The 203,073-nt window shown below is 42.0% G+C and carries 188 protein-coding genes, 7 tRNA genes, 3 rRNA genes, 7 pseudogenes and 1 riboswitch; of the genes and pseudogenes, 58 read left to right on the forward strand and 147 right to left on the reverse strand.

Going from position 1 to position 203,073, the window contains the following annotated elements; genetic code table 11:
- Positions 1-176, forward strand: a pseudogene (locus tag F972_RS15910) (IS701 family transposase); the annotation flags it as partial.
- Between the two features lie 13 nt (positions 177-189).
- Here the strand turns inward: F972_RS15910 and F972_RS10520 are convergent.
- The 7 genes from F972_RS10520 to F972_RS10550 form a co-directional block, all read right to left on the reverse strand.
- On the reverse strand, positions 190-1,362 hold the full coding sequence (locus F972_RS10520; protein ID WP_004769711.1) for a hypothetical protein: 1,173 nt from the start codon (positions 1,360-1,362) through the stop codon (positions 190-192).
- A 178-nt stretch (positions 1,363-1,540) separates the two neighbouring features.
- Entirely contained in the window at positions 1,541-2,920 is a 1,380-nt protein-coding gene (locus F972_RS10525; RefSeq protein WP_004682926.1) for a hypothetical protein, read from the reverse strand.
- A 329-nt stretch (positions 2,921-3,249) separates the two neighbouring features.
- On the reverse strand, positions 3,250-3,819 hold the full coding sequence (dcd, locus tag F972_RS10530) for a dCTP deaminase (protein WP_004682928.1): 570 nt from the start codon (positions 3,817-3,819) through the stop codon (positions 3,250-3,252).
- 115 nt (positions 3,820-3,934) lie between these two features.
- A complete protein-coding gene (locus F972_RS10535) occupies positions 3,935-4,528 on the reverse strand; it encodes a LysE family translocator (protein WP_004682930.1) in 594 nt (197 codons plus the stop codon).
- A gap of 272 nt (positions 4,529-4,800) precedes the next feature.
- Positions 4,801-5,829: an IS701 family transposase gene (locus tag F972_RS10540; RefSeq protein ID WP_081399043.1), complete on the reverse strand. Its 1,029-nt coding sequence runs from the start codon at positions 5,827-5,829 to the stop codon at positions 4,801-4,803.
- 68 nt (positions 5,830-5,897) lie between these two features.
- Positions 5,898-7,127: an iron-sulfur cluster carrier protein ApbC gene (gene apbC / locus F972_RS10545; protein WP_004769713.1), complete on the reverse strand. Its 1,230-nt coding sequence runs from the start codon at positions 7,125-7,127 to the stop codon at positions 5,898-5,900.
- A 158-nt stretch (positions 7,128-7,285) separates the two neighbouring features.
- Positions 7,286-7,822: a hypothetical protein gene (locus F972_RS10550; protein WP_004769715.1), complete on the reverse strand. Its 537-nt coding sequence runs from the start codon at positions 7,820-7,822 to the stop codon at positions 7,286-7,288.
- A gap of 476 nt (positions 7,823-8,298) precedes the next feature.
- Here F972_RS10550 and metG point away from each other — a divergent pair, with 476 nt between their 5' ends.
- The 3 genes from metG (at position 8,299) to F972_RS10565 (ending at position 12,570) form a co-directional block, all read left to right on the forward strand.
- Positions 8,299-10,356: a methionine--tRNA ligase gene (gene metG, locus F972_RS10555; protein WP_004682934.1), complete on the forward strand. Its 2,058-nt coding sequence runs from the start codon at positions 8,299-8,301 to the stop codon at positions 10,354-10,356.
- 91 nt (positions 10,357-10,447) lie between these two features.
- Positions 10,448-11,320, forward strand: coding sequence for a 1-aminocyclopropane-1-carboxylate deaminase/D-cysteine desulfhydrase (locus F972_RS10560; protein WP_004682936.1), 873 nt, complete (start codon positions 10,448-10,450; stop codon positions 11,318-11,320).
- A gap of 53 nt (positions 11,321-11,373) precedes the next feature.
- Positions 11,374-12,570: a BaiN/RdsA family NAD(P)/FAD-dependent oxidoreductase gene (locus F972_RS10565; protein ID WP_004682937.1), complete on the forward strand. Its 1,197-nt coding sequence runs from the start codon at positions 11,374-11,376 to the stop codon at positions 12,568-12,570.
- A 46-nt stretch (positions 12,571-12,616) separates the two neighbouring features.
- Here F972_RS10565 and F972_RS10570 read toward each other — a convergent pair whose 3' ends face one another.
- The 3 genes from F972_RS10570 to F972_RS10580 all read right to left on the reverse strand — a co-directional run bounded on the left by F972_RS10570 (position 12,617) and on the right by F972_RS10580 (position 15,076).
- Complete coding sequence (locus F972_RS10570; protein WP_004675071.1) at positions 12,617-12,796, reverse strand: hypothetical protein; 180 nt, start codon at positions 12,794-12,796, stop codon at positions 12,617-12,619.
- 222 nt (positions 12,797-13,018) lie between these two features.
- A complete protein-coding gene (locus tag F972_RS10575; RefSeq protein ID WP_004682939.1) occupies positions 13,019-14,647 on the reverse strand; it encodes a mechanosensitive ion channel in 1,629 nt (542 codons plus the stop codon).
- 228 nt (positions 14,648-14,875) lie between these two features.
- Positions 14,876-15,076: a hypothetical protein gene (locus tag F972_RS10580; RefSeq protein WP_004682941.1), complete on the reverse strand. Its 201-nt coding sequence runs from the start codon at positions 15,074-15,076 to the stop codon at positions 14,876-14,878.
- Positions 15,077-15,283: 207 nt separating this feature from the next.
- On the opposite strand from F972_RS10580, the gene F972_RS10585 reads away from it, so the two are divergent.
- Positions 15,284-15,706, forward strand: coding sequence for a hypothetical protein (locus tag F972_RS10585; protein ID WP_004682944.1), 423 nt, complete (start codon positions 15,284-15,286; stop codon positions 15,704-15,706).
- Positions 15,707-15,728: 22 nt separating this feature from the next.
- Here F972_RS10585 and F972_RS10590 read toward each other — a convergent pair whose 3' ends face one another.
- On the reverse strand, positions 15,729-16,490 hold the full coding sequence (locus F972_RS10590) for a ferredoxin--NADP reductase (protein WP_004757289.1): 762 nt from the start codon (positions 16,488-16,490) through the stop codon (positions 15,729-15,731).
- 90 nt (positions 16,491-16,580) lie between these two features.
- Here F972_RS10590 and gigC point away from each other — a divergent pair, with 90 nt between their 5' ends.
- Complete coding sequence (gigC, locus tag F972_RS10595) at positions 16,581-17,465, forward strand: LysR family transcriptional regulator GigC (RefSeq protein WP_004675077.1); 885 nt, start codon at positions 16,581-16,583, stop codon at positions 17,463-17,465.
- 13 nt (positions 17,466-17,478) lie between these two features.
- On the opposite strand, the gene F972_RS10600 is transcribed toward gigC, so the two are convergent.
- From F972_RS10600 to ndhC, 16 genes are all read right to left on the reverse strand, one after another.
- On the reverse strand, positions 17,479-18,156 hold the full coding sequence (locus tag F972_RS10600) for an excalibur calcium-binding domain-containing protein (protein ID WP_004682946.1): 678 nt from the start codon (positions 18,154-18,156) through the stop codon (positions 17,479-17,481).
- A gap of 188 nt (positions 18,157-18,344) precedes the next feature.
- Positions 18,345-18,638 (reverse strand): cold shock domain-containing protein, encoded by a 294-nt coding sequence (locus F972_RS10605; protein WP_004663739.1) that lies wholly within the window; start codon positions 18,636-18,638, stop codon positions 18,345-18,347.
- A gap of 117 nt (positions 18,639-18,755) precedes the next feature.
- The gene (gene upp / locus F972_RS10610) at positions 18,756-19,391 is read right to left on the reverse strand and encodes a uracil phosphoribosyltransferase (protein WP_004663741.1); all 636 of its coding nucleotides are present in this window, start codon (positions 19,389-19,391) and stop codon (positions 18,756-18,758) included.
- A gap of 107 nt (positions 19,392-19,498) precedes the next feature.
- Positions 19,499-20,995, reverse strand: coding sequence for an NADH-quinone oxidoreductase subunit NuoN (nuoN, locus tag F972_RS10615; RefSeq protein WP_004682948.1), 1,497 nt, complete (start codon positions 20,993-20,995; stop codon positions 19,499-19,501).
- Positions 20,996-20,998: 3 nt separating this feature from the next.
- Positions 20,999-22,597 (reverse strand): NADH-quinone oxidoreductase subunit M, encoded by a 1,599-nt coding sequence (gene nuoM, locus F972_RS10620; protein WP_004682949.1) that lies wholly within the window; start codon positions 22,595-22,597, stop codon positions 20,999-21,001.
- Position 22,598: 1 nt separating this feature from the next.
- Positions 22,599-24,494 carry an NADH-quinone oxidoreductase subunit L gene (gene nuoL / locus F972_RS10625; RefSeq protein ID WP_004769718.1) on the reverse strand — a complete coding sequence of 632 codons (1,896 nt, stop codon included), beginning with the start codon at positions 24,492-24,494 and terminating at the stop codon, positions 22,599-22,601.
- Entirely contained in the window at positions 24,491-24,799 is a 309-nt protein-coding gene (nuoK, locus tag F972_RS10630) for an NADH-quinone oxidoreductase subunit NuoK (protein ID WP_004769720.1), read from the reverse strand. Before nuoK ends, nuoL begins: the two co-directional genes overlap by 4 nt.
- The gene (gene nuoJ / locus F972_RS10635) at positions 24,799-25,317 is read right to left on the reverse strand and encodes an NADH-quinone oxidoreductase subunit J (protein WP_171055684.1); all 519 of its coding nucleotides are present in this window, start codon (positions 25,315-25,317) and stop codon (positions 24,799-24,801) included. The genes nuoK and nuoJ overlap by 1 nt, the downstream gene beginning before the upstream one ends.
- Positions 25,317-25,859, reverse strand: coding sequence for an NADH-quinone oxidoreductase subunit NuoI (gene nuoI, locus F972_RS10640; RefSeq protein WP_004769722.1), 543 nt, complete (start codon positions 25,857-25,859; stop codon positions 25,317-25,319). The genes nuoJ and nuoI overlap by 1 nt, the downstream gene beginning before the upstream one ends.
- A gap of 18 nt (positions 25,860-25,877) precedes the next feature.
- Positions 25,878-26,894 (reverse strand): NADH-quinone oxidoreductase subunit NuoH, encoded by a 1,017-nt coding sequence (gene nuoH / locus F972_RS10645; RefSeq protein ID WP_004663752.1) that lies wholly within the window; start codon positions 26,892-26,894, stop codon positions 25,878-25,880.
- Positions 26,895-26,897: 3 nt separating this feature from the next.
- Entirely contained in the window at positions 26,898-29,582 is a 2,685-nt protein-coding gene (gene nuoG / locus F972_RS10650) for an NADH-quinone oxidoreductase subunit NuoG (protein ID WP_004769723.1), read from the reverse strand.
- Between the two features lie 11 nt (positions 29,583-29,593).
- The gene (gene nuoF, locus F972_RS10655) at positions 29,594-30,919 is read right to left on the reverse strand and encodes an NADH-quinone oxidoreductase subunit NuoF (protein WP_004682953.1); all 1,326 of its coding nucleotides are present in this window, start codon (positions 30,917-30,919) and stop codon (positions 29,594-29,596) included.
- Positions 30,916-31,425, reverse strand: a complete 510-nt coding sequence (gene nuoE, locus F972_RS10660; RefSeq protein ID WP_004682954.1) for an NADH-quinone oxidoreductase subunit NuoE — start codon at positions 31,423-31,425, stop codon at positions 30,916-30,918. The genes nuoF and nuoE overlap by 4 nt, the downstream gene beginning before the upstream one ends.
- 12 nt (positions 31,426-31,437) lie before the next feature.
- On the reverse strand, positions 31,438-33,225 hold the full coding sequence (gene nuoC, locus F972_RS10665) for an NADH-quinone oxidoreductase subunit C/D (protein WP_004769727.1): 1,788 nt from the start codon (positions 33,223-33,225) through the stop codon (positions 31,438-31,440).
- An 88-nt stretch (positions 33,226-33,313) separates the two neighbouring features.
- Positions 33,314-33,991 (reverse strand): NuoB/complex I 20 kDa subunit family protein, encoded by a 678-nt coding sequence (locus F972_RS10670; protein ID WP_004638049.1) that lies wholly within the window; start codon positions 33,989-33,991, stop codon positions 33,314-33,316.
- A 6-nt stretch (positions 33,992-33,997) separates the two neighbouring features.
- Entirely contained in the window at positions 33,998-34,549 is a 552-nt protein-coding gene (gene ndhC / locus F972_RS10675; protein ID WP_004638048.1) for an NADH-quinone oxidoreductase subunit A, read from the reverse strand.
- 538 nt (positions 34,550-35,087) lie between these two features.
- Between ndhC and F972_RS16320 the strand changes: the two are divergent.
- Positions 35,088-35,395, forward strand: a pseudogene (locus F972_RS16320) (GGDEF domain-containing protein); the annotation flags it as partial.
- Between the two features lie 92 nt (positions 35,396-35,487).
- Positions 35,488-35,844 (forward strand): hypothetical protein, encoded by a 357-nt coding sequence (locus F972_RS10685; RefSeq protein WP_004682958.1) that lies wholly within the window; start codon positions 35,488-35,490, stop codon positions 35,842-35,844.
- A 90-nt stretch (positions 35,845-35,934) separates the two neighbouring features.
- Here the strand turns inward: F972_RS10685 and bfmS are convergent, their stop codons facing one another.
- Positions 35,935-37,581: a sensor histidine kinase BfmS gene (bfmS, locus tag F972_RS10690; protein WP_004682960.1), complete on the reverse strand. Its 1,647-nt coding sequence runs from the start codon at positions 37,579-37,581 to the stop codon at positions 35,935-35,937.
- A 100-nt stretch (positions 37,582-37,681) separates the two neighbouring features.
- Complete coding sequence (bfmR, locus tag F972_RS10695) at positions 37,682-38,398, reverse strand: response regulator transcription factor BfmR (RefSeq protein ID WP_004675099.1); 717 nt, start codon at positions 38,396-38,398, stop codon at positions 37,682-37,684.
- Between the two features lie 522 nt (positions 38,399-38,920).
- On the opposite strand from bfmR, the gene F972_RS10700 reads away from it, so the two are divergent.
- From F972_RS10700 to F972_RS10710, 4 genes are all read left to right on the forward strand, one after another.
- A complete protein-coding gene (locus F972_RS10700; RefSeq protein ID WP_004682964.1) occupies positions 38,921-41,755 on the forward strand; it encodes a ribonucleoside-diphosphate reductase subunit alpha in 2,835 nt (944 codons plus the stop codon).
- Between the two features lie 71 nt (positions 41,756-41,826).
- A complete protein-coding gene (locus F972_RS15480) occupies positions 41,827-41,955 on the forward strand; it encodes a hypothetical protein (protein WP_004682965.1) in 129 nt (42 codons plus the stop codon).
- A 24-nt stretch (positions 41,956-41,979) separates the two neighbouring features.
- Complete coding sequence (locus F972_RS10705) at positions 41,980-42,444, forward strand: hypothetical protein (protein WP_004682967.1); 465 nt, start codon at positions 41,980-41,982, stop codon at positions 42,442-42,444.
- A 41-nt stretch (positions 42,445-42,485) separates the two neighbouring features.
- Positions 42,486-43,769, forward strand: coding sequence for a ribonucleotide-diphosphate reductase subunit beta (locus F972_RS10710; protein ID WP_004682968.1), 1,284 nt, complete (start codon positions 42,486-42,488; stop codon positions 43,767-43,769).
- A 453-nt stretch (positions 43,770-44,222) separates the two neighbouring features.
- On the opposite strand, the gene F972_RS10715 is transcribed toward F972_RS10710, so the two are convergent.
- From F972_RS10715 to F972_RS10755, 9 genes are all read right to left on the reverse strand, one after another.
- Positions 44,223-44,299, reverse strand: a tRNA-Pro gene (locus F972_RS10715).
- Positions 44,300-44,614: 315 nt separating this feature from the next.
- Positions 44,615-45,775 (reverse strand): tyrosine-type recombinase/integrase, encoded by a 1,161-nt coding sequence (locus tag F972_RS10720; protein ID WP_004769730.1) that lies wholly within the window; start codon positions 45,773-45,775, stop codon positions 44,615-44,617.
- A 98-nt stretch (positions 45,776-45,873) separates the two neighbouring features.
- Positions 45,874-46,614: a 3'-5' exonuclease gene (locus F972_RS10725; protein ID WP_004769732.1), complete on the reverse strand. Its 741-nt coding sequence runs from the start codon at positions 46,612-46,614 to the stop codon at positions 45,874-45,876.
- A gap of 91 nt (positions 46,615-46,705) precedes the next feature.
- Entirely contained in the window at positions 46,706-47,047 is a 342-nt protein-coding gene (locus F972_RS10730) for a hypothetical protein (RefSeq protein WP_004769733.1), read from the reverse strand.
- A 67-nt stretch (positions 47,048-47,114) separates the two neighbouring features.
- A complete protein-coding gene (locus tag F972_RS10735; protein ID WP_004769735.1) occupies positions 47,115-47,312 on the reverse strand; it encodes a hypothetical protein in 198 nt (65 codons plus the stop codon).
- Between the two features lie 23 nt (positions 47,313-47,335).
- Positions 47,336-50,113, reverse strand: a complete 2,778-nt coding sequence (locus F972_RS10740) for a toprim domain-containing protein (RefSeq protein ID WP_004769736.1) — start codon at positions 50,111-50,113, stop codon at positions 47,336-47,338.
- 14 nt (positions 50,114-50,127) lie between these two features.
- Entirely contained in the window at positions 50,128-50,307 is a 180-nt protein-coding gene (locus F972_RS10745; RefSeq protein ID WP_004769737.1) for a hypothetical protein, read from the reverse strand.
- Between the two features lie 5 nt (positions 50,308-50,312).
- Positions 50,313-50,543: a hypothetical protein gene (locus F972_RS10750; RefSeq protein WP_004769739.1), complete on the reverse strand. Its 231-nt coding sequence runs from the start codon at positions 50,541-50,543 to the stop codon at positions 50,313-50,315.
- A 3-nt stretch (positions 50,544-50,546) separates the two neighbouring features.
- Positions 50,547-50,741: a hypothetical protein gene (locus F972_RS10755; RefSeq protein ID WP_004769740.1), complete on the reverse strand. Its 195-nt coding sequence runs from the start codon at positions 50,739-50,741 to the stop codon at positions 50,547-50,549.
- A gap of 83 nt (positions 50,742-50,824) precedes the next feature.
- On the opposite strand from F972_RS10755, the gene F972_RS10760 reads away from it, so the two are divergent.
- Positions 50,825-51,172 carry a hypothetical protein gene (locus tag F972_RS10760; RefSeq protein WP_004769741.1) on the forward strand — a complete coding sequence of 116 codons (348 nt, stop codon included), beginning with the start codon at positions 50,825-50,827 and terminating at the stop codon, positions 51,170-51,172.
- Between the two features lie 48 nt (positions 51,173-51,220).
- On the opposite strand, the gene F972_RS10765 is transcribed toward F972_RS10760, so the two are convergent.
- Genes F972_RS10765 through F972_RS10780 form a run of 4 tightly spaced genes read right to left on the reverse strand, consistent with a single transcriptional unit; the run spans position 51,221 to position 53,041 of the window.
- Complete coding sequence (locus F972_RS10765) at positions 51,221-51,781, reverse strand: hypothetical protein (protein ID WP_004769743.1); 561 nt, start codon at positions 51,779-51,781, stop codon at positions 51,221-51,223.
- Positions 51,782-51,792: 11 nt separating this feature from the next.
- Entirely contained in the window at positions 51,793-52,599 is an 807-nt protein-coding gene (locus F972_RS10770; RefSeq protein WP_004769745.1) for a Rha family transcriptional regulator, read from the reverse strand.
- On the reverse strand, positions 52,596-52,796 hold the full coding sequence (locus tag F972_RS10775; protein ID WP_004769746.1) for a hypothetical protein: 201 nt from the start codon (positions 52,794-52,796) through the stop codon (positions 52,596-52,598). The genes F972_RS10770 and F972_RS10775 overlap by 4 nt, the downstream gene beginning before the upstream one ends.
- A 2-nt stretch (positions 52,797-52,798) precedes the next feature.
- Positions 52,799-53,041, reverse strand: coding sequence for a hypothetical protein (locus tag F972_RS10780; RefSeq protein WP_228127557.1), 243 nt, complete (start codon positions 53,039-53,041; stop codon positions 52,799-52,801).
- Positions 53,042-53,321: 280 nt separating this feature from the next.
- Here F972_RS10780 and F972_RS10785 point away from each other — a divergent pair, with 280 nt between their 5' ends.
- The gene (locus tag F972_RS10785) at positions 53,322-54,047 is read left to right on the forward strand and encodes a hypothetical protein (protein WP_004769748.1); all 726 of its coding nucleotides are present in this window, start codon (positions 53,322-53,324) and stop codon (positions 54,045-54,047) included.
- Positions 54,048-54,204: 157 nt separating this feature from the next.
- On the opposite strand, the gene F972_RS10790 is transcribed toward F972_RS10785, so the two are convergent.
- From F972_RS10790 to F972_RS10915, 26 genes are all read right to left on the reverse strand, one after another.
- On the reverse strand, positions 54,205-54,429 hold the full coding sequence (locus tag F972_RS10790) for a hypothetical protein (RefSeq protein WP_004769749.1): 225 nt from the start codon (positions 54,427-54,429) through the stop codon (positions 54,205-54,207).
- A gap of 210 nt (positions 54,430-54,639) precedes the next feature.
- Positions 54,640-54,921, reverse strand: a complete 282-nt coding sequence (locus F972_RS10795; protein ID WP_081399045.1) for an Ogr/Delta-like zinc finger protein — start codon at positions 54,919-54,921, stop codon at positions 54,640-54,642.
- A gap of 195 nt (positions 54,922-55,116) precedes the next feature.
- Complete coding sequence (locus F972_RS10800; RefSeq protein WP_004769752.1) at positions 55,117-56,394, reverse strand: contractile injection system protein, VgrG/Pvc8 family; 1,278 nt, start codon at positions 56,392-56,394, stop codon at positions 55,117-55,119.
- Positions 56,395-56,820: a phage tail protein gene (locus F972_RS10805; RefSeq protein ID WP_004769753.1), complete on the reverse strand. Its 426-nt coding sequence runs from the start codon at positions 56,818-56,820 to the stop codon at positions 56,395-56,397.
- A 5-nt stretch (positions 56,821-56,825) separates the two neighbouring features.
- On the reverse strand, positions 56,826-59,603 hold the full coding sequence (locus F972_RS10815; protein ID WP_004769754.1) for a phage tail tape measure protein: 2,778 nt from the start codon (positions 59,601-59,603) through the stop codon (positions 56,826-56,828).
- 6 nt (positions 59,604-59,609) lie between these two features.
- Complete coding sequence (locus F972_RS16490) at positions 59,610-59,846, reverse strand: GpE family phage tail protein (RefSeq protein ID WP_322766163.1); 237 nt, start codon at positions 59,844-59,846, stop codon at positions 59,610-59,612.
- Positions 59,732-60,025 carry a phage tail assembly protein gene (locus F972_RS10820; RefSeq protein ID WP_004769755.1) on the reverse strand — a complete coding sequence of 98 codons (294 nt, stop codon included), beginning with the start codon at positions 60,023-60,025 and terminating at the stop codon, positions 59,732-59,734. Before F972_RS10820 ends, F972_RS16490 begins: the two co-directional genes overlap by 115 nt.
- 73 nt (positions 60,026-60,098) lie before the next feature.
- Positions 60,099-60,614, reverse strand: a complete 516-nt coding sequence (locus F972_RS10825; RefSeq protein ID WP_004769756.1) for a phage major tail tube protein — start codon at positions 60,612-60,614, stop codon at positions 60,099-60,101.
- Between the two features lie 26 nt (positions 60,615-60,640).
- Positions 60,641-61,813: a phage tail sheath protein gene (locus tag F972_RS10830; RefSeq protein ID WP_004769757.1), complete on the reverse strand. Its 1,173-nt coding sequence runs from the start codon at positions 61,811-61,813 to the stop codon at positions 60,641-60,643.
- A 93-nt stretch (positions 61,814-61,906) separates the two neighbouring features.
- On the reverse strand, positions 61,907-62,188 hold the full coding sequence (locus tag F972_RS10835) for a hypothetical protein (RefSeq protein WP_004769758.1): 282 nt from the start codon (positions 62,186-62,188) through the stop codon (positions 61,907-61,909).
- 8 nt (positions 62,189-62,196) lie between these two features.
- Positions 62,197-63,573 carry a phage tail-collar fiber domain-containing protein gene (locus F972_RS10840; protein ID WP_004769759.1) on the reverse strand — a complete coding sequence of 459 codons (1,377 nt, stop codon included), beginning with the start codon at positions 63,571-63,573 and terminating at the stop codon, positions 62,197-62,199.
- A 32-nt stretch (positions 63,574-63,605) separates the two neighbouring features.
- The gene (locus F972_RS10845; RefSeq protein ID WP_004769760.1) at positions 63,606-66,908 is read right to left on the reverse strand and encodes a hypothetical protein; all 3,303 of its coding nucleotides are present in this window, start codon (positions 66,906-66,908) and stop codon (positions 63,606-63,608) included.
- Between the two features lie 5 nt (positions 66,909-66,913).
- Complete coding sequence (locus F972_RS10850; RefSeq protein ID WP_004769762.1) at positions 66,914-67,504, reverse strand: phage tail protein I; 591 nt, start codon at positions 67,502-67,504, stop codon at positions 66,914-66,916.
- Positions 67,497-68,414 (reverse strand): baseplate assembly protein, encoded by a 918-nt coding sequence (locus tag F972_RS10855; protein ID WP_004769764.1) that lies wholly within the window; start codon positions 68,412-68,414, stop codon positions 67,497-67,499. Before F972_RS10855 ends, F972_RS10850 begins: the two co-directional genes overlap by 8 nt.
- Entirely contained in the window at positions 68,411-68,755 is a 345-nt protein-coding gene (locus tag F972_RS10860) for a GPW/gp25 family protein (RefSeq protein WP_004769765.1), read from the reverse strand. The genes F972_RS10855 and F972_RS10860 overlap by 4 nt, the downstream gene beginning before the upstream one ends.
- Positions 68,752-69,432, reverse strand: coding sequence for a phage baseplate assembly protein V (locus F972_RS10865; RefSeq protein ID WP_004769766.1), 681 nt, complete (start codon positions 69,430-69,432; stop codon positions 68,752-68,754). Before F972_RS10865 ends, F972_RS10860 begins: the two co-directional genes overlap by 4 nt.
- 68 nt (positions 69,433-69,500) lie before the next feature.
- Positions 69,501-69,947, reverse strand: a complete 447-nt coding sequence (locus tag F972_RS10870) for a phage virion morphogenesis protein (RefSeq protein WP_004769768.1) — start codon at positions 69,945-69,947, stop codon at positions 69,501-69,503.
- Positions 69,947-70,450: a phage tail protein gene (locus F972_RS10875; protein WP_004769772.1), complete on the reverse strand. Its 504-nt coding sequence runs from the start codon at positions 70,448-70,450 to the stop codon at positions 69,947-69,949. The genes F972_RS10870 and F972_RS10875 overlap by 1 nt, the downstream gene beginning before the upstream one ends.
- Positions 70,447-71,280 carry an N-acetylmuramidase domain-containing protein gene (locus F972_RS10880; protein WP_004769773.1) on the reverse strand — a complete coding sequence of 278 codons (834 nt, stop codon included), beginning with the start codon at positions 71,278-71,280 and terminating at the stop codon, positions 70,447-70,449. The genes F972_RS10875 and F972_RS10880 overlap by 4 nt, the downstream gene beginning before the upstream one ends.
- Positions 71,277-71,549, reverse strand: a complete 273-nt coding sequence (locus tag F972_RS10885; RefSeq protein ID WP_004769775.1) for a phage holin family protein — start codon at positions 71,547-71,549, stop codon at positions 71,277-71,279. Before F972_RS10885 ends, F972_RS10880 begins: the two co-directional genes overlap by 4 nt.
- Positions 71,546-71,905: a putative holin gene (locus F972_RS10890; RefSeq protein ID WP_004769776.1), complete on the reverse strand. Its 360-nt coding sequence runs from the start codon at positions 71,903-71,905 to the stop codon at positions 71,546-71,548. The genes F972_RS10885 and F972_RS10890 overlap by 4 nt, the downstream gene beginning before the upstream one ends.
- A 7-nt stretch (positions 71,906-71,912) precedes the next feature.
- On the reverse strand, positions 71,913-72,122 hold the full coding sequence (locus F972_RS10895) for a tail protein X (protein ID WP_004769777.1): 210 nt from the start codon (positions 72,120-72,122) through the stop codon (positions 71,913-71,915).
- Positions 72,119-72,568: a head completion/stabilization protein gene (locus F972_RS10900; RefSeq protein WP_004769778.1), complete on the reverse strand. Its 450-nt coding sequence runs from the start codon at positions 72,566-72,568 to the stop codon at positions 72,119-72,121. Before F972_RS10900 ends, F972_RS10895 begins: the two co-directional genes overlap by 4 nt.
- A 115-nt stretch (positions 72,569-72,683) precedes the next feature.
- On the reverse strand, positions 72,684-73,490 hold the full coding sequence (gpM, locus tag F972_RS10905) for a phage terminase small subunit (RefSeq protein ID WP_004769779.1): 807 nt from the start codon (positions 73,488-73,490) through the stop codon (positions 72,684-72,686).
- 2 nt (positions 73,491-73,492) lie between these two features.
- Positions 73,493-74,497 carry a phage major capsid protein, P2 family gene (locus tag F972_RS10910; protein ID WP_004769780.1) on the reverse strand — a complete coding sequence of 335 codons (1,005 nt, stop codon included), beginning with the start codon at positions 74,495-74,497 and terminating at the stop codon, positions 73,493-73,495.
- Positions 74,498-74,529: 32 nt separating this feature from the next.
- Entirely contained in the window at positions 74,530-75,372 is an 843-nt protein-coding gene (locus F972_RS10915; protein WP_004769781.1) for a GPO family capsid scaffolding protein, read from the reverse strand.
- 187 nt (positions 75,373-75,559) lie between these two features.
- On the opposite strand from F972_RS10915, the gene F972_RS10920 reads away from it, so the two are divergent.
- Positions 75,560-77,329, forward strand: a complete 1,770-nt coding sequence (locus F972_RS10920; RefSeq protein ID WP_004769782.1) for a terminase large subunit domain-containing protein — start codon at positions 75,560-75,562, stop codon at positions 77,327-77,329.
- A complete protein-coding gene (locus F972_RS10925; protein ID WP_004769783.1) occupies positions 77,326-78,390 on the forward strand; it encodes a phage portal protein in 1,065 nt (354 codons plus the stop codon). Before F972_RS10920 ends, F972_RS10925 begins: the two co-directional genes overlap by 4 nt.
- A gap of 125 nt (positions 78,391-78,515) precedes the next feature.
- On the opposite strand, the gene F972_RS10930 is transcribed toward F972_RS10925, so the two are convergent.
- Both F972_RS10930 and F972_RS14780 read right to left on the reverse strand, forming a co-directional pair.
- The gene (locus F972_RS10930) at positions 78,516-78,989 is read right to left on the reverse strand and encodes a hypothetical protein (RefSeq protein ID WP_004769784.1); all 474 of its coding nucleotides are present in this window, start codon (positions 78,987-78,989) and stop codon (positions 78,516-78,518) included.
- Entirely contained in the window at positions 78,958-79,923 is a 966-nt protein-coding gene (locus F972_RS14780; protein ID WP_051063289.1) for a hypothetical protein, read from the reverse strand. The genes F972_RS10930 and F972_RS14780 overlap by 32 nt, the downstream gene beginning before the upstream one ends.
- A 535-nt stretch (positions 79,924-80,458) precedes the next feature.
- Here F972_RS14780 and F972_RS10940 point away from each other — a divergent pair.
- Positions 80,459-80,662, forward strand: coding sequence for a hypothetical protein (locus F972_RS10940; protein WP_004769786.1), 204 nt, complete (start codon positions 80,459-80,461; stop codon positions 80,660-80,662).
- 4 nt (positions 80,663-80,666) lie between these two features.
- Complete coding sequence (locus F972_RS10945) at positions 80,667-81,224, forward strand: hypothetical protein (protein WP_004769787.1); 558 nt, start codon at positions 80,667-80,669, stop codon at positions 81,222-81,224.
- 804 nt (positions 81,225-82,028) lie between these two features.
- Here F972_RS10945 and F972_RS10955 read toward each other — a convergent pair.
- The 14 genes from F972_RS10955 to rpe form a co-directional block, all read right to left on the reverse strand.
- Positions 82,029-82,105 (reverse strand) — tRNA-Pro (locus tag F972_RS10955).
- A 4-nt stretch (positions 82,106-82,109) separates the two neighbouring features.
- A tRNA-His gene (locus tag F972_RS10960) sits at positions 82,110-82,185 on the reverse strand.
- A 38-nt stretch (positions 82,186-82,223) separates the two neighbouring features.
- A tRNA-Arg gene (locus F972_RS10965) sits at positions 82,224-82,300 on the reverse strand.
- 69 nt (positions 82,301-82,369) lie between these two features.
- A tRNA-Pro gene (locus tag F972_RS10970) sits at positions 82,370-82,446 on the reverse strand.
- Positions 82,447-82,576: 130 nt separating this feature from the next.
- A complete protein-coding gene (nadA, locus tag F972_RS10975) occupies positions 82,577-83,641 on the reverse strand; it encodes a quinolinate synthase NadA (protein WP_004682970.1) in 1,065 nt (354 codons plus the stop codon).
- A gap of 143 nt (positions 83,642-83,784) precedes the next feature.
- On the reverse strand, positions 83,785-85,017 hold the full coding sequence (argJ, locus tag F972_RS10980; protein WP_004682971.1) for a bifunctional glutamate N-acetyltransferase/amino-acid acetyltransferase ArgJ: 1,233 nt from the start codon (positions 85,015-85,017) through the stop codon (positions 83,785-83,787).
- Positions 85,018-85,098: 81 nt separating this feature from the next.
- A complete protein-coding gene (locus F972_RS10985; protein WP_004682972.1) occupies positions 85,099-85,587 on the reverse strand; it encodes a methylated-DNA--[protein]-cysteine S-methyltransferase in 489 nt (162 codons plus the stop codon).
- 63 nt (positions 85,588-85,650) lie between these two features.
- Positions 85,651-85,968: a DMT family transporter gene (locus tag F972_RS10990; protein ID WP_004682973.1), complete on the reverse strand. Its 318-nt coding sequence runs from the start codon at positions 85,966-85,968 to the stop codon at positions 85,651-85,653.
- Positions 85,969-86,135: 167 nt separating this feature from the next.
- Entirely contained in the window at positions 86,136-86,681 is a 546-nt protein-coding gene (locus tag F972_RS10995) for a hypothetical protein (protein ID WP_004682975.1), read from the reverse strand.
- A 1-nt stretch (position 86,682) separates the two neighbouring features.
- A complete protein-coding gene (locus F972_RS11000) occupies positions 86,683-87,192 on the reverse strand; it encodes a hypothetical protein (protein ID WP_004682977.1) in 510 nt (169 codons plus the stop codon).
- An 82-nt stretch (positions 87,193-87,274) separates the two neighbouring features.
- On the reverse strand, positions 87,275-88,156 hold the full coding sequence (locus F972_RS11005) for a copper resistance protein B (protein ID WP_004682978.1): 882 nt from the start codon (positions 88,154-88,156) through the stop codon (positions 87,275-87,277).
- Complete coding sequence (locus F972_RS11010; protein WP_004769789.1) at positions 88,143-89,906, reverse strand: copper resistance system multicopper oxidase; 1,764 nt, start codon at positions 89,904-89,906, stop codon at positions 88,143-88,145. Before F972_RS11010 ends, F972_RS11005 begins: the two co-directional genes overlap by 14 nt.
- Before the next feature lie 73 nt (positions 89,907-89,979).
- Entirely contained in the window at positions 89,980-90,405 is a 426-nt protein-coding gene (locus tag F972_RS11015) for a hypothetical protein (protein WP_004769790.1), read from the reverse strand.
- Between the two features lie 339 nt (positions 90,406-90,744).
- On the reverse strand, positions 90,745-91,431 hold the full coding sequence (rpe, locus tag F972_RS11020) for a ribulose-phosphate 3-epimerase (protein WP_004757276.1): 687 nt from the start codon (positions 91,429-91,431) through the stop codon (positions 90,745-90,747).
- 148 nt (positions 91,432-91,579) lie between these two features.
- On the opposite strand from rpe, the pseudogene F972_RS15920 reads away from it, so the two are divergent.
- Positions 91,580-91,666 (forward strand): annotated as a pseudogene (locus tag F972_RS15920) (DUF2218 domain-containing protein); the annotation flags it as partial.
- 26 nt (positions 91,667-91,692) lie between these two features.
- On the opposite strand, the gene fghA reads toward F972_RS15920, so the two are convergent.
- The 7 genes from fghA to F972_RS11055 form a co-directional block, all read right to left on the reverse strand.
- Positions 91,693-92,538 carry an S-formylglutathione hydrolase gene (fghA, locus tag F972_RS11025; RefSeq protein ID WP_004757274.1) on the reverse strand — a complete coding sequence of 282 codons (846 nt, stop codon included), beginning with the start codon at positions 92,536-92,538 and terminating at the stop codon, positions 91,693-91,695.
- Positions 92,507-93,952 carry a C13 family peptidase gene (locus tag F972_RS11030; protein WP_004769791.1) on the reverse strand — a complete coding sequence of 482 codons (1,446 nt, stop codon included), beginning with the start codon at positions 93,950-93,952 and terminating at the stop codon, positions 92,507-92,509. Before F972_RS11030 ends, fghA begins: the two co-directional genes overlap by 32 nt.
- A gap of 208 nt (positions 93,953-94,160) precedes the next feature.
- Entirely contained in the window at positions 94,161-94,964 is an 804-nt protein-coding gene (locus F972_RS11035) for a class I SAM-dependent methyltransferase (RefSeq protein WP_004769793.1), read from the reverse strand.
- Entirely contained in the window at positions 94,964-95,785 is an 822-nt protein-coding gene (locus F972_RS11040) for an undecaprenyl-diphosphate phosphatase (RefSeq protein ID WP_004682990.1), read from the reverse strand. Before F972_RS11040 ends, F972_RS11035 begins: the two co-directional genes overlap by 1 nt.
- Before the next feature lie 18 nt (positions 95,786-95,803).
- Entirely contained in the window at positions 95,804-96,487 is a 684-nt protein-coding gene (gene tsaB / locus F972_RS11045) for a tRNA (adenosine(37)-N6)-threonylcarbamoyltransferase complex dimerization subunit type 1 TsaB (RefSeq protein ID WP_004682992.1), read from the reverse strand.
- Positions 96,488-96,628: 141 nt separating this feature from the next.
- Positions 96,629-97,156 (reverse strand): gamma carbonic anhydrase family protein, encoded by a 528-nt coding sequence (locus F972_RS11050; protein WP_167539036.1) that lies wholly within the window; start codon positions 97,154-97,156, stop codon positions 96,629-96,631.
- A 32-nt stretch (positions 97,157-97,188) separates the two neighbouring features.
- Positions 97,189-97,794, reverse strand: coding sequence for a CoA pyrophosphatase (locus F972_RS11055; protein WP_004675141.1), 606 nt, complete (start codon positions 97,792-97,794; stop codon positions 97,189-97,191).
- A 129-nt stretch (positions 97,795-97,923) separates the two neighbouring features.
- Here F972_RS11055 and F972_RS11060 point away from each other — a divergent pair, with 129 nt between their 5' ends.
- On the forward strand, positions 97,924-98,472 hold the full coding sequence (locus F972_RS11060) for an NUDIX hydrolase (RefSeq protein WP_004682996.1): 549 nt from the start codon (positions 97,924-97,926) through the stop codon (positions 98,470-98,472).
- A gap of 18 nt (positions 98,473-98,490) precedes the next feature.
- Here the strand turns inward: F972_RS11060 and F972_RS11065 are convergent, their stop codons facing one another.
- On the reverse strand, positions 98,491-99,549 hold the full coding sequence (locus tag F972_RS11065) for an RNA-guided endonuclease InsQ/TnpB family protein (protein WP_034428177.1): 1,059 nt from the start codon (positions 99,547-99,549) through the stop codon (positions 98,491-98,493).
- A 390-nt stretch (positions 99,550-99,939) separates the two neighbouring features.
- Entirely contained in the window at positions 99,940-100,551 is a 612-nt protein-coding gene (locus tag F972_RS11070) for a Uma2 family endonuclease (RefSeq protein ID WP_004683000.1), read from the reverse strand.
- 87 nt (positions 100,552-100,638) lie between these two features.
- On the opposite strand from F972_RS11070, the gene pabB reads away from it, so the two are divergent.
- Positions 100,639-101,991, forward strand: a complete 1,353-nt coding sequence (gene pabB / locus F972_RS11075) for an aminodeoxychorismate synthase component I (protein WP_004769796.1) — start codon at positions 100,639-100,641, stop codon at positions 101,989-101,991.
- A gap of 13 nt (positions 101,992-102,004) precedes the next feature.
- On the opposite strand, the gene hisC is transcribed toward pabB, so the two are convergent.
- From hisC to F972_RS11135, 12 genes are all read right to left on the reverse strand, one after another.
- Positions 102,005-103,093 (reverse strand): histidinol-phosphate transaminase, encoded by a 1,089-nt coding sequence (gene hisC / locus F972_RS11080; RefSeq protein WP_004769797.1) that lies wholly within the window; start codon positions 103,091-103,093, stop codon positions 102,005-102,007.
- A gap of 158 nt (positions 103,094-103,251) precedes the next feature.
- Positions 103,252-104,544 (reverse strand): histidinol dehydrogenase, encoded by a 1,293-nt coding sequence (gene hisD / locus F972_RS11085; protein WP_004769800.1) that lies wholly within the window; start codon positions 104,542-104,544, stop codon positions 103,252-103,254.
- 191 nt (positions 104,545-104,735) lie between these two features.
- Entirely contained in the window at positions 104,736-105,419 is a 684-nt protein-coding gene (hisG, locus tag F972_RS11090; protein ID WP_004675158.1) for an ATP phosphoribosyltransferase, read from the reverse strand.
- Positions 105,416-106,675 (reverse strand): UDP-N-acetylglucosamine 1-carboxyvinyltransferase, encoded by a 1,260-nt coding sequence (gene murA / locus F972_RS11095; RefSeq protein WP_004757257.1) that lies wholly within the window; start codon positions 106,673-106,675, stop codon positions 105,416-105,418. Before murA ends, hisG begins: the two co-directional genes overlap by 4 nt.
- 6 nt (positions 106,676-106,681) lie before the next feature.
- On the reverse strand, positions 106,682-106,933 hold the full coding sequence (gene ibaG, locus F972_RS11100; protein ID WP_004757255.1) for a BolA family iron metabolism protein IbaG: 252 nt from the start codon (positions 106,931-106,933) through the stop codon (positions 106,682-106,684).
- Positions 106,934-107,072: 139 nt separating this feature from the next.
- On the reverse strand, positions 107,073-107,414 hold the full coding sequence (hpf, locus tag F972_RS11105; RefSeq protein ID WP_004757253.1) for a ribosome hibernation-promoting factor, HPF/YfiA family: 342 nt from the start codon (positions 107,412-107,414) through the stop codon (positions 107,073-107,075).
- 169 nt (positions 107,415-107,583) lie between these two features.
- Positions 107,584-109,032 carry an RNA polymerase factor sigma-54 gene (locus F972_RS11110; protein WP_004683011.1) on the reverse strand — a complete coding sequence of 483 codons (1,449 nt, stop codon included), beginning with the start codon at positions 109,030-109,032 and terminating at the stop codon, positions 107,584-107,586.
- Between the two features lie 257 nt (positions 109,033-109,289).
- Positions 109,290-109,404, reverse strand: a 5S ribosomal RNA gene (gene rrf / locus F972_RS11115).
- 195 nt (positions 109,405-109,599) lie between these two features.
- Positions 109,600-112,492: ribosomal RNA gene (locus tag F972_RS11120) — 23S ribosomal RNA — on the reverse strand.
- Positions 112,493-112,958: 466 nt separating this feature from the next.
- A tRNA-Ala gene (locus F972_RS11125) sits at positions 112,959-113,034 on the reverse strand.
- Positions 113,035-113,105: 71 nt separating this feature from the next.
- Positions 113,106-113,182 (reverse strand) — tRNA-Ile (locus F972_RS11130).
- 177 nt (positions 113,183-113,359) lie between these two features.
- Positions 113,360-114,896: ribosomal RNA gene (locus tag F972_RS11135) — 16S ribosomal RNA — on the reverse strand.
- Together the 16S, 23S and 5S rRNA genes with 2 tRNA genes alongside form the textbook arrangement of a ribosomal RNA operon.
- A 533-nt stretch (positions 114,897-115,429) precedes the next feature.
- Here F972_RS11135 and F972_RS11140 point away from each other — a divergent pair.
- From F972_RS11140 to F972_RS11155, 4 genes are all read left to right on the forward strand, one after another.
- Complete coding sequence (locus F972_RS11140) at positions 115,430-116,320, forward strand: MlaA family lipoprotein (RefSeq protein ID WP_004683013.1); 891 nt, start codon at positions 115,430-115,432, stop codon at positions 116,318-116,320.
- Between the two features lie 130 nt (positions 116,321-116,450).
- Complete coding sequence (gene gigA / locus F972_RS11145) at positions 116,451-117,419, forward strand: RsbU family protein phosphatase GigA (RefSeq protein WP_004675729.1); 969 nt, start codon at positions 116,451-116,453, stop codon at positions 117,417-117,419.
- Between the two features lie 102 nt (positions 117,420-117,521).
- Entirely contained in the window at positions 117,522-118,043 is a 522-nt protein-coding gene (gene gigB / locus F972_RS11150) for an anti-anti-sigma factor GigB (protein ID WP_004675727.1), read from the forward strand.
- 29 nt (positions 118,044-118,072) lie between these two features.
- Complete coding sequence (locus tag F972_RS11155) at positions 118,073-118,897, forward strand: carbon-nitrogen hydrolase family protein (RefSeq protein WP_004683015.1); 825 nt, start codon at positions 118,073-118,075, stop codon at positions 118,895-118,897.
- A gap of 236 nt (positions 118,898-119,133) precedes the next feature.
- On the opposite strand, the gene F972_RS11165 is transcribed toward F972_RS11155, so the two are convergent.
- Both F972_RS11165 and gspE read right to left on the reverse strand, forming a co-directional pair.
- Entirely contained in the window at positions 119,134-121,323 is a 2,190-nt protein-coding gene (locus F972_RS11165; RefSeq protein ID WP_004757251.1) for a hypothetical protein, read from the reverse strand.
- Positions 121,324-121,349: 26 nt separating this feature from the next.
- Positions 121,350-122,840: a type II secretion system ATPase GspE gene (gspE, locus tag F972_RS11170; protein ID WP_004675720.1), complete on the reverse strand. Its 1,491-nt coding sequence runs from the start codon at positions 122,838-122,840 to the stop codon at positions 121,350-121,352.
- Between the two features lie 93 nt (positions 122,841-122,933).
- On the opposite strand from gspE, the gene F972_RS11175 reads away from it, so the two are divergent.
- Together F972_RS11175 and F972_RS11180 are read left to right on the forward strand one after the other, a co-directional pair.
- A complete protein-coding gene (locus F972_RS11175; protein WP_004769802.1) occupies positions 122,934-123,770 on the forward strand; it encodes a hypothetical protein in 837 nt (278 codons plus the stop codon).
- Between the two features lie 9 nt (positions 123,771-123,779).
- Positions 123,780-124,697 (forward strand): mechanosensitive ion channel family protein, encoded by a 918-nt coding sequence (locus tag F972_RS11180; RefSeq protein ID WP_004769803.1) that lies wholly within the window; start codon positions 123,780-123,782, stop codon positions 124,695-124,697.
- Here F972_RS11180 and F972_RS11185 read toward each other — a convergent pair whose 3' ends face one another.
- Positions 124,698-127,553 (reverse strand): DUF2339 domain-containing protein, encoded by a 2,856-nt coding sequence (locus F972_RS11185; RefSeq protein WP_004683024.1) that lies wholly within the window; start codon positions 127,551-127,553, stop codon positions 124,698-124,700.
- Between the two features lie 188 nt (positions 127,554-127,741).
- Between F972_RS11185 and polA the strand changes: the two genes are divergently transcribed.
- Complete coding sequence (polA, locus tag F972_RS11190; protein WP_004769804.1) at positions 127,742-130,522, forward strand: DNA polymerase I; 2,781 nt, start codon at positions 127,742-127,744, stop codon at positions 130,520-130,522.
- 120 nt (positions 130,523-130,642) lie between these two features.
- The gene (locus F972_RS11195) at positions 130,643-131,773 is read left to right on the forward strand and encodes an acyltransferase family protein (RefSeq protein WP_004683027.1); all 1,131 of its coding nucleotides are present in this window, start codon (positions 130,643-130,645) and stop codon (positions 131,771-131,773) included.
- A gap of 41 nt (positions 131,774-131,814) precedes the next feature.
- Here F972_RS11195 and F972_RS11200 read toward each other — a convergent pair whose 3' ends face one another.
- From F972_RS11200 to ppx, 5 genes are read right to left on the reverse strand one after another with little or no spacing between them, the layout of a single operon-like run.
- On the reverse strand, positions 131,815-132,384 hold the full coding sequence (locus F972_RS11200) for a YggT family protein (protein WP_004683029.1): 570 nt from the start codon (positions 132,382-132,384) through the stop codon (positions 131,815-131,817).
- 16 nt (positions 132,385-132,400) lie between these two features.
- The gene (gene proC, locus F972_RS11205) at positions 132,401-133,240 is read right to left on the reverse strand and encodes a pyrroline-5-carboxylate reductase (protein ID WP_004683030.1); all 840 of its coding nucleotides are present in this window, start codon (positions 133,238-133,240) and stop codon (positions 132,401-132,403) included.
- 3 nt (positions 133,241-133,243) lie between these two features.
- Positions 133,244-134,635, reverse strand: a complete 1,392-nt coding sequence (gene tilS, locus F972_RS11210) for a tRNA lysidine(34) synthetase TilS (RefSeq protein WP_081399046.1) — start codon at positions 134,633-134,635, stop codon at positions 133,244-133,246.
- The gene (locus F972_RS11215; protein ID WP_004683033.1) at positions 134,572-135,396 is read right to left on the reverse strand and encodes an acetyl-CoA carboxylase carboxyltransferase subunit alpha; all 825 of its coding nucleotides are present in this window, start codon (positions 135,394-135,396) and stop codon (positions 134,572-134,574) included. Before F972_RS11215 ends, tilS begins: the two co-directional genes overlap by 64 nt.
- A 28-nt stretch (positions 135,397-135,424) precedes the next feature.
- Positions 135,425-136,945 carry an exopolyphosphatase gene (gene ppx, locus F972_RS11220; protein WP_004683034.1) on the reverse strand — a complete coding sequence of 507 codons (1,521 nt, stop codon included), beginning with the start codon at positions 136,943-136,945 and terminating at the stop codon, positions 135,425-135,427.
- A gap of 273 nt (positions 136,946-137,218) precedes the next feature.
- Between ppx and trxA the strand changes: the two genes are divergently transcribed.
- The 3 genes from trxA to F972_RS11235 all read left to right on the forward strand — a co-directional run bounded on the left by trxA (position 137,219) and on the right by F972_RS11235 (position 139,811).
- A complete protein-coding gene (gene trxA, locus F972_RS11225; RefSeq protein WP_004675702.1) occupies positions 137,219-137,545 on the forward strand; it encodes a thioredoxin in 327 nt (108 codons plus the stop codon).
- Positions 137,546-137,874: 329 nt separating this feature from the next.
- A complete protein-coding gene (gene rho, locus F972_RS11230; RefSeq protein ID WP_004675700.1) occupies positions 137,875-139,143 on the forward strand; it encodes a transcription termination factor Rho in 1,269 nt (422 codons plus the stop codon).
- 395 nt (positions 139,144-139,538) lie between these two features.
- The gene (locus F972_RS11235; protein WP_004683035.1) at positions 139,539-139,811 is read left to right on the forward strand and encodes a hypothetical protein; all 273 of its coding nucleotides are present in this window, start codon (positions 139,539-139,541) and stop codon (positions 139,809-139,811) included.
- A gap of 103 nt (positions 139,812-139,914) precedes the next feature.
- Here the strand turns inward: F972_RS11235 and F972_RS11240 are convergent, their stop codons facing one another.
- Genes F972_RS11240 through pheS form a run of 3 tightly spaced genes read right to left on the reverse strand, consistent with a single transcriptional unit; the run spans position 139,915 to position 143,603 of the window.
- Entirely contained in the window at positions 139,915-140,211 is a 297-nt protein-coding gene (locus F972_RS11240) for an integration host factor subunit alpha (RefSeq protein WP_004664224.1), read from the reverse strand.
- The gene (gene pheT / locus F972_RS11245) at positions 140,208-142,589 is read right to left on the reverse strand and encodes a phenylalanine--tRNA ligase subunit beta (protein WP_004683037.1); all 2,382 of its coding nucleotides are present in this window, start codon (positions 142,587-142,589) and stop codon (positions 140,208-140,210) included. Before pheT ends, F972_RS11240 begins: the two co-directional genes overlap by 4 nt.
- A 33-nt stretch (positions 142,590-142,622) precedes the next feature.
- Positions 142,623-143,603, reverse strand: a complete 981-nt coding sequence (gene pheS / locus F972_RS11250; RefSeq protein WP_004675691.1) for a phenylalanine--tRNA ligase subunit alpha — start codon at positions 143,601-143,603, stop codon at positions 142,623-142,625.
- A gap of 231 nt (positions 143,604-143,834) precedes the next feature.
- Here pheS and F972_RS11255 point away from each other — a divergent pair, with 231 nt between their 5' ends.
- Positions 143,835-144,833 carry a hypothetical protein gene (locus F972_RS11255; RefSeq protein WP_004683038.1) on the forward strand — a complete coding sequence of 333 codons (999 nt, stop codon included), beginning with the start codon at positions 143,835-143,837 and terminating at the stop codon, positions 144,831-144,833.
- 51 nt (positions 144,834-144,884) lie between these two features.
- Here F972_RS11255 and rplT read toward each other — a convergent pair whose 3' ends face one another.
- Both rplT and rpmI read right to left on the reverse strand, forming a co-directional pair.
- The gene (gene rplT / locus F972_RS11260; RefSeq protein ID WP_004675688.1) at positions 144,885-145,244 is read right to left on the reverse strand and encodes a 50S ribosomal protein L20; all 360 of its coding nucleotides are present in this window, start codon (positions 145,242-145,244) and stop codon (positions 144,885-144,887) included.
- A gap of 11 nt (positions 145,245-145,255) precedes the next feature.
- Positions 145,256-145,450, reverse strand: coding sequence for a 50S ribosomal protein L35 (gene rpmI, locus F972_RS11265; protein WP_004637967.1), 195 nt, complete (start codon positions 145,448-145,450; stop codon positions 145,256-145,258).
- A gap of 236 nt (positions 145,451-145,686) precedes the next feature.
- Here rpmI and F972_RS11270 point away from each other — a divergent pair, with 236 nt between their 5' ends.
- A complete protein-coding gene (locus F972_RS11270; RefSeq protein WP_004683041.1) occupies positions 145,687-146,940 on the forward strand; it encodes an MFS transporter in 1,254 nt (417 codons plus the stop codon).
- Positions 146,941-146,974: 34 nt separating this feature from the next.
- Here the strand turns inward: F972_RS11270 and F972_RS11275 are convergent, their stop codons facing one another.
- From F972_RS11275 to F972_RS11285, 3 genes are read right to left on the reverse strand one after another with little or no spacing between them, the layout of a single operon-like run.
- Complete coding sequence (locus tag F972_RS11275; protein ID WP_004683042.1) at positions 146,975-147,400, reverse strand: YqaA family protein; 426 nt, start codon at positions 147,398-147,400, stop codon at positions 146,975-146,977.
- A gap of 5 nt (positions 147,401-147,405) precedes the next feature.
- Positions 147,406-147,816, reverse strand: a complete 411-nt coding sequence (locus tag F972_RS11280) for a hypothetical protein (protein WP_004675682.1) — start codon at positions 147,814-147,816, stop codon at positions 147,406-147,408.
- Between the two features lie 3 nt (positions 147,817-147,819).
- Positions 147,820-148,437, reverse strand: coding sequence for a glutathione S-transferase N-terminal domain-containing protein (locus F972_RS11285; protein WP_004675680.1), 618 nt, complete (start codon positions 148,435-148,437; stop codon positions 147,820-147,822).
- Between the two features lie 290 nt (positions 148,438-148,727).
- Between F972_RS11285 and F972_RS11290 the strand changes: the two genes are divergently transcribed.
- The gene (locus F972_RS11290) at positions 148,728-149,201 is read left to right on the forward strand and encodes an Hsp20 family protein (protein ID WP_004683043.1); all 474 of its coding nucleotides are present in this window, start codon (positions 148,728-148,730) and stop codon (positions 149,199-149,201) included.
- 60 nt (positions 149,202-149,261) lie between these two features.
- Here the strand turns inward: F972_RS11290 and infC are convergent, their stop codons facing one another.
- Together infC and thrS are read right to left on the reverse strand one after the other, a co-directional pair.
- Positions 149,262-149,813: a translation initiation factor IF-3 gene (infC, locus tag F972_RS15490; protein WP_081398901.1), complete on the reverse strand. Its 552-nt coding sequence runs from the start codon at positions 149,811-149,813 to the stop codon at positions 149,262-149,264.
- Positions 149,814-149,818: 5 nt separating this feature from the next.
- Positions 149,819-151,741, reverse strand: a complete 1,923-nt coding sequence (gene thrS / locus F972_RS11300; RefSeq protein WP_004757242.1) for a threonine--tRNA ligase — start codon at positions 151,739-151,741, stop codon at positions 149,819-149,821.
- A 275-nt stretch (positions 151,742-152,016) separates the two neighbouring features.
- On the opposite strand from thrS, the gene F972_RS11305 reads away from it, so the two are divergent.
- Positions 152,017-153,663, forward strand: a complete 1,647-nt coding sequence (locus F972_RS11305) for an acyl-CoA synthetase (RefSeq protein ID WP_004757241.1) — start codon at positions 152,017-152,019, stop codon at positions 153,661-153,663.
- 130 nt (positions 153,664-153,793) lie between these two features.
- On the opposite strand, the pseudogene F972_RS16325 reads toward F972_RS11305, so the two are convergent.
- Together F972_RS16325 and omp38 are read right to left on the reverse strand one after the other, a co-directional pair.
- A pseudogene (locus tag F972_RS16325) lies at positions 153,794-154,245 on the reverse strand (IS3 family transposase); the annotation flags it as partial.
- 108 nt (positions 154,246-154,353) lie between these two features.
- Positions 154,354-155,421: an outer membrane protein Omp38 gene (omp38, locus tag F972_RS11320; RefSeq protein WP_004769807.1), complete on the reverse strand. Its 1,068-nt coding sequence runs from the start codon at positions 155,419-155,421 to the stop codon at positions 154,354-154,356.
- Positions 155,422-155,811: 390 nt separating this feature from the next.
- Here omp38 and F972_RS11325 point away from each other — a divergent pair, with 390 nt between their 5' ends.
- The 3 genes from F972_RS11325 (at position 155,812) to F972_RS11335 (ending at position 158,195) form a co-directional block, all read left to right on the forward strand.
- Positions 155,812-156,327, forward strand: a complete 516-nt coding sequence (locus F972_RS11325) for a GspH/FimT family pseudopilin (RefSeq protein WP_004683055.1) — start codon at positions 155,812-155,814, stop codon at positions 156,325-156,327.
- A gap of 111 nt (positions 156,328-156,438) precedes the next feature.
- Positions 156,439-157,614 (forward strand): thiolase family protein, encoded by a 1,176-nt coding sequence (locus F972_RS11330; RefSeq protein WP_004683057.1) that lies wholly within the window; start codon positions 156,439-156,441, stop codon positions 157,612-157,614.
- Between the two features lie 137 nt (positions 157,615-157,751).
- Entirely contained in the window at positions 157,752-158,195 is a 444-nt protein-coding gene (locus F972_RS11335) for a VOC family protein (RefSeq protein ID WP_004683058.1), read from the forward strand.
- 110 nt (positions 158,196-158,305) lie between these two features.
- On the opposite strand, the gene F972_RS11340 is transcribed toward F972_RS11335, so the two are convergent.
- From F972_RS11340 to F972_RS11350, 3 genes are all read right to left on the reverse strand, one after another.
- The gene (locus tag F972_RS11340; protein WP_004675657.1) at positions 158,306-158,791 is read right to left on the reverse strand and encodes a DUF934 domain-containing protein; all 486 of its coding nucleotides are present in this window, start codon (positions 158,789-158,791) and stop codon (positions 158,306-158,308) included.
- A complete protein-coding gene (locus F972_RS11345) occupies positions 158,784-160,427 on the reverse strand; it encodes a nitrite/sulfite reductase (protein ID WP_004769808.1) in 1,644 nt (547 codons plus the stop codon). The genes F972_RS11340 and F972_RS11345 overlap by 8 nt, the downstream gene beginning before the upstream one ends.
- Positions 160,428-160,849: 422 nt before the next feature.
- Entirely contained in the window at positions 160,850-161,968 is a 1,119-nt protein-coding gene (locus tag F972_RS11350; protein ID WP_004769810.1) for a CaiB/BaiF CoA transferase family protein, read from the reverse strand.
- Positions 161,969-162,460: 492 nt separating this feature from the next.
- Here F972_RS11350 and F972_RS11355 point away from each other — a divergent pair, with 492 nt between their 5' ends.
- Complete coding sequence (locus tag F972_RS11355) at positions 162,461-163,474, forward strand: AraC family transcriptional regulator (RefSeq protein WP_004675650.1); 1,014 nt, start codon at positions 162,461-162,463, stop codon at positions 163,472-163,474.
- Positions 163,475-163,534: 60 nt separating this feature from the next.
- Here the strand turns inward: F972_RS11355 and F972_RS16330 are convergent.
- A pseudogene (locus tag F972_RS16330) lies at positions 163,535-164,078 on the reverse strand (AAA family ATPase).
- A gap of 177 nt (positions 164,079-164,255) precedes the next feature.
- Between F972_RS16330 and F972_RS11365 the strand changes: the two are divergent.
- The 3 genes from F972_RS11365 (at position 164,256) to F972_RS11375 (ending at position 168,140) form a co-directional block, all read left to right on the forward strand.
- On the forward strand, positions 164,256-165,461 hold the full coding sequence (locus tag F972_RS11365) for an acetyl-CoA C-acetyltransferase (protein WP_004683064.1): 1,206 nt from the start codon (positions 164,256-164,258) through the stop codon (positions 165,459-165,461).
- A gap of 146 nt (positions 165,462-165,607) precedes the next feature.
- Complete coding sequence (locus F972_RS11370) at positions 165,608-167,755, forward strand: 3-hydroxyacyl-CoA dehydrogenase NAD-binding domain-containing protein (protein WP_004683066.1); 2,148 nt, start codon at positions 165,608-165,610, stop codon at positions 167,753-167,755.
- 160 nt (positions 167,756-167,915) lie between these two features.
- The gene (locus F972_RS11375) at positions 167,916-168,140 is read left to right on the forward strand and encodes a hypothetical protein (protein ID WP_004683067.1); all 225 of its coding nucleotides are present in this window, start codon (positions 167,916-167,918) and stop codon (positions 168,138-168,140) included.
- A gap of 76 nt (positions 168,141-168,216) precedes the next feature.
- Here the strand turns inward: F972_RS11375 and F972_RS11380 are convergent, their stop codons facing one another.
- Positions 168,217-168,639, reverse strand: a complete 423-nt coding sequence (locus F972_RS11380) for a GNAT family N-acetyltransferase (protein ID WP_004683069.1) — start codon at positions 168,637-168,639, stop codon at positions 168,217-168,219.
- 16 nt (positions 168,640-168,655) lie between these two features.
- Positions 168,656-169,873 carry a class I SAM-dependent methyltransferase gene (locus tag F972_RS11385; RefSeq protein WP_004683071.1) on the reverse strand — a complete coding sequence of 406 codons (1,218 nt, stop codon included), beginning with the start codon at positions 169,871-169,873 and terminating at the stop codon, positions 168,656-168,658.
- A gap of 100 nt (positions 169,874-169,973) precedes the next feature.
- On the opposite strand from F972_RS11385, the gene trhA reads away from it, so the two are divergent.
- The 3 genes from trhA (at position 169,974) to lpxO (ending at position 173,092) form a co-directional block, all read left to right on the forward strand.
- Positions 169,974-170,615 carry a PAQR family membrane homeostasis protein TrhA gene (gene trhA / locus F972_RS11390; protein ID WP_004683073.1) on the forward strand — a complete coding sequence of 214 codons (642 nt, stop codon included), beginning with the start codon at positions 169,974-169,976 and terminating at the stop codon, positions 170,613-170,615.
- Positions 170,616-170,715: 100 nt separating this feature from the next.
- Positions 170,716-172,026 carry an MFS transporter gene (locus F972_RS11395; RefSeq protein ID WP_004769812.1) on the forward strand — a complete coding sequence of 437 codons (1,311 nt, stop codon included), beginning with the start codon at positions 170,716-170,718 and terminating at the stop codon, positions 172,024-172,026.
- Positions 172,027-172,186: 160 nt separating this feature from the next.
- A complete protein-coding gene (lpxO, locus tag F972_RS11400; RefSeq protein ID WP_004683077.1) occupies positions 172,187-173,092 on the forward strand; it encodes a lipid A hydroxylase LpxO in 906 nt (301 codons plus the stop codon).
- Between the two features lie 62 nt (positions 173,093-173,154).
- Here the strand turns inward: lpxO and F972_RS11405 are convergent, their stop codons facing one another.
- Positions 173,155-173,559 (reverse strand): hypothetical protein, encoded by a 405-nt coding sequence (locus F972_RS11405; protein WP_004683078.1) that lies wholly within the window; start codon positions 173,557-173,559, stop codon positions 173,155-173,157.
- A gap of 147 nt (positions 173,560-173,706) precedes the next feature.
- Entirely contained in the window at positions 173,707-176,442 is a 2,736-nt protein-coding gene (gene secA, locus F972_RS11410; RefSeq protein WP_004683081.1) for a preprotein translocase subunit SecA, read from the reverse strand.
- A 367-nt stretch (positions 176,443-176,809) separates the two neighbouring features.
- On the opposite strand from secA, the gene F972_RS11415 reads away from it, so the two are divergent.
- The 3 genes from F972_RS11415 (at position 176,810) to F972_RS11425 (ending at position 178,992) form a co-directional block, all read left to right on the forward strand.
- Entirely contained in the window at positions 176,810-177,445 is a 636-nt protein-coding gene (locus F972_RS11415; protein ID WP_004675621.1) for a peroxiredoxin, read from the forward strand.
- A gap of 148 nt (positions 177,446-177,593) precedes the next feature.
- Positions 177,594-178,403, forward strand: a complete 810-nt coding sequence (locus F972_RS11420) for an MBL fold metallo-hydrolase (protein WP_004675620.1) — start codon at positions 177,594-177,596, stop codon at positions 178,401-178,403.
- A gap of 1 nt (position 178,404) precedes the next feature.
- Positions 178,405-178,992 carry a dual specificity protein phosphatase family protein gene (locus F972_RS11425; protein WP_171055706.1) on the forward strand — a complete coding sequence of 196 codons (588 nt, stop codon included), beginning with the start codon at positions 178,405-178,407 and terminating at the stop codon, positions 178,990-178,992.
- A 153-nt stretch (positions 178,993-179,145) separates the two neighbouring features.
- Here F972_RS11425 and F972_RS11430 read toward each other — a convergent pair whose 3' ends face one another.
- From F972_RS11430 to F972_RS11455, 6 genes are all read right to left on the reverse strand, one after another.
- The gene (locus F972_RS11430; protein WP_004675615.1) at positions 179,146-180,081 is read right to left on the reverse strand and encodes a DUF6929 family protein; all 936 of its coding nucleotides are present in this window, start codon (positions 180,079-180,081) and stop codon (positions 179,146-179,148) included.
- A gap of 88 nt (positions 180,082-180,169) precedes the next feature.
- Positions 180,170-181,294: an SPOR domain-containing protein gene (locus tag F972_RS11435; protein ID WP_004683084.1), complete on the reverse strand. Its 1,125-nt coding sequence runs from the start codon at positions 181,292-181,294 to the stop codon at positions 180,170-180,172.
- Positions 181,285-182,571 carry a bifunctional tetrahydrofolate synthase/dihydrofolate synthase gene (gene folC / locus F972_RS11440; RefSeq protein WP_004683085.1) on the reverse strand — a complete coding sequence of 429 codons (1,287 nt, stop codon included), beginning with the start codon at positions 182,569-182,571 and terminating at the stop codon, positions 181,285-181,287. Before folC ends, F972_RS11435 begins: the two co-directional genes overlap by 10 nt.
- Entirely contained in the window at positions 182,568-183,479 is a 912-nt protein-coding gene (gene accD / locus F972_RS11445) for an acetyl-CoA carboxylase, carboxyltransferase subunit beta (RefSeq protein WP_004683086.1), read from the reverse strand. Before accD ends, folC begins: the two co-directional genes overlap by 4 nt.
- Positions 183,476-184,279, reverse strand: coding sequence for a tryptophan synthase subunit alpha (gene trpA / locus F972_RS11450; RefSeq protein ID WP_004757221.1), 804 nt, complete (start codon positions 184,277-184,279; stop codon positions 183,476-183,478). The genes accD and trpA overlap by 4 nt, the downstream gene beginning before the upstream one ends.
- A 202-nt stretch (positions 184,280-184,481) precedes the next feature.
- Complete coding sequence (locus tag F972_RS11455) at positions 184,482-185,501, reverse strand: AraC family transcriptional regulator (protein WP_004769815.1); 1,020 nt, start codon at positions 185,499-185,501, stop codon at positions 184,482-184,484.
- Positions 185,502-185,616: 115 nt separating this feature from the next.
- On the opposite strand from F972_RS11455, the gene F972_RS11460 reads away from it, so the two are divergent.
- Complete coding sequence (locus F972_RS11460) at positions 185,617-186,492, forward strand: metal-dependent hydrolase (RefSeq protein ID WP_004769816.1); 876 nt, start codon at positions 185,617-185,619, stop codon at positions 186,490-186,492.
- Positions 186,493-186,548: 56 nt separating this feature from the next.
- Here the strand turns inward: F972_RS11460 and F972_RS11465 are convergent, their stop codons facing one another.
- Complete coding sequence (locus F972_RS11465) at positions 186,549-187,544, reverse strand: DUF2804 domain-containing protein (RefSeq protein ID WP_004683097.1); 996 nt, start codon at positions 187,542-187,544, stop codon at positions 186,549-186,551.
- A gap of 207 nt (positions 187,545-187,751) precedes the next feature.
- Here F972_RS11465 and F972_RS11470 point away from each other — a divergent pair, with 207 nt between their 5' ends.
- On the forward strand, positions 187,752-189,527 hold the full coding sequence (locus tag F972_RS11470) for a bifunctional metallophosphatase/5'-nucleotidase (protein ID WP_004757212.1): 1,776 nt from the start codon (positions 187,752-187,754) through the stop codon (positions 189,525-189,527).
- A 63-nt stretch (positions 189,528-189,590) separates the two neighbouring features.
- On the opposite strand, the gene trpB is transcribed toward F972_RS11470, so the two are convergent.
- Together trpB and F972_RS11480 are read right to left on the reverse strand one after the other, a co-directional pair.
- The gene (trpB, locus tag F972_RS11475) at positions 189,591-190,835 is read right to left on the reverse strand and encodes a tryptophan synthase subunit beta (RefSeq protein WP_004757210.1); all 1,245 of its coding nucleotides are present in this window, start codon (positions 190,833-190,835) and stop codon (positions 189,591-189,593) included.
- Complete coding sequence (locus F972_RS11480; RefSeq protein WP_004683104.1) at positions 190,816-191,475, reverse strand: phosphoribosylanthranilate isomerase; 660 nt, start codon at positions 191,473-191,475, stop codon at positions 190,816-190,818. The genes trpB and F972_RS11480 overlap by 20 nt, the downstream gene beginning before the upstream one ends.
- Before the next feature lie 118 nt (positions 191,476-191,593).
- Positions 191,594-191,807, forward strand: a riboswitch (cobalamin riboswitch).
- Positions 191,808-191,843: 36 nt separating this feature from the next.
- On the opposite strand from F972_RS11480, the gene F972_RS11485 reads away from it, so the two are divergent.
- The 3 genes from F972_RS11485 (at position 191,844) to F972_RS11495 (ending at position 195,118) form a co-directional block, all read left to right on the forward strand.
- On the forward strand, positions 191,844-193,688 hold the full coding sequence (locus F972_RS11485; protein WP_004757208.1) for a TonB-dependent receptor plug domain-containing protein: 1,845 nt from the start codon (positions 191,844-191,846) through the stop codon (positions 193,686-193,688).
- A gap of 102 nt (positions 193,689-193,790) precedes the next feature.
- Positions 193,791-194,378 (forward strand): cob(I)yrinic acid a,c-diamide adenosyltransferase, encoded by a 588-nt coding sequence (locus F972_RS11490; RefSeq protein WP_004757206.1) that lies wholly within the window; start codon positions 193,791-193,793, stop codon positions 194,376-194,378.
- A gap of 20 nt (positions 194,379-194,398) precedes the next feature.
- Positions 194,399-195,118 (forward strand): glycerophosphodiester phosphodiesterase, encoded by a 720-nt coding sequence (locus tag F972_RS11495; RefSeq protein ID WP_004757205.1) that lies wholly within the window; start codon positions 194,399-194,401, stop codon positions 195,116-195,118.
- 64 nt (positions 195,119-195,182) lie between these two features.
- Here F972_RS11495 and F972_RS11500 read toward each other — a convergent pair whose 3' ends face one another.
- Positions 195,183-195,710 carry an META domain-containing protein gene (locus F972_RS11500; protein WP_004757203.1) on the reverse strand — a complete coding sequence of 176 codons (528 nt, stop codon included), beginning with the start codon at positions 195,708-195,710 and terminating at the stop codon, positions 195,183-195,185.
- Between the two features lie 212 nt (positions 195,711-195,922).
- Here F972_RS11500 and F972_RS11505 point away from each other — a divergent pair, with 212 nt between their 5' ends.
- The 3 genes from F972_RS11505 to F972_RS11515 all read left to right on the forward strand — a co-directional run bounded on the left by F972_RS11505 (position 195,923) and on the right by F972_RS11515 (position 199,149).
- A complete protein-coding gene (locus F972_RS11505) occupies positions 195,923-197,092 on the forward strand; it encodes an acyl-CoA desaturase (protein ID WP_004683110.1) in 1,170 nt (389 codons plus the stop codon).
- Between the two features lie 136 nt (positions 197,093-197,228).
- The gene (locus F972_RS11510) at positions 197,229-198,671 is read left to right on the forward strand and encodes a protein adenylyltransferase SelO (RefSeq protein ID WP_004757200.1); all 1,443 of its coding nucleotides are present in this window, start codon (positions 197,229-197,231) and stop codon (positions 198,669-198,671) included.
- A gap of 295 nt (positions 198,672-198,966) precedes the next feature.
- Positions 198,967-199,149 carry a hypothetical protein gene (locus F972_RS11515; protein ID WP_010589480.1) on the forward strand — a complete coding sequence of 61 codons (183 nt, stop codon included), beginning with the start codon at positions 198,967-198,969 and terminating at the stop codon, positions 199,147-199,149.
- A gap of 3 nt (positions 199,150-199,152) precedes the next feature.
- Here F972_RS11515 and F972_RS11520 read toward each other — a convergent pair whose 3' ends face one another.
- The gene (locus F972_RS11520) at positions 199,153-199,368 is read right to left on the reverse strand and encodes a hypothetical protein (RefSeq protein ID WP_004683113.1); all 216 of its coding nucleotides are present in this window, start codon (positions 199,366-199,368) and stop codon (positions 199,153-199,155) included.
- 115 nt (positions 199,369-199,483) lie between these two features.
- On the opposite strand from F972_RS11520, the pseudogene F972_RS15500 reads away from it, so the two are divergent.
- A pseudogene (locus F972_RS15500) lies at positions 199,484-200,305 on the forward strand (IS5 family transposase).
- 74 nt (positions 200,306-200,379) lie between these two features.
- Here F972_RS15500 and F972_RS11530 read toward each other — a convergent pair.
- From F972_RS11530 to F972_RS11540, 3 genes and pseudogenes are all read right to left on the reverse strand, one after another.
- The gene (locus F972_RS11530) at positions 200,380-201,066 is read right to left on the reverse strand and encodes a response regulator (RefSeq protein WP_004683115.1); all 687 of its coding nucleotides are present in this window, start codon (positions 201,064-201,066) and stop codon (positions 200,380-200,382) included.
- Positions 201,067-201,112: 46 nt separating this feature from the next.
- A complete protein-coding gene (baeS, locus tag F972_RS11535; RefSeq protein WP_212749516.1) occupies positions 201,113-202,783 on the reverse strand; it encodes a sensor histidine kinase efflux regulator BaeS in 1,671 nt (556 codons plus the stop codon).
- A gap of 98 nt (positions 202,784-202,881) precedes the next feature.
- Positions 202,882-203,073 (reverse strand): annotated as a pseudogene (locus F972_RS11540) (IS701 family transposase); the annotation flags it as partial.

Raw genomic sequence — 203,073 nt, forward strand, 5'->3', positions numbered from 1 at the left:
ATCATATTTTTTCAGCCTTGATGGCCTACGTTGAGATACAAAAGAACCAGTTTGAGGGGATCTTTGAAAATGTATATCATTGGCAGAAGAAATTATTTAGACCAATGATCAAAAACTTCATTGATGACTTTATTCTCGATAAAAATCATCTGCTACCACAGAGAGTCTATAAATAACAGTGCGTAAGTCCTATGTACTTAAACGAATAACTTTATTATTGATCAAACCACTATTTGCCCATGTAATATTTTTGGTGACTACACGGGTTTTACTATCTGTACGAGTACGACTACGTACCATATATTGACAGCCAGTTTGATTAAAGCTTGGACTATCGGTAACACTACCATTATTTCCACAACTACTCGTACCACTTTGAGAAGGGCTAAGTGATGTTTCCCAACCACCATGCAGCAGTGTCCAAGCCGAAACAGCTCCATTTACAGGGGTTATAACATCTGAAGTAGTTGCACCTACAGTAAAGGTCGGCGCACGAGCACTCGTTGCAGCACCACTATTGATACGGGCAGTTGCCGCCAACCCGAGTGTATTGTTATAACTTGAGTAGGCTGAACCTAAACCAGTCGCAGTTTCCGCCCCATCTAGCGTTTGGAACAGTTTAAGATTAGTGCCGTTTAAACTCACTCCATTCATAATCGCCTGTAAACGCAAACGGTTTTCACGTAGTGTAGTTGCCCCACTCGCGCCATTCACATAACGATTCCCATTTGCATCGATACTATTCAGCCCAAATTGATTGTCAGTGGCGGTAAGATTTTCTGTTTTACTCAGGTCACGAACAAATGCGTCTGCCCATGTACCCAGCTTAAGGTCATAGCTATTCGGGTCAGTTCCCAGTAATGTGCCATCACTTGTGAGTAAATTGGTCAATAAAGGTGCTTCAATATTTAAGATACTTAATGAGCTATCAACACCTGCAAAGTTAGGTGTGGTCACAGTGTTCACACTGATTAACCACGGATTATCTGCTGTGCCTATATTGACAGTATTGCCACTAAACTGTTTTGTGGAATCGCCGTCATTTCCTGAAATGGAAAGCCCATATAACCATAAGTCAGCTTTGCCAATTTTAGTTGTTGGATTGTTCGTGTTGTAAGTGTCAATCGTTGAGCTTAATGGTCCCACTGGAATAATTCGGGTATAACCTATACCTGCATTATCATTTGCACCGTTAAACTGCATACTAAAGTCATTGAGCGTAAATGCTATACCCTCACCCGTAACTTCTGTGAGGCTACTATCATCTAAAGGCTGCAAGGCATAAGCAGGCATACAGATTGAAGAAACCACAATCAGGCTTATCGAACGTGCTAGCGTGGTTATTTTATGATTATATTCCATAGTCTTTCTTCCTGCTCCTGCTATCCGTAAAAATCCATTTAACTTAGACATTTTTTATCAAACAAACAGAATTCAAATAGTTTCTTTATCATGCTAGCTTTGCTATAAGCATGCCAGTTACAACCTTTATCAATCATGCCTGCAAGATAATTACACAAACAAAAAACCACAACGGTGTCTAGCAAAATTTTAAGGTACCGTAGCAGTTAGGAGTAAAATTTTGTGTCGCCAATTGCAAATCCGTTAGCGTCATTTGTGGACGTGTTGCATTGATCAGGTTAAGATTTCCCGAAGCAATAGTAGTACCTGTTAAACATTCTGAAGCCAAGTTATTACCACAAAAAATTGGATTATCTGTTAAGTAACTACCCACCTGCCCGAAAGTCTGGTTCAGTGTCGACTTAGGAATATCTACAGACTGAGATGTTTTAATATAACCAATGTCTATCGGATTAGATAATTCCAACCACCAACCTGTTTGTGCAAGCGACTTATTACCTGGCCATTGTAGTTTTTGTGACTGCACTGAAAGAGAAGCCGCTGTACCATTTAAGTTCGCTTTATGGAAAAATCCTAGATTCTCATTAATAGCAACATCTACGTTTAGGTTTTGCAAGGTGCCCGTAAGCTCTCTATCTAACGTTATAAGCCCACCCGCCACTGCAACAATATTACCAGTCAAATCAATATCTCTCACTTTTGCATTGGCCGTCAGTGCCGCACTGGTAATTCGCTTACCCGTAATCACCTGCTCTGGTAGTGTTAAATCAGCTTTTAAAATATTACTTCCAGTCGCCTTGTCACGCAAATTCAATGCATAAGACTCGGTCTCAAAGTCTAATGTTCCAGCACCAAAGAGCAAACAACACACCTTCCCCGTAATCGGATCGTAACCGTCAGACTGATTGAGGGTACCTCTTGCTGCCTCACCAGACACCAAGCTCGTGCCAAAACCATTAACATTTGACTCACCTTTGGTGGCAGCTGTGACCATATAACCACTTAATGAATTAATCCCATTTTTAGTACTAGAGTTTTCCTCACCAAAGGTTAACAAACCTTGAATGGATTCAGCACTGAAATTCACCCCCACAAGCTGTCGAGTCGATGCACTGTCAGGATTCTTGATTGCAAGCTGCATAAATGGGTTGTTCAGAATAGCTGAGGAACCCACACGAGCAGCCCTATCAGCATCGGAATCTGTGTTTGATGTCGATGAATTTCCAAGACCACTTAGACTCACGTTATCAATATCAATATCACAGGCATTTGCACCATTTACACCACCACAACCCAGTTGCAACTTTTTAATATTTGCGTTGAGCTGAAGTTCAGCCTCCATACCAAATTTATAGAAGCCAATATTGCCATTGGTGCTGTTATAGGAATTACCAGTATCGCTAGGGGCAAGGTATTGCAGGGTAAATAATGACTGACCTGTCGTCGCAGACATTTCACTATCCGTAAGACTGTGTAAAGTATCAGAGGCATACGCCGAATTTAAGCATAGGCTACCCAATGTCAGCATTGCCAAATGAAGAGACTTAAACCGTCGCATAACGACCTCCTTGTTTAAAACATCCATCTATGTTTATTTTTATTGCAACTTTTGCCTAATGCCCACCATCTCGCACTGACCATTGTGTGGACACGCACACTTAAATTTCAGGCGTTTTTAGCAGACAATTCTATTCTCCATTATGCCGAATATTTACACAAATGCAAAATATATTAGGTAAACGTTTTATTTTCCGATGAATGAATTATTGTTCTTAAATAATTTCTTTTAAATATATGTCTGAATATTATATTTTTATTCCTTAAATATAAGGTTTGTATTGCAACAACCAAAAAACTTTATGATTGTTGCAAAATGTAATTTACAAATCATGTTTTCGGCAAGGTCACACCCGTTTGCCCCTGATATTTTCCGCCACGGTCTTTATAGGATATTTCACACACTTCATCACTTTCAAAGAACAGCATTTGTGCAACACCTTCGCCTGCATAAATACGTGCTGGCAAATTGGTTGTATTGGAAAACTCAAGCGTCACATGACCTTCCCACTCAGGTTCTAGTGGCGTTACATTCACAATAATGCCACAACGCGCATAAGTCGATTTACCAAGGCAAACTGTCAATACATTGCGTGGGATACGGAAGTATTCAATAGTACGTGCTAGCGCAAAGGAGTTTGGTGGAATAATGCAAACATCAGACTCAATATCAATAAAACTTCTGTCATCAAAGTTTTTTGGATCGACAATGGCAGAGTGAACATTGGTAAAAACTTTAAATTCACGTGCGCAGCGGACATCATAGCCATAGCTGGATACCCCATAGGAAATCAGTTTTTCTCCGTTTGCATCGAAACGAACTTGATTCTCTGCATAAGGTTCAATCATGCCGTGTTTTTCGCTCATTTCACGAATCCAACGATCAGATTTTATTGCCATGACTTTTTATCCAAAGACGAAGTGAATGATTGGCAGGTACTTTAACGCAAAATGACATCAATGGAAATAACAGAACCCTGCTACCTAGATTGTTCAAGGCAGCAGAAAATTAGAATTAGAGATTGATCAGAGCTGAGTAGCTAATTGGAATTGAGAAGCTGACCAAGACAACTGATGCGGTACGTTGTAATTTGGATTGCGACAGCCATTTTACTTTATTGGTGGCGAGCGCTGCACCAACAGAAATCCAGAACAATGCAATCGGGAGAATCAGTGCAACAAATGTACCCATATGCGCCATGTAGATTTGCTGACTGTTCCATGCCACTGCTGGAAAAATAGCTGAGGCAAATAATAACGCTTTAGGATTGAGTAAAGTCGCACACAATAACTCACGCGGGCGAATGGTCGGTTGGTTTAACGCCACTTTCTGATCGGCAGTACGCCATAATTTTACAGCCAGAAAAACAATATAGCCTGCGCTCAATAATTTAAGAAAAGTGGGTAATAAAGGTAGTGTAGTAGAAACTTTGCCGATCAGCATTCCCCATGCACTGATTGCAATGATATAACCAATTGCCTCTGCTGGAATGAGTAATAATGATTTACGCAACCCCACCTGAATACCTGAAGATGCAAGCAGGGTGTTGGTTGGGCCAGGAGTAAGCAAAATGGTGATGACTAAACCAATAAAAAACCATGAAATCATTGAATGACCTCACTAAAAGATGTTTTTACATTAATCCAATTGCTCATCCATAGCAAAATTTTAACTGTAAGCACTTATGACGGCATATTATTTAAGCACATGTTTTATTTATATTTTTATAATTTCAAGTCCACTTTACTCTAAAGTCACTGCATAAAAATTGGTAATTTTAAATAGGTTAAATATAACGTATTGCTTAAATCATGTTTGTAAAACAGCTCTGGTTTATAAAAAAAGACCTCTAAATTTAGAGGTCTAGGACTTACGCACTATTATTTATAGATTCTCTGTGATAGCAGATGATTTTTATCGAGAATAAAGTCATCAATGAAGTTTTTGATAACTGGTCTAAATAATTTCTTCTGCCAACGATATACATTTTCAAAGATCCCCTCAAACTGGTTCTTTTGTATCTCAACGTAGGCCATCAAGGCTGAAAAAATATGATTCAAAATCAGTTTAGATCGTCTTACTTGAAACTTTTCAATATGACAAACCTGTTTAATCACTCGGTGATATTGTTCTATTTTCCAATGACTTGAATGTAATTCATGAAAACCCTCAAAGGACAATAAATCATCTTCATCTTGATGCACAATATAAAACCTCTGCTGTTCTTTTAACTGAGTCTTAAATAATTGTACAAAGCCAAAATCTTTGAGCCAGACCACTTGACCCTGATGGAAATCTGGCAATAAACGCAGTTGAAACCATTGTCCTTTTTCTGGGGAAACCTTACGGTTACAGTCGATACCAAACATAAATCGAATACCATGTTTTCTTATGGTTTTTAGATTTGCAGTCGATGAATACCAACTATCACCTGTAATAAATTGAATCTTTGCACCCCAACTAAGTACTTCACTTAACATATCCATAAAGTAATCATTCTTGGTTTTACCCTCAGATTTGTCATAAATTCGGAAATTAATTGGAATATTTTGACCATTCTGATCTGTCGCATACAAGGTAATGAGATTAATACCCTTGACGGATCGGTGGTGTTTGCCTGACCAAAAATAGCTAACTAAGTCCATATGTTGACTATATGGTTTATCTAAAACAGTATCATCAATACTGACTATAAGTTTATTATTATCAATATGTTGAATTGCTTCTTGATATAGGTCGTGAGGTGTGTAGTCTTCACGCTCTAGAAAGCGATTTACACTATCATGCGAGATATTATAAGTCTCGGCAAGTTGTGTGCAGCTAATAGAGTTCGGTTCTGTCATGAGAAAGCCCATATAAATGGGTAATGTACAAGTTGCTGTAGAAGCATGTTTAGTTCGTCTGATCACAGATACTTTATAAACTATTTTAATACTTTTTTGAATCCGTCAATGCGTAAGTCCTAAGGTCTTTTACTTTAGAAGATTCGTTTGTCATCTCTTTGGCGTTTAGGCAGCTTTTCCATGTGTTGTATTACAGCTTGGGCAATATTGATATAGCTTTGCGCCGCGCTATCCTGTGCAATCACGCTCGGCTTACCGTTATCTGCATGCTCACGAATTTTAGCATCCAGAGGCAAGCGTCCAAGCAATGGAATATGGTATTGCCCAGATAACTGATCGCCACCTCCTGTACCAAAAATCTGCTCTTCATGTCCACAGTTAGAGCAGATATGGGTGGACATATTTTCAATCACACCCAATACAGGGATGTTCACTTTATTAAATAATTCAATGCCTTTTACCGCATCCATGAGCGCAACATTTTGCGGTGTGGTCACAATGACGGCACCTGTGACTGGAATACGCTGTGCCAACGTAAGTTGAATGTCTCCAGTGCCTGGTGGCATATCAATCACCAACACATCCAGATCAGGCCACAAGGTTTGATTAAACAATTGCATGAGTGCGCCTGTTGCTTTTGGTCCTCGCCAAGCCACTGGGGTATTGTTCGCCCCAATCAGGTGCCCAATCGAAAGTACCGCCATGCCGTAAGCATCCAGTGGAACAAAGTGTTCATTTTCAATCAGGGGGGTTCTACCCGCATTACCCAGCATGGTTGGAATACTTGGGCCATAAATGTCTGCATCCAAGACCCCAACTTTTAAACCCAATTGCTGCAAGGCAAGCGCAAGGTTGACCGTAGTGGTGGATTTACCCACCCCACCTTTACCCGACGATACCAGAATCACATTCTGGATACGTGGATGGGCTGCCACATCGCGTTGCTGCGGCGCAGCTTTTTGAATTGGTGGATTATTCGGATCAGTTTCAGCTTTAGCTGAGGCATCCATGACTGGCGGTAAATTGCTATTTTCCGCTTTAGGCTTGGGTGAGCAGCTATGCGCAGCTTCGCCATGTGCTGCATGTTTTTGCTGGATGATATGAAGATTGAGTTCCTGAATCCCACACTTTTCCAAGGCTTCGGCAAGCTCATCGTGAATCTGTTGTAAATGGTCTTTTTCTTGTGGAAAGGTATTGATGGTCAGTTGTAAAACATGCTCTTGTACGTTGACCTGACTAATACGGTCTTTTAAGCGATTCTCTGAATAGGGGAGGATATAGTTTTGTAGAACGGTTTGGATGTCATCTTCCTTGACTTCTTGCGCTGGTGAAAAAACAGATTTTAAGGAAGAAAGCCACGACATTTTGTTTACTCCAAAAACAGATCAACATATCACTGAGTTTGGCTAGTTTAGCAGTATTGCAGAATAGACGCTCACATCTACGAAGATAATTGCTCATTTTTTATAGCGTATTTTCTTCTCTCAATATGAACGTCCATAATTTAGAACTGTGGCAACAATTAACCTTTGAGTTTATTTACAGCATCGGTTGCCGCTTTCTTTAAATCATCCAGCTTAGTACTCGCCTGAGCTTTCAGTTCATCAAGTTTTGCAGCAGCCTCATCTTTTAACTCAGCGGCTTTAGCCTTTGCATCATCAAGTTTATGGCTGGCCTCTTCCTTAAAGTGATCAAACTTCTCTTTTGCTGCTTGTTGAGTATCGGCTAATTTATCTTTTAGTTCATCCGCCTTGCTTGATAAAGCTGCCTTAGTTTCATCATACTTTTCACTTGCATTGCTCTTTAAGTCATCCAGAGTTTGTTCCCCTTTTTGTTTCAATTCAGTCGCTCTGTCTTTTGCCTGCTGCAAGTCAATTTTGGTTTGCTCATGGTCTTTTGATGCAAAGTTTTTAACATCTTCGACAGTTTCCTGACCTTTTTGTTTAATGTCTTTGCCCACCTCACTGACCTTATCTTTTGCCTGCTGGAAGTCTGCCTTGGTCTGTGCCAAGTCTTTCGCGGCAAAATCTTTTAACTGATCAATTTTGTCATTACTCATGGTGTTATTCCTCTTGTTATGTCGTGAAAGCTACAATTTTTTTCTGGCTATACTTATACAACGTTCTGGCAAAGCGTGGCGAAATTGCTGCAAATTGAAACAATTGGAATACAGTAAGCTTCAAATCATTGCTGATGGATAACTTTTTGAATTTTTGGATATAAAAATCCTATCAATGAATCAAGTCAATTTTAGGCTGGAAACTCTTTTTTGAAGATTTCATATAAAACATGCCAATAACGATGCAGAGACTAAATTCCAAGATCGCATTTTTCTCTCCAGCGATTTGATGCCGTGTTTATTTTCATTTAAATAGACGTACTTTGATTGAAGCCAAAGTGAAGTTTTGATGAAGTTTAAAACTAACATAGGCAGTCTAATCCGATTAAAAAGATTTCACCGATTCCCTTGTGCAAGTCTGTCTTAAGTCATGTAAAATCATCCACCTTGTAAATACGAATGAGAGAACAATATCCGTGCGTAAAATTTTAGTCACCAATGCCCTCCCTTATGCCAATGGTCCTATCCATATGGGTCACTTACTCGGTTATATCCAAGCAGATATTTGGGTTCGTGCGATGCGTGCAATGGGTCATGACGTGACTTACGTTTGTGCGGATGATGCTCACGGTACAGCGATCATGTTACGTGCTGAGGCAAATGGCATCAGCCCTGAAGCGCAAATTGCCAATGTTCAGAAAGAACACATTCGTGATTTTGATGGTTTTGGTGTGCATTTCGATCATTATGATTCAACTCATAGCGATGCAAACAAAGCACGTGCATCTGAGATTTATATTAAAAACCGTGAAGCAGGCAATATCGCTGTTCGGCCTGTCACACAATTATTCGATCCTGAAAAAGGCATGTTCTTGTCTGACCGTTTCATTAAAGGCACGTGCCCGAAATGTAAAGCCGAAGATCAATACGGCGATGCTTGCGAAGTCTGCGGTACAACCTATAACGCGACTGAGTTATTAAACCCACGCTCAACTTTGAGTGGTGCGACGCCTGTTGAGAAATCGTCAGATCACTATTTCTTTAAACTTCCGAATTTCTCAGAATACTTACAGAAATGGACGCGTGATCAAGGTCGTTTACCTGTTTCGATTGCCAATAAGCTGGATGAATGGTTCGATGCTGGTTTATCTGATTGGGATATTTCCCGTGATGCACCTTATTTTGGTTTTGAAATTCCAGATGCACCAAACAAATATTTCTATGTTTGGGTAGACGCACCGATTGGTTATATGTCGAGTTTTGAAAACTACATCAAAACTAAACGTCCAGATTTAAGTTTTGATGATTTCTGGAAAAAAGACTCTGACAAAGAAGTCTATCACTTCATTGGTAAAGACATCGTTTACTTCCATGCATTGTTCTGGCCTGCAATGCTTGAAGGTGCGAACTACCGCACGCCATCAGGTTTATTCGTAAATGGCTTCTTAACGGTGAATGGTCAGAAGATGTCAAAGTCTCGTGGTACATTCATTAAAGCTGAGACCTATTTACAGCATTTAAATCCTGAATATTTACGCTATTACTTTGCGTCTAAGCTTTCTGACAAAGTTGAAGATTCAGATTTGAATTTGGATGACTTCGTTCAGAAAGTAAATTCGGACCTGGTTGGTAAAGTAGTGAATATTGCTAGCCGTTGTGCAAAATTCATTAATAGCAATTTCAATAATACTTTATCCAGTACCTGTGCTGAACCTGAGCTGGTTCAAAGCTTTATTGATGCGGGTGATTCGATTGCCAAGGCATACGAGGCACGCGAGTTTTCTGCGGCAGTTCGTGAGATCATGGCACTTGCGGACAAAGCGAATCAATATATTGATGAGAAAAAACCGTGGGCACTTGCAAAACAAGAAGGTCAAGAACAACAAGTTCATGATGTTTGCTCAGTCGGTATTAACTTATTCCGTCAACTTGCGATTTACTTGGCTCCAGTGCTTCCTACACTTGCGGCTCAAGTTCAGGCATTCTTGCAGCTTGAAAGCTTTGATTTTGAATCTCGCAAGCAGATTTTAGTGGCACATGAAATTACTCAATTCCAACCGCTTATGCAGCGTGTGGATCCTAAAGCAGTTGCAGCAATGGTAGATGCGTCTAAAGATTCTTTGGCTGCTGCGGCAGAAGCGCCAAAAGCCGAGAAGAAAAAAGAGAAGAAATCCGAGAAAAAGCCTGAGCCAAAAGTGGGTGAAGCTGAAATTATTGGTATCGAAGATTTTATGAAAATTGATCTTCGTGTGGCAGAAGTTTTAGAAGCAGCAACCGTTGAGGGTTCTGATAAATTACTTCAACTCACTTTAAACGTCGGTGAAGCTGAACCACGCAACGTATTCAGTGGTATTCGTGAGTTTTATCAGCCAGAAGATTTAAAAGGCAAATTAGTGGTGATGGTGGCTAACCTTGCACCGCGTAAAATGCGTTTTGGTATTTCTAACGGCATGGTACTTGCGGCGGGTAATGGTGAAGGTGTTTGGGTGATTTCACCTGAATCTGGGGCTAAAGCGGGTGATAAAGTGTCTTAAGATTTAGATCTGAGATGAGAAAAAACCTCTACTGACATTCTCAATCAAATACATTTACAATGTGGTCAAATTCATTTCTCGTTCGCAAAAAATGTTTGATCACATTGCCTTTCCCATTCCTTATCAAACATTGCAGCTTCCCCAGCCTGTTCAACTGACCATCAAACGCCTTGATCTGATTCATCCCCAGATTTCGGGCAACAAGTTTTTTAAACTGAAATACAACCTCTTGGCAGCACAACAGCAAGGTTTTTCTCAAGTCCTCACTTTTGGTGGTGCATTTTCCAATCATATTGCCGCAACAGCCTTTGCAGCACAGCATTTTGGTTTTCAAAGTATTGGCATGATTCGTGGTGAAGAACTGGCTTCGCAACCATTCAATCCAACGCTACAAACAGCGCAGGATTTAGGGATGCAACTACATTTTCTCAGTCGTTTCGAATATCGTTTACGCCATCAAGCTGAGTATCTACAACAGTTGCAGCAACAATACCCTCAAGCCTTTATTATTCCAGAGGGCGGAAGCAATGCCCTTGCCATTCAAGGGACACAGGAAATCCTCTCCCCTGATGATTTAGAAAATTATGACGTAATTTGTTGTGCTGTGGGTACAGGTGGAACCCTTGCAGGCATTATTGAAAGCAGCTCAGAGCTACAGCATGTTTTAGGCTTTTCTGCATTAAAAGGTGATTTTCTCAAACATGACATTCAACAATGGACTGATAAAAGCAATTGGTCTTTAACTGATGCCTATTGTTGTGGTGGTTATGCCAAAACCACGCTTGAACTGCTGCAATTTATGCAGCAATTTGAACAACAATATGATATCCCCTTGGAACAGGTGTACACCGCTAAAATGATGATGGGACTTCTTGATTTAATCCAGCACAGTCATTTCCCTGCCCACACTCGAATCCTGGTCATTCATACAGGTGGGTTGCAAGGGAAACTCAAAACATACTAAAAGCTGTTTAAATCTTTTATAATTGCCCGCTTTTCGTCTACCGAGTAATACTCATGGTTCATCAGGTTGATGTTATTGTTTTAGGTGCGGGTGCATCAGGCCTGATGTTGGCTGCTGAAGCAGGCAAACGTGGGCGTTCGGTTGTGGTACTGGAAAAGGCCAATAAGATCGGTAAAAAAATTCTGATGTCAGGGGGAGGTAAATGCAACTTTACCAATCTGGATGTTGAGCCCTCCAACTATATTTCCGAAAATCCACATTTCGTGATTTCGGCCCTTAGCCGTTATACCAACTGGGACTTTATTGGCTTGGTCTGTGAATATGGCATTGAATACGAAGAACGCAAGCACGGACAACTGTTTACCCTGAACGGGGCCAAGGAAATTCTGGAAATGTTACTCTCAGAATGTGACAAGGCCAAACAGGTCAAAATTCAAACCCACTGCGAAGTTCAGCAGATAAGATCCCAGACTGATTCAGGTTTTGTCATTGAAACCAGCCAAGGAACTTATCATTGTGAATCACTGGTTGTAGCAACAGGTGGCTTATCCATTCCAACCCTAGGCGGTTCAGGATTTGGCTATGAACTTGCAGAGCAGTTTGGCCATCATGTTTTCCCTACCCGTGCAGGTCTGGTCCCCTTTACCTTTTCAGACCATTTTAAGGAAGTCACGACACGACTAAGCGGCAATGCCCTAGATGCCACCTTAATCAATGACCGCCATCAATTTACCGAGGCCCTGCTATTTACCCATCGTGGTTTAAGTGGCCCAAGCTCATTGCAGCTTTCAAATTACTGGCATGTAGGGGAAAGCTTCAACATTGATTTCTTTCCAGGTCAGGATTTCGTGCAATTTTTTAAGGAAAAGAAAAAAGCACAGCCTAAGGTATTACTGCGTACCCTGTTAAATGAATTCACTGCAAAAAGTATCGTGCTGGAACTACAGCAACTGATTTGGGCGGAGCTAAGTGAGACAGCGATTGGAAATATCAGCGATCTTCAACTTGAACAGATTGCAGCGCAACTGCATGCATTTACAGTGAAGCCATCGGGAACGGAGGGTTATCGTACTGCCGAGGTCACGCTTGGAGGAGTGGATACCAGCGAAGTATCCTCAAAAACAATGGAAAGCAAGAAACAGAAAGGCTTGTATTTTATTGGTGAAGTGCTCGATGTGACAGGTCATCTAGGGGGATATAATTTCCAGTGGGCATGGTCATCTGCCCAAGCCGCAGCCCAGTTTGTCTAGCTGTTTTGCAGTACAGAATAGTGTTTTGCACTACCCTTGAAATATTTTAACTTCGTTCATCTGAAGAGTTTGCTGCCTCTGAGGAAAGTGCCTGCTGAGTATTTTCAATCGGTTTCTCTTTCACTGAACCCGACTTGGCAACCACAAACTTATACGCACTGGCCAAAAAGCCTACAGTGATGCCTGCAATAATAATGGGTGCGAATACACGATTTGGCCTCTTCATTTTATCCTCCTATAGACTTTTTATTTTGGGGCGGTTGATATTTTATAAATGAATTGCGTTGTAGGCTAAAATTTCATCAGACTAGGCATGAAACGTAGGTAATAGCAAATCTATTGGCAAGTTTCATAACGAAGTATGAGGGGATTTTAGCCACTATACAAACAAAACGACCACCCTGCCTAGAGTGGTCGAATTGACCAAAAAAATCAAAGATTATTTTTACTATTCATCCGAATATGGAGGAGTCGGTGGTTTTGGATTCTCTGGATTGATTGGTGTTGGCGCTATCGGATTCACTGGATTGGCTGGCGCAGGAGTTGCTGGACTCACTGGATTGTTTGGCATCATCTCATTTTGACGCAACGGATTTGGCTGTTTTGCCTCAGTTTTTGCTTTATCCAACAGATCACTAAGTAAACGTTCCGCAGGTTGACGACCACCTAGACCAAAAGCCAGAGCAAACGCGACAGCAACTGAACCGAGGGTTAAGCCAAATGCGAGGTTCACAATAGAGTCAGCAATACCCATTGCCCTTAATCCCATCGCAATCACCAAGCCCATAATTAAAATACGAACCAGATTGCCCAACCAGCGTGAGCTATTGTATTCACCACGTTGAATCACATTGGCAACCACATTGGCCAGCCAGAAACCGACAACCAGGATTACTGCACCAAGCAGGATACTGGCACCAAACTGGATAAACATTGCAATCAGCACACTGATCTGTTCCAATCCAAGTCGGTCAGCAGCCTCTGAAACCGCAAACAACATGGTAAAGAACACAATCAAGCAACCGATGATATCTGAAACACGGGTTTTTCCAAGGAAGCGTTGCATATCCAGCTTCATTGGAATTTCATCAACACCCGCTCCTGAAACCAGTTCGGCCACCAAACGTCCAACAAAACGGGAAACTACATACGCCACAATCAAGATCAGACCAGCAGCAATAATTTGTGGAATTGCATACATGATTTGATTGAGCATTGCTGTGGCAGGTTGAGAAATTGCTTCTATACCCAGTGCCTCAAATGCCACAATCAAGGCGGTGATAATAATGATGGCAAAAACAAACGAACCCAGAAATTTGGATACATTGGAGTTCTTAAACAAACCTATTTTTTCTGCCTGTGTCTGTAAGCCAAGGCTGTTACTCAACCCTTCGACAATGCCACGCACAATTTTTGCCAAAATGTAGCCCACAAAAATGATGACGCCCGCAATAAACAGGTTCGGCAAATAAGCAACCGCCTCATTCACCATATTCTGTACAGGAATCAACAGGCCTGTTAGCCCCAGAATAGACAGCACAATCGGCAGGAACAGCAACAAGACCAGCCAGTAGAAAATTTCACCAATATTACTGCTGAGTGAGCCTACACCCACCTCATTGCTGAGCTTCTCGTCCATTTCCGTTCTGGCAAGCACATTGGTTAGTCCTGCCTTGACCAGCCCTGCCAATATCCAGCCAATAAAACCGACTGCAACGGCCGCCAGCAGGTTTGGAATAAAGGCCAGAATCCGACCAACCATATTGCTGAATGGATCACTCACGCCACTGATGTTCAGCACATTCAATGCCCCGACAACGGCAAGGATAATCACAAACCAGAAAACCAGTTTGGAAAGCAGGTTTTCAATATTTGGTTTATGACCAGTGGCAGAAGACAATCTATGATTGGTGTTCAGTTTCTGGAGTAACTTTTTCACGCCAGCAGCAACAATCAATGCAATAATCCAACCTAAAAGTAAGATAACAATTGCCGCTAAAATTGGGTGAAACTGGTCCCAATAATACATTGCATCGAATCCTCCTCTGAGGGAGGGATCAGTAAAATATTCATTCATGTGTTGTTATCCTTATGTTGTGTTTTAAAATTAATCAAACCACCCATGATCGCTCTATAACCAAGAACATAACTTATGGATGTCTCAACCTTAATTTTTGTCTATTTTACAATCAATAAACGGCAGCACTAATACAACAAAAAGTCCGCATAATTTTGCAAAAAAGCTCATTGATTCACACCAATGAGCTTTTTCAATTCAACAGGTTTTGGTCTAAAAATAAATGATCTAGGCATCCAAAAGTACCGACTGCATATGAGACAACATTGCCTGTGCAGTTGGATTCGCTGAATGATCCGCGACCATATAAACAAGAAGTGCAATCAGGAAAATCCCCACAATGACCAATATGTAAATGGGTAATTTCCTTTTCTTTGCAACTTCCTCCTGACTTGCCACATGAGGCTGTGGCTTACTAAAATCATGCATGATAGCTAGCCCTCATAATTTTTATTTCTCAGGCTCTTATCTTAGCAACTGCTTATGTTGCATTGTGTGAAAAAGCTTCGCACTATCGTTGTTTCTGTTGCAAAACTCTACTGTTTCTTCCTTATTTTTTGTTTAAAATATACGCGGTTTAGAAAACACTAAAAATAGGCTATACTACGCGCCCTCAATTCCTAAATGTTCTGCTTTATGTCCTACCAACAGCAAAGTGTCTCACTTGATCTAGATACGGATGTAACCCATCAGTGTTTTCTACATTACACACGAGATGAGCATTTGATTGGACTGATTGAGTTCAACAAACCCAGCTATACCCTGAAATGGGGCGATCTTGAATATTTCCGCCGCCGTACCGAAGAACTTTCAGTGATGCCTTTTCCTGAATGCATCAATGCGATGATTGTGGATATCCGCGATGTTCAGGCTTTTCTGGACAATGAGGTTCCGATTCTGCCGTGGCGTTTGCTTGAGGAAGAATGCCCTGTTCGCCTTGTTGTTCCACAGGAACGTCTGGAACACTATGCAGGACTGTTTGAACCCACATGGCTCACCACCGATGTTGATACCGCGATTCAGGAAATCCGTGAATTTATGGATATGTTCGTACACTAAAACATATCCAGTCCACCCAATATTACCAATAATTCTCCACCGCAATATTCCCCTCACCACGGCGGTTCATGGTCAAGCCACGCTGTTTTAAGGCTTCCTTGGTATCTTCCACCATTTGTGGATTGCCACACAACATTACATGGCTGTTTGCTGGACTCAATTCTGATCCTGCCGCCTTTTCCAGCTCACCATTTGCAATCAGAACTGGTAAACGGTCATGTAAAGCCGCATCTGGATCACGGGTGATAATTGGAATAAATCTAAAGCCTGAATGCCCCTCACCAAATAGCTTGGCGATTTCCTGAATACGGTCAACATAGGCCAGTTCGGATGCGGTACGAACACTGTAGACCAAATTGATTTGTTGATATTTATTCCAGGTCTCAAAGTCTTGCAGCATTGATAAAAATGGTGCCAAACCCGTTCCCGTTGCCAACAGCCATAAATCCTGTGGTAAAGGCTGCTGATAACGTGCCAGCGTTAAATAGCCATAAGATATTTTTTCAAGATACAGCTCATCACCCACCTTTAAATGTTGCAGGTTTGAGGTAAAAGCCCCATCGGGAACGACAATTGAAAAGAATTCCAGCGTTTCATCAAATGGCGAAGACACCACTGAGTAAGCACGCACCACCAGTTCATCACCAACCATTAAACCAATACGGGCAAACTGCCCTGCAGTAAATTTAAAATGCGCTGGTCGGGTCATGGTGAAGCTAAACAGATTGTGGGCCCAGCGATGTACAGATAAAACCTTTTCTACGCTAAATTTTTCAATTGACATGATTTGAACGTGGCACGAAACAGTGAGCTCATGTTAGCATGATCAGATAATTCATGAATACTTTTAAACTCGAACGGTAAGGCTTTTAACATGCGCATGACATTACGCCAATTGGCTGTTTTCGTGGCGGTCGCTCAAGAGGGAACTGTAACCAAGGCGAGTGATGCTGTCCGACTCACCCAAAGTGCGGCAAGCATGGCCCTGGCCGATTTGGAAGATGGTCTTGGCGCACCGTTATTTGACCGCTTGGGCAAGCGCTTGCAGTTAAATGATCTGGGCCGTTTTTTGTTGCCGCAGGCCCTGGAAATTTTAGGTCGTTGCGAATCGTTTGAACAGGCCGCCAAGGGTGAATTACAAAGTATCGATCTCCGTCTAGGTGCAACCCTGACTATAAGCGACTACCTGATGCCTGACCTTATGGCAGATTTTTTACAACGTCATCCACAGGCACATTTACAGTTACAGGTGGGCAATACCCGTCAAATGATTGAGGCGGTAAACCAGTTTCAGCTTGATCTGGCCCTGATTGAGGGCTCATGCCATTTGCCCCAGTTACAGTGCATCCATTGGCGTGATGATGAACTCGCGGTGTGTTGCGCTCCACAACATCCCTTAACCCAGTTAAACCATCCCCTCACTCCAGCAGACTTTAATGATGTGGAATGGATTTTACGTGAAGAGGGTTCAGGCACACGTGAAGTCTTTGACAACGCTATATTAAAAGACCTACCTGATGCCAACATTCGCCTTACCCTAGGTCACAATGAAGCCATCCTGAAAATTGTTGCCAATGGTCTGGGGATAACCTGTGTATCACGGCTTGCGATTGAACCGCTTCAGGAAAAGGGTCAATTGGTCATTCTGGATACACCTTTCTGGGAACTCACCCGTCCCCTGTTTATGCTGGTACATCGTCAGAAGTATCAGGGACCTGGTTTAAAGGCATTCTTGCAGTTTTGTGAAGATCAGGTTTAAGCCTGATCTTTTTTTACCAACGTGAATCATTTTCACATGGTTCACCATCATTATTTCCATCCATTTGTGTATTTGGACAATTTCTTACAAACCAACGTGCCTCTTCAAGTGATCGCATTTGAGAACAGTGAGTTCGCCCATCACATTGAAAATGATTGGGATTGCTACTTACTGCTTGAGTATTTGCTATTTTTAAGGTTTCCTGTATTACAGGTTGATTTGTCAATTCATTACGATGCAAAAAGTCTTGAATAAAACCATACACAAAATAGCCGATTATGCCAAAAATAATGACTGTAATGATTGTCCCAAAAAAACCACCTGATTCACTCTTTCGTTTAGTTTTTCTTCTTGAATGAGATACGATACGTTTGGGTGTTGTGTTATATGAATTTCGTGATGAGGAATTTACACGTTCCGACGTTGTATGCTGCGAGTTTTGTAAGCCCTCTAAAGCACGCTGACAACTTCTTAAAAAGTCATTTTGATTGGTCAATTGGAAATTTTCATGTACCACTTTATTACGCATAGTGGCTATCCAACGTATATTCTTCACCAGCCCAGCTTCAAGCTGATATTCAATACTACTTAATTTTTCATGCAACCCACGCCCAGTAGCACCAAATTTTTGCTCTAGCAATGCTTCCAAAGTCTTACTTTGAGTAACTACAATATCAATATCACTTTGCATAACGGAAACCCCACTCTTTATTAGATTTTTTAATTGTTCCAGTTTTTAGCATCACATTACCCTAAAAAATTCACAACGTAATATATCAAATTTGACATCATCACAAAAAATAATGCTGCGCTGTTGGACAGCGATAAAGCCAAAGCAAGTATTTTTATTTGCTGATGAGCGATTCATCATGCATTCTCCTAACGCCGAAAGTTTGATAACAATTCTGATGTAATCGATTCATTATGAGCCAATATTTTATTTTTTTTAGTTTTTGCAGGATTCGGATCTACTCGTTCAATTTGTACTGCTTTAAATTTTCCATTATTTTCTAGGGCTACAAATTTTACTTTTTCATTTCGTTTCGGCTCACCTTCCGATGCAGGAAAATCTGAAATATGAAAAAAGATTTCGCCTTCAGCAGTTGCAATAAAACCAAACCCTTTGTCTGGATTATATTGTTTAACTTTTCCCTGATAAAATTCTTTTTTCATGACATTCACCTAATTTTGCAAGTAATGTATTTCAGTATATAAAAAAAGAGACTTTAAATCCTCCCCTGAAAACCATACGGTTGGATTAAGTCTCTGTTTTAAGCATATTTTCAAAAATTAATCTTTTTGAACACTACCAAAAATCTTATCACCCGCATCACCAAGACCTGGAACGATATAGCCATCCTCATTCAAACCTTGGTCAATCGATGCCGTATAGATACGCACATCAGGGTGCGCAGCTTCTACTTTTGCAACACCTTCAGGTGCAGCAACCAAAACCATAACACGTATATCTTTACAACCACTTGCTTTAAGCACATCAATTGCCGCAATAAGTGAATTACCCGTTGCCAGCATTGGATCAATAATCATCGCTAAGCGATTCGCAACATCAGGTACTAATTTTTTATAGTAAGTACGAACTTCTAAAGTCGCCTCATCACGCTCTAAACCCAAGACACTCACTTTGGCACTTGGAATCAAGCTCAGTACGCCTTCAAGCATACCAATTCCAGCACGTAGAATCGGTACAATGGTAATCTTCTTACCTGCGATACGTTGAGTCGAAACTTTACCTGCCCAACCATCAATTTCATGATCGACAACAGGAAGGTCCTTAGTTGCTTCATAAGTCAGTAACATCGTGACTTCTTGCGCCAATTCACGGAAGTTCTTTGTGCTGATGTCTGAACGACGGAGCAGACCAAGTTTATGGCGAATCAACGGATGGCGAATTTCCTGAATAGACACGAGTAAGTACCTAACTAATATTAATCTTTGCCTATTATAAAGCGTTTTTTTACTCTTCAATAAAAAAGCCCCCAATTTTTGGAGGCTTTTTTGTACAAATCAAATCATTATTGTTGCTGAGATAACATGAAATGTAATGGAGAAAGAATCTCTGATTTCAATGCCAAATTGATCATTGGGTCTGGATAGATGCCCAGAATTAGTACAAGTAATGCGGCACCGAGTACCATGATACCACCGACCTTGGTTCCCCAATGTGCATCAGCATCAATACGTGGAACATCTGGCGGTGTCATATACATCACCACCATGACACGTAAGTAGTAGTATAAGCCTATACCACTTCCTACAACGACCATTGCAGCTAAGAACCAATGTTGAGTTGTTACAGCAGCCATTATCACAAGGAATTTACCAATAAAACCTGCAGTTAATGGAATCCCTGCTAATGACAACATCATCACGGTCAATGTTGCAGTCAAGATCGGACGACGCCAGAACAAACCACGGTAGTCTGCAAGACTTTGTGCTTCATCAACGTTGTTATATGGACTAGACATTAACGCAACTGCACCAAATGCACCGATTGTTGTAAATACATAAGTAATCACATAAACCGTTACACTGCCTAAACTTGCATACGTCATACTAATCAAAGCAATCAACAAATAACCAAAGTGTGCAATTGATGAATAACCAAGGATGCGTTTTAAGTTAACTTGACGTACTGCAAGTAAGTTACCGACCAAAATTGATAACACAGCAATAACTGTCAAAACAGTCACTATTGGTTCAACTAAGATTGCACCAGAACTTAATAAGTAACGTACAAATAAACCAATCGTTGCAACTTTGGCAGCCGTTGCCAGGAATGTCGCCATAGGTGCTGGTGCACCCGCATACACATCAGGCGTCCATTTATGGAATGGTGCAAGTGAAAGCTTAAATGCAACAGCAAAGATAATGAGACCTAGACCTAATAGCACCATTGGTTGCTTGATCGCAGTCATCAAAGTTTGAACAGAATCATAGAATGACAATGAACCTGTATACGCATAGATATATGCCATACCCATCAACAACATCGCAGATGCAGTTGCTGAGAGTACAAGATACTTAATTCCCGCTTCTAAAGATTGGCTACGTTGATGCGTGTAAGCCAACATACCATACACAGGAATTGACATTAACTCTAAGCTAATGAAGAAAGCAGCGTAATGAGAACTTGCAACCAATAGCATTGCACCTGCTACAGAACAAAGTAACAAGATATAAAGTTCTTCACGATTATCTTTATACGTTTCAATGTAGGCATGTGAAAGTGTGCTACAAGCCAAAGCAGCAATCAAAATCAGGAATTGGTAGAGCATGGTAAATGAATCAACCATAAACATGCCCATCACGTTCGCAGGGACAAAGTGCCCGCTAAACATGGTATATGCAATTAGAATTACAGAAAGGTTTAGACCCACAACTGTCGTTGTTGCAATCAGATTATGATTACGTTTAATCGCAATCAATAACATCACAACAACTGCAGTCAATGCCACAATCATCGCTGGGGCAAGTGGCATAAGCTCAGAAAAAGAAAGTGTGAAGTTCATGGTTTATCGCATCTCCACTTGTTCAAGTTGAGTCGCAGTCTGTTGAACAGTTTCGACAACTTCTTGTACTGGCATATAACTATTGACTAACCACTGCATACTTGAATGTGACATATCCAAGAATGTCTGTGGGTAAAGTCCTAACCAAAGTAAACCAATCACACAGATCATCAAAATGCTCACTTCACGTAATGACAAATCTTTCAGTGGGCTCGTATAGTGTTGCTTTTGTTCAGCATTTGGTTCGCCGAAAAGTGCTTTGTGAATCAGAATCAGACCGTAAAGACCTGCAAATACTAAACTTACTGCAGCAATGATGGTAAAGGCTGGAAAAGCTTTAAATGAACCCATAAGAATCAGGAATTCACCAATAAAGTTACCTAGACCTGGTACACCGACAAGCGCTGCAACAAAGAACATCAGGAAGAATGGCAAGTATTGCAGTTGGCCACGAAGACCACCCATTAAACGTAAATCACGGGTATGTAAACGTTCATAGACCTGACCAGACATAATGAACAATGCAGCAGATGACAAGCCATGTGCCAACATCATGATCATCAGACCTTGGAAAGTCAGAATATTACCTGCATAGATTGCAAGTAAAATGAAACCCATGTGTGAAATAGACGTATACGCAAGCAGACGTTTCATGTCTGTTTGTTGGTAGGCTAAGAATGCACCGTAGAAAATACCAATCAGACCCAAAATGATTGCAATATCAGCAAACTGTGCTGATGCTGCTGGGAAGAATGGAATCACAAAACGAAGCAGACCATACGCTGCGGTTTTAATCAAAATACCCGCCAAGTCCACAGAACCCGCTGTTGGTGCTTGTGCATGCGCATCAGGTAACCAACCGTGTAATGGGAATACTGGTAATTTCACCGCAAAACCAATGAAGAAACACAGCATGAATGCATAGGCAACTTCAGGCGGCAAGTGGTTCGCAACAGCCAATAAATAGTTGTAATCGAAACCAATCATACCTGTCATCATGTATCCATAGACCACCAAGCCTAAGATACCGATCAACATGATCAAGCCAGCAATTTGCGTATACAGGAAGAACTTGGTTGCAGCGTAAACACGTGAACGACCATTCGAACCTGAATGTCCCCATAACGCAATCAAGAAATAGACTGGTACAAGCATCATCTCCCAGAAGAAGAAGAACAAGAATAAGTCAATTGCAAGGAATACACCGATGACCCCACCTAAACTCCAAAGGAGGTTTAAGTGGAAGAAACCAACATTCTTTTGAATTTCACCCCATGAACAACCAACAGCAATCACACCTAGTAATGCAGTCAGTAAAACCATGAGTAAAGATAAGCCATCCACAGCCAAGTGAATACTAATCCCTAAAGTCTGAATCCATGGAAGATGGAATTCAGCTGCCCAGGTTGGAACCTTTCCGCCCAACTCATAGCTATATGTACCAGTTTGCCATAGTGCAATACCCAAACCAAAGGTAATGAGCATACCAATCAAGGCAATCCAGCGTGGCAAATGTTGGTCAAATTTATCAACCAACCAACAAATAAAACCAGCAATGAAAGGAACTAAAATCAGTGCGGGTAAAATTAAATTATTTTCCATTTTATTTCCCCACAACCTGAATCACGATCAAGATCATCAATAATACCACTACACCGAGTGACATACTTGATGCGTATTCACGCAATGAACCTGTTTGACGCGAACTTGTAAAGCTATTCCCACCTTTCACAAGTGCAGGTAGCACTAACCATAAACCATCAATTGGATCACGACCTAAGATTTTCGCAATCAATAAATATGGTTTTACAAAAACGATGTCATACAAAGCATCAAAACCAAATGCGGTACGGCAAATATGTGCTAAACCAGAACCCAAAGATGTTTGAGCAAATGATTTAACCGCACCATACGCAAAGGCAAATAAGAAAATACCAACAACCAAACCAACAAGGGCAACACCACTTGCTAAATGTTCTGCATGTGCAACCGCTTCTTCTAAAGCTTCAGGAACAACAAAGCTTGGAATACTTGCAGCAGTCAATAATTTTGCAACAGGTGCTTGCAAGAAATAACCAACACCTGTTGATAAGGTCGCAAGAATTGCAAGCGGTGCCCAGTAAGTCACGCCATGAATGGCATGTGCATGGGTTTTTTCTTCGCCAAAGAATACCACCCAGATTAAACGGAACGTATAGATAGACGTTAAGAATGCACCCGCTACACCCACCCAATACAACGTATTATAAAGTGGAAGGTTTGCGATCGTAGACTGTGCATATACTGCACCTAAGATGGCATCTTTAGAGAAGAAGCCAACTGTTACGATTGGAAGTGCAGCTAACGCACCACCACCGATGACGAAACACCAGAATACAAATGGAATCTTTTTACGTAATCCACCCATTTTGAAAATGTTTTGTTCGTGATGACATGCAAGAATTACTGCACCCGAAGAAAGGAACAATAACGCTTTGAAGAATGCGTGAGCAAGCATATGGAATAAACCAGCTTGATACGCCTCAGCACCCACCGCCATAAACATATAACCGAGCTGACTCATGGTTGAGTAAGCCAAGATACGTTTGATATCGGTTTGAACCAATGCGGCAAAACCAGCTACAAGTAAGGTTACTGCACCTGTAATCGAGATGAACTGCATTACTTCTGGTGCCATTTGCATCACAGAGAACATACGGCAGCATAAGTACACACCCGCTGTCACCATTGTTGCAGCGTGGATCAATGCAGATACTGGTGTAGGACCCGCCATCGCATCAGCTAACCAAGTTTGTAATGGAATTTGCGCTGATTTACCTGCCGCACCCAAGAACAACATCAATGCTGTCCAAATCGACAATGATGAGCTTTGCGTCATCACAGTGGCTGCATGTTCAACAATGTACTGTGTATTCAACGTACCAAACTGTTGATAGAGCAAGAACAATGCGATGAGTAAGAAAACATCACCCACACGTGTTACGGTGAATGCTTTGATTGCTGCCCAACCATTTGCAGGGTTTGAGTAGTAGAAACCAATCAAGAGGTATGAACACAGACCTACGCCTTCCCAACCTAAGAACAATAACGCCAAGTTATCGCCGAGTACCAACAATAACATGCTAGCAACGAACAGGTTGAAATAAGAGAAGAAACGTGCGTAATCTTCTTCACCACGCATATACCATGATGCAAAGATGTGGATCAGGAAACCAACACCTGTAATCATACCTGTCATCAATAATGACAAACCATCAAGGTGCAAGCTGATGCCTGGCTCAAAACCGCCAACACTGAACCATGTCCATAAGTGTTGAACAAAAACAGTTTGGCCACTGCTGGTAAACGCAAGACCCGCGATTAAAGCAAATAACGCAGATAAACCCACTGAACCGACACCAATAATGGCAGCCACATTTTCAGAGAGTTTGTTACGTCCTGCCGCTAACAGGATAAAACCAATGAGCGGGAATAAAACGGTTAAATATAATGTACTCATCCGCGCATCTCACTAGCAGCATCCACATCCAAGTGATGGAAGCGATGATAAAACTGAAAGACGATCGCAAGACCAATACACGCCTCTGCTGCGGCAAGCGTTAGGATCAAAATGAACATCACTTGTCCATCTGGTTGAGCCCAAACACTACCTGCCAAAACAAATGCCAATGCAGCAGCATTCATCATGACTTCAAGGCTCATTAGCATAAATAATAGGTTGCGTCGCACCATTACACCGTAAAAACCGAGTGCAAAAAGGATGGTTGCAACAATCAAACCATGTTCTAAAGGGATGTGTCCCATTATTCTTTATCCTCTTCTGCACTTGGTTCACGTTTGCCAAGGTGATATGCAGCAACTAAGGCTGCAAGCAATAACATCGCGGCAACTTCTACCAATAATAGATAGTGAGTAAATAATGCTTGACCGACTGCTTTAGGACCTACAATTTCTGTACCTAATGGTGCAGAAATCGTGGTGTATTCTCCACCCAACATCCAAACCAGAACCAAGCCCAATAAGAAACTCATTAATGCAGGATATGCCCATGCATCAGAGGTTAACCATTTACGTTCTTGTTCAATGGTATCTTGTCCAAGGTTCAACATCATGACCACGAAGACGAACAACACCATGATTGCACCAGCATAAACAATAATCTCAAGTGCACCCGCAAAAGGCGCACCTACGATCATGAAAATACCAGCAACAGCAAGTAAAGAAACGATTAAACTTAAAAGAGCATGTACGGGATTCGCATTTGTCACAACACGAATTGTCGATACGATGGCCACAAGTGCCATCAAATAAAATGGCCACATCATGGTAATAAGCTCCGTACATCAACTGGTGCACTTTCTTTTTGTGCTTGACCTTTTTCCTTACCATTTACTGCCATACCAGTGACACGGTAGAAGTTATAGTCAGGATATTTGCCTGGGCCAGAAATCAATAAGTTTTCTTTTTCATAAACCAAGTCTTGGCGTACATATTCAGCAAGTTCAAAATCTGGAGTCATCTGAATTGCAGTTGTAGGACAAGCTTCTTCACACATACCGCAGAAAATGCAGCGTGAAAAGTTGATACGGAAAAATTCTGGATACCAACGTCCATCTTCTTTTTCCGCTTTTTGTAATGAAATACAGCCAACAGGACATGCAACCGCACACAGGTTACATGCCACACAACGCTCTTCACCATCAGGGTCACGCGTTAGCACAATACGACCGCGAAAGCGTGGTGGAACAATTTGTTCCGCTGGTACTTCTGGATATAAAATCGTGTCACGTTTACGAGTGATATGGGTAAACACCATCCACAACGAACGGACAATCGATCCAAATCCAGCTAGAATTTTATACATTTTGTACTCCCTGCTGTCCTAGGCCTGATTCATCAGAATCACAGCACCAGTCACTAACAAGTTGACCAACGCCAATGGCAAACAAACTTTCCAACCAAAATTCATCACTTGGTCATAACGTGGACGCATTAAAGAACCACGCGCCAATACAAACATCATTACAAAGAATGCTGTTTTAATCACGAACCAAAAAACGGGTGGAACAAATGGAATTTCTAAGTTAAATGGTGCAAGCCATCCGCCGAAGAATAACGTTACGATCAGTGCAGAGATTAAAACCACGTTCACATATTCCGCAACGAAGAACATCCCCCACTTCATCCCACCATATTCAACGTGATAACCTTCCGCCAATTCTTGCTCAGCTTCTGGTTGGTCAAATGGATGACGATGCGTCACTGCAACACCAGCAATAACAAAGATAATGAAACCAATGAATTGTGGAATAACAAACCAAACATCACGTTGAGCTTCAACGATTTCACGTAGATTGAATGAGCCTGCAATCGCAACCACACCCATCAATGAGATACCCAAGAACACTTCATAAGAAATAGTTTGAGCAGCAGAACGAAGACCACCGAGTAACGAGTATTTGTTGTTAGACGCCCAACCACCAAATAACACGGCATAAACTGCGATACCTGCCATTGCCATAAAGAACAATAGACCGATACTCATATCCGCAACGCCCAATGTAGGACTTACTGGGATGACCATAAACGAAAGTACCGCAGTTGCCATGGCAACTGCTGGTGCTAAACGAAAAGTCAGCTTGTCGGCAAACTTTGGTGTCCAGTCTTCTTTGAACATGATCTTGAGCATGTCGGCAACGATCTGGAACATACCACCTGGACCAACACGGTTTGGACCATAACGGTCTTGCCATAATGCCAAGAGACGACGCTCAATAAATGACATTAACGCAGCAACCAAAACCACCACCAACAGGATCACAACTGCTTGAATCACTGAATAAGCGATTGGCCAGTTCTCAGCCCAAAGTGGCGTTTGACGTATAATTTCTTGATTCATGAATTACACTCCTACTGCCACAGACACAGGCTCTGCCAATGAAACGGTTGGCGCTAGACCAATTGGATAACCAATATAACCTGTTGGTAAATATTCGATGACCTGTACAGGTAAGCTGATGCTCGTTTCGCCTGCTTTCACGGTAATACGTTGACCATTTTGAACATTTAAGCGCGTCGCATCATGTTCACCCACGGCAAACATCGCTTCAGGAATACGTGATTCCATTGCTGGTGTTTTAATGGTGAATTCACCAGAACCAAAGATATGGTGCATTGGCACAAGACGGAAGCTTTCAGGATTCACAACCACGGCAGTCGGTGCAACATAGCTACGTGCAGGACGTTTTGCTAAGCGATCGAATAAACGCACACCCGAATCACCACCTTTTAAGTGACCACCGACTTCATCTTGGTACTTATTCCACGCTTGTGGCGAGTTCCAACCCGCAGCCCATGCGAAAGGTACTAAAGACGATGCTGTCTGATTACCCACATAACCTTCCATAGAGAATGTTAATGCTGAGTCTAAATCAACAGGTTGCTTCGGTTCGTGTACAGAGATTCCCGCACGCATTGCGGTACGACCTGAGTAACGACGTGGCTCACGTGCAATTTTCAAACCATGAACACGATAGCCTGCATCTGGTGCAACATCTTGAATCGCTTCAAGTACTGGTACATTCTTCACGATGTCATCAATTACATCATCAAGCAATGTCCAATCGACTGCTTTACCTTTAAGACCTGTCTCAACAGCATGTAACCAACGCCATGATTCCTTGATCGCATATTCAGGCTTGTAGTAGCTTGGGTCATACACTTGATAGAAACGTTGCGCACGACCTTCTTGACTCACTACAGTGCCATCACCCTCAGCAAAGCTTGCTGCTGAAAGAACGATATCTGCAAGCTTCACAGTCTCAGTTTCGCTGTGATCCAATACGATCACAGTTTGAGCTTTATCAAGCGCAGCTTTTACTTGAGCGACTGGCAAACGACGAGTTAGGTCATTTTCAACCACAACTACGGCATCATAATCCTGGGCAAAAGCTTGTTCTAAACTTAAACCACCGAATAATGCTAAGCCCATTGAGTTCACTTCAGGAACAGTCAATGATAAACCAGCATTTTCACCTAAGTTTTGTGCAACCTGTGCAGCTGCTTCGATAATCGCAGGATCTTGTAAACTCGTACCAGAAATGATCAAAGGCTTTTTCGCTGCTTTCAAGGTATCTGCAATAGTTTGTGCAAATGCTTTTGCATCATCAGCCAAACCAGTCAGCGCTTCACCTTTAAGCGCAGCAGCAATCGCGAAACCTAAACGAGCAATGTCATTTGGCGATGCAACTACTTCACCCGTCGCTACATCCGCTAAACGTGTTTGCGTTGCAGCAAGAATATAGATTGGAGATTTTGCTTCTTGACCAATACGTTGTACAGGTTCAGCTAACCAGTCTGGTGTACGCGTAGCAGCAGCCATTTCTTTGGCTTTATTTTTCGCTGCTTGGCGAACCGATAAAGCCATACGTGGCGCAGTTTGAGTTAAGTCTTCACCCAAGATCAACACCGCATCGTAACTTTCAATTTCACGCATATTCGGGTTGTAAATACCCTGTGTTTGCATGATTGAAGCAGCCAATTCAACCAGATTTTGCTCTTTTTGAGACAATCCAGTTGAATAGTTGTCTTGTCCAACCAATTGACGTAGCACATAGTTTGATTCCAAGCTTGCGCGTGGTGAACCAATACCTAATACTTTTTTGCCTTTTAGTTGAGCAATGACTTGATCAAGTGCTTGATCCACACTCACGGTTGTAACAGTGTCACCATTACGGAACTGTGGTTGACGTGGACGATCTGCACGATTCACATAACCTGTACCGAAACGACCTTTATCACACAAGAAGTATTGATTGACTGAACCATTGAAACGGTTTTCAACACGACGGATTTCGCCATAACGCTCACCCGGTGAGATGTTACAGCCTGAAGAACAGCCTTGGCATATGCTTGGTGCATATTGCATATCCCACTTACGGTTATAACGTGCTGAATGCGTCTTATCAGTAAATACACCAGTCGGACAGACTTCAGTCAAGTTACCAGAAAATTCAGACTCTAAAGTTCCTGATTCTGGACGACCGAAATAAACACGTGATGCATTGGCATAGACACCAAAGTCTGTACCACCCGCATAATCTTTATAGTAACGCACACAACGATAGCACGCGATACAGCGGTTCATTTCATGTGCAATAAACGAACCCAACTCTTGGTTATGATGGGTACGCTTCGTGAAGCGATAGCGACGACGATCGTGTTGCGTCATTACCGTCATATCTTGTAAATGACAGTGACCACCTTCTTCACAGACTGGACAGTCATGTGGGTGATTGGTCATCAAGAATTCAACGATTGATGCACGAAAATCCGTTGCTTCTTTGTCTTCAATGGAAATAAAGGTATTGTCAGCAGCTGGTGTCATACAAGACATGACTAAGCGCCCACGTGTATCTTCCGCATTATTATATTGCGTAACAGCACATTGACGACAAGAACCAACAGAACCTAAGGATGGGTGCCAACAAAAATACGGGATGTCGATACCAAGGCTGAGACATGCTTGCAGCAAGTTTTCAGAGCCATTGACTTCATACGATTTTCCATCGACATGAATTGTAGCCATAGTCGAATTCCTTAAGCTTGTTCTACGTCAAGAGCAGCAGCATGGGTTTTAACCTTTGCTTCAAACTCATGGCGGAAATATTTTAATGCGCCCATAAGCGGCTCCATCGCACCCGGTGCGTGAGCACAGAAAGTTTTACCGATCCATAATTTACGCGTCAGTTCTTGTAAATGATCGATATCTTCTTTCTTACCTGTACCTGTTTCGAGTGCTTTCAGCGCTTTGACTGCCCAAGGTAAACCATCACGGCACGGTGTACAGAAACCACATGATTCACGTGCAAAGAACTCTTCTAAGTTACGCGTTGCAGAGACCATACATTGGGTTTCATCAACCACCATCAACAAACAGGTTCCTAAACGTGAACCTGCTTTCATGATGCTTTCAGCGTCCATTGGCAAGTCAATATGTTCAGCCGCCAAGAAATCTGTTGATGCGCCACCCGGTAACCATGCTTTCAGTGTTAGACCGTCACGCATACCACCTGCATGGTCTTCAATCACTTCACGCGCAGTTGTACCAAATGGCAATTCCCAAAGACCTGGGAACTTGACCTTGCCTGACGCACCATAAATCTTGGTGCCTGGGTCTTTGGACTTGTGCGCTGACAGGTTGATGTACCATTCAGGACCACGCAGCATAATTGCAGGTAGGTTGTTGTAGGTTTCAACGTTGTTGACAATCGTTGGACGACCCCATGCCCCTGCCACCTGTGGAAATGGTGGCTTGGTACGCGGATTGGCACGACGGCCTTCAAGCGAGTTGATTAATGCAGTTTCTTCACCACAGATATAACGCCCTGCACCCGTGTGAACATACATCTCAAAGTTCCAACCAGTACCGAGGATGTTTTCACCCAAGTAACCTTTGGCACGAACTTGCTCTAATGCTTCATTTAAGTATTGAGCTGCTTCGATGTATTCACCACGAATGAAGATATAACCATGCGTTGCTTCAAGGGTATAACCTGCGATCAACATACCTTCGATCAATTGATGTGGAAGTTTTTCCATCAACAAACGGTCTTTAAAGGTACCTGGTTCCATTTCATCAGCATTACAAATTAAATAGCGTGGACCACCATCATTTGGCGCCATCAACGACCATTTAATTCCAGCTGGGAAACCTGCACCACCACGACCTTTAACCGTCGCAGCTTTAATCACGTCAAGTACATCTTTTGGTGGCATGCTGAGCGCTTTTTTGAAGCCTGCATAACCTTCTAAAGCTTCGTATTCATCAGCATTGCGTACAGCATCTTGCTTACTCAAACGCCAAGTGAGTGGATGAGTTTCTGGATTACCGTCGCCATAAATTGGTTTTGGTTCAGTATTCATACATACTTCTCCAATAACTGTTTAACTGATGACACATCCACTAAACCGTGAGTATCTTCATCAATCATTAACGTTGGGCCTTTATCACAATTGCCTAAACAGCAAATTGGGAGCAAGGTGAAACGACCATCTGGAGTGGTTTGTCCATACTGGATGCCTAACTCGCGCTGAAATGCTTCTGCTAAAGTTTCTGCACCCATCAAGAAGCATGCAATCGAGTCACATAACAAAATCACATGACGACCTACAGGTTGGCGATAAATACGGTTATAGAACGTTGCTACACCCTCTAAATCCGCCACACTGATTGTCAACAATTGCGCAATCGCATTCATTTGAGCGTCATCTACCCAGCCATTACGACGTTGTACGCATTTTAATGCATCCAATGATGCCGCACGTGGATATGGATAGTGATCAATATGATGTTCAATGTCATGGATTTCTTCAGCGGTCAAAATCCCTTCAACATTCACACGAGGTTTTTTATCAGTCAAAATCATCATAATCGTTTACCTCTAGCGATCCACGTCAGCCATAACCACGTCAATGGTCGCCAAATAAATGATCAAGTCAGAAACCAAACTGCCATTAATCACAGAAGGCATTTGCTGTAAATGCGTGAAAGTCGGTGTACGAATACGAGTACGGTAACTCATGGTTGACTTGTCTGAAGTCAAGTAATAAGTACTCGCACCTTTCACTACTTCAGTCATAAATGATGACTCACCTGCAGGCATGACAGGACCCCAAGATACGCTCAAGAAGTGCGTAATCAAGGTTTCAATATCTTGTAATGTCTTATCTTTTGGTGGTGGGACAGCCAATGGATGATCCGCTTTATAAGGACCAGATGGCATGTTGTCCAAGCACTGTTGAATAATTTTCAACGACTCAGTAATTTCACGGAAGTGAACCAAGACACGTGCATATGCATCGCCTTCATATTCCACTGGAATATCAAAGTCGAAGTTTTCATAACCACTGTATGGACGATATTTTCGAACATCAAAGTCAATACCCGTCGCACGTAAACCCGTACCTGTCACACCCCACGCCAACGCAGATTTAGCATCGTATTGCGCAACATTGCGGGTACGACCGATAAATACTGAGTTTTTAAGTGCCGCAGTATAGTACTCGTTCAAACGTTTTGGCATCCACTCTAGCAACTCTTTAACAAGTTTTTGCCAATTGTTTGGAAGGTCATGCGCCGTACCACCGATACGGAACCATGCTGGATGCATACGGTAACCCGTGATCGCTTCAACGATGTCATAGACTTTTTGACGGTCTGCGAACATATAGAATACAGGGGTCATACCACCCGCATCCTGAATCGCTGTACCACAAAATAACAAGTGGTTATTGATACGGAATAATTCGTTTAACATCACACGAATGACTTGCGCACGCTCAGGTACTTTAATACCAGCAAGCTGCTCAACCGCCATCACATAAGGCATGTTTTGCGCACAACCACCTAAGTAGTCAACACGATCGGTATAAGGAATAAATGAATGCCATGTCTGACGTTCAGCCATCTTTTCCACACCACGGTGGTGATAACCAATATCAGGTACACAGTCTTTCACTTCTTCACCGTCCAACTGCAATACCACACGGAATGCACCATGCGCAGATGGATGGTTAGGACCCAAGTTCAAGAACATGAAGTCTTCGTCATCATTGCCGCGTGTTAGACCCCAATCTTCTGGTACAAAACGCAAATGCTCTTGCTCGAAATCTTGCTTGGCTTGATCTTGCATATACGGCGTATATTCTGTCGCACGGGCAGAATATTCTTTACGTAATGGATGACCTTCCCAATAAGTCGGCAATAAGATACGACGAAGCATTGGATGCCCGGCGAAATCAATTCCAAACATATCGTAAGCTTCACGCTCGTACCAGTTGGCATTTGGCCAAATATTGGTTGCCGTTGGAATGCTTAAATCATTTTCATTCAACGCAACTTTGATACGAATATCACTATTACGCTCAAGCGATAATAAGTGATAGAACACTGTGAAGTCAGATGGTGGCAACCCATCACGGTGAACACGCAAACGCTCATCTACCGCAGATAAGTCAAACAACATCACATAAGGACGTTCCACTTTACGGAGGAACATAAGGACTTCTTGCACGCGTGCGCGCTCAACCCAGACTGTTGGAAACTCTTCACAAGTCGTCTGCACGTAAAAGTTCTCACCAAATTTGGTTTTGAGGTCTTCTACGATTGCAAATGCTGGGCGTGAATCGACTTGAGTCGATTCTGGCATAGCAATGTCAGTTTCAGCCATTGGCTTGGCTTCCTATTTAATACAAATTCTGGCAATTCTTTCCGATGACCATATCCATCAGGGATATGTCAAAAACTCATCGTTAAAATTATTTAATTTCATCCATAGAGCGTAAGTTTTTCACCGCAATACGTTCAGCATTTTTACGGTCACGTTCTGGCATCATCTTTGGCTTATACACAGGCTGAAGATCATCACCAATAACCGCTGAAAGTGGACGGCGCTCTAGTTGAATTTGGTCTTGAAGTAACATCAATGCTTGAATCAATGCTTCTGGACGTGGTGGGCAACCTGGGATGTACACATCAACAGGAATAATTTTGTCTACACCTTGAACCACTGAATAGATGTCGTACATACCACCTGAGTTAGCACAAGCACCCATTGAGATCACCCATTTTGGTTCCAACATTTGTTCGTACAAACGCTGAATAACAGGTGCCATTTTAACGAAGCAAGTCCCTGCAACAATCATCAAGTCAGCCTGACGTGGTGAAGCACGAATAACCTCAGCACCAAAACGTGATAAGTCATGTACGCCTGTCAAAGTTGTTGCATATTCAACGTAGCAGCATGATGTACCAAAGTTAAATGGCCATAATGAGTTTTTACGTCCCCAGTTGACTGCGGTATGCAACACATCTTCAAGACGTGTCATCATCACACTTTTATTCACTTCTTCCTCAAGTGGATCAGTGACGATTTGACGATCTTGTAATGGATATTGATCGGCATCCGGATTCGCACGGGTTAAAGTATATTTCATCCCGACTTACTCCTGTTCAAATGATGATGTAGTCGGTGTTTTAGATTTAACACGACCAGAAGACTGTGCTGGAATTTGACCAGTAGGATCGACAACGAGTTCTTCGATATTATTGAATCGAGTAATGTCAGCGATATTCATATTTGGTGAACCAATTTTTGTTTTGATCCCTGCTGCTTTACGACGATCCGAAGGTGCCCAATTCAGTCCACCAGTTGAAAGTTCGTAAATCAAACCAATCAATAAAATCAAAATAAAAATTGCAGCAGCTGCAAAGCCAACCCAACCTACTTCACGCACAGAAGTTGCCCACGCGTAGAGGTAAAGTGCTTCTAAATCAAAAACGACAAAGAAAATTGCAACTAAATAGAATTTGGCTGACAAGCGAATACGGGCACCACCCGCACTCACTACACCTGATTCAAACTGTTCTTGCTTGGCACGTCCCCATGCTTTACCCCCAAGGAGTAAAGGAACGGTCAGCATAAAAACGCAAAGAAATGTAACGCCGATCACGAAGGCAATAATCGCCCAATCGTATGGAGTAATGGCACTCATGCGGGGATAACTCCTGGCAGGCCTATTTTTAACAAAGAATGTATGTATTGGCCTTCAAATACACCAAACACAAAATTAATTCCGCCAATTGTACCTGATTTCTAATTTCTCATGCTAGTTGAAGCGCTTTAGTCTTTCGGATGATTTTGTCCTTAAATTTACAAATATATCCAATAACATGGTTAATTCACCCTCAAAAATCGAATTAACTAATCAAACACCAGAAGTTAATCATTTTTTTCTTTACTCGTGCGCCAAAAACATCCGCCTTTCGCACCCTATGCGCAAAAATATTGCAGCATGAACTAAATCATTGCATTGCGATAAATTTATGATGAAAATTTAAACAAAATTTATATAATAGTGCCACACCACACTTAACTTTTCTGGCTTCATTTAAACCTGCCAACTCGGTTTTGCTAGAGTTACTGAAGCGTCCTCCACAAACATGACGCCCCACCAGCTTTATCGGTGCGATTGTTGGCTAAGCGTACCCGCCTTTGCAGCGTTCAGGCAACGACTTAAAGCGTTTAAACCCCAAACCATTCAGGTACAGCTTAGACCGAATAACCTGCTCGGACGTTTGGGTGGCGAGGAGTTCACCATTTTTATGGCAGACACCAGCCTTGAGGCTGCCTACGCCTGTGCTGAACAGATTCGCCAACACATGAGCCAAACCGCTATTTCAATTGATCAACAACGGCATTTTTCATCCAGCTCAGCATTGGCCTGTGTATTTGCATGCCTAAGAACCATCAAGCGATGAAGCATTTATTCAATCAAGCGGATGATGCATTTTATCAGGCAAAAAGACAGGGCCGAAATTGGGTGGTCATTTCGACATAATATGTTGCAATTCAGCAAAATACTTTAATTATCTTTATACACAGCCGACGCAATAGATGAGTATTCTAAAAGAAGCAAACAAGGAGAAAAATATGCATCTAGAATACACCCACGACTCGGATTATTTCTTTTTTTCACAACTACTGATGCGCCATATAGAAAATTATGTTCGAAAACATCCAGATGCTGACAACGCGATTTTTGATTTAAGAGACATATACGAAGTATTTAGAGAGGATTTTGCGGCGACCACAACCAATCTAGAAAGTATTCTCAATATTGCCGATAGTTACAAGGTAGAAACCCTCAATGGAGATCAGGCACTCATCAAAAGCTATAAAATTGATATTAAGAACAATTCACTGTTGATTGACTTTAATACGGATGCGCTTAATGGTTTACGCTCAGGACAGCCATTGATTGAACCCGACCCATCTGTGCATGAATAAAGAGTAAGTCAATCTATCCAAGTTTTAAGCCATACACTTTACCAAAGCCATAATGGCTTTGGTTTCTTATAAAATCCTAATGCCCGAAATCTAGATTTTATTTTTACCGCTTTGTTTATAACGTTTGGCTGGCCAGGTCATGACAAAACGCGCCCCACCCAAGTTTGGGCTTTGGTCAACCTGAATCTCACCACCAAACCAGTAGGCGATACGACTTACGATCGAAAGGCCTAAACCATAGCCACCCGATGCACGGGTACGGCTATCGTCCAGACGCGCAAACGCCTCAAAAATGCGAGAGCGCTCCTGCTCTGGAATCCCTGGACCATCATCCTCCACACACACATAAGCCTTGCCATCAGCACGCACACCACCACTGATACGCACCTTGTTGTCACAGTAGCGCACTGCATTGCCCACAAGGTTCTGTACCACACGGTGCAGGTAACGGCGCTCGGCATCAACACGCAATGTCAAAGGCGGCGCAATCAGTTCAATTTCTTTCTGGGTTTTGAGTGCCTCAGTCTCCATTACCACCTGATCCAGCACCTCGACCAACACAAGGTCTTCAAAATCAAGCGATGGTGTGCCCTGCTCCAGTTTGGCATAGGTCATGATCTCATCAATCAGGGTATTGAGCGCCTCAATATCCTTGTCAATCATTTCCACCTGCTGAATACGGTAACTGTAGTCGTCCTCTTCCGCCAGCATCTCCATACCAAAGCGGATACGGGCCACAGGCGTTCTCAGCTCATGCGAAACCGCGCGCATCAATTCCCGCTGTGCCTCAATCAGGCGCTGGATATGGTCTGACATATTGTTATAACTTGATGCCAGATTTGCCATTTCATCGGTCCCCTCTATCGGGACACGCAATGACAGGTCGCCTGACTTCATTTTATTCAGGGCATGACGAACCTGACGGATTTTACGTTCAAGCGGTAGAATCAAACCATAAACACCCAAGCTCAATAAAAACAGGCTGAACAGGGTGATACCAGCCGCAAGCTGGAAAGGCATCCAGTTGAACATGGGCACTGGGCCTAGAACCAATACCTGTGCAGGGTGGTTAGGCATGGGAGACACAATCGAGATGGTGGTGCCACGTATACTGGCGCTGTCTTTATAAAGCAGCACGCTCTGGTCCTGACGCAAACGGCCAATCTGCTCAGAGTCGAGGTTAATATCTCGGATATCGGCAATTTCAATGGGATAATAGAAGTGCTTTTTAATTTTTTCCAGATATTCGCGCTCTTGACCTGGATAAAAGATCAGGTAGTCCAGCACAAAAATCGGCAGCGCTTTCATCTGCCGTTCACCTATTTTATCCACCTTAATGTAGAGAAAATGTTTGGGATCGTCTTTCAGCCCAATAATCACATAACCAATACCATTATTGGCATCGTAACGAACCACAGACTTTTGTTCGGCAATCCGCTTTCGCTCGGTACGGGAAAGTTCCACCCGCGCCGCATCAACATAGTAGATCGGAAGCTCCAGCAAATCCGAAGCATCTGAAATCCAGTCCAGCTTTTGCTGTTTTTCTGGTTGGCGAGCCACGCCCTCACTGATGACATAGGAAATACCATCTGTCAGGGATTCACGATATTCCTGCGCCCGTTGGTAGTTGATGATCTGCACCAGCAAATAACAGAATACCGCCACAACAACGACCAAAACCACCAGTCCAGCATAAATACGCAAGAATATGCTGTTTTTCAGTACTCGACTTACCATAAAGAAAATAGCCCGAGTGAATTAATGCGCTGACTCAATATCAAAATGAATATTAGGCGAACACAGTTCGCCCCTACCCAAGTTTCAATGATGAATGGAATTACATACCATGGGTTTCCTTGACGAACAAATAACCCTTGCTACGAACGGTCTTGATACGCTTTGGATTTTCTGGATCATCACCAATTTTTGGACGGATACGGGAGATACGCACATCAATTGAACGGTCCTGACCATCGTATTCAATGCCACGTAAACGCTCAAAGATGTCTTCACGGGAAAGGATACGGCCCGCATTTGAAGCCAACAACCATAACAGGTCATATTCCGCGCTGGTGAAATCAACCAGTTCACCATTCAGGGTCACAGAACGACCACCGTTATCAATCACCAGATCATCAAACTCGATACGTTGCGCCACTTCATCCTCAACCGTCTTGTCGGTACGGCGTAATAACGCACGGATACGTGCAAGCAAGACACGTGGCTGCACAGGCTTGGCAACATAGTCATCTGCACCCATTTCCAGACCTAGCACCTGATCCATATCTTCAGTACGCGCAGTCAGCATCAGGATCGGTTGATGATAATGTGGACGCACTTCACGACAAACGGTTAGACCATCCGCCCCAGGCAACATCACATCCAATACCACTAAATCAGGCTGCTCACTGGTAATACGACGAATGGCACGATTACCATCAGTTTCAACCCCAACTTCCAAACCGTTACGGATTAAATACTCCTGGGTTAAGCGTGCTAAACGTTCGTCATCTTCAACGATCAAAATCTTTGGTAACTTTTCTTCTTGGCTCATTTATTTGCCCCTAATAATTTTACAGATACATTGGTTTATGATTTGCAATATACACACGTTTACATTGTAAACAAGTGGTCGTTCACCAAACTGATACACGTCCACCCAGTTTTGTTATATTTTTATTAATATTATGAATTTTAATGTCTTTTTCAGAATTGCATGCTTGTTATAAACAACATAGATATTGAGTATAAATTTTGTACCAGTATTAAACAATTTGTTTCTTTGCGCTTCCGAAATAATTTAAGTGTCTGTTTTTTGAGTTATCCACAGAGTTATCTATACGTCTTTTTAAAGCCCTTTGCTATGCTATGTGTCTGTGAATACAGCAGTTAAAACACAAAAAAAACTTTAGTAAAATGTCAAGATTGATATGCTGTTAAAAATCCCGTATCTTGTGTTGAAAATAATCTTTAACCACTAAGTATTGTGTTTATCCCTCAAACATCGTGGCATATTTTGTGCACGATTCAAACGGTCTATGAACATAAAAATAGATGATAATGGAGCTATGCTGACATGAGCATCATCACTTCCACACCTGGCCAAATTCAGGTTATTAAGCGCACTGGAGAAATCGCGACATTTAATGCCGAGAAGATTTCTGTTGCGATTGGAAAAGCCTTTTTAGCTGTTGAAGGTCAGCAGGGAGCCGACTCAAGTCGTATCCATGACCGTATTGAGCAACTCACAGAGATGGTGCTGAATACCTTTAATCGCCGTTTACCGTCAGGCGGCACAATTCATATTGAAGAGATTCAGGACCAGGTTGAATTGGCGTTGATGCGCACAGGCGAGCAAAAGGTTGCCCGTGCCTACGTGATTTACCGTGAACAGCGTGCCACCGCCCGTCAGCAGGCAGGTGCGAACCATCATCCTACCCTACAGATTACTGATGCTAATGGTCAGCTCCAGCCATTGGACCTGAGTGCGCTTACAGCCACCATTGAAACTGCAAGTGCGGGTCTTGAAGGGATTGATGTTCAGGCCATTGTCGATGAAACCGTTAAGAACCTCTATAACGGTGTAAAGGAAAGCGACATTGCTACCACCATGATGATGGCAACCCGTACCCGTATTGAACAAGAGCCAAACTATACTTATGTGACTGCACGTTTGTTGTGTAATGAGCTTGTTGGTACTGGATTAGAATTCTTAGGTTTATCAACAGATACCCTGGAAAGCGATGCTTTAGAACCTTTCTTGAAGAAAGGGATCGAGCTTGATCTTTTATCTCCTGATCTTCTTAATTTTGACCTTGCTAAATTGTCAGCAGCGATTCAACCTGAACGCTCAAATCAATTTACCTATCTAGGTCTACAAACTTTATTCGATCGTTACTTCATTCATTCAAATGGCGTACGTTTTGAATTACCACAATTATTCTTTATGCGTGTGTCAATGGGTCTCGCACTCAATGAAGAAAACAAAGAAGACCGTGCAATCGAGTTCTATAACTTATTATCTAGCTTCGATTACATGGCCTCTACGCCAACGCTATTTAACTCTGGTACATTACGCCCACAATTATCCAGCTGTTATTTAACAACAATTGGTGATGACCTATATGACATTTATGGTGCGATGCGTGACAACGCCATGCTGTCTAAATGGGCAGGCGGTTTAGGTAATGACTGGACACCTGTACGTGCTTTGAACTCTTATATCAAGGGCACAAATGGTAAGTCTCAAGGTGTTGTTCCATTCCTTAAAGTAGCGAATGATACCGCTGTTGCGGTCAACCAAGGTGGTAAGCGTAAAGGTGCGGTTTGTGCGTACTTAGAAACCTGGCACTTAGACATTGAAGAATTCCTAGAGTTACGTAAAAACACAGGGGATGACCGCCGTCGTACTCACGACATGAATACAGCGAACTGGGTTCCTGATTTATTCATGCAACGTGTATTTGAAGATGCTGAATGGACATTATTTACACCTTCAGAAACACCTGATCTACACGATCTAACAGGTGCTGAGTTTGCTGAACGTTATACGCATTACGAAGCAGTAGCAAAAGAACAAAACATGTTGCACAAGAAAATCCGTGCAAAAGATTTGTGGCGCAAAATGCTTTCCATGTTATTTGAAACAGGCCATCCGTGGATCACATTCAAAGACGTATGTAACTTACGTTCACCACAACAACATGTTGGCGTGGTGCACTCATCAAACTTGTGTACTGAAATTACATTGAACACAAGCCAAGATGAAATCGCTGTTTGTAACTTGGGTTCGATTAACCTAGTACAACACGTTCAAGGTGGAGTGTTAGATCGTGAGAAATTAGCTCGCACGATTAAAACTGCGGTACGCATGCTCGATAACGTAATCGACATTAACTACTACGCTGTACCACAAGCGAAAAACTCGAATTTAAAGCATCGCCCTGTCGGTATGGGTATCATGGGCTTCCAGGATGCACTTTATGAAATGGGCATCGCCTACGGTTCAGATGCAGCAGTTGACTTTGCCGATGAATCTATGGAAGTGATCAGTTACTACGCAATTCAAACATCAAGCGATCTTGCGCTTGAACGTGGTGCTTACTCAACATTTAAAGGTTCATTGTGGGATCAAGGCATCCTACCAATCGACTCTTTAGAGTTAGTTGCTAAATCACGTCCTGAACGTATGTTCGAAGTTGATCGTACTCAACGTTTGGATTGGGATAGCTTACGTGCCAAAGTTCAAAAAGATGGTATGCGTAACTCAAATGTAATGGCGATTGCACCAACCGCAACCATTTCAAACATTTGTGGTGTGTCTCAGTCGATTGAGCCGACATTCCAAAACTTGTATGTAAAATCTAACCTTTCAGGTGAATTCACAGTAATCAACCCTTACCTTGTTCGTGCATTAAAAGAACGTGGTCTGTGGGATACCGTGATGGTAAATGACCTGAAACACTTTGAAGGTTCAGTACAAAAGATTGCACGTATTCCTGAGGAATTGAAAGCAATCTTCGCAACTGCGTTTGAAGTAGATACACGTTGGATCGTTGATGCTGCATCACGCCGTCAAAAATGGATTGATCAGGCGCAGTCGCTTAATCTTTACATTGCTGGTGCAAATGGTAAGAAACTGGACATTACCTATAAGATGGCATGGTTACGTGGTCTTAAAACGACTTATTACCTCCGTGCTTTGGGTGCGACCTCTGCGGAGAAATCAACAATCAATACAGGTGCATTGAACGCAGTTAAACCAGCATCGGTTGAAGCACCTGTTGTTGCGGCACAGGCAGTGGTTGTAGAGAAAAAACCTGACGTACAAGTTGAAGAGGATTTTGCTACGGCTGCACCTGTACCATTGGCGTGTTCAATCGACAATCCAGATTGTGAAGCTTGTCAGTAATTAGATCCTGGAAAAACCCTTCTTAAATAAAGTAGGGTTTATTTAAGATTTAAAGGAAAGAGGCAAAGATTATGTTGAATATTAGCCATAACTACATGTTAGGCCTAGGTGTTTTAATCTTTGCCTTTATTTTCTTTTATGTACCAATGGTGTATGCATTTTTAGCCATTCGGAAACAGCAGCAAAAGCAAGGTCAATAAAGTGCTTTATTGGGAAGTAGAACTATGCTTCAAACTGATTTAGAACGATATGCTAATGCTCCTGCTGTTTTAGTACAGATTTATGTCGATCGGATAGTACTTCATTATCCATCTTCTACAGAATATCTAACTGAATGTGCACAGTTTTCACATCCACGTTCGTTATTAGGTGATTTTAGTATCGCTGAAACTACATTAACGCAGTTACTCAAACGTGGTGGTGGCGGTTTTAAGTATTTAGCTCCTTATATGTTTATTCAAGCAATGGAGCGAATGGAATTTGGTTTAACACAAGTAGAAATACGAGCATTACAAGAGCTAGGGCTAAGTAGCGGGGCAAGAGCGATTGCCATTTATGATGAAACAGGCAAATTATTAACGCCAAACTCACTTCCTGCAACTATCAATCTCAAACGTTTAGCGATGATGGGATTGATTATTACCCTTTTTGTTTTGCTGTGTTTCTTATGCGCCATTTTCATTTTTTAAAACTGCAATGTAAATAAATTAAGATTATAGTGAGATTAAATATGTCTATCCTAAGTTGGGACGATTTTGAAGATGATACGCAAAAACCGACTGCACCTGAACACAAGTCTGCGTCCCTCGAATCGCAAAAAACGGTTGATACGCAAGTGGTACCTGATGCAGAGCCATCATCACCGCGTATGGCAGCTCCACAATCCGCTGGAACCAGTACCGTGCGATCAACAAATCCAACCGATTCGCTGGCTAGAGCATCTGAAGCCCTAGAACATCTTGACGTTGCGCCAGGTCTGGAAGAACTGGAAATGGGCGCACAGCGTGTACAGGTTGATGACAAGGCCATGATCAACTGCCGTGCGGATTTAAACCAGCTTGTGCCATTCAAATATGAGTGGGCTTGGCAGAAATACTTGGACGGGTGTGCCAACCACTGGATGCCTCAAGAAGTGAACATGAACCACGATATCGCACTTTGGAAGTCTGAAAATGGCTTGACCGAAGATGAGCGTACGATTGTTATGCGTTCTTTAGGTTTCTTCTCAACAGCAGATTCATTGGTTGCGAACAACTTAGTTTTGGCGATTTATCGTCATATTACAAATCCTGAATGCCGCCAATACATTTTGCGTCAAGCATTTGAAGAAGCGATTCACACGCATGCTTACCAATACTGTATCGAATCTTTAGGTATGGACGAAGGTGAAGTCTTCAACATGTATCGTGAGATTCCAAGTGTTGCACGTAAAGCATCATGGGGCTTGAAATATACACAATCATTGACTGATCCTAATTTCCACACAGGCACACCTGAAAACGACCAGCGTTTATTGCGTAACCTGATCGCATTCTACTGCGTGCTTGAAGGCATTTTCTTCTACTGTGGCTTTACCCAGATTTTGAGTATGGGCCGCCGTAACAAGATGAACGGTGTTGCTGAACAGTTCCAGTACATTTTGCGTGATGAGTCAATGCACCTGAACTTTGGTATCGACATGATCAACCAGATTAAGATTGAGAACCCTCACCTTTGGACAAATGAGTTCCAACAGGAAGTGATTCAAATGATTCTTGAGGGTACCATGCTTGAAATCGAGTATGCGCGTGACACTATGCCGCGTGGTGTATTGGGCATGAATGCCAGCATGATGGAAGAATACTTGAAGTTCATCTGTAACCGTCGTTTATCTCAGCTTGGTTTACCAGAGCAGTTTGCTGGCGTGAACAATCCATTTGCGTGGATGTCTGAGATGATGGACTTGCGTAAAGAGAAGAACTTCTTTGAAACGCGGGTAACGGATTATCAGACTGGTGGTGCGTTAAGCTGGTAAGTTTAATCTACACCACGCGACACATAAGTTGTCATTGATAAGAAAACCGCCATTAGTGGCGGTTTTCTTGTTTAATAAACACAAGTGCATTGTAAGCGTCCACTGAACCCCATGCCTATTTTTTAATTTTGGTCGCATTCAAGCAAAATATCACCATCAATTCCTATTGAGTTTTCTGCCATTTTTCTTAGTCTGCTTGAAGCCTCATGGCAATCACCGAATAGCTCATAAACTCAAACTTCACGACACCTCTCCCAACCTTTCCACTACACCAAACTTGTCATGCTCTGCGATGTATAGCTAAATTCTAAAAATATTAGTACATGGAAACATCTGTAAAACCTGATTTCCTATGGTTTTAGGTGTAATGATAAATTACGTATTCAGCTATATTAAAATTCAGACGTAAAAAAACCGCTTTATTAGCGGTATTTTATCTCATCTCTAGGATGATGGTCGGAGCAGTAGGATTCGAACCTACGACCCCCTGGTCCCAAACCAGGTGCACTACCAGGCTGTGCTATGCTCCGAATGTGGGGTGAATGACGGGATTCGAACCCATAAGAATCAATACACTAGCTCTATATAAATTAATAACTTAGCTTACAACCATATAGCAAATGGGTTAAATATGGGAATTGTTGGATCTCAAATTGATAGACAAGTTCCTTTGATTCTCTTTTAAGCCGCTTTTTAGACACAAAACGAATTAATGAGTAAGTCTGGATTTGGATGTAGATTTAAAAAGATGTAATAAAGTAATAAATAAAAAAAGTGCCTTAATATTTAGGCACTTATATGAATAAAAATATTTCTCTCATGGAGTAAGTTCAAAGTAAGTTTAATTACATCGAAATATAACTATTCAGCTTTGTGATGTAGTCTGGCAGATCCTCTGCGATTAACTTTCCGTAATGCTTATAGATCATAGATGTATCACTATGACCAAGTTGTTCTGCTATCCACTCCGGGGGGACTTGGCCAGACGTTAAAAGTTGACTGGCAAATGTATGTCTTCCCTGATTAATGCCTCGTCCGCGCACTTTTGCTTTCTTTAAATGTTTGTTCCAACGATATCTAAGTTCATGGTATTCAAAGTGATTTAAGCGTTCATGATTGATCCAGACAAAGCGTACTTTTTCTATTCGTTTGGTCCTGTTGTCACGCTGCAGTACTTCGATTGTTTTTGGTCTATTATTGCCTGAGCTTTGATACTGTTTTTTGAGAGCCTGTATTGCTGGTTCGAGCAGCTTGATTCGTCTTTTTCTACGCCGATTTTTGGTGACCCTATAGATACCACGGACGTATGATCTGGTTATTTGAATAGTACCGTTCTCCAGATCGATGTCTTCCCATGCTATTGGAATTTGTTCTGACATGGAAAGCCCTGTCCAGAATAAGCATGGTAATAGATTTTGAATATCGAGATCTGTTTCGGTATTCAGAATCATGGCGATTTCAACTTTACTAAATGGATCTGGCTCTGGTGGATCGAGCTGATGAATAACAATATTTTCAAACGGGTTATATGGCATTTGCTTTTCATCTCTCCAGATTGCATGTATCTGTGCAAAACGGGTGATGATTTCACGGACTGTTTTGTTATTCAGTGAATCCTTGAGTACTTCAATCCACTTTTTTAGCATGTTGGTATTGATATCTTTGGGGTGAATTTTCCCAAATTTAGGCACAATATGATTGTTTACATGACCCCGATATGAATCGTATGTGCTTGGTGCAACTTCTTTTATTGTTTGGTCAAGATATTGCTGGGCGTAATAACTGACCTGATTTTTTTTGATGTTTTTTGAGTTTGGAAAGTGCTTGGCCAGATGAAACTGATCCAATTGAATCTCTAATTTGATTAAGCTGGCCAGCTTTTCCGCACGTTCATGATTTTCTGGTGTGAATGGCCAGTCGAGTGTTTCTTTGATGACGGGTTCAGTTGCGATTGGTCGCATCCAGATCCGCATGGATTTTCCACGTATTTCGAGTCCTGCAGACATAAGTAGACCTACATTTAAGTATTTTAAAGTATTGGGGATATTTTATGCGGTTGCACCTCCGAGTGGAGGTGCTTTTGAGGTGATTAAAAGGTGTGGAATTATATAAACGGTAGCTCTTCGGTTTCGCTTATATTATGTCGTTCTTGAAATTCATTTTGCAGTGAAATTCGAAGATATGGTTCATCTGTTCTCTGCAGTAACCAACCTATGTCATAATCATCCATGTCCTTTATCGCCCAACCTTTATATTTTCCATAGAATATGTGGGTTGGGTATCTTGCCTGTTGTGAAAATTCCCACAGATCTTCTAAACTGGTAATGTTCTTTTCACGAATAATTCGTGCTACTAGTAAAAAAGTGGTTTTACAGTCAGTTAATGCTGAATGTGAATTGCGTAGTCCACGTCTTGTCGCTTTGCGATCGGTACTAATGTGGTAAGCCAATGCTGTTAAATTATGCGCTTCCAATGTTGGCCACATATAACGCGCCATTGCCAGTGTACAAATTGCTTTGATGCCATTGGTTTCTGTGCCTGCACGATTGATGGCTGCAATGTCATAGTCAATATTGTGACCAATCAGGTATTTGACATCATCTTTAGGCATTTGGAACTTGGTGAATGATGGGCATTTTACCAAATCTTCATCGACAATATGGTGAACTGCCATTGCACCTAAACCGATGGGTTCGCTGGGTTTGAAGCGTTTTTGGTACTCAATCATGGTCGGTAAAAATTCCTTTCTGCCTGATAACTCCCAAAAACATGCTTCCATTGCAGCTACTTCGATGATATCGCCATGTAATTTGTGGGTTTCCGTGTCGAATATGAAGGCGGTCATTGAGTTACTCCAACTAAATAAACAAATGTAGTGATGAATAGCGATGCTAGAACATTGATGAACATTGCATTTTTAAAGTTAAAGTTCATGCTTATTGTTCCTGGTCTAACTCACAACGACATTTCCCAATACGAAAATATTCAATCGGTCCTGGTGCATTCAATGGCGTAAATTCGCCACGTTCAAAATGATAGGTTTTTCTATTTCCTACAATTTCAAACACATCACCATCAATTGAAATAATGGAACCTACAAAGGCTTTTTGTCTTACCGCTGCACGGCCATCACCAAATGGTTTTACTGTTTCTTCCATACAATTGACTTGTTGGCCAACTTTGAACAAGTCAAAATCAGGCAAAATTAAGCCACCACATTTACAGTGGTATTTTGAAATTTCTGCTTCTGCAGTTTGTACGTTAGAATCGTTTTGCATAATTGCTCTCCGGTGATTGTGTGGCACATACAGAAGTTGCCGCTTCTGTATGTGTGCTGATTTATATTTAGCCTTCGATCTTCGAAAGCTCTTTATCAATAATGCTTTCAATGCCTTTCAGCGTTTGGTGTGAAGCTCCGTAGAGGTACGAATGACACACTTCTTTTTTAATGTTTTCCTGAATTTCAATTTCGTTAAAAATTTCAATTTTTCTTTTGATTGCTTGAAGTACTACTTTGATTTCAATAATGACTTTTTCGTCCATTTGAATCTCCTTGAGTTGTGGGATTAATCCCGTTGTGATGTTGGTTTTTCGAAGACCCAACAACGTTTTGATTTACCATCTATTTTACTTGCCACCATTTTGTTGGCTTCGATAAAACGATAATGAACACTGTGACGAAGCGCATGCTGCAGTTCGTCCATATTTGGCAATTGATAGCGATAATCCGCAGCGACTCGATAAAGTTGGGCAAAATTGATCGCGAAATATAGGTTTGATTTAGCGTGATGATTGACGACCGAATCCCTGGTGGCTATAGGTGTAATTGAATTTTCCATCTCTTCCACGGTGTTCCAGAAGTTTTGTACAATGATTGGATCTGACTTAAGTACCTTGTCTCGTTTCTGTGCCATTTCAAATAATTCAGTACGTACTCTCTTTTGAATGTCTTCAGGAACAAGGCTTTTCGATATACCTTTGGCATCTTTTTCAACTAAAACATGAAGACATAAAGCATCGAATAATGCTAAAAATTGAGCGTGGTTATGAATAACGCGTGAACTTTTGATGTCGTATTTGTCTTGATGTAAAACTTCATCGTACTTTTCCATACCCAAGCGGTAGGCTTCCATGATGGCTTTTTCTTTTTCGACACAAAGTAAAATAAATTGACTGATTTCACTCTGTTCATAACGTTCTAAATTTCGAGATGCGTACAAGCCTTTTTTAGACATTTGTTCTTTGCTGAATTTGTACTGAACAATACGTCCCATGACTGCTTCGGTCGATACGATTTCTGCATTTTGGCTGATGATGAGGGTTCCCATGAATGGCGGTTCGTAGGTTTCATTACCGCCATTTTTTACCCCTTTTGCACCTAATGATCCGTTGAAGTCGTATAAAGTTTTTAGGAAATTCCAGTCAAACTGTTTTACAGTACCTTTGTCACCTTCACGATCTGACTCGAGTAGAACCACTGGAAGGTTAGAAACTTGGCGGAATGTTCGCAATAAACCTGCCATGGATGTTTTGCTTGGATCAGGGTCTATACCTTCATAGCCTGTACGTCCAAATAATTTCCATAAAAAAACCAGTAACGTTGACTTACCTGTACCCGGTTCACCCACCAGTTCCAAAAATGGAAAGGACTTGTGCATGCTTTTGATTTGATATGCAAACAGGCTTCCAAAAAAACCTGTCAGTGCGACCATGCCTCTGACATCATATGCATCTAATAAATCTTTAACCCATGTGTTGTTGTATTCGCTAACTTTACTGTTGATTTCAAGCGGAAATGGCATTCGTGCTTTTAAGCTCAACTTACGTGGAAGTTCGAAATAATCTTCTTTATTGATATTGAAAAGCCGACCGTTTTGTACCGCAAGATCGCCCAACATATAGGTTTGATGGTCTTTGTGATAACCGACATAATTGATTAATTCTACATCCTGAATACCATCGAGCCAGTTATCGAGAAGATGATCAAGTTGAGTACCATTACCCTTATAGACAGCTGGTGTAATCGACATCAGTCGTTTTTTGAACTCTGCTGAAGATGCGAGCTGTCCACCTGTAAAGGTATTCTTTTCAGCTTTTTGTCCCCATGGGCGATCTATTTTAAAGAAATACCAAGATTCATCCGTTTCGTAGCTATTTTGCTTGTATAAGGGTGTCAGTTTACACTTCATCAAACGTGTGGCATTTGAAGAATATTCAAGTGCTGAATCACGACGTTCCGCATTTGCAAAGTCTTTTTCTTCCTGTGCCCAGTCTTCATTGTCGTTGGCTTCTGATTTGGTGTCTTTCATGTACTCGTCGTATTTTTCCATATCGAGCTTGAACCAGTAAGTTTGGTTCTGAAAATCGAATGGAAAAGACTTGGTACCATATCGCTTGTAGATAAGTATGCCTTTATCCACAGCTTTTTCTGCGACAAGCAAAGCCCCGTAATATTTATAGGTTTCTAGGTCGGAAAATTTGAGTCGATCTTGTTTGTAGAGATCGTTCCAGTCCTGTTTTTTACGACCGTATGGGGGTAATGCCACTTCACACTCAAAGCCATCGGCTTTGGCAAGTTCGATATTTTTAATAATACCGTCATGCCCTGCTTTGTCGTTGTCAAAGGCCCAAATCAACTTGGGTAAAGGTTTTTCAGCTTCTGCACACTGACGTGCTAATTTATTTAAAAAAATTGAAGGGTAGTTGTTACTAGTTAAAGCTGACAAACTGGTGATGTTGGATAACCAAAGCGCAATTGTGTCGAATATACCTTCGGTGATCCAAATCTCTTTGGATTCAATATAGTTGGTGTTTGGAGTGAGCCATGCATGACCTTTTGATGACCAAGTCTCTGTATTTTCCATAAAGTATGTTTTATGAAAAACACCTTGGTCATCCAGTACTCGCTCCCACCAACCATAGACACCCTCTAGATCTGTAATGGGAAAGCGCAGTGTGACAGTGGATACTTTAGGATTATATTGAACTCTATTTTCCTGGGAATATAAGCCTTTTAAGGGTTCGAGTGGAAAGCCACGCCCTTCTACTAAATATGCGTTGACTGTACGATTTGGCTCTTCAGGCGTAGGTTCAAAACGTTTTTCCCATTTTTCGAATAAGTCTGGAAACAGGTCACGGACATGGTTTTGATGGCCACATTCCTTTTTACGTGGACAAAATAACACCCAAGGGTTTTCACTATGTATCCATGCTGACGCTTCTTTATGATTACAGTCAGGGCATCTGCCACGATACTTGTTACCTGTTTTGAGCTTGAAGTGATAGTCGTTGATTAGGCGATCTATCACCAGCTCTCTGGTTTCAGGATACATTTCAAACGTCATGTTCTATTCACTGCTTAAAAATGGTGACGGTGGCTTTTAAGTTCTTGGCCTGCAAGTTTTGCAAGTAGTTCCTGTATCCGTTGCTTGGCAAGGTACTCAAGGGTTTCTTCAATACTTTTAAAACCAAGTTTGGTTTGTACTTCCTGTACAAGTTCTTTCTCTTTATCGCTTAATGCGACTTGCTGAATCGTCATGATCTTTAGCTCCGAGAAGAAAGGAGACCTTGTGCGCCTTTGGTTAAGTATTCATCTAGATTAAAATTGTCTATGTCTTCTGCAATGAGTGTTGCTAATGCTTGTTTCATGACTAGCTGACGCAAAATCACACCTGGTGGAAGTCCAGTCAGCTTTGAAACGGCAACGAATAATTGTGATTCGTCATCGGTTAGATTGACATTGAAACGATTGTCACGTTTTTGTTTTAAAGCCATGGGTTATACCTCTTGTTGTTTGTTTTTGCCTTTGAAATAAATTTGGGCAATTACTTTTGAACGACTGGAATCAGTTGCATCCACGATTTTGTCGATGTCTTCAACTTCAGTTTTAGGGAGATAAACAATGCAACCCACACGACCACCAGCAACTTTTTTTGCACGTGATTTATTTGGAGGTGAAATATCTGCACTCATACAGTATCCTTGCGGTTATAGTGATGTGTTATGACTCACTATAACACAAATATTTAACCGTTCAATATATTTAGGTGAAATTTATGTCCGATAATTTTGGCGAGCAGTCAGCCGTCATCGCAGAACGTTTTAAAAATGAGATGTCAAAAAATAAATTTGCTGCGAAAACAACAAGTCGAGAAATAGGCGCGCATGAGAATACGTTGGGCAACTACATTCGTGGAAAAGTACCTGACCAATGGGTTTATTTGGCTAAATTGCATGAAAAAGGGATTGATATTCGTTATGTGATTCTGGGTATAGATCCCGACTATGCAGGACTCACCAGTGAAGAAAGTTTATTATTAAAAGCTTATAGACAGCTTAGTCCTGAAGCTCAAACTGCGCTGTTGGGTTTTACCAAAATTGTTGCTAAAGATTTGGAGAAATAATGGTACAGGACGTAAAAAAGCCCACTTTTTACGGTGGGCTTTTGCATTTTATTCTTCCAGTGAATGCTGGACGATCTTTAATCTTTCCTCTATATCCATGAGTTTGTAAACCAAGTCATTTTGTTTATAAATGACATCCTTGTTCTCACTGCCTATTTCCAGTGAATTTCTCCAGATACGAATTGAACTTAAAGCCATATCCAAATTTAATTCGGCATCATTCTCTATATGTTGCATATCTACCCCATTGGCAATTTGGTTTAATTGAAATTGCCAGACTTTCACGTCCTCATTGTTCCAGATGGGGCTTGTGACCTTATATACACCATTGAATTTAGGATAAACTAAATCATTAAGCGATTGTTTTAAAAGATTTATATCTATAGGTTTGTCTAAATGATCAGTTTTTGATATTTCCTGAATCAAATCATTGATTTGTTCGGGACAAATAGATAAAAAACCGCGCTGCGTGTCATGGTTAAACAAGATTTGTGAACGGACACAATGGTCAATCATGTTAAAAAACTGCTGACAGAGTAATTGGCTTTTTTCGTTGGATGCTTCGACCCGATCTGCAATGGGGACGTAAGGAATTAAATTTTTATTCATCTTGCTTCCCCTTAGTGTCCAACATCGATCATGGTGGGTTGTGTACTTTTAAAAATCCAGCAACGTAATGTCTTACGCTCTAATTTACTTTGCACAGCAACATTGTGTTCTACATACTTGGGATAAGGTTGTTTGCTGTGTGGCAATATTTGGGTGAGGTCGGTTCTGTTTAATACTTCGGGAAACAGGCTTAACACTTGGGTCAAATTAATGGCGATTTGGTCGGTCCGGTTACTGTGGTTGTAATGATGAATACCATGTGTATATAACGTTGACCAAAATTGTTCCAGTGAGTGGCTCATGTTGGTCGGGATTTGGCCACTTTCACCCAGGCTTAGACAACTGAGTGGTAATTGTTCCCGAACAATACGCCCTCCCCTGAACCAGATCACCTCTGCTATGTCATCGTAAATATTGTTGACCGTTAAATTTGGGCTGCCTGACCGTAGTTGTACCACTGAACCGACTTGGATGGTTTGGAGTTGGGTGCTTTGTTTATGCAGTATGTCTGCCATGTGGTTAAAGGCATAGATATAAGCTTCTTTGATCTGTGCTGCTTTTGCACCTGTAAAGCCCATCGCTAGGAAAATAAAACCATCTTTGGTCATTTCGTACATAGGTAACGAACGCCCAGATCGGTCTAAGTAATCACTGAGCGCAAAATTGCGCTCAGTGAATTCTATTGAACAATCTATGCTTTTGATCGCTCGAATAATGTCACTATGACGCTTACCAAATACTTCAGCGACTTTTAGGCTGTCAGTTTTGATCTGGTCGTTTTGGATAAAGACGGCATGTTGTAGTTCGTATGTGGTCATGGCTGTTCCCCTTGTAATTTTTTGGAGATTTGTCCATCCAGTTGTTGAAGATAATGCTCTTTTTGTTGCACTGTTATTGTGTCTGTGTATAGCTGAGCATCGAGAAAGCCTGCAAGCATGTAGTAATGCGGCATGCGGTCACTTTCGGTATCGGTGAAACTTAATAGGCTCTGCATATAATCATTTATCTTTTGCATGATTACTTCCCCAAAAAAAGCATAGAGAAAGTAAGAACAGCCACACATAGAAATGTAAAGCCATCGATAAAGTTTTTGATGCGTTGTTTGCGCTGGAGCTGACGTTTGCGCTGATAGTAAGCAGCTAAGTCATAGACTGGCGTGTGTTCGATGTATTTTTTGTCGAAAGTAGATGCAGATGTACGGACTTGAATTTGTCTTTTCATGGCTTTTACTCTTGGTAAGCGTTTTAAACCTACCGCCATCCTTGTCACAGAATGGTGGCAGACCGAACAGGGGTGACAATACCGTACCAAGAGAAACGGCCAGCGCGAAGCTGCCCTGCCCGATCTACCATAACAAGTATAGCCGATCTGACAATTTAGGCAAAAAAAAGCCGCTTCTGAGCGGATGTTTTCTGCTCTCTTGGTAATGTTTTCAGGTTGTCACGCCCGACACCGATTTTGCGGTGTAAATACATATTGCTCTATAGTGCGCTGTTATGTCAATATAGTGAGGTACTATTTTTTATAAGTTTATGACTTTATGAATAATTTTGAGAATAAAAAAGTATCTATACCGTTGGCTATTGGTATTTTTGTAATCCCAATCATTTTTGCTTGGTTTACGCTAAAAAAAGGTTATAGCAATACTGCCAGACTTGTGAGTTTTGGTTGGTTGTTACTTGGTGTGCTTGTTTTTGTAATGTTGCCTACACCTGATCAGCCACTTGTTCAAAACAAGCCTGAACAAACAGTGACAGAGGTTAAGCCTAAGGATGAAAAAGCTGCTGATGTAGAGCCAAAACCTGAAGAAAATGTACAAGAAAAAGAATTTGAGACGATTAGAGGTTATAACAAAGCGATATTGGCTGTGCGTAATCATAGTAATAATGTTTTAGAAATTGATTTGCCTGCGACTGAAGTTGCTTTTACTGATCTTGATTATATTGATCATACCAGTCGTACCACGCGAGATATTTTAATTAAAATTTTAAAAAATCCTCCAACACAGCAGTTTTCAGCGATTCGTTTCGTGGTGTTTGCAGACTTAACTGACCAATATAACAATAAGAAAAATGAACCGATCTTCCAACTAACCTATGATTATGCGGAAATCAAGAAAATTAATATTGATGCTGATTATGTTGACCATCGTTTATTTTTAAACTTTGCGACGTTTGGTCTGCGTAGTCCTGTGGCACATGAAATGTTTGAAGGTTGGTGTGGTAAGGGTGATAATGCGGAACGATCTGGACGTTTTTGTCAGTAAAAATTAAAATAGAAATTCAACCCGACAAGGCTATGCTTGCAACCTCAAACTGTCGGGTTTTTTATGCGTCAATTTCTACTTCACGAATTTTAATTTCATACATTTGCATGATGTGCCGATGTACTGATCATTCATATATAAAGCCATACTTTTTAATCTATGCATCTGATATCCCATTGAGTTGTTCAAACTCAGCTAACCAGTCCAAGCGGTTAAAACCGCCCTCGCCTTTGTTCGGATAAATGCCTGCAATAAAAAAGCCCTGCTCGGTTTCGGATTTTTTAAAAGTATGAGCAATGATGTTGACGTAATCACAGCGTAAATTCTTTACCTGTTCATAGGCTTCATGTGCGATCGGATGATCTGGGGTGACATTGATCATTTCTTATCTGCCTTAGTCACTTTAATAAAAATAATTAAAGCCAACATAAAACCAACACCAAATATAAAACCTCGAATAAGCCATTCGAAAAATGCAAACCAATTAATTGAATAGTCAAATATCATTTGTAAATCCTATAGGCCATAAACAAATTTAAAAAATAAATAACCGTTGATGAGCGTTCCCAGCTCGAAAGTAAAAAGTAAAAATTCAGCCATCGTTTTGATCTTCCATGTGTTCATCGTTTGCCACTTTCCGTTCTGCATTGATTTGATCGAGTGTTTGGAGTTGGATAATAGGATTGGGCGTAGCACTGGCTGAGATTTGATGTGTAATTTCAAAGTTTCCACCTGCAGAAAAACCACAGCAAAAATTACTACACTGCAAGCCCAAAGCACGTAGTAAAGGATGTTGTTGTCGGCTACTACGGATATACATAGACGATCCGCAGTGTGGGCATTTAAAATTAGGTCTTTTCACGAATCGCCCCATATAGAACAAATATAAGCATCATTATAAATAACAAGGTGAAATATTTGTTCTTTTTATCTATTTTTTTATACTATTTGTTTGGTTTTTATTGCGTAGAAAAATTTCATGCAAAATATGAAATGTAAGTGCTGTTTTAAGCTAATTATTACCAATTTTTGATTTTAAAGGGTCGCATTTTGAATGTGACCCTTTTCATTATTTATTTTCGGATTGTGTTTGTTCTTTTTCTGCTTGCATGGCTTTATATTCTCTCGTTGCGGCAGTAGTTGCTGTTTGTTTGTTTTTATACAAATAGGTTAAACGCTTTGGTGTAGTTTGATCGCCCTGTGTAACTTTCCCTGTGTTTTTCCCGTCTTTATAATACGCCAGAATCCCTGTGTAACTGCCTGAGTCGTCGTCCACCAGTTCAGATAAATCATCTGAATCGGGTAAATAGACTTCGAGTTCAACGTCCGTCACAAAACCACTGTCTGCAGATAATGTATGTACAACACGTGAACCGAGCCAAATAATATCGTCTATTTCTGACTTTAAGCCCATAAACTGTACCTGCATTTCAGGAATGAGGTCAGGTTTACCGTAGGCAAGTTTATAACTGAATGTTGCCGACTTGGATTTAATCCGATTGAACTCTGACTGTGCCACACGTTTAGCGGATTTTTCATCTCGTTGAATATTGCGAAGTTCACGGGTGTTTTCGTCTGACATACCGACTGTAACTTTTTGGCGTTCGGCTTTGTCATTGTCGTAATAAAAAACCGTGACACCACTGACTTCGTCTGCACCGTCCGTGTCTGACCAACGATGTGAGTCGCCCATATTGCGTGTGATAAAGAATGTTGGCAGATCTAAGCCTGAAATGGTTTTACTCTCACCTTTGGGCATAAATAATAAATAGCCGTTTTTTACGGTCGCAATCGCATCATGCTCGTCTGCTATACGGGTGATGAGGTTGGCATCGGATTCGTTTTGGTCAATATGTGCCAGTGTAATCTGCCCCAAGCTGTCATGAATAATGGCTTTGAGGTTTTGTTCACTGGCAATGGTATTGATAATATCTGCGATGGTTTTGTTGTCAAAACTGCGTTCTTTTTTCTTTTTAAACGTGGCTTTGAGGTCTGCCGATGCACCCCGAATGGTGAGTACGTCGGGTACACCTGAGTGCTCTCGCTCTTTGATGGTGTACTTACCTTTATAAACTAAGCCTTCATTACTCCAGCCTATCCATATTTCCATATCCGCACCTTTTGGCGGAATACCTAATGATCCATCATGATCGGAAAGTTCTATCTCTACTGTGTCTGCTTCGATACCTCGGTTGTCGGTAATGGTTAGGCGCATTAAGCGTGTTTGAACCAGACCGCCGATGTCTACTCCATTGACCACGATTTTATAAAAGGCATGAGGATAATTGGCATCGAGTTTTTTGCTGATAAAGTTGATGGCAGTACTCGCCATACCAAGCAATGACATTTAAAGAATACTCCCCACAATTGATCCCAATACGTTGCCAACGAGTACACCTGCGGTTTGGGTTTTCTTTAATGTTAGGCTGAACTCCACCAGTCTTGGTTTACCATTTTTAAAGAAATAGGTTTGTGTTTCATTTAGCGATTCAATCACCCATAAGCCATAAATTTTGCCCGTACCTGAAATAAGCGGAAATGATTTGCCTGTGTCTGCCATTAAACGTAGTGCTGTCAGTGACATGGGCGCGCCAAATTCAGGGACGATGGAACCTTCCAGTGTAATGCTGTCTTCGCCTTTACCAACATACTGATATGCAGGCATGTCACCCACACGATTATTGCTGGCATGATTCCATGTTGTGGTTCGTTGAAGGCTCTGGTAGGTGGCTGTTGGTATAGAAAATACGAACATGCCATAAATCATCATCATTTTTATTATTCCTGGTCTTTAAAACTGCTACGCACTCGTGCCATTTTTTCGCGTTCACGTTTGTTGAGCATGTTTTCGAGCATGCTTTGGATCTGTTGAATGTTTTGGCCATGGGCGACATGCATTTGGATCGTCACGGTGTCCCCTGCTACTTGAATCGCTGAGTTAGATTTAGCTCGGACAGGTTGTGAAGAACGAATATTCGGTCGAGCAATATCAGTTTGCACAATTTTTTGGTGTGTTTGGTCTAGTGCTTTGATGGGTAAGTCAGACGAGTTCAATAACCCCACTGCCATGCCTTGCATCGTAAAATCGCCGATTTCAGCAAAGACACGACTAGGTGAACGAACATCTAAAATACTTTTGGCTTTGTCGATCACACCTGTGACTGCACTAGACAAAGCATCTTTTACAGCCTGAACTTTAGATAAAATCCCATTTTTAAGACCTTCTAAAATCATTGCACCAAAACCAGTAAATTTGGCAGGCAAGTCAATGCCGAACCAACTTAAAACAGCGGCAAAGGCAGAATAAAATAGACCAATGGGCGACCAGTTAATAATGAGTGCACCAATGCCAGCAATGCCACCACTGAATGCAGTTTTGATCTGCGCCCAAATGTTGTTGAAAAAGGCAGGAAGATTGCTGAATGTGGTCACGAGTACACCAACGGTGTTGCCAATTACCGTTCCTACAATATTGAATAGTGTTGCACCAAACTCCACAATTTTCAGAATAACCATGCCAACTACACCAATAATCGTACCGATGACTTGCCCGAAGCTTTTACCGTTTGCTGTAGCGGCTTGTAGTTGTGCATTGGTTGCTTGAAATGGAGTAAATAAACCAGAAATAGCATCTTTAACCCAATTAAATGCACTTACCAAGCCGTTCCAGAGAGGTAACAACGGACTCATTGTAGTTTTCAGACTGCTCCATGCGGAACTTAAGCTGTCGATCAGTGGTGCCAAGCCAATTTTTAAACCGTCCCAAAATCCAACAAAGAATGCTTTAATCGGTCCCCAAAATTTCCAAATAACATATGCAAGTCCAACAACACCAGCAATTATCCAAGAAATTGGATTTGTCAGTAGTGCTATCGCTAAAGTGCGAAGTCCTGCGATGAGCAATGGAAGTGCCTGGCGACTGAGGAACATAAAGGCATTGCCCAATACCCGAACTGCGGTAGAAATCAAAGTGAAACGAGATGGCATACCAATACCGAATTTGCCGAGTACTTTTGTTGCGATCCACATGAACAGTGCAAATTTTGTGATGCCTGCAACCATGCTAAAGATGGTACCAAACAGTAAATTCCCCGTGTAACGTACACTCAGCATAGCGACTTTAAACATGAGGAGTTTCATGGCTAAGTTAGCAATGGTGCGTACTAATTCAGGATTCGCATCTACCCAATCTTTAATTCGATCGATGAATGCACCAAGGCCAGTTACAAAGCCTCTTATGTCAGTACCAATAGCATTAAGTACAGAAATACTTAAATCCTGAATACTGCCACCCAGTTGTTCTATATCACCTGCTAAATTGTCTTTTAAAATTGCGGCCGCTCGTGCTGCTGCACCTTTTGAGTTTTCTAATTCTTTAGTCAATTCTTTAATTTTATTGACGGTTTTCCCTGAGTTCTTATCAAGTAAAGCCGACTGATCAACCAGTACTGCAAATGCTGATACAGCCTCTTGACCAGCAATATCTTTAAAAATGTCTAACCGCTCACCACTACCCATATTTTTGGTAGCTTTATTGACCTCTGCCAAGATGTCCGACATATCTCGTAAGTTGCCATTGTTGTCTTTGGTTTCGATTTTTAGTTTGGCAAATGCTTTTGTGGCTTCTTTGGGTGGCCCTGCAAACCTCGTCATGATACTTCGTAATGATGTCCCAGCCTGTGTATCAAGAATATTGTTATTTCCAAGTAAGCCTGTCATGGCTGTGGCTTGTTCGATACTTGCACCATAGGCTTTAGCAATAGGTGCAACGTATTTCATGGTTTCACCTAAACCATCGACACTCGTCGCAGTAAGGTTCGTACCTTTTAGAAAGACATCATTGACACGCCCAATTTCACTTGCTGCCAAACCAAAACCATTGAGCGTACCAACGGCAATTTGTGCAGCACGTTCCAGTTCAACTTTACCTGCTTCTGCAAGATGTAATGTTCCGCCAAGTGATTTATGAATTTGATCTGCGTTAAAACCACCTGAAGCCAAAGCAAATTGTGCTTGCGCTGCCTCTCCGGGACTAAATGAAGACGCTGCCCCCCACTTTCGTGCATCTGCTGTCAGTTGTTGCATGGCTTTGCTTTGTTTTTCTAAGTCTAGTACGGACTGTACACCTGACATTTGCTTTTCAAAATCTACTGCAGGTTTTAAAAATTGATATAAACCAGCTCCAGCAATGACTGAGTTCATGGCAAGACTTTTAAATTCTTCACGCATTTGTGCGCGATTGGCTTTGAGCGAGTCCGACCATGCTTGGGTTTTATTTCGTACTTTATCTAAAACATTGGCTACACGATCATAGCCATTATGCATGGTGTTTAGTGCACCACTGTGTTGATTAAGGTTTGATGAACCTGTTTGGAGATTTCGTGAATATTGTTTGAATGAACGTCCACCATTGAGGCTTCGTTCTAGGCGATCTATGGAATGAGTAAGCCGATCTATAGATTGATTCGTCGATTGTACATTTTGTTGAAATTGGCGAATCGGTTGAGTCGCTCTATCCACAAATTTGACAATAATACTGAGATCTAACTTACTCATGCCTATTTACTCTGTTTCTATTCTTTTACGTGCACGGTGTTCCCATGCCATGAGTTCTTCCAAACTAAAATCTGCACAATCTGTGGGTGTCCAATGAAAGACAACCGCAAGATTGGCAATAACGTCATCTACGCTGTTGGGGAGCTGTTTGCAGCTTCCAAAAAACTTGCTATGCCTTCTGCAATTTTGAGGGTATCCATCAGTTCCAATGTATAAACCTCTTGCGATGTCATTGCTGGTAATGTGATCCGAGGCAATAAAACTGCCAATGAATCAATCTCAAAACTCAATACATTTTTTAAACTTAGACCTCGACAATGCCCCGTATTCGGTTTGACCAAGTTGATCTCTTTCACATGATCTTCACCACGTTTAAAACCGAAATCTAATGGAACATTTTTAGTATTTGGTTGATTTTGCATTGCAAATTCCTTAAATAAAAAAGTTGATGTAAAAAAACCTTCTGCAGCACTGGACTACAGAAGGGTAGGAAAACTAGATACCAATGTTTTGACGATGTTTTTCATACATATCGACACCATCGACTTTGAATATAATGCCTGGAATATCGATTTCAATCACGGCTTTGCCATCGATTGATAATTTGTAATATGACCAGATCGTTTTCATCGAAAGTTCAGTGTCATCACCGGGTTTTGAATTACCAAAGTCAATTTCTTCATGACGGCCACGCACGACCATTTCGAGTGCCGTAGTTTCTCCAGTGTCGTCACGCTGATAGGATCCAGCGAAACGTAGACCAATTGCTCCAACCGTTGCAGCACCGTATTGCCCGATTACCAATGGGTCGATACCACCTAGTTTCCAGGCAAATTCGATCATGTCATCTGACATGCCTGCATCCCACTTGATACTGCCGTCCATACCACCGCCACGCCAAGCCTCCAACTTACGCCCGAGCTTTGGTAGAGTGACTTCGCCTGTTTGTCCAAGGTAAGAATTACCTTCATTAAATAGGTTCATCATTTTGAGTTTTTTAGGTAAAGCCATGTCGTTTTATCCTTTTTATTGTTCTGTTAGGCGGTCATACGAGAAGCGAAATCAGCCAAATAGCGGTCTGTGATACGCTGACGTAAAGTGAGGTCTTCCAGAGGTGGTACTGGCGTGAAGTCATAATCAAGCAATAAACGACCTGATTTGAGCGACTCTTTAGAATTGACTGAAGGATCGAACCAACATTCACCATCAATGATGTAGCCACCAGTTTTTAAATCACGGAATTTGGCATTGATACCTTCGACAATATCTTTGGCCAATGATGGATGAAGGTCTTTATCCACTGCCCACATGTGCCCTTCTGCCATGGTGTCGGCAAGAATTTGTGCAGTACGTGTGTAATTTTCAAAGGCAAAAAGCGGATCTGCTGAACATGTACGAGAACCCCAGAAACGGAAGCCATCTTTTTGGATCAGCGTGGTGATTTCATTGCCATTGAGATAGCCAGCATCGGTATCCATGGACTGCAATTGCCAAAAAATATCTTGGGAAATACCAGTTACACCGTTGACTGGAACGTTGGAAAGTGTTTTTTGCCAACCTGTGTCATTGTCAATTTTGGCGCGTAAACCTAATGCTCGAGCAGTGGCATCAAATGTCGTGGTTTGCGAAGTGGCTGTGTCCCATCCTAAAAAGTCAGGATAAATCAGCATCGCTTCTCGCGCGCCAATTGCTTCACGATATGCAGCTGCTTCTTCTTTTGTTTCACAACCAAAACAAGACAAGTAGTTAAATGCCCGAAGTTTTTCAGCAATTGAGTTTAAAGCCGTTGCCACTGGTGCAGTATCTAGACCAGGAACACCCAAAATACGAGGACGTACTTTCAGATTTTGTTCTGCTGCCAATAAAGCCTTCATACCTGTATAACGACCATTTTCAACACCACCGATAATTGCTGAGTTTTGTTCAGCTTCTGTGGTTTTTTGGTCTACACGTACAATGACAATAACCGCATTGGTTTGGTCTGCGATGGCTTGTAAAGAACGTGCAAGTGTTCCCTTTTCACCTGCTTTGTCCAAAGCCGTTTTGATATCTGTAGCAAGTACTGGAGTATTGAGCGGTAAAGCTACTGCATCTGCATCTTCTGCAGTTGCAACCAATCCGATCACAGCAGTTGAAACTGTACGGATTGGTCGGGTGCCTTCGTTGAGTTCAAGGACTCGGACACCATGATGGTATGAATCTGTAGCCATATAAAAAGCCTGTAATCTGTTGTTATGTTTTCAGATCACAGGCTTACAAATTGACTATATATTGTCAGTTAAATGCAGTTGTATTAAGGCTTTTTACAACTTAGCTGGTTTAATGAGATTGAGCACATCAGGATTTTGTTCTAAAAACTCAGCTAATTTTTGTTGAGCTGAGATAGGCTCATTAATTTCGGGCTTATTGATGAGTTCCCACTCAAAACCGTTCCAACGTGGCCAAACATCATCTGCCCACGTTTCGGGTGGCGGAACTTCTACACAACCTGCAGGAATAAGATAAATTCCGTCTTCTAAAGGTGATGGATCTGCAGAAGTTTTGCCGACAAATAAGCCTGAATAATTGGTTTGATATACTTTCATAATGTCACCTAGTATTTGATACAACAAAGCCAAGCAATGTTTCGTGGGCGGTTTTCATCCCCAATAACACCTGCAGAATTAGAACTTTCACCGTTATATGCTGAACCGTCGCTAGTCATATAAAAATAGTTGTCCCAATCTGTACCGCCTTTAGACCCCATTTTTCCTTTAGTTGGGCTTGTGCCAAATGGCCAACCATCATAAGCCTCACCAAAACCAAAGTGCTTATGCTTAAGAACTTGTTGAGTTTGCTTACTGCCAATAACACGACCTGTATCTATACCGCGCCCATCGTCTAAGCCACGTGGAAACTCTGCGCGCCCATCAGGAACATTAAATGTGAGTACGCCATCACCTACACCGTAGGTTGTTCCAATAACAGCGAAAAGGTCTGCATAAACTTCACGGGAAATAGCTGCACCATTGGCTTTAATTAATTTGTAGCCAGTAGGAATATTTGCTGTGGCTAAATATAAAATCGTACCAGGTGGACAGTCATTAAATTTTGACTCAACGCCTAAATTTTGACGTGCTAAATCTTTATCAGGAATATCTGAAAGATTTAAATTTTGTGCAAGTGGATAAGGAGCAGTGCCCAATGGTTCATTTTGTACCACAAGGATTTTAGAGCCGTCGGGATATGCTTTACCTAATGTGATGCTTGTTGAAGACGTTGCTTGCCAACCATTTTCACCCACTTTATTTGTAATCCGATCACCATTGATATAGATCGCAATACCGTGGGTATTCACTGTCGTAAAATCGACTATCATTTGATTTGTTGCAAGTGTTTGTTCTTCTTCAATTGTGTTGACAAAAATTTCAGCCGTTGAAGAATCGCCCCACTCAATTTCACCATCTAGGTTCGATGTCTTTTTTAAAACTTGACCTGTCAAACCACCAGGGAAAAAATATGCAGGGGTAAATGTATTGACGACCCAACTATGTGTGGCGATAACCACATTTGGGTCGATTTTTAATTCTATAGTACTGGCATTTGATGTGAAAAAAGGAATACGAATCACAGTACCTGAAAACAAACCATCACTTGCAATAGGTTTTTGGATGTCAGGTAAATTGCCAACAATAAATAAATTACCATTGCTATCAAAAATGCCGACTTCACGGAGTACGAAGCCCCCAACGGATAATGGGATGATGAGCTCAACCGTAAATTTTGAGTCGTTTTCAGGATCTTGAAACACACGGTTGATGGTGGAACGATAACGTTCACGTACCAGTTGAGTCTGATTTTCTGAAATATCGACAGCATTACCAGAGCCATCACCCACGGCAAAATGGGTGAGTTTGATTTGAGAACCTGTTGCTTCAGCTTGAGCAATTAACTGTAAGCCTTTTTTTGTATGAATTGATTTATATTTCATAAATTTATAACTCTAAAAATAAGTTGGTTTGCTTAACAGTTAATTGAGATAACGCCAGCGTCGATATCACAGCTGATTTTACCATTCACATCTGTTACCAGTTGCCCGTTGTTTACAGTGAATCTTGTGCCAATGTTTGGATTTTGATTATCAGCTAAAACAAAGTGCGCTTTACTTTGATTCGTGTAGATGTAGCCATGTTTTAAGACTCGCCCTTCGCCCTTTTTCAAACCTTCAGCAGTTGTGATTTGAACGGGGATGTCATCAAGCGCAACACCGAAAACTTTATCTGTTGCAGATGCTAAATGAACTGAACTGCTAGACTTCGTTACGACAGAACCTTTAGGGATGTATGCAGATGATGTGTTATATGCAATTTCGACTACATCAGTCATTTCGGCATAGTAATCACGTCCGTAACTGTAAAGATCTGCAGTTGCACTGCTTAACTGAGTGTTAATTTCAGCAACGATTTGAGCATTTGTCATTGAACTGTAATTTTTGTTAAACACCACATTATTTGTTGTGCCGTTGATAATTACACCTAGTGTTTTATTGCTTGTTGAACAGTCACCTAAGCGTTTACCCAAACTCGTATAAATTACACCGCCATCAGCATATGACGCTGTTTCAGTTAAGTCTTTACAGCCCCAAGCTTGAGCAGATAAACCAACAGAACCATCTTGTATGATGTACCCGTCGATATAATCTCGGCTATTTGTATAAAGACTGACATCTGTATTCGCTTGATTGTTCTGAATCAACAGAGAATATGCAGATGATGATTTATCAAAACGAATTGTGTTGTTTAAGCCTGTGGCTGTTGTCTTGATCCTTAAACAATAACCAGCAACTTGGTTATCGAACAAAAATGGATCATTACCGTAACCTGAAAATTTCCATTCCGCATGATTGAAACTGTCATAGTTCTGCGTAGTATTAGATTTAAGCCAAAGCTGGCCATACTCCATCACATACGAAGTTCCGCCCCATGAACAACCCACCATTTGCATTTTATCATCAACAAGTGAACCGTCATTCTCGCAACGTACAATCAACTTGCTTGTATTGCTTGAGAATCTGAATCCCTCGAAATACATTTTAGAGGGAGTTAAAAACTTACTGTTGTTGTGACAGTAAAATGGTGTTCCACCATCTGAATGTGCGCCACCACCAATAAAATACGTTTCTTCGCCTGTGCTTGTACCACAGCCAAGCGCCTGCATTGAACCTTTACTTCCTTTTGAGACAAAGAGTACATTTTCAAATCTATGCGTACTGTTTGCACCGTTTGGATTGTCTAAGTGCAATGCATATCGACCATTTACAATGACAAATGTAACGTCTTTGATCAGGCAATCTTTTGCATAACTGTAAAGTGTTTGGTATGTCGTGCGTGAATACGTTGTTCCATTCGCAGACGGTCCAATATCAGCATCGTTAAATGGAAGCTCACACCAAAACATAGTTTTACCATCGCCGATGATGTCAACATGGTTTTTGGCGAGAATCATCGATGGATACCCTGGATATCCTATTACTTCACTAGCAACATCAACTTTGTGAAAACCTTTAGTTTTAATCACATAACGTTTCTTATCTGTTGCATCAGCAATACTATCTAACGCAAGTTGTACAGCATTCTTGCCTTTAAATTGCGCTGTCGCCTCATTGGCATCTGCGGACGTAAAAATTTCAGTTTCAAGCACAGCAGATGGATCTGGAAGAACTATGTTTTCTAAAGTTTTGACTTCAAAAGATGTGTACTCACTCGGAAATAAAGCATCTTCAGCAATTAAAATAGTACCCAGTTGCCCAACTGGTACAGTAAAACGTGCATATTCCGCATTGGCTGGCGTAGTGAATTTTTTGTTAGCAGGAACGATTTCGAGACCACTAATATAAACTTTATCTTTTGTATAAAATGCAAATTGTTGATTGTATGTATTATCTGAACGATAAATTGTGTTTGATTTAATCGGCAAATAATCTGTTGCATAGTGCCCAGTGACACTGCCTACTTGTCCATTTTCAAAATTCACATATTTGTCTTTCTGCGCTGTTGCAAGATTGACAATATTCAAGTCTACAATATGTGCAACTTCTTTAACTTTGTCTTCTAAACCATCGACTTGATTGACTTTTACTTTGAGTTTAGGAATTTCCATTGCATACGGAACATACGTGTTTGCTTGAAAATTTGCACTTTCAGTGACAACAAGACTTGCTAAGTCTGCAACTTTTACAGAAAAACGAATATATGCTGTATTTGCAGGCGTTGTAAATTTCTTACCGACAGCGGTTACTTGACCGCTTAAATATTCAAATTTGTCATTGTAAAAACAAAATTGCTGATCATAAAAAGATGATGTTTGATATTCAGTATTCGCTTTGACTGCGTAGTAACCAGCGATGCAGTATGCTTCACTTGCTGGTTCATCAAGATCACGACCAGTATTCCACTCGATATATCGCCCTAAAATAACATTTGAGGTATCAATAATATTTTGAATTTTGACACTTAAAGAGTTTTTGACAGATTGTTCCAAACCAACAATTTGACTTGGTGTTAATCTAAAGGAACCATTATAAAGAGTATAAGGGACATAACCATATATAGGGGGATACTTTGCTGATTCGCACAGCATAAATGTACTAACCCAATCGTGTTCTAATGTTAAACCTACAAATTTTGTGTTTACTGGGGGGGTAAACTTAAAATCTTTAGCTATTAAACTTTTTTCACCTGAAATAAATATTTTGTATTCATCAAGATATACTATTTGCTGATTATAAAAATTAGGGACTTGATACTCGACACCTGGTGTAACAACGATCAGTTTTGATGCAATAAATTTATCTAAAGCATCATTTAATTGTCCATTTTCAGCATTCCAATACTTACTCGGAAAACCACCTTTAGGGTCATATATATTTACACCGCGCTTAAATAAATCTCTTACTAAATCATCTGTGTAATCAGTAGATTGTTGTAATACACTTACACCTTCATCATCCCAAGATCCATTATCCCAAAGATAATATTTTTGAGTAGCAAAAACATATGCTTGCTGAGGGTCTGTTTCACTAGGATAGTACGCTTGTAACTGAGCTAGTGTCTTGAAAAATTTAACACCTGATTTTGCGGTGGAAATTTGAAGTTTTACATTTTCTAAGTCTTCATTACTGGCTTTTTCTGACTGTAAATATTCAGTTCTATTTAACAAGCTTTGTGCTTGTGCATTCATGATACCGTTTGGTCCAGCAATTGCTTGATCAGTTTTTTCTAACTGATATACATCAGACCACTCATTTTTAGGTGTTAAATTCGTCATATTGTTCAGTAGCCTTTTAAGTCTTGGTGACCATCTAACAACCATGAACCATCTAGATAGAGCCCATTTACAGATAAATATTCGAGGTCATGCCCCACACAGATTGTTGAAGCAAAATATGTAGAGCACTCATTTGTGATTGTGAGAGATTGCCCGACGAGATGTGATCTTAAATTCTTGTTTTTATTAACGACTTTTAAAATATCTTTTAAATCAGTAGCCGTGATTGAATCCTGAGCAGTTTCAACTAATAATTTAAATGTATAAGGTTTCCCGACAGGAACCATATTGAACCATTCTTGAACTTTTACACGAAAGCCCAAAGAACCTAATGCAGTTTCAAGTGAACCAATTGTCCCTTTGTGCATGTGGGATTTCAGGGAACTTGCAACCGTCTGGCGTTTCTGTTCATCCGTCCAATCTTTATTCCAAACATCAACGGACTTTTCCCATGCCAAAAAGGGAAGTACTCCAAGTGGTGCAGCCATTGAATCATTAAAAGTTCGCGTAGGAATTTCTACAGCAGATACGCGAGAGAATGTTTGTTCAAAATTAATTTCGAACTTGGTGGAATTTGGTGGTAAAAGGCTATTCATTGTTTGGGATCTCCTTCAGATAAATATTGAAGGAATCACAAAATGCAACTTGGCCAATTTGCGTTGAGATGTTTGAAGTCGGGCTAATTAAATTTACTTTTGTCACACCAGGGCGATGTAGGGCTTGGTAAATACCTGACAAACTCGGTTCAGATCCGAAGGCATGAACTTGTGCTGCATATTTACGAATTTCAGTAAATGCACTTTGTAGAATTACATTTGCATCTGGACCTTCACCAACTTCAATTTCAGCTTGGATGTTGTATTTTAAAATACTGGCAGAATAAACTTGCACATAATCAGTTAATGGTCTAATGACTTTTTTATTTAAATTTTGATCAACAATAGAAATGAGATCTTCGGGTGCTGAACCGTCTGATTCATTTGAAAGCACATAAATATTACAAATCCCTTTAGGGTAACCTTCTACATCTAAAGGTGCATAAGGATAAATATCCTTTACTCGTGCATCAGCATTGATGCCATGAAAAATATACGAACCCTCACTGCCTGCAGTGGTATAGCTTTCAGGTGACATTTGTACACGACGTCGTAAAGAGACATCTGTTTCAAGTACGGCATCTTCAGTAGAGGTTGCTTCTGAGATCGTTTTTCTTTCAAGGTTACGTTCAGCTGCTTTATGATCTAAATCGTTATTATTTGCATAAGCTAAAAGTACTGCTAAGGCTTGTTCATTTGATGTTTGGCGTACCAACATTTCACGATATGCAAATGCTTCAGCAAGTTTATAAGCTGGATCTGACTCAAGTACAACATAGTCAATACCGAGTTCTTTCATACGCGCATGAAAGTCGTCCAAACCTTCTTTTAGAATTGTTTCATAGTCGATTTGAGCGACAACGTCAGGTGCAGGAAGTTGTGACAGATCGATAGCTGAATTTGATGTCATGGTGTAGCCCCAATACTTACAGGAATATTTAAGTTTTGTGCTTGTCCTGTTTTTGTGAGTGTGAACTCAAGATCGATTACCATTTGACCTGCTGAAAGAGAGTTAATATTGATTTGACTTACATCAATACGGTTTTCCCATTGCAAAATACTCGAGTAAATCGTGCTATAAATTTTCAGATATAAAGCTTCTGAAGTCGGTTTATCAATCAGATTGAAAAGTTGCGTACCATAGCTTCTACGCATAATGCGCGAACCTAATGGAGTAGAAACAATGTCTTGAATAGACTGTTTGATATGTTCTAACTCGCTCAGATTTGAGCCAATTTCACGTGACATCATGGTACGGGTTCTCCCGAAGTTTCTCCACCTGATTTGACACCTGATGTTTTATGCGACTTCAATGAGATCGCACCTGCTGTGACGTCTGCCTCGGTACTGAAGTTTCCTGTTGAATGGCTACTGCCCTGTACAAGTTGACTGCCACCGACTGTATTGTTGCCAGTCATAGCTGTACTGCCATTGACTTGGACATTGCCATTAATAGTGGTATCACCATTAATGGTTGCCCCACCTGATTTGGCATTGACTGTAACGCCACCATCGGCATTGACTGTAACGCCACCTTTTGCGGTTAAAACAGCAGTACCATTGCTGGGTAGAATCACTTCAAGCGCATGAGTATTGGTGTCATAAGAAATCATGCAGCCGTCAGAAAATAGGCGAATATTTTTATTTAAATCTTGTGATAGCACGGGATTATCCGCATTGTTCAAGCCACCAATTGCAATACCTATCTCTAATACACCGCATGGACTTAAAACTATTACTTCTTCACCAATAGATGGTGGGTCAAAGGTTTTGTCATTGCCTGCACGTAAATTGAGATAACGGATTTTGGCAGTGGTAATCTCGCCAATTTGGACGGTCACTGTCAGAAAGGGTTTTGTCGGTTCTACCGTCTTGATTTTTCCTAAACGAATCAGGTTTTCAAGACGTCTTGATAGGTCTGCACTCATGTCTGCAATCGTGTTGCAGTCATTTTTTTATTGCATGTGCTGGCTGTTGTATTAACGCTTTTTACAAATCATTTTGAAATAAATTTAATTACTTCCGTTTCAATCATATCCATTTCTTCTGTCGTAAATCCTAAAAGTTCTCGACTGGTATATTGAACAGTTGGTCCATCTTTTTCGACTTTGTCGCGTAAACCGTATTGATGAACTCGGGCAATAAATGCCACACGACCTGCAAAACCAATCGCGATGCCTTGGGCTGTGCGCTCGAAGCGCATATATTTGGCATTTTTAATCAGATTAAACATTTTATTTTTGATTTTATTTTTCTTGTCCCTGAGGCGAAACTTTCTGGGTACATAGGCCGAACCATCTGGATTTTGTTGTTTTGTGATTCGGCTTTTTTGTGATGATCGTAACTTTCGACCAATCTGCATTTCTAATTTGCGTCGTTCTTGATCACTGAGTTGGTTCAGCATACTACCCAGATGTTCGGTAAGCGCTTCAAGCTCTGCCATTAGAAATATTGTTCCTCAGGTTCTGCTGACTGCCATTCAGCCAAAGTTTGTCCCGTTTTACTGTCGATCATTTTAAACAGTTGCGATGGTAATGCTTTTTCATGCTGAGGCTCGTCAGGGAATGAAACACTTAAAGTGCCATCATCATTGCGTTTGACAATGACTCGTTCTGTGAGTGGTAGTGTCAATGCTAGATCTACGGTACCGTTGTCCAGGACAACCGTTTCAAACTTAAAGGCATCTTTGCTTTTTTCTAAGTTCGCTAATAATTCATGCTGATTGATACGTACCCAGTCCAGCAATGGAATCATGACTGCGTCCAGATCTCCAGCATATTCAGTTAAAATCAAATTGAGATCATAGACATATTCAAATGAAAGCCCGTTGGCTAAAGTACAACGGACGTTGCCTTTTTCGGTAAAAATCAGCATACGTTCAGGATCACGCTGTAATTCTTTAACTGCGTTAAGCATGTGTGTGCGTAGGCTTTCAAGTTTTTTCATGCGACTTTTGAAACTCCATAAATGGGTTCAAGATGAGCACGTTCAGCAAGGAATTTGGCTTCATAACCGAGTTTTTTATAGTTAGGACCGTTGTATAAACGGAAGACTGTGTCCCAATCTTCTTTTTGTAGTGCTGTGAGTAAACCTTTTTTGGTTTCAATGAAGCGGATGAATGCCTCTAATTGTAAAGATTCACTGGTTTGCATTTGCTCAACAAACTCAAATACGGATTTGTAGCCGAGGTCTTGCCAGTTTTCGCCCATGATCTGGAACTGCCCCCATGAACATGACATGAGTGCAGCTTCTTCATGGATATTTTTAGCAAGTGACAAACGGGTATATTCAGCTTCATTGCCCTTGTAGCCACCTGTGGCGGTGTTGACCAGATTTGGATATAAGCGCATTTGCTCGTTGGCAAAGGCTTTGCCTTTGAATTTGACCAAATAGGCATACATTTTATGGCGTTCAAATAGAATCTTGGCTTTGCCATTTTTTAAAAAACCAACGCCACGTGCTTCGGTTGCACCAAAGGCGCGAATATTGAGTTCTGGCACATTGAGTCGCACTGCAGCATTTTTATAGTCTGAACCTTTTAAAAACTTATCAGTACTGCCGCCCATTAAGGCTGTACGGGTTTTATCACCTACTTTGCCATCATCAACTAAACCATGTTTGCGTTGAAATTGAATCACGGCATATTCGGTATTCGCACCAAAGTCGCCATCTGGATTGAGTACTTTTCCATCGGAGCCTTTATATCCAAGCGCAATAAGTTGTTTTTGGATCATCACGACGGCATCTCCTTGAGCGCCAAATTTAATTAAACTCATGATGCACTCCAGATCAGTTTGGCCACATTACCTTTGGCTTTAATAATCAGTACTGCTAAGAGCACTGCAAAAACTGCATCCCACAAGGTCACAGGATCTTTGAAAAATAGAATATGTACGCTTTGCCCGATAAATGAGCCAATCAGAATGGCAGCAAGAATTGAGTATCCTTGGCGGTGGCGTAGGCCTTCAGAATTAAAACAAATGATACGAACACCGCAGATCATGTATGCAATCAGTGCGATGAATTGAAATAATTGTTCCATCATGATGATCCTCCACCACGAAAAATTTTATTGATGATGTCTGTTAAGTTGGACTGATCTACCCACACCATGATTTTTAAAATGATGGGAAGTGAGAAGATAGCTGCAACCATGCCAGCTGTTGCGTCATTACTAATAAATGTTCGAGTTTGAATCTCAGGTGTAAGCAAGTAACCAATGCCCGTTGCTAAAAGCATCGTCATCATGCGTTGCAGGGGTTTTAAATCTTTTTTAGTTGTCGCAAATAGTGCTGCGCCAAAAACTGCCCCCAACAATGCATTGCCGTTGATAAATGGTAAAAGTGAAGCTGCACTTAAAGTGATTGCTGTTGCAGCTGCTGTTGTGGTTGGTTCTGGCATCTTGTTATTAGTCCCATAGGTTTATGGTTTGTTTTGTTTGTTGTGGTGTTTCAATTTCGGGCAATGTGACCTGTGTCCCCATTGGAATAAATGGACCAAATTCAGCAAGTTTGGGATTGGCTGTTAAAACCATTTCGACCACGCCAGAGCTACGACCGTACTCACGCCAACAGATCGCATCGACCGTGTCGTTTTGTAGGGCAGTGATAGTTTTCATATCAACTCCACCACTGTATGGTTTTCACCAAGTAACTGTTGAATTGCCCACTGGCGATTGCGACGGTAATCATCCACCGTACATTCCGCTTGCTCTGCTTTTTTTGCACCTGAATTGGAGCTGTCGTAGTTGCGATAGTTCTCATTGACCTTGGCTGCTACACCATTGGCAATTGCGGAAAGATATAAATAATCGGTATCGGGTTTGCCATCGATGATGGTTTTGGATAAATCGGATAATTTGGCAACGTTGGTTTGCAATGAAATAAGCAAACGATTCAGGTCGATGACTTCTTCAATGATGGTTTGTTTAAGTCTTTCGTTGGTGACAGCTCCGTCAATACGGACAATTTCCCGGATATGATCAAGACTAACACTCGGATAAAATGGGTCACTTTCGATGATGATTTGACTTGGTGTTGTATTGCCATTTGCGACGAATCCCATGCTGTCCCCTGCCGTCTGTTTTTGTTGAATTTAGTGCATGGGTGGGAACAATTCTCTAAGTGTGTATTACGATGTAATGACACCAAAATTGTTCGCCCATGCGGTGCGTGGGCACTTATTCAGTCGTTTTAAAAACCAAGGTTCCTTGGTCATCTACGACTTGTGAACCATCACTATTCAGTAAAGGTTCAGACTGTTTTGGTAAGCGATCTGCAAATTTATCAAGAAACTTCTTAGTTGCTTTCATTTCACCTAAAGCACCAGACTTTTCATCTAATTCAAAAGCAGACGTTAAATATGCTTCTGCAGATTTTGCATGTGCCAGATCCACATCACTTGGTTCATCTTTACTCTGAATTAATTTGACTGTGGCTTTACCCAAAGCTAAATACAGTTTGGCTTTAGCTTGGTTCGGCATATCCAATACTTTTGGATCTAAATCAGCATTTAGAATCAATTGTTCAACTTGCTCTAAGACTGAAACATCAACTGCAGCATCGGTTTTCAGTTGCTTTAAAAATGCTTCAGCAATGGTTTCAACCACATAAGTTGCTGTATTGCGCTTAAATGCATCTGGCATGATCATGTTATGACGTAAAGCGAACTCTGCTAATTCCAATGCTTTGGCATAATCACCGACATCGATACACCAAACCAAAATAGTCATAAAGACTTCATCTTGAATAGATTTATCTGCTTCAAGAATGCCTTCGATATAGGGTAAATAATTTGGAAGTAAAGCTGTTTTTAAAACAACTTTAGCTGCAGTGGCTTGGATTTGTTTTAGACGTTGACGGTCATTATTGAGTTGCATCATCTGCAACTCATAAGCCGTCATGTCTTGCATCGCACCAAACTCAGCAGCCGAAACGGCTGCTTTTTTGGCTTGATGTTTTTGGAAATGTTGACGTGCTAGGGTCATAATTACACCAACTCGATTTTTTCAGCCATTGCAGCAAGACCCAAATCTTCGATGTAATAATCTTCGTTTGAAGATTCATAGTTTTCGATTTGGTCACGTTTTGGATTGTCGATGACAGTACGACGACGAGAACCTTCTTGAACATAAATTGAAAGGTTGTCAAAAGTTGTCACCAAAATGGCATCTTCTGGGAAGAACGGTACTGCATAAACAGGCAAATTACCCATACGCTTTTGGCTGATGATGATGTCAGCTGCCAATTTTTCCGTGTTTTCTTGTTCTTTATTCACAATCGGAAAGTACTTATCTGCCAATGTTTTACGATTACACAGTACAACTAAATCTGGATTGTCCTGATGCACTTCATCAATCATTTCATTGGTCAGATCCATCACCAAAGCATCGACATTGTGATAATCACCCGTTGCACCGACGGTAATTTTTCCAACAACTTTACCTGATGACATCACACGTTCAGAATTTTCTTCACGCATCTTCTGCAACCAGCCTTTGTTTACATCTTGCAGTTTTGGATTTGCAATAATGTCAGTGGTCGTCGCAATAGAAGTACCATTGAAGCCAATCATGATACGGTCTAGACCTTGGCGTTTTTGAATTTGACCACTGAAACGAGCATAGAAATCTTTAAATTTTGCCCATTGATCTAGTTTTTGATATTTGATTGCTGTATCAAAATCAGTTTTACGACACATATAAAAACGCTCATCCATCGACGTTGGGTCTTTGGCTTGGCGATCTGTCGTGTCCGTATTTGTACGTGAGGCAATTGGACGTGAAATACCCAATCCAACTGCTGAACCTGACTGTTCTTGAACTAAGAAAATATTGATTTTCTGTAAAAATGCAGAAGATAACTGAATTTTATCTTCTAATTTCTGTTGAATTGTTGGTGCAACATTAAACTTTTCAGATACTTTGCTTACACCATTCAACTTGGCTAATTGAGTCATTGACTCATTGAATTTAAAACGTGTTTCTGGACGCATGTTAGATACTCTTTATATTTATAGTGATGGTTTTAGCAATCGACAGTTTCAGTGAATTTTGAATTTCCTGAAGTTTGACGTGGCTGTTGATCAGGCTCACCATCTAACTTGGTTTTAAATTCATTGAAATCTTTTTTCAGCTGCTCATGTTCTGTGTTTAACGTATTAAAATCATTTTCAAGTTTTGAAACCGTTTGACCTTGATTTGCAGTTTCAGTTGCGATTTCAACAATGGCTTGTTCTTGCTCAGAAAAGGATTCCGCAGACTTCTGTTCTGACTTTTGTTGTTTTGAGAACAGGTCTTTTACTTTTTGTACCAAGCCTGCGGAATATGATTGCTGTGTTTTGACTTCTTCAAATTCGAATTCCGTCTCAACTGCAGCAGTAAACAGATTTTCAGGTCGTTGTTTTTTACTTGCCAAAGGATTGGATTTTGCTGTAGCAGCAAATTGTAAATATTCGGTACCCAATGATGCTGGTGAGTCCGTCACAGCCAAACCGATTAAGTACGCGAAACCTTTACCTGCAAAGTTTTCGTCCACCTCAATGGAGGTATAGACTTTTTGCTTTTTCTTATTCAGCTCAATCAAACTTTGAGTCGGTTCAATTTGGGCAAAAAGTGCGTCTTTTTCTTCACCATTGATTGTGACTTTTTCTGTTTTTAACGCAATGACATCGCCATAAGCACCAAAAACACCGTCAGGGAAAACTGAACGTAAGTGTTCAATATTGATACGCGCACCGTAGGTATTTGGGTCATAATTCTGCGCCATTTGGACGATCCATTCTGGCTGAATTTCACGACCATCTGTGGTATCCCCTGCCACGGCAATACGGAACCACTTCGATTTATATTTCTTATCTTCTTTGCTCATTTGCAAACCTATTCATAAAAAAATGGACGGATAAAAATCACGCTTTTGAATAGGTGCAGAATGGGCAATTATGCTCTAACCAAGCAATTAAACCCTTTTGTATTAAGCCTTTTTACAACTCACATGAACTGATTGTTAGATTTCTTACTGCCAATGTTCGCTTATAGAAAATAAGCAAAACATTGTAATGAATGACCTATCCCCCATCGCAAATCTGCACTTGATCATGGACAACAAGCTGAAAGGAAAGTTCCTTTATTGGCTTGGTTGGAAAATTGTCGATATAGCAGAAGTACTCGAAGAAAAAGAGCGGACAGTTCAGGCATGGAAAACACGGGATGAGTGGGAAAAAGAAAAACCTGAAAACCGTGTTGAATGTGCGCTGACTGTACGTTTGATGCAACTTATTCTTAAAAATAAAAAAACTTCAGGTGACATCAAAGAAATTGATTTTTTGATGCGTCAATACAAGGAATTTGCGCGTATTGAAAAATATCGCTTGGACGGATCTGAAGCAGATCTGAATCCTGAAATCAGAAAAAGAAATACTGCTCCACGAAAAAAAGTTCCGAATCATTTTGATGAAGAACAAATTGAACAGATGATTTTGGCATTTGAAGAACGGCTGTTCGAGTACCAATGGACTTGGTACCGCGCTATGGATCAACGTTCTAGAATGATCCTAAAAAGTCGTCAGATCGGTGCAACATATTATTTTGCATTTGAAGCACTGATCGACGCACTCAAAACAGGTCGAAATCAAATTTTCTTGTCAGCTTCTAAAGCCCAAGCACATATTTTTAAACATTACATTCGAACTTATGCAGAAGAAATCTGCGGTATTGAACTCACAGGAGATCCTATTGTTCTATCTAATGGTGCTGAACTTCGGTTTTTAGGTACCAACTATAGAACGGCTCAAGGTCATCATGGAAATTTGTATTTTGATGAAATTTTCTGGACTCATGGTTTTGCTGAACTTGAGAAAGTTGCTTCAGCAATGGCAACACATGAGACATGGAGAAAAACTTATTTTTCAACACCTTCAACAATCACACATGAAGCCTATGAGTTTTGGACAGGTACTCGTTTCAATAAAGGTCGGACTAAAGACCAGCAATTAAAAATTGATGTTAGTCATGATGCTTTAAAAGATGGGCGTGTTTGTGAAGATTTGATGTGGCGTCAGATTGTCACTGTAGAAGATGCAAAGGCAGGCGGATGTGATTTATTTAACATTGAACGACTGAAATTTGAATATGCGCCTGACGATTTTCAAAACTTGTTCATGTGTAAATTTGTCGATGATGGGCAGTCCATGTTTCCGCTTAGCATGTTGCAATGTTGCATGGTGGATACATTTGAAGTTTGGAATGATTTTAAACCACATCATGCAAGAGCTTTTGCAAATAGACCAGTGTGGGTCGGCTATGATCCTGCGCGAACGGGAGATAATGCAGGTTTAGTTGTTGTTGCCCCTCCTCTTGTTCCTGGTGGAAAATTTAGAGCTCTGGAGTGTCATCAATTTAAAGGTGATGATTTTGCTCAACAAGCTGAACATATCAAGAATATAACCCTACGTTACAACGTGGTTTATATCGGAATTGATACGACAGGTATGGGCTATGGTGTTGCAGAACTTGTACGCCAGTTTTTCCCTGCATTGACCACATTTAATTATTCGCCAGAAGTCAAATCCAATCTTGTTTATAAAACATTAGATGTCGTCAGAAATGGTCGTCTTGAGTATGACTCAGGCAATAAAGATTTAACCCAGTCATTAATGAGCATTAAAAAAACATTAACTGCTTCACAAAAACAAATCACATTTACAGCTGGGCGTTCGGATGATGTTGGTCATGCGGATCTGGCATGGGCACTCATGCATGCAATTTATAACGAACCACTCGCAGGTATTACAGAAACCAATTCTTCAATGATCGAGATTTATTCATGAAACCATTTTCTATTGCAAAAAACATTTTAAACAATGTGCTGGATTTGCGACCACATCCTAATAGACCAATGCATTCGAATTCTAGAACTGAGGCATTTACATTCGGAGATGCAATACCAATAACTGATGGCCATGATTTATCAAATTATATGGAATGTTGGTTTAATGGTCGCTGGTATGAACCACAAGCCAATTTACATGGTTTATCAAAAACAGTAAAAGGCACACCATATTTGAGTAGTGCAATCAATTTTAAGAAGAATTATTTATCTAATTTATTTATTCCACATCCACATTTGAGTAAAAAGGATTTTGATCAAATCGCTTTAGATATTTTATGGAGTGGTAACTTTTACCTGGAAGATATTCGATCACGTTTGAATAACCGCATTCAGCTTAAAGCTGCTTTGTCGAAATACACACGAGTTGGTGATTTACCCGGTCAATATTTTTATTTATCTAATGATCATAATGGCTATAAAGAACATGAATTCATGCATGGTCGAGTGTTTCATGTCCGTGAAACAGATATTGATCAAGAAATTTATGGTGTGCCTGAATATTTATCAGCTCTGCAAAGTGCTTGGCTTAATGACTCGGCAACATTGTTCCGTCGTAAATATTATAATAATGGATCTCATGCAGGATTTATTCTTTATGTGAATGATCCAGCTTCAGATCCGAATGATATTACTGCGCTAAGAACAGCACTGAAAGAAAGTAAAGGTCCTGGGAACTTTCGTAACCTGTTTTATTACAGCCCGAATGGCAAAAAGGATGGTATTCAAGTCATTCCCACATCTGAGATTGCTGCAAAGGATGATTTCGTTAGTATCAAAGGTACCAGTCGTGATGACATGCTTGCATCTATGCGAGTCTACCCACAGCTTTTGGGGATCATTCCATCAAATGCTGGTGGCTTTGGTGATATTAAATCCGCATCGGAAGCATATAATTTTAATGAAGGTGGACCATTGAAAGCGAAAATGCTACAGCTTAATGAACTGGTTGGTGATGAAGTCATTAAGTTTAAAGAGTTTGAATTAATAACGACAAAATAAAAAAAGCCCTTAGGGCTTTTTTATAAACTAAATACAATAAAAACAATATCTTATATAATGAGAAATGTATTTAAGATGGCTTAAGCAGCTAAAATTAGATACCAATATATAGAATATAATATTTTCTAGCGACTACTCATCACAGTAATAATATTATAAAAACGCGTTGCTGTTGTAACCAATTCTATAACTGTATATGAAGTAACGATCATCATTACAGTTAAGGCATACTTTAAATACTCGGCAGGAACAACGAGTGACCCCAAACTAACTACTATCAATACCATTAACCAACCACAACCATAAAATGCTTGTTTAACAAAATTATGAAAATGTCCTGTTCTCATCATGTTTGCGATAAGTGTCCTATCCATCACAGCTGTAAGAATACTGATTCCAGCGAGTACGAATCCTAAAATCACACCTGCAATACTTGAAATTTGTTTTGCTAATTCATATGGACCGTTATTATCATTTAGTTTAGCTAGATATGGATCTGCATATTTCCATGTTAACCAGCCAATAGCTAATGAAAGGATGAGTGAAAAAATAAATTTCACTAATCTTTTAATTAGTTTCACCAGTTGCGAAATAGGCATTTATGTCATTCTCCACTTCAGCATAAGCCTGCTCGATCGCATTATATAAAGTATCACGTGGAATATATCGTCCAGTCGCTTCAACTTGCTGAGTTGATTTAATACGATCTGCTATAAGATCAATCGGCGAGATAATACCATTCTCATCAATTTTAGCAGTTAGTTTTTGTGGGTCATACTGGCTAAGTGTACGAATTGAATTTTTTAATGAGTTAATTAAACGTCGATTCATACCTGAATATCGCTGATCAATACCAACCTTAAATGTGAGATTATCTGCATCAGATAAATTCAACATATCCAGAGCATGACGTGAAAAATTGTCAGGATCAGGTAATAAAGCAGGATTTTGAGGTTTAGGAATTTTTGCCTCAATCTCGACTAGAGTTGTACCTGTCTGATTTAAACGTCTAAATGTATCTGCACTAATTAAAGGAGTCAGTTCAACTCTAGTTCCCCATAATCCAATTAATGTATCCACCAATCTAGTATGATGATTAGCGTGAACATTATAATGAATTGCAATCACACTATGTCTAGGAAAAAAAACAAAACAATTATGTTCTACCAAGCCTTGTCCATCAATCAAAGGTAAATCTAGTTCAGTTCCACCCAAAGAACTAATTTTAGGTAAATCGTCATTTCTGAACTTTCTTAAAGAACCGCAAAATCCAATTGCACCTCGATTCGATAAACCATAAAACTCACGTTTATAACCGCCATTATCATGGTGATTCGCAATTGTTCCATCCATAATGGCTCTAAAGCCTTGTAATGGGCTTGCAATGGTTTCTGTGGGAGTAATGGTCATCTGAAAAAAATCAACACGAATATTTTTTGATGATGGTCTTGGCATTCTTAAAATCCGATTTTTATAAAATAGCACATCACTATCTTGACATAGCACATCACTATCAGCAATATAAAAGAACACAGCACATCTGTGGCAGGCGTGACAACCTGTTCTAATACTCAAAGAGCAATAAATAACCGCTCTAAGCGGATTTTTTTTGCTTAAAAAAAGTCGTATCTGCTAGACTTCGTTATGGTAGATCGGCAGGGCAGCTTTGCGCTGGCCGTTTCTTTGAGTACGGTATTGTCACCCCTGTCGGTCTACCACCATGAATTATCATTAATTAAATACAATAAAAAATAATAGCTTATAAAAAATAGCACATCACTATATTGACATAACGGCACACTATAGAGCAACATAGTTTTACTCAGCAAAATCTGAGTACAGATGTGGAAGTCTGTGGTATTCACCAAAAGGGCAATAAAACACCGCTCTAAGCGGATTTTTTTTGCTTAAAAAAAGTCGCATCTGCTAGACTTGTCATGGTAGATCGGCAGGGCAGCCGCAAGGCTGGCCGGTTCTTTTGGTACGGTACTTCCACCCCTGTCGGTCTGCCACCATTCTGTGGAAGGAATGGTGGTGGGTTAACAACCTACCAAAAGGAATTTTAGTCATGAAAAGACAAATTCAAGCCCGTGTACCTGCACACCTCAAAAATGCTCACATTATCGAGCACACTCCTATTTACGACTTAGTCGCCTATGAGCAACGTTTAAAGAAACGTAAAAATCAAAAGGTGATCAAAAATATCTTTGAAAGTTTGACCGTCATTTGTATGGCTGTACTCACGTTCTCCATTTTATTTTTAGGAGAATAAGATCATGACTTTAAATGACAATATTATCCCTTATGTGCCAATTGCAGATCGGATTCAAGCCAACAATCCAACCAGTGAATTACTCTGCCAACAGTTTTTCCGTTTGATCGACAAAATTGTTCAGTCCCAGTTTATATTTAACCATGACACAACGCATGGTCACCTTTCCATTAACCCTGAACATATCAATGATCTGATCAAGGAATTAAATGAAAAAGGAGTCGACATTTCTTTATTAGAACAGCATTTAAATAATCTAGTTTATCCAAAGTATCTTGGTATCAAAGAAATCAAAAGTTCTATCTGGGATCAAGCACCTACCACCGTTTGGCAATTTCAACTCAACCAGATCCATAAAGAAGAACCCAAAATGATTAGCCATGATGATGCAGAATTTTTACTAGACCAAGCTTTGGGGTATATCCGAATATTGAAAGGATCACTGGAGACTAATACCATCAACCCACAAACTACTTACCGAGCCAATGATCTTGTTTATGCTTTATCTGATATCGAATTGAAGCTAGATCAAGTACAAAAATTCATGAGCAATATTGAATAAATTAAAAAAATTCGTACTTTGTTGGACGTGCACCAATATTGGGCACACTTGACGAAGGCGGGCAGTTGCCCCACCCCACCTGCCCGCCCTTAGTTTGGCTATTTCACTGCAAAATCAAGGTATTTCCTATACTAATAATAGATATATAGCTATTAGGTTCTTCCAAGCTTTTACCCAAATTTTGAATACTGCATTTCACTGCAAAATACTATTTTTTAAAAATATCCAATTCTGAAAATTTTGTGATTACTCCAAAACTTCTTTCGGAGTATTTTTACGCACCGACACTCTGACAAGAGAACAAATATTTGTTCTTTTATAGTGTTCGACTTAAATTTGAAGTAACAAAGTAATAAATAGAAATAAGCAATTGAAATATAAATAAAAAATATATTACTTTCAAAGGTAATTTTTTGTAATTTATGAAGTAATATTTTGTAAGTTATTGATTCTATTAATACAAAAAATCTATATAAAATACTTTTTTATACAGTATTAAATTACCTCAATATTACTTAAAAATTACTTAGACAAATGAGTATAAACTATTGAATATATTATATTTATATAAAAATATTACTTTATTACTAAAAAAATTAGATACCCCAAACTTATTTTTACATGTTCAGAAAACCATGAATTTGATGTTTTTTCAAACTGATTCAATTTTAAATCTGGGATTGACTTGGGAATATAAAATAGATTTTAACGTGATTATTTCAGAGCACTCAAAATGAGAAATTATTTAATCTTTGCTTCTATAAAAAGATTCGATCATAAATATTATTATTAAAATCAATAATATGGTCGGAGCAGTAGGATTCGAACCTACGACCCCCTGGTCCCAAACCAGGTGCACTACCAGGCTGTGCTATGCTCCGAATGTGGGGTGAATGACGGGATTCGAACCCGCGACAACTGGAATCACAATCCAGGGCTCTACCAACTGAGCTACATCCACCATAACATATTTTTGATTCTATATACCAAGCTGCCAAATGGCGCGCCTGACAGGATTCGAACCTGTGACCATCCGCTTAGAAGGCGGATGCTCTATCCAACTGAGCTACAGGCGCATAACGATGATAATATTATCAAGCGATACTTCGCCGATATTAAAATAATGTTTTTCAACATCTTTTAAATGGTCGGAGCAGTAGGATTCGAACCTACGACCCCCTGGTCCCAAACCAGGTGCACTACCAGGCTGTGCTATGCTCCGATTTCTCAGCTTTTATTGTATCGCACATCGTGCGGTACGGTGTGCATTCTAGGCTTGACGTTGCATCACGTCAACACCTAGTTTTAAAAAAAATGATTTTTCCTTATCAAATGTATATTTAACAAGCATTTTAACGCTTTAGCGAAGCGCTAAAGTTCAACATTCGATCTAAAGGTAATTTGGCACGTTCAGCCAGGGCTGGATCAACGTGTATTTCCTGATCACCATGCTGTAACACATGCAAAATCCCATCCAGTTCGTTCATTGCCATCCACGGACAATGTGCACATGAACGGCAGGTTGCACCCTCGCCTGCGGTCGGTGCTTCAAATAATTCCTTATCAGGTGCGGCCTGCTGCATTTTATAGAAAATGCCACGGTCAGTTGCCACGATCATTTGTTTATGTGGAAGTGTCTGCGCAGCCTTGATCAATTGCGAGGTACTCCCAACAGCATCGGCAATTTCCACCACCGATTCAGGTGATTCAGGATGAACCAATACCGCTGCATCTGGATAGAGCGCTTTCATTTGCGCAATACCACGGGCACGAAATTCTTCATGCACGATACAGGCACCATCCCACAACAACATTTCAGCGCCCGTTTTCTTCTGAATATAGCGACCTAAATGTTGATCAGGTGCCCAAATAATTTTTTCGCCCAAACTATCTAAATGTTCAATGATTTCAACCGCGCAGCTTGAAGTCACCACCCAATCGGCACGTGCTTTTACAGCCGCCGAGGTATTGGCATACACCACCACGGTATGGTCAGGATGCTGATCACAGAACGCTGAAAACTCATCTACAGGACAACCCAAATCCAGTGAACAAGTTGCTTCCAAAGTTGGCATCAACACTGTTTTTTCTGGTGATAAAATTTTAGAGGTTTCGCCCATAAACTTTACGCCTGCCACCACAAGGGTTGTTGCAGGATGATCACGACCAAAGCGCGCCATTTCTAATGAGTCAGAAACACAGCCACCTGTCAGTTCGGCAAGCTCCTGCACATCAGGATCACAGTAATAGTGGGCCACAAGCACTGCATTGCGTTTTTTCAACTCAGCTGCGATTTGAGCAAACTTTTCTCGTTTCACTTCTGGGCTTAGGCTATTGTCTTTTGGCTCACCCAAACGATCTAAATGCGCCTGCACAATATTTTTGGCTTCGTTCGCAATTAAATTCGCATCATTCATAAAACGTCTTCTCTATCCTGCGCGCCTGCATTACTGCAAACTTATAACGTGGGCATCTTGGCGATGATGTGGAGTAAATCACACTATCCACATACCAGCTTATAAAAAAAGCCTCACTGTGGAGGCTTTATTATACCGTATATTTACGAGCGATAATCGGCATTAATTTTCACATAGTCGTAAGAAAAATCACAGGTATACACGGTGTCTTTGGCTGTACCACGACCAAGGTCGATACGGATGGTAATTTCTTTCTCAGCCATTACCGCTGCGCCTGCCGCTTCGGTATAGTCAGGATTTGCACCACCATCTAAGCAGATTTGTACGTCACCCAACCAAACTTGCACCTTGCTGCTGTCCAGATTCGGTACACCTGCCTTACCAATCGCCATCACAATACGGCCCCAGTTTGGATCGGAGGCAAATAATGCGGTTTTGATCAATGGTGACTCAGCCACACTATAGGCAACATCACAACATTCCTGAGTATTTGCCCCACCCTCAACCTGAACGGTAATGAACTTGGTCGCACCCTCACCATCACGCACAATCAACTGCGCCAGACGATTCATAATACGGGCAAGCACATCCAGCACCTGTTGGTAACGTGGATCATCCTGAGCGGCAATTTCCGCGCCGCCTGCTAATCCAGTTGCGACAAAAATACAGGAGTCATTGGTGGAGGTATCACCATCAATGGTAATGCGGTTGAATGAATGCTCAACTGTGGTTTGAAGTAGGCTTTGCACCAATTCACGGCTAATCGGCGCATCCGTTGCCACAAAACTCAACATGGTCGCCATGTTCGGGCGAATCATGCCTGCACCTTTACTAATCCCTGTCATGGTATAGCTCACACCATCCAGCTCAAACTGTTCAGATGCACCTTTTGGTGTGGTGTCTGTGGTCATAATGCCTGATGCGGCATCAGCCCAGCGATCCGCATTTAAGTCATTCAATGCAGGCTGAATGCCTTGCAGCAAACGTTCGATTGGAAGTTGCTCACCAATTACACCTGTTGAAAATGGCAGGATTTGACTAGTTTGCACACCTGTCAGTTCAGCCAGTTGGGCACAGGTTGCCTCCGCATTTTTATAACCGATTTTACCTGTGGCGGCATTGGCATTGCCTGTATTAATAATCAGATAGCGTGGCTGCTGTTGTGAAGTACTTTCAGCGAGATGCTTTTTACTAATCAGAACAGGCGCAGCGGCAAATGCGCTTTGGGTGAACACACCCGCAACATTTGAACCCTCGGCAAATTCAAAAATGACCAGATCGCGTCGGTTTGGATAACGTACATACGCCTCAGTTGAGCCAATTTTCACACCCTGCACCACATGCATTAGCGGCATCGTTACGTCACCAACAGCCATTTTTAAATACCCATTCAACTTGTTATGAAAGACTTAAGCTTATTCCAAAAGGCAATTAAAATCGAGTGTTAGCCATATAGATTATTGAATTTGACCCTGTTCCAAACTCAATAAAATCTGCTTCTTATCCAGACCACCTGCAAAACCCACCAAAGCCCCACCAGAACCAATCACGCGATGGCATGGTGCAATAATTGAAATTGGATTTCTACCATTGGCGGCACCGACCGCACGCACTGCCTTTTCATTGCCAATCTGGAGCGCAATATCTTTATAACTGCGTGTTTCTCCATAAGGAATGGTCAATAAAGCTCGCCATACCTGTTGCTGAAAATCCGTACCCTGAAAATCCAGTGGCAGATTAAACTGCTGGCGTTGTCCTGCAAAGTATTGTTCTAGTTGTTGTTTCACTTTTAGCAGCAGCGGATGCTGGATATTCTCAATCAGTTCCGCCAAGCGTACCCGTTTATGGTCTTCATTGTCCCACATCACGGCGACCAAAGCCTGATCATGAGCAACCAGTTTTAATGCGCCTACAGGAGATTCCATATACATATAAACCAGTTGCATCAAAAATCTCCTTTACGCTACTTCAATCGTAGCCCCCTCTTTGATAAAGAGGGGGAATTTTTCTTAATTCGATGAAAGCTTCATCAACACCAAACCCGACACAATCAAGACGGCTGCGATCATACGCATTGCGGTCATGGGTTCATTCAGCACCATAATGCCCAAAATAAAGGAACCCATCGCGCCAATGCCTGTCCATACGGTATAGGCTGTTCCCAAAGGAAGTGTACGCATTGATATGCAGAGCAAAACCACACTTAAAATCATAAAAACAATCGTGACCACACTTGGGGTGAGACGGGTGAAGCCCTCAGACATTTTCATTGAGTACGCCCAAATGATTTCAAAAATCCCTGCCAGAATTAAAATTGCCCATGCCATTTTTACATTCATCTTTATTCATGGTTGGGTCGTCCCAACGTGATTCTTTTCTGGGGAGGTCGTCCTCCCAGCTTCAGGAGTTTACTTTAAAATGGGCAGTTATGTGAATTGTTATGTATCTACCCCAATTAAGCCATTGAAAAGCATGAACTGTTATTCTGTGTATTCTATTGCCAAATGATGCTGTCCACACGTATCAATTCACAGGCACCATTACCTGTATCCTCACGGGACAAGGAACTTTTCCAGCGCCATCCATCGGGTGCCTGAATTTCGATTAATGCACCCTTGAGGTAGACCAAATCATCCTTTTTAATTTTCTTCATTTGCGATGCGACATAGGCATCTGCTGGAACCAAATGCATGTTGGCACTGTGTGTTTCAATTTCCCTAAACGAAATCGGTGGTTCATGATCAACACGCCAGTGATACCAACGGTTACTCTGGGAAATGTCAATTTGCTTATACACCTGTGGATTTGCCATTTTCCCCCAGCCTACAGCAATGTCCATAGGGGAAAATTCTGCTTCACGGCCTAGATTGTAGTCTTCCCGTCCCAATACACGAAATGAACCCTCATAGTTTTCCAGTGCCATCACCTGTACACCTTGCTGGGTCGTAATTTGACTCACATTTGGAGCGGGTTTAAGCAGATTGGTCCAGACCAGCCATGCCAAAGCCAGTCCCAGCAAGCCATACATCCATCTTGGCATATTATTGATCCTTTTTACCTTGTAATACCTTGATCCATCGCCTAAGTTTTTCTAAAGCGGCATACAAAAATTGCTGAATAGGATTGAGCTGGTTTTCTGTAAAGGTCTTGTTCTGACTGGATGAATCTGTCTTTTCCTGCTTATTAAATGTACTGATTTCCACAGGCTCATAATGTGACATGGTTTGTTGTAGTTCAGCCCCCAGACTCAGACGTTGCAAGGCGGCAGTAACCTCATCAATCGGTAGATGATGGTAGAGGGTTAAATGACGTGCATCCAGGTCAATACTATGCTCAACCAATAAATCCACAAATGGAACTAATGCCTTGCGTACACGTGTTGCTTCCACAACACTGCTCATATGGGGAATATAGTAAAAACTGACATTCATGCTGCCATTTGCTGCAATAAATCCTGCTTGAGACTGGAAAGAAGCCTGAGACTTTTCGCCTGAATGTGTCCCTTGATTTGCATGTTGTGTTATTTGCTGCTCTTGTTGTTCTAAAGCCATTTATGCACCATGAATGACTCAAAAAAGATACTGCAAGTATAAACCAACAGTATCTCAGCGAAGTGACATTTTAGACAGAGTATCAGAACTTTAACGTAAGCCCCACAGCATATAGCCCGCCTTGCTCATGCCCTGAAGCCATTTGCCATGCAGTTTGCTTTTTACCTTTATGATAGGCATAAGCAAGGTCAATAAATGGCATGACTTTTTTATTGATTTCATAGCGAATCTGCGCGCCTGTTTGCAGTTTGGACACACCTGATTTTTGTGCATATTTTGATTGATCATTTAAAACCAGATCCGCATTGAAATAAGGCTGTGCAATCCATTTCTGGGTAAACAGCACATCACGGCTGGTTTCCAGACTGAACTGCCAGCGTTGATCGTGTCCTGCATAGAGATAGGCTTCGGTTTCAAAGAAATAGGGAGCCAAACCATGTACGCCGACTACGGCGCTCCACTGGCTTTTATCCTGTTGCTGTTCAGGTTGATATTGATGGCGAGCACCCACCTGTACATCCCAAAAGTCAGCAATACTACGGCTATATAAAGCCATTGCATCGGTTTTTGTCTGCTGGGATTCTGCCTTTTCCACATGCGCCTTGATGAAAATCTTGTTTTCATCTGTGCCTATCCAAGTTTTCAGTTTACTGCTAGCACTGCCCCGACCATGATCATCCACTGTCCATGCGTTTTCCAGAGTGGTGGCCTGATACATCTGCCCACCATGTTCACGGTGATGATTATGCGGTGTATGGTCAAGCTCTGCCCTTACAGGAACACTTTGATGTTGCTGATGCTGCATCGCTGATGATGCATCCATTTGCATAACGGGCTGTTCATCTGTCATGTGATTATGTTCTTCATGTGCATAAGTCACGGCGCTCAGGCAGCACATCATTCCACCCATCAACAATAAGGGTACATGGCGTTTCATTTCAGGAGTTAGCTTAATGATGTACATGGCTTTCTCCTTGAGAAGACTGAACAGGCGTTTGCATCGGCGTTTTTGTGTCATCAACATTTGCTACGATCAGCTTGCTCATCATACCTGCACTCATATGGTATAGCAGGTGGCAATGAATTGCCCATTCGCCCAACTCATCCGCAGTCAGCATGGCGGTCACTGTCTTGCCTGGCGGTACGATTATTGTGTGCTTGTTTGGCATGTCCTGTGCAGACTGGCCATTTTCCAGTTGCATAAACATGCCATGCAGATGCATCGGATGCGCCATCATGCTGTCATTGATAAATTTTAGGCGGATACGTTCACCAAAGCGCACCTTTAAGGGTTCAAAGTCCTTGTCACTGAACTTCTTGCCATCAATCGTCCAGATATAACGCTCCATCGTACCGCCAAGACGGATCAGCAACTCTCTTTCAGCAGGACGGGTATCAGCTTGGGGGGTTAATGATTTTAGGTCAGCATACTGCAACGCCTTATGCCCTGCTGGTGTGGAGGCATTGGCCCAACCCTGTACGGTATCAGGTTGATCTTTTTCAAAAGATGCCATAGATTGGTGCTGGCTATGCTCAGACATTGCTGATGCTGACATCTGCATCTGGTCATGTGAATGATGTTCCATGTTCATTTGCTGATGCGAGCCATGATCCATTTTGCCCATATCCATTTGCCCATGTCCCATATCATCCATGGTCAATAGTGCACGCGGACGGGCTTTCGGCATTTCAAGCTTTTGCTGTTTTGGAAACATTTCGTTTTGCAGGGATGCAATCGCAAAACCAGCGCGGTCAATCGACTCTGCCTGAACTTGATAATATGCCTGCATTGGCTCCACTATCACATCATAGGTTTCTGCCGCACCAATCCGAAATTCATCCACTGGTACAGGTTGCACAGGCTGACCATCGGCACTCAGCACCGTCATTTTTAAATCTGGAATACGTACATCAAAAAAAGACATGGCTGAAGCATTGATAAAACGCAGGCGGACTTTCTCACCCGTTTTAAATTTACCTGTCCAGTTTTGTTGTGGCGTTTGACCATTGACTAAAAAGGTATAACCCGTAACATCAGACAAATCGGTTTTAAGCATCCGCATCTGGTTCCACATTGCACGGTCTTGCCAGCTTGCCTTTAAACCTTGCTGTTTGACCTGTTTCCAAACATCGCGCACTGTTTCACGCTGATTTTGATAATACTCGGCGGACTTTTTCAGGTTTGCCATGATCTGGGCACTATCGGATTCATGAAAATCCGACAGCATCACCACATAATCACGTTCAGCTTTTTCATGTGTGGCAACAGGCTGTTTTCCTTTTGGATAAATCACCAGCGGACCATATAAACCGTCCTGTTCCTGCCCTTTACTATGGGCGTGATACCAGTAAGTTCCGTTTTGGCGCACCTTGAAACGATAGGTAAAATCACCCTTTGGCTGAATACCCTGAAAGCCATTAAAACCAGGCACACCATCCATCAATCCAGGTAAAAGTAGCCCATGCCAATGCAGGGAGGTGTCCTGATCCTTGAGTTGGTTATGCACATGGATGACCGCCTCGTCACCCTCTTCAAACTCCAGAAGCGGAGCAATAAACTTGCCATTAACTGTCATTCGTTTAACAGGTTTCCCTGTTAAGTTGACCATGCCCTGACTGATATTCAGGTGATATTCCTTGATTGCAGCCCAACTATCAGGGGCAAGCAATAGGCTCAAACTGGCAACAACGCCAGCATATAATTTTGAAGACATAAAATAATCCCAATCTGTTAAATATCGCCTAGCCCCTCTTTAAAAGAGAAGAATTTCAACGGAATTTAATAGATCAGGTTCTAGGAGGGCGTAAAATTTCCTGCCAATAGCCAGCAAGATGTCGAGCCTGATAATCGGTATGTTGATAGGAATCAGGCTCTAAAAAAGGTGAGGAGGATAAACTGGGTGCCTGCTGATCAAGTGCAAGATTGACTGTCTGACAATGTGAGGGACTATTGCAGTCCTGACAATGCTGATCACTATGCATTTTTCCATCATGACATTTTGTCAAACTGGTCGTATCAACATGCGACCCAGACATATGATGAGGTTGATCCAGCATAGGTTGCTCATGGCAAGGCATTGTTTGAGCGGTTGCATAAGATTTTTGAGGAGATTGAATTGCCTGAACTGCTGCAACAGCCACACCACTCCCCCCGATGAAGAATATCATCAGGAATACAAACCACAGATGTTTGTATTTTTGGCGCAGTTGCACGTTAGATTCCCTGTTTCAATGATCAAACTAAGTCAATATACTTAGCATAATTTCTTTCATACTTATACACAATCAGCTTCATGTTTCAATTCTGATCATTTAGAGTCAGTTTAAAGAAACCTGCTGATTTATCATTTAATTTCCAAACAAATAAAAAATGGATAAAAATAAAGCAAAATAAATAAGTTGGCGCATAAAAAAGGACAGATATTTGTCCTTTTTCCATTATTTTGCTGTGAATATAAACAACTGAAATCACTTTGTTTATTTTAACAACAGTTTATCCACTTGCTTATCAACACGGTTATCCACCCAGTTATAAACAAAGTTATCCACATCTTAAATCTCTACCTGATTCACTTTTGCCAACTCCGCCCGCATCTGATCAATCACTGTTTTATAATCTGGTTGACCAAAAATCGCTGAGCCAGCCACAAACATATCCGCACCCGCTGCTGCAATTTCACCGATATTGGCAGGGCCAACACCACCATCCACTTCCAGACGGATATCACGACCACTGGCATCAATAATCTGACGTGCCTGACGTAATTTTTCCAAAGTCATTGGAATGAATTTCTGTCCACCAAAGCCAGGGTTTACACTCATCAACAGGATTTGATCGACTTTATCAAGCACATAATCCAGATAGTGTAACGGCGTGGCTGGGTTAAATACCAAGCCAGCTTTTGCTCCACCCGATTTGATCAATTGTAGCGAGCGATCAATATGGTCTGATGCTTCTGGGTGAAAGGTAATAATGTCGGCACCCGCTTCCAGAAAATCGCCGATCATACGGTCCACAGGCGAAACCATCAAATGCACGTCAATCGGCGCCTTGATCCCATAATTTTTCAGTGCCTTGCATACACCTGCACCAAAGGTCAGGTTCGGTACATAGTGGTTATCCATCACATCAAAATGCACAACATCTGCGCCTGCCGCCAACACTTTTTCTACCTCTTCACCTAAACGCGCAAAATCAGCAGATAAAATCGACGGTGCAATTAAATAAGGCTTGGACATGGATAACCTGACGAATACTGAGAAAATGATGGGTAAATTATAGCAAATTCATAACACTTCCGTCTGTAGTTAGCCTGCTGGCATTGCAAACTTGCAACAGCCCATTTCATGAGAACTATTTTCATTTACAATTGAAAACCAGCAGGAAGATGTTACCCATTTGGAGCAGGTGGTACTTGCTCATTTAAACCGTATGGCTCAACAAGAATTTTTAGTTGAATGGCAACATCATTAAAAGAAGCTCATATGAACTTCCAGTATTTAGCTTAATGCCTTTTCTAACTGAATGGCATGAAACTGTAGATGGTCATCAATAAAACTTTGAATAAAGTAATAGCCATGATCATAACCTTTGTGCAGGCGTAGGGTGAGAGGCTGACCAGCATCGAGACAGGCCTGCTTAAATTTCTCAGGATTCAACTGCGCATAGAACTGGTCATCCAGTCCCTGATCAATCAGGATTTCCTCAAAAACTCCACCCTTTTGCTGGACCAGAGCAGTCGCATCGTGTGCTGACCACTGTTGTTGATCAGTACCTAAATATTGGCTAAATGCCTTTTCTCCCCAAGGGCAGAGACTTGGTGCACAAATGGGCGCAAAGGCGGAAACCGACTTAAATTGCTCAGGATATTTAAATGCCAGCGTCAATGCACCATGTCCACCCATTGAATGACCAAAGATTCCAACTTGATTTTCAATCACTGGAAACTCCTGCAATATGTGCGCATACAACTCATCAACAATATAGGATTCCATTTGATAATGTTCAGCCCACGGTTGCTGTATCGCATTCATGTAGAAACCTGCACCCTGCCCAATGTCCCAATAATCCCCTTGCGCCACATCCTCTCCACGCGGTGAGGTATCTGGTGTAATTAAAATCAGGCTTAAACGTGCAGCCATACGTTGTGCATGTGCCTTGATTGCAAAGGTCTCTTCAGTACAGGTCAGGCCAGCAAGATAGAATAATGCTGAACATGGCTTACCCTCTAAAGCAGCTGGTGGCAGATAAACCCCAACCTTGCTCAGCCCTTTGAGATGCTGGGAATCAATCTGGTAAATCCGTTGCTCGCCCTCAAAACAACGATTTTTTTGCAGTAGTTGCATGTTTGTTATCCTGTGTTTTTGTAGTATCTGTTGTTGTCATATTTTGTGTAGGGAACAAATAAGGCTCCAGTTGTGGCAGCATTAATTCCATATTACGCCCAATTGACCATTGCGGTTCTGATGGTTCAAAGCCTTGCGCAGTTTCCCATTTGGTCACTGTTTGTCTGGCCTGCTCAAATGCCTGCTTGATTGAAGACTGCTCACGCATTGCCAGATCAAAAAATGCCCGACCGAAATAGGTATAGTCGGCCTCACTATTACAGCCAAATGAGGTTTTATCTGCTGCTGATGCGGTAATGATCAATGTTTCAGGTGACTGCAAGGCAGGAATAAAGCTGCCCGAATAACAGGCCGAAATCACGATCACACGCCAGCGAATTCCAGACTTATCCAGTGTTTCACGCAGCCATTTCGGGTCAACCTGCCCAAGCTCTAGCGGCGCATTTTCAATTTCAAAATGATTCCGTTCGCCATGTGAAGTCATATACAGGAATAGCACATCACTGTCACGGTTCATTTGCTGGCCAATACGGCGCAAAGCCAGTTCCATACTGGTTTTAGAAGCGATTGGCACCTCCAGACGTGTGGCAGGGTTATTGATCAACATCAGCGAACGGCCAAAGGTTCCAAAACGGGTATCAAACTGCTCTTTTATCCGCTCAATTTCCGACTTGAACACATCAGCATAACTATCTCCCGCCACTCCCATAAAATACCAGTGGCTTTGGGCGATATCGCCATATTGTATTTGATCCAGTGCCGTCTCAAGCAAATGGCCCTGCGCATAAAATGCCTCTTCACTGAAACTTGGCGGTGTTTGCTCCACTTTCCAGACTGGCTGGTCCTTAACAGATAATTGCCATACCACCATTGTGGCAATAGTTGCCACAATCACCAGTACACGCTCCCACCACGGCCATTTTAATGCACGGGAAAAAACCCAGATGACTGCCAGACTCTGCCAGACAAACAAGCCAACAAAAAATGGGGGTAAAAAACCATTATAAATACTGTCAGGGATAAAGTTCAGGTAACCATTTGATCCAAGATACTGAATCAGGCATTGTAACAACAGAATATTGGTATCAAGCACCAACCACAGCAATGCAGGCACCAGCATCAGGCGAGGTTGGTTCATGCGCTGGGAAAGGAAAATACCGACAATTAAGGCAATAAATGGCCACAGTGCATATCCAATCAACCCCTGGGGATTAAAGTCCCCCATTTGCCCAGCAACCAGCCAGCCATAAAGCGAGTTGGTACATCCACCCAGAATTCCCCACAGAATCAGTTGGGTGATTGAAGGATGTACCACCTGTAGGGAACGGCGTGACCCCAGAAACAACCACATTCCAGCAATTTGGTTACTTTTAAAATCGTGCCAGATATTAATGGAGGGCTTGAGGTCTATCATAAAATTCTTTAGGTATTTCTCTTTTCAAGACAAAACTGAAAATCTACTTCTTCAAAATAAGCATCACTTTTCTAAAAATTGAGATGCTCAGCTCTAGTGTAAGCGTGACAAGAATTTTTTAGCAATCATGCTTTTGCACTATATCACAAATCTTTACTGTGCATTGACGCAAGCCAAACAATCAACTGAATCCGATGAGGATTTGAACTTAAACTTTGGCAAAATATGCATCAAAACGGCAGGCATCTCCCAGCCATTGATGATCAGGAGTTTGATCTGCCAGATAAATGGCATGACGTGGACGCTTGACCACCACACGTTTGGCAATTTTCCGCGCTAAATCCAATAACTGATCGCCCAAGTCCATCTCGCCATCTTCAGGCAACAACAAGTGTAACAACTGCATTTGTTTCTTAACCTGCGCCTGCTTTTTTATCGCCTGCTGGTTCTGGTCACGCTGTGGAAACATCGGGTCCAGATACACCACATCCACCTGCTGATTCTGCTGGGCTAATTGCTGTAAATATACATTGGAGTCTGCAAAAACCAACTGAATCCGTGACACAAAAGTCTGTAAAAATGGATCCTTTTCAGCCTGTGCCTTGGTATATTCCAACAACACAAACAGGATCGGATGCCGTTCAACCAGACAGACATCCGCCCCTAGATAGGCCATCAGCAAACTGTCATGTCCCAGACCTGCGGTCGCATCAACCAGTGTTGGCTTTTCTCCAAGCTGACACGCTCTGGCAATCATCTCAGATTTTAAACTGGCTCTTTTTAATCGCGGAATCTCGGCACACCAGTCAGGCTGCATTTTCATGCCGTTGGCGGCAAGACTTAAACCATCCTCATCCAGCACCAGTGCCATGTCTGGATTCAGGCGTAAAAAACGTGCATTAATTTTCTCAACCACTTGCCCATCAAGCTGAACATGCAATTCAGCCAAACGTGTTTGCAGTTGCTGAAATTGGTGTTGATATTCAGCTTGATACCAACAGATCATCTGCATTACCAATGCACCCAACCTGTCCACCAAGTTGCCAGGATCAACAGTCCAAATACAATGCGGTAGTAGGCAAATGCGGTAAAATCATGCTTGGAGACATAACGAATCAGGGCACGAATCACAATCAACGCTGAAATAAAGGCAACTACAATTCCAACAGCCAAGACTGCCATATCATTGCTATGCAACTCATGACGCATCTTGTACATATCTAGCAGACCTGCGCCCATCAGTACAGGAATGCCCAGGAAGAATGAAAATTCAGCCGCAGCCTTACGTGAAACGCCGAGGAACAATGAACCAATAATGGTTGAACCAGAACGGGAAGTGCCTGGAATCAAGGCAAGACACTGAATCAAACCAATTAAGGTTGCCTGCTTAAAGCTTAGATCATCCACTTCCTGAGTTACAATTTGATGCGGGCGGCGTTCCGCCCATAAAATAATAAAACCACCCACAATCAATGCGATTGCAACGGTAATTGCATTAAATAAATAGGCTTTTACCACATCACCAAAACTCAACCCAATGATCACGATTGGAATTGAAGCAATAATCAGGTTAAGGCTTAAACGGCGGCCCTGTTCCTGCCCTGTGAACGCACCAATCAAAGCCCCCCACAACTTGCCCCAATATTCATAGATCACAGCGGCAATCGCACCAATCTGCACAGCAACCGCGAACATATCACGCTTTTCAACCGTCCAGAAATCCAGCAGTTGACCCGTTAAAATTAAATGCCCTGTACTTGAGATGGGTAGAAATTCAGTAATCCCCTCTACCAAGCCCATAATCGCCGCTTTAAATAGCAATAAAAGATCCATACTCAACCTTAATTCGTATTAATTTGCTTTGCCTTGTTCTGGAATTTTCTTCCACGCATCATCACGCAAATACACAGGCAGCGCATGTTCAGCATCAACCCATTGTTGTTGTTTCGCATATACACGGGCAATTGTTGCAATATCCTGTGCAGTCGCCATGATCTTCAACGTGCAAGCCTCAGATGAGTCTATTTGCTCTGGCTTAATCAAGCCTGAACCCGAACCAATCGCGGTAAACTGACAATATTCAGCTGCCTGCTGATAATTTAATAATCTTTCTTCATCTATGGCCTGCATGATGCCATGTTGATCCAGACTAAAGCTAGCAATATAGACTTCCTGCATACGTGCATCCAGCACAGCAGTAACCTGTTGCAAGCCTGTTAAACGGTAGGCTGCCTGTGCCAAGGCCTGCAAACTGGATACAGGAATCACAGGCAAGTTATGCGACCAGGCCAAAGCCTGTGCAACTGCGGCATTAATACGTACCCCACTAAACGAACCTGGGCCGCGACTAAAGGCAATGGTAGTTAAATCAGCAAGTTGGGTTTGAGTTTGCAACAAGGCCTGTTCAGTTAAGGGCAAAATGGTTTGCGTTTGTGCCTTGGTTCGTTCATCCAGTTGAAAAAACAGTTCTTGGGTATCATCCACCAATGAAACAGAACACTGCTCATTTGCAGTTTCCAGTGCAAGCAATTTCATGCAAAAACCCTGAGTGCCAGAAAGAGAAAAAACGTCGAGTATCATACTCCACTCTAACCTACTAGGCGAGTTGTTCTCCTTTTTAATACAAAAAAGCCAAGCATTTGCCTGGCATTTATAGCGTTAAGTTTAGATCAAAAATTAAAAATGAAACTCTTCCAGATTTAGGAAATTCTTATAATGTTCCGCATAATGCAAAGCGCTTAAACGTAAACGGGCAGCTCCCTCTTCATCCAGAGTTTTCACCACTTTGCCAGGCGAACCCATCACCACAGAATTGTCTGGAATCACCTTGCCCTCTGGTATAAGGGCATTAGCTCCAATAATACAATTTTTGCCAATCACGGCATGATTTAAAATCACCGCATTCATGCCAATCAATGAATTATCACCAATGCGACAGCCATGTAACATCACCTTATGTCCAACTGTTACATATTCGCCAATATCCATTTCAATGCCTGCATCGGTATGCAACACCGCATTTTCCTGAATATTGGAAAAATTACCAATCCGAATCACACAATTATCGGCACGCACCACAGCACCAAACCAGATGCTGACCTGACGGCCCAGCTCAACCTGACCAATCACCGTTGCAGTTGGTGCAACCCAGCCATCCCAAGGCTCATACAATGCTTTTGGACTTAATCCCTGATAGCGATACATCATGATGAATACTCGACTTGATTAAATACGATTTAAAACTTGGATAATCCAAAATGCGGTGGATTAACCAGAAACGGCCAATTTTTTTGATAACCCAGACCATACTGAAACAAAGACACCAGCATACGCGCCGTTAACCCCCACACGATTTCACTTTCCACCTGCATACTTGGAAAATAAATGGATTGACGTGCCAGACGAACCTCATAGGGTAAAGGCGGCGCTTCTATTAACTGTTGTAATGGCACAAAAAAAATACGGTCTATTTCTGTGGGCTGGGCAATCAGTTCCACTTGGGCAGGAATCAAGCCAACGATTGGCTTAACCGATAACCCACTTCGCGCACGCTGAATCGGCAAGTCACCCAAAAGCTTGACATCAAATGGATTGAGCGCGGTCTCCTCATGTGCCTCACGCAAGGCCACCACAATATTGCTGGTATCACTTGGATCACGCTTGCCACCTGGAAATGAAACCTCTCCCGCATGTTGTGACAACTGCATGGAACGGCGGGTCAGCAAGACTTTCGGTTGGACTTCCTGAGTTATTGCAATCAAGACTGCGGCATCTGCCTGCTGGATTCGTTTGGAAAAACGCAACCGTTGTTGTAAAAGCTGTATTAACGACGGCTGTTCCATATCACTCATCTCTTCTTGTTACTTTCCTGATAAATCATCATAGCCGAAATTTGAGTTGTCAGTATAGATGATGATGCGAACAGATAAAAATTCAGTTATGCTGAGCTATCTCTACGGCTGATGATAATTATGAGCTTTTGTGTTGCATGCGGACATCAAACTGAGGCAAAAATTCCACTGGGTGATCATAAATTACGTTTGGTTTGCACAAATTGCGGCAATATTCATTATGAAAATCCCAAAGTAATCTGTGGTGCTTTAGCGCTTTGGGACAACAAGGTATTACTTTGCCGTCGGGCAATTGAACCCCGCTATGGTTTATGGACCTTACCCGCTGGTTATATGGAGCTGTTTGAAACCATGGAGCAGGGCGCAGCGCGTGAAACCCGTGAAGAGGCCGAGGCAGAGGTTGAGATTGAACAGCTTTACTGTATGTACAATATCCCCCGTATTGGGCAAATCTACGTCTTGTTCAAGGCACAATTAAAACAGGGACTATTTGGTGCTGGTGAAGAAAGCCTTGAATGTCGCTTATTTGAAGAACATGAAATTCCCTGGACGGAACTTGCCTTTCCGAGCGTAGAGCAAACATTAAGACATTATTTTACCGATCGTAAAAATGGGTTATTTCCATCTCATTTAGAAACATTGGGAACGCGTTTAGATCATACAGGTTAAATTGACATCCTCCCCGACCTAAAGGACGGGGATTCCTCCTGCGAGACGCTCATGTCCGAGCGCAAGAATATTCAGTGCGGAATTTACATCCCGATCATGGAGCGTACCGCACTCCATACACTGCCACTCTCTTATTCCTAAACCTGTCCTACCTTTCGGACTACTGGAGCGTGAGCCACAGCACGAATACATTTGGGTGGTATACGCTTCATTGACTTCTTCATACCATACCCCTGCGTTCTCGCATTTATACTTGAGCATGGTTCTTAGTGTTGTCCAACTTGCATCTAGCACTGATTTAGCTAATTTAGTTTGTGCGAGTGCTTTGGCATTCACATTGCCAACGAAGATTGCTGCATGTTCATTCACCAGTTTATGGCTGAATTGATGCAGCATGTTTTGACGTATATTTTTAATCTTGGCGTGAATTGCTTTGACACGTTTCTTATTTCTAGCTCGTTGGGCTATGCCAAGTTTTTGTTCATATTGGCGATAGATTTTAGGGGCTTTGAGTTTCACACCATCTGAGCATGTTGCAAGGTCTTTTAGCCCTAGATCAATGCCAATGGCTGTGGTTGATGTTGTTTTCTCTATCTTTGGTGCTTCTACAACTAAACAGACATACCAACGCCCACGACTATCCTCAACAAATGAGCCTGTTTTAACATTGTATTTGCTTAGTCCGTAGCTGTCCCATAGTTTGAATTGGTGCTTGCCATATTGAACATAGCCATCAGCATATTTGATTGCTACTTTCTTGAACGGTATCCAGCCCAATGAACGCCTAGCTGATTTTTTATTGCTGACTCGCCATTTCAGTTTTGCTTTTTTGAATTGCTTGCGTCTTGTCACTAATTCTTCTGTGACCGCCTGAATCGTTTGGCTATGCAAATTACATTCTTTCGATGTGCCTTTTGTGTATTTGGCAATGTCGTATGCTGAAAAGAATTGTTGTTTGCGTTGTAGATGCTTGAAACACAAATCATTGACATAATTCCAAACAAAGTTTACCTCCAACGCTAGTTGGTCTAGCATCTTGCAATGTTTGTCTTTTATTCGTAATTTGAGTGTCTTCATACAATTATTTTAACCGTATTTTTCTTAATAGTGATTATAGCAAAAGTATTTAAAACGACATTTCATGTCGTATGGCTTACGCCAGTCGCTTATATCCTCGGGCTAAACCCCGAGGTTTTACGCTCCAATGGATAAACGGCATTATCTGATTAATAGCAATCAATAGACTTTTTATTCTACAACATATTGATAATTATAATTTTTATACAAAATCTTTTTAAATCAACCTGAATATTTTGAACTTCTGTCTGTTAATCGGCAGAATTTTCGTTTTGAGAATGTAAACAAAATCTCTTTTTAACTTAAAATTGATAACAATCGTCAAAATCAAGTTTTTCGGTATTCACTTTCTAAGCCATACTTTCTCTACAAGTGACAATAAGCTTAATTTTATTGCCCTATGCCCTGTTCAGCTTGTGCAATTTCTGCCTGCTTCGCCAGCCATTGCTGCATATCTTCATTTTTTACCCGATCATAGATTTCTGAGACTTTAACCGTTAAATCAATCGACTGAAAATGGACATCTTCATCTAAATAAAAATGTTGAGACTGCCAGCCGTTAGAAAGACGCTGGATTTCCACATCGACAAAATCCTGTTCGATCAACACATATTCCTGTAAAGTCGGAATAGTAAGGTAAAGATCACGTTTCAGTGTCTTGTCTTTTTGGCGGGTGGATTTTGAGAGCACCTCAACAATGAGGGTTGGGTTTTCGGTATAATAATCCTGTTCATCTTCACTGCAATCAATGATTGCATCAGGATAAAAGTAGTTTTTTCCGACTTTGAGTTTCATATCTGAACCAAAAGGTTGGCATGGTTTACCTTTGAGGTGACCCAATAATAACCCCAACATATTATCTGCTAAACGAACATGGTTCCGATGTGCGCCCGCCATTGCGTAAACTTCGCCATCGATATATTCATGTTTGATATCAGTCAATAATTCGCCCTCAAGGTATTCCTGTTCACTGATATATGGTTGTGGTTGAATGACTGCCATTTTGCTGCCCTAATACCCAAAATGTTTATTCTATTTTAGAGTGTAGTACACTAGCATATCCTTGTGTATGCCAATGTATTTCTTTTTATGTCCCAGTTTTTGCAAAAGTTAAACATACAAAATAATGCCGTATCTGCACTTTTGCTCCAGCTTCAGGATTTAACTGGCTTGGTCTATCTCCATGATCAAAATTTTCCTGTTATTGCATTTCTACCCAAAGCTTTTTTAAAATTTCAGCAGTCAACGCTGATACAGTTTCATCAAATTGAATTTAATCAATATCAAATAAATCAAGATGTAACATCAGTGATTGAATTTTCAAATTTCAATCATTCACAAGAATACCCAGAGCACGACATTTCTTTCAATGGTGGTTATATTGGCTTCTTTAGCTATGACTATAGTGCAGATCAATTTATTGATGTTTTTAGTCATCCACAACCCAGCTTTTTTCTAGGTGAATATTCTACTTTTTTAAAGTTTCAGGATGGCGCATGGTATTTTTATAGTGATGAGGAACAAGCGCAAAATATTTATAAAAGCATTTCCAGACTGCTAAACCAAGCCCAAGAAAATGAATTAGCCACACTTCAACTCTTAAAAAAGTGCGCTTCCCGTTGGTCAAAAGAACAATATTTTGACGCATTCAATCAGGTTCAGGAGTACATCAAGGCAGGTGATTGTTATCAAATCAATTTAACACAAGAATTTAAGGCAACAGCACAAGGTACACTATTAAGTAAAGCTGAAGAATTATGGCAATTGACCCATGCACCGTATGCAGGTTATTTAAAGCTTGATGATTTTGAGCTACTCAGTTGTTCACCTGAGTTATTTATCGAATTTCAGCATGAGAGAAAAATCAAGACCCGACCAATTAAGGGAACCATGCCACGCTTTGATGATCCCAAACAGGATCAGGCATCCAAAGCCAAACTCAGTAACTCTGAAAAAGATCAGGCTGAAAATGTCATGATTGTGGACCTGTTGCGTAATGACCTCAGTGTTTATGCTGAAACGGGTTCAGTAAAGACAACTAAACTCTTTGAAATTGAAAGTTTCAATCAAGTGCATCACATGGTCAGTGAAATCACGGCAACTTTAAAGCAAGATATCAATCCTATGCAGATGCTATTGTCTGCCCTGCCTGGTGGTTCAATTACGGGCGCACCCAAAATTCGTGCCATGCAGATTATTGAGGAACTAGAGGGTGCATCAAGAGGTGCGTATTGTGGCAGTTTGGGTTATTTCAATTTTGATGGCACGGGACGCTGGAATATCCTGATTCGTAGTATTCAAAAGTATCAGGATCAATTATCAGTCTGGGCAGGTGGTGGCATTACCATCGCTTCTGATGTTGAGGCAGAATATCAGGAATGTTTTGATAAGATTTCTGCCATGCTTGATTTGCTCAACACATGGCTGAAATCTGAAGATTGAACCAATATGGCTATTACAAAATTTGCATTTTAAGTGTATCAACTAAACGCTGATTTTGTTCATCTGTGCCAATCGTAATTCGCAAGAATTGATCAATTCTTGGTTTATTAAAATAACGGACGATAATCCCCTGCTCACGGAGCTGCTGTGCAAGCCTGGCGGCTTCATATTGTGGATGAGTGGTAAAAATAAAATTAGCTTTTGATGGCAATACCTTAAAACCTAAAGCAATCAAATCACCCACCAGTTTTTCACGGCTTTCTATCACTTTTGCACATTGTGCTTCAAAATAAACTTGATCTTCAAATGAAGCTACTGCCGCTGCAATCGCAAATCGGTCCATTGGGTAGGAGTTAAAACTATTTTTGACTGCTTCAAGTGCGGCAATCAAATGGCTTTGTGCAATGGCAAAGCCAACCCGTAAACCCGCAAGGGAACGCGACTTGGAGGTTGTTTGACAAACCACCAGATTATCATATTGATTAACAAGCTGAACTGCTGATTCTGCTCCAAAATCTACATAGGCTTCATCAATCACAATCACACGATCTGGATTGGCCTGCAAAATTTGTTCGATTTGTTGCAAACCCAATGCAATACTGGTTGGCGCATTAGGATTAGTAATAATAATGCCACCATTTTCCTGCTGATAATCTGAAACATCAATTTCAAAATTTTCATTCAAAGGTATCTGCTTGGTCTGAATTGCAAAGAACTGACTATAAACTGGATAAAAGCTATAGGTAATGTCAGGATAAAGCACAGGCTCATTCTGGATAAAGAATGCCTTAAAAATATGGGCTAGAACTTCATCTGAACCATTACCCACAAAAACCTGATCAAGTTCAACTTTTTGCTGATTGGCAATCGCTTGCTTTAAGGCGGTTGCATCAGGGTCAGGGTATAAACGCAAGGCATCAGCCTGATTTGCCAAAACCGTCTGCACTGCTTCCACTACTTTGGGTGAAGGTGGATATGGGTTTTCATTGGTATTAAGTTTGAGCAAATTCTGGATTTTTGGTTGTTCACCTGGCACATAAGGCTCTAATTCGCGAACTTCTGGACTCCAAAAACGCATTTGTTGTGTTGTGATCTTTGACATTTTATATTCTCTTTTACCCTCTCCTAACCTCTCCCAAAGGGAGAGGAATCTTCAAACTTATTCCACATGTATAGTGACAAGTCCCCTCTCCTTCTAGGAGAGGGTTAGGGAGAGGTTTATATTTGTTATAACATTAAGCAATGACACACGTTGCACATTCAAGCTTCATAACGGTAACGTGCTGAACGTGCATGGGCATCAAGGTTTTCTTGTACCGCAAGTATATCGGCTGTTTTGGCCAGCGTTTTAACACCATCCTGTGAGCACATAATCAGGCTTGAACGTTTTTGAAAATCATAAACACCCAGTGGCGAGGAAAAACGGGCTGTGCCTGACGTTGGCAAAACGTGGTTTGGCCCTGCACAATAATCACCAATCGCTTCTGGCGTATAACGTCCCATAAATATTGCACCTGCATGACGAATATCCTGACTCATCAATTCAGCATCATCCAGACAGAGTTCCAAATGCTCAGGCGCAACCTGATTGATCAGCTCAATCGCTTCTGCACGGTCTTTAACCAGAACCAGTGCACCACGGTTTTGAATTGAAGTACGGGCAATTTCGGCTTTTGGTAATTCAGCAAGATGCTTTTCAATGGCTGCATCCACGGCATTTAAAAGTGCTTCATCGGGTGTAATGAAAATGGCTTGAGCAACCGTGTCATGTTCTGCCTGAGACAATACATCCATCGCCAGCCATTCGGCATTGTTTTCACCCTCTGCATAGACCAGAATTTCTGAAGGTCCAGCAATCATATCAATGCCCACCTGACCAAACACGGCCCGTTTTGCCGCAGCAACAAAGCGGTTCCCTGGTCCCGTAATTTTATCTACGGCTGGAACGGTTTGGGTTCCGTAGGCCAATGCCGCAACTGCCTGTGCACCACCAATGGTAAATACTCGGCTAACGCCAGCTATATATGCCGCAGCCAAGACCAATGGATTGAGCTCACCATTTGGTGCAGGCACCACCATAATAATTTCAGGCACGCCAGCCACATGGGCGGGTAGCGCATTCATCAATACAGAGGATGGATAAGATGCCAACCCCCCTGGTACATAAATCCCAACCCGATCAAGAGGCGTAACTTTCTGTCCTAAAGTATTTCCCAGCTCATCCACATAAGTCCATCCCTCTTGCTTTTGCGCCTGATGGAATGAACGAATCCGCTTTGCCGCCAGCTCCAGAGCTTCACGAATTTCTGTACTTAATCCCTCAAATGCGGTTTTAAGCTGTTGCTGGCTAAGTTCTAAATCGGAGAATTGATGCGCTGGATGTCGATCGAACTGTTGGGTGAGTTTAAGTACATGTTCATCACCATGCTGGCGGACATCAGCAATGATCTGGTCTACAGTCTGTACGAGTTGAGGATCATTGACAGTTTCAAATGCCAAAAGCTCAGCAAATGCCTGTTTAAAATTCTGATCCTGAGTCGATAAACGTCGCATCAATTTACCCACAAGATAAAAAAGAGAACGCTAAGTTTACTCTTTTTCATCGTCCTTGTGGATGCAATATCAGCCTAAAAAATCAATCACAAAGAAAGAGTTCTTCGATCGACACTCAGTTCCTGCTTATTCTTAAAATAATGTAAAAAGGCCAACCTGAGTTGACCTCCAAAATTTAAGCTATTTATCAACTAACGATTCTTAATCGCCTGCTCAAGCTGGGTCAGGATTGGATTTAACAAAGCCTGTTTACGTTTAAAGCTGGCTTTATTGACAATTAAACGTGAAGACACTTTGCAAATTTCTTCCAAAGGTTCCAGACCATTGGCACGCAAGGTATTGCCTGTATCCACCACATCAACAATGTAGTCACCCAAACCAACCAAAGGTGCAAGCTCCATTGAACCATACAGCTTAATCACATCAACCTGCTCACCCAGGCTTGCATAATATTGACGGGTTAAATTGACATACTTGGTAGCAATCTTTAAACGCCCTTTGGGACGCTCCATGCCAACTTTACCCGCAGTCATTAGCTTACAATTGGCAATTTTCAGGTCAAGCAGTTCGTAAACATGCTGGGCACCATGCTCCATCAGCACATCTTTACCTGCCACACCAAAATCTGCCGCACCATTCTCTACATAGGTTGGCACATCAGAAGCCCGCAAAATCAGGATGCGTACTTTTTTATGTGTGGTTGGAAAAATTAACTTACGTGATTTATCTGGGTCTTCAAGTAAATTGATGCCTGCATTTTCCAGCAGTGGCAAGGTTTCCTTTAAAATACGACCTTTACTGAGTGCTAAAGTTAAACCATGATCAAAATTACCCATCACATCAAAATTCGGATCATCGTTTCTTAAGTCATTCATGCTTTTACCCGCTTAATCTGCGCACCTAAACTTTGCAATTTTTCTTCCACACGTTCGTAGCCACGATCAATATGGTATATACGATCAACCAGTGTTTCACCCTCAGCAACCAGCGCAGCAAGAACAAGTGAAAACGAGGCACGTAAATCAGTTGCCATGACAGGCGCAGCTTGCAGTTTTTCCACACCTGTGACCACCGCATCATGCCCATCGACCTGAATGTTGGCACCCATACGTGAAAGCTCAGGTACATGCATAAAACGATTTTCGAAAATCGTTTCTGAAATTGTTGCAAAACCACGACCAATGGCATTGACTGCCATGATCTGCGCCTGCATATCCGTTGGAAACTCAGGATGAGGCAATGTTCTAAAACTCACTGCCTTAGGACGCTTGCCTTGCATATCCAGTTCAATCCAGTCTTCACCACGCGTGACTTCTGCGCCCATTTCCTCAAACTTGTCCAACACGCTTTCCATAATATAAGGGTTAGTGTGTGTGGTTTTGATTTTCCCGCCCGTAATCGCAGCAGCAGCCAGATATGAACCTGTTTCAATACGGTCAGGAACAACACTATGCTCGCAACCATGTAAACGTTCAACACCTGTCACGATCAGTGTATTGGTGTCCAGCCCTTCAATTTGTGCGCCCATTTTATTGAGCATATTGGCTAAATCGGTAATTTCAGGCTCGCACGCAGCATTACGGATTGTTGTCACACCTTCCGCTAAAACCGCCGCCATCAGTATGTTTTCTGTACCGCCGACAGTGACCATATCAAAAATGACTTCACCACCTTTTAAACGGCCATCAATCGAAGCATGCACATAACCATTTTCCACTTCGATCTTGGCACCCAGCGCTTCCATCGCCTTTAAATGCAAATCCACTGGACGCGAACCTATGGCACACCCACCTGGCAATGAGACTTTTGCATTGCCATAACGTGCCAGTAATGGACCCAGCACCAAAATCGAGGCACGCATGGTTTTTACTAAATCATAAGGGGCAAATTGATTACTTAAAGTGCTGGCATCAGCATAAACAGTATCGCCCTCATAAGTGATTGTTACGCCTAGGCCTGCAATAATCTTGCTGATGGTGTGTACATCTTTTAAATTGGGAACATTACGAATCGTGACTGGATCATCAGTTAAAATCGTGGCTGCCAACAATGGTAATACTGCATTTTTAGCACCAGAAATGCGCACTTCACCCTCGAGCTTAACACCACCCGTAATCAAAAATTTATCCATTAATATTTAGGCTCCGAAAAGGCTTGCTTTGCGCCATTCGTCTTTTGTCATTGCACGAATCGTAACAGCGTGAACTGCACCACTCGCAATATAGGAATTCAGGGGTGCATAAACAGCCTGTTGACGAGTCACAGTCCGTTTACCATCAAATTGATCGTCAACAATGCGAAGGTCAAATTTCCCAGCTTGTCCACTCACTGTCACTTCTGCTTCAGGGAAAGCTTCTTTTAAAATTTGTGTGAGCTGCTCACTATTCATTACCAAGACCTCTTATACAAGCATTGCTGTAAAACGATATATTTTACTATAACTTTTTCACATAATTCAGTAAGGTTTCATTTTTATCTATAAAAAAAGAGGCTTTCTAAAAAAGCCTCTTTTAATTAGAACGCCAAAATCAGGATGCTACCGTAAGTTCATGCTGATACGAACACTGCATCTTTCTATGTTTGGCAAGCTGTCGTTTTAATTTTTCTGTCAGCTTTTTAATCGAAGTATACATATCATCAGCTGTCGCCTGAGCAAACAGCTCAACCCCAGGCAAACGTATAATCGCTTCCGCAATATGGTTTGCACTGCCTTTATGAGACCGTTTGTCTATTTGATGATCCTTAGCCAGCTTGATCTGCATACTATTCACATGATCCAGATGCTTGGTCATTTGGCTAAACTTCGCTTTTATATTTTCTTCAATTGCTGGTGTAATGGTTAAATGGTGTCCACGAATCGTTATTTGCATAATTCTATCCCTCACCTTTTCTCAGGATTCAAGAATATCGCTCAAACAATTTAATGCGACCTATTATGGTTCAACATATCCATTAAATCATCTCAGCGATTCCTCTAGTGTTTATTAAAAATTCATTATTCCGTCATAATGAACTCTTAGAATAGTCACACCTTTAAATTTAGATCAAGACTTTTCTTTCAGAAGATGAGGGAATATGTAACGATTCGCGATATTTTGCAACTGTACGCCGCGCCACTTCAATCCCCTCTTGTTTCAGCATTTCAGCAATTGCATTATCTGACAAAGGTTTACGTGGATTCTCGTTTGAAACCAACTTTTTGATCATGGCACGGATTGCGGTGGAAGAAGCCTCACCACCTGTTGTTGTTCCCACATGGCTAGAGAAGAAATATTTCAGTTCAAACAAACCACGTGGAGTCAGCATATATTTATTGGTTGTGACACGTGAAACAGTAGACTCATGTAATTCCACTTCCTCCGCCACATCCCGCAATACCAAAGGTTTCATTGCTTCAGGGCCCTGCTCAAGAAAAGCTCGTTGATGCTCAACAATACAGGTGGCAACTTTCAATAAGGTCTTATGGCGCTCATCAATACTCTTGATAAAGCTCTTGGCCTCTAGCATTTGATTACGCAAATAAACATTGTCATCACTTTGATCAGCACGACGAATCATGTTTGAGTAAAAGGAATTAATGCGTAATTTTGGCATGACATCAGGATTCAACTGAACCTGCCAATGCTGGTCTTTCTTCGAAACCACCACATCAGGCACCTGATATTCTGATTCTTGTTGATTAAATTCCAGCCCAGGATAAGGTTTTAAGGTTTTTAATAGATCAATAGCGCTCTTTAGTTGTTCTTTGGTTAGGCCAGTCTGCTTTAACAACTTATTTAAATCATTTGCAATTAAAAGCTCATAGCACTGTAATAATTTTTTTGCTTCAGTCAGATAAGGTACTTTTTCATGGAATGTCTCTAACTGAATTTTTAAGCATTCCGCTAAATTACGAGAACCAACACCAATTGGGTCTAAACGTTGAATATACTTTAAAACAACAATAATCTCATCTTGCTCAATCTCTTCATCATTCTCCACTTCCCGCAACAATCGAGTAGTGGCCAACAAAATATCATCCAACTCTGCATCCAAAAATCCCTTGTCATCCAAAGAATCAACAATGCAATACGCAATTAACTTATCTACTAAAGAAAAATTCAGCAGATTCACCTGCTCTAAAATATGTTCCTTTAAGCTCAACTGAATCTGACGGTTATCTTCTCTCTCTTCATATTCTGGAGAAGCCAAGGCAGTAGATTGATGGGTGTAAATATCATCCCATTCTGTATCAACAGGTAAGTCATTCGGTAGATGATCAGCATTCAGCTCAGTGGTTAAGTCACCTGTTTCAGAAGTTTCAAGCGTAGTTAAACTTTCTGTCGTATTAATTTCTTCAATTTTCTCTAATAAAGGATTACTATCAAGTTGAATTTGTATTTCCTGTTCCAGCTCCAAACTTGAAAGTTGTAATAAACGAATTGCCTGCTGTAATTGAGGAGTTAACGACAAGCTATTCGCAACTTTCAACCCAACAGATAATTTCATAACACGCTCCTTTTATGAATAAGCAAAAAACATGCCTATTCATATATTTATAACATAAAGCAATGTTTACGCCTATAAGGAAGCACATAATCTTTAAATATTTATTTATAAAAAGAAAAGCCAATGAAACATATTGTTGAAATATTTCTCTTGTTGTTAAATGTAGACAAATATTGAGGCAATCACTATTTTTCTAGCATATATTTCTTCAGCAATAAAAAACCTCCCAACATTGGTTGGGAGGTTTAGTATTTAAAAGCTGGCGATGACTTACTCTCACATGGCAAACGCCACACTACCATCAGCGCGAAGAGGTTTCACTTCTGAGTTCGGGAAGGGATCAGGTGGTTCACTCTTGCTATTGTCGCCAGCAAACTGTTGTGGTGTTTTGGGGTCTTATTGATCATGTTGTGTTTTCACTTCATGTCTGCCTTACTTACGAACCAAAGAGTTATTAACGGATTAGATATTGAGTCTAACTTTGTGTTCAGCATTTTAACTAGTTTTTACACTAAATCAAGTTATGTATTGAACTTATCTTGAATACAACAACTGTTTGGGTGTTGTATAGTCAAGCCTCACGAGCAATTAGTATTGGTCAGCTTCACACGTCACCGTGCTTCCACACCCAACCTATCAACGTCCTGGTCTCGAACGGCTCTTTAGAGGAATAAATTCCTAGGGAAATCTTATCTTGAGGTAGGCTTCCCGCTTAGATGCTTTCAGCGGTTATCCCTTCCGAACATAGCTACCCGGCGATGCGACTGGCGTCACAACCGGTACACCAGAGGTTCGTCCACTCTGGTCCTCTCGTACTAGGAGCAGATCCTCTCAAATTTCCAGCGCCCACGGTAGATAGGGACCGAACTGTCTCACGACGTTCTAAACCCAGCTCGCGTACCTCTTTAAATGGCGAACAGCCATACCCTTGGGACCTGCTTCAGCCCCAGGATGAGATGAGCCGACATCGAGGTGCCAAACACCGCCGTCGATATGAACTCTTGGGCGGTATCAGCCTGTTATCCCCAGAGTACCTTTTATCCGTTGAGCGATGGCCCTTCCATACAGAACCACCGGATCACTAAGACCTACTTTCGTACCTGCTCGACTTGTGGGTCTCGCAGTTAAGCGCGCTTTTGCCTTTATACTCTACGCGTGATTTCCGACCACGCTGAGCGCACCTTCGTACTCCTCCGTTACTCTTTAGGAGGAGACCGCCCCAGTCAAACTACCCACCAGACATGGTCCTCGCCCCGGATTACGGGGCAGAGTTAGAACCTCAACATTACCAGGGTGGTATTTCAAGGACGGCTCCATTGGAACTAGCGTTCCAACTTCAAAGCCTCCCACCTATCCTACACAAGTAAGGTCAAAGTTCAATGTCAAGCTGCAGTAAAGGTTCACGGGGTCTTTCCGTCTAGCCGCGGGTACACTGCATCTTCACAGCGATTTCGATTTCACTGAGCCTCTGCTGGAGACAGCGCCGCCATCATTATGCCATTCGTGCAGGTCGGAACTTACCCGACAAGGAATTTCGCTACCTTAGGACCGTTATAGTTACGGCCGCCGTTTACTGGGGCTTCGATCAAGAGCTTCGCTTACGCTAACCCCATCAATTAACCTTCCAGCACCGGGCAGGCATCACACCCTATACGTCCACTTTCGTGTTTGCAGAGTGCTATGTTTTTAATAAACAGTTGCAGCGGCCTGGTTTCTGCGGCTGCCAACCGCTCAGGGAGCAAGTCCCATCACCGTCAGCAGCGTACCTTCTCCCGAAGTTACGGTACCATTTTGCCTAGTTCCTTCAGCAGAGTTCTCTCAAGCGCTTTGGTCTACTCGACCTGACCACCTGTGTCGGTTTCGGGTACGATTCCTGTGTAACTGAAGCTTAGAGACTTTTCCTGGAAGCATGGTATCAGCCACTTCACTGTACAAGTACAGCTTGCTATCGACTCTCAGCATAGAGTACCCCGGATTTGCCTAAGATGCATGCCTACTGTCTTCCACCTGGACAACCAACGCCAGGCTGACTTAACCTTCTCCGTCCTCTCATCGCATTACACAGAAGTATTGGAATATTAACCCATTTCCCATCGACTACGCCTCTCGGCCTCGCCTTAGGGGTCGACTCACCCAGCCCCGATTAACGTTGGACTGGAACCCTTGGTCTTTCAGCGAACGGGTTTTTCACCCGTTTTGTCGTTACTCACGTCAGCATTCGCACTTCTGATACCTCCAGCATACTTCTCAATACACCTTCTTCGGCTTACAGAACGCTCCCCTACCACGTAACTTAAAAGTTACATCCGCAGCTTCGGCACATAGTTTTAGCCCCGTTACATCTTCCGCGCAGGCCGACTCGACTAGTGAGCTATTACGCTTTCTTTAAAGGGTGGCTGCTTCTAAGCCAACCTCCTAGCTGTCTATGCCTTCCCACATCGTTTCCCACTTAACTATGATTTTGGGGCCTTAGCTGGCGGTCTGGATTGTTTTCCTCTTGACTACGGACGTTAGCACCCGCAGTCTGTCTCCCGGATAGTACTCATTGGTATTCGGAGTTTGCATCGGTTTGGTAAGTCGGGATGACCCCCTAGCCGAAACAGTGCTCTACCCCCAATGGTATTCGTCCGAGGCGCTACCTAAATAGCTTTCGGGGAGAACCAGCTATCACCAGGCTTGATTAGCCTTTCACCCCTATCCACAAGTCATCCCCTGGCTTTTCAACGACAGTGGGTTCGGTCCTCCAGTTAGTGTTACCCAACCTTCAACCTGCTCATGGATAGATCGCCTGGTTTCGGGTCTATACCCAGCAACTAAACGCCCTATTAAGACTCGATTTCTCTACGGCTCCCCTATTCGGTTAACCTCGCTACTGAATATAAGTCGCTGACCCATTATACAAAAGGTACGCAGTCACCGAACATGTCGGCTCCCACTGCTTGTATGCATGCGGTTTCAGGATCTATTTCACTCCCCTCACAGGGGTTCTTTTCGCCTTTCCCTCACGGTACTGGTTCACTATCGGTCAGTCAGGAGTATTTAGCCTTGGAGGATGGTCCCCCCATATTCAGACAAGGTTTCACGTGCCTCGCCCTACTCGTCATCATTATGTGTGCCCTTTCGTGTACGGGAATATCACCCTCTACGTTCGCACTTCCCAGAGCGTTCCACTAAAACACACATAACTTAATGGGCTACTCCCCGTTCGCTCGCCGCTACTAAGGGAATCTCAATTGATTTCTTTTCCTAAGGGTACTGAGATGTTTCACTTCCCCTCGTTCGCCTTGCAACACTATGTATTCATGTTGCAATACCTACCTTATGGTAAGTGGGTTCCCCCATTCAGATATCTCCGGATCACAGGATATTTGCCGCCTCCCCGGAGCTTTTCGCAGGCTATCACGTCTTTCTTCGCCTCTGACTGCCAAGGCATCCACCACATGCACTTAATTACTTGACTATACAACCCCAAACAGTCGTTAATCCCTACAAGTAGGATTAAGACAATTAAATAAATAATTAATGATCTATTTAATCTACAGTTCGAAGTCCCGTGCACTTAAGCACCGTACAGCTTCAATCTAAATTCATATACCAAAACGCTTGATTCAGTGTTTTTGCTAGTTCTCATTTCTAACAACTCAGCTTAAAGAATTAATTCTTCTTGCTTTGTTATTGAATGAGTGAACAATTTATTTCAGACTCAAATTCTAATCTGTTAATGATTAACTACAGCCTCGTCAGCTTGCAGTAAACTGTGATAAATCACAGAAGTTAATAAATCTAAATCAATCTCTTGATTCACCTTATTTATTAAGTTCTATAATTTAAAAATATCTTTCACTACCATATTAGATCAGATACTACGCGCAGCATAGCTGCTTGTCTTGCGCTTCGGCAAAGCGTTGCTTTGCTGATCGAAGCTCTGGTGGAGACTAGGAGAGTCGAACTCCTGACCTCCTGCGTGCAAAGCAGGCGCTCTACCAACTAAGCTAAGTCCCCAGCTTACAATCATAATGAACGATATATCTTCTCATCTAGTAGCTTGTGATTATTCATCACTTCGTCAGTAGTGGTGGGTCTGACAAGACTTGAACTTGTGACCCCACGCTTATCAAGCGTGTGCTCTAACCAACTGAGCTACAGACCCTGAGAAATAAAAGAAGAGATCGTTGATCTCTTCTTTTATTTCGCAAGACAAGCGCAGCGCGTAGTGCACGACTTATCTCTAAAATTAAAAAAGAGAAACAATACTTTTTCTATCTTTCATTCGATATATCTCGAAGAACAACTTGTTGTGGATTCTTACCGATCGTCAATCTTTCGTTAAGGAGGTGATCCAGCCGCAGGTTCCCCTACGGCTACCTTGTTACGACTTCACCCCAGTCATCGGCCACACCGTGGTAAGCGTCCCCCCTAAGGTTAGACTACCTACTTCTGGTGCAACAAACTCCCATGGTGTGACGGGCGGTGTGTACAAGGCCCGGGAACGTATTCACCGCGGCATTCTGATCCGCGATTACTAGCGATTCCGACTTCATGGAGTCGAGTTGCAGACTCCAATCCGGACTACGATCGGCTTTTTGAGATTAGCATCCTATCGCTAGGTAGCAACCCTTTGTACCGACCATTGTAGCACGTGTGTAGCCCTGGCCGTAAGGGCCATGATGACTTGACGTCGTCCCCGCCTTCCTCCAGTTTGTCACTGGCAGTATCCTTAAAGTTCCCATCCGAAATGCTGGCAAGTAAGGAAAAGGGTTGCGCTCGTTGCGGGACTTAACCCAACATCTCACGACACGAGCTGACGACAGCCATGCAGCACCTGTATGTAGATTCCCGAAGGCACCAATCCATCTCTGGAAAGTTTCTACTATGTCAAGGCCAGGTAAGGTTCTTCGCGTTGCATCGAATTAAACCACATGCTCCACCGCTTGTGCGGGCCCCCGTCAATTCATTTGAGTTTTAGTCTTGCGACCGTACTCCCCAGGCGGTCTACTTATCGCGTTAGCTGCGCCACTAAAGCCTCAAAGGCCCCAACGGCTAGTAGACATCGTTTACGGCATGGACTACCAGGGTATCTAATCCTGTTTGCTCCCCATGCTTTCGTACCTCAGCGTCAGTATTAGGCCAGATGGCTGCCTTCGCCATCGGTATTCCTCCAGATCTCTACGCATTTCACCGCTACACCTGGAATTCTACCATCCTCTCCCATACTCTAGCTGACCAGTATCGAATGCAATTCCTAAGTTAAGCTCAGGGATTTCACATCCGACTTAATCAGCCGCCTACGCACGCTTTACGCCCAGTAAATCCGATTAACGCTCGCACCCTCTGTATTACCGCGGCTGCTGGCACAGAGTTAGCCGGTGCTTATTCTGCGAGTAACGTCCACTATCCTAGAGTATTAATCCAGGTAGCCTCCTCCTCGCTTAAAGTGCTTTACAACCAAAAGGCCTTCTTCACACACGCGGCATGGCTGGATCAGGCTTTCCCCCATTGTCCAATATTCCCCACTGCTGCCTCCCGTAGGAGTCTGGGCCGTGTCTCAGTCCCAGTGTGGCGGATCATCCTCTCAGACCCGCTACAGATCGTCGCCTTGGTAGGCCTTTACCCCACCAACTAGCTAATCCGACTTAGGCTCATCATTTAGCGCAAGGTCTAATGATCCCCTGCTTTCCCCCGTAGGGCGTATGCGGTATTAGCATCCCTTTCGGAATGTTGTCCCCCACTAAATGGCAGATTCCTAAGCATTACTCACCCGTCCGCCGCTAAGATTAGGTGCAAGCACCCAATCCCCGCTCGACTTGCATGTGTTAAGCCTGCCGCCAGCGTTCAATCTGAGCCATGATCAAACTCTTCAGTTTAATATCATTTGTGCTTTATTCTAAGCACCAAATCTGGCTCATCAATTTTCTGACAAATATTTCTCAAATAAACTTCGAGTAATTTCTACCATTCAATCAATGAAAATATATTCGATCGATCAATCAGTAAAAATCCACACAAGTTGTTCTTCTATTCTCTTAATGATCTTCTCAATGATTCGTCATCATCAAGCTAGGTCGGCTATGTTACTCTAAATCTCTTTAAAGTCAACAGGTAATTTCAACTTTATTTTAAACCACTTTAAATAATTGATTTAAAACAACTTTCAATCAACAGCACCGCCGATGGAGTCGCATTATAGATCATTCTAAATACCTTGCAAGTGCTTTTTTAAATTAATATATCCAAGTGAACAATTTTCAATCAAAAACACTTTCCAGCTTATATTTTTCAACCGAATTTGTTTTAATACCAGAAGAACAATTAAACTATATGCCGTTTCTATATAATGTTTGCATCAAGGCAATCATTTAATGACTGTAATTTCGCTCTAACGCGATTAAGGACTTATATGCATTACTCAAATTTTATCTTGCTTGGGTTGTTAACTGCTGGAGCATGTTCATCAGTATTCGCGCAAGAGACTCCCAATGAATCGGCAGACCAGAGCAATACTACTGAGAATCAGGCAACAACCGAACAGAAAAACCCGACCACGATTCAAGCAATAAAAGATTTGAAGCATCTCACCAAGAATGATTTAAAAGTAAATGCAAATGCAGCTCAGCCTGATGCGGTAAAAGACCCTTTACAACCATTGAACCGCCAGATTTATGCATTCAATGACATGCTGGACCGTAATATATTAAAGCCAGTAGCCATACAATATATTGCCAAGGTTCCAGAAGAGGTTCGTAGTCCTTATCGTCAGTTCAGGAAAAACTTGGGTGAACCGTGGAATGCAGTCAACCAGTTCATACAGGGCCGCCCAACACGTGCAGCTAAAAGTCTAGGTCGCTTCACAATCAACACCTTAACGACTTTAGGCTTTGCTGACCCTGCACGTCGTCTGGGATTGCCAACAGAAGAAGAGAGTTTTGGGGTAACGCTAGGCTATTATGGTATTGCCTCAGGTCCTTATGTCATGCTGCCTTTCTTTGGCCCCAGTACGTTCCGTGATGGTTTTGGTTTGCTCGCTGATAGTTATGGTCGCCCTCAAAAATATTTGCTGGATGATCAGAAAGGCATATATTGGTCAACGAATTTGTTACAAGCAGTTGATGCCCGTTCCCAGATTCCTGATATTGAGGAAAGCCTGAAAGGCGATAAATATGCGATGATTCGTGATTTCTACCTACAGCGTAAAGCTTTCCAAATTGCTGAAAAGCATGGGGATTCGTCTGATATTTCATTTATTAGTGATGAAGATGATACAAATGACTCATCTGCTGATGACAAATAAAAAGACAAGATTTTTCCCTATGGACTTCAGTATTGCCAAAGATTTCAAATGTTGGCAATACTATGTTTTTCATCATCTTTCATCTATGATGAATTAAAAAATGATCATACAAAGGATCGGCTATTCATCTATGTATTTCATTCAGCCCACACGCTCAATACCTTGTTTAGATCAGTCATTGAATGAGTTACCGAGTTTACAAGTCATTCATGTTGATGATCTAGATTTGTATGATCCCACAATTATTGCAATTGCAGATGTTCAGGACTTTTTAAAATACCAATGGAAGTTGCCTACCATTGTGCTGGCTTTTGAAGATGAAGGAACTGCTCTGGCACAAGCATGGGAAATGGGAGCATTGGCAGGCTGGATCTGGGATAGCCTACCTAAAAATCCTGTTCATGCCTTATTTAAAATTGATGCCCAGTATAAACGTAATCAGGATAGCCGCGATCTACCTTCCGCCGCTGAGTTACAGAAGCGCCTTTTACCCAATCCAATTGAACTACCCAATTATCAGTTTGAGTCCTTTTTTCAGCCTTCTGCCTATCTTTCAGGGGACTGGTATGATTATTGGCGTCTGAATGATGAAGAAATTTTATTCTATCTTGCCGATGTGTCAGGGCATGGGGTGACCAGCAGTTTATTGACCTCATGGATGGCGGCATTTCATGGTAGGTCAAAGACACCAAGCCAGCTCATCCAAAAGCTCAATGCCATGCTGGTACAGGAAAACATTGAAAAGCATATCACTATGGTGGCAGGGGTTCTAAATTTGGTTAGCCACGAAGTGCGTTGGTCAAGTGCGGGGCATTATCCTCCCCCAATCATTTTTGAACCAAATCAGCCTCCCCAGATTCTGACAACCAGCAGCTTTCCATTAGGCTTGACCGAAGAACTGGAAGTGGAAGAGCATCATTGTGTACTAAACCGTCATTCCCGCTTTATTTTATGTTCCGATGGCGCACTGGAACCTTTTGATGGCGGGTTAAATGAGCAATTTAACCAACTGGTCACCCACCTTCAAAACAACTCTTTCCAGCCTCCCGACCATGTGGCTGATGATATTGCCATTCTGAGTTTATGCCGAATGAATTAATTTTAAAATCAATGTTTTAATTAGATCACAGCATCCAACCACTTGTGTCTAGAATATCACTATGGGATAATTTTATATCCTTTCTCTGAAAATGGCATTTATATGTCAACAGGTCATGTTGAATATGCAAGCTTAAATGGAACGCATATTTTCAAGCTTATTGGCGAAGTGCGTGCCCAATCTTGTATAAGTTTGGACAAGCTACTCAACAAGATTGAACAGCAGCAAAATGTTGTTGGTGCAATCGTTGATTTAACCCAGACCACATTTATTGATAGTACTGTCCTGGGCGTACTTGCAAAACTCGGTCTTAAGCTTAAACAAGTCCATCACATACAGGCAGTCATGCTTTCAACCAATCCAGATATTACCACCCTGGCGAATAGCATGGGGCTGGGGCAGGTTTTTGTGATCCTGAATTACTGCGGCGATCCTAGTGTGTGCACGCTGGAGCTAACAGAAGAATTTGTGACACACAGTGCAATGTTAAATACAGTACTGGACGCGCATAAGACCCTGATGCGCCTGAATGAAAACAATCAGAATATGTTTGAACCACTGGTCAAGCAGTTGCAAAAAGAACAGGATTGTTTAAACCAGGATACTCAAAAACAAAACGCCTGATCGTTGCCTCCTAATATTGTGGTACCTATATGAGTCTGCTTTCTGTTGTACAAATGAACTCTCAAGATGACATTGAAACGAATTTCACTGTCATTGAGTCATTGATTCAGCAAAGTAAGGCCCAAGATGCTGAACTGATTGTCTTCCCTGAAAATTTTGTCTGTTTTGCCGCAGGTAAGCAACGCGAGACCGCAGCACAGTTTGAGGCTATTCAGCAACGACTGGAACAGCTTGCTCACCGCTACCAGATCTGGATTGTTGCGGGTACACTTCCCTGCCCATTTCGTCCTGATGGCTCAATCATTCAGGATGGTCGTGTGCGTACCGTCAGTTTATGCATTAGTCCTGAGCGTACAGAAGCACGTTATGACAAGATCCATTTGTTTGATGTTCAGGTGGGTGACGCTGTTGGGGGTTATCAGGAATCAAGATTTTTTGAGCCTGGTGATGAGGTTGTTGTTGCCAGAACATCTTTTGGTAATCTCGGACTAATGGTATGTTATGACTTGCGTTTTCCAGAACTCTCGTTGATGTTACGCACCAAAGGGGCGAATATTCTAACCGCGCCCGCCGCATTTACCTACACAACAGGCAAACTGCACTGGCAACTGCTGCTACAGGCACGTGCCATGGATAGCCAGTGTTTTGTTCTTGGTTCTGCACAGCAAGGCTGGCATGGGGAACAGCGTCAAACCTGGGGGCATGCAGGGATTACGGATAGTCGTGGTCAGCTTTTACAGATGATAGACACTGAGGGGCATGGTTTAGTAACCAGTGCTTTTGACCTTGATGAACAGAATGCCATTCGCCATTCCATGCCACTCATACAGCATCGCAGATTAATCAATTACTAAACACATCATAAAGCTTAGCTAATACAAAATATGTGCATACGGTAAATATCTGACCATAATGATCAACTTTTTCAAACTTTGGGCGTACCGCCATCAACGTTGTTAGAGCCGCCGACTCAGCAGAAAAATGATTGATTTTGACGATATCTTTAAGATGCGATTTTGAAGTACTCAAAATAATACGAGAAACCATAAGATTGGTTAGATCATCGATCTAACCAATCTTGCCAGATTCATTATGACGTAGATTTTGACTTAATCTTACGCAACAACCATACATCCTGTTCCCAATTTCTGAGCAGACGCTCATAACTCGCTTGCGTTTTCATTAACCTTAATGTATGTGGCGAACCTTTGCGTATGGTTTCCATCGCAAGATCAACCGTTGTATTACGAATGGCATTTTCAACCAGTGTTCGCTCAGCTTGGTTTTTCCGATAATCAAAAATTTCTTCTGTCGCTGATTGCATAAAGTCTGCAAGCATCTGCCAAACCTGTACATTATTTTGGGTATCAGGTAAAGCACGTTGCCAATCTTTAGGTGGCTGGGGTGGTTGATCTACACGTTGTTGCAAATATTGCTGACAGTAATCCATTAATTTCGCATGAATTTTGCCTATACTCTGGTTTTTCAGTAGTTGCGGAACAAGTGTCTGATGAATATATTTCCAGTCAAGATGCGTAATCATTGCCTGACTGATACAATCAATCCAAGCCTGATTGGGTGACAATTGAGCATCTAGTGCAAATAAATGTGTAAGTGCGGAACTGCTCAATTGTATTGAACCAGAACGTGGTAATTTTGCCCAATACATTGGCAACAGGTCCATCTGTATTTGAATTAATTCAGCATATTTCGTATCAGACAGCAATACACAGAACACTGCCAAGAGTTTTTCTAAAAAGCTAGGATAAATTTCTGTGGTTATTTTTTCAAAAAATTGCACATGCTCATTTTGAGGCAACCAATCCAAAAGCTTTTGCCAATATTCTGCATCAATCCGATTAAATAATAACTGCAAGTATTCATATTCAATCTTATTGAGAAAAGCTTGATGATTTTGCCAAATAAGCCAATCTACAACAGCATTGAAATGGTCGGGTTGACGGCAACGATCACCAAATCCATAATCCAGTTGTTGATTGATCGCTGCAATTTCCAGCTTGGATGCCGTTTGATTTTGAGTAAAATATGCCATCCAGCTCAGTTGAGTTGCAACATCTTGCTGTGCCAGTAATTGCACGTTTTGTTCAGGAGACCAAATCACCACTGCAGCATGATGATACCAATGTGTTAAATCAGGCCCGTAATTTCCCATAAACCCTGTAGATTCTTTCACAATTGGTTCACCCTCATCCACTGCAAATGAGGTGATTAAATCATTTTCTTCAAAGTGAATATGGCTTAAAGCAGGATATTCATTATCAAGCCAATTCTCAATATCTAAAGATTCATCATGGATTTCATCTATTTCTGCATTTTCATCACCACCCTCTTCCCCATAGCTATAATTATAGCCATCATCAACAGGCGTTCCTGATTGATAGGCAGTAACCAAACAGAGTTTAGCGTAATAGCCCATTTTCTTGGCAGCTTTGAGTAAAACATCCGCTTTATAGCGATCATTTAATTTTAAAGCATGATAGGCAAAATTTTCAGGGGTATATTGGTGTCCCAATAAAGTGATATAAGGTTGATCTGATGGGTAACGTTGAAAAATATCAACCAAATGATCAACATATTGGCTCATGGAGTGTAATTCAATTTTAGGGGCTGTTTTTTGTTGTATCAGATTATAGACCAGACATATCCGATAGCCTGATGTCAGCAGTTTGATCTCATGGTCACAATCTGCATAAAATGCAGCACAGTTTATTGTATAGTTTGCGGCATCCTGTGCAAAATCAGCAATGATTTCTTCACCATCAAACTGAATGGATAACTCGCCTCCAGTATAATGAGAGGGAAGATTGATAATCAGTGAGCCAAACATGCCTTTTTCTTTTTCAGCGTCTTTGTGGGATAAAAAGAAATCTCCCGTTTGATAAACCAATAATTTATAAGGGCTTGCTGTAATGGTATAATCTTTTAGACCTAAATCAGTTTTTATCTGTTCAAGTTGCTGATCTAAGAAACGCTGCCATTGTGGATTAGCAAACTGAAATTGTGCTGCATCAATTTGCTGTGTACGTCTCACCTGTGTATCAACAATCGTTTCACTACCTTTACCAAAAGGTGCTTGTTCTGCAACGCATAATAATGCTTTCGCGTGTATTTCATGTAGAGGGAATGAAATTTCTCCAACTCCCTCAACGTGTAAACCAGGTAATATGAAATCGTGACGTTGTATAGTGGCGAATTTTCCACTTCCTTTTAATGTTCGCAAACAGGAAAGTATTTCTGTTTTTAAGTGTTTGATTGACATATTTAAGTACTGTCTACGACCTATTCCTAAACCTCTTCACTTTGATTGGTCACTCTCAACACTTCTTCCAGAGTGGTTTTACCAGCCAAGACTTTTCTTAAGCCATCATCACGAATTGAACCTGCGTAACGGCGCGCATGGTTTTCCAGTTCATATTCAGCCGCATTGCCATGAACCAAACGACGCAAAGATTCATCCACAGGGACAATTTCATAGATTGCAGTTCGGCCACTAAAGCCAACATGAGAGCATTGCTCACACCCTTTAGGTTCAGGCAATTCCATGTGTTGATCCACATTTAAATGCTGGAAAACCTGTCGTTCAAAATCATCGGCCTTACGCCAAGTCACACAATGTGGACACAAGGTACGCACTAAACGCTGAGCAATCACACCAATCAGGGAGCTCGCCAACAAGAATGGTTCAATGCCCATATCTTTTAAGCGGGTCACTGCACCAATGGCGGTATTGGTATGTAGTGTGGAGAGTACCAAGTGACCTGTCAGTGATGCCTGTACCGCAATTTCAGCCGTCTCAAGGTCACGGATCTCCCCCACCATTACCACGTCAGGGTCCTGACGTAACATCGCTTTCAAGGCACGGGCAAAGGTCATATCCACCTTGGTATTAACCTGTGTCTGTCCAATCCCCTCAAGTTGATATTCAATTGGGTCCTCGGCCGTCAGGATATTGCGGGTATTGTCGTTGAGATCAGACAATGCCGCATAAAGTGTGGTGGTTTTCCCCGAACCTGTCGGGCCTGTCACCAAAATAATGCCATGCGGACGATGTACCAGTTGGGTCAGACGCTCATAGTCATTTTGCATTAGGCCCAGGTGGGTCATGTTTAAACGCCCAGCCTGCTTATCGAGTAAACGCATTACTACTCGCTCACCGTGAGAGGATGGCAAGGTGGATACACGCACATCAACCTCACGGCCCGCCAAACGCAGTGAAATACGGCCATCCTGAGGAATACGTTTTTCTGCAATATCCAGTTTTGCCATGACTTTAATACGTGACACCAACAACGGCGCAAGTTCACGGCGTGGCTGCACGATTTCACGCAGTTGCCCATCAACCCTCAAACGTACTGAAAGTTTTTTCTCAAAGGCCTCGATATGAATATCAGATGCACTGACACGAATCGCTTCTGACAATAACGCATTAATCAGGCGAACAATCGGCGCATCATCTTCCTGATCCATTAAGTCTTCGGCTTCAGGCACTTGATCGGCAAGGCTGAGTAAATCAGGATGGTCTTCCAGACCCGCCGCAACCTGTTGTGACTCACCCGTGTCACCCGCATAGCTGGAGCTGAGCAAGGCATGAAATTCCTGATCGCTACACAATTGATCATGGGCAGACTTCCCCAAAATTCGACGCGCTTCCTGCAAGGCAATCCGTGCGGTGTCTTTGCGTCGCACAATAAATGCCTGATCGCCCTCGTAACGTAACAAAACGCCATGTCTTTTGGCAAAACTATAAGGAATTTGTATTTGTTTAAGTATTTGCATCATACAAATAATGATAAAAAAGATGCTTGAGTGTACTCTAAGCGAGTTACAGCGTGAAGTCTGTTTAGCATACTCACACAGGAATTTTGCATCTTGTCTCAAAATAATTCATATCAAAAGCAGCAATATCAGCCGCCCCATGCCAACATTTTGAAATGGTGGGGAGAACAACAATTTGAAATTCAGCAGGCCAAGGCTTGGCAATTCGGTTCACTGTTATTTCGGCTGACCCGTGGCATTAAGGAATGGCGGCTGGAATATCATCGTCCACAATGTCAGCACGATTATGAACAACAATGGAAAATGCTGAGCGATACTGATTTTGCAATGCCCCACCCCGCAAAGATTGAACGTTATATGTTCCATAACACCCAAAGTACATTTCACTTAATGCCACGTTTGGCAGACCGTTCGGTGGTGATCAAGCCTGTAGACCCAATTTATATCCCAGCAGGTCAACGTGGAACACTTTATATCAGCACGCCCTTATGGATTGCAGGCTTGGTTGGGGGATTGACTGAACCTTTATTTGATATTCCCATCATCCAGCCGAAAGATACCTGGTTTGGAAAAGATCCCCAGCATGGTGAAATTTGTTATGCCACCTCGGTGGATGGGCGCACTGACTTAAATCTGCTCAAACCGCGTGCATTCCGTGCAGTCACTCCAATTGAGTTCCACAACACCAGCCAGCATCAACTGCGTTTTGATCGTATGAATGTTCCTGTTCCTGCTCTTCCCCTGTTCTATAGTGAAAGTACAGGTCGTTTATGGACTTCACAAATCAAAGTCTATTATGAAGGTATGGATCATCCAGCACGTATTCGGATTGAGAATAGAACCCCAACTCAAGCAGGTGAAGTGATTTATGTACATCCTCCTCGTGCGCCTGGAAGTACATTATTCAATATGTTTGATTCATTCTTTTAAGAGGTTGCTATGCCTGATTCGAATATTCCAAAGGATGTTGCTAGCAGTCTCGCCAGTATTTTCACCAATATTAACTTCGAACGTTTAAGCGAAATCGTTGTTGCGATTATTTTAGTGTTTATTGGTTTTGTAATCGCAAGACTGGTATCTAATGCCTTCATTCGTACAATTGGAAATCGTTTTAATGCCCATCAACGCTTGCTATGGCGTAGAGGGATTTTTTATTTTATTTTCCTGTTATTTATTATGACTAGCTTAAGAGAGGCTGGATTTAAACTCAGCGTGTTCTTGGGTGCAGCAGGAATTCTGACCGTTGCTTTGGGTTTTGCATCACAGACATCGGCGACCAACTTGATCAGCGGTTTATTTTTGATCGGTGAAGGTTCATTTGAAGTTGGTGATACCATTCAGATTACCCTGATTCGTGGGCAGACCATTGAGGGACAGGTGATTTCAATTGACCTGCTGTCTGTGAAACTGCTCACACTAGATAATGTCTATATTCGCCTACCCAATGAGCAACTGATTCGAACACCTGTGATGAACCTGTCCAAATATCCAATACGGCGGATTCCCATCACGCTGGCGATCAATTTCCATGAGGACATCATTAAGGTAAGGCAGGTTCTGTTGGAAGTTGCAGCCAAATATCCTTTGGTAATGGATGACCCAAAGGCAACCGTAACCGTGACCGCATTTCGGGAATCATCGATTGAATTACTGTTTTCTGTCTGGTGCCGTCAGGAAAATGCCCTAAAGGTTCGCGATGAGATGCAGGAACGGGTACGAAATGGCTTTGTGGAAAATCAGATTGAAATCCCTGTACCGAAAATGGGCTTGATTGACCGACCAATCCCGCTTGAGGATGATGAGCTTGATCAATATGCCCATCAGAAAGAACTTAAAAAAGAGCAGAAAGAGAGTTGATTAGCCCTCTTTCTGACTTTCCTCAAACGCAGGTGGCAAAGGTGCGAGATAGGCAATCACCAGCATGACCGCACCCGAACCGATAAATGAAATCACGCGCGTCAACGTACCACTTTGCGACAAATCCAGCAGTAATAATTTAGCCACCACAATGCCCAACAACGCAGCACCCACAAACCAGATTTGGCGGATATGACGGCGACTGGAAAAAGTCATCAGGATAAATGCCAGAATCACCCATAATAAAGTCAGGCTGAGCTGCACATCACCATTTGACCAAATGTCCAACCCCCACAATGGTGTACCCAGATAATGATGCATGGCACGAACCACCACGCTGCTCAACACCAATAAGCCAATTAAAATGGTGGTAACTTTAAAGCCCCACTCGACAGACTGCTCGGTGGTAAAATCATGATGATAAATAATCCAGATCATACCAACGAACATCAGCAAGGATAGAATATCCGTGAAGTTCAGCAACGGTAAAAAATAATATTGCTCAGCAGAATAGGCATCAAGGTTGACCAGCACTAGCCACAACAGGGTCAGGCACCAGACGGGAAGCTGATGTAGTAACTGTGTCCTATTCGTTTGAAACAGCCAAGCACCGTAGATAATAGGGATTATTGCAAGGGCAAGGATTGGCATCATAGGGAAAATAGCTAAACCAACACTTGCCAGACTCAACCAAAGCAATGTAGACCAAATCGCCAGATATGCTTTTGAAGAAGTGAGTTTTAAGGTTATCAGCATGATCGCCAATACAACCGAAGCTACGGCAAAGCTGAACTGGCTTAAACCACTCGGCCAATGCCAGACCGAATACACATTTGCCGCGAAACTTTCCCCATAGAGCAGGAACAGCAGACCACCCAATAAAATCAGTTGCACATTTCCCCACTGCAATTGTGATTTTAAATGAACAGCAAGGCTAAAACCAGCCATCAAAACCGTTCCAATCGCAAGATAAGGACTCAGTCCATATTGCTGCCACTGCATCAACTCAACGCCCGCAACTGCACCTGCATACAGGCCAAGCGCAAGGAAAATCCCGCTAAGCATACGTGCGCTAAAATACTTTTCAACTTCTTGGTAATGCAATAAATAAAATGCTGAAATAAATTGTGCTAAAGCATAAATCACCGTACTGAGTATTGGAAAATGATCATTTGACCAAATCTGAAAAATCAGTGCCACTGAACTGAACAATACCAAGATCACACCAATATAACGGCTCAAACGATAGCGCTCGGTTACACCCCAAACGATTAATGCGGTTCCCTGTATCACCCAGCCTGTGGAAATCCAGTGTGCACCTTTTGCCAATGGGAAAATCAGTGCGACAAAAACTACAGCAAGGATAAAGAAGCTTTTTGCCAAGATGGAAAGTTGTGGATGCTGCCGTTTAATCCACAGATTTAATGAAATATAGACAATTGCCAAGGCAACTGCCCCCAAGGTCATGGCCTGGGTGGAGTTATGCATCAGGTAGGCATGCAGTGAAAAGCCCAGTACAGGCACACTAAAAATCAGCCCCACATCCAGAATGGGTTGTAAGCGCTGGGTTTTCTGCCCTGTGTCCTGATTTAAATTTAGGTCATGGTTTTTAACCCGCAACATTAACTGGCTATAACGGACACTGAGCCAGATAAACAGCGCGATATGCAACCATAAAATCCAGTCCAGTGTAGCAAATTGCTGCGTCTTGGCATAAATTCCAATCACTGCCCCACCAATAAACATGGTGGCAAAAAAAGCGATTTGATGCAGGATTTTCCAGGGTTGAATAAAATTAACCGCTGCAACAGCTAAATTAATTAACAAGTAATAAGCAAACAGGAAAATCACATCAGGATGATTTTGTGGAATTACCAATGGCGCAAGATAGGCCATGCTCAAGGCCAGCATTGCCAAATACAAGGCTTGTTGCTTTAAGCTAAGATAAACCGTCACCAACAGTAAAATGACAAACAGAATACTGGCTGTGGTTAAACTGCCTATGACAGCAAAATGATGTGAGAAAATCAGGGTTAAAAAGACAACGGCTAAACCCACACCTTGCAAGGCAACTGCAAACAACTGGTTTTTCTTTTGCAGCCAATAGCCAGCAATGGTGGTGATAACACCCGCACTGGCAATAAATCCCAGTTTGACACCCAGACTCAATTGCCAATGTTCACTGGCAAAACGCAGTAGCAACACTACACCCACCATCAACACGGCCACAGCAACACGCAGGATTGGATTACCATGTATCATCCAGTCGAATGCAGGTTGCCACCAAGCCTGTTCTTTCGCTATGGGTGGATTGTTGGGGGATATGGAATCGTGAATATCCATATTTGGAGTTGCTGCGACATTGGCCTGCATCCACGCTGGATGCTGGGCTTCAAAACTTGGTGTAGTTGTTGGTGTGGTGTGGTCGATCTCAATATTTTGAATATTACCTAAAGCTTCTGCTTTTGAATCGGCATTTGTATATTGTTCCAGATGAAGCAACCGTGTTTGAAAGGCGCTGATGGTTTGAATCAGGCAGAGCATAAGCACCAGCAACGCACCACCTGCCAGCCACATCCATGTATTTGCATAGGCAAAAAGCGCAACCAGCGCCGCGCTATAAATCACGATGCGTTGCATTCCAATACCAGCAGACTGGGCAAAATAGCTGGGTGCCGCCTGCTCAAGCTGAAGCAAACGCTGATGAATCTCGGAAAGGATGTGTACAATAACAACTGTTAGTCCTATTGCGGCGGCAATAATCGTCCCCTGCCATTGAAATGCGATTGCACTGACGAGCAATATAGTCAAGGCAACCAGAACAATGACCATTCCCTGTTTATCTTTTTTATACATGGGTTTATATCAATTATCACAGCTTCATTGAAGCTATCTTACTTGATCATTGGATAGGCCGCTATTTTTACATACAAAATACTGCAATTTTTAAAACGACATAGATCGTCTCTGCTCAACACGACAACAGGGACAGCCACCACTTTTTCACGTAAAATAGCTGCCAGTTCATAATAAGGATTTGTGCAATGCCACCTTTTGTCCTGGTTGACGGGTCTTATTTTCTATTTCGTGCTTTTCACGCCTTACCTCCACTCACAACATCGACTGGTCTGCATACCAATGCAATCCGTGGTGCCATTTCGGCGATCCAGAAGCTGATGCGCCGTACCCAGCCCACCCATATGGCGGTGATCTTTGACACGCCAGAGCCAACATTTCGTCATAAATTATCACCGATTTACAAAGGTGATCGTCCAAGCATGCCAGAGGAATTGTCACAACAGATTCCGTATTTGCATGCCTTAATCAAAGCACAGGGTATTCCATTGTACAGCCTGCCAGGTGCAGAAGCGGATGACATTATTGGAACGCTGGCAAAACGTGCGGTGCTTGAGGGTCACCATGTGCTGATCTCAACAGGCGACAAGGATATGGCGCAACTGGTCAATGAGCATGTCAAACTGGAAGACAGCTTCAAGGACCGCGTGCTGGATGAGGCTGGCGTATATGAGAAGTTTGGCGTGCACCCGCACCAGATTATTGACTATCTCACCCTTATGGGCGATGCCTCTGATGGCATCATGGGCGTTCCAGGCGTGGGGGCGAAAACGGCTGCCAAACTGCTAAATGAATACGGTTCACTGAACAATATCATTGCCAATGTAGACCAGCTCAAGGGTAAAATCAGTCAAAATATCAAGGACAATCTGGACAACATCAAGATTGACCATCAGCTTGCCAGCATTGTCTGTGACCTTGAGCTTAATCTGGACTGGCATGAACTCAAGCTCTGCAATCCAAACGTGGACCATCTGCGTGACCTTTACACTGAACTGGAATTCCGTAACCAGTTACAGTCTTTAGATCATCCGAACAATCCAAATGGCTCTGCCTATCAACAGACTTCACAGAACATTGTGAAAGCTGCGCAAAACACTGAATCCACAGTAGCACAGGATGGTATTGCAGAAGACCATGCCAACCTTTCCAGTCAGGATGACCAGCTTGGCACAGCCAGCTATCATACGGTACTGAAACAGGAGGATTGGGACAGCCTGTTACAACGGATGCAGGAGGCCGATCACTTTGCCATTGATACAGAAACCACCAGTCTGGACTATCGTATTGCAGAGCTGGTTGGATTTTCTGTCGCCTTTGACGCAAACGATGCCTATTACATTCCATTGGCACATGACTATGAAAATGCACCTGAACAGCTTAATCGTGAAGCTGTTTTGGCACAGATCAAACCGATTCTTGAAAATGAAAACATCAGGAAAATCGGTCATCATTTAAAATACGATGCACACATCTTTGCCAATCACGGCATCATCATTCAGGGCTGGTATTTCGATACTATGCTGGCGTCTTATGTCCTGAATGCAGCGGCAACACGTCATGGTATGGATGATGTGGCACGGGTGTATCTCAGCCATCTCACCACCACTTTCGAGCAAATCGCTGGTAAGGGTGCCAAACAGAAAACCTTTAACCAGATTGAGCTTGAGGTTGCGGCACATTATGCCGCTGAAGATGCGCATGTCACCTATCGGCTGTATGAGGTGCTGTCAGCAAAGCTCCAGCCTTTCCCTGAACTGGTCAATATCCTGCATAACATTGAGATGCCTGTTGCTCGGGTATTGACGGGCATGGAAGAAGATGGAATCAAGCTGGATCATGCTTTCCTTGACCAGCTCAGTGTTGAATTTTCTGAAACCATGCAGACTCTGGAAAATCAGGCCACCGAACTGGCAGGTGAGGCATTTAATATCGCCTCACCTAAACAAGTCGGTGAAGTTTTATTTGACAAACTGGGCATCAAAGGCGGCAAGAAAACAGCAACTGGACAATACAGCACCAGTGAAAGTGTGCTGGAAAAAATTGAGCATCCGCTAGCCGAAGTGATTCTGGAACACCGTGGACTGGCAAAGCTTAAAAACACCTATACTGACCGTCTGGTTGAACAGTCACATGATACGACACATCGTGTGCATACCAGCTATCATCAGGCCTTGACCGCGACAGGCCGCCTGTCATCCACTGACCCAAACCTGCAAAACATTCCAATTCGTACTCAAATTGGCCGTCAGATTCGCAAGGCATTTATTGCACCTGAGGGGCGTGTACTGCTGGCAGCCGACTATTCACAAATTGAACTGCGCCTGATGGCACATTTCTCCCAGGATGATGCACTGGTTCATGCGTTCCAGCATGGACAGGATGTACACCGCCGTACCGCGTCTGAAGTACTGAGCATTGCCATTGAAGATGTGACCAATGACCAGCGTCGCCAGGCCAAGGCCGTCAATTTCGGCCTGCTCTATGGCATGTCGGAGTTTGGCTTGATTCGTCAATTGGGCTTTACCCGTGAAGAATCACAGAACTATATCAAGCAATATTTCCACCGCTATCCTGGTATTTATGAATATATGCAGCGTACACGTCAGCTTGCACTGGAACAGGGTTTTGTTGAGACAATACTGGGGCGCCGTTTATATACACCAGATATTGATGCACGAAATATGATGGTACGCAAGGCGGCTGAACGTGCCGCGATTAACGCACCATTACAGGGAAGCGCGGCCGATATCATTAAGATTGCCATGATTGAGGTTGATAAAATCCTGCCAAAAGATCAGGCCAAGCTTTTATTGCAGGTACACGATGAACTGGTATTTGAAGCAGATGAATCAATTGCTGAGGAGCTATCCAGACAGATTACGGATGTCATGCAGTCCGTTGTTCAGATTTCAGTTCCATTGGTGGTTGAGGTCGGACAGGGACTGAACTGGGATGCTGCCCATTAATATGTAATCATTCTTCAATAAATTTTCCCTTGCAGACAAGCATACTTTTAATGCTGCAAGGGAGATTACAATAAACGATCCATTATAACAACTAACCATAACAGGAGAAAGGAATGCAATATGTCGTTTAATCAGGTTCAATTTAACCGTTATCATTCCATTGATTCTTTACGCTTTATTTCAATTTTTCTGGTCTTGCTGCATCATTTTAACATCCCTTACAAACTGTTTGACACCTCGATCAATTTCCAGATTTTTGGTGAAGACATCACCACCCTATTCGCCAGAAATGGTAACTATGGGGTAACGATGTTCTTTGTCATCTCAGGCTATCTGATTACTTCACATACTATCAAACGCTGGGGCACCCTAAGCCAGATCAATATGCGGGATTTCTACATCTCACGATTTGCCCGAATCATGCCCACTATGATTTTACTGGTCTGTTTGGTTAATCTTTTAGGCGCATTCGAACTCAAACCATTTATGACCCAGGCACCTAATGGCATCGTGGTGGCACAGTCAACAGTAAATTTGGCTGCTCTCACTTTTTGGATGAATATCCTGATTATCGAAAATGGCTGGGTCAACTATGTGCTGGGCGTGCTGTGGTCGTTATCCGTTGAAGAAGTCTTTTACCTACTTTTTCCACTAGCCGCCCTCTTCCTCAAAAGACAATCTCTTTTTTTGATTGCCTGTGTCGCCCTGATTCTGTTTTGTCCTTATTTTAGGTATTTACATTATGGTGAGGAAAGTGGTGCCTATCTGTATCACTATTTTTCCAGTTTTGATGGAATTGCCTTTGGCTGCCTTGCGGCATTGATTGCACCACAGCTTAAACTCCATCAAAACACATGGTCGTTCCTTAAATTTGCTGCGATCGGTACGATGCTGCTGATCTATTTTTCTGCGCCGATTAAGGAAAGCTGTGTTTGGGGAATTAGCCTATTTGCTTTGGGTACTGCAATTGTGATTCTGGCAAATGTGGCAAACGAACAAGCCAAAGTTCAGGTTGACCGCTTTAAATTCCTACAAAATATCGGTAAAAATAGCTATGAAATTTACCTATTCCACTTGATTATCCTGGGCTTTTTTAAGCTTTTTTATACGCCCGCATTGACTCAGGGTAATATTAAGCTTGTACTACTGGTGATTTATCTTGTACTTGCGATTGGACTAGGTGCAGTCATTGCCCGTTACTTTTCCAATCCACTGAATCAAAAAATACGACAACGTTTCATCAGAAAATAAAAAATGGGCATCTCGCCCATTTTTTATTGAATCCAGTTTGCTTAAAGACCTGTTAATAACACTTTAGCCGCTTCATTCATTAAGATCTCAGCAATATATAAAGCCAAGAATGCCAAAATTGGCGACAGGTCAATCATCCCCATATTCGGCAACAAACGGCGGAAAGGTGCAAGCAATGGCTCAGCAAGTTCCTGAATCACTTCAATATAAGGTGAACGTGTCTGCGTAAACATCACCACCCAGCTTAAAATGATGGTTGCAAAAATAAGGTAGCGGCAGAAACGGATCAAGTCCTGAATCATGGTCACAAAAGTCGTGATCACCAGATACACGGCACTATGCGGCATCTGTCCAGACAAATACATCAGGCCAAAGATTTTCAGTAAATACAGCACCACCAGCAAGGCAACCGCAGCCAGATTGACACGACCCTTGCTCACCGTTGGAAAAATACGGCTAAAAACATCCACAATCTTGGTGGCTTTCACGGTTGAAAGCACTACAGGATTGTATGGACTGACTGCCGCCAATTGCATTAAAAAACGGAAGAAGACCAATAAAATTGCAACATTGATCAAAACACCAAAAATTAGCGCAGAACTTGCACCCATAATTGTCTTATCCTACTTAAACCGATTTAGTCTTGTCACTCAACTCTTGTGCGAGCTCTTGGCTACGCTTCTGAGCTGCTGCAAGCGCTGCTTGAATATTTTGTGAAATCTGCGCACGGTCAAATACCTCTAATGCAGCTTGAGTCGTACCATTTGGAGATGTCACATTTTTACGCAATTCTGATGGTGAGTTGGAGCTGGTAATCGCCATTTGTGCGGCACCCAATGCCGTTTGTAACGTCAATGCTGTCGCCACTTTCTCCTCCAGACCGAGATTCTTGCCTGCACGGATCATGCTTTCCATTAAATAGAAAAAATACGCAGGACCAGAACCAGATACGGCGGTTACCGCATCAATTTGCGCCTCATTATCCAACCAGATGGTGAGACCTGTCGCTGCAAGAATCTGGCTGGTCAGTTCACGGTCCTGTTTACCAACCGCTTCAGATGCATAAATGCCATGCGCCCCTGTCTGCACCAACGCAGGTGTATTTGGCATCACACGCACAATACGCTGGCTGCCGCCAATTAAATCTGAAATCGTTTGAATTTCAGCACCCGCAATAATTGAAATCACGAGTTTATCCGACAATAAACCTTTTAATGGTTGTAATACCGTTGCCAATACCTGCGGTTTCACCGCCAACACCACCACATCCGCATTTTTAATGGCTTCAAGATTATCTGCTGTAGTTTGAATGCCTTTTTCTTCCAGTACATGACGAATCTGTTCTACGGGGTCAGAAACCGTAATGCGTGTTGTTGGTAAACCGCGGGAAAGCAGCCCACCAATCAAGGCTTGCGCCATGTTGCCACCACCAATAAAACAAATATTTTGATTCAATGCTGTCGCCATATCCTACTCGTCATGTGAAAAAGACTGCTGAGAAAAATCACCACAGTCAGAAATTAAAACTGGTTGCCAACCGCCATGCTCTACATAGTCAGAGTGCGCCAACCAAAAACCTTTTGGGCTAAAACCCCCAAGCATAACATTATCCACGACTAATATTTGAATTGTATGACGTAACCAAGGCAAAATCTGTGCTTCCTGAATGGCTTTTTTCAGTGGCCAATGCCCAACCCGCCCATAAAGATGGATTTTTTCGCCACCCTGCCGCTTGATTAAGCGCAACTCTCGACCCAGCAGTTTTGGAGAAAGCCCGATCGTCTGCGATTCAATCCTGAATTTTCCCGCTGCAACCTGTATAAATTGACCTATTTCATAATACTGTGACGACACATTTGCAATGGATGATTGCTTTTCCGCATATAATATATCATGTGTTAAACGATATAGTTTTTTCTGATAGCGAACATAATAATGCTGGTTGATATGTAAAGTCGCCTGTGCATCAGGTTTCGCCAGAATCACCTCTTGCTGTAGGCGCTGTACCATATCGTAGCTTGGACGATACTGATCATCTCCCTTTACCCAGGCTGAGAGTAATTGACGTTGCCGAGCTGCTGAAAATTGAGAAAGCGCAAGTAAGTCGATTTCATTATCTGTGGCGCAGTATTGCCAATCCTTTTGTAATACATTCTCCAATATCTCTGCTGTATCCTGCATCAGATAACTGGTGCGCGCTATAGCAGCCTGCATTTTTGGGAAGCGAGTTTGTATAACATCCCATAGCACTTCCCGACACCATGCCCGATCATAATGGGTATCATGATTGGTTGGATCAGTCACATAATCAAAACCCAGTTGCTGTGACCATTGCTCAATGTGCGCACGACTTAAGTCCAAAAATGGTCGCCAAATCGTGAGCCCTTTACGCACATCAATTTTCTGCATTGCAGCCAGTCCATTTACTCCAGCGCCAGAAAATAAACGCAATAACACAGTTTCAGCCTGATCTTGCTGATGATGAGCCAGAACTAAAACTTCATGACTTTGCAAATGCTGTTGATAGGCCTGATAACGCGCCTGCCGCGCTTGCTGTTCCAGATTGCCTGCTTCAACCTTCACCTTTTGAATGATGCAGGGAACTTTCAGTACTTCAGCTTGTTTTTGTACCAGCGTTCCCCATTCCGTACTCATCTGCTGTAGTTGATGATCAATATAAATTGCACGGGTTCTGCTTGGAAAAATTTCAGACATCAGATGCAACAACAGCATGGAATCCATGCCGCCGCTACACCCAAGCAGGAATTGGGTGGATTCAGAAAAATACTGGACTTGCGTTAGGATGCGATGCCTAAATTGCTGCTGCCAAACTTCATTAAACGTTGATAACGTGCGTCGCATCTTGCTTGAGCATCCATCGGTTGCAGTTCATCCAGAACTTGTTTTAACACATCTTTTAAGTCATGCATGACTTTTTCAGGCTGCAAATGTGCCCCGTCGCCCTCATCCACGACATATTCAACAATACCTAAAGCTTTCAGCTTGTCGGCAGTTAATGCGAGTGCTTCACTGGCTTGAGCCGCTTTATCTGCTGTTTTCCATAGAATGGAGGCACAGCCTTCAGGTGAGATCACCGAGTAAATACTGTGTGAGAGCATAATCACGCGGTCCGCCACCCCGATACCCAGCGCACCACCAGAACCGCCTTCACCAAGCACAGTAGCAATCACAGGTACTTTCAAGCTGGAAAGTTGTGCCAGACTGGTGGCAATTGCCTCCGCCTGACCTCGTTCTTCCGCACCCACCCCTGGATAGGCACCCATGGTATCGACAAAGGTAAACACAGGTAAGTTAAAACGCTCAGCCATATCCAGTAAACGTTGTGATTTACGATAGCCTTCAGGGTTACACATCCCAAAGTTGTGCTGTAGCTTTTCACGGGTGCCACGACCACGATGCTGCCCCACCACCATGACAGGCTGTCCGTCAAAACGTGCCAAGCCACCAATCATAGCACCATCGTCACCATATAAACGGTCGCCATGCAGTGCATCAAACTCAGTAAAGATTTCACTGACATAATCGAGAAATTGCGGACGCTCAGGATGTCGTGCAATTTGAACCGTAGCCCACGCCTTGGACTGAGTCGCTTTATTTTTCATAAATCAAAAATGATCCATAACAATATGGTTAATCAATAAATTTGTCTGACTGAATATTTAACTCAATGTCCCAATGCTTGAATTGCACCTGCTCATCATGCAGGTCTGCAACCAGTAAAGGCCATTGTTTAGCATCGCCAGAAACGCTGAGTTGCCATTGTTGATCATTTACCACACTCAGTTCAATGGCAGGAAGCATCTGATCACTGCGACTATGGTTCAGCAAAACTGCGAGGCGAAGCAACAGGCAAAGATAAAGTAAATGACTGCCGCCCACCTTTAACACATCATTCTTGGCATCGGCACGCAGTTTACGCCGATGGTGCGAAACCAAATGTGAAAGATGGTTTTGATCAATCTGTGAGAAGCCTGGAATATCTGAATGCTGCAACAAATAGGCACCATGACGATGATAGCCACCATGGCTAATCGCCAAACCAATTTCATGTAAATAGGCGGCACGACGCAGTAAGTCACTGTCTTCTGTGGTTAAATGCAACGCTCCAGCCACACCATCAAACAATTGCTGGGCAGTATTCACCACACGTTCAGCCTGCTTTGGATCGGCGTTATAGCGCCCCATCAAGGCCTGTACACTGCGGTCACGAATGTCTTCATGCTTGAAACGACCCAACAGGTCATACATCACGCCTTCACGCAATGCACCATCGGAATATGCCAACTTATCAATATTCAAAACGTCAAAAATTGCATACAAAATTGCCATACCTGCTGGCAAAACTGCTCGGCGGTCTTCACGCAGTCCTTCAAAATCAATTTCAGAAACATGCTTAAATTTAAGCAGGCGATCCTTTAGCTTAGAAAGTCCTTCATGTGTTAGGTTTTCCTGTTCATCACTCAGCCCCAAATTGACTGCAATCTGACGGCATGCCTTGATGGTTCCACTCGAACCAACCACCGTATCCCAGCCTTCAGTCTTATAGGTATTGGCTATCGCAGACATTTCCTTGCGTGCCGCAACTACCGCCTTATCAAAGGCCTTGGTGGAAATCTCACCATCAGGGAAATATGCCTTACTATAAGCCACACAGCCCATTTGCAAAGATTCAGTGTGTAGTGGCTCGAACTCCTCACCAATAATAAATTCGGTTGAACCACCACCAATATCGACCACCAAACGTCGTCCGCCATTGGCCATGGTATGTGAGACACCAAGATAAATCAGGCGGGCCTCTTCACGGCCTGCAATGATTTCAATGGGTTTTGGCAAGATTTCCGCAGCTTTCTGGATAAACTCATGGCCATTTTTTGCCTGTCTCAGCGCATTGGTCGCCACAATTCTTAAACGGTTGGGTGGCACAGAACTTAAACGCCCTACAAAACGAGCCAAACAGGCTAGTCCACGCTGTTGCGCAGCTTCAGTTAAATTTTTATTTTCATCCAGCCCAGCTGCTAATTGTACTTTTTCTGACATTGAAGCAACTTTTTTCACTTCACCATGATCAACACGAGCGATTGCCAAATGGAAACTATTTGAACCCATGTCAATCGCGGCAAGTAATTCTTCATCAATCAGAAAATCAGACATTATTTATATAAACCCATACACCATTCAGGCATTAGAGTAATTCACACGCCAATAATTTTAAAGTCATTTTCAGCAATAAAATTCGCGTATTTTCACTTTTATCAAGTAAATGATTGTATAAGTCGATGGTCAACATCGTGAGCATCCATTAGACTTTTTATTTTCAAACTTGAATAATCAGAACAAACCCTTACATTGAGTAAAGTAGCAATGTAATATTCATCGTGATGATGATCAAATTCGCACTTTATTCCTTAAATTTGGAGCAACCTCATGTCTGCGACTATTGTTAATACAACTGATGAAAACTTCCAAGCAGATGTTTTAGATGCTGAAACTCCTGTACTCGTTGACTTCTGGGCTGGCTGGTGTGCGCCTTGTAAAGCCATTGCACCTGTACTTGAAGACTTGTCAAATGAATATGCAGGCAAGGTGAAAATCGTTAAGGTTGACGTGACTGCATGTGAAGACACTGCTGTGAAATACAACATCCGTAACATTCCAGCATTATTGATGTTTAAAAATGGTGAAGTTGTGGCACAACAGGTTGGCGCAGCGCCGCGTTCAAAACTTGCAGCATTTATTGATCAGAACATCTAATTGCTGGATGTAGCTGCCAATTAAAAGAAATACACTATTACAGATAGTGTATTTCTTCGTAAAAATTGACAAATTCCCTGATTTCCCTTATATTACTGGATCAAGAAGCCCTGAATGGTATCTACTTCATTACGCTTCTTACAAAACACAAAACATAAGATCGCCGCTCGGCAATAAACAATTGTTTTCACATTTCTCTCTGAAACAATGAACTAAGCTACTGAATCGTGGTTGTGTACCTACAATTACATCAGCGTCTATGTATGCGGTCGATTTTTTATTCTTTTCCCAACATTATCCTCCACTTATTCCATTCTGTCTGACCACTTATGAACTTAACTGAACTCAAGAAAAAACCCATTGGCGAACTCATTAAGATTGCGGATTTTATGGGCCTTGAAGGCATGGCACGTAACCGTAAACAAGATATTATTTTTGCCATTTTAAAGCGCCATGCCATGAATGGCGAAGAAATCTTTGGTGATGGTGTTCTCGAAATTCTCTCTGATGGTTTTGGTTTCCTACGATCGGCTGCTGGTTCATATTTGGCAGGACCAGATGACATTTATGTCAGCCCATCCCAGATTCGCCGTTTCAACCTGCGTACAGGTGACACCATTACAGGTACAATTCGTCCACCAAAAGAGGGTGAGCGTTATTTTGCACTGTTAAAAGTGAATCAAATCAACTATGACACGCCTGAAAACTCACGTAATAAAATTTTATTTGAAAACCTGACGCCATTGTTCCCAACTGAACAGCTAGTGATGGAACTTGGCAATGGCACAACTGAAGACCTAACCGCACGTGTGGTTGATCTGGTTGCACCGATTGGTAAAGGTCAGCGTTCAATTATTGTGGCACCACCGAAAGCGGGTAAAACCATGTTGTTGCAAAATATCGCCCAGTCGATTGTACGCAACAACCCTGAAGTATTTTTGATTGTACTTTTAATTGACGAACGTCCTGAAGAAGTTACTGAGATGGAACGTACTGTTCGTGGTGAAGTGGTTGCATCAACCTTTGATGAAGCGCCTGCCCGCCACGTTCAGGTTGCTGAAATGGTGATTGAGAAAGCCAAACGTCTGGTTGAGCACAAGAAAGATGTTGTGATTCTGCTTGACTCCATTACCCGTCTTGCACGTGCCTACAACACCGTGATTCCATCATCAGGCAAGGTACTTACAGGTGGTGTGGATGCCCATGCCCTTGAACGTCCGAAACGTTTCTTTGGTGCGGCACGTAATATTGAAGAAGGTGGCTCATTGACCATCATCTCAACTGCCCTGATTGAAACAGGCAGTAAAATGGATGATGTCATCTATGAAGAGTTTAAGGGTACAGGCAACCAGGAAATTACACTGGATCGCCGTATTGCCGAGAAACGCGTGTTCCCTGCCATGAACATCAAGAAATCAGGCACCCGCCGTGAAGAACGCCTCATGGATGAAGATAATCTACGCAAGGTCTGGATTCTGCGCAAACTCCTCCATCCTATGGATGAGCTGGCGGCAATGGAATTCTTACTGGATCGTATGAAAGAAACCAAGACCAATGATGATTTCTTCGACCAGATGAAGCGTAAAGCGGCAAACTAACCACGGTACCTCATTAAAAAAGCCACCTTTTATGGTGGCTTTTTTAATTCGGTTGACACCGTTACATATTATTTACACATTATTTAAAAATCCCACATAAAATTTAACTTATTGTTTTTTAAAACAATGAATAAAATTTAAAGACCTAAAACAACAAATATCCGATTTAAAATTACTTTTCCATAGTTATTTTCTATCAAAAATTAGCCAATTTTTGTCATTTTTTGTCGTTTTGTTGGACAGGGCTGTAGTAATTCATGATTTGCTTTGATAGGATAGCAGCAGACCAGTTAGGCTGCTCCCTGCGTTGTTACCTAAAGCGTTTAGGAATAATAAAAGCACATACAGACTAACCCAGGTTTTTTTTAATCTCACAATTTTATGAGAGTGATGCCATGTTATTCAAGAAATTTGCTGTTGCTGCTGCTATTGCCACTACTTTAGCTTTCGTTGGTTGCTCTAAGAAAGAAGAAGCTCCTGCTGCTGACGCTACTGCTGCTGCTTCTGAAGCTGTAGAAGCTGCTACTGAAGCAACTGACGCTGCTACTGAAGCAACTGACGCTGCTGCTGAAGCGACTGACGCTGCTGCTGAAGCGACTAACGCTGCTGCTGATGCAACTGTTGTTGCTTCTGACGTTGTTGTTACTGAAGCTTCTGCTGCACAATAATCTACTTTTAGATTATTCAAAAAAGAGAACCGTTTGGTTCTCTTTTTTTATGCCTCATTTTTATTAAGTTCAAAAATTAAAAATAAGAACATAAAAAAGCAGATCAATCGATCTGCTCATTTCCAACACGCTGTCTAAATTTCTGGCCCGCCCTAAACGTAACCACTCGACGGGCAGAAATCGGAATTTCCTCACCTGTTTTTGGATTACGTCCAGGACGTTCGCGCTTGTCACGCAACTCAAAATTACCGAAACCTGAAAGTTTGACTTGCTCACCCGCAATCAATGCCTGGCTGATTTCGTCAAAAAATAACTCGACCATCTGTTTTGCTTCACGGCGATTTAAACTCGTAAGCTCACTTAAATGGTCCGCCATCTCTGCTTTTGTTAATGCTGTCATGAGGCCCTCAATGTCGCTTGGTAAGTGTCTTCCAACACTTGAATAATATTATCCATACCAGATTTAATTTCAGCATCTTCAAGCGTACGCGCTGGATGTTGCCACAACAATGCAAATGCCAGAGAACGTTTGCCTTGTTCAACCCCTTGCCCCGTATACACATCGAACAACCATGTTGAGTCGAGTAGATCCCCACCTGTTTGCTCAATTAACCGCTGAATATCTCTAACCTCAATATTATCAGAGATTAAAAGCGCAATATCACGTCTAACCGATGGAAAACGTGATAATTCTGTAAAATTAGATACATAAGATTGCAAAACCGCCTGCTGATCTAGTTCTGCCACCCATGTTGTGCTTAAATCCAGCTCATTTTCTAGTGAGGGGTGCAAACGGCCTAAATAACCAATCGACTGTCCATTTACCATAATTTCAGCAGACTGCCCAGGATGTAACCATGCACGTTCAGTACGGACAAACTCCGCCTTTACACGTCCAGCAGCCAGAATTTCTTCCACCTCTCCCTTGAAATCGAAGAAATCCATTGCCTGTGGCTTTGCATGCCAGGATTCAGGTGTACGCGACCCCACAGCAATCACGGCCAGAGTCGGAACCTGTTTCAGGTCATGAATACTTTGCGCATCCTGATAATCAAAACGCAAGCCCAGTTCAAAGAAACGAATACGCTGCTGTTGACGGTTTAGATTGTACTGGACACAAGGAATCAAGCTGGATAATAGAGTACTACGCATTGCCGCCAAATCACTGGAAATTGGGTTGGTAAGCATTAATGGCTGTACATTTGGATTCAGTTGCTTTTCAAGCTTTGCATCGGCAAAGCTAAAGCTAATCGCCTCTTGATACCCCAAAGTTGCAATGGTCTGGCGCAGTTGAGCAATTTCAAAACGGTCTTGATATTTCTCTAGTTTCACATCAATTTTTGGCAAGCTGACCTGAATGTTGTCATAGCCGTGGATACGTGCAACCTCTTCAATCAGGTCCTGATAAATAGCCATATCATAGCGATGTGATGGTGGAACTACGCTCCACTCACCTTCGGCTTTAGTTTCCACCACACAGCCCAAACGTGCTAACGCATCGGCAATAAAATCACCCACCACTTGATATCCAAGTAACTGATCAACCTGTGCCTGTTTCAATACAATTGCTTCACGTTTTGGCAATAAGCTCGTTTGTTCAACCACTGTAATTGGGCCAAACTCACCACCAGCAAAGGCTTGAATCAATTCAGAAGCACGGTGCATGGCAATCATTGGCAGTTCAAAATCGACACCACGCTCATAACGCTGTGATGAATCGGTATGTAAACCGAAACGACGAGCGCGACCAGCAATGGCTAAAGGCGCAAAGAATGCACTTTCAAGGAAGATGTCTTGTGTCTCATCGGTCACTGATGAATCCAAACCACCCATGATTCCTGCAATTGCCAATGCTTTCTGATCATCTGCAATGATCATGATGTCTTCTTGCAATTCAACTTCTTGATCATTCAACAATGTTAATTTTTCTTGCGGTTGTGCTTGGCGAACTTGAATTGAACCCTCGATTTTTGCCAGGTCAAAGGCATGCATTGGCTGGCCCAACTCAAGTAATACATAGTTGGTAATATCCACTAAAATACTATGGGTACGGATGCCTGAACGTGCCAGTGCCTGCTCCATCCAATCAGGTGTAGCCGCCTTAACATTGACATTTTTAATGATACGACCTAAATAACGTGGCGTACCTTCTGTGCTGATGTTGACCACTTTCTCATCAGAAATATTTGCTGCAATTGCCTGAATCTTCGGCTCATTCACTTCAAGCTGGTTAATGACTGCGATTTCACGGGCAATCCCACGAATACTAAAGCAGTCACCACGGTTTGGCGTGATACTGATGTCAATCACATTGTCATCAAGTTTTAAATATTCACGAATATTGATTCCCACTGGTGCATCAGCAGGTAACTCCAACAAACCATCAATTTTGTCTTCTAAATCAATTTCAGAAGCACCACAGAGCATCCCTTGTGATTCAACACCACGCAGCTTGCCTTTTTTAATTTTAAAATCGCCTGGTAATACTGCACCGATCGTTGCAACAGGTGCTTTCATGCCCACACGGACATTTGGCGCACCACAGACAATCTGCAATGGTTCACCTGAACCAATGTTCACGGTTGTCACACGTAAACGGTCTGCATCTGGATGTTGTTCAACCGTAAGGACTTCACCAACAACCACACCAGTAAACGGTTTTGCAACAGGCACTAACTCATCAACTTCCAAACCTAACATGGTCAATTGATCAGACAATCTATTGCTATCAATGGCTGGATTCACCCAGCTGCGCAACCAATTTTCACTAATTTTCATTTGTATAAACCTTCTTTAATCCTGAAAAACTGTTTAGGCAAATTGGCGTAAGAAACGCACGTCATTTTGGTAGAACATACGCAAATCATTGATGCCATAACGCAACATTGCAAAACGCTCTACCCCTAGACCAAAGGCAAAGCCTTTGTATTGATCAGGATCAATTCCTGCAGCACGCAATACATTTGGATGCACCATGCCACAGCCTAAAACTTCTAACCAACGACCACGCTCATCCATGATATCCACTTCTGCACTTGGCTCTGTAAATGGAAAGTAAGATGGACGGAAACGTACTTTTAAATCTTTTTCAAAGAACTCATTGAGTAGGTTAATCAATAAACCTTTTAACTCAGCAAAGCTGGTATTTTCAGCAACGTACAGACCTTCGATCTGATGGAACATTGGCGAATGGGTTTGATCCGAGTCACAACGATATACACGACCAGGACACACGATACGAATTGGCGGCTGACTGGTTTCCATAGTTCGAATTTGCACGCCCGAAGTATGGGTACGCAGTAAATGCGTTGCATCAAAGTAGAACGTGTCGTGCATGGCACGGGCTGGGTGATGTCCTGGAATATTTAAGGCTTCAAAGTTGTGATAATCATCTTCAACTTCAGGACCATAAGCGATCTGGAAACCCGCCTTGGTAAAGAACTGGCAAATACGCTCTTGTACTTGAGTAACAGGATGAATACTTCCCATGCGCTGCCCGCGGCCCGGTAAAGTAATATCAATGGTTTCACTTGCTAATTTTTTTGCAAGTTCAGCTTGTTGTAATGTCTGTTGACGCTCAGTCAAAGCTACATTGATCGCTTCACGCACAGCATGAATCGCAGCACCTTGTACTTTTCGCTCTTCAGGATCCATTTTTCCAAGTGCTTTCGACTGTTCTGCGAGCTGGCTTTTCTTCCCTGTAAATTGCACACGAACTTGATCGAGTGCAGCAAGGTCTTGAGCCGCTGCAATGGCAGCAAGCGCTTCAGTGGTCAGGGCTTCCAGTGACATAGTAACTCTCAAAGCAACAAAATATAGAAATATAATAAAACGCTATAGTTTATCAGCTTTTTACCAGTTTGATGAAAATAAACAGCGGTTTAAACAGCGTACTTTTGAAAATATAGATGCAAAAATAAAACAACAAGATACCTAAGCAGATCAACTAAAATTTCCGAAAAATTACTCAACAATTGAATAAAATGTATAAGATACCAATATCGTCAATGAGAAAGAATAACGATGGCGCTTGATCAAATTTGGAAACAACAGCTTACCCTAGTGACTTATGGCAATGAATTTCTTGCAGGAAATCTCAATTTTAGCCGTTGGGTCGAACATCCTATTTTTGATCACCAGTGCCTGACTTTCCGTGACCTGTTATCACAACGTTTACTGGCACAGCACTTCCAGATTTGGCTGGAGGGACTGAAAAAACAGGGCGTTACCAAACTCAGTCTACACTTATCCACTTTATTGAATGAAGAGCAAAACCCAAACCCGAATGTTGAGCTACTTCCCTTTGCACACTTTATGGTTAGCCATCAAGCCAATAAAAAAACTGCATGGATTTGTGGACAGGAACTGGCTGAATGGTATAACAGTGACAATGCGTTTGAAGTGCCTGTTTCACAGAAAATCACACTGGGACAGCAAACCTTTTGGGGTTATGAACTGAATGACAAACTTGTCAAAAAAATAAATGCTGATTTACAAAATGTAAACTGGAATAATGTCGTAGTTTTTCTGGAACGTGAGCTTTTTGACAGTAAATATGCCCCGCATTTCCCTGAACCAGAACAGCAAGACTTTCCATTTTATGGCTATAAGGTTGATCCCACCCATCTTTCAAGCCAGCAGCTTGCATTGATTCCAACAGATTATCCAGCGGATTGTGCCCATTGTTTATTACATCGCACTCAGGCCTTAGCCGACTATCTGGAAGAAAAAAGACGCCATCCCTATCATGATTCAGGTGAGCTGATTGACCCTGAGGAGCAGATCAATTTACGCAACTTTGCCCAGAAAACCGATGACTTATTTGCCAAGCTGATTGTCAAAACAGCTAACCATTACCAAACTGCACAGATCACTGCTGAACCTGAAATCATCGACAGAACTATGGAAACATCACAGCATTTTAATCAGGCTCACCAGCATAAGGTTGGAACATCTGGTGTGATTAAATTGATTATTCTCACGGTGATTATCTGTATCTGTGCGTATTATTTTGGGCTGTAAATTCCCCATAAAAAAGACCGCTAAAAAGCGGTCTTCTTTGAATCTCTAAGCTTATGCAGCTAATGCACCTTTGGCTTTTTCAGCCAAAGCAGCAAATGCAACCGCATCATGCATAGCGATGTCAGCTAATACGCGACGGTCGATGATCACTTGAGCTTTTTTCAAACCATCGATCATACGGCTGTAAGACAAACCGTTAAGACGAGCACCAGCATTGATACGCGCAATCCATAAAGCACGGAATTGACGTTTCTTTTGACGGCGGTCACGGTAAGCGTATTGGCCAGCTTTGATTACCGCCTGGAACGCTACGCGATAAACGCGTGAACGAGCACCATAGTAACCTTTAGCGCGAGCAAGAATTTTTTTGTGACGGCGATGAGCCTGTACACCACGTTTTACACGAGCCATTTATAATCTCCTTAGATGTATGGGCACATAGCACGAACTGATGCAACGTCACTTACGTGAACCATTACACAACCGCGCAATTGACGGATACGCTTAGCAGATTTTTTGGTCAAAATGTGGCGCTTGAATGCTTGTTTGCGCTTGAAACCGTTTGCAGTCGCTTTAAAGCGTTTAGCTGCACCACGGCGAGTTTTTAACTTAGCCATAGTAACCTCTTTTGGGCACCTGTTCGGCTCGTTTGCACTATTGCAAATCGACCTGCAGGTAAGGAGTGCAATATCATATAGCATCTGCGCATAAAACAAAAGCAAAATGCTTATTTTTTGATAATACCTTATCCATTTTTTCCAAACGTTATTTTCCATAACTAATTCTCAAATTATGAGAAAAATCCACAAAATCAGCGCCTATAATAGAATCAAATTATTAAATCTTTATTCTTATGAATATTCAGAATGATGCATTCGTCGCGTTACGGTATCGAGATTTCTCTATTGTGACCTTGAATCAATTTTGCTTAACACTGGCAATTTTAATTCAGGAAATTATTGTTGCTTATTCACTCTATCAAATCACTCGTGATCCCCTAACCTTAGGTTTTATTGGTCTGGCTGAAGCAATCCCATTTATCACGCTTTCTTTATGGGGTGGTTATTTTGCAGATAAACTGAATAAACAAAGCATTATGAAGGTCTGTTTATTCTTTTCCATTCCTTTACCTTTGGTTCTTTGGGGCTTATTCCATTTCCATGGCTTAGAAAAAATTGGTATTAGCACACTTTCTTGGGGCATTTATGCTGTCATATTTGCCTTAGGTACTATTCGGGGTTTTTACAATCCATCAGCAACCTCACTCAAACCCTTTTTAATTCCCCGTGAGCTTTATGCCAATGGTGCGACATGGACCACGATTGGCTGGCAAAGTGGTGTCATTATCGGGCCAATGTTGGGTGGCTTTATGTTGGCATTTCTGGGACGCGAAACGAGCCTTTTTGCAGTATCAACATTATTGGCAATCTGCTTTATTTTGATTAATTGCTTACAGAAACGAACATTCCCAAAAATGGAAACTGAGAATGTCTTACAAAGCCTGACCGATGGTTTTCGCTTTATTTGGAAAACCAAAATTGTTTTGTGGGCAATTTCACTTGATCTGGTATCAGTATTATTTGGTGGTGTGATTGCCCTACTGCCGATCTTTGCTGAAGAAATTCTAAAAGTAGGCCCTGAGGGCTTAGGCTATTTAAGAGCAGCCCCCTCTATCGGTGCCCTGATAACCATGATTGTACTGACCAAGTTCCCGCCAATGCACCATGCTTGGCGGAATATGTTATTGGCTGTCGCTGGCTTTGGTATTTTTACCATTCTGTTCGCCTTTTCAAACAATATGTGGCTATCCCTGTTTGCTCTCGCAATGACGGGTGCCTGTGATAGTATTTCGGTTGTTGTTCGTCAAACTGTGCTACAAATTTTCCCGCCTGAAAATATGCGCGGTCGAGTGGCTGCGGTAAATGGAATGTTCGTTTCATCGAGTAATGAACTCGGGGCTTTTGAATCAGGTCTGGCAGCCAAATACCTCGGAACAATCACTGCAACCATTTTTGGTGGCTGTATGACGCTTGCGGTTGTGACCTATTGCTGGTTTAAAACCAGCGATTTATTTAAAGTCGATATTACTAAAGGTACTGATCATTAAAGGTGTTTTAGGGAAAGTGAAACTTTCCCTTTTTTCAAAAAACTCCAAGATATAACACATACAATGTTAAATAACGCCCACCTTTGGCAATCGTCACAATGAACAGGAATCGCCAAAAGTTTTCTTTCATCAATCCTGCAATCAAGGTAATTGGATCACCAATCACAGGTGTCCAACTCAGTAGAAGTGAATAAAAACCATATTGATGATAAATCTGTTGTGCCTGCTCTAAACGCCGTCCAGAAACAGGAAACCATTTTTTATCTTTAAAATGTTCAATTTTCACTCCTAACCACCAGTTCACACATGAACCCAGCACATTGCCCAATGTTGCCACCAATAAAAGATAGAAAGGGTTGGACAATCCCTGTACCAACAGTGTCATAAACACGGCTTCGGACTGCAAGGGAAGTAAAGTGGCAGCCCCAAAAGCAGAGATAAATAATAGAAAATACGACATTTAACTTAAAACTTTGTAGGACGTAACACAGCATAGTTAAATAATGAAAAAATGAATGGGAGTAAAAATCCGCACCAAAAGGTAAGGTCAGAATCTATGAGTTTCTGAAACAAGCTAAACTCAACACCCTCTCCTCGTGGTAAATCATGATAAAGATAGGACAATAGCATCAGATAAATACTTAAACATCCGACAAAAATAAATGTAGTCAGATATGAGTTTTTTGTCTCAAGCTGTAGCCAGGCAAAGACTGATGAAAAGAACAATCCAACGACACTGATAAAGATAAAAAACAACTGACCACTAACATCGTAGCCCCACAAATTTTGCATCATTCCACATAAAATTGCTGTCACAAACAACAATCCCATCGCAACCCACCAATGTATCCAATAACGATTTTGAGTCATATGCATATCTTAGACCTGAATTGACAATGCTTTCTGTATCGCAGGACGGGCGGTTAAACGTTCAATATAGTCTTGCACATAAGGATAATCTTCCAGTTGAATCCCTTGCCATTCATGGCGCAATACCCAAGGCAAGATTGCCATATCCGCAATTGAATACTCACCCGCCACGAACTTCTGACCAATCAATTGCTTATTTAAAACAGTGTAAAGACGCTTAGTCTCATTGATATAACGATCAATGGCATAAGGAATACGTTCAGGTGCAAATTTATTAAAATGATGATTTTGCCCCAGCATTGGACCAAACCCACCCATTTGCCACATTAACCATTGCTCTACTTCAACTCGCTCTTGTTCATCCGTAGGATAGAATAATCCAGTCTTCCGACCTAAATATTGTAGGATTGCACCTGATTCAAATACAGAAATCGGTTCACCATTTGGTCCATTTTGATCAACAATCGCAGGAATTTTATTATTTGGCGAAATACGTAAAAAATCAGGTTGAAATTGGTCATTTTCCAAAATATTAATTGGAAAAATTTGATAATCCAAGCCCATTTCCTCAAGTGCAATGGCTATTTTATGTCCATTGGGTGTTCCCCAATAATAAAGATCAATCATTTTAAAATTATTCTCCATACAGCGTAGATGGTGGCTCTTCACACACCTTAATAGATTTAAAAAGAAACAACAAGTTTTGCAAATTAAAAATAATTTTTTATAATTATCAATTATATATAAAATTTATTTAAAAAAATAGATCTTTAACTTGAATTTTTTAAACTCAAACATATATTAATTATTGTGTTAGAAATGACGATTTTTAACATTCTGTCGATGTTTATACATGGCAGGTTTAAGTTTTTATCTTCTTATTTTTAAAACTTTGCTGACCTCAGGAGGTTCTAATCATGAGTAATCTAAATCTTCATCCTTTATTTCGTCGTAGCATTGGATTTGATCGTTTAAATGATTTTATTGACTACGCCATGCAAAGTGATGCACCCAATTATCCTCCATATAACATAGAGAAAGCTGGTGAAAACCGTTATCGCATTGTGGTGGCTACCGCAGGTTTTAGCCTAGAGGAATTAGGACTAAGTCTAGAAAATCAGCTTCTTACCATTTCAGGTAAACCTGAGGTTGTTCAGAAAGAAACAACTGAATATCTGCATAAAGGAATCGCGCGTCGTGCCTTTAAATTGTCTCTACGCTTAGATGAACATATTGAAGTTCAACAAGCTGATTATGAGAATGGTTTATTGATCATTGACTTAGAACGAATCATACCAGAAGAGAAACTTCCACGCGAAATCCCAATTGGTAAGAAAAAACTTTTACTTGATCAGCCTAATTCTACAGAAAAAACTGTAAGTACTGAGTAATTATGCTTTAAATCAAAAAAGCCCTGCTATTCGAGCAGGGCTTTTTTGATGATTGGATGATTACTTTTTCTTTTTCGGGCCAATTAACATGCCCATTTGACGACCTTCCATCTTCGGCGCTTGTTCAACTACGCCAAAGTCAGCAACGTCTGCTTCAATTTTTTGTAATTGAGCCAAACCAAGCTGTTGATGTGCCATCTCACGACCACGGAATCGTAAAGTGATTTTTACCTTATTTCCTTCTTCAAGGAAACGTAAAATTGCACGCAATTTAATTTGGTAATCACCTACATCCGTTGCAGGACGTAACTTAATTTCTTTCACTTGCACTTGATGCTGTTTTTTCTTCGCATCTTTTTGCTTTTGCTTTAAGTCAAATAAGTGCTTGTTGTAGTCCATGATTTTACAAACAGGCGGTTCTGCATTAGCAACAATCTCAACAAGGTCAAGATTAGCTTCTTCAGCAGCACGTAATGCTTCAGTTAATGAAACAACACCTTTTTGTTCTCCATCTGCAGCAACGAGGCGTACTTCTTTCGCACGGATCTCTTCATTAATTGCAGGACGGTTACTTTTAGCACCTTGTTGCTGGTTACGGTCAGGCTGTTTAATCTTTATTACTCCACAATGTACCGGCCGCGTTCGGCAACGGCAGATTTCACTAGGTCAATAAATGCATCTACTGACATAGTACCTAAATTTTTTCCTGAGCGAGTACGCACATTAACAGTACCTTCTTCAACTTCTCGATCACCAAGAACCAGAAGGTAAGGAATACGCTCTAGGGTACGCTCACGAATCTTAAATCCGATCTTTTCATTTCTCAAGTCAGAAATAGCACGAAGACCATTTTCTTTGAGTTTTTCAACCACTTGTTCACACGCTTCTGCTTGTGAATCAGTAATATTCATAACACACGCTTGAATTGGTGTTAACCATGGTGGCATAAAGCCCGCATAGTGTTCAATTAGTATACCAATAAAACGCTCAAAACTACCAAGAATTGCACGATGAAGCATGACTGGTTGATCACGATCATTGTCTTCAGTGACATAAGACGCATCTAAACGGATTGGTAAGTTGAAGTCACATTGAATCGTACCGCACTGCCAGATACGGCCTAAGCAATCTTTCAATGAAAATTCAATCTTCGGACCATAGAATGCACCTTCACCTGGTTGTAAGTCCCAAGCCAAGCCTGCATCATCCAAAGCATCAGCAAGAGATTTTTCTGCTAAATCCCAAAGTGCATCATCACCGACACGCTTTTCAGGACGTGTTGAAAGTTTCATTTGCACTTCTTCAAAGCCGAAGTCTTTATAAACATCTAAAGTCAGTTTAATAAAGTCTGCAACCTCTTTACCAATTTGCTCTTTGGTACAGAAAATATGTGCATCATCTTGAGTAAAGCCACGAACACGCATAATGCCGTGTAATGAACCAGATGGTTCGTTACGATGACATGAACCAAACTCGGCCAAACGAATTGGCAAATCACGATAAGATTTCAAGCCTTGGTTAAACACTTGTACGTGACAAGGACAGTTCATTGGCTTAACAGCATAGTTACGACTCTCTGAATGAGTCGTAAACATGTTGTCCGCATAGTTGGCCGCATGGCCTGATTTTTCCCACAAAGTGAAATCTACGATTTGTGGTGTTTTAATCTCAAGGTAGCCATTGTCCTGCTGAACTTTACGCATGTATTGTTCAAGCACTTGGTAAATCGTCCAACCATTTGGATGCCAGAACACCATACCCGGTGCTTCTTCTTGCATATGGAACAGGTCTAAAGCTTTACCAATTTTACGGTGGTCACGCTTTTCAGCTTCTTCAATACGTTTGATATAAGCTGCAAGCTGTTTTTTGTCTGCCCACGCTGTACCATAAATACGTTGTAACTGTTCATTCTTCGCATCCCCGCGCCAATAAGCGCCTGACATTTTAGTCAGTTTGAATGCTTTTAAAAATTTAGTATTTGGCACGTGTGGACCACGGCACATATCCAAATAATCTTGATGGTAGTACAAGCCCATTTGTGTTTCATTCGGCATGTCTGCAATCAAGCGTAATTTGTATTCTTCACCGCGTGCTGTAAATTCTGCAATCACTTCATCACGTGATGTCATTTTTTTGATGACATCATAGTCTTGATCGATGAGCTTTTTCATACGCTCTTCGATCGCCGCCATATCATCTAAAGTAAATGGGCGTGGCATCCAGATATCGTAATAGAAACCCTCTTCAATGACTGGGCCGATAACCATTTTCGCCTCAGGGAACAATTGCTTAACCGCATGTCCTACCAAGTGCGCACATGAGTGACGAATGATCTCTAGACCTTCTTCATCTTTCGGGGTAATAATCTGAACTGTCGCATCTTCTGTGATTAAATCACAAGCATCCACCAAACGATCATTGATACGGCCAGCAACTGTATTTTTTGCAAGACCTGGACCAATGCTTTGAGCAAGTTCCATCACGGAAATCGGATGATCAAACTGTTTCTGATCACCATTTGGTAAAGTAATGATTGGCATAATAAAATCCTTAAGGAGTGATGCCCTATACGAAGGAGCATATCACCGCGAGATTATGTATTGAGGAGGAATCCTCAAAAGATAAAAAACGGCGGATAAAAAAGTACTCAAGATTTTACACAGGTTTAGATGCGGATGAAACCTTTGATTCAGAAAAATACAGGAACAATCAAGGAATCGTCTCATACTAAAGCCTAAATGAATTAGACTGGGCGAAACACTATGTTGGTGTGGATATAAATAAACCTGACAAGAACAGCAATGGAGCAGTACACATGGTCAGTGCATATGATGAGTTACCACGAACACCAGCAAATTTTGTTGCCTTATCACCATTGCGTTACCTGGAGCGTGCCGCCTACATTTACCCAAATCAGGCAGCCATTATTCATGGTGAACGTCAAATTACATGGCAGCAAACCTATCAACGCTGTCGCCAGTTTGCACATCAACTCAGAAATCTAGGTATTCAAAAAAACGATACCGTTTCGGTACTGTTACCAAATGTCCCTGCAATGATCGAAGCTCATTTTGCAGTACCAATGGCAGGTGCTGTACTCAATACGCTGAATACTCGCTTGGATGCAAAAACTATTGCTTTCATGCTCACACATGCGGAATCAAGAGTACTGCTTGTCGACCCTGAATTTAAAACCCTTGCAGAAGAAGCGTTAAAGCTGATCACTCAAAATATTATTGTGATTGATGTTTTTGACCATGCGTTTGAGGGTGAACAGGTTGCAATTGGCCAGTATGAATATGAGTCGTGGCTGGGACAGGGTAATCCAGATTTTGAATGGTTACTCCCACAGGACGAATGGGATGCGATTAGCCTCAACTATACCTCTGGTACAACAGGCAATCCGAAAGGCGTGGTTTATCACCATCGTGGTGCTTACCTCAATGCGGCAAGTAATATTTTGGCCTGTGGGATGAAGCCGCGTGCGGTGTATCTATGGACATTGCCATTGTTCCACTGTAATGGCTGGTGTTTTGCCTGGTCAATTGCCGCAAGTGGTGGCACCAATATCTGTTTACGCAGGGTTGATCCTGTATTGATCTTTAAATATATCGCTGAGTATAAGGTCGATTATTTCTGTGGTGCGCCGATTGTATTGTCCATGCTGATCAATGCCCCAACAGATCAACGCACATCATTTGATCATCACATCGAAGTCATGGTGGCTGGAGCTGCCCCGCCCGTTGCGATTATTGAGGGCATGCGTCATATCGGCATCAACGTCAACCATGTTTATGGTTTGACCGAAACCTATGGTCCATCGGCATTATGTGCATCACAGGCTGGCTGGAGTGATTTATCTATTCAGGAGCAAGCGCAGCTTCATTCTCGCCAAGGCGTACCATACCCATTGCAAGACAGTATGCGAGTACTTGATCCTGAAACAATGCAACCGGTACCGAATGATGGGCAAACCATGGGCGAAATCATGTTCCGTGGCAATATCGTGATGAAAGGTTATCTCAAAAATCCACAAGCGACTGAAGAAGCTTTTAAAGGCGGTTGGTTTCATACAGGAGATTTGGCGGTTTATCATCCTGACGGTTATGCCAAGATTACTGACCGCTCCAAGGATATTATTATCTCAGGTGGTGAGAACATTTCCTCCCTGGAAGTGGAAGATGTGCTCTATCGCCATCCTGCCGTACTTACCGCAGCGGTTGTGGCAAAACCAGATCAACGCTGGCAGGAGGTGCCATGTGCCTTTATTGAATTAAAACAGGGTGCATCTGCATCCGCAGAAGAGATTATTGCACATTGCGAAAAGGAGCTGGCGCGCTTTAAAGTTCCTAAAGATGTGGTAATTACTGAGATTCCGAAAACATCGACAGGGAAATTACAGAAATTTATTTTAAGAGAATGGGCGAAACAACGTGCAACAGGAGAATTCGGGAATTATTAAGACAGTGTCCCGTCCTAAAATAGGTTGACACTTATTTCAACTATAAAATGCCTGATAAACCTCATTGGGCGTTTTATATTTTAATGCAAATGGCCTGATCCTTTTTAATGCGTAGAGATTCCTACTTGCATTGCTTGTAATAGGCTTGACGAGTCATTCCAAGATAACGGCAGCATTGCATAATACTTATCCCCGTTTCTTGCTTTTCCCTGATGACTTGCCTCGTGGCTTTTCTACAATGCTGACTCCATAATCTCTTTCGAGTACATCTACAACAGTTTCAAAGAATTCAGCTTTTTGTTGAGTGTTGACAAGTTGGTGCTCAAGTTCTTTAATTCTTTGTTCTAGCGTGAGCGGTGTATTGGGCATGGAGGTTTTACCTGGATGAAAAGAGAGTGCTCACTGACTCCAGTCTAGGTTACCATGCTTGCGAAGCCAAACCAATACTGTTGAACAGCCCTGTATTTCATATTTATCCTGTGCCTGCCTATAAATCATTTCACCTTTTTCGACTTGGTCAACAACTGATAATTTAAAGACGAGACTATAATCTCGTTGTGTTCTTCTAAGCACTCTAGTCATAACACTCTCCAATTTTAGGAATGGAAAGTGTCAACCTTAATTAGGACGAGACATAGATATAAAAAAAGCGGCTCAATTGAGCCGCCCTTTCATATCATCAAGACTCAATTACTGAGCTTGTTGACCTGGTTGTACAACAACAGTACGGCTACCAGTGATCGCAGCGAATACGCGACGGTTCATAGCACGACCTTCTTTAGTCTTGTTGTCTGCAATCGGTTGATCCCAAGCGAAACCCTGAGTAGATAAACGAGATGCATCAACATTGTATTCATTCACAAGTGCAGACTTAACAGAGTTGGCACGAGCTAAAGATAAACGTTCGTTCAACTTACGTGGACCCGTGTTGTCTGTGTGACCTTCAATGCGAGCAGTCGCATTCGGATACTCATACAATTTCTCTGCCACTTTCGCAATTTCAGACTTGTACTGCGGCTTGATGTCTGACTTGTTGGTATCAAAGAATACACGAAGTTCCATGTTAAGGTCTTCAGTCATCTCTTGTGGCTGCGGCTGAACTGGTACTGGTACTGGTACTGGTACTGGAACAACTTCAACTACTGGTGCAGCTGGCTTCAAGTGACCACCAAGAACAACGTTTAAACCAGCAAGTGCTGTGTAGTTCCAGAAGTCTTCGTCGATATTATAAGTACCACGAGCTTCAGTACGAAGAGATAAAGCATCGTTTAAGCGCCAGAAAGCACCGATACCAGCATTACCTAGAGTACCTTCTTCTTTCAAACCACGACCAACACGACCTAACTCTGCTTCATTAGCATCAGTAAAAGAGTATTTGTAATGACCAGCACCTAACAATACATATGGCTTGATTTTGCTGTCATAGTTTTTAGTGATCAAATCAGAAGTAACATAGAAGTTACCGTTGATTTGTTGTTGCTTATATTCAGAGTTAGCAGCAAGGCTGTCAACATCACCTTTAACTTGGTTATATTCAACTTCGAAACCTAACCAAGGTGTTAATTCAACACCAATAGCAGCACCAACGAATAAATCGTCTTGTAGTTCGCCACCGTTAGTTAAGTGCTTATCACCATTGTTGTGTTTAGTGTCTTGGAATGTGTAACCAAGCAATAATGGAGTGATTGTTACGCCCGCGTTAGCAGCAGCTAAAGGAGCAGCAACAAGCATAGCAAGTGCAATACGACTCAATTTCATGGATATCCTCCAGAGATAACATTTGTTTGTTGTTAAGTTTAGCCTATAATTTTTGACCACTCATAAGCATCAAGCACTTAAAATGTTCTTTTTAAGCTATTCACTTAACTTTGTATCATACAAACACTCGAGTAATTTTCCAAGTGCTTGATAACTTTAACCTAGTAAATTATTGACAAAATTTCTTACAATTTCCGTTGTAGTTCAGTAAATTTTCAATTCCCATGTAAAGTAATAATCAATTATCGTTCGCAAGTTTTTATTTATTTGCTATGTAGCATTTCTATTTAAATAATGGCCTAAATATGGGTTAATGTATTATTTAATTTTAAAAACACATTTTAACACTTTGTTATTTATATATTTAAACAAAAATTACTTGGGTTTCACATGAAAACAACATTAGGTTTTACCTTAACCGAAATGGTGGTGACCACGACTATTTTGTCCATAATAGTCGCTTTCGCAATTCCAGCATTTCATCATTTACTGGCTTCCTGGGAGTCAAACCAGACCATTAGAATACTCACAATGAACATACAAAAAGCAAAGATTGATGCACAAATTTACCATAAAAACGTGATCATTTGCCCAAGTCAGGATTTAGAGAGTTGCCATAATGACTGGAACAAGGGTTTTATTAGCTTTATAGATAGCAATAAGAATAGACAACGTGACAATGACGAAACCTTGTTATTTGCCAGCACACTTAATCATAAATATGGTTCACTAAGCTATAGAGGCTTTGGCTCTTCCCCACGATACATTATCTTCCAGCAGGAAAATGGCTTGCCTTTCGCTTCAAATGGTAGCTTTATCTATTGTTCCAATTCACTGGATTATCACTCAAAACTGGTCATTGGTCGTATGGGGCATCCACGATTTGAGAAAACACCCACCTGCTAAAAACTCTTCAGTCTAGGCAAGGCGACATAAAACACTTTATTCACTGTTTTTTTTTACTATACTGCATAGGTTTTGAACATTCTCTGCAAATTATAAGTCTGGAGACACACAATGACTGACATCGTAATTGTCAATGGCGCCCGTACGGCAATGGGCGGCTTCCAAGGTGCATTATCGAGTGCAACTGCACCAGAACTGGGTGCAATCACAATTAAAGAAGCAATTGCCCGTGCTGGTCTACAGCCAACTGATGTAGAAGAAGTCATCATGGGTTGTGTGTTACCAGCAGGCTTAAAGCAAGGCCCTGCCCGTCAGGCAATGCGTAAGGCTGGTTTACCTGACTCAACAGGCGCAGTGACAATTAACAAGCTGTGTGGCTCTGGCATGAAAGCGGTTATGCAGGCAGCTGACATGATCAAGGCAGGCAGTGCTGAAATTGTGGTTGCAGGCGGTATGGAATCCATGACCAATGCACCTTATGTATTGCCCAAAGCACGTGCAGGCTACCGTATGGGTCATGGGGAAATTAAGGACCATATGTTCCTTGATGGTCTTGAAGATGCTGAAACTGGTCGCTTAATGGGTTCATTTGCCCAGGACATGGCAAATACACGTGGTTATACCCGTGAGCAAATGGATGACTTTGCCATTCGTTCTTTACAACGTGCCCAAAAAGCGATTACTGAAGGTTATTTCAAGGATGAAATCGTTGCTGTAACCGTCTCAAGCCGTAAAGGTGATGTGGTTGTTGATCAGGATGAGCAACCTTTAAATGCCAAGCTGGATAAAATCCCAAGCTTAAAACCAGCTTTTGCCAAAGACGGTACCATTACTGCGGCGAATGCCAGCTCAATTTCTGACGGCGCGTCTGCACTTGTACTTACCAACAGTGATGTGGCTGCTCAACGTGGCTTACAACCTTTGGCAAAAATCGTTGCAACCGCATCAAATTCCCAGCATCCATCTGAATTTACCATTGCGCCTGTAGGTGCAATTCAGAAAGTGTTGAACAAGGCGGGCTGGGATGCGCAAGACGTTGACCTTTGGGAAATCAACGAAGCATTTGCCATGGTGACCATGTGTCCAATTGATGACTTCAAATTAGATGCAGAAAAAGTCAATATCAATGGTGGTGCCTGTGCTCTTGGACACCCAGTTGGTTCTACCGGTTCGCGTATCATTTTGACCCTGATTCATGCACTTAAACGTACGGGTGGCAAGAAAGGTGTTGCGGCACTGTGTATCGGCGGTGGTGAGGCGACTGCTGTTGCGATTGAATTGATCTAAATATCTATCATTCTTTTCTATTAAAAATCCTGCTTGATGCAGGATTTTTTATTTTCATAATTACAAAAAAATAATGCACCTTATCTAAAAATCCCGATAAGTTATGTTGTGTATAAAAAAACAACAAGGAATTTCCCATGCAACTCAATCATTATCTCAATTTCAAAGGACAGGCCGAACAGGCATTCATTTTTTACCAGTCTGTGTTTGGCGGTGAATTTTCCATGATTAGTCGCTATGGAGATATGCCACCCACTGAGGGAGTCATGCTTTCTGAAGTCGATAAAAGTTTAATCCTGCACGTTTCCTTACCGATCAATGAATTTACGGTTCTGATGGGATCGGATGTCAACGATCAGTTTTGTGCAGCAAATAGTGTGTTTACACTGGGAAATAACCATTATATTTCGATTAATCTTGAATATGATGAAACGGAAGCACGACGTTTATTTAACCAGCTTTCAGTACATGGTCATATTGAAATGCAACTGGAGAAAACTTTCTGGGGTGCACTCTACGGTGCATTTACCGATCAGTTCGGGATAAAATGGATGGTCAATTGTCAGCTTGAGAGCATATAAATAACAGAATAAAGACTTCATCTAAATAATTTTTTGATGAAGTTCTAAGCATCAATATTTGCATATAATAAAAAAGCTGAACCGTAGTTCAGCTTTTGCTTTGAGGATACTTACGCACCTGTTTGATAACTGGCCTGTGGCACTGCGGTTGAAGCCTGATAAGGGTGAGTAAAATCCTGAAGTCCAGCAGCCGCTTCGTGAATGTCCTTGCCCTCTTTGACAACAAAGGTATCAAAGCCAGAACGTTTCAAATAATTTAAAACATCCTTAAACACATCACCTACTGCACGTAATTCACCCTGATAGCCCTGACGGCGTAATAACGCAGCAAAGGAGTAGCCCCGACCATCACCAAAACCAGCAAACTCGATAAAAATTGCATCTAGTTCATTTAATGGAAATTGATGGGTTTCAGGTGAATCATTGACCGTGATATATAAAGCCTTTTTACCTTGTACCTGTGTCAACTGATCAAGTTGTGCAGTGGTCAGCACTACATCACCTTGCGGAATCAGACCATCTTCAGCAATCACTTGATAGCTATTGTCTGCAATCGTGCCATCTTTAGAAAGCACTTGTAGCGATGTATTAAGCATAAGCACGCTCCTTAAATGGCTGGATGCCAACACGGCGGTAAGTGTCGATGAAACGCTCACCCTCTGTACGCAAGTCAAGATAGGTATTGAGGATTTCTTCAATCACATCAGGAACGGCATCCGCAGCAAACGATGGCCCCAGAATGTCCCCCAACGACGCATCGTGATCAGCGTGACCACCTAAAGTGATTTGATAGAACTCAGCACCTTTCTTATCGACTCCCAAAATACCGATGTTACCAACATGGTGATGACCACAGGCATTCATACAGCCTGAGATATTCAGATCAAGTTCACCCAAATTATAAATGGTATCTAAATCTTCAAAACGACGGCTTATCGCTTCTGAAATTGGAATGGATTTCGCATTGGCCAATGAACAGAAATCACCACCTGGGCAGCAAATAATATCGGTAATAAAGCCGATATGCGCGCGTGCCATGTTGTGTTGTTCAAGTGTTTGCCACAATTCAAACAGGTCTTTTTGTGGTACATCCACAAGTGAAATATTTTGTTCGTGTGTGGTACGGAACTCACCAAAGGTGTATTTATCTGCCAAGTCAGCAATTAAATTCATTTCTTCAGAAGTCACATCACCAGGGGCAACGCCTGCACGTTTTAGTGAAATCGTGACGATACGATAGCCTTTGACTTTATGTGCATTGGTGTTGACGTTAAACCATTGCTTAAATTTTGGATGTTCAGCAAACAGTGCTGAAAAATCCTGATCTTCTAAATCTTGATAATCAAATGGAGTGAATTCTGCATCTAATTTTTTCAAGATCTCAGGCTGAATCTTCAATGCTTCACGGGTGTGCTCAAATTCAGCCTCAACTTTTTCTGCGAACACTGCTGGTGTGAGTGCTTTCACGAGAATCTTAATACGTGCCTTGTATTTGTTGTCTCGACGGCCATGCAGGTTATAGACACGCAAGGTCGCTTCAAGATAGGCAATCAAGTCTTCACGTGGTAAGAACTCACGGATTACGCTACCAATGATTGGGGTACGGCCCAAGCCACCACCAACCATGATTTTATAGCCCATTTCGCCCGCTTCATTGCGAACGATATAAACACCAATATCGTGGAAAGCAGTTGCGGCACGGTCTTTTTCTTCCAGAGCAGACACGGCGATCTTGAACTTACGTGGCAAGAACGCAAATTCAGGATGAAAAGTACTCCACTGACGAATTAATTCACACGTTGGACGTGGATCTGCAATCTCACCTGCAACCACGCCTGCAAACTGATCAGTGGTGGTATTACGAATACAGTTACCTGATGTTTGTACTGCATGCATTTGTACTGTTGCTAGCTCTGCAAGAATATCAGGTACATTTTCTAAAGCAGGCCAGTTCAACTGAATATTTTGACGAGTTGAAACGTGGGCATAACCACGATCATATTCAGTCGCGATTTCAGCAATTTTTCTGAGTTGTTTAGTATTCATCAAGCCATACGGCACAGCGATACGGAGCATAGGTGCATAACGTTGCACGTACAGACCATTTTGCAAACGTAATGGACGATATTCGTCTTCGGTCAATTTTCCTGCTAAATAGCGTTCTGTTTGATCGCGGAACTGAGCAACACGTTGGTTAATCAGTTGTTGATCGAAATCCGTATATAAATACATGGCGTATGGCTAGTCATTCATTATAAAGGCAACTAGCATAGCGAGCTTTTATTCATCAACAAAATGCTTTTTTTGCATATTTAATAACGATTTTATTGATAAGCCTATCTAATTGCCCCAAAAAGAAAAAACTCAGACGAATCTGAGCTTTTACAATCATTTTCTAAATGAAATTAGTTCTTATCTGGCAATGCATAAGCTACAAGAGACCAGCTACCACAACAAAATAAGGTAGCTTAACTAGAGCAGAATATCACTTATAAATAAGCTTTTAGTTGTTCAAACACGTAGGACCACCTCTCTTTTATGCTTTTGTATATAAAAGGTTACGCCCATTTTTAATTGATTAATTTATTCAAAATGTTAATCACTTGATTAAATGTGCAATATTTCACCAAGTTGTGATTGTATGCACATTTTTTCTACCATTTTCCTTGACCTAATCCCTGTCCGATAAATTGATAACGCATTTGAGAACGTGAAAATTTGATTGGGCATGCTAATTGAGGCTCAGTTTGATCTGTATTTTCAGATAAAGGCACATCGACCACCCAACCACGTTGTTTTGCAATCGGTGAAGTCAAAGCTTCATCCAAGCTCAACACTGGCTCAACACAAATATCTAATTGCGAAAAAATTGATTGCCACTCAGCAAAATCTTTGGAGCTAAACTTTTCCTTTAAGGCTTGTTTAATCGCTTGACGGTCTTCAGGGTCAAAAGAACTACCTTTTGCCATCAATATAGGTAAATCTAATGCAGCAGCTAACCCAGTCATAAACTGTGGTTCTAAACTTCCTACAGAGAAATAACGACCATCTTTGGTTTCATAATAGTCATAGAAAATAGCACCATTCAGCATCCCTTGCTCAGGACCTTGCGGTGTCTGACCAGCCAAACTTGCTGAGGCGGCCATACTATTTAAACTAACCACACAGTCCGTCATAGAAATATCTATGTATTGCCCCATGCCACTGCGCTGACGTTCGACCACAGCTGCGAGAATACCAATCACCGCATGCAGTGAACCACCCGCAACATCGGCAATCTGGATGCCCAATGGCGGTGGGCCACCATCCTGACGACCACTATGACCAGAAACACCTGCCAGTGCCAGATAGTTAATGTCATGCCCTGCACGGTCTTTATAAGTACCTGTTTGACCGTAGCCTGTAATTGAACAGTAGATTAAACGTGGATTGATCTCTGCCAGGGTTTCATAGTCCAAGCCCAAACGGCGCATCACATCTGGACGGAACTGTTCCAGCAGGATGTCAAACTCGGAAATCTTGTTCCTGATCATTTCAATATTGGCTGCTTCTTTTAAATCGAGTGCAATCGACTGCTTGTTACGGTTTAAATAACTATGCGCTGTCGCCTGACCGTTCGCATAAGGTGGCATAATCCTTACTAAGTCTGGACGAGTCGGTGATTCAATATGGATAACTTCTGCACCCATGTCTGCAAGATACATACTTGCGAATGGACCAGGTAACAAAGTAGAAAAATCGAGAACTTTCAATCCTTTTAATGCAGATGGCATGATAATTTTTACTCATTTTGTTTAAATTTTCTTTTATACTAGGTAGGGATAAACATAAAAACAATGTCATGTTCAGCCATTTACCTTGATAGTTTCGGCAATTTAACATGTACGCATTGAGCAATTATTTTTCTTGTCAATTGCCATAGGGCTTGTTAATTGATCAGATATACATTGCGTTGTTGGCAAAAATTTTATCAGACGAGGCATGAAACGAAAGGAATGACAATTCATTTCCGAGTTTCATAACGAAGTCTGAGACAATTTTGGTCACAACCCTACGGGACAAAGACATTTTACTTGCGGAACATTGTTCCTCATACTGCGTTATGTCTTGTTCATTTAGAGGCACTAAATCTCACAAGCCATGCCTTGTATCATCTAAAAAATGTCTATTGTCGCAACTATATCTGATCAACTAACAAGCCCTTTTATTTTAGACGGTTATTTAGGTCAATTATCGTGAATAGTAAAGAAACTGAAGGATTCAATATGAGCCGTGATACGATCAGCATCCACTTCGTGAATGCGGCTTTAACAGGTGTCAAACGCCTAGGCATGGACGTTGAAACATTACTTTCACATGTCGGTATAGAAGCAGAATTGCTGCGCCAACCCAAGGCCCGAATCTCCCCAGAGCAATACACCCGTTTCGTTAAAATGTTGTGGATGGTGACGCAGGACGAGCATGTGGGCTTTGATGTCCAGCCACGTCGTTTAGGTACATTTGCGATCATGTGCCAATTGATCATACATTCGAAAACACTTGGACAGGCACTCGAACTTTCCTCCCAGTTCTATAAACTGTTTGGTGATGAATGGTCGGTGAGTCTGGAACGTGACAAGCATGAAGCGCGTCTGGTTCCGCATATTCCTAAAGCCTTAGACCCTGATCATTTTATTACGGAAAGTATGTTGATGATTTGGCATGGGCTTGCATCATGGTTAATCGAACGTCGACTACCTTTGGAACGTGTTCATTTTGGCTATGAACGCCCTAACCACGCCGATGAATATGATGCGCTATTTTTTGCACCTGTGATGCAATTCGATGCACCACGTACGGAAATCACATTTGCTGCGGACTATCTTGATCTTCCGATCCGTCAAGATGAAAAGACCTTAGAGGAATTTTTAAAAGCTGCACCAGCGCAACTGCTGGTAAAATTCAAGAACACCAACTCGCTCACATCGCGCATTCGTGATGTGTTAAAAAGTCAGATCGGTGAGGAAATGCCGACACTGAATAATGTGGCCTCCATGCTGTATCTTTCTCCGCAAACTTTGCGTCGTCGTTTGGCTGCGGAAGGCAAGAGCTATCAAGGTGTCAAAGATGCGCTGCGCCGTGATGCCGCCATTCATTTATTGTTAACGCCAAACCTTACCCTTGAGGATGTCGCCCAACAGGTCGGCTTTAGCGAAACTAGTACTTTTCACCGTGCCTTTAAAAAGTGGACGGGTGTTACCCCAGGGTTGTATCGTCAGTTACACGGACAGCATTTATAAATCAATGTCTATAGATAGTCTGAAAGCTCAGACTATCTATTTTAATGTGTCAACAAATTATCATTGCTCTGCCTTAACTTGCTTTAGGAAAGCTTCAGTTTGTCTAGGCGAAGTCAGGCGAATAAATTGAATATGCTGATAGGCTGGGTTTTGCATGAGGTCGAAATATTTCTTACGGTTTTTTAGGATAGCATTTGATTAACCAGACAAAAATTGATTCCTTAGACAACATCAATTTTAAACTTTCCCGATTATTTGAATTTTCCCACAAATTTTTTCGGCTGATGACACGTCCCCAAGTGCGTTTAGTCAGACGTTATAGATTGATGTGAAATGGATAATCCAGCCAAATCACGGTATCCCCCTGTTGCATAATCATCGGAACGGTACGGGTATAAAGACCATCCAATACCTAACCCGCTGTGGCATGCTTCATCGCTGTTTTTAGTTTGGAGAATAAGGCTTCATTTGATGATTCCTGCCAATCATCCAGCCAGAGTAAATCATCCAGTTCGATATAGTGTAATTGTCGTTTTTGTGCCAGTTTTCGGGCAAGTGTAGACTTACCACAGCCTGTAGTGCCAATAATATTAATGAATTTCATCTGAAATGCTTGCTTCAGTTATGATGGGCCAGTTTACTGATGAAGCCGTTTTTCTGGCAAGTGACCAATTGGCGAAAAACATCAAGCTTGCCAACGTTTATCATCATTGCACTGCCACTTAAATTGAGTACACTCGAAGCACAATGATTTTAATTTAAGGCAATACAAGGAACAGCTATGAGCGAGGCCTATATTATTGATGCCATTCGCACACCACGCGGAAAAGGAAAAAAAGACGGCTCATTACATGAAGTAAAACCAATTACTTTACTCACAACATTATTGAATGAATTACAACAACGCCATCAACTCGACACATCTAAAGTTGATGATATCGTTCTCGGTTGTGTGACACCGATTGGTGATCAAGGTGGCGATATTGCCAAAACTGCTGCGATTGCTGCAGGTTGGAATGATGATGTTGCAGGCGTACAAATCAACCGTTTCTGTGCTTCTGGTTTAGAAGCGGTGAACTTGGCAGCACAAAAAGTTCGTTCAGGTTGGGAAGATGTTGTGGTTGCTGGCGGTGTGGAATCAATGTCACGCATTCCAATGGGTTCTGATGGTGGTCCGTGGGCACTTGATCCTGAAACCAACTTGAAGTCCTCCTTTGTTCCACAAGGTGTGGGTGCTGACCTGATTGCGACTTTAGATGGTTATAGCCGTGCAGGTGTGGATGCTTTTGCAGTTGGTTCACAACAAAAGGCTGCTGCCGCTCAGGCAAATGGTCATTTTGATAAATCAGTTGTGCCTGTGAAAGATCATGCAGGTGTAACAATCTTAGAAAAAGATGAATTTATCAAAGGCAATACTACCGTTGAGGGCTTGGCAAAACTGAACGCCAGCTTTGAAATGATGGGACAAATGGGCTTCGATGCAGTTGCATTACAGAAATATCCTGAAGCACAAAAAATTAACCATGTGCATCATGCAGGCAACTCATCAGGCATCGTAGATGGCGCTGCGGTAGTGTTATTGGCTTCTGAGAAAGCAGTTAAAGAGCAAGGCTTAAAACCTCGTGCCAAGGTGCTTGCAACTGCATTAGTCGGTACAGATCCAACCATTATGTTGACTGGTCCTGCTCCTGCTGCTCGCAAAGCACTGCAAAAGGCAGGCTTAAGCATTGATGACATCGACCTGTTTGAAGTGAATGAAGCCTTTGCTGCCGTGGTAATGCGCTTTATCAACGAACTGAATGTTCCTGCCGAAAAAGTCAATGTCAACGGTGGTGCGATTGCGATGGGTCATCCATTGGGTGCAACAGGTGCCATGATTTTAGGTACATTGCTGGATGAATTAGAGCGTCAAGGTAAAAAACGCGGTCTAGCAACATTATGTGTCGGTGGTGGAATGGGGATTGCCACCATCATTGAGTTGGTATAAAAACTGGCTGCATTGATCTTGCCACGTTGGAAACACTTTCAAAAATGCTCATTTACAGCTCGTAAACTGCGCTTTTTTCAAATATTTCCGCCTCGCAAGCTCTGCTTCGCCAGCGTTTTTAAGAAATAAATTTAGGACGATGATGTATGAGCGCTATTAAATACGAAAAAAACGCTGACAATATTGTAATTCTTATACTTGATTCATCTGGTCAGTCTGCCAATACCATGAATGCAGAGTTCCGTGATGCTTTAGATGAAGTCAGTCAAAAGCTGAAAGCTGAAACTGACCTGAAAGGTATTATTTTCCGCTCAGCCAAGAAAACATTCTTTGCAGGCGGCGATCTGGATGAACTGATTCAGGTTAAACCCGAACATGCCACTGAATTTTTCAAGATGATTGAAAAACTCAAAGGTGACTTACGCACAATCGAAACTTTAGGTGTGCCTGTTGTTGCAGCTTTAAACGGCACTGCGCTTGGTGGCGGCTGGGAAATCGCTTTAGGTTGTCATTATCGTATTGCCATCAATGATCCAAAAACTAAATTTGGTTTACCAGAAGTAACTTTAGGTCTACTTCCTGGTGGCGGTGGTATCGTGCGTATGGTGCGTCTGCTCGGCTTACAAAATGCATTTCCATTCTTGATGGAAGGCAAGCAGTTTGGCGTGGACAAGGCAAAATCGCTTGGTTTGGTGCATGACACCGCTGAGAATGAACAAGAGTTGTTGGACAAAGCAATTGCATGGGTCAAAGCCAATCCGCCCTCTACAAAAGCAGCACAGCAACCATTTGATGTGAAAGGCTACAAGATTCCAGGGGGTGATCCAAAAACTCCTGCGGTGGCTCAGGTATTGGCGATTGCACCAGCGATGCTGCGTGATAAAACCAAAGGGTGTTACCCAGCGCCTGAAGCCATCATGGCTGCGGCTGTTGAGGGTGCACAGGTGGATGTTGATACAGCTTTGCGTATCGAATCACGCTACTTCACCCAGCTTACCGTAGGTCAGATTTCCAAGAACATGATCGGTACGTTCTGGCATGGTCTAAATGCGATCAAGTCAGGTGCAAGCCGCCCTACGGATGTTGCAAAATGGCAAGTGAAGAAAGTCGGTGTTTTAGGTGCAGGTATGATGGGTGCAGGGATTGCCTACTCAACCGCAATCAAAGGCATTGCTGTGGTATTGAAAGATGTGTCAGTAGAAAATGCAGAGAAAGGCAAAGCTTACTCGCAAAAGTTACTTGATAAACGTGTTTCACAAGGTCGTATGACAGCAGAAAAACGTGATCAAGTGTTAGCGCTTATTACTGCTAGCGCTGATGCAGCTGATCTACAAGGCTGCGACCTGATCATTGAAGCTGTTTTTGAGAATCAGGAACTCAAAGCCAAAGTGACTCAAGAAGCTGAACAATATTTAGCGGAAGGAGGAATCTTTGCATCGAATACGTCTACCTTACCAATCACAGGTCTAGCCACAGCAAGTAAAGATACCAAAAACTTTATTGGCCTACACTTCTTTAGTCCAGTCGACAAGATGCAGTTGGTTGAAATTATCAAGGGCAAAGAGACTTCGGCTGAAACTTTGGCTAAAGCCTATGACTTTGTACAGCAAATTGCCAAGACACCAATCGTGGTGAACGATAGTCGTGGCTTCTTTACCAGCCGTGTGTTTGGTACATTCATTCAGGAAGGTATGCGCCTACTTGCTGAAGGCGTGCATCCAGCCAGGATTGAAATGGCGGCACTCAAGGCAGGTATGCCTGTAGGTCCTCTTGCAATTCAGGATGAAGTTTCTTTAACCCTGACTGAACACGTTGCAAGCGAAACCCGCAAAGCGCTACAGGCTGAGGGCAAAGACTTGCCAAAAACCCCTGTAGATGAAGTGGTTCACACCATGATTCACGAGCTGAATCGTAAAGGTAAGGCAGCGGGTGCAGGCTTCTATGAATATCCTGAAAATGGTAAAAAACATTTATGGGATGGACTCAGCCGCTGGACTAAAGACCATGATATTTCCGAACAAGATATGATTGATCGTTTCTTGTTTGTTCAGGCACTCGATACTTTACGCTGCTATGAAGAGAATGTTCTGGAATCGGTGATTGATGCCAATGTCGGCTCGATTTTCGGAATCGGTTTCGCACCGTGGACAGGAGGCGCAATCCAGTTCCTAAACCAGAATGGCATTGAGAAATCTCTCCAGCGTTCAGAACAATTGGCGGCTCAATATGGTGAGCGTTTTAATCCACCGCAGTTATTGAAAGACAAGGCACAGAAGAAAGAAATTATTCAATAATTTTTTCATTCTCTTCACTTTAGACTCATATCAGTTTCTTTAACTGGTATGAGTTTTTTTGTATTTATTGATAGAAAATCGAATTACGTCTAATCCATCACAAATTGTGCTATAAATATACCAATTCTGCTTTACTTTTTGTCCTTTGGAAATTTGTCTTATGTCTGAGAAATTATGTCCTGAAACCTCGCCGTGGGGTTGGAAAGCACTGATCATCACTTGCATTTTAAGCTTTATCTTTATGGTGATTTTTTATTTAGCCATAAATAATGAGCCTGACTATATGCCAATGAATCAAAAAAAAGCAGCGGCAGCAGCTGAAATGTCACAGTCTTCCATGACCACTGAGACAGGCAATACTGAAACACATCAGCACCACGAATGATTGAATTGGGCTAGCATACCTAAAATTTGATACCAGAAATTATAGAGTTTAAGTTCAATCCATTAATCTATGACACTTATGGTATAAGTGGCATCATCATTTCAATATGGGGAATGCCACATTCATCATACGGATCGCCTTGCGTGACAAAACCAAGTTTTTCATAAAATGAAATGGCATGAACCTGTGATGACAGTTTGAGGAATGGACGATGTTGCTGTTGTGCATAGCGAATAATATCCAACATAATCATTCGTCCAATGCCCTGCCCCCGATATTTTTGGATGACCGCCACGCGCCCAACACTATTGTTTTGCAATAGACGCGCTGTGGCTATAGCTTGATCACGATCATAAACCACAAAATGCTGTGAAATGGCATCCTGATCATCCCACTCATCCTGTTCAGGAATATTTTGTTCAACAATAAACACCAATTCCCGAATCAGTCTGGCATCTTGCTGCAATTGATCCCAATCGCCATTTTCAACGCTTAACATACCGATCTCAACACGCCTAACACTTGCAACCCAGATTTTCGACTGGCATTTGATCCTGCAACAATAATTCCAGAGATTGTTTTTCAATGCCATACATGGCTTTTAAGGCCTGAATCTGCTGCATGATGTTTGGGTCAGGCTGTTGAATATCCTTGCGTTTGGTTGCCAGAATCATCTTGTTTTTGCTGGTATGTTCCAATGCCACAAATTCAAATACCTTGGTTTCATAACCATAGGTCTTGAGCAATAAGGCCCGTAGGGTATCGGTCAGCATTTCTGCCTGCTGGCCTGCATGAATCCCAAACTGGAGCATGGGTTGCAATACTTCTGGACTCTTGAGTTGCGGCCTTAATTCTTTATGGCAACACGGCGCACACATAATCATGGAAGCATTTAAGCGAATTCCTGTATGGATGGCAAAGTCAGTTGCAATGTCACAGGCATGCAGGGCAATCATCAGGTCCAGCTTTGCGGGTTGATAACTGCGTACATCCCCCTCAAAAAAATCAAGATGGTTAAATCCAACCTGATCAGCTACATTCTGGCAGAACTCCACCAGATTGGAACGCAGTTCAACACCAGTAATCAGTGGTGTTTTATGTTGTGCCAACAAATAGTCATACAAGGCAAAGGTTAAATAGCCCTTACCTGAACCAAAATCGACAATGTTCAACTCTTGCTGTGAGGCATCAATCTGTTCATAGGCATTGGAAAAGATTTCAATGAACTTATTAATCTGTTTCCACTTACGCGCCATGCTCGGAATGATCTGCCCTTTTTCATCGGTAATGCCCAGATGCATTAAAAATGAGCTGTGCTGATCAACATAACGCTGCTTTTCACGGTTATGCTGATGCTGTTCCACTTTTGCTGATGAAGCCTGTTTTTTCTGGATATTCAGCATGGCTTTCTTTTTATTTTTTTTCAGTTGAATATCCTGATTGAGTGTAAATAAATTTGCCTGTTTAGACAGGTTCAATAGCTCAGCAATTTTCTCCAGCCCCTCAGCAATTGCATAGTTTTTGGTGATGTCTTGAGTGGTGTGGTGATACAGGCAAGACAAGGTTGGCTGCCCCTGCAACTCAATCATGCGAAACGTCATCTTTTCCAGATCTGCCAGTTCACCTTTGTACTGACTAAGAACAAGTCGTTCAAAGCTTTTATTTTCAATAGATTGCTGGATATCCAAGAAAAACTGCTGTTCCTGTTCAAAAGAAAATTTCGGCGCAAACATAGTGAAAACCTGACAAATGGAAACTAAATTCTAAAGCGTCTTACTTTAAAAGGGAAATTGCATTACGATACAGTTGTATTTTTATTCAGATGAGCTATGAATGGCTTCAACCTCCCCACTCGATTATGATCCACAGGAAGAACTGATCAATGCCTATAGTCATGGCCTGGGTGCTGTACTGGCATTGATTGCTACCATTTTTCTGATTGTGAAAGGCTATGGTTTACCTTTGGGACAATGGATCAGCTTATGGGTCTATGGGCTGAGTCTGGTGTTATTGCTCAGCAGTTCCATGCTGTATCACTTTGCTCAGGACGAACGTAAACGTTATTGGTATAAAAAACTTGATCATACTGCTATTTATTATTTAATCGCAGGGACTTACACCCCCTTTCTCAGCATTGCCATTCCAACGGCAAAGGCACACCACCTACTGATTGCTCTCTGGGTCATTGCATTGATTGGAACATTGTTTAAGCTGGTGTTTATTCACCGTTTCCAGAGAGTGTCCCTGGCAGCCTATCTGGTGATGGGCTGGTTGGCGGTTTTGGTGATGGATGACATGCAGCGCTATCTTTCCAAGGATGCAATACAGCTCCTGATTGCAGGTGGACTGGCCTATACGGTCGGCACATTGTTTTATGCTTTAAAAAATGTAAGATATACCCACACAATTTGGCATGTTTTTGTGCTATTAGGGGCAGGTTTACACTTTTTAGCGATCTATTGCTATGTATTATAAATCCATGCATCGCAGGCAGCTTGCTGGGTAAATTCCGCATTCAAAAGAAATTTCAGGACAGGTTTTACTGTTTCCTGAATAAATCACATTAAGGTTTTGTATGTCGTCAGACGCTACGACTGTCACCACTGAAGTGGCCAGTAATTCAAAGGTACGGGTATTATTTGCCAGTCTGGTGGGTACTACGATTGAGTTTTTCGACTTTTATATCTATGCCACAGCGGCAGTCCTGATTTTCCCCCATTTATTTTTTCCAGAAAGCAGTGATGGTGCTGCGGTACTCAAATCACTGGCAACCTTTGCCATCGCTTTTATTGCCCGCCCGATTGGTGCGGCGATTTTTGGACATCTGGGTGACCGAATTGGACGTAAAGCCACACTGGTTGCCGCCCTACTCACCATGGGAATTTCCACTGTCTGTATTGGTCTACTGCCGACCTATGCCCAGATTGGCATTGTTGCCCCTTTACTCCTTGCCTTATGTCGTTTAGGACAAGGTTTAGGCTTGGGTGGTGAATGGAGTGGTGCGGTTTTACTTGCCACTGAAAATGCTCCAGAGGGTAAACGTGCATGGTATGGCATGTTCCCACAGCTTGGCGCACCGATTGGCTTTATTCTGGCAACAGGTTCATTCCTCCTGCTGAATGCCTTTATGTCGGAACAGGCCTTTATGACATGGGGCTGGCGGATTCCCTTTATCTCCAGTGCAATTCTGGTGTTGGTCGGTTTGTATATTCGTTTAAAACTGCATGAAACCCCTGCTTTCCAGAAAGTGTTGAATAAGCAGAAAGAGGTCAATGTCCCTTTCAAGGAAGTTATGACCAAGCATTTCCCCATGTTGGTACTGGGCACCATTGCCGCAATCTGTACCTTTGTGGTGTTCTATCTCACCACTGTGTTCGCGTTGAACTGGGGAACCACTCAACTCGGTTATGCGCGCGGTGATTTTCTTGGCTTGCAGTTGATCGCCACGCTATGCTTTGCAGCATTTATTCCGCTGTCTGCGATTTTTGCAGAAAAATTTGGCCGCAAAAATACCTCGATTGCTGTCTGCGTACTTTCCGCACTGTTCGGATTATGCTTTGCGCCACTACTGGGTTCAGGCAACCCAATACTGGTGTTCCTGTTCCTCTGTATTGGCCTTTCCATCATGGGATTGACTTATGGCCCGATTGGCACTGTACTTTCTGAAATTTTCCCAACCTCAGTACGCTATACAGGTTCAGCTTTGACATTCAATTTGGCAGGTATTTTTGGTGCGTCTTTTGCCCCTTATATCGCCACCAAACTAGCGGAAAATTATGGTCTTGGTGCTGTTGGTTTATATCTAAGTTTGGCATCCATTCTCTCTTTAATCGCGTTTTTACTGATTCGTGAAACCAAGCATGATGATGTAAATAACCAGATTTAAACCTCATTTTCCAGATGATCCAAAAATAAAAAAACCTGGATCATCTGGAATACCATTTATCGGGCAATACCCAAGCCCTCCCCGTTAAATAGATCACAACATTTTCCAAAATATTTTTTATGGTAAAATTACCGCTTCCATTTTTTTAGACGATTGTGTTATGTACGCAGTAATTATCGTTGCCGTATTTTTGCTCAGCTTCTTATATACCTATTATCGTGGTAAAGAACGCTTAAAAGCCTCTAGACAATTATTTGATCACTCCACGTTTCTGGCACCAGTAAACATGTTTATGACTGGCTTTTCAAAACTCCCAAACCAACCATTCTTTGATGTGGCACAGTTCCCAGAGCTCAAGCCGCTGCAGGATAACTGGCAGGTGATTCGTGAGGAAGCCATTCAACTCCAAAGCCAGATTAAGGCAGCGGAAAAAAATAATGATGCGGGTTTTAACACATTCTTTAAACGTGGCTGGAAACGTTTCTACTTAAAATGGTATCAGGACAGCCACCCATCGGCGCAGCAACTTTGTCCTAAAACAGTGGCATTACTGGAAAGTATCCCCTCTGTCAAAGCTGCCATGTTTACTGAGTTACCATCAGGAAGTTATTTAGGCAAACACCGCGATCCTTATGCAGGTTCAGTTCGTTATCATTTAGGTTTAGTCACACCAAATAGCGATGATTGCTTCATTGAGGTCGATCAGCAACGTTATAGCTGGAGAGATGGTGAAGCCACCGTTTTTGATGAAACCTATGTGCATTGGGCGCATAACCAGACTGATCAAACCCGTATTATCCTGTTCTGTGACATCGAACGTCCGATGAAATGGGGCTGGGCACAACGTTTCAACCACTGGTTTGGACGCAATGTCATGTCTGCGGCAAGCTCGCCCAATGATGATCAGGACAAGACTGGCTTTATCAACCGCATCTTTAAATACGGCTATGCGGTACACCATTATGGTCGTGGCTTAAAGCAACGTAACCGTCGTCTATACTATGTATCTAAATGGCTGCTGTTTGGCATGATTATCGGGCTCATCTTGCTGCCAAGCTTTTTATAATAAAGTTTCAACTAATAAAAAAGAGATGTCATCGCATCTCTTTTTTATTGCAAAATCAATCGTTATTGATTTGTTTGAGCTGTTTGGGCACTGGTGGTTTGCGCTGCCATATCTGCCGCCTGAACAGCTGCCTCACCAATTAGGGCAATCTTGGCTTTTTCCTGACTCTTGGCAGACAAAGCAGGATTTGATGCCACGATGCGGTTGATATTGGCAGAGTTTGCAGGCGCAATCGCCGCAGTTTGTAAAACGATTGGACGATTGCCTGTATCACCCAAGGTATAACGAATTCCTGTGCGTGGGCTGATAATGGTGGTGACCTCACGCTTTACCTGTGCCTCTGCTGTGGTGTTGCCCTGTGCGGCAAGTACCTTGTCCACAGTGGTTGTTTGTGGTGCATCTTCCGCAACTGCAAAACCAGATACTGCCACACTTGCCAAAATCAAAAATTTTAATGTTTTTTTCATTGCTTTCCCGCTTTTCATACACATTCAATCAAGAATATTAATCCCAATAATCTAACTATAAAGCCAGTTGTGACTCAAGTTACTTCTCGTAAAAAAAAAGCAGGACTTAAGTCCTGCTCTTCATAACAGCTAAAAATCAGCCTAAAACTAGATTTTACCGTGACATTGCTTATATTTTAAACCAGAACCACATGGACATGGTGCGTTACGGCTTTCTGGAACTTCGAACTGGGCATTTGCCAATGAACGGTCTGGTTCTTCAGAAATGGTCACTTCGCCTGTTAAGCCATCAACATCATCATGTTCAAAAGAAAGACGCATTGATTCGGCCTGACGCTGCTGTTGAGCCTCTAACTCAGCCAGTTCTTCAGCGGTCGGTACATGGACACGGGATAAATCAGTGACTACGTCAGACTTGATAATAGCCAGCATATTCACAAACAGGTTGAATGCCTCTTTCTTGTATTCCTGCTCAGGGTTTTTCTGTGCATAGCCACGTAAATGGATACCCTGACGCAAGTAGTCCATCGCCGCCAGGTGATCTTTCCAGTGACGATCCAGTGAGTTCAGCATAAAGTGACGCTCAAGCATCGCCGCCGACTCATCACCCATCTGTTCACGGCGCTGACGGTAACGGCTGATCACCTCATCAGAGATACGCTCAATCAACCCCTCTTCATCCAGACGACGGTCTTGGTCCAGCCATTGCTGTACAGGAAGCTCAATGCTTAAATCGGTACGCAGGGCATTTTCCAGGCCAGCTATGTCCCACTGGTCATGAATCGACTCTGGTGGAATAAAGTTCGCAATCAGGCCTTTCACCACTTCATGGTGCATTTCCTCAATGTAGGCCTGTAGTGTGCTTTCCGCCAGAATCTCATCACGCTGCGAATAGATAATCTTACGCTGTTCATTATTGACATCATCATACTTCAACAGGTTCTTACGAATATCGAAGTTACGTGCCTCAACCTTGCGCTGTGCATTTTCAATGGAACGGCTCACCATCTTGTGCTCAATGGCTTCATTTTCCTGTAAGCCCATTGCACGCATCATCGCCACCACACGATCACCAGCGAAGATACGCATCAGGTCATCTTCAAGCGACAGATAGAAACGCGACACACCAGGGTCACCCTGACGGCCCGCACGACCACGTAGCTGGTTATCAATACGGCGTGATTCATGACGTTCAGAACCAATGATGTGCAGACCACCCGATGCCAGAACATCTTCATGGTCTTTTTCCCACTGTGCCTGCAAACGTGCTTCATCTTCAGGGGTTGGGTTTTCAATTTTCGCCAGCTTGGCTTTCCAGTTACCGCCGAGCAAGATATCCGTACCACGACCCGCCATGTTGGTGGCAATGGTCACCGCATTTGGACTACCCGCCTGTGCAATAATATCTGCTTCACGTTCGTGCTGTTTGGCGTTCAATACTTCATGGTGAATCCCAGCCTGCAACAGTTTGGCAGACAGGATTTCACTGGCCTCAATGGTGGCTGTACCAATCAGGATTGGCGCAACACCCTGCTGACGGATATTGGTGATTTCCTCAATAATGGCACTGTATTTACCATTACGGTTTAAATAAATCAGGTCATTGTGGTCCTGGCGCACCATTGGACGGTGTGTTGGAATAATCACCACATCCAGACCATAGATTTCTTTCATTTCCGCTGCTTCAGTATCGGCAGTACCCGTCATCCCTGAAAGCTTTTTATACAGACGGAAATAGTTCTGGAATGTTGTGGTTGCCAGCGTCTGGTTCTCAGGCTGGATTTCCATGTTCTCTTTGGCTTCAACTGCTTGGTGCAAACCCTCAGACCAACGACGGCCAGGCATGGTACGGCCCGTGCTCTCATCCACAATGATGACTTCTTCTTTTTGTGACTGTGGATTAATGCCAATGATGTAATGCACATTCTTTTGATAAAGGTAATGGGCACGAATCGCCGCAGTCACATGGTGAACCAGATTCAGGTTGGCTGCTGAATACAGGCTTTCACCTTCAGCCAGCAGCCCCATACGAATCAATTCCTGTTCAACGGTTTCATAACCGATTTCAGTCATTTCAACTGAACGCTGTTTTTCATCAACCCAGAAATGTCCACCATCAGCCACTTTTTCTTCTTTCTGTGGACGTAGTTGCGGAGGAATACTGTTGATCAACTGGTACAGATGGGAAGAGTCTTCACTCTGCCCTGAAATGATCAACGGCGTACGTGCCTCATCAATCAGGATTGAATCCACTTCGTCAATGATGGCATAGCTGAGACCCCGTTGTTTTTTCTCTTGCAGAGAAAACACCATGTTGTCACGAAGATAGTCGAAACCAAATTCGTTGTTGGTCCCGTAGGTAATGTCTGAATTATAGGCCTGTGCCTTTTCGGCAGGCATTTGCATGGAGTAAATTACCCCAATGCTTAAACCTAAAAATTCGAATAAAGGACGGTTTAACTCAGCATCACGTTGTGCCAAGTAGTCGTTCACGGTAATGACGTGAACACCCTGACCACTCAAGGCATTGAGGTAACAGGCCAGTGTACCCATCAGGGTTTTACCTTCACCTGTACGCATTTCGGCAATCTTGCCTTCGTGCAGGGTGATACCACCAATCAACTGCACATCATAATGGCGCATGCCCATGACACGCTTTGCCGCCTCACGGCACACCGCAAAGGCTTCAGGCAATAATTTATCTAAACTTTCACCGTTCTGAAAACGTTGTTTGAATTCTGGAGTTTTTGCAGAGAGGTCTGCATCGCCAAGAGCAGATATCGTCGGTTCCAGCGCATTGATTTGTTCAACAATTTTACGCATGCGTTTGAGCTCACGCTCATTTTTTGTACCGAAGATACCTCCGATCAGACTTGCCAACATGAATAAACTCTCTAATCCTGTTTGTTATAGGGTTTGTCGTAAAGATCAACAAACTCTAGGTCGGTTAATTTTTTCTTGGTTGTTATTATGGAGCCAGAAATAAGAACTACAAGTGCTTTGCATCCAAACAGGTAAAAAAATCTGCGAGGCGATTCTGACAGGCATAACCAAAGAGCGTTAATGTAGCAAATTTGCATTTAAGTTACATCGATTTGCCTATGAAATTCTGATCATTTTTTTATCCTCAACACCTCGCCTATATATGAAAAACTTATAATCAAATAAAAAAACAATGATTTGATTCATATATAAATTGGCGCATAGTAAGAAGACACAGCATCAGATAAGCAGAATGAGGAGACCAAGAATGAGCTTACGTTTAGGTGATATAGCCCCAAATTTCCAACAAGAATCAAGCGAGGGCATTATTGATTTTTATGAGTTTCTAGGGGATGACTGGGGAATCCTGTTTTCACACCCAGCAGACTACACACCTGTCTGTACTACTGAGTTGGGTTATACCGCCAAGCTGAAAGATGAGTTTGCAAAACGTGGCGTCAGGGCAATTGCACTGTCTGTGGATGATGTTGAATCACATAAGGGCTGGATTCAGGACATTAACGAGACCCAGAACACTACAGTGAATTTCCCGATTATTGCAGATAAAGACCGCAAGGTGTCTGAGCTTTATGGTTTTATCCATCCAAATGCCAGCGAAACCTTAACGGTACGTTCCCTGGTGATTATTGACCCGAACAAGAAAGTTCGCCTGATCATCACCTACCCTGCCTCAACAGGTCGCAACTTTAATGAAGTGTTGCGTGTGGTGGATTCACTGCAACTGACTGACAAGCATAAAGTGGCAACACCTGCCAATTGGCAACAGGGTGAGGATGTGGTGATTGTGCCATCCCTGAAAGATGAAGAGGAAATCAAGCAACGCTTTCCTAAAGGTTATACAGCAGTGAAACCTTATTTAAGACTGACACCACAGCCTGAGTAGGGTGGGATGGCAATCCCACCGTTTGATGAGGTACTATTTTTAAATCTCATGATTTCTTTATCGGGACGATTACCATCGTCCCCTACTTGGTATTTTCCAATCAATAGGCTATAAGAATAATTCAACTCCAAACACAACAAAAATCACCATGATCTACAATATCCATCATCTCACTTGTGGCAGCTTCTGCCCTGTTTGCGCCCCTATGTTTGGACAAAAAGGCTGGAAAGCCCATTTAGTCTGCCACTGTCTACTGGTTGAGACTGATCGGGGGCTGGTCCTGATTGATACAGGTTTGGGTACACAAGATTATTTACATACTCAACAACGTCTAGGCTCATTGCTGACCAAATTCGGCGCGATTGTGCCCGATATTCATTTGAGTGCTTTCCACCAGATTCAACGGCTTGGTTATAGTCTGGATGATGTAAAACACATTTTTGTTTCACATCTTGACTTTGACCATGCAGGCGGAATTTCGGATTTTCCAAATGCAACCGTGCATGTATTGGCATCTGAATTTAATGCCACTCAATCTTTATCACTCAAAGGGAAAAATCGTTACAAAACAGAACAGTTTAAATATCACCGTTACTGGAACTTTGCTGAACAGGCTGATGGTGAAGCATGGTTTAATCTGCAAAAAGTCAAGGGATTACCTTTATTTCAGGATGAAATCCTGATGGTTCCCCTGATCGGTCATACGCTTGGACATAGTGCGATTGCAGTCAAAAAACAGGATGGCTGGATTTTATTCTGTGGAGATGCCTATTTTTCCCATTTGGAACTCAACCCTAAAAACAGGTTAAGAGCATTGGACTTTACAGAACGATTACTGGCTGAGGATAACCAACAACGTTTACACAATCTGAAGCACTTACAATATCTGGCTCAACATGAACCGAGTATTGAGTTAATTTGTTCACATGACCCAGTTGAATTCAATCGTTACCAATAATATGCATAAGATACTGATTACTATTACTTTCATATCATCCCTAAGCTTAGGTGGTTGTATGAAACATTCAAGTCTGGAGGAGCATCAAAGGCCCCAGCATTGGGGAGCACTGATTTCAGATACACATAATTTTTACCAGATCAGTCCTGATGTTTTTCGCAGTGAACAACCCAGCAACCAGTTAATCCCTTTCCTGAAAAAACATCAAATTGGCACTGTCCTCAACCTGCGCGCAAGAAATGAAGATGCCAAGGTTTTAAGAGATCAGCCTTTTAATCTGGTACACATTCCAATCAATACTTGGGCAATCAATCGTAAAGACTTGTTAGAAGCAATGCGTGTTATTCAAACTGCTAAACAACAAAACCAGAAAATCTTAGTGCATTGCTATCATGGTTCTGACCGCACAGGCGCGACCATTGCCATGTATCGAATTATTTTTGAGCATTGGGCAATTGAAGATGCGGTTAAAGAAATGAAACAAGGAGGATACGGCTATCATATCATTTGGAAAAATATTGACCATCTTTTCACCCCTGAAAATGTAAAATGGATTCAACAACAACTTTCAAATCCAGCACCTATTTAGATTACGAGATGCACTTTAGATTAAATCCAATTTTTAGAGAGATAGATGTTGGGGGTGTAAGATTTGTTTCTTTAATTTTGGATTTTATGCATTTTTTATTGGGCTTTAAAAAACCTAATTTTATAAGTTGAATGGTAAGCTAAGAAATACGAACTAACTTGAAGAATTGGCAAAAACAGAGTTACTAAGTAATAGTTTAAAAACTTCAGAATCACCACCATCGCTATCCGTGACCAATAAAAATACCTCACCATCAGATGTCGACTCTAGCCATGTAATTCCTTCTACTTTAATAGCAAGAGTTTGTTCTTTCGAATCCTGAATCAAATGTGTATATAAAATTTTACCCTCTGGTGAGAAAATTAAAATAAAACTGCCTAGCACTGCGCCATCATCATAAGTATTTAATGTTTGCTCAACCGCAGCGGTGGCGATAATTAGATTTTTCTCCACCAGAAAATAAGCATCAGAAATACCACTTGCTGCCCCTTCAAGCTCTGGTAATGTCAGATTAAATGAATTTTTCAGCGAACTTTCTAATGATTTTCCATTTTGAAGTTTTATTAAATCAAAGACTAAAACACCATGAAAACGATTAATATTGCCACGTTGAAAGATGTATAAATTGTTTTGATCTGAACAAACTGCTTCTATATTGAGATCAGCGCCACCAGTCAACGCCAAACAATGTTCTAAAAAATCATAATCCGAGGTATCAAGTAAAACATGAACCTGATTATTAACTGGATTATACAATAATGCTTTTTTTCGATTTTCTGTAGAACCTGAACCCATCACTAGTAACTGAGGTTGTCCATCGAAGCGAATACAGCTAAGCGCTTCAAAGTCTGGTTTAGTTTTTTTACTAAACATCCTCAGAGTCGTATATTCAGAATGTTCAAATAATGGAATTTTTTCAAAATTAGTCGCACGATTGATGTTATTTTTTCGATCGGTTTTGAGTAAGTACCCCACATCATCTCCAACCAAGTAGAGATCATCTCCCACACAAGCCGCGCCAGAAAGCGCACTAACACTCGAATCCTCTGAAAATATAAAGTGTTCTAATATCTTAAACCCGCTACTCATATTGTACTCACTGCCCGCAGAAATAGAACACTTGTAACAAGGTCAAAACCAGACGCTTTCCAGCTTTGATCTAGTCGTTTATCTTTTGTTATCGCTGATCAAGTGGAACCCAATCAATCACCCACGCTGATTTCATATTTAAACTTTCATCAGAGGTAATTTTTTTACGTGCGGCATCAGCAGTCTCACGATCTTTGGATGGCCCCACCATAATCCGAATTCCCTTGGAAGTCGGGCTGGTGGTGACTTTATAACCTTTGGCGCGCAACTTGGACACCACTGTATCGGCGTTGGCCTGGTTTGCCGCCAACGCCACCTGTACCATCCAGTTTTTGTCACCATTTTCCAGAAGCTGACGGGCTTTTTCAGCCTCAGCCTTTTTCTTGGCATCTTCCTCAGTTTTACGTTTCTTTTCTTCAGCCGCTGCTTTCTTCTCTGCTTCAGCCTTGCGCTTGTCTTCCTCAGCTTTTTTATCCGCTTCAGCCTTGCGTTTTTCTTCAGCCGCTGCTTTCTTCTCTACTTCAGCTTTACGCTTATCTTCAGCTACTTTCCTGGCATCGTCCTCAGCTTTACGTTTCTTTTCTTCGATCGCTTTCTTGTCGGCCTCAGCCTTACGCTTGTCTTCCTCAGCTTTCTTATCTGCTTCCGCCTTACGCTTGTCTTCAGCTAGCTTCTTTTCAGCGTCAGTTTTCTGCTGCTCTACTTTCTGCTGTTCGGCTTTCTTCTTTTCTTCCAGCTTACGTTTTTCTTCAGCAAATCGTTGAGCCTTAGCCTGGTCGTCCTCAACCAGTTCTGGTGGAATATTATCTGAACTTTCCTGCGCCGCAGTTCTACGGGCATTGATTGCAGCGTACTCTTCAGCAGCTTTACGTGCAGCCGCAGCCTCAGCCCCCTGCTGCATTTTCAGGAACTCGGCAGCACGGGCCTCCTGTTCAGCAACCGCCTTTTCACGTGCACGTTTCTGTTCATCCAGCAAACGTTTTTCAGTTTCAACATCCACGGCCAGAGGCTGCAAGGAGACCATCTCCCCCTCCTGCGCTGGCTGGGCTATTTTAGGCTGGGTTTCGGTTTTGGGAATAGGGTGAGTAACTGTAGTCTGGGTCTTATCCTGCTCTATTTCTTCATTACCCTTGAAAAGTAATGCTGCCAACAAAACACCCCCTCCAAGTAGAACAACGCCACCCATCCAGCGTTGCTTGTTATTCATTGACATTGTTCTAAATACTCCCAGATCGCTTCCAAGGTATGAAACGAACCACAGACTAAAATTAGCTGATTGTTATGACATTGTTTCAGCACAGTTTCAAATGCTTGCTGGATACTGCCAAACTCATGGACCTGCTGGCCCTGCAATGCCTCATGCAACTGTCGCATTGCTGCGGCCCTCGGCACATCTAAAGTAGCAATAAACCAGTCTTTTACTGTTGTTTTTAGTAAATCGGTGACAGACGCGATGTCCTTATCTGCCAGCATCGAAAATACTGCGACAACTTCTGTGTACTGTTTATTGTATTTTAAGAATTTTCGCAACTGATTCAATAAAAACTCGACACCGTGTGGGTTATGTCCTGCATCAAAAATAACGGTTTTATCCTGTATCTGGCGAATTTCAAAACGCCCCTGCAAACGTGCCTGCTGAATACCTGTTGCAATGGCCTGCTGTGAAATTTCAATCCCACTCACCAGTACCGCGGCCACGGCAGTGGAGATGTTGTCCAAGGCCAACTGTCCCACGGGAAGCTTTAAGGTTGTGCCAGACGATGCAAATGACCAGCTCTGTCCATCATTATTCAGTTGATAGAAATAATCCCGATTCAGTGTATACAGGCTGGCGTTTGTCTCATCCACCTTATGTTGAATGGCCTGTGGAAGTTGCTGTTGCCCTGCAAAAACAACGGGAATGTCTGGACGGATAATACCCGCCTTTTCAAAGGCAATTTTTTCAATGGTATCACCCAGCCAGTCCACATGATCCAGGCCAATATTGGTGATCACCGCTATATCAGGGTCAATCACGTTGACCACATCAAGGCGACCACCCAGCCCAACCTCAAGCACCCAGACATCACATTGCTGCTGCTTAAAAATAACAAAGGCCGCCAATGTGGTGGCTTCAAAGAAAGAAAGACTTAGACCACACTCACGACGCGCCTGATCAACACACACAAAGGCATCAACCAAACGCTGGTCATCCACCTCATGACCCGCCAGCTTTACCCGTTCATTAAAACGATAAATATGGGGTGACTGATATAACCCGACTTTGTAGCCCTGTGCATTTAGAATCGCTGCCAGCGTGGTTGTGGTTGAGCCTTTGCCATTGGTGCCCGCAACTGTAAACACCTTGGCTTTTGGCTGCATCACGCCCAGCCTTTCAGCAATGGGAATCACCCGCTCCAGCCCTAAATCAATGCCTGTAACATGAACATGGCCCCAATAATCGAGCCATGTTGTGAGTGTATCTGTTGAATGGGGAGCGTCTAGTTTCAAGGTAAGTTCATCAGTTTAGCCACTAGTCTATATACAGTATCACGTAACGCATGACGATGAACAATCTGATCGACCACACCATGATCAAGCAGATATTCCGCACGCTGGAATGGCTCTTCCAGTTTTTCACGTACCGTTTGCTCAATCACCCGTTTACCCGCGAAACCAATCATGGCTTTCGGTTCAGCCAGATGAACATCCCCCAGCATTGCCAAGGAAGCGGTTACACCCCCATAAACTGGATGGGTCAATACCACCAGATAAGGCACGCGTGCTTCTTTCATTTTCTGAATTGCCGCAGAAGTACGTGCCATTTGCATCAGAGACAGCATGCCTTCCTGCATACGTGCGCCGCCTGAAGCCGCAAAACACACCAAAGGCTGGTGTAGCTGAATTGCTCGTTCAGCTGCCTGTACAAAGCGGTCGCCGACCACAGTACCCATTGAACCGCCCATGAAGTCAAACTCAAAGGCGCATGCCACCAAATTCAGGCCTTTGAGCGAGCCCTGCATCACCACCAGTGCTTCTGATTCACCTGTTTTATCCTGCGCCTCACGCATACGTTCTGGATAAGGCTTGCTATCCACAAACTTTAGCGGGTCTTTGGCACTAAATTCCTGACCAAGCTCTGAGTTGACCTGATCGAAGAACCAGGTCAGGCGATCACGTGCTTTCATACGCAAATGTTCATCGCATTGCGGACACACATAGGCGTTGAATGACATGGCTGTACGCGTCACCAAGGCATGACATTCAGGACATTCAATGGTTGGCTCGGTAAAAGTTGACTTAAAGGTCTGCTGTTCATCCGCAACCTGAATCCCTGGCACTTGACGTTCCGTCCAGGGTGTTGTGGGACTAAGCACTTTCCCTGTTGCTGATTCTGGACTCAATCGTTCTTGACTCATACTAACTCATCGAGCGCGGCTCGAAGCTCCTTCACTTTATTCACCGTCTGTTGCACAGCCTCATCCGCTGGCAATGTCGCAAAAGATTTAACGAAAGCACTTCCCACAATCACGGCATCGGCAACCTGTCCCATCGCTTTTGCAGACGCTGCATCACTGATTCCGAAACCGACACCGACTGGTACACTGGTCTTAGACTTGATTTTTGCAATACGTGCTGCTGCTTCAGCAGTATCCAGTGTTGCCGCACCAGTCACACCTTTTAGTGACACGTAGTAAACAAAGCCACTTGCCTGATTGACCACATGCTGAATACGCTGATCAGTTGAGGTTGGCGCAAGCAGGAAAATCTGATCCATTCCATTTTTTTTAAGAACTTCACCTAATTGCTGAGATGCTTCAGGTGGTAAGTCCACCAGAAGCACGCCATCCACACCACAGTCTTTGGCATAGGCAACGAACTTTTCATAGCCAATCACCTCAACGGGGTTTAAATATCCCATCAATACCACTGGTGTGGTTTGATCCTGCTCACGAAAGGCCTTGACCATATCCAGTGCATCAAGGGTATTGGTTCCACCTGCCAGGGCACGTTCAGCAGCTAAGGCAATTACAGGGCCATCCGCCATTGGGTCTGAGAACGGCAGCCCCAGCTCAATGACATCAACGCCCGCCTCAACCATCTGATGCAGCAATGGAACGGTTACTTGTGGATGCGGGTCACCTGCCATAACATAAGAAACAAGCGCTTTACGTTGCTGAGATTTAAGCTGTTCAAAACGAGTGGCAAGACGTGACATGGGATTATGCTTTCCTTGATTTATATAAATTGAGGAGTTGTTTGTAGTCATACAGAAACACTGCATTGTACCGCTATTTTTTGTTCATTGAACAGGGTTTGGCGCGATTCAACAGCGAATGTTGCTACTTACAACAACCCACATACATTTATCTCTATTTTTGTTTTTTTCTCAATGATCAAAGCTTCCTAATTTGTTTCGCTTACAATTTTAAAAACTGCTTCGGTGTGACACCTGTCCAGCGTTTAAATGCACGCCCAAAGGCACTTTGATCAGCATAATTTAAACGTTCCGCAATTTCTGACAATGATTTGCCCTGTTGTAAATACAATTTACTCTGCTCTAAACGGTATTGATCCAGAATATCCTGAAAGTTCAATTGATAGCTTTTGAGCTGACGCTGCAAGGTACGTTCTGAGCAGTGCAAACGTTTTGCAATATAACTCTGTAGAACTTCCTCTTGCTGCAACAAGCCCTGCTCAATATAACCTTGAATTTTCTGTCTGAACTGCTGTTGCTGTATCTCAAAAGAACTCATGCTATTTAACGATTGCTGAGCCTGATGAGAGAGCACATGATTCAACTGTTGATCCGCGGCAATACTTTTCGCCTGCAAAATCTGATTGGAAAAACGAATTGCATATTGTCCAGCCTGTACCTGAATGGCACAGCCATAAAATTTTTCAAAATGATATAACGCAGTATTCGGCGCATAACCAAATTGAATCATTTGCGGTGGCATTAAAGCATCTTGCACAATTGACTGGGCAATTTTAAAAATCAACGCCAAATTTAGCTCATACATTTCCCGATAATCACTATAAGACGCACTCCAAACAATTTGAATATAATCAGAAAACTGCTGAACATTCAGTTGTTCTAAATTGGTCTGTTTAAAGACTAAAGAATAATAACGTTGTAAAAGCTGTAACGCCTGTTGCAGATCTAAACTGGTTGAAGCCAAATATCCCATTAAACCCAAATCTTGCAAATTGGCATGTTCAGCCAATACTAATGTAATCGGTCGAGGGAAATAAGCTTGTGCAGATTGCAAAAGCAATGAATAACGTTCGACATCAAAATCATGCTCATCTGGATTTTCTAAACAGGCATGAAAAGCTTGCCAAAGTTCAGGTGCAACAACTTTAGACAAATCAATGTTTTCCTGCTGTAGGACACGATTCAACAACCGTAGGTATCCAATAATAATTTTAACTGACATATGCCGATCTCATCCTGATCTGTCGTTATTTGTATAAAACTTGGCTGTAACTGTCAAAACATTTCATCGGACTTTTTCCATACTGAGTTTATGCAAAAGACAAGGAATAGCAAAAATGAATGCACATGTTTCCTATCAGGCTGATCCAATTGTAAGAACAAACCTAGACTTTCACCTCAATGAGGCTCCTCGTTTTTGGTTTGGAGGCGATCCGTTCCGTACCCGTATGTTTGACGCCTTGAGCCTCACATTCCCTGATGGTGAGCGCTATTTCATTGAATGTGTCCGCTTATTTCGTGACAAAATCAATGATCCTGAATTGCAGGAACGCGTCACGGACTTCATTCGTCAAGAAGCTCAACATGGGATTGCGCATGACAAAATGAACCAAGTCATGAAACAACAAGGTATGCCTGTTGATCAATTCACCCATCGTTTAAAGAAAATATTTAAATTTGAATTGAAGAATCGTTCTCCACAATACAATATTGCCATGACTGCCGCAGCAGAACATTTAACTGCACTGATGGCGGATACTTTCTATAGCCAAAAAGAAACCTTAGCGGATGCAGATCCTTTTGTTCGTGCCCTGTTTGCTTGGCATGCTATTGAAGAAATGGAACATCGTGATGTGGCATTTGATGTAATGCAACAAGTCGGCGAAGTGCCTGAGTTTACCCGTAAATCTGCATTGGTGATTACGACGGTGTTAATGTTTGGATTTACCCTTTATCGTACCGACGTGATGCTAAAATGTGATGGTTTCAGTTTAAGACAACGTTTTGATATGGCGCGTAAAGGCTTACCTTGGTTCTTTGGCCGCAACGGTATTTTGACAGCAAAAAGAGCGCAATATAGCGACTGGTTTAAAAAAGACTTCCATCCAAATCAACACCCAATTATTCGTCAATACGATGTTTGGATTGATACTTTAGCCAAAACCAATGACCCAATTGCAGCGGGTGAAGCTTTTTGGCAAGCAGCAATATAAAATCTCATTAGAGCCTCCCTTTTTTTAAAGGGAGGTTTGGAAAGATTTCTCAATAATCACCACTTTTCATTCTGCTGTTCAAATAAACCATACTGATCATTCAACACCAGTAACTCACCATTTTCTTGCTCAATCGTGCCACTCACTTTGGCTTGCCATTGATTAAACTGACTTCCGATTAAACGTAAATTGATATTTTCAAAACGACACCACCCTGTTTGCACCAACAAGTTTAATCGGGCATCCAAAGAGCGAATTGACCAACACTTTTCATTCTGCTGTTCAAATAAAACATCCGTGAGTGGATATAAACGACCATCGACCCACAAGGCATTTTCATTGCCAAAGCTTTCATTCACACCCGATGCAAGGTTAAGTCCAATACGACGATCTTGTTCATCACGGAACTGACAAGACAACCAGAACCAAGCCGTTTCAGGGCGTAAAAAACCACAGGTATCATCTAATGATGCAAGGCTTTGTGCATTAAATTTTATCTGTTGCTGTTTTGGACTTATAAAATAACCTTCAACCGCTAAGGTGGTTTGCTTTTGCGTATACGTCCAACCAGTGATCCCAGTTGGGCTACATAAGCTCAGTGCATCAGTCCCCGCACAAAAGATACGCGCTTTAAGCTGAACTTCACCATGTCTGGTGATTTGGATATAGCGCACACCATTGGCGTGTTTCATGTTAAAACAATAGCCTGATTTTTTAAAATAGCTTTGACTAAATAGCGGTTGTTCATCCAGTTTGGTTTGATAGCCAAAAGGTTGAATTGCATTGCATTCAATCACTTGTTCAGCTTGATGATCATAGATATAAAAGAAAGCATGTCCAGCCCACGATAAATCAACGATTGCGACGCCGATACTGTAGTGCTCATGCTGTATACCGCAAAACTTGAATTTCTTATATTTTAACTGTTTACGCCAGCCTTTAAGTATCTGACCATACGGCGTTTTATAGATATAGTCATCGAGGTTAATTCCAGATGGTACCTGATCAAAACGCCCATAACGTGGCTGACCATTGGCTTGTATCAAATCCATGATTTTTGATTCCGTGACCGCATGAGAGCATCCTGTCTATCATAGCCGCTAATTCATAATATTTACTCAAAACCGTTCACAATTTTTGAGCACATTTCAACTTCTCTCGATCTTTATTTCATTCACATTAAAGTTCAATTTTTCATCAAATATTCATACATAAGTTTTATCTTTAAAAACAATCTTATACCACTTGATCAAAAAATCATGAAGACGCGAACTCTTTTTAAAGTAAATGCATTGTGTGTAATGCTGTTGGCGCTAACCGCCTGTAATGATAATGATGATAATCAAGCACCCAAAACCGAACGAAAAAATCAAAGTATCAATATTCTTGCCTTTAATGACTTTCATGGCAATTTAGAACCACCTAAACGCTTTATTGAAGCAGATGATCCACATGACCATCGTAAAACGGTACAGATACCTGTTGGTGGTGTCAGCTACTTTGCCGATGCAATCAAAAAATTACGGGCACAATATCCCAATAATGCTGTGGTCTCGGCTGGTGACTTAATTAGTGCTTCCCCATTAATCTCATCGTTATTCTTAGATGAACCGACCATTGAAGTAATGAATGATATTCAAATCGATTTTAATGCGGTGGGAAATCATGAGTTTGATCGTGGAACCGATGAACTTCGTCGTTTACAAAATGGTGGCTGTCAGCAATACACCAGTACTAAGCCATGTCAAATCAATCCAAACTTCACTGGGGCAAAGTTTAACTTTCTCGCTGCCAATGTTTCCATGAAAGCCGATCCAAACAAGACGCTTTTTCCTGCCTATAAAGTCAAAACTTATGGTGGCATCCCTGTTGCGTTTGTGGGGCTTACTTTAGAGGCAACTCCGAGCATCGTTTCTGCTGCTGGCATTACCGATGTCAACTTTCATGATGAAGCAGATACCGTCAATGCATTGATTCCTGAGTTAAAGAAACAAGGGATTGAAGCGATTGTGGTGGTGGTGCATGAAGGCGTTGCGCCAAGTACCAAATTCAATAAGAAAACCTGTGATGGGTTGAGTGGCCCATTAATCGATGTATTGGAACGCTTAGATGCTGCGGTTGATGTTGTGGTATCGGGTCATACACATCAATCTTATATCTGTGACTATGCAACCCAAAATCCACAAAAACCGTTCTTACTCACATCTGCTGGACAATATGGCACGGCCATTACCAATATCCAACTCGAACTAGATGGAAAAACAGGTGATGTGATCAAGAAAGACGCGACCCAAGTTCCTGTGCAAAGCGAAAGCTATACCTCTGGGACAACCACGGTCAGCTTAACGGATCTATACCAAAAGTTTAGTAAAACACCAAGTATCGAAGCGATATTAGATAAATACCGTCCAGCTGTTGCGACAATTTCCGCACGTGTGGTCGGATCAGCAAGCACTGTTATTGATCGTAATCGTACTGAAAGTGGTGAAACCGCGCTGGGTAATTTGATCGCGGATGCTCAACAAGCGGCAGCACTTGCAGCCAGCAATCAAGGTTCGGATTTTACATTGATGAATGCGGGTGGTGTACGCGCAGACTTATTGATTAATAGTAGTAATCAAATTACCTTCGGTGATGTATTCAGCGTACAACCGTTTGGTAATTCGTTAGTCACGCTGAGTCTCACAGGCAAACAAATTCGTGAGCTATTAGAACAACAATGGTCTGGTGCCAATGCGGCAACCACTCGGATATTACAGCCGTCAAAAGAATTCAGTTATTCGTATAAACAAGATGCCACAGTATCTCCTCGCGCCAGCAATATCATGATTGCAGGACAAGCTTTGGTCGATACTCAAGTCTATCGCGTTACTGTGAATAGTTTTATTGCCGATGGTGGTGATAACTTCACTGTTTTAAAACAAGGGAAGAACCCAATCGGTGGCGGACAAGATATTGATGTTTTAGAGAAATACGTGACTCAAAACTCACCGCTTAGTGCACCTGCGACAAATCGTATCAAGCTGATTCCATAATAGGTTTTAGACAATAAAAAAACAGGGAAGCATTTGCTTCCCTGTTTTTTATTCCGCTGAGATTTACATCTCAACCATTTCCACACCATCAATACGAGCAACAGTCATCAAGTCTTTATCACCGCGACCTGAAACAGTGGCAATAATGATTTGATCTTTAGACATCGTTGGCGCAAGTTTGCTGACATAGGCCATGGCATGAGCGCTTTCAAGCGCAGGAATAATCCCTTCGATCTTGGTTAAATCACGGAAACCTTGTAACGCTTCTTCATCATTGATCGGCACATAGTCAACACGGTGCATATCTTTTAAGAAACTATGTTCTGGTCCTACACCTGGATAATCAAGACCTGCTGAAATACTATGTGTCTCAATAATCTGACCTTGTTCGTCCGACATCAAGTAGGTACGGTTGCCATGTAATACACCCACATGACCTGCATTCAATGGTGCAGAATGCTTGCCTGTTTCAATGCCATAACCTGCAGCTTCAACACCGTACATTTTCACATCTTGATCATTCAAGAATGGATAGAACAAGCCCATTGCATTTGAACCGCCACCAACACAAGCCACCAAAGCATCAGGTAAACGCCCTGCTTGCTCTTGGATTTGACGGCGCGCTTCACGACCAATAATCGACTGGAAATCACGAACTAGCTGCGGATATGGATGTGGACCAGCCACAGTACCAATCACGTAATAAGTGCTATCCACATTGGTGACCCAATCACGCATCGCTTCGTTCATAGCATCTTTCAATGTTTTTGAACCGCTTTGCACAGGCACAACCTTCGCACCAAGTAAACGCATGCGGTATACATTCATCGCTTGACGTTTAACGTCTTCCGCCCCCATGAATACCACACACTCAAGGCCTAAACGCGCCGCGATCGTTGCTGTCGCAACGCCATGCTGACCAGCACCTGTTTCTGCAATGATACGTTTTTTACCTGATAGTTTTGCCAATAAAGCCTGACCAATGGTGTTATTGACCTTATGTGAACCTGTGTGATTTAAGTCTTCACGTTTCAAGTAAATCTGCGCACCGCCGAGCTGCTGTGACCATCGCTCTGCATGATAAAGTGGGCTAGGACGACCAACATAGAACGCAAGATCGCGGTCAAATTCTGCCAAAAACTGTGCATCATTTTTCATACGACCATAAAGACTTTCCAAGTCTTCAAGTGCAGCCATCAGCGTTTCTGATACAAAACGCCCACCATGAATCCCGAAATGCCCCTGAGCATCTGGAAACTGGGTGTAGTCAATCGCCTGATTTTGTTGACTAAGGTTTTGCTGATCCACGTTGGACTCCTTGCATAAATTTTTCAATGAGTTGTTGGTCTTTTATACCTTTTGCGGACTCTACGCCTCCGCTGACATCCACAGCAAAAGCTGCTGTAGTATCAATAGCGTCACTCACATTTTCAGGGGTTAATCCGCCTGCCAAAATCAGTGGAATATCGAGTTGGGGAAACTGGTTCCAGTCGAAACAGTGGCCTGTTCCACCTTTTAAATCAGGATGCCACGCATCAAGTAGAACCGCACTGGCTCCCACAGCTTGATAGCGCTGAATTTCGGTCAAAATATCTAAATCTGGTTGAACCTGTATGGCCTTATACCAACGGCGTTTGCATTGTGCCGCAATCTGCTGGCATTGTTCAGGACTTTCATCACCATGTAGTTGTAATACATCTAAAGGAACTGAATCAAGTACGCTTTGTATTTCTTCTGCACTCGCATTTACAAACAGGCCAACCAGTTGCACATAAGGTGGAATAAGTTTTGCCAACGATTGCGCTTGCTCAATAGTCACATGGCGAGGACTAGGCGGGAAAAATACAAAACCGATTGCATCTGCGCCTGCCTGCACCACAGATTGAATATCTTGTGCTCGAGTTATTCCACAAATCTTGGCGCGAGTTCGCATTTGAGATTGGCGCATGATGTGTCCAATTTAAAATGAATATTTTGAAACCATCGCATTGTAATGCAATTTGACTCACTTGGGGCAAAGTTCATTTCGAAATGCGATTGTTTAAAAAACGTTAACACTTTATACTTCGCCCAATATCGCAACAAGTCTAAAGCAAATTCTTTTGCTTATAGGGAAGTTGGTGAAAATCCAACACTGCCCTCGCAACGGTAACACCGAATTATTAATCTCAGCTCTAAGCCAAATCACTGCATCAGAATGATGTGGGAAGATGATTAGTAGCATCACGATTGTGATGATATAGTGAAGTCCGGAGACCTGCTTGTTGTTCATTTCCACATTAACATTCACGATGGGTGAATGTCTGGAGCGACATCATGTCTACTATTTTTCAACCGACACGTTTAGTTGGTGCTATCGCTATTGCGATGGGGTTTTGTTCAACTACTTTTGCTCAAGATCAATCAACAGAAAAAACAGCAACGCTCGATACAATTGTTGTGACAGCATCTCGTTCTGAAGAAAAGTTAAAGAATGTTCCTGCACGTTTAACTGTAATTGATCAAAAGACCATTGAACAAAACCCCTTATTAAATATATCTGATATAATTCAAAGAGATCCATCGATTTATATTAAACAAAGCGGTGGCTTAGGACAAATTTCTGAAATTTCACTTCGCGGTGCCAGATCAGTCCATACTTTAGTCCTTAAAGATGGTGCTCGCTTAAACAGTCAAAATGAACTTGGTCCACTCTATCCTGCATTTTTAGATACAACTGATGTTCAACAAGTTGAAATCTTAAAAGGACCTGCATCTGTTCAGTATGGTAGTGATGCGATTGGTGGTGTTGTTCAGTTAATTTCAAAAAAACCTGAAAAAACAGGTGCAGATTTAACTGGCATTTATGGGGAAAATAATACTTATAAAACAATTGCAAATGCCAACTTAGTTACCAATCAAGGTTTTTATGCGCAAATTGGTGGGCAACGCTTAGAAAGTGATGGTACACGCATCTTTGAAAGCCAAGGTAAAAATGAAAAAGCCAGTTATGATCAAAAAGGCTATCATGCCAAAGTCGGTTTCTACCAAGAAAATACCATAGATGCTTCTGTTTCGATTAGTGAAAATAAGGGCACCAGTATTTTCAGTAATGACTATATTACCAACACAGCACAACGCCAATTTGAAAACCGCGTCATTAATGCGAAAGTTGCCTACAATATTTTGCCTGACTTAATCGTAAACGCACGTTATTCAAATGCACAAGATAAGCAGAATGTACCCGCTTATGGTTCACGTTATGATACAGAAAATAATGAAGGTGATTTAAACCTAAAATGGAAATTCACCCCAAATCAAAATATCTTAGTTGGTGCAACATATACAGATGCCAATTATCAAACCAACACTATTCTAAAAGGTGATCAGAGTGTTGATAGCACAGGCTATTACCTCCAACATCAATTTAAAAATGAACATTTTGATACACAAGCGGGTGTACGTTTAGAAGACAATAATCGCTTTGGTGATCATACCGTTGGTCAAGCTGCTGTTCGCTATCATTTCTTACCTAATGCAAGTGTTTATGCGAATATTGGTAGTGCATTCCGTGCACCTACTTTAAATGAGCTTTATTCACAATGGGGGGGCAATGAAAATCTTGCTCCAGAAGAAAGCGTTTCTTATGAAGTTGGTTCTGATTACGATATCACACCGAATATCAGTACCAATATTTCTATTTATCACACAAAGATCAAAAATCTCATTACCTATAATGCAGGTAAAAATGAGAATGTAGCAAAAGCAAATTTCACAGGTGGCGAAGCAGCTATAAAATGGCATCAAGATGATTTATTTTTATCAACACAGTATGCTTATGTGAAAACAGAAAATGAAGCAACTGAATTAGAAATTGCATATCGCCCGCGTCAAACCTTAACTATAACAACAGGCTTAGAAAATGCAATTTATGGTATCAGTGCATCAGTCATCGCACGTGCTAAATCTTATGCAGATTCAGCGAATACAACCCGTGTACCTGGTTATGCAACCGTAGATTTAAATGCTTATTGGAATATCAATCCAAATGTAAAAGTATTTACTAATATTCAAAACGTAGGTGATGTTGAATACCGTGAGGTATTAAATACTTATCCATCAAATGATTGGTACATCAACGGTGGTCGCCTTGCTTCTGCGGGTGTCACATTCCGTTATTAATCGTGTGCTAAAACAATAAAAATATTTTCTTAACTCCAGTTTCGGGATAATGTTCTGACCGGCATTATCCCCTTTTTATCTTAGGACAAGAGCAACAGAACTATGGGACATCGTTTAAGCAAGATTTATACACGCACTGGCGATTCAGGCACAACGGGTTTAGGAGATGGTTCACGGGTTGCCAAGGACGATTTACGCATCACTGCACTGGGTGATGTGGATGAACTGAACGCGACCATCGGCGTGCTCCGCGCACAAATCAGTGCCAGCCAAATTGCAGATAAAGACCACTGGGACAAAAGTCTGAGCCTGATTCAGCACTGGCTGTTCGATTTAGGCGGTGAGGTCTGTATTCCCAACTACCATTTACTCCAATCCGTTTGTATTGAATTTCTTGAAAAAGAAATTGACCGCATGAATGAAAGTCTGCCAATGCTGAAAGATTTTATCCTCCCATCAGGCACTTTGGCCTGTAGTTATGCACATCAGGCGCGTGCTGTCTGCCGTCGTGCTGAGCGTGCCCTAATGTCGGTGCATACACGCGATCAAAATATTCAGGCAACCGCTTTACAATTACTCAATCGTTTATCAGACTGGCTGTTTGTGGCTTCACGCAGTTTACAGCGTGCCGAGGGTGGTAGCGAAGTGCTTTGGCAAAAAAACATTAATGATAGTATTGATCAAGCATAATTATTTTAAGGTAAATCAAAATGCGAATTATTGGTCATCGTGGGGCACGTGGAGAAGCGCCTGAAAATACGCTGGGTGGTTTTCGTTATTTGCATGATCTAGGGGTACGAGCTGTCGAGTTTGACGTGCGGCAACTACAGGATGGTCAGTTAATTGTCATCCATGATGATAATTTTCAGCGTACCACAGGCCGTTCACAGCATGTGGAAAGTTGTGATTTGGCTACTGCACAGCAGTTTGACCATCGCCATCAATGGCAGGCTTGGGAAAATGAAGAATACACCCCACATTTAACCGATGTGATGGCATGTTTAACCGAGTTTGAACACATTGAAGTTGAAATCAAGGCCGTTGCAGATGAAGCAGCGGCTGAACGCCTGATCTTAAGCCTGCATAATGAACTCAAGGGCTTTGAAAAGAACGCAACCATTACCAGCTTTGATGTGAAGATTTTAACCGCCTTACAGCAACATCACAGCCATTTTAAACGTGGCTTGCTGGTTGAAATTCCACTTGGTGAATATGCGATTGAACTGGCCCAGCAATATGGATGCTGCCAGATTGGCTGGAAAGACCAACTGGCAACCGATGAAATCATTAAACTTACTCACCAAGCAAAACTTGATATTAGTGTCTGGACTGTAAATGATGTGGAACGGGCGAAGCATTTACAGCAGTTAGGATTACAAGGCTTAATCACCGATGTACCAAGCACCATGCTCAGATCTTTGTGCTTGTAAAAATCGCTGTATAAACAATTAAAATATGGGATTGGGGCGAATACATCACCCCTTGTTCTACGATTCATCTTTTAGTTTGTGCCTGAATCAGACGCTGCCCTTTAGCATCAAGCAGATATAAATTTGCACCATCAAACTGGAAACGCTCAACCCGCTGAATGAGATCCATCAAATCTGCTTCCTGCGCCAAAGCCTTAGGGCAACTATCGTGTCCAGCCATAACATCAAAATCAAGTTTCTGCTGGGCAAAGTCATATGTATAACGACCATAAATAGCGTTACAGCCTGTATGACCAGAGACAGTCTTTGTCACCGAGTTAAGCAGGAAACTCGGATACTGGTTAAAAAACAATGCACGCCTATTCTGAACGGTCATAATTTGCCATTCAATGTCCTGCACACCATCGCTACTTTTACGAACCTGCATTGCAGGAGGCTGAACCACACGTTTCGGTTGCAAGGTGGTTTTCTGCACTGTTTTGGGTTGACTCTGGCAGGCAGCCACCATCACAACAGCCGACAGAATCAAAGTTTTATGAAAAAAAGATTTCATGGAAAAAATCGGATTTTTCATGGTAATTTGCTCACACATTGATTTGTTTCACCTTTTAATCAATATACCAGTTAGGCAAGCGGAATTCTATTACGGTTCTTTCAGTACAACTGTAGAATAATGCTAGTGTTCATTTATCTGGGCGTGCTAATATCAATAATAAAATAGCAATATATCGTTGTGATTGGTTTTGCTATCTCGTTTAGTTTTATTATCTTGTACAAACAAGGTTACTAGGAGCGCTGACGGATATGACTTCCGCCCCACTCAAAAAAGCACCCATTAACTGGACTGCTAGCATTACCTTAATTGGAACACCAATTCTTGCGATTATTCTAATCCCTTTATACGCTTATTATTATGATTTTAGTGTAAGTGCCTGGGTCAGTTTATTTTTTCTTTTGGCATTAAGCAGCCTGGGAATTACAGCAGGTTATCACCGTCTTTGGGCACACCGTGCCTATGAGGCCGCTTTACCACTTAAAATCCTGTTGATGATTGGCGGTACTTTCGCTGTCCAGAACAGTATCCTGTTTTGGGCTTCAGGCCACCGCACCCATCACCGTCATGTTGATGATGTCGATCAGGATCCGTATTCAATCAAACGTGGTTTCTGGTATGCACATCTGGGCTGGATGATTCGCGACCACTCACCCTCTGAACCTGATTACAAAAATGCACCTGACTTAATCAATGACAAGCTGGTGATGTTCCAGCATAAATACTATGTGCCAATGGTCATTGCAGTTCATGTGGGCTTATTGGGTGGTGTTGGCTGGGCAGTCGGCGATGTTTGGGGTGTCGTTCTACTGGGTGGTTTACTACGTCTGATCATTAGCCATCATGTCACCTTCTTCATTAACTCTTTATGTCATATGTGGGGTAAACGCCCTTATACTGACGAAAATACCGCACGTGATAATTTTATCCTAGCGATTCTCACTTGGGGTGAGGGATATCATAACTACCATCACATTTTCCAGTACGACTACCGTAATGGGGTAAAATGGTGGCAATACGACCCTACAAAATGGTTAATTTGGACGAGTGCAAAGTTAGGCTTAGCAAAAAATTTACGTCGTATTCCAAGCTTTAATATCCAGAAAGCTGAACTTGCGATGAAGTTTAAATATGCTGAACAAGATCTCGCGATTTATGGTCATGATGTCAATACTGACATCTTGCAAATGAAACAACGTATTGCTCAAGAATATGAAGCTTTTACATTAACTCTAAACGATTGGGCGAAGTTAAAAGAGCAAGAGCTACAAGCAAAAAAAGCAGCAATGGCCGAAAAAATCCATCAAATGGATCATAAGCTTAAGGTTGATTTCCAGTTGCTTGAACATCGTCTTGCTCACCATCGTGAATGTTTGGAAACATTGATGCGTAACATCAAAAAAGCGCCTGTTTCAGAATAAAAAATACTCAATAAAATGGTCTCTTTAGAGGCCATTTTTTATGCCTATTTAAATATTCAGTTCATGACCACAATTCACTATTTTAGACCTATCTTTGCTATAGTCATCATTCAGCTTCTTGCCATGATATTGACCTATGCATTTCAATCCTCGCTATTCATCTCTCAATTCAAAGCTCTATCATCAGCAACAACCAAGTCCTTTACGTGGCGCAAAAGCTGGTCACTTTAATGAAGCGTTAGCCGATGAATTGCAATGGAATGAAGAGGATAAAGCCAATTGGGTTGAGATTTGTAGCGGGCAAAAAACCTTTGCCGAATTTTCCCCTTTGGCCATGGTCTATGCAGGACATCAATTTGGACAATGGGCTGGACAGTTGGGTGATGGGCGTGGTTTATTGATTGGACAAATTCTCAATCAGCAGGGACAAACTATTGATCTTCATCTTAAGGGTGCGGGTTCAACCCCCTACTCTCGTATGGGGGATGGTCGTGCGGTATTGCGTTCGGTGATTCGTGAATATCTGGCTGGACATGCACTGAATGCTCTTGGCGTAGCATCTAGCCATGCCGTTGGTTTTACTACATCGACACAAGGTGTACAACGTGAAACTCTTGAACTTGGTGCAATGTTATTACGCACGTCTGAATGTCATATTCGTCTAGGGCATTTTGAGTGGATCAACCAATATGCCCCTGAACTTTTAACTGAATTTACGCAAAAATGTATTGAATGGCATTATCCTGAATGTTTAGAAGCAGAGAATCCTATTTTGGCGTTCACTGAGGCGGTGGTTGAAAGAACTGCCATTATGATTGCCAAATGGCAATTGGTGGGCTTCGCGCATGGAGTCATGAATACCGATAATTTAAATATTACAGGCTCCACCTTAGATTTTGGTCCGTATGGCTTTATGGAGCGTTTCCGCCCGAACTGGATTAATAACCACTCCGATTATCAGGGTCGCTATACTTACCAAAATCAGCCAAGTATTGGACACTGGAATTTGTGGACATGGTTAAATAATCTAATTCCTTTAGCTACGCCTGAGCATAAAGAACAATTCAAACAGGATTTGGCGACTTGCCTAGAAAAGTTTGAACCAACCTTTTTAGAACATTATGGTCAGGGTTTATGCCAAAAAATGGGACTCCCGCATTTCCATAAAGACAGTTTAGATTGTAGTTTTGCATTCTTGCGAATTTTGCAAACGGAACAACTCGACTATACGCAAAGTTTTATTCGCCTACAGAACAAAGAATATAAAACCCTCCGTGATGATTGCTTAGATCTACGTCAGTTTGATGCTTTTCTCCATCAATATCAGGAGATTCGCAAAACTCAAGATAGAGACGAGTTAGATCGAGTTATGCAAAGCGCTAATCCTCATTATATTTTACGCAACCACATGGCACAAAAAGCGATTGAACTAGCCGAACGTGGTGATTTTAGTGAGGTTGAACGTTTGTTTAAGCTACTGAATCAGCCTTATTTAAAACAACCCGACTTAGAAACTGAACAAGATACTGCACCTTTACCAAGTGATGTGCCTGAAATAATGGTGAGTTGTTCATCTTAATTCCGAATAATTTTGATGTACTTAGTGACGCTATCGTGGCTCAGGTGAGTTGTTCGTCTTAAAGAATATCCCGAGAAGAACGTTAAGGGTAAAAATAATGTCACAACAACAAAGCTACAGTGAATATTTTTATTTCACTGTGGCTTTGTTGCATAAATATTTTGCAAGATACTGATTTTTAAGGGGTTTTCTAAAATTTTAATAAAAATAAATATAATAAAATCATAGTGTTAGCTATTTCTGCAACAAAGCCGATCGAGATTCATTAAAACTGAATGAGCATATTGCTGATGTAGTGGAACAGTTACGACCTTATAAAAATACCTTACAGCAGCTCTTTTTTAATCCTCAATATTCACTCGGTATCAGTGCAACAGGACATATTGAAAATCCACATCACCGACCTGTCAGCGCAGCCAATATTAGACAATTGTTTATGCTAGCTTTGAGTTTAGATGTGGATTATTATTTTGCTTAGTCTCTACCATTGATACTGGGCAAACAATTGAGCGCCCATCCTCTTGGCCTGGTTGGTATTTAGATCATCTGCAATATATTTCAAGCCAAAATTTTGATGCTGTACTGATAAGCCTAAAGCATGGGTCTGAGGTTCAAAATGGATTCCCCATTCTACACCTGTATCCCAATAAGCGTTCAATTGCCAAAGACTATTATATTGATTGCTGATTGAACTCATACCTAAACGCCAATTCTGATCTGACTGATAATTTAGATCAGTATAAATTTTAAAAGGCAGCTTCTGCGTATATTAGACCTCTTGCGAAAGTAAAAACTGCCTCAATATAGATTTCATGAAATATCAGAAATTAAACCGTTTTTCAGATTCTGAATTCAAGCGCTTGGTTGGCGTACCTCGACCAGTTTTTAGTGAAATGGTCGAAGTTTTAAAAGAAGCAGAATCACTTAAAAAGAAATTAGGGCGTCCTCATACTTTAGCTATAGAGGATCAATTATTATTAACACTCAATTACTTACGGAATTACAGCACTCAATTGGAATTGGCTGCAAATTACCATATCGCTGAAAGTAATGTGAATCGAACCATTAAAAAGGTTGAAGATGCATTAATGAAATCAAGGCGTTTTACCCTGCCAAAACGAAGCATTACAACAGCAGACGAACAATTTAACTGGGTCATTATTGATGCTACAGAATGTTCAATAGAACGCCCCAAAAAAAAATCAGAGTAAGTTCTACAGTGGTAAAAAGAAGAAACATACGCTAAAAGCCCAAGTGATCTATCATCCGAAGAGCAAACAAATCATAGGAGTAGATATATCTTCTGGCAGTCAGCATGATATTAAATTGGCAAGAAAAACAGTTAAGAAATTCAAACATTGTGAATATGTTATGACCGATTTAGGGTATTACGGATTAGAGCAAGATGGATTTAAATTGTTGATTCCAATCAAAAAAAGAAAAATTTCCCATTATTTAAAGTTGAGAAAAATTACAATAAAATGATTGGAAAAATACGAGTTGTGATCGAACACATTAATAGTCAATTGAAAAGATTTAGAATACTCAGTGAACGCTATCGAAATAGACGGAAAAGATTCGGTTTGCGCATTAACTTAATTGCCGCACTGGTAAACCGGATGAACTTGCAATAACGACTTTCGCAAGAGGTCTAATGACAATCGATTATTGAATAGAAAGCCCTTTATTAATAAAGGGCTTATATTTTTTACTCATCAGGATATTCAAAGCGGTAACCCACTCCATACACCGCCTGAATCCATTCATGGCGATTGCCTGTATCGGCGGCTTCGGTGATTTTACGGCGCAGGTTTTTAATATGGCTGTCTATCACCCGATCAGCCACATCAAAGCTGTCAGGGTTAATATGATCTAACAATTGCGCACGTGAATACACCTGCCCAACATGCTCCAAAAATAATTCCAATAAACGGAATTCTGTCGGTGTTAAAGTGAGTGTTTTTTGCTGATACCAGATGCGTTGCTGCGCCTTATCAATACGGAATAAATCATCTTGTTCAGGTTCAGCCTTACGCTCCAAACGGCGTAACACCGCCTGAACACGTGCCACCAGCTCTTTCGGACTAAAGGGTTTACAGATATAGTCATCTGCGCCCATATTTAAGCCCAACACGCGGTCAATTTCTTCAGTCCGTGCTGTTACCATGATAATCGGCAAATCAGACTGTTCACGTACTTTACGGCAAATGGTTAAACCATCCATACGAGGAACCATCAAGTCTAAAATCATGAGACTGGGTTTACGTTGTTGAAACTGGGTATAAGCATCCTGACCATCATGAAACATACTGACCTCAAAACCAGCCGCCTCCAAATAATCCCGAACCAGCTCTGCCAGTTCAACCTCATCCTCAACCAACATAATGTGTTTCATGGTCTTCATCCTATCCATTATCCTCAAGCAAAGAGGAGCTAAAAAGTTATTTGATCTGTTTTGGGAAAGTCAGCACACAACGCAATCCACCTAAAGGTGAATGATTAAAAGCAAGTGAACCACCTAACGCCTGCGCAAGTTTACAAGACAAAGCCAAACCTAAACCTGTTCCGCCAGTGCTACGGGTACGGGAGTCATCCACACGATAAAAACGCTCGCCTAAACGCGCCAACTGCTCATCACTTAGCCCAAATGGGCTATCATCCACATACAGTACCCATTCATGCTCATTTTGTTGAGTGTGAATCTGTATTTTTCCACCCTGTTCCGTGTAACGCACACAGTTCCCTAACAAATTGACGATAATCTGTTTAAAGCGATCACGGTCTAAAGATAACAACGCACCCTCACCTGACAGTGAAACTTCCAACTGATTCTGCTCAAAAGTCGATTTAAAATTGTCAACCTCCTGCAACACCACATCCCAAGGGTTGACTTCAGCAAAATAGCATTTCAACTGCTGTGCATCTGCCTGTGCCAAATCCGCCAAATCTTGTGTTAGCTTCTTTAAACTACTCACTTGACGCATCATTGCATCAAGGTGCTCGGGGGTTGCTTTACGAATTCCATCCTGCATCGCTTCAATCTGCGCTTGTAACACAGCCAAAGGTGTTTTTAATTCATGAGAAGTATCTGCGACCCATTGACGGCGTGATTCCTCATGTTGATGCAAAATATCAGCTAAATGATTCAGTTGATTAGATAAATCTCCCAATTCATCATTTCGCTTAATCATAACCTGATGTTGGTAATTTCCACGCGTTAATTCCAACGTCGCATTGAGCAAACGTTGAATTGGCTTTTTAAAATAAGTTGCCATCAATAATGCAGCCACCAAACTGGAAAGCACCGTTAAGGCATAAACTAAAAGCAAATAACGCTTTTGATTACTAAAGAAATTGATACTTGATGCATCATCCTGGTCCAATACGGGTTTTAAGCCGAGATAACCCACAACTTTTTGATCGACCAAAATTGGACGATAGGCTATTTGATCAGTTGCAGGTTCGCCCACAATAAATTGGTGTTTTTCATCATATAAAGACAGCCTTGAACTTAAACCTAAACGATCTGGAATTGATACAAAACGCTTTTTAACGTGTTCAGATGATGAACTAGATTTGCTCTCTTGCCTGTCATCTTTCGCATCTTTCTTTAATCGAAATTGGCTCGGACTCAAAGGAAAACGTAAGCCTTCAAATGGTTGATATTCTGAGGGTAAATTTTGTTTAAGAATCTTTAATTCTTCATCATTAAAAATCTGACGATTTTTTATTTCGGTGTTGTTTTGAGCTAAAGTGGGGGAAAGCGATAATAATGTATGGTCATTAAAATAACGTTGCTGTAAGGCAATATCATACTGACGGCGCAACCACCACTGAGACAAGCGATCATAATCATCAGGTGCTGCGTTCCCTTCAATTTGTAAAATCTGCGCCTGAATGGCATTCCCCCAGTCATGATAAACCGTATAAACATTACCTAGATTCGCAATCAAACGATCTAATTTTTGCATTTCCACATCAGCAACATAACGTGCGAAGTTCTTTTGCATGGTCCAATGCAATACCCCTAAACTGATTGTTGCAATCACTAAGGTAGTGAGTAATACCGTTAAAAATAAACGTATGGCTAAAGGCATGCGACGAACATTCAAAAGCGAAATCTCAATAGTGTTCTATTTATGGATTGTAACCAACATGGTTCAAAAAAACTCTCCATTCTTTCTTCATCTTTATTAGGACTTACGCACTGTTATTTATAGACTCTCTGTGGTAGCAGATGATTTTTATCGAGAATAAAGTCATCAATGAAGTTTTTGATCATTGGTCTAAATAATTTCTTCTGCCAATGATATACATTTTCAAAGATCCCCTCAAACTGGTTCTTTTGTATCTCAACGTAGGCCATCAAGGCTGAAAAAATATGATTCAAAATCAGTTTAGA

It is taken from the genome of Acinetobacter sp. CIP 102529, assembly GCF_000368325.1.
Classification (GTDB): Bacteria; Pseudomonadota; Gammaproteobacteria; order Pseudomonadales; family Moraxellaceae; genus Acinetobacter; species Acinetobacter parvus.

What these genes read in the sequence shown, in the direction of transcription:
- F972_RS10520 (WP_004769711.1), bottom strand. Translation starts at nt 1,362, where the DNA reads ATGGAATATAATCATAAAATAACCACGCTAGCACGTTCGATAAGCCTG.
- F972_RS10525 (WP_004682926.1), bottom strand. Translation starts at nt 2,920, where the DNA reads ATGCGACGGTTTAAGTCTCTTCATTTGGCAATGCTGACATTGGGTAGC.
- dcd (WP_004682928.1), bottom strand. Translation starts at nt 3,819, where the DNA reads ATGGCAATAAAATCTGATCGTTGGATTCGTGAAATGAGCGAAAAACAC.
- F972_RS10535 (WP_004682930.1), bottom strand. Translation starts at nt 4,528, where the DNA reads ATGATTTCATGGTTTTTTATTGGTTTAGTCATCACCATTTTGCTTACT.
- apbC (WP_004769713.1), bottom strand. Translation starts at nt 7,127, where the DNA reads ATGTCGTGGCTTTCTTCCTTAAAATCTGTTTTTTCACCAGCGCAAGAA.
- F972_RS10550 (WP_004769715.1), bottom strand. Translation starts at nt 7,822, where the DNA reads ATGAGTAATGACAAAATTGATCAGTTAAAAGATTTTGCCGCGAAAGAC.
- F972_RS10560 (WP_004682936.1), top strand. Translation starts at nt 10,448, where the DNA reads ATGTTTGATCACATTGCCTTTCCCATTCCTTATCAAACATTGCAGCTT.
- F972_RS10565 (WP_004682937.1), top strand. Translation starts at nt 11,374, where the DNA reads ATGGTTCATCAGGTTGATGTTATTGTTTTAGGTGCGGGTGCATCAGGC.
- F972_RS10570 (WP_004675071.1), bottom strand. Translation starts at nt 12,796, where the DNA reads ATGAAGAGGCCAAATCGTGTATTCGCACCCATTATTATTGCAGGCATC.
- F972_RS10575 (WP_004682939.1), bottom strand. Translation starts at nt 14,647, where the DNA reads ATGAATGAATATTTTACTGATCCCTCCCTCAGAGGAGGATTCGATGCA.
- F972_RS10580 (WP_004682941.1), bottom strand. Translation starts at nt 15,076, where the DNA reads ATGCATGATTTTAGTAAGCCACAGCCTCATGTGGCAAGTCAGGAGGAA.
- F972_RS10585 (WP_004682944.1), top strand. Translation starts at nt 15,284, where the DNA reads ATGTCCTACCAACAGCAAAGTGTCTCACTTGATCTAGATACGGATGTA.
- F972_RS10590 (WP_004757289.1), bottom strand. Translation starts at nt 16,490, where the DNA reads ATGTCAATTGAAAAATTTAGCGTAGAAAAGGTTTTATCTGTACATCGC.
- gigC (WP_004675077.1), top strand. Translation starts at nt 16,581, where the DNA reads ATGCGCATGACATTACGCCAATTGGCTGTTTTCGTGGCGGTCGCTCAA.
- F972_RS10600 (WP_004682946.1), bottom strand. Translation starts at nt 18,156, where the DNA reads ATGCAAAGTGATATTGATATTGTAGTTACTCAAAGTAAGACTTTGGAA.
- F972_RS10605 (WP_004663739.1), bottom strand. Translation starts at nt 18,638, where the DNA reads ATGAAAAAAGAATTTTATCAGGGAAAAGTTAAACAATATAATCCAGAC.
- nuoN (WP_004682948.1), bottom strand. Translation starts at nt 20,995, where the DNA reads ATGAACTTCACACTTTCTTTTTCTGAGCTTATGCCACTTGCCCCAGCG.
- nuoM (WP_004682949.1), bottom strand. Translation starts at nt 22,597, where the DNA reads ATGGAAAATAATTTAATTTTACCCGCACTGATTTTAGTTCCTTTCATT.
- nuoL (WP_004769718.1), bottom strand. Translation starts at nt 24,494, where the DNA reads ATGAGTACATTATATTTAACCGTTTTATTCCCGCTCATTGGTTTTATC.
- nuoK (WP_004769720.1), bottom strand. Translation starts at nt 24,799, where the DNA reads ATGGGACACATCCCTTTAGAACATGGTTTGATTGTTGCAACCATCCTT.
- nuoJ (WP_171055684.1), bottom strand. Translation starts at nt 25,317, where the DNA reads ATGTGGCCATTTTATTTGATGGCACTTGTGGCCATCGTATCGACAATT.
- nuoI (WP_004769722.1), bottom strand. Translation starts at nt 25,859, where the DNA reads ATGTATAAAATTCTAGCTGGATTTGGATCGATTGTCCGTTCGTTGTGG.
- nuoH (WP_004663752.1), bottom strand. Translation starts at nt 26,894, where the DNA reads ATGAATCAAGAAATTATACGTCAAACGCCACTTTGGGCTGAGAACTGG.
- nuoG (WP_004769723.1), bottom strand. Translation starts at nt 29,582, where the DNA reads ATGGCTACAATTCATGTCGATGGAAAATCGTATGAAGTCAATGGCTCT.
- nuoF (WP_004682953.1), bottom strand. Translation starts at nt 30,919, where the DNA reads ATGAATACTGAACCAAAACCAATTTATGGCGACGGTAATCCAGAAACT.
- nuoE (WP_004682954.1), bottom strand. Translation starts at nt 31,425, where the DNA reads ATGATGATTTTGACTGATAAAAAACCTCGTGTGAATGTTGAAGGGATT.
- nuoC (WP_004769727.1), bottom strand. Translation starts at nt 33,225, where the DNA reads ATGGCTGAAACTGACATTGCTATGCCAGAATCGACTCAAGTCGATTCA.
- F972_RS10670 (WP_004638049.1), bottom strand. Translation starts at nt 33,991, where the DNA reads ATGAAATATACTTTAACCCGTGCGAATCCGGATGCCGATCAATATCCA.
- ndhC (WP_004638048.1), bottom strand. Translation starts at nt 34,549, where the DNA reads ATGAGTGCCATTACTCCATACGATTGGGCGATTATTGCCTTCGTGATC.
- F972_RS10685 (WP_004682958.1), top strand. Translation starts at nt 35,488, where the DNA reads ATGCATCTAGAATACACCCACGACTCGGATTATTTCTTTTTTTCACAA.
- bfmS (WP_004682960.1), bottom strand. Translation starts at nt 37,581, where the DNA reads ATGGTAAGTCGAGTACTGAAAAACAGCATATTCTTGCGTATTTATGCT.
- bfmR (WP_004675099.1), bottom strand. Translation starts at nt 38,398, where the DNA reads ATGAGCCAAGAAGAAAAGTTACCAAAGATTTTGATCGTTGAAGATGAC.
- F972_RS10700 (WP_004682964.1), top strand. Translation starts at nt 38,921, where the DNA reads ATGAGCATCATCACTTCCACACCTGGCCAAATTCAGGTTATTAAGCGC.
- F972_RS15480 (WP_004682965.1), top strand. Translation starts at nt 41,827, where the DNA reads ATGTTGAATATTAGCCATAACTACATGTTAGGCCTAGGTGTTTTAATC.
- F972_RS10705 (WP_004682967.1), top strand. Translation starts at nt 41,980, where the DNA reads ATGCTTCAAACTGATTTAGAACGATATGCTAATGCTCCTGCTGTTTTA.
- F972_RS10710 (WP_004682968.1), top strand. Translation starts at nt 42,486, where the DNA reads ATGTCTATCCTAAGTTGGGACGATTTTGAAGATGATACGCAAAAACCG.
- F972_RS10720 (WP_004769730.1), bottom strand. Translation starts at nt 45,775, where the DNA reads ATGTCTGCAGGACTCGAAATACGTGGAAAATCCATGCGGATCTGGATG.
- F972_RS10725 (WP_004769732.1), bottom strand. Translation starts at nt 46,614, where the DNA reads ATGACCGCCTTCATATTCGACACGGAAACCCACAAATTACATGGCGAT.
- F972_RS10730 (WP_004769733.1), bottom strand. Translation starts at nt 47,047, where the DNA reads ATGCAAAACGATTCTAACGTACAAACTGCAGAAGCAGAAATTTCAAAA.
- F972_RS10735 (WP_004769735.1), bottom strand. Translation starts at nt 47,312, where the DNA reads ATGGACGAAAAAGTCATTATTGAAATCAAAGTAGTACTTCAAGCAATC.
- F972_RS10740 (WP_004769736.1), bottom strand. Translation starts at nt 50,113, where the DNA reads ATGACGTTTGAAATGTATCCTGAAACCAGAGAGCTGGTGATAGATCGC.
- F972_RS10745 (WP_004769737.1), bottom strand. Translation starts at nt 50,307, where the DNA reads ATGACGATTCAGCAAGTCGCATTAAGCGATAAAGAGAAAGAACTTGTA.
- F972_RS10750 (WP_004769739.1), bottom strand. Translation starts at nt 50,543, where the DNA reads ATGGCTTTAAAACAAAAACGTGACAATCGTTTCAATGTCAATCTAACC.
- F972_RS10755 (WP_004769740.1), bottom strand. Translation starts at nt 50,741, where the DNA reads ATGAGTGCAGATATTTCACCTCCAAATAAATCACGTGCAAAAAAAGTT.
- F972_RS10760 (WP_004769741.1), top strand. Translation starts at nt 50,825, where the DNA reads ATGTCCGATAATTTTGGCGAGCAGTCAGCCGTCATCGCAGAACGTTTT.
- F972_RS10765 (WP_004769743.1), bottom strand. Translation starts at nt 51,781, where the DNA reads ATGAATAAAAATTTAATTCCTTACGTCCCCATTGCAGATCGGGTCGAA.
- F972_RS10770 (WP_004769745.1), bottom strand. Translation starts at nt 52,599, where the DNA reads ATGACCACATACGAACTACAACATGCCGTCTTTATCCAAAACGACCAG.
- F972_RS10775 (WP_004769746.1), bottom strand. Translation starts at nt 52,796, where the DNA reads ATGCAAAAGATAAATGATTATATGCAGAGCCTATTAAGTTTCACCGAT.
- F972_RS10780 (WP_228127557.1), bottom strand. Translation starts at nt 53,041, where the DNA reads ATGGCGGTAGGTTTAAAACGCTTACCAAGAGTAAAAGCCATGAAAAGA.
- F972_RS10785 (WP_004769748.1), top strand. Translation starts at nt 53,322, where the DNA reads ATGAATAATTTTGAGAATAAAAAAGTATCTATACCGTTGGCTATTGGT.
- F972_RS10790 (WP_004769749.1), bottom strand. Translation starts at nt 54,429, where the DNA reads ATGATCAATGTCACCCCAGATCATCCGATCGCACATGAAGCCTATGAA.
- F972_RS10795 (WP_081399045.1), bottom strand. Translation starts at nt 54,921, where the DNA reads ATGGGGCGATTCGTGAAAAGACCTAATTTTAAATGCCCACACTGCGGA.
- F972_RS10800 (WP_004769752.1), bottom strand. Translation starts at nt 56,394, where the DNA reads ATGTCATTGCTTGGTATGGCGAGTACTGCCATCAACTTTATCAGCAAA.
- F972_RS10805 (WP_004769753.1), bottom strand. Translation starts at nt 56,820, where the DNA reads ATGATGATGATTTATGGCATGTTCGTATTTTCTATACCAACAGCCACC.
- F972_RS10815 (WP_004769754.1), bottom strand. Translation starts at nt 59,603, where the DNA reads ATGAGTAAGTTAGATCTCAGTATTATTGTCAAATTTGTGGATAGAGCG.
- F972_RS10820 (WP_004769755.1), bottom strand. Translation starts at nt 60,025, where the DNA reads ATGCAAAATCAACCAAATACTAAAAATGTTCCATTAGATTTCGGTTTT.
- F972_RS10825 (WP_004769756.1), bottom strand. Translation starts at nt 60,614, where the DNA reads ATGGCTTTACCTAAAAAACTCAAAATGATGAACCTATTTAATGAAGGT.
- F972_RS10830 (WP_004769757.1), bottom strand. Translation starts at nt 61,813, where the DNA reads ATGGCTACAGATTCATACCATCATGGTGTCCGAGTCCTTGAACTCAAC.
- F972_RS10835 (WP_004769758.1), bottom strand. Translation starts at nt 62,188, where the DNA reads ATGAAAGTATATCAAACCAATTATTCAGGCTTATTTGTCGGCAAAACT.
- F972_RS10840 (WP_004769759.1), bottom strand. Translation starts at nt 63,573, where the DNA reads ATGAAATATAAATCAATTCATACAAAAAAAGGCTTACAGTTAATTGCT.
- F972_RS10845 (WP_004769760.1), bottom strand. Translation starts at nt 66,908, where the DNA reads ATGACGAATTTAACACCTAAAAATGAGTGGTCTGATGTATATCAGTTA.
- F972_RS10850 (WP_004769762.1), bottom strand. Translation starts at nt 67,504, where the DNA reads ATGAATAGCCTTTTACCACCAAATTCCACCAAGTTCGAAATTAATTTT.
- F972_RS10855 (WP_004769764.1), bottom strand. Translation starts at nt 68,414, where the DNA reads ATGACATCAAATTCAGCTATCGATCTGTCACAACTTCCTGCACCTGAC.
- F972_RS10860 (WP_004769765.1), bottom strand. Translation starts at nt 68,755, where the DNA reads ATGATGTCACGTGAAATTGGCTCAAATCTGAGCGAGTTAGAACATATC.
- F972_RS10865 (WP_004769766.1), bottom strand. Translation starts at nt 69,432, where the DNA reads ATGAGTGCAGACCTATCAAGACGTCTTGAAAACCTGATTCGTTTAGGA.
- F972_RS10870 (WP_004769768.1), bottom strand. Translation starts at nt 69,947, where the DNA reads ATGGCAGAGCTTGAAGCGCTTACCGAACATCTGGGTAGTATGCTGAAC.
- F972_RS10875 (WP_004769772.1), bottom strand. Translation starts at nt 70,450, where the DNA reads ATGAAAAAACTTGAAAGCCTACGCACACACATGCTTAACGCAGTTAAA.
- F972_RS10880 (WP_004769773.1), bottom strand. Translation starts at nt 71,280, where the DNA reads ATGAGTTTAATTAAATTTGGCGCTCAAGGAGATGCCGTCGTGATGATC.
- F972_RS10885 (WP_004769775.1), bottom strand. Translation starts at nt 71,549, where the DNA reads ATGATGGAACAATTATTTCAATTCATCGCACTGATTGCATACATGATC.
- F972_RS10890 (WP_004769776.1), bottom strand. Translation starts at nt 71,905, where the DNA reads ATGCCAGAACCAACCACAACAGCAGCTGCAACAGCAATCACTTTAAGT.
- F972_RS10895 (WP_004769777.1), bottom strand. Translation starts at nt 72,122, where the DNA reads ATGAAAACTATCACTGCCCTACAAAACGACACGGTCGATGCGATCTGT.
- F972_RS10900 (WP_004769778.1), bottom strand. Translation starts at nt 72,568, where the DNA reads ATGGGATTCGTCGCAAATGGCAATACAACACCAAGTCAAATCATCATC.
- gpM (WP_004769779.1), bottom strand. Translation starts at nt 73,490, where the DNA reads ATGACCCTAGCACGTCAACATTTCCAAAAACATCAAGCCAAAAAAGCA.
- F972_RS10910 (WP_004769780.1), bottom strand. Translation starts at nt 74,497, where the DNA reads ATGCGTCCAGAAACACGTTTTAAATTCAATGAGTCAATGACTCAATTA.
- F972_RS10915 (WP_004769781.1), bottom strand. Translation starts at nt 75,372, where the DNA reads ATGAGCAAAGAAGATAAGAAATATAAATCGAAGTGGTTCCGTATTGCC.
- F972_RS10920 (WP_004769782.1), top strand. Translation starts at nt 75,560, where the DNA reads ATGAATGACCTATCCCCCATCGCAAATCTGCACTTGATCATGGACAAC.
- F972_RS10925 (WP_004769783.1), top strand. Translation starts at nt 77,326, where the DNA reads ATGAAACCATTTTCTATTGCAAAAAACATTTTAAACAATGTGCTGGAT.
- F972_RS10930 (WP_004769784.1), bottom strand. Translation starts at nt 78,989, where the DNA reads ATGCCTATTTCGCAACTGGTGAAACTAATTAAAAGATTAGTGAAATTT.
- F972_RS10940 (WP_004769786.1), top strand. Translation starts at nt 80,459, where the DNA reads ATGAAAAGACAAATTCAAGCCCGTGTACCTGCACACCTCAAAAATGCT.
- F972_RS10945 (WP_004769787.1), top strand. Translation starts at nt 80,667, where the DNA reads ATGACTTTAAATGACAATATTATCCCTTATGTGCCAATTGCAGATCGG.
- nadA (WP_004682970.1), bottom strand. Translation starts at nt 83,641, where the DNA reads ATGAATGATGCGAATTTAATTGCGAACGAAGCCAAAAATATTGTGCAG.
- argJ (WP_004682971.1), bottom strand. Translation starts at nt 85,017, where the DNA reads ATGGCTGTTGGTGACGTAACGATGCCGCTAATGCATGTGGTGCAGGGT.
- F972_RS10985 (WP_004682972.1), bottom strand. Translation starts at nt 85,587, where the DNA reads ATGCAACTGGTTTATATGTATATGGAATCTCCTGTAGGCGCATTAAAA.
- F972_RS10990 (WP_004682973.1), bottom strand. Translation starts at nt 85,968, where the DNA reads ATGGCATGGGCAATTTTAATTCTGGCAGGGATTTTTGAAATCATTTGG.
- F972_RS10995 (WP_004682975.1), bottom strand. Translation starts at nt 86,681, where the DNA reads ATGCCAAGATGGATGTATGGCTTGCTGGGACTGGCTTTGGCATGGCTG.
- F972_RS11000 (WP_004682977.1), bottom strand. Translation starts at nt 87,192, where the DNA reads ATGGCTTTAGAACAACAAGAGCAGCAAATAACACAACATGCAAATCAA.
- F972_RS11005 (WP_004682978.1), bottom strand. Translation starts at nt 88,156, where the DNA reads ATGTACATCATTAAGCTAACTCCTGAAATGAAACGCCATGTACCCTTA.
- F972_RS11010 (WP_004769789.1), bottom strand. Translation starts at nt 89,906, where the DNA reads ATGTCTTCAAAATTATATGCTGGCGTTGTTGCCAGTTTGAGCCTATTG.
- rpe (WP_004757276.1), bottom strand. Translation starts at nt 91,431, where the DNA reads ATGTCCAAGCCTTATTTAATTGCACCGTCGATTTTATCTGCTGATTTT.
- fghA (WP_004757274.1), bottom strand. Translation starts at nt 92,538, where the DNA reads ATGCAACTACTGCAAAAAAATCGTTGTTTTGAGGGCGAGCAACGGATT.
- F972_RS11030 (WP_004769791.1), bottom strand. Translation starts at nt 93,952, where the DNA reads ATGATAGACCTCAAGCCCTCCATTAATATCTGGCACGATTTTAAAAGT.
- F972_RS11035 (WP_004769793.1), bottom strand. Translation starts at nt 94,964, where the DNA reads ATGCAGATGATCTGTTGGTATCAAGCTGAATATCAACACCAATTTCAG.
- F972_RS11040 (WP_004682990.1), bottom strand. Translation starts at nt 95,785, where the DNA reads ATGGATCTTTTATTGCTATTTAAAGCGGCGATTATGGGCTTGGTAGAG.
- tsaB (WP_004682992.1), bottom strand. Translation starts at nt 96,487, where the DNA reads ATGAAATTGCTTGCACTGGAAACTGCAAATGAGCAGTGTTCTGTTTCA.
- F972_RS11050 (WP_167539036.1), bottom strand. Translation starts at nt 97,156, where the DNA reads ATGTATCGCTATCAGGGATTAAGTCCAAAAGCATTGTATGAGCCTTGG.
- F972_RS11055 (WP_004675141.1), bottom strand. Translation starts at nt 97,794, where the DNA reads ATGGAACAGCCGTCGTTAATACAGCTTTTACAACAACGGTTGCGTTTT.
- F972_RS11060 (WP_004682996.1), top strand. Translation starts at nt 97,924, where the DNA reads ATGAGCTTTTGTGTTGCATGCGGACATCAAACTGAGGCAAAAATTCCA.
- F972_RS11065 (WP_034428177.1), bottom strand. Translation starts at nt 99,549, where the DNA reads ATGAAGACACTCAAATTACGAATAAAAGACAAACATTGCAAGATGCTA.
- F972_RS11070 (WP_004683000.1), bottom strand. Translation starts at nt 100,551, where the DNA reads ATGGCAGTCATTCAACCACAACCATATATCAGTGAACAGGAATACCTT.
- pabB (WP_004769796.1), top strand. Translation starts at nt 100,639, where the DNA reads ATGTCCCAGTTTTTGCAAAAGTTAAACATACAAAATAATGCCGTATCT.
- hisC (WP_004769797.1), bottom strand. Translation starts at nt 103,093, where the DNA reads ATGTCAAAGATCACAACACAACAAATGCGTTTTTGGAGTCCAGAAGTT.
- hisD (WP_004769800.1), bottom strand. Translation starts at nt 104,544, where the DNA reads ATGCGACGTTTATCGACTCAGGATCAGAATTTTAAACAGGCATTTGCT.
- hisG (WP_004675158.1), bottom strand. Translation starts at nt 105,419, where the DNA reads ATGAATGACTTAAGAAACGATGATCCGAATTTTGATGTGATGGGTAAT.
- murA (WP_004757257.1), bottom strand. Translation starts at nt 106,675, where the DNA reads ATGGATAAATTTTTGATTACGGGTGGTGTTAAGCTCGAGGGTGAAGTG.
- ibaG (WP_004757255.1), bottom strand. Translation starts at nt 106,933, where the DNA reads ATGAATAGTGAGCAGCTCACACAAATTTTAAAAGAAGCTTTCCCTGAA.
- hpf (WP_004757253.1), bottom strand. Translation starts at nt 107,414, where the DNA reads ATGCAAATAACGATTCGTGGACACCATTTAACCATTACACCAGCAATT.
- F972_RS11110 (WP_004683011.1), bottom strand. Translation starts at nt 109,032, where the DNA reads ATGAAATTATCTGTTGGGTTGAAAGTTGCGAATAGCTTGTCGTTAACT.
- F972_RS11140 (WP_004683013.1), top strand. Translation starts at nt 115,430, where the DNA reads ATGCATTACTCAAATTTTATCTTGCTTGGGTTGTTAACTGCTGGAGCA.
- gigA (WP_004675729.1), top strand. Translation starts at nt 116,451, where the DNA reads ATGTATTTCATTCAGCCCACACGCTCAATACCTTGTTTAGATCAGTCA.
- gigB (WP_004675727.1), top strand. Translation starts at nt 117,522, where the DNA reads ATGTCAACAGGTCATGTTGAATATGCAAGCTTAAATGGAACGCATATT.
- F972_RS11155 (WP_004683015.1), top strand. Translation starts at nt 118,073, where the DNA reads ATGAGTCTGCTTTCTGTTGTACAAATGAACTCTCAAGATGACATTGAA.
- F972_RS11165 (WP_004757251.1), bottom strand. Translation starts at nt 121,323, where the DNA reads ATGTCAATCAAACACTTAAAAACAGAAATACTTTCCTGTTTGCGAACA.
- gspE (WP_004675720.1), bottom strand. Translation starts at nt 122,840, where the DNA reads ATGCAAATACTTAAACAAATACAAATTCCTTATAGTTTTGCCAAAAGA.
- F972_RS11180 (WP_004769803.1), top strand. Translation starts at nt 123,780, where the DNA reads ATGCCTGATTCGAATATTCCAAAGGATGTTGCTAGCAGTCTCGCCAGT.
- F972_RS11185 (WP_004683024.1), bottom strand. Translation starts at nt 127,553, where the DNA reads ATGTATAAAAAAGATAAACAGGGAATGGTCATTGTTCTGGTTGCCTTG.
- polA (WP_004769804.1), top strand. Translation starts at nt 127,742, where the DNA reads ATGCCACCTTTTGTCCTGGTTGACGGGTCTTATTTTCTATTTCGTGCT.
- F972_RS11195 (WP_004683027.1), top strand. Translation starts at nt 130,643, where the DNA reads ATGTCGTTTAATCAGGTTCAATTTAACCGTTATCATTCCATTGATTCT.
- F972_RS11200 (WP_004683029.1), bottom strand. Translation starts at nt 132,384, where the DNA reads ATGGGTGCAAGTTCTGCGCTAATTTTTGGTGTTTTGATCAATGTTGCA.
- proC (WP_004683030.1), bottom strand. Translation starts at nt 133,240, where the DNA reads ATGGCGACAGCATTGAATCAAAATATTTGTTTTATTGGTGGTGGCAAC.
- tilS (WP_081399046.1), bottom strand. Translation starts at nt 134,635, where the DNA reads ATGCGACGCACGTTATCAACGTTTAATGAAGTTTGGCAGCAGCAATTT.
- F972_RS11215 (WP_004683033.1), bottom strand. Translation starts at nt 135,396, where the DNA reads ATGAAAAATAAAGCGACTCAGTCCAAGGCGTGGGCTACGGTTCAAATT.
- ppx (WP_004683034.1), bottom strand. Translation starts at nt 136,945, where the DNA reads ATGTCTGATTTTCTGATTGATGAAGAATTACTTGCCGCGATTGACATG.
- trxA (WP_004675702.1), top strand. Translation starts at nt 137,219, where the DNA reads ATGTCTGCGACTATTGTTAATACAACTGATGAAAACTTCCAAGCAGAT.
- rho (WP_004675700.1), top strand. Translation starts at nt 137,875, where the DNA reads ATGAACTTAACTGAACTCAAGAAAAAACCCATTGGCGAACTCATTAAG.
- F972_RS11235 (WP_004683035.1), top strand. Translation starts at nt 139,539, where the DNA reads ATGTTATTCAAGAAATTTGCTGTTGCTGCTGCTATTGCCACTACTTTA.
- F972_RS11240 (WP_004664224.1), bottom strand. Translation starts at nt 140,211, where the DNA reads ATGACAGCATTAACAAAAGCAGAGATGGCGGACCATTTAAGTGAGCTT.
- pheT (WP_004683037.1), bottom strand. Translation starts at nt 142,589, where the DNA reads ATGAAAATTAGTGAAAATTGGTTGCGCAGCTGGGTGAATCCAGCCATT.
- pheS (WP_004675691.1), bottom strand. Translation starts at nt 143,603, where the DNA reads ATGTCACTGGAAGCCCTGACCACTGAAGCGCTTGCTGCCATTGCAGCG.
- F972_RS11255 (WP_004683038.1), top strand. Translation starts at nt 143,835, where the DNA reads ATGGCGCTTGATCAAATTTGGAAACAACAGCTTACCCTAGTGACTTAT.
- rplT (WP_004675688.1), bottom strand. Translation starts at nt 145,244, where the DNA reads ATGGCTCGTGTAAAACGTGGTGTACAGGCTCATCGCCGTCACAAAAAA.
- rpmI (WP_004637967.1), bottom strand. Translation starts at nt 145,450, where the DNA reads ATGGCTAAGTTAAAAACTCGCCGTGGTGCAGCTAAACGCTTTAAAGCG.
- F972_RS11270 (WP_004683041.1), top strand. Translation starts at nt 145,687, where the DNA reads ATGAATATTCAGAATGATGCATTCGTCGCGTTACGGTATCGAGATTTC.
- F972_RS11275 (WP_004683042.1), bottom strand. Translation starts at nt 147,400, where the DNA reads ATGTCGTATTTTCTATTATTTATCTCTGCTTTTGGGGCTGCCACTTTA.
- F972_RS11280 (WP_004675682.1), bottom strand. Translation starts at nt 147,816, where the DNA reads ATGCATATGACTCAAAATCGTTATTGGATACATTGGTGGGTTGCGATG.
- F972_RS11285 (WP_004675680.1), bottom strand. Translation starts at nt 148,437, where the DNA reads ATGATTGATCTTTATTATTGGGGAACACCCAATGGACATAAAATAGCC.
- F972_RS11290 (WP_004683043.1), top strand. Translation starts at nt 148,728, where the DNA reads ATGAGTAATCTAAATCTTCATCCTTTATTTCGTCGTAGCATTGGATTT.
- thrS (WP_004757242.1), bottom strand. Translation starts at nt 151,741, where the DNA reads ATGCCAATCATTACTTTACCAAATGGTGATCAGAAACAGTTTGATCAT.
- F972_RS11305 (WP_004757241.1), top strand. Translation starts at nt 152,017, where the DNA reads ATGGTCAGTGCATATGATGAGTTACCACGAACACCAGCAAATTTTGTT.
- omp38 (WP_004769807.1), bottom strand. Translation starts at nt 155,421, where the DNA reads ATGAAATTGAGTCGTATTGCACTTGCTATGCTTGTTGCTGCTCCTTTA.
- F972_RS11325 (WP_004683055.1), top strand. Translation starts at nt 155,812, where the DNA reads ATGAAAACAACATTAGGTTTTACCTTAACCGAAATGGTGGTGACCACG.
- F972_RS11330 (WP_004683057.1), top strand. Translation starts at nt 156,439, where the DNA reads ATGACTGACATCGTAATTGTCAATGGCGCCCGTACGGCAATGGGCGGC.
- F972_RS11335 (WP_004683058.1), top strand. Translation starts at nt 157,752, where the DNA reads ATGCAACTCAATCATTATCTCAATTTCAAAGGACAGGCCGAACAGGCA.
- F972_RS11340 (WP_004675657.1), bottom strand. Translation starts at nt 158,791, where the DNA reads ATGCTTAATACATCGCTACAAGTGCTTTCTAAAGATGGCACGATTGCA.
- F972_RS11345 (WP_004769808.1), bottom strand. Translation starts at nt 160,427, where the DNA reads ATGTATTTATATACGGATTTCGATCAACAACTGATTAACCAACGTGTT.
- F972_RS11350 (WP_004769810.1), bottom strand. Translation starts at nt 161,968, where the DNA reads ATGCCATCTGCATTAAAAGGATTGAAAGTTCTCGATTTTTCTACTTTG.
- F972_RS11355 (WP_004675650.1), top strand. Translation starts at nt 162,461, where the DNA reads ATGAGCCGTGATACGATCAGCATCCACTTCGTGAATGCGGCTTTAACA.
- F972_RS11365 (WP_004683064.1), top strand. Translation starts at nt 164,256, where the DNA reads ATGAGCGAGGCCTATATTATTGATGCCATTCGCACACCACGCGGAAAA.
- F972_RS11370 (WP_004683066.1), top strand. Translation starts at nt 165,608, where the DNA reads ATGAGCGCTATTAAATACGAAAAAAACGCTGACAATATTGTAATTCTT.
- F972_RS11375 (WP_004683067.1), top strand. Translation starts at nt 167,916, where the DNA reads ATGTCTGAGAAATTATGTCCTGAAACCTCGCCGTGGGGTTGGAAAGCA.
- F972_RS11380 (WP_004683069.1), bottom strand. Translation starts at nt 168,639, where the DNA reads ATGTTAAGCGTTGAAAATGGCGATTGGGATCAATTGCAGCAAGATGCC.
- F972_RS11385 (WP_004683071.1), bottom strand. Translation starts at nt 169,873, where the DNA reads ATGTTTGCGCCGAAATTTTCTTTTGAACAGGAACAGCAGTTTTTCTTG.
- trhA (WP_004683073.1), top strand. Translation starts at nt 169,974, where the DNA reads ATGGCTTCAACCTCCCCACTCGATTATGATCCACAGGAAGAACTGATC.
- F972_RS11395 (WP_004769812.1), top strand. Translation starts at nt 170,716, where the DNA reads ATGTCGTCAGACGCTACGACTGTCACCACTGAAGTGGCCAGTAATTCA.
- lpxO (WP_004683077.1), top strand. Translation starts at nt 172,187, where the DNA reads ATGTACGCAGTAATTATCGTTGCCGTATTTTTGCTCAGCTTCTTATAT.
- F972_RS11405 (WP_004683078.1), bottom strand. Translation starts at nt 173,559, where the DNA reads ATGAAAAAAACATTAAAATTTTTGATTTTGGCAAGTGTGGCAGTATCT.
- secA (WP_004683081.1), bottom strand. Translation starts at nt 176,442, where the DNA reads ATGTTGGCAAGTCTGATCGGAGGTATCTTCGGTACAAAAAATGAGCGT.
- F972_RS11415 (WP_004675621.1), top strand. Translation starts at nt 176,810, where the DNA reads ATGAGCTTACGTTTAGGTGATATAGCCCCAAATTTCCAACAAGAATCA.
- F972_RS11420 (WP_004675620.1), top strand. Translation starts at nt 177,594, where the DNA reads ATGATCTACAATATCCATCATCTCACTTGTGGCAGCTTCTGCCCTGTT.
- F972_RS11425 (WP_171055706.1), top strand. Translation starts at nt 178,405, where the DNA reads ATGCATAAGATACTGATTACTATTACTTTCATATCATCCCTAAGCTTA.
- F972_RS11430 (WP_004675615.1), bottom strand. Translation starts at nt 180,081, where the DNA reads ATGAGTAGCGGGTTTAAGATATTAGAACACTTTATATTTTCAGAGGAT.
- F972_RS11435 (WP_004683084.1), bottom strand. Translation starts at nt 181,294, where the DNA reads ATGTCAATGAATAACAAGCAACGCTGGATGGGTGGCGTTGTTCTACTT.
- accD (WP_004683086.1), bottom strand. Translation starts at nt 183,479, where the DNA reads ATGAGTCAAGAACGATTGAGTCCAGAATCAGCAACAGGGAAAGTGCTT.
- trpA (WP_004757221.1), bottom strand. Translation starts at nt 184,279, where the DNA reads ATGTCACGTCTTGCCACTCGTTTTGAACAGCTTAAATCTCAGCAACGT.
- F972_RS11455 (WP_004769815.1), bottom strand. Translation starts at nt 185,501, where the DNA reads ATGTCAGTTAAAATTATTATTGGATACCTACGGTTGTTGAATCGTGTC.
- F972_RS11460 (WP_004769816.1), top strand. Translation starts at nt 185,617, where the DNA reads ATGAATGCACATGTTTCCTATCAGGCTGATCCAATTGTAAGAACAAAC.
- F972_RS11465 (WP_004683097.1), bottom strand. Translation starts at nt 187,544, where the DNA reads ATGGATTTGATACAAGCCAATGGTCAGCCACGTTATGGGCGTTTTGAT.
- F972_RS11470 (WP_004757212.1), top strand. Translation starts at nt 187,752, where the DNA reads ATGAAGACGCGAACTCTTTTTAAAGTAAATGCATTGTGTGTAATGCTG.
- F972_RS11480 (WP_004683104.1), bottom strand. Translation starts at nt 191,475, where the DNA reads ATGCGCCAATCTCAAATGCGAACTCGCGCCAAGATTTGTGGAATAACT.
- F972_RS11485 (WP_004757208.1), top strand. Translation starts at nt 191,844, where the DNA reads ATGTCTACTATTTTTCAACCGACACGTTTAGTTGGTGCTATCGCTATT.
- F972_RS11490 (WP_004757206.1), top strand. Translation starts at nt 193,791, where the DNA reads ATGGGACATCGTTTAAGCAAGATTTATACACGCACTGGCGATTCAGGC.
- F972_RS11495 (WP_004757205.1), top strand. Translation starts at nt 194,399, where the DNA reads ATGCGAATTATTGGTCATCGTGGGGCACGTGGAGAAGCGCCTGAAAAT.
- F972_RS11500 (WP_004757203.1), bottom strand. Translation starts at nt 195,710, where the DNA reads ATGTGTGAGCAAATTACCATGAAAAATCCGATTTTTTCCATGAAATCT.
- F972_RS11505 (WP_004683110.1), top strand. Translation starts at nt 195,923, where the DNA reads ATGACTTCCGCCCCACTCAAAAAAGCACCCATTAACTGGACTGCTAGC.
- F972_RS11510 (WP_004757200.1), top strand. Translation starts at nt 197,229, where the DNA reads ATGCATTTCAATCCTCGCTATTCATCTCTCAATTCAAAGCTCTATCAT.
- F972_RS11520 (WP_004683113.1), bottom strand. Translation starts at nt 199,368, where the DNA reads ATGAGTTCAATCAGCAATCAATATAATAGTCTTTGGCAATTGAACGCT.
- F972_RS11530 (WP_004683115.1), bottom strand. Translation starts at nt 201,066, where the DNA reads ATGAAACACATTATGTTGGTTGAGGATGAGGTTGAACTGGCAGAGCTG.